204 protein-coding genes, 1 other RNA gene, 25 pseudogenes, 2 riboswitches and 1 other annotated feature (2 of these 233 cut by a window edge) are annotated in these 230,686 nt (G+C 36.4%); of the genes and pseudogenes, 63 read left to right on the top strand and 167 right to left on the bottom strand.

Going from position 1 to position 230,686, the window contains the following annotated elements:
- Together H1D32_RS19250 and H1D32_RS19245 are read right to left on the bottom strand one after the other, a co-directional pair.
- Positions 1-78 carry the 5' end (the start) of a HesB-like (seleno)protein gene (locus tag H1D32_RS19250; protein WP_396126263.1) on the bottom strand. 174 nt of this gene lie to the left of the window's left edge, so the window shows 78 of its 252 coding nt (coding positions 1-78); its start codon is at positions 76-78; its stop codon lies off the left edge, out of view.
- A gap of 234 nt (positions 79-312) precedes the next feature.
- Positions 313-474, bottom strand: coding sequence for a hypothetical protein (locus H1D32_RS19245; RefSeq protein WP_261179842.1), 162 nt, complete (start codon positions 472-474; stop codon positions 313-315).
- A gap of 167 nt (positions 475-641) precedes the next feature.
- Positions 642-807: riboswitch (M-box (ykoK) riboswitch) on the top strand.
- A gap of 219 nt (positions 808-1,026) precedes the next feature.
- On the opposite strand from H1D32_RS19245, the gene mgtE reads away from it, so the two are divergent.
- Positions 1,027-2,397, top strand: coding sequence for a magnesium transporter (gene mgtE, locus H1D32_RS19240; RefSeq protein WP_261179841.1), 1,371 nt, complete (start codon positions 1,027-1,029; stop codon positions 2,395-2,397).
- 176 nt (positions 2,398-2,573) lie between these two features.
- Here mgtE and H1D32_RS19235 read toward each other — a convergent pair whose 3' ends face one another.
- Positions 2,574-4,250 (bottom strand): glycoside hydrolase family 13 protein, encoded by a 1,677-nt coding sequence (locus H1D32_RS19235; RefSeq protein ID WP_261179840.1) that lies wholly within the window; start codon positions 4,248-4,250, stop codon positions 2,574-2,576.
- A gap of 491 nt (positions 4,251-4,741) precedes the next feature.
- Positions 4,742-4,987 (bottom strand): HPr family phosphocarrier protein, encoded by a 246-nt coding sequence (locus tag H1D32_RS19230; RefSeq protein WP_261179839.1) that lies wholly within the window; start codon positions 4,985-4,987, stop codon positions 4,742-4,744.
- Positions 4,988-5,515: 528 nt separating this feature from the next.
- Between H1D32_RS19230 and H1D32_RS19225 the strand changes: the two genes are divergently transcribed.
- The 3 genes from H1D32_RS19225 (at position 5,516) to H1D32_RS19215 (ending at position 8,249) form a co-directional block, all read left to right on the top strand.
- The gene (locus tag H1D32_RS19225) at positions 5,516-5,785 is read left to right on the top strand and encodes a hypothetical protein (protein WP_261179838.1); all 270 of its coding nucleotides are present in this window, start codon (positions 5,516-5,518) and stop codon (positions 5,783-5,785) included.
- Between the two features lies 1 nt (position 5,786).
- Positions 5,787-7,436, top strand: coding sequence for a solute symporter family protein (locus tag H1D32_RS19220; protein ID WP_261179837.1), 1,650 nt, complete (start codon positions 5,787-5,789; stop codon positions 7,434-7,436).
- Positions 7,437-7,676: 240 nt separating this feature from the next.
- Positions 7,677-8,249 carry a YIP1 family protein gene (locus tag H1D32_RS19215; RefSeq protein WP_261179836.1) on the top strand — a complete coding sequence of 191 codons (573 nt, stop codon included), beginning with the start codon at positions 7,677-7,679 and terminating at the stop codon, positions 8,247-8,249.
- Positions 8,250-8,295: 46 nt separating this feature from the next.
- On the opposite strand, the gene H1D32_RS19210 is transcribed toward H1D32_RS19215, so the two are convergent.
- The 24 genes and pseudogenes from H1D32_RS19210 to H1D32_RS19095 form a co-directional block, all read right to left on the bottom strand.
- Entirely contained in the window at positions 8,296-8,544 is a 249-nt protein-coding gene (locus tag H1D32_RS19210; protein ID WP_261179835.1) for a YrhC family protein, read from the bottom strand.
- 142 nt (positions 8,545-8,686) lie between these two features.
- A complete protein-coding gene (mtnN, locus tag H1D32_RS19205; RefSeq protein ID WP_261179834.1) occupies positions 8,687-9,382 on the bottom strand; it encodes a 5'-methylthioadenosine/S-adenosylhomocysteine nucleosidase in 696 nt (231 codons plus the stop codon).
- Between the two features lie 52 nt (positions 9,383-9,434).
- On the bottom strand, positions 9,435-10,076 hold the full coding sequence (locus tag H1D32_RS19200; RefSeq protein WP_261179833.1) for a YrrS family protein: 642 nt from the start codon (positions 10,074-10,076) through the stop codon (positions 9,435-9,437).
- A gap of 126 nt (positions 10,077-10,202) precedes the next feature.
- A complete protein-coding gene (locus tag H1D32_RS19195; RefSeq protein ID WP_261179832.1) occupies positions 10,203-12,026 on the bottom strand; it encodes a peptidoglycan D,D-transpeptidase FtsI family protein in 1,824 nt (607 codons plus the stop codon).
- 318 nt (positions 12,027-12,344) lie between these two features.
- The gene (gene greA, locus H1D32_RS19190) at positions 12,345-12,821 is read right to left on the bottom strand and encodes a transcription elongation factor GreA (RefSeq protein ID WP_261179831.1); all 477 of its coding nucleotides are present in this window, start codon (positions 12,819-12,821) and stop codon (positions 12,345-12,347) included.
- Between the two features lie 244 nt (positions 12,822-13,065).
- Positions 13,066-13,700: pseudogene (udk, locus tag H1D32_RS19185) on the bottom strand (uridine kinase).
- Positions 13,700-14,976, bottom strand: a pseudogene (locus tag H1D32_RS19180) (peptidase U32 family protein). The pseudogenes udk and H1D32_RS19180 overlap by 1 nt, the downstream one beginning before the upstream one ends.
- 15 nt (positions 14,977-14,991) lie before the next feature.
- Positions 14,992-15,921 (bottom strand): peptidase U32 family protein, encoded by a 930-nt coding sequence (locus tag H1D32_RS19175; RefSeq protein WP_261179830.1) that lies wholly within the window; start codon positions 15,919-15,921, stop codon positions 14,992-14,994.
- Entirely contained in the window at positions 15,918-16,571 is a 654-nt protein-coding gene (locus tag H1D32_RS19170) for an O-methyltransferase (protein ID WP_261179829.1), read from the bottom strand. The genes H1D32_RS19175 and H1D32_RS19170 overlap by 4 nt, the downstream gene beginning before the upstream one ends.
- A gap of 750 nt (positions 16,572-17,321) precedes the next feature.
- On the bottom strand, positions 17,322-18,449 hold the full coding sequence (gene mltG, locus H1D32_RS19165) for an endolytic transglycosylase MltG (protein WP_261179828.1): 1,128 nt from the start codon (positions 18,447-18,449) through the stop codon (positions 17,322-17,324).
- A gap of 205 nt (positions 18,450-18,654) precedes the next feature.
- Complete coding sequence (locus H1D32_RS19160; RefSeq protein ID WP_261179827.1) at positions 18,655-18,951, bottom strand: DUF1292 domain-containing protein; 297 nt, start codon at positions 18,949-18,951, stop codon at positions 18,655-18,657.
- A gap of 89 nt (positions 18,952-19,040) precedes the next feature.
- Positions 19,041-19,457, bottom strand: a complete 417-nt coding sequence (gene ruvX, locus H1D32_RS19155) for a Holliday junction resolvase RuvX (protein WP_261179826.1) — start codon at positions 19,455-19,457, stop codon at positions 19,041-19,043.
- 1 nt (position 19,458) lies between these two features.
- The gene (locus H1D32_RS19150; RefSeq protein ID WP_261179825.1) at positions 19,459-19,725 is read right to left on the bottom strand and encodes an IreB family regulatory phosphoprotein; all 267 of its coding nucleotides are present in this window, start codon (positions 19,723-19,725) and stop codon (positions 19,459-19,461) included.
- Between the two features lie 99 nt (positions 19,726-19,824).
- Complete coding sequence (gene alaS / locus H1D32_RS19145) at positions 19,825-22,461, bottom strand: alanine--tRNA ligase (protein ID WP_261179824.1); 2,637 nt, start codon at positions 22,459-22,461, stop codon at positions 19,825-19,827.
- Between the two features lie 470 nt (positions 22,462-22,931).
- A complete protein-coding gene (locus tag H1D32_RS19140) occupies positions 22,932-24,035 on the bottom strand; it encodes an AI-2E family transporter (RefSeq protein WP_261179823.1) in 1,104 nt (367 codons plus the stop codon).
- Between the two features lie 251 nt (positions 24,036-24,286).
- Positions 24,287-24,475, bottom strand: a complete 189-nt coding sequence (locus H1D32_RS19135; RefSeq protein ID WP_261179822.1) for a hypothetical protein — start codon at positions 24,473-24,475, stop codon at positions 24,287-24,289.
- A gap of 84 nt (positions 24,476-24,559) precedes the next feature.
- The gene (locus H1D32_RS19130; RefSeq protein ID WP_071317955.1) at positions 24,560-24,751 is read right to left on the bottom strand and encodes a hypothetical protein; all 192 of its coding nucleotides are present in this window, start codon (positions 24,749-24,751) and stop codon (positions 24,560-24,562) included.
- 13 nt (positions 24,752-24,764) lie between these two features.
- Complete coding sequence (locus tag H1D32_RS19125; protein ID WP_261179821.1) at positions 24,765-25,244, bottom strand: PRC-barrel domain-containing protein; 480 nt, start codon at positions 25,242-25,244, stop codon at positions 24,765-24,767.
- Between the two features lie 147 nt (positions 25,245-25,391).
- Positions 25,392-27,674 carry an SF1B family DNA helicase RecD2 gene (gene recD2 / locus H1D32_RS19120; RefSeq protein ID WP_261179820.1) on the bottom strand — a complete coding sequence of 761 codons (2,283 nt, stop codon included), beginning with the start codon at positions 27,672-27,674 and terminating at the stop codon, positions 25,392-25,394.
- Between the two features lie 27 nt (positions 27,675-27,701).
- Positions 27,702-28,367 carry a tetratricopeptide repeat protein gene (locus tag H1D32_RS19115; RefSeq protein ID WP_261179819.1) on the bottom strand — a complete coding sequence of 222 codons (666 nt, stop codon included), beginning with the start codon at positions 28,365-28,367 and terminating at the stop codon, positions 27,702-27,704.
- 172 nt (positions 28,368-28,539) lie between these two features.
- Positions 28,540-29,643 carry a tRNA 2-thiouridine(34) synthase MnmA gene (gene mnmA, locus H1D32_RS19110; protein WP_261179818.1) on the bottom strand — a complete coding sequence of 368 codons (1,104 nt, stop codon included), beginning with the start codon at positions 29,641-29,643 and terminating at the stop codon, positions 28,540-28,542.
- Between the two features lie 18 nt (positions 29,644-29,661).
- A complete protein-coding gene (locus H1D32_RS19105; RefSeq protein ID WP_261179817.1) occupies positions 29,662-30,804 on the bottom strand; it encodes a cysteine desulfurase family protein in 1,143 nt (380 codons plus the stop codon).
- A 136-nt stretch (positions 30,805-30,940) separates the two neighbouring features.
- Positions 30,941-31,360 (bottom strand): cysteine metabolism transcriptional regulator CymR, encoded by a 420-nt coding sequence (gene cymR / locus H1D32_RS19100; protein WP_261179816.1) that lies wholly within the window; start codon positions 31,358-31,360, stop codon positions 30,941-30,943.
- Positions 31,361-31,390: 30 nt separating this feature from the next.
- The gene (locus H1D32_RS19095; protein WP_314733458.1) at positions 31,391-31,984 is read right to left on the bottom strand and encodes a YczE/YyaS/YitT family protein; all 594 of its coding nucleotides are present in this window, start codon (positions 31,982-31,984) and stop codon (positions 31,391-31,393) included.
- 171 nt (positions 31,985-32,155) lie between these two features.
- On the opposite strand from H1D32_RS19095, the pseudogene H1D32_RS19090 reads away from it, so the two are divergent.
- Positions 32,156-33,480 (top strand): annotated as a pseudogene (locus H1D32_RS19090) (AAA family ATPase).
- A 108-nt stretch (positions 33,481-33,588) separates the two neighbouring features.
- On the opposite strand, the gene H1D32_RS19085 reads toward H1D32_RS19090, so the two are convergent.
- Positions 33,589-34,185 carry a class I SAM-dependent methyltransferase gene (locus H1D32_RS19085; protein WP_261179815.1) on the bottom strand — a complete coding sequence of 199 codons (597 nt, stop codon included), beginning with the start codon at positions 34,183-34,185 and terminating at the stop codon, positions 33,589-33,591.
- Between the two features lie 264 nt (positions 34,186-34,449).
- Here H1D32_RS19085 and H1D32_RS19080 point away from each other — a divergent pair, with 264 nt between their 5' ends.
- Complete coding sequence (locus H1D32_RS19080; RefSeq protein WP_261179814.1) at positions 34,450-35,103, top strand: RsfA family transcriptional regulator; 654 nt, start codon at positions 34,450-34,452, stop codon at positions 35,101-35,103.
- Positions 35,104-35,944: 841 nt separating this feature from the next.
- Here the strand turns inward: H1D32_RS19080 and H1D32_RS19075 are convergent.
- The 21 genes and pseudogenes from H1D32_RS19075 to H1D32_RS18980 form a co-directional block, all read right to left on the bottom strand.
- On the bottom strand, positions 35,945-36,664 hold the full coding sequence (locus tag H1D32_RS19075) for a LutC/YkgG family protein (RefSeq protein WP_261179813.1): 720 nt from the start codon (positions 36,662-36,664) through the stop codon (positions 35,945-35,947).
- 1 nt (position 36,665) lies between these two features.
- Positions 36,666-38,096: a LutB/LldF family L-lactate oxidation iron-sulfur protein gene (locus H1D32_RS19070; protein ID WP_261179812.1), complete on the bottom strand. Its 1,431-nt coding sequence runs from the start codon at positions 38,094-38,096 to the stop codon at positions 36,666-36,668.
- A 13-nt stretch (positions 38,097-38,109) separates the two neighbouring features.
- On the bottom strand, positions 38,110-38,829 hold the full coding sequence (locus H1D32_RS19065; protein WP_261179811.1) for a (Fe-S)-binding protein: 720 nt from the start codon (positions 38,827-38,829) through the stop codon (positions 38,110-38,112).
- Between the two features lie 179 nt (positions 38,830-39,008).
- Positions 39,009-40,073, bottom strand: a complete 1,065-nt coding sequence (locus H1D32_RS25690) for an L-lactate permease (protein WP_314733457.1) — start codon at positions 40,071-40,073, stop codon at positions 39,009-39,011.
- A gap of 17 nt (positions 40,074-40,090) precedes the next feature.
- Complete coding sequence (locus tag H1D32_RS25685; protein WP_314733456.1) at positions 40,091-40,813, bottom strand: L-lactate permease; 723 nt, start codon at positions 40,811-40,813, stop codon at positions 40,091-40,093.
- Positions 40,814-41,282: 469 nt separating this feature from the next.
- The gene (locus tag H1D32_RS19055) at positions 41,283-42,044 is read right to left on the bottom strand and encodes a tRNA threonylcarbamoyladenosine dehydratase (RefSeq protein ID WP_261179810.1); all 762 of its coding nucleotides are present in this window, start codon (positions 42,042-42,044) and stop codon (positions 41,283-41,285) included.
- 206 nt (positions 42,045-42,250) lie between these two features.
- A non-coding RNA gene (ssrS, locus tag H1D32_RS19050) (6S RNA) lies at positions 42,251-42,428 on the bottom strand.
- Between the two features lie 109 nt (positions 42,429-42,537).
- Positions 42,538-43,788 (bottom strand): homoserine dehydrogenase, encoded by a 1,251-nt coding sequence (locus tag H1D32_RS19045; protein ID WP_261179809.1) that lies wholly within the window; start codon positions 43,786-43,788, stop codon positions 42,538-42,540.
- An 84-nt stretch (positions 43,789-43,872) separates the two neighbouring features.
- Positions 43,873-44,042, bottom strand: a riboswitch (SAM riboswitch).
- Positions 44,043-44,241: 199 nt separating this feature from the next.
- Positions 44,242-46,028, bottom strand: a pseudogene (aspS, locus tag H1D32_RS19040) (aspartate--tRNA ligase).
- A 2-nt stretch (positions 46,029-46,030) separates the two neighbouring features.
- A complete protein-coding gene (hisS, locus tag H1D32_RS19035; protein WP_261179808.1) occupies positions 46,031-47,314 on the bottom strand; it encodes a histidine--tRNA ligase in 1,284 nt (427 codons plus the stop codon).
- 123 nt (positions 47,315-47,437) lie between these two features.
- Positions 47,438-47,696, bottom strand: a binding site (T-box leader).
- A gap of 67 nt (positions 47,697-47,763) precedes the next feature.
- Complete coding sequence (locus H1D32_RS19030; protein ID WP_261179807.1) at positions 47,764-47,940, bottom strand: RNA polymerase subunit sigma-70; 177 nt, start codon at positions 47,938-47,940, stop codon at positions 47,764-47,766.
- Between the two features lie 197 nt (positions 47,941-48,137).
- A complete protein-coding gene (gene dtd, locus H1D32_RS19025; protein ID WP_261179806.1) occupies positions 48,138-48,578 on the bottom strand; it encodes a D-aminoacyl-tRNA deacylase in 441 nt (146 codons plus the stop codon).
- A 12-nt stretch (positions 48,579-48,590) separates the two neighbouring features.
- Positions 48,591-50,780 (bottom strand): RelA/SpoT family protein, encoded by a 2,190-nt coding sequence (locus H1D32_RS19020; protein WP_261179805.1) that lies wholly within the window; start codon positions 50,778-50,780, stop codon positions 48,591-48,593.
- 365 nt (positions 50,781-51,145) lie between these two features.
- Positions 51,146-51,661, bottom strand: coding sequence for an adenine phosphoribosyltransferase (locus tag H1D32_RS19015; RefSeq protein ID WP_261180011.1), 516 nt, complete (start codon positions 51,659-51,661; stop codon positions 51,146-51,148).
- A 249-nt stretch (positions 51,662-51,910) separates the two neighbouring features.
- A complete protein-coding gene (gene recJ, locus H1D32_RS19010) occupies positions 51,911-54,256 on the bottom strand; it encodes a single-stranded-DNA-specific exonuclease RecJ (protein ID WP_261179804.1) in 2,346 nt (781 codons plus the stop codon).
- Between the two features lie 55 nt (positions 54,257-54,311).
- Positions 54,312-54,632 carry a LapA family protein gene (locus tag H1D32_RS19005; RefSeq protein WP_261179803.1) on the bottom strand — a complete coding sequence of 107 codons (321 nt, stop codon included), beginning with the start codon at positions 54,630-54,632 and terminating at the stop codon, positions 54,312-54,314.
- 101 nt (positions 54,633-54,733) lie between these two features.
- Positions 54,734-55,630: a cation diffusion facilitator family transporter gene (locus H1D32_RS19000; protein ID WP_261179802.1), complete on the bottom strand. Its 897-nt coding sequence runs from the start codon at positions 55,628-55,630 to the stop codon at positions 54,734-54,736.
- Between the two features lie 116 nt (positions 55,631-55,746).
- Positions 55,747-56,670, bottom strand: coding sequence for a protein translocase subunit SecF (secF, locus tag H1D32_RS18995; protein WP_261179801.1), 924 nt, complete (start codon positions 56,668-56,670; stop codon positions 55,747-55,749).
- On the bottom strand, positions 56,660-57,955 hold the full coding sequence (secD, locus tag H1D32_RS18990) for a protein translocase subunit SecD (RefSeq protein WP_261179800.1): 1,296 nt from the start codon (positions 57,953-57,955) through the stop codon (positions 56,660-56,662). Before secD ends, secF begins: the two co-directional genes overlap by 11 nt.
- A 200-nt stretch (positions 57,956-58,155) precedes the next feature.
- Positions 58,156-58,437, bottom strand: coding sequence for a post-transcriptional regulator (locus H1D32_RS18985; protein WP_261179799.1), 282 nt, complete (start codon positions 58,435-58,437; stop codon positions 58,156-58,158).
- A 379-nt stretch (positions 58,438-58,816) separates the two neighbouring features.
- Positions 58,817-59,302 carry a COG2426 family protein gene (locus H1D32_RS18980; protein WP_261179798.1) on the bottom strand — a complete coding sequence of 162 codons (486 nt, stop codon included), beginning with the start codon at positions 59,300-59,302 and terminating at the stop codon, positions 58,817-58,819.
- Positions 59,303-59,505: 203 nt separating this feature from the next.
- Between H1D32_RS18980 and spoVB the strand changes: the two genes are divergently transcribed.
- Complete coding sequence (gene spoVB, locus H1D32_RS18975; RefSeq protein WP_261179797.1) at positions 59,506-61,080, top strand: stage V sporulation protein B; 1,575 nt, start codon at positions 59,506-59,508, stop codon at positions 61,078-61,080.
- A gap of 911 nt (positions 61,081-61,991) precedes the next feature.
- On the opposite strand, the pseudogene H1D32_RS18970 reads toward spoVB, so the two are convergent.
- Together H1D32_RS18970 and H1D32_RS18965 are read right to left on the bottom strand one after the other, a co-directional pair.
- Positions 61,992-62,656, bottom strand: a pseudogene (locus tag H1D32_RS18970) (DUF421 domain-containing protein).
- Positions 62,657-62,868: 212 nt separating this feature from the next.
- Positions 62,869-64,158 (bottom strand): ArsB/NhaD family transporter, encoded by a 1,290-nt coding sequence (locus H1D32_RS18965; protein ID WP_261180010.1) that lies wholly within the window; start codon positions 64,156-64,158, stop codon positions 62,869-62,871.
- A gap of 220 nt (positions 64,159-64,378) precedes the next feature.
- Here H1D32_RS18965 and H1D32_RS18960 point away from each other — a divergent pair, with 220 nt between their 5' ends.
- Positions 64,379-64,765, top strand: coding sequence for a TIGR04086 family membrane protein (locus H1D32_RS18960; RefSeq protein ID WP_314733455.1), 387 nt, complete (start codon positions 64,379-64,381; stop codon positions 64,763-64,765).
- 145 nt (positions 64,766-64,910) lie between these two features.
- Here the strand turns inward: H1D32_RS18960 and yajC are convergent, their stop codons facing one another.
- The 12 genes and pseudogenes from yajC to nadB form a co-directional block, all read right to left on the bottom strand.
- Positions 64,911-65,174, bottom strand: coding sequence for a preprotein translocase subunit YajC (gene yajC, locus H1D32_RS18955; RefSeq protein WP_261179796.1), 264 nt, complete (start codon positions 65,172-65,174; stop codon positions 64,911-64,913).
- Positions 65,175-65,239: 65 nt separating this feature from the next.
- The gene (tgt, locus tag H1D32_RS18950; RefSeq protein ID WP_261179795.1) at positions 65,240-66,379 is read right to left on the bottom strand and encodes a tRNA guanosine(34) transglycosylase Tgt; all 1,140 of its coding nucleotides are present in this window, start codon (positions 66,377-66,379) and stop codon (positions 65,240-65,242) included.
- A 44-nt stretch (positions 66,380-66,423) separates the two neighbouring features.
- On the bottom strand, positions 66,424-67,452 hold the full coding sequence (queA, locus tag H1D32_RS18945; RefSeq protein WP_261179794.1) for a tRNA preQ1(34) S-adenosylmethionine ribosyltransferase-isomerase QueA: 1,029 nt from the start codon (positions 67,450-67,452) through the stop codon (positions 66,424-66,426).
- 121 nt (positions 67,453-67,573) lie between these two features.
- Positions 67,574-67,792, bottom strand: a complete 219-nt coding sequence (locus H1D32_RS18940) for a DUF2905 domain-containing protein (RefSeq protein WP_261179793.1) — start codon at positions 67,790-67,792, stop codon at positions 67,574-67,576.
- Positions 67,792-68,792: pseudogene (ruvB, locus tag H1D32_RS18935) on the bottom strand (Holliday junction branch migration DNA helicase RuvB). The gene H1D32_RS18940 and the pseudogene ruvB overlap by 1 nt, the downstream one beginning before the upstream one ends.
- 29 nt (positions 68,793-68,821) lie before the next feature.
- A complete protein-coding gene (gene ruvA, locus H1D32_RS18930) occupies positions 68,822-69,430 on the bottom strand; it encodes a Holliday junction branch migration protein RuvA (protein ID WP_261179792.1) in 609 nt (202 codons plus the stop codon).
- Positions 69,431-69,604: 174 nt separating this feature from the next.
- Positions 69,605-70,084: a BofC C-terminal domain-containing protein gene (locus tag H1D32_RS18925; protein ID WP_261179791.1), complete on the bottom strand. Its 480-nt coding sequence runs from the start codon at positions 70,082-70,084 to the stop codon at positions 69,605-69,607.
- A 539-nt stretch (positions 70,085-70,623) separates the two neighbouring features.
- Positions 70,624-72,063, bottom strand: coding sequence for a YhcN/YlaJ family sporulation lipoprotein (locus H1D32_RS18920; RefSeq protein ID WP_261179790.1), 1,440 nt, complete (start codon positions 72,061-72,063; stop codon positions 70,624-70,626).
- Positions 72,064-72,261: 198 nt separating this feature from the next.
- Positions 72,262-73,449 carry a SafA/ExsA family spore coat assembly protein gene (gene safA, locus H1D32_RS18915; RefSeq protein WP_261179789.1) on the bottom strand — a complete coding sequence of 396 codons (1,188 nt, stop codon included), beginning with the start codon at positions 73,447-73,449 and terminating at the stop codon, positions 72,262-72,264.
- A 1,092-nt stretch (positions 73,450-74,541) separates the two neighbouring features.
- Positions 74,542-75,645 carry a quinolinate synthase NadA gene (gene nadA / locus H1D32_RS18910; RefSeq protein WP_261179788.1) on the bottom strand — a complete coding sequence of 368 codons (1,104 nt, stop codon included), beginning with the start codon at positions 75,643-75,645 and terminating at the stop codon, positions 74,542-74,544.
- Between the two features lie 118 nt (positions 75,646-75,763).
- Positions 75,764-76,597 (bottom strand): carboxylating nicotinate-nucleotide diphosphorylase, encoded by an 834-nt coding sequence (gene nadC / locus H1D32_RS18905; protein ID WP_261179787.1) that lies wholly within the window; start codon positions 76,595-76,597, stop codon positions 75,764-75,766.
- Positions 76,598-76,633: 36 nt separating this feature from the next.
- A complete protein-coding gene (nadB, locus tag H1D32_RS18900; RefSeq protein WP_261179786.1) occupies positions 76,634-78,208 on the bottom strand; it encodes an L-aspartate oxidase in 1,575 nt (524 codons plus the stop codon).
- A 132-nt stretch (positions 78,209-78,340) separates the two neighbouring features.
- Between nadB and H1D32_RS18895 the strand changes: the two genes are divergently transcribed.
- Both H1D32_RS18895 and H1D32_RS18890 read left to right on the top strand, forming a co-directional pair.
- Positions 78,341-79,480: an IscS subfamily cysteine desulfurase gene (locus H1D32_RS18895; protein WP_261179785.1), complete on the top strand. Its 1,140-nt coding sequence runs from the start codon at positions 78,341-78,343 to the stop codon at positions 79,478-79,480.
- Positions 79,477-80,028, top strand: coding sequence for a transcription repressor NadR (locus H1D32_RS18890; protein WP_261179784.1), 552 nt, complete (start codon positions 79,477-79,479; stop codon positions 80,026-80,028). Before H1D32_RS18895 ends, H1D32_RS18890 begins: the two co-directional genes overlap by 4 nt.
- Positions 80,029-80,304: 276 nt before the next feature.
- Here the strand turns inward: H1D32_RS18890 and pheA are convergent, their stop codons facing one another.
- The 4 genes and pseudogenes from pheA to H1D32_RS18870 all read right to left on the bottom strand — a co-directional run bounded on the left by pheA (position 80,305) and on the right by H1D32_RS18870 (position 83,715).
- Positions 80,305-81,192 carry a prephenate dehydratase gene (pheA, locus tag H1D32_RS18885; protein WP_261179783.1) on the bottom strand — a complete coding sequence of 296 codons (888 nt, stop codon included), beginning with the start codon at positions 81,190-81,192 and terminating at the stop codon, positions 80,305-80,307.
- 15 nt (positions 81,193-81,207) lie between these two features.
- A complete protein-coding gene (locus H1D32_RS18880) occupies positions 81,208-81,660 on the bottom strand; it encodes an ACT domain-containing protein (protein ID WP_261179782.1) in 453 nt (150 codons plus the stop codon).
- A 189-nt stretch (positions 81,661-81,849) separates the two neighbouring features.
- Positions 81,850-83,129 (bottom strand): annotated as a pseudogene (gene obgE / locus H1D32_RS18875) (GTPase ObgE).
- A gap of 34 nt (positions 83,130-83,163) precedes the next feature.
- Positions 83,164-83,715: a Spo0B C-terminal domain-containing protein gene (locus tag H1D32_RS18870; protein WP_261179781.1), complete on the bottom strand. Its 552-nt coding sequence runs from the start codon at positions 83,713-83,715 to the stop codon at positions 83,164-83,166.
- A gap of 286 nt (positions 83,716-84,001) precedes the next feature.
- Here H1D32_RS18870 and H1D32_RS18865 point away from each other — a divergent pair.
- The 3 genes and pseudogenes from H1D32_RS18865 to H1D32_RS18855 all read left to right on the top strand — a co-directional run bounded on the left by H1D32_RS18865 (position 84,002) and on the right by H1D32_RS18855 (position 86,622).
- Positions 84,002-84,849: pseudogene (locus H1D32_RS18865) on the top strand (ABC transporter ATP-binding protein).
- The gene (locus H1D32_RS18860; protein ID WP_261179780.1) at positions 84,782-85,552 is read left to right on the top strand and encodes an ABC transporter permease; all 771 of its coding nucleotides are present in this window, start codon (positions 84,782-84,784) and stop codon (positions 85,550-85,552) included. The pseudogene H1D32_RS18865 and the gene H1D32_RS18860 overlap by 68 nt, the downstream one beginning before the upstream one ends.
- A gap of 77 nt (positions 85,553-85,629) precedes the next feature.
- Entirely contained in the window at positions 85,630-86,622 is a 993-nt protein-coding gene (locus tag H1D32_RS18855) for an aliphatic sulfonate ABC transporter substrate-binding protein (protein WP_261179779.1), read from the top strand.
- Between the two features lie 214 nt (positions 86,623-86,836).
- Here H1D32_RS18855 and hemY read toward each other — a convergent pair whose 3' ends face one another.
- The 8 genes and pseudogenes from hemY to H1D32_RS18815 all read right to left on the bottom strand — a co-directional run bounded on the left by hemY (position 86,837) and on the right by H1D32_RS18815 (position 97,089).
- The gene (hemY, locus tag H1D32_RS18850; protein WP_261179778.1) at positions 86,837-88,243 is read right to left on the bottom strand and encodes a protoporphyrinogen oxidase; all 1,407 of its coding nucleotides are present in this window, start codon (positions 88,241-88,243) and stop codon (positions 86,837-86,839) included.
- A gap of 2 nt (positions 88,244-88,245) precedes the next feature.
- Positions 88,246-89,190 (bottom strand): ferrochelatase, encoded by a 945-nt coding sequence (hemH, locus tag H1D32_RS18845; RefSeq protein WP_261179777.1) that lies wholly within the window; start codon positions 89,188-89,190, stop codon positions 88,246-88,248.
- A gap of 132 nt (positions 89,191-89,322) precedes the next feature.
- The gene (gene hemE / locus H1D32_RS18840) at positions 89,323-90,366 is read right to left on the bottom strand and encodes a uroporphyrinogen decarboxylase (RefSeq protein ID WP_261179776.1); all 1,044 of its coding nucleotides are present in this window, start codon (positions 90,364-90,366) and stop codon (positions 89,323-89,325) included.
- Between the two features lie 254 nt (positions 90,367-90,620).
- Positions 90,621-92,143: pseudogene (locus tag H1D32_RS18835) on the bottom strand (spore germination protein).
- A gap of 10 nt (positions 92,144-92,153) precedes the next feature.
- Entirely contained in the window at positions 92,154-93,347 is a 1,194-nt protein-coding gene (locus tag H1D32_RS18830) for a Ger(x)C family spore germination protein (protein WP_261179775.1), read from the bottom strand.
- Between the two features lies 1 nt (position 93,348).
- A pseudogene (locus H1D32_RS18825) lies at positions 93,349-94,412 on the bottom strand (GerAB/ArcD/ProY family transporter).
- 61 nt (positions 94,413-94,473) lie between these two features.
- On the bottom strand, positions 94,474-94,671 hold the full coding sequence (locus H1D32_RS18820) for a hypothetical protein (RefSeq protein WP_261179774.1): 198 nt from the start codon (positions 94,669-94,671) through the stop codon (positions 94,474-94,476).
- Between the two features lie 273 nt (positions 94,672-94,944).
- Complete coding sequence (locus H1D32_RS18815) at positions 94,945-97,089, bottom strand: transglycosylase domain-containing protein (RefSeq protein ID WP_261179773.1); 2,145 nt, start codon at positions 97,087-97,089, stop codon at positions 94,945-94,947.
- A gap of 305 nt (positions 97,090-97,394) precedes the next feature.
- On the opposite strand from H1D32_RS18815, the gene H1D32_RS18810 reads away from it, so the two are divergent.
- Both H1D32_RS18810 and H1D32_RS18805 read left to right on the top strand, forming a co-directional pair.
- Positions 97,395-98,135, top strand: coding sequence for a cytochrome c biogenesis CcdA family protein (locus tag H1D32_RS18810; protein ID WP_314733454.1), 741 nt, complete (start codon positions 97,395-97,397; stop codon positions 98,133-98,135).
- A gap of 93 nt (positions 98,136-98,228) precedes the next feature.
- A complete protein-coding gene (locus H1D32_RS18805) occupies positions 98,229-99,407 on the top strand; it encodes a M20 family metallopeptidase (RefSeq protein ID WP_261179771.1) in 1,179 nt (392 codons plus the stop codon).
- 108 nt (positions 99,408-99,515) lie between these two features.
- On the opposite strand, the gene H1D32_RS18800 is transcribed toward H1D32_RS18805, so the two are convergent.
- The 4 genes from H1D32_RS18800 to H1D32_RS18785 all read right to left on the bottom strand — a co-directional run bounded on the left by H1D32_RS18800 (position 99,516) and on the right by H1D32_RS18785 (position 104,035).
- Positions 99,516-100,256: an EcsC family protein gene (locus H1D32_RS18800; RefSeq protein ID WP_261179770.1), complete on the bottom strand. Its 741-nt coding sequence runs from the start codon at positions 100,254-100,256 to the stop codon at positions 99,516-99,518.
- A gap of 23 nt (positions 100,257-100,279) precedes the next feature.
- Complete coding sequence (locus tag H1D32_RS18795) at positions 100,280-101,503, bottom strand: ABC transporter permease (protein ID WP_261179769.1); 1,224 nt, start codon at positions 101,501-101,503, stop codon at positions 100,280-100,282.
- A 2-nt stretch (positions 101,504-101,505) separates the two neighbouring features.
- On the bottom strand, positions 101,506-102,243 hold the full coding sequence (locus tag H1D32_RS18790) for an ABC transporter ATP-binding protein (protein ID WP_261179768.1): 738 nt from the start codon (positions 102,241-102,243) through the stop codon (positions 101,506-101,508).
- Between the two features lie 208 nt (positions 102,244-102,451).
- A complete protein-coding gene (locus H1D32_RS18785) occupies positions 102,452-104,035 on the bottom strand; it encodes a long-chain-fatty-acid--CoA ligase (RefSeq protein ID WP_261179767.1) in 1,584 nt (527 codons plus the stop codon).
- 358 nt (positions 104,036-104,393) lie between these two features.
- On the opposite strand from H1D32_RS18785, the gene H1D32_RS18780 reads away from it, so the two are divergent.
- Both H1D32_RS18780 and serC read left to right on the top strand, forming a co-directional pair.
- The gene (locus tag H1D32_RS18780) at positions 104,394-104,825 is read left to right on the top strand and encodes an HIT family protein (RefSeq protein ID WP_261179766.1); all 432 of its coding nucleotides are present in this window, start codon (positions 104,394-104,396) and stop codon (positions 104,823-104,825) included.
- A 543-nt stretch (positions 104,826-105,368) separates the two neighbouring features.
- Positions 105,369-106,457, top strand: coding sequence for a 3-phosphoserine/phosphohydroxythreonine transaminase (gene serC, locus H1D32_RS18775; RefSeq protein ID WP_261179765.1), 1,089 nt, complete (start codon positions 105,369-105,371; stop codon positions 106,455-106,457).
- A 48-nt stretch (positions 106,458-106,505) separates the two neighbouring features.
- Here serC and H1D32_RS18770 read toward each other — a convergent pair whose 3' ends face one another.
- Complete coding sequence (locus tag H1D32_RS18770; RefSeq protein WP_261179764.1) at positions 106,506-106,706, bottom strand: hypothetical protein; 201 nt, start codon at positions 106,704-106,706, stop codon at positions 106,506-106,508.
- Positions 106,707-106,849: 143 nt separating this feature from the next.
- Here H1D32_RS18770 and H1D32_RS18765 point away from each other — a divergent pair, with 143 nt between their 5' ends.
- Positions 106,850-107,224 carry a YtxH domain-containing protein gene (locus H1D32_RS18765; protein WP_261179763.1) on the top strand — a complete coding sequence of 125 codons (375 nt, stop codon included), beginning with the start codon at positions 106,850-106,852 and terminating at the stop codon, positions 107,222-107,224.
- 293 nt (positions 107,225-107,517) lie between these two features.
- Positions 107,518-108,096: an HTH-type transcriptional regulator Hpr gene (locus tag H1D32_RS18760; protein WP_261179762.1), complete on the top strand. Its 579-nt coding sequence runs from the start codon at positions 107,518-107,520 to the stop codon at positions 108,094-108,096.
- Here the strand turns inward: H1D32_RS18760 and H1D32_RS18755 are convergent.
- Positions 108,093-108,428, bottom strand: a complete 336-nt coding sequence (locus H1D32_RS18755) for a DUF1878 family protein (protein WP_261179761.1) — start codon at positions 108,426-108,428, stop codon at positions 108,093-108,095. The two genes, H1D32_RS18760 and H1D32_RS18755, sit on opposite strands and share 4 nt — an antisense overlap.
- Positions 108,429-108,536: 108 nt before the next feature.
- Complete coding sequence (locus tag H1D32_RS18750; protein ID WP_261179760.1) at positions 108,537-109,118, bottom strand: YpmS family protein; 582 nt, start codon at positions 109,116-109,118, stop codon at positions 108,537-108,539.
- A 95-nt stretch (positions 109,119-109,213) separates the two neighbouring features.
- Here H1D32_RS18750 and H1D32_RS18745 point away from each other — a divergent pair, with 95 nt between their 5' ends.
- Positions 109,214-109,393, top strand: a complete 180-nt coding sequence (locus H1D32_RS18745) for a hypothetical protein (protein WP_071315944.1) — start codon at positions 109,214-109,216, stop codon at positions 109,391-109,393.
- Positions 109,394-109,566: 173 nt separating this feature from the next.
- On the opposite strand, the gene H1D32_RS18740 is transcribed toward H1D32_RS18745, so the two are convergent.
- A complete protein-coding gene (locus tag H1D32_RS18740; RefSeq protein WP_261180008.1) occupies positions 109,567-109,653 on the bottom strand; it encodes a YjcZ family sporulation protein in 87 nt (28 codons plus the stop codon).
- A gap of 62 nt (positions 109,654-109,715) precedes the next feature.
- Positions 109,716-109,799: a YjcZ family sporulation protein gene (locus H1D32_RS18735; RefSeq protein WP_261180007.1), complete on the bottom strand. Its 84-nt coding sequence runs from the start codon at positions 109,797-109,799 to the stop codon at positions 109,716-109,718.
- A gap of 293 nt (positions 109,800-110,092) precedes the next feature.
- On the opposite strand from H1D32_RS18735, the gene H1D32_RS18730 reads away from it, so the two are divergent.
- The 3 genes from H1D32_RS18730 (at position 110,093) to H1D32_RS18720 (ending at position 111,238) form a co-directional block, all read left to right on the top strand.
- Positions 110,093-110,557, top strand: a complete 465-nt coding sequence (locus tag H1D32_RS18730; protein ID WP_261179759.1) for a peptidylprolyl isomerase PrsA family protein — start codon at positions 110,093-110,095, stop codon at positions 110,555-110,557.
- Positions 110,538-110,987 carry a peptidylprolyl isomerase gene (locus H1D32_RS18725; protein WP_261179758.1) on the top strand — a complete coding sequence of 150 codons (450 nt, stop codon included), beginning with the start codon at positions 110,538-110,540 and terminating at the stop codon, positions 110,985-110,987. Before H1D32_RS18730 ends, H1D32_RS18725 begins: the two co-directional genes overlap by 20 nt.
- A 146-nt stretch (positions 110,988-111,133) precedes the next feature.
- Entirely contained in the window at positions 111,134-111,238 is a 105-nt protein-coding gene (locus H1D32_RS18720; protein WP_261179757.1) for a YjcZ family sporulation protein, read from the top strand.
- Between the two features lie 97 nt (positions 111,239-111,335).
- On the opposite strand, the gene H1D32_RS18715 is transcribed toward H1D32_RS18720, so the two are convergent.
- The 8 genes and pseudogenes from H1D32_RS18715 to H1D32_RS18685 form a co-directional block, all read right to left on the bottom strand.
- A complete protein-coding gene (locus H1D32_RS18715) occupies positions 111,336-111,614 on the bottom strand; it encodes a sporulation YhaL family protein (protein ID WP_261179756.1) in 279 nt (92 codons plus the stop codon).
- Positions 111,615-111,775: 161 nt separating this feature from the next.
- The gene (gene yhaM, locus H1D32_RS18710; RefSeq protein ID WP_261179755.1) at positions 111,776-112,720 is read right to left on the bottom strand and encodes a 3'-5' exoribonuclease YhaM; all 945 of its coding nucleotides are present in this window, start codon (positions 112,718-112,720) and stop codon (positions 111,776-111,778) included.
- Positions 112,721-112,750: 30 nt separating this feature from the next.
- Positions 112,751-113,334, bottom strand: a pseudogene (locus H1D32_RS25515) (sensor histidine kinase).
- 746 nt (positions 113,335-114,080) lie between these two features.
- Positions 114,081-114,757, bottom strand: a pseudogene (locus tag H1D32_RS18700) (response regulator transcription factor).
- A gap of 101 nt (positions 114,758-114,858) precedes the next feature.
- Positions 114,859-117,870, bottom strand: coding sequence for an ATP-binding protein (locus H1D32_RS18695; RefSeq protein ID WP_261179754.1), 3,012 nt, complete (start codon positions 117,868-117,870; stop codon positions 114,859-114,861).
- Positions 117,871-117,875: 5 nt separating this feature from the next.
- Entirely contained in the window at positions 117,876-119,114 is a 1,239-nt protein-coding gene (locus H1D32_RS18690; protein ID WP_261179753.1) for a metallophosphoesterase family protein, read from the bottom strand.
- 117 nt (positions 119,115-119,231) lie between these two features.
- Positions 119,232-119,413 (bottom strand): annotated as a pseudogene (locus tag H1D32_RS25510) (transposase); the annotation flags it as partial.
- Positions 119,414-119,712: 299 nt separating this feature from the next.
- Positions 119,713-120,081, bottom strand: a complete 369-nt coding sequence (locus H1D32_RS18685) for a hypothetical protein (protein ID WP_261179752.1) — start codon at positions 120,079-120,081, stop codon at positions 119,713-119,715.
- A 192-nt stretch (positions 120,082-120,273) separates the two neighbouring features.
- Between H1D32_RS18685 and H1D32_RS18680 the strand changes: the two genes are divergently transcribed.
- Positions 120,274-120,459, top strand: coding sequence for a YhzD family protein (locus tag H1D32_RS18680; protein WP_261179751.1), 186 nt, complete (start codon positions 120,274-120,276; stop codon positions 120,457-120,459).
- A 137-nt stretch (positions 120,460-120,596) separates the two neighbouring features.
- Here the strand turns inward: H1D32_RS18680 and H1D32_RS18675 are convergent, their stop codons facing one another.
- The 4 genes from H1D32_RS18675 to H1D32_RS18660 all read right to left on the bottom strand — a co-directional run bounded on the left by H1D32_RS18675 (position 120,597) and on the right by H1D32_RS18660 (position 123,147).
- The gene (locus tag H1D32_RS18675; RefSeq protein WP_314733452.1) at positions 120,597-121,361 is read right to left on the bottom strand and encodes an HAD family hydrolase; all 765 of its coding nucleotides are present in this window, start codon (positions 121,359-121,361) and stop codon (positions 120,597-120,599) included.
- 192 nt (positions 121,362-121,553) lie between these two features.
- Positions 121,554-121,901 carry a YlbF/YmcA family competence regulator gene (locus H1D32_RS18670; protein ID WP_261179750.1) on the bottom strand — a complete coding sequence of 116 codons (348 nt, stop codon included), beginning with the start codon at positions 121,899-121,901 and terminating at the stop codon, positions 121,554-121,556.
- A gap of 158 nt (positions 121,902-122,059) precedes the next feature.
- Entirely contained in the window at positions 122,060-122,587 is a 528-nt protein-coding gene (locus H1D32_RS18665; protein WP_261179749.1) for a DUF445 family protein, read from the bottom strand.
- Between the two features lie 23 nt (positions 122,588-122,610).
- The gene (locus tag H1D32_RS18660; RefSeq protein ID WP_261180006.1) at positions 122,611-123,147 is read right to left on the bottom strand and encodes a DUF445 domain-containing protein; all 537 of its coding nucleotides are present in this window, start codon (positions 123,145-123,147) and stop codon (positions 122,611-122,613) included.
- A gap of 452 nt (positions 123,148-123,599) precedes the next feature.
- Here H1D32_RS18660 and H1D32_RS18655 point away from each other — a divergent pair, with 452 nt between their 5' ends.
- The 8 genes from H1D32_RS18655 (at position 123,600) to H1D32_RS18620 (ending at position 131,607) form a co-directional block, all read left to right on the top strand.
- Entirely contained in the window at positions 123,600-124,991 is a 1,392-nt protein-coding gene (locus H1D32_RS18655; protein ID WP_261179748.1) for a YheC/YheD family endospore coat-associated protein, read from the top strand.
- Positions 124,992-124,994: 3 nt separating this feature from the next.
- The gene (locus H1D32_RS18650; RefSeq protein WP_261179747.1) at positions 124,995-126,083 is read left to right on the top strand and encodes a YheC/YheD family endospore coat-associated protein; all 1,089 of its coding nucleotides are present in this window, start codon (positions 124,995-124,997) and stop codon (positions 126,081-126,083) included.
- A gap of 91 nt (positions 126,084-126,174) precedes the next feature.
- Positions 126,175-126,534, top strand: coding sequence for a hypothetical protein (locus H1D32_RS18645; RefSeq protein WP_261179746.1), 360 nt, complete (start codon positions 126,175-126,177; stop codon positions 126,532-126,534).
- Between the two features lie 164 nt (positions 126,535-126,698).
- Positions 126,699-127,574 (top strand): YheC/YheD family protein, encoded by an 876-nt coding sequence (locus H1D32_RS18640; protein WP_261179745.1) that lies wholly within the window; start codon positions 126,699-126,701, stop codon positions 127,572-127,574.
- Positions 127,546-128,709, top strand: coding sequence for a YheC/YheD family endospore coat-associated protein (locus H1D32_RS18635; protein WP_261179744.1), 1,164 nt, complete (start codon positions 127,546-127,548; stop codon positions 128,707-128,709). Before H1D32_RS18640 ends, H1D32_RS18635 begins: the two co-directional genes overlap by 29 nt.
- Before the next feature lie 521 nt (positions 128,710-129,230).
- The gene (locus H1D32_RS18630) at positions 129,231-129,410 is read left to right on the top strand and encodes a hypothetical protein (protein ID WP_261179743.1); all 180 of its coding nucleotides are present in this window, start codon (positions 129,231-129,233) and stop codon (positions 129,408-129,410) included.
- 89 nt (positions 129,411-129,499) lie between these two features.
- The gene (locus tag H1D32_RS18625) at positions 129,500-130,399 is read left to right on the top strand and encodes a PucR family transcriptional regulator (protein WP_261179742.1); all 900 of its coding nucleotides are present in this window, start codon (positions 129,500-129,502) and stop codon (positions 130,397-130,399) included.
- Positions 130,400-130,515: 116 nt separating this feature from the next.
- A complete protein-coding gene (locus H1D32_RS18620) occupies positions 130,516-131,607 on the top strand; it encodes an ABC transporter ATP-binding protein (RefSeq protein WP_261179741.1) in 1,092 nt (363 codons plus the stop codon).
- 76 nt (positions 131,608-131,683) lie between these two features.
- On the opposite strand, the gene H1D32_RS18615 is transcribed toward H1D32_RS18620, so the two are convergent.
- From H1D32_RS18615 to H1D32_RS18595, 5 genes are all read right to left on the bottom strand, one after another.
- A complete protein-coding gene (locus tag H1D32_RS18615; protein WP_261179740.1) occupies positions 131,684-131,935 on the bottom strand; it encodes a hypothetical protein in 252 nt (83 codons plus the stop codon).
- A 292-nt stretch (positions 131,936-132,227) separates the two neighbouring features.
- Positions 132,228-132,431 carry an alpha/beta-type small acid-soluble spore protein gene (locus tag H1D32_RS18610; protein ID WP_261179739.1) on the bottom strand — a complete coding sequence of 68 codons (204 nt, stop codon included), beginning with the start codon at positions 132,429-132,431 and terminating at the stop codon, positions 132,228-132,230.
- Between the two features lie 229 nt (positions 132,432-132,660).
- Positions 132,661-133,974 carry a globin-coupled sensor protein gene (locus tag H1D32_RS18605; RefSeq protein ID WP_261179738.1) on the bottom strand — a complete coding sequence of 438 codons (1,314 nt, stop codon included), beginning with the start codon at positions 133,972-133,974 and terminating at the stop codon, positions 132,661-132,663.
- Between the two features lie 238 nt (positions 133,975-134,212).
- Positions 134,213-134,953, bottom strand: a complete 741-nt coding sequence (locus H1D32_RS18600) for a sulfite exporter TauE/SafE family protein (RefSeq protein WP_261179737.1) — start codon at positions 134,951-134,953, stop codon at positions 134,213-134,215.
- Between the two features lie 129 nt (positions 134,954-135,082).
- A complete protein-coding gene (locus tag H1D32_RS18595) occupies positions 135,083-135,784 on the bottom strand; it encodes a pirin family protein (RefSeq protein ID WP_261179736.1) in 702 nt (233 codons plus the stop codon).
- A gap of 135 nt (positions 135,785-135,919) precedes the next feature.
- Here H1D32_RS18595 and H1D32_RS18590 point away from each other — a divergent pair.
- Positions 135,920-136,528: pseudogene (locus H1D32_RS18590) on the top strand (NAD(P)-dependent oxidoreductase); the annotation flags it as partial.
- 89 nt (positions 136,529-136,617) lie between these two features.
- Here the strand turns inward: H1D32_RS18590 and H1D32_RS18585 are convergent.
- The 12 genes from H1D32_RS18585 to H1D32_RS18530 form a co-directional block, all read right to left on the bottom strand.
- Positions 136,618-138,645: an ABC transporter ATP-binding protein gene (locus H1D32_RS18585; protein ID WP_261179735.1), complete on the bottom strand. Its 2,028-nt coding sequence runs from the start codon at positions 138,643-138,645 to the stop codon at positions 136,618-136,620.
- Positions 138,646-140,412 carry an ABC transporter ATP-binding protein gene (locus H1D32_RS18580; RefSeq protein WP_261179734.1) on the bottom strand — a complete coding sequence of 589 codons (1,767 nt, stop codon included), beginning with the start codon at positions 140,410-140,412 and terminating at the stop codon, positions 138,646-138,648.
- 660 nt (positions 140,413-141,072) lie between these two features.
- Positions 141,073-141,699 (bottom strand): class D sortase, encoded by a 627-nt coding sequence (locus tag H1D32_RS18575; RefSeq protein ID WP_261179733.1) that lies wholly within the window; start codon positions 141,697-141,699, stop codon positions 141,073-141,075.
- Complete coding sequence (locus H1D32_RS18570) at positions 141,696-142,664, bottom strand: processed acidic surface protein (protein ID WP_261179732.1); 969 nt, start codon at positions 142,662-142,664, stop codon at positions 141,696-141,698. The genes H1D32_RS18575 and H1D32_RS18570 overlap by 4 nt, the downstream gene beginning before the upstream one ends.
- Before the next feature lie 301 nt (positions 142,665-142,965).
- Entirely contained in the window at positions 142,966-143,640 is a 675-nt protein-coding gene (locus H1D32_RS18565) for a 3'-5' exonuclease (protein ID WP_314733451.1), read from the bottom strand.
- Positions 143,641-143,699: 59 nt separating this feature from the next.
- Positions 143,700-144,131 carry a putative nucleotidyltransferase substrate binding domain-containing protein gene (locus H1D32_RS18560; RefSeq protein WP_261179730.1) on the bottom strand — a complete coding sequence of 144 codons (432 nt, stop codon included), beginning with the start codon at positions 144,129-144,131 and terminating at the stop codon, positions 143,700-143,702.
- Positions 144,119-144,610 carry a DUF294 nucleotidyltransferase-like domain-containing protein gene (locus H1D32_RS18555; RefSeq protein WP_261180005.1) on the bottom strand — a complete coding sequence of 164 codons (492 nt, stop codon included), beginning with the start codon at positions 144,608-144,610 and terminating at the stop codon, positions 144,119-144,121. Before H1D32_RS18555 ends, H1D32_RS18560 begins: the two co-directional genes overlap by 13 nt.
- A 35-nt stretch (positions 144,611-144,645) precedes the next feature.
- Entirely contained in the window at positions 144,646-145,620 is a 975-nt protein-coding gene (locus tag H1D32_RS18550; protein WP_261179729.1) for a CBS domain-containing protein, read from the bottom strand.
- 69 nt (positions 145,621-145,689) lie between these two features.
- The gene (locus H1D32_RS18545; protein ID WP_261179728.1) at positions 145,690-145,872 is read right to left on the bottom strand and encodes a hypothetical protein; all 183 of its coding nucleotides are present in this window, start codon (positions 145,870-145,872) and stop codon (positions 145,690-145,692) included.
- Positions 145,873-145,972: 100 nt separating this feature from the next.
- Positions 145,973-146,233 (bottom strand): hypothetical protein, encoded by a 261-nt coding sequence (locus H1D32_RS18540; protein ID WP_261179727.1) that lies wholly within the window; start codon positions 146,231-146,233, stop codon positions 145,973-145,975.
- Between the two features lie 18 nt (positions 146,234-146,251).
- Positions 146,252-146,680 carry a DUF5643 domain-containing protein gene (locus tag H1D32_RS18535; protein WP_261179726.1) on the bottom strand — a complete coding sequence of 143 codons (429 nt, stop codon included), beginning with the start codon at positions 146,678-146,680 and terminating at the stop codon, positions 146,252-146,254.
- 94 nt (positions 146,681-146,774) lie between these two features.
- Positions 146,775-146,924 carry a sigma factor gene (locus tag H1D32_RS18530; protein ID WP_261179725.1) on the bottom strand — a complete coding sequence of 50 codons (150 nt, stop codon included), beginning with the start codon at positions 146,922-146,924 and terminating at the stop codon, positions 146,775-146,777.
- Between the two features lie 218 nt (positions 146,925-147,142).
- Here H1D32_RS18530 and H1D32_RS18525 point away from each other — a divergent pair, with 218 nt between their 5' ends.
- Complete coding sequence (locus tag H1D32_RS18525; protein WP_261179724.1) at positions 147,143-148,063, top strand: nuclease-related domain-containing protein; 921 nt, start codon at positions 147,143-147,145, stop codon at positions 148,061-148,063.
- 976 nt (positions 148,064-149,039) lie between these two features.
- On the opposite strand, the gene H1D32_RS18520 is transcribed toward H1D32_RS18525, so the two are convergent.
- The 11 genes and pseudogenes from H1D32_RS18520 to H1D32_RS18470 form a co-directional block, all read right to left on the bottom strand.
- Complete coding sequence (locus H1D32_RS18520; RefSeq protein WP_261179723.1) at positions 149,040-149,306, bottom strand: CGCGG family putative rSAM-modified RiPP protein; 267 nt, start codon at positions 149,304-149,306, stop codon at positions 149,040-149,042.
- Positions 149,307-149,483: 177 nt separating this feature from the next.
- A complete protein-coding gene (locus tag H1D32_RS18515; protein WP_261179722.1) occupies positions 149,484-150,344 on the bottom strand; it encodes a permease in 861 nt (286 codons plus the stop codon).
- Between the two features lie 72 nt (positions 150,345-150,416).
- Positions 150,417-150,866 (bottom strand): MarR family winged helix-turn-helix transcriptional regulator, encoded by a 450-nt coding sequence (locus tag H1D32_RS18510; protein ID WP_261179721.1) that lies wholly within the window; start codon positions 150,864-150,866, stop codon positions 150,417-150,419.
- A gap of 136 nt (positions 150,867-151,002) precedes the next feature.
- Positions 151,003-152,721 carry a thiol reductant ABC exporter subunit CydC gene (cydC, locus tag H1D32_RS18505; protein ID WP_261179720.1) on the bottom strand — a complete coding sequence of 573 codons (1,719 nt, stop codon included), beginning with the start codon at positions 152,719-152,721 and terminating at the stop codon, positions 151,003-151,005.
- 232 nt (positions 152,722-152,953) lie between these two features.
- On the bottom strand, positions 152,954-154,651 hold the full coding sequence (gene cydD, locus H1D32_RS18500) for a thiol reductant ABC exporter subunit CydD (RefSeq protein WP_261179719.1): 1,698 nt from the start codon (positions 154,649-154,651) through the stop codon (positions 152,954-152,956).
- Positions 154,652-154,678: 27 nt separating this feature from the next.
- Positions 154,679-155,353 (bottom strand): cytochrome d ubiquinol oxidase subunit II, encoded by a 675-nt coding sequence (locus H1D32_RS18495; protein ID WP_261179718.1) that lies wholly within the window; start codon positions 155,351-155,353, stop codon positions 154,679-154,681.
- Positions 155,353-155,697: a cytochrome d ubiquinol oxidase subunit II gene (cydB, locus tag H1D32_RS18490; RefSeq protein WP_261179717.1), complete on the bottom strand. Its 345-nt coding sequence runs from the start codon at positions 155,695-155,697 to the stop codon at positions 155,353-155,355. Before cydB ends, H1D32_RS18495 begins: the two co-directional genes overlap by 1 nt.
- Positions 155,697-157,070: a cytochrome ubiquinol oxidase subunit I gene (locus H1D32_RS18485; RefSeq protein ID WP_261179716.1), complete on the bottom strand. Its 1,374-nt coding sequence runs from the start codon at positions 157,068-157,070 to the stop codon at positions 155,697-155,699. The genes cydB and H1D32_RS18485 overlap by 1 nt, the downstream gene beginning before the upstream one ends.
- 390 nt (positions 157,071-157,460) lie before the next feature.
- A pseudogene (locus H1D32_RS18480) lies at positions 157,461-157,808 on the bottom strand (peroxiredoxin family protein); the annotation flags it as partial.
- Between the two features lie 12 nt (positions 157,809-157,820).
- On the bottom strand, positions 157,821-157,961 hold the full coding sequence (locus H1D32_RS18475) for a thioredoxin domain-containing protein (RefSeq protein WP_261179715.1): 141 nt from the start codon (positions 157,959-157,961) through the stop codon (positions 157,821-157,823).
- 69 nt (positions 157,962-158,030) lie between these two features.
- Positions 158,031-158,567: a CBO0543 family protein gene (locus tag H1D32_RS18470; RefSeq protein WP_261179714.1), complete on the bottom strand. Its 537-nt coding sequence runs from the start codon at positions 158,565-158,567 to the stop codon at positions 158,031-158,033.
- Positions 158,568-158,877: 310 nt separating this feature from the next.
- On the opposite strand from H1D32_RS18470, the gene H1D32_RS18465 reads away from it, so the two are divergent.
- From H1D32_RS18465 to H1D32_RS18455, 3 genes are all read left to right on the top strand, one after another.
- Positions 158,878-159,741: an SDR family oxidoreductase gene (locus H1D32_RS18465; protein WP_261179713.1), complete on the top strand. Its 864-nt coding sequence runs from the start codon at positions 158,878-158,880 to the stop codon at positions 159,739-159,741.
- 142 nt (positions 159,742-159,883) lie between these two features.
- A complete protein-coding gene (locus H1D32_RS18460) occupies positions 159,884-161,410 on the top strand; it encodes a sensor domain-containing diguanylate cyclase (RefSeq protein ID WP_261179712.1) in 1,527 nt (508 codons plus the stop codon).
- Positions 161,407-161,907, top strand: a complete 501-nt coding sequence (locus tag H1D32_RS18455; protein WP_261179711.1) for a hypothetical protein — start codon at positions 161,407-161,409, stop codon at positions 161,905-161,907. Before H1D32_RS18460 ends, H1D32_RS18455 begins: the two co-directional genes overlap by 4 nt.
- Positions 161,908-161,943: 36 nt before the next feature.
- Here the strand turns inward: H1D32_RS18455 and H1D32_RS18450 are convergent, their stop codons facing one another.
- Positions 161,944-162,921 (bottom strand): hypothetical protein, encoded by a 978-nt coding sequence (locus tag H1D32_RS18450; RefSeq protein WP_261179710.1) that lies wholly within the window; start codon positions 162,919-162,921, stop codon positions 161,944-161,946.
- 107 nt (positions 162,922-163,028) lie between these two features.
- Positions 163,029-163,469, bottom strand: coding sequence for a Dps family protein (locus H1D32_RS18445; RefSeq protein WP_261179709.1), 441 nt, complete (start codon positions 163,467-163,469; stop codon positions 163,029-163,031).
- Between the two features lie 372 nt (positions 163,470-163,841).
- Between H1D32_RS18445 and H1D32_RS18440 the strand changes: the two genes are divergently transcribed.
- The gene (locus H1D32_RS18440; RefSeq protein WP_261179708.1) at positions 163,842-164,696 is read left to right on the top strand and encodes a DegV family protein; all 855 of its coding nucleotides are present in this window, start codon (positions 163,842-163,844) and stop codon (positions 164,694-164,696) included.
- 66 nt (positions 164,697-164,762) lie between these two features.
- Here H1D32_RS18440 and desB read toward each other — a convergent pair whose 3' ends face one another.
- From desB to tnpB, 3 genes are all read right to left on the bottom strand, one after another.
- Positions 164,763-165,809 (bottom strand): Delta(10) desaturase DesB, encoded by a 1,047-nt coding sequence (desB, locus tag H1D32_RS18435; RefSeq protein ID WP_261179707.1) that lies wholly within the window; start codon positions 165,807-165,809, stop codon positions 164,763-164,765.
- Positions 165,810-165,982: 173 nt separating this feature from the next.
- A complete protein-coding gene (locus H1D32_RS18430) occupies positions 165,983-166,213 on the bottom strand; it encodes a hypothetical protein (protein ID WP_261179706.1) in 231 nt (76 codons plus the stop codon).
- A 437-nt stretch (positions 166,214-166,650) separates the two neighbouring features.
- Positions 166,651-167,823 carry an IS200/IS605 family element RNA-guided endonuclease TnpB gene (tnpB, locus tag H1D32_RS18425; protein ID WP_261179705.1) on the bottom strand — a complete coding sequence of 391 codons (1,173 nt, stop codon included), beginning with the start codon at positions 167,821-167,823 and terminating at the stop codon, positions 166,651-166,653.
- A gap of 215 nt (positions 167,824-168,038) precedes the next feature.
- Between tnpB and H1D32_RS18420 the strand changes: the two genes are divergently transcribed.
- Together H1D32_RS18420 and H1D32_RS18415 are read left to right on the top strand one after the other, a co-directional pair.
- The gene (locus tag H1D32_RS18420; protein WP_261179704.1) at positions 168,039-168,221 is read left to right on the top strand and encodes a hypothetical protein; all 183 of its coding nucleotides are present in this window, start codon (positions 168,039-168,041) and stop codon (positions 168,219-168,221) included.
- Between the two features lie 92 nt (positions 168,222-168,313).
- Positions 168,314-169,177, top strand: coding sequence for a dimethylarginine dimethylaminohydrolase family protein (locus tag H1D32_RS18415; protein WP_261179703.1), 864 nt, complete (start codon positions 168,314-168,316; stop codon positions 169,175-169,177).
- Between the two features lie 291 nt (positions 169,178-169,468).
- On the opposite strand, the gene H1D32_RS18410 is transcribed toward H1D32_RS18415, so the two are convergent.
- Positions 169,469-169,669, bottom strand: a complete 201-nt coding sequence (locus H1D32_RS18410) for a cold-shock protein (protein ID WP_261179702.1) — start codon at positions 169,667-169,669, stop codon at positions 169,469-169,471.
- 318 nt (positions 169,670-169,987) lie between these two features.
- On the opposite strand from H1D32_RS18410, the gene H1D32_RS18405 reads away from it, so the two are divergent.
- From H1D32_RS18405 to H1D32_RS18380, 6 genes and pseudogenes are all read left to right on the top strand, one after another.
- A complete protein-coding gene (locus H1D32_RS18405) occupies positions 169,988-170,203 on the top strand; it encodes a hypothetical protein (protein ID WP_261179701.1) in 216 nt (71 codons plus the stop codon).
- Positions 170,204-170,212: 9 nt separating this feature from the next.
- A complete protein-coding gene (locus H1D32_RS25505) occupies positions 170,213-170,698 on the top strand; it encodes a GerAB/ArcD/ProY family transporter (protein WP_396126262.1) in 486 nt (161 codons plus the stop codon).
- Between the two features lie 5 nt (positions 170,699-170,703).
- Positions 170,704-171,348 (top strand): GerAB/ArcD/ProY family transporter, encoded by a 645-nt coding sequence (locus H1D32_RS18400; RefSeq protein ID WP_396126261.1) that lies wholly within the window; start codon positions 170,704-170,706, stop codon positions 171,346-171,348.
- A 21-nt stretch (positions 171,349-171,369) separates the two neighbouring features.
- Positions 171,370-172,929 (top strand): spore germination protein, encoded by a 1,560-nt coding sequence (locus tag H1D32_RS18395; RefSeq protein ID WP_261179700.1) that lies wholly within the window; start codon positions 171,370-171,372, stop codon positions 172,927-172,929.
- Positions 172,930-172,934: 5 nt separating this feature from the next.
- A pseudogene (locus tag H1D32_RS18385) lies at positions 172,935-174,118 on the top strand (Ger(x)C family spore germination protein).
- 88 nt (positions 174,119-174,206) lie between these two features.
- Positions 174,207-174,344, top strand: coding sequence for a YflJ family protein (locus tag H1D32_RS18380; RefSeq protein WP_261179697.1), 138 nt, complete (start codon positions 174,207-174,209; stop codon positions 174,342-174,344).
- Between the two features lie 199 nt (positions 174,345-174,543).
- On the opposite strand, the gene H1D32_RS18375 is transcribed toward H1D32_RS18380, so the two are convergent.
- Complete coding sequence (locus H1D32_RS18375) at positions 174,544-175,635, bottom strand: ABC transporter permease (protein ID WP_261179696.1); 1,092 nt, start codon at positions 175,633-175,635, stop codon at positions 174,544-174,546.
- On the bottom strand, positions 175,632-176,543 hold the full coding sequence (locus tag H1D32_RS18370; protein ID WP_261179695.1) for an ABC transporter ATP-binding protein: 912 nt from the start codon (positions 176,541-176,543) through the stop codon (positions 175,632-175,634). Before H1D32_RS18370 ends, H1D32_RS18375 begins: the two co-directional genes overlap by 4 nt.
- 206 nt (positions 176,544-176,749) lie before the next feature.
- Between H1D32_RS18370 and H1D32_RS25500 the strand changes: the two are divergent.
- The 4 genes and pseudogenes from H1D32_RS25500 (at position 176,750) to H1D32_RS18345 (ending at position 180,759) form a co-directional block, all read left to right on the top strand.
- Positions 176,750-178,179: pseudogene (locus H1D32_RS25500) on the top strand (spore germination protein).
- 41 nt (positions 178,180-178,220) lie between these two features.
- Positions 178,221-179,390: a Ger(x)C family spore germination protein gene (locus H1D32_RS18355; RefSeq protein WP_261179693.1), complete on the top strand. Its 1,170-nt coding sequence runs from the start codon at positions 178,221-178,223 to the stop codon at positions 179,388-179,390.
- A 14-nt stretch (positions 179,391-179,404) separates the two neighbouring features.
- Positions 179,405-179,635, top strand: coding sequence for a hypothetical protein (locus H1D32_RS18350; protein WP_261179692.1), 231 nt, complete (start codon positions 179,405-179,407; stop codon positions 179,633-179,635).
- Between the two features lie 14 nt (positions 179,636-179,649).
- Entirely contained in the window at positions 179,650-180,759 is a 1,110-nt protein-coding gene (locus H1D32_RS18345; protein WP_261179691.1) for a GerAB/ArcD/ProY family transporter, read from the top strand.
- Positions 180,760-181,230: 471 nt separating this feature from the next.
- Here H1D32_RS18345 and H1D32_RS25495 read toward each other — a convergent pair.
- From H1D32_RS25495 to H1D32_RS18325, 3 genes and pseudogenes are all read right to left on the bottom strand, one after another.
- Positions 181,231-182,314: pseudogene (locus H1D32_RS25495) on the bottom strand (GerAB/ArcD/ProY family transporter).
- 30 nt (positions 182,315-182,344) lie between these two features.
- The gene (locus tag H1D32_RS18330) at positions 182,345-183,526 is read right to left on the bottom strand and encodes a Ger(x)C family spore germination protein (RefSeq protein WP_261179689.1); all 1,182 of its coding nucleotides are present in this window, start codon (positions 183,524-183,526) and stop codon (positions 182,345-182,347) included.
- 31 nt (positions 183,527-183,557) lie between these two features.
- On the bottom strand, positions 183,558-185,090 hold the full coding sequence (locus H1D32_RS18325; RefSeq protein ID WP_261179688.1) for a spore germination protein: 1,533 nt from the start codon (positions 185,088-185,090) through the stop codon (positions 183,558-183,560).
- 195 nt (positions 185,091-185,285) lie between these two features.
- On the opposite strand from H1D32_RS18325, the gene H1D32_RS18320 reads away from it, so the two are divergent.
- Entirely contained in the window at positions 185,286-185,486 is a 201-nt protein-coding gene (locus tag H1D32_RS18320) for a hypothetical protein (RefSeq protein WP_261179687.1), read from the top strand.
- Between the two features lie 498 nt (positions 185,487-185,984).
- Here H1D32_RS18320 and H1D32_RS18315 read toward each other — a convergent pair whose 3' ends face one another.
- The gene (locus tag H1D32_RS18315; RefSeq protein WP_261179686.1) at positions 185,985-187,076 is read right to left on the bottom strand and encodes an NAD(P)/FAD-dependent oxidoreductase; all 1,092 of its coding nucleotides are present in this window, start codon (positions 187,074-187,076) and stop codon (positions 185,985-185,987) included.
- A 191-nt stretch (positions 187,077-187,267) separates the two neighbouring features.
- On the opposite strand from H1D32_RS18315, the gene rluF reads away from it, so the two are divergent.
- On the top strand, positions 187,268-187,975 hold the full coding sequence (gene rluF / locus H1D32_RS18310) for a 23S rRNA pseudouridine(2604) synthase RluF (RefSeq protein WP_261179685.1): 708 nt from the start codon (positions 187,268-187,270) through the stop codon (positions 187,973-187,975).
- 27 nt (positions 187,976-188,002) lie between these two features.
- On the opposite strand, the gene H1D32_RS18305 is transcribed toward rluF, so the two are convergent.
- Complete coding sequence (locus H1D32_RS18305) at positions 188,003-188,944, bottom strand: HD-GYP domain-containing protein (protein WP_261179684.1); 942 nt, start codon at positions 188,942-188,944, stop codon at positions 188,003-188,005.
- 217 nt (positions 188,945-189,161) lie between these two features.
- Here H1D32_RS18305 and H1D32_RS18300 point away from each other — a divergent pair, with 217 nt between their 5' ends.
- Positions 189,162-189,503 carry a hypothetical protein gene (locus H1D32_RS18300; protein WP_261179683.1) on the top strand — a complete coding sequence of 114 codons (342 nt, stop codon included), beginning with the start codon at positions 189,162-189,164 and terminating at the stop codon, positions 189,501-189,503.
- A gap of 370 nt (positions 189,504-189,873) precedes the next feature.
- Here H1D32_RS18300 and H1D32_RS18295 read toward each other — a convergent pair whose 3' ends face one another.
- The 9 genes and pseudogenes from H1D32_RS18295 to H1D32_RS18255 all read right to left on the bottom strand — a co-directional run bounded on the left by H1D32_RS18295 (position 189,874) and on the right by H1D32_RS18255 (position 199,137).
- Positions 189,874-190,815 carry a GGDEF domain-containing protein gene (locus tag H1D32_RS18295; protein WP_261179682.1) on the bottom strand — a complete coding sequence of 314 codons (942 nt, stop codon included), beginning with the start codon at positions 190,813-190,815 and terminating at the stop codon, positions 189,874-189,876.
- Positions 190,816-191,130: 315 nt separating this feature from the next.
- Positions 191,131-192,810: an ABC1 kinase family protein gene (locus tag H1D32_RS18290; RefSeq protein WP_261180003.1), complete on the bottom strand. Its 1,680-nt coding sequence runs from the start codon at positions 192,808-192,810 to the stop codon at positions 191,131-191,133.
- 19 nt (positions 192,811-192,829) lie between these two features.
- Positions 192,830-193,123 carry a phasin family protein gene (locus H1D32_RS18285; RefSeq protein WP_261179681.1) on the bottom strand — a complete coding sequence of 98 codons (294 nt, stop codon included), beginning with the start codon at positions 193,121-193,123 and terminating at the stop codon, positions 192,830-192,832.
- A gap of 213 nt (positions 193,124-193,336) precedes the next feature.
- Positions 193,337-194,290 (bottom strand): calcium/sodium antiporter, encoded by a 954-nt coding sequence (locus H1D32_RS18280; RefSeq protein WP_261179680.1) that lies wholly within the window; start codon positions 194,288-194,290, stop codon positions 193,337-193,339.
- 540 nt (positions 194,291-194,830) lie between these two features.
- Positions 194,831-196,686, bottom strand: a pseudogene (locus tag H1D32_RS18275) (PTS fructose transporter subunit IIABC).
- Positions 196,687-196,698: 12 nt separating this feature from the next.
- Complete coding sequence (pfkB, locus tag H1D32_RS18270; RefSeq protein WP_261179679.1) at positions 196,699-197,613, bottom strand: 1-phosphofructokinase; 915 nt, start codon at positions 197,611-197,613, stop codon at positions 196,699-196,701.
- Positions 197,610-198,208: pseudogene (locus tag H1D32_RS18265) on the bottom strand (DeoR/GlpR family DNA-binding transcription regulator); the annotation flags it as partial. The gene pfkB and the pseudogene H1D32_RS18265, both read right to left, overlap by 4 nt.
- Before the next feature lie 106 nt (positions 198,209-198,314).
- A pseudogene (locus H1D32_RS18260) lies at positions 198,315-198,795 on the bottom strand (DedA family protein); the annotation flags it as partial.
- 192 nt (positions 198,796-198,987) lie between these two features.
- Positions 198,988-199,137, bottom strand: coding sequence for a YrzI family small protein (locus H1D32_RS18255; protein WP_261179678.1), 150 nt, complete (start codon positions 199,135-199,137; stop codon positions 198,988-198,990).
- A gap of 224 nt (positions 199,138-199,361) precedes the next feature.
- On the opposite strand from H1D32_RS18255, the gene H1D32_RS18250 reads away from it, so the two are divergent.
- Both H1D32_RS18250 and H1D32_RS18245 read left to right on the top strand, forming a co-directional pair.
- Complete coding sequence (locus H1D32_RS18250; protein WP_261179677.1) at positions 199,362-200,915, top strand: glycine betaine uptake BCCT transporter; 1,554 nt, start codon at positions 199,362-199,364, stop codon at positions 200,913-200,915.
- 135 nt (positions 200,916-201,050) lie between these two features.
- Positions 201,051-201,236, top strand: a complete 186-nt coding sequence (locus H1D32_RS18245; RefSeq protein ID WP_261179676.1) for a hypothetical protein — start codon at positions 201,051-201,053, stop codon at positions 201,234-201,236.
- A 46-nt stretch (positions 201,237-201,282) separates the two neighbouring features.
- On the opposite strand, the gene H1D32_RS18240 is transcribed toward H1D32_RS18245, so the two are convergent.
- From H1D32_RS18240 to H1D32_RS18220, 6 genes are all read right to left on the bottom strand, one after another.
- Positions 201,283-202,023, bottom strand: coding sequence for an ABC transporter ATP-binding protein (locus H1D32_RS18240; RefSeq protein ID WP_261179675.1), 741 nt, complete (start codon positions 202,021-202,023; stop codon positions 201,283-201,285).
- Complete coding sequence (locus H1D32_RS25100; RefSeq protein WP_314733450.1) at positions 202,020-202,196, bottom strand: hypothetical protein; 177 nt, start codon at positions 202,194-202,196, stop codon at positions 202,020-202,022. Before H1D32_RS25100 ends, H1D32_RS18240 begins: the two co-directional genes overlap by 4 nt.
- Complete coding sequence (locus H1D32_RS18235) at positions 202,193-202,717, bottom strand: ABC transporter permease (protein WP_314733449.1); 525 nt, start codon at positions 202,715-202,717, stop codon at positions 202,193-202,195. The genes H1D32_RS25100 and H1D32_RS18235 overlap by 4 nt, the downstream gene beginning before the upstream one ends.
- Before the next feature lie 24 nt (positions 202,718-202,741).
- The gene (locus tag H1D32_RS18230; protein ID WP_261179674.1) at positions 202,742-203,581 is read right to left on the bottom strand and encodes an ABC transporter substrate-binding protein; all 840 of its coding nucleotides are present in this window, start codon (positions 203,579-203,581) and stop codon (positions 202,742-202,744) included.
- Positions 203,582-203,590: 9 nt separating this feature from the next.
- Complete coding sequence (locus H1D32_RS18225) at positions 203,591-204,496, bottom strand: helix-turn-helix transcriptional regulator (protein ID WP_261179673.1); 906 nt, start codon at positions 204,494-204,496, stop codon at positions 203,591-203,593.
- 535 nt (positions 204,497-205,031) lie between these two features.
- Positions 205,032-206,252 carry an MFS transporter gene (locus tag H1D32_RS18220; RefSeq protein ID WP_261179672.1) on the bottom strand — a complete coding sequence of 407 codons (1,221 nt, stop codon included), beginning with the start codon at positions 206,250-206,252 and terminating at the stop codon, positions 205,032-205,034.
- Positions 206,253-206,508: 256 nt separating this feature from the next.
- On the opposite strand from H1D32_RS18220, the gene H1D32_RS18215 reads away from it, so the two are divergent.
- Positions 206,509-207,864 carry a hemolysin family protein gene (locus H1D32_RS18215; RefSeq protein ID WP_261179671.1) on the top strand — a complete coding sequence of 452 codons (1,356 nt, stop codon included), beginning with the start codon at positions 206,509-206,511 and terminating at the stop codon, positions 207,862-207,864.
- 2 nt (positions 207,865-207,866) lie between these two features.
- Here H1D32_RS18215 and H1D32_RS18210 read toward each other — a convergent pair.
- The 3 genes and pseudogenes from H1D32_RS18210 to H1D32_RS18200 form a co-directional block, all read right to left on the bottom strand.
- Positions 207,867-209,730, bottom strand: a pseudogene (locus tag H1D32_RS18210) (LTA synthase family protein).
- 272 nt (positions 209,731-210,002) lie between these two features.
- Entirely contained in the window at positions 210,003-211,301 is a 1,299-nt protein-coding gene (locus H1D32_RS18205; protein ID WP_261180002.1) for a sensor domain-containing diguanylate cyclase, read from the bottom strand.
- 36 nt (positions 211,302-211,337) lie between these two features.
- Positions 211,338-211,759 (bottom strand): annotated as a pseudogene (locus H1D32_RS18200) (PAS domain-containing protein); the annotation flags it as partial.
- A 639-nt stretch (positions 211,760-212,398) separates the two neighbouring features.
- On the opposite strand from H1D32_RS18200, the gene H1D32_RS18195 reads away from it, so the two are divergent.
- Positions 212,399-213,283 (top strand): hypothetical protein, encoded by an 885-nt coding sequence (locus tag H1D32_RS18195; RefSeq protein ID WP_261179670.1) that lies wholly within the window; start codon positions 212,399-212,401, stop codon positions 213,281-213,283.
- Positions 213,253-213,990 carry an LTA synthase family protein gene (locus H1D32_RS18190; RefSeq protein WP_261179669.1) on the top strand — a complete coding sequence of 246 codons (738 nt, stop codon included), beginning with the start codon at positions 213,253-213,255 and terminating at the stop codon, positions 213,988-213,990. The genes H1D32_RS18195 and H1D32_RS18190 overlap by 31 nt, the downstream gene beginning before the upstream one ends.
- An 81-nt stretch (positions 213,991-214,071) precedes the next feature.
- On the opposite strand, the gene H1D32_RS18185 is transcribed toward H1D32_RS18190, so the two are convergent.
- From H1D32_RS18185 to H1D32_RS18170, 4 genes and pseudogenes are all read right to left on the bottom strand, one after another.
- Positions 214,072-214,254 carry a DUF6954 family protein gene (locus H1D32_RS18185; protein ID WP_261179668.1) on the bottom strand — a complete coding sequence of 61 codons (183 nt, stop codon included), beginning with the start codon at positions 214,252-214,254 and terminating at the stop codon, positions 214,072-214,074.
- Positions 214,255-215,159: 905 nt separating this feature from the next.
- Positions 215,160-216,470 carry a DUF4179 domain-containing protein gene (locus H1D32_RS18180; protein WP_261179667.1) on the bottom strand — a complete coding sequence of 437 codons (1,311 nt, stop codon included), beginning with the start codon at positions 216,468-216,470 and terminating at the stop codon, positions 215,160-215,162.
- Entirely contained in the window at positions 216,445-216,984 is a 540-nt protein-coding gene (locus H1D32_RS18175; protein ID WP_261179666.1) for a sigma-70 family RNA polymerase sigma factor, read from the bottom strand. The genes H1D32_RS18180 and H1D32_RS18175 overlap by 26 nt, the downstream gene beginning before the upstream one ends.
- A gap of 305 nt (positions 216,985-217,289) precedes the next feature.
- Positions 217,290-217,914: pseudogene (locus H1D32_RS18170) on the bottom strand (SpoVR family protein); the annotation flags it as partial.
- A 240-nt stretch (positions 217,915-218,154) separates the two neighbouring features.
- Here H1D32_RS18170 and H1D32_RS18165 point away from each other — a divergent pair.
- The 4 genes from H1D32_RS18165 to H1D32_RS18150 all read left to right on the top strand — a co-directional run bounded on the left by H1D32_RS18165 (position 218,155) and on the right by H1D32_RS18150 (position 220,367).
- Entirely contained in the window at positions 218,155-218,997 is an 843-nt protein-coding gene (locus H1D32_RS18165; RefSeq protein WP_261179665.1) for a sensor histidine kinase, read from the top strand.
- A gap of 2 nt (positions 218,998-218,999) precedes the next feature.
- The gene (locus H1D32_RS18160; RefSeq protein ID WP_261179664.1) at positions 219,000-219,614 is read left to right on the top strand and encodes an accessory gene regulator B family protein; all 615 of its coding nucleotides are present in this window, start codon (positions 219,000-219,002) and stop codon (positions 219,612-219,614) included.
- Entirely contained in the window at positions 219,615-219,749 is a 135-nt protein-coding gene (locus H1D32_RS18155; protein WP_261179663.1) for a cyclic lactone autoinducer peptide, read from the top strand.
- A 159-nt stretch (positions 219,750-219,908) separates the two neighbouring features.
- A complete protein-coding gene (locus H1D32_RS18150; RefSeq protein ID WP_261179662.1) occupies positions 219,909-220,367 on the top strand; it encodes a hypothetical protein in 459 nt (152 codons plus the stop codon).
- 103 nt (positions 220,368-220,470) lie between these two features.
- Here H1D32_RS18150 and H1D32_RS18145 read toward each other — a convergent pair.
- Positions 220,471-221,876: pseudogene (locus H1D32_RS18145) on the bottom strand (SpoVR family protein).
- 396 nt (positions 221,877-222,272) lie between these two features.
- On the opposite strand from H1D32_RS18145, the gene H1D32_RS18140 reads away from it, so the two are divergent.
- Entirely contained in the window at positions 222,273-222,623 is a 351-nt protein-coding gene (locus H1D32_RS18140; RefSeq protein ID WP_261179661.1) for a hypothetical protein, read from the top strand.
- A 444-nt stretch (positions 222,624-223,067) separates the two neighbouring features.
- Here the strand turns inward: H1D32_RS18140 and H1D32_RS18135 are convergent, their stop codons facing one another.
- The 6 genes from H1D32_RS18135 to H1D32_RS18110 all read right to left on the bottom strand — a co-directional run.
- On the bottom strand, positions 223,068-224,024 hold the full coding sequence (locus H1D32_RS18135) for a carbohydrate kinase family protein (RefSeq protein WP_261179660.1): 957 nt from the start codon (positions 224,022-224,024) through the stop codon (positions 223,068-223,070).
- Positions 224,025-224,091: 67 nt separating this feature from the next.
- On the bottom strand, positions 224,092-225,564 hold the full coding sequence (locus tag H1D32_RS18130; RefSeq protein WP_261179659.1) for a glycoside hydrolase family 32 protein: 1,473 nt from the start codon (positions 225,562-225,564) through the stop codon (positions 224,092-224,094).
- Positions 225,565-225,976: 412 nt separating this feature from the next.
- Positions 225,977-227,584: an ABC transporter substrate-binding protein gene (locus H1D32_RS18125; RefSeq protein WP_261179658.1), complete on the bottom strand. Its 1,608-nt coding sequence runs from the start codon at positions 227,582-227,584 to the stop codon at positions 225,977-225,979.
- Positions 227,585-227,613: 29 nt separating this feature from the next.
- Positions 227,614-228,489: a carbohydrate ABC transporter permease gene (locus tag H1D32_RS18120; protein ID WP_261179657.1), complete on the bottom strand. Its 876-nt coding sequence runs from the start codon at positions 228,487-228,489 to the stop codon at positions 227,614-227,616.
- Between the two features lie 15 nt (positions 228,490-228,504).
- Positions 228,505-229,440, bottom strand: a complete 936-nt coding sequence (locus tag H1D32_RS18115) for an ABC transporter permease (RefSeq protein ID WP_261180001.1) — start codon at positions 229,438-229,440, stop codon at positions 228,505-228,507.
- 460 nt (positions 229,441-229,900) lie between these two features.
- Positions 229,901-230,686, bottom strand: partial view of a glycoside hydrolase family 32 protein gene (locus H1D32_RS18110; protein WP_261179656.1) — the final stretch only. Its footprint extends 864 nt past the window's final position; only the last 786 of its 1,650 coding nucleotides appear in the window; the start codon falls outside the window, past its right edge — the gene reads right to left on this strand; its stop codon occupies positions 229,901-229,903.

Here is a 230,686-nt window from a genome sequence, read left to right as displayed (position 1 = left end):
TTTTGGGCCACCTCAGCCCATTCCTGCAAAAATGACTTTAATTCCTTTTGCGTTGTTTTGTTCAAGTACTTCTTGAATAACGCTTTTGCTTCCTCTGTAATTTTCATTTTTTCACCTCAAAAATCTTTCATGAAGTATTCTAAAAAACTAAGCTTTGCTTAGTAACAAGAATATTTCCCTAAAAGTATAAATTATCATGCTTAATTATCGTACCAATAATATTTATTATTCACAAGGAAGAAGACCTGTAAACGTAAATTCTTTTAGCAAAATATACTTCAAGAAATACAAAAAGCAGGTAAAGTTGTTTACCTACTTTGCATGAGTATTTATTGTCTCAAGATCCTTTGTTTTAAAAACACCTTTTAATTTTGTAACGAAAGAAACCGTCCTAACGTCGTTAATTCCATAAAAAATACGGATAATAATTAGAAAATAAACAACAATAGTTAATAAAATAAGTCCATACACCATAACGCTCTCACTCTCCTGATTGAGAATAATTTTCACTATCATTATATGCTTTATGTACCCTTATTTTCAAGAAGTTTTTGAACATTTTTTGAAAAGTTCCTTTATTTCGAACTTTAAGTTTTAGGTTGACAGTCTAGTTTTTGTTCGATAACCTAAACAAGACAAATGAATACCTTCGTTAGGTGAGGCTCCTGTGCTGGAGATATGCTGCTGCCCAAAAATGTCCAAAGACGCCAATGGGTCAACAGAAACTATCGACTTAAGGTGGTTTTTAATGTAGCTGGATGTATTCCTATGCCGCACAGTGCTAAAGCTCTACGAAAGAAGGACTTTTACGCATTAGCTTACTTCCTTACTAAAGTATGCTTTTTTCCGTATGCTATTTAACACCTTCATTCGTAGAAGGTGTTTTTTGACGTTTTAAAAAAGGTGGTGGGGAAATGGATCCTGACTCGAATAGTAGTCATTTTTTAATGCACAATACTAAAAACAAAAGCAGGATTTTCATTTTCCATTATTGGTTTTTGGGGTCCTGAGAAGGAGGTAATTCCTATGGTAAGATTAGACCAAGAAAATCGTGAAGGCTATACTAGACAATTAATTGAAACGCTAAACGATCAAAACATTAAAGATTTCAGAGAATTATTTTTTGAATTACACCCAACAGACCAAATTGAGTTATTCAATAAAATTACGAAAAAACAGCGCCATACTATATATAAATTCCTATCTCCTGAGGAATTCGCTGAAATTTTTCAAGGATTAGAGCCTGAGGAGCAAAAGCAATATATTGCTGAACTTCAGCAAAATTATGCGATAGATGTTATTAACAATATGTCTTATGACGACATCGCTGACTTTTTAGGTGAATTACCTGAAATAACAAAAGAGCTTTATCTAGGAATGATGGAAACAGAAGAGGCTCAAGAGGTTATCCATTTATTAAAATATGAGGACCAAACTGCAGGGGCAATTATGACAACTGAGTTCATTTCAGTGTCGTGCATGGAAACTGTCGCCGAGGTAATGAAGAGATTGCGTACTGAAGCGCCTGAAGCAGAAACCATTTACTACCTTTATGTTATCGATCAACAACTGAAACTCGTCGGTGTTGTTTCCTTAAGAGACTTAATTATCTCTCCTTTAGAAGAAAAAATTGAAGAAGTCATGTTATCAAGAGTAAAATCTGTAGAAACACATACAGACCAAGAAGAAGTAGCTAGGATTATCAAAAAGTACGACTTTTTAGCGATACCCGTAACAGCCCAAGGCAAACTTGTCGGGATTATTACGGTAGATGATATTATGGATGTTGTTGAAGAAGAAACAGAAGAAGACTTTGGTGAAATGTTTGCTGTAAGAGGATCATTAGACACGAACGTAACCTCTTTTACAGCTGCTAAAAAACGTTCACCTTGGATTATTATGTTGATGTTTCTTGGACTAATAACTGCCGGGGTTATCGGTCAGTTTGAAGACACACTTGAGGAAGTCATTTTACTCTCAGTCTTTATTCCTTTGATTATGGGGTCAGCGGGTAATACTGGAACCCAAGCCTTAGCTGTTGTTGTTCGAAGCTTAGCTTTAGGAGCCGTCGATAAATCAACGATTAGTAAAATGCTACGCCGGGAATTTGGAACTGGTATTATGTTAGGTTTAATTTGCGCCATCACCCTACTTATTTTAATTCCGTTGCTATATCCCCAAGGAGGATTTTGGTTAGCAGGTATTGTTGGTTTATCCCTATTTGTAACATTAAGTATTTCTACAATGGTTGGTGCCATTGTCCCATTAATTATTAATAAGTTTAAGATTGATCCAGCAGTAGCCTCCGGGCCCTTCATTACAACTATTAATGATTTATTAGGATTAATTATTTACTTTTCAATCGCGACCGCTTTAATTGATTTTTTACCACATTAAGCGATTGTATATTTCAAAAACTCTGCTCAATGCAGAGTTTTTATACATTTTATTTTTATGTTGCGACTTTCACTGGTTTCGCAACATATTAATCCTCATACCCCGTCAACACAACGCATCTATAGCCTATTAATCCAAAAATCGCACACAATTGTGTGCGATTTCATTCATACCATTTATTTAATTAAATAAACCCTAGCCTCATATGGCTTTAAAGAGAAATTGCTTACATCGCCAACGCTTTCAGGATAATTCGATACAACCAATTCACTGGTAGTAAAATGAATGTCATCAGGAAGTTCAAATGTTGGCTCATTGCCATAGAAGTTACAGATGACAACAAGTTTTTCTTTGCCTAAAGTCCTAACATAAGCAAAGATTTCAGGATCATCTGCCAAAATCAAATCATAACCGCCATAAACGATTATTTCATGTTGTTTACGGAGACGAATTAAATTTTGATAGTAGTAGAAAATGGAATTTTTATCCTCAACAACAGCTTTTGCATTGATCTCTTTGTAATTTGGATTGACTTCTATCCATGGCGTTCCTGTTGTAAAACCGGCATGCTCACTGTTGTCCCACTGAACTGGCGTCCTTGCATTATCTCTACCTTTAACATAGATGGATTCCATAATTTTCTCATGTGGAACACCTTGCTCACGTTTTTCTTTGTACATATTTAATGTTTCAATATCTTTGTATTGCTTGATATCCTCAAAGCGAATATTCGTCATTCCCATTTCTTCACCTTGGTAAATATAGGGCGTCCCCTTCATCATATGCAATAAAGTGGCTAGCATTTTTGCCGATTCTACTCGGTACTCCTTATCGTTACCAAAGCGTGAAACCATGCGTGGTTGATCATGATTATTAAAATAAAGACTATTCCACCCAACAGTTTCTAATCCCTTTTGCCATCCAGATAAATTCTCTTTGAGATCATGTAGTTTTAGAGGACGAAGATCCCATTTTCCATCAGGACCTGAATCTAAATCAACATGTTCAAATTGAAAGACCATGTTTACTTCGCGTGTATTCTCATCTGTGTACAATCTAGCTTGGCGAGGGGTTACCCCAGGCATTTCTCCAACAGTCATTACATCATAATTTGCCGTTGTCTTTTCATGCATTTCACGTAAAAATTCATGAATTCGTGGACCATTCATAAAATACTCGTGACCAGAAACATATTTTTTCTCAGCGTCAGCTGGTGCACTAGGTAATCCCTCAACTTTTGAGATGAAATTTATTACATCCATTCTGAAGCCATCAATACCTTTATCAAGCCACCAATTCATCATCTGATAAATTTCTTCTCGCAGCTTCGGGTTTTCCCAGTTTAAGTCTGGTTGCTTTTTAGAAAATAGGTGTAGAAAGTATTCATCTGTTGTTTCATCATATTGCCAAGCAGAGCCACTAAATGCAGATGCCCAATTATTTGGCTCTTCACCATCTTTGCCTGGACGCCAAATGTAGTAATCACGATAAGGATTATCCTTCGATTTTTTTGATTCTATAAACCACTTATGCTCATCTGAACTATGATTCACTACTAAATCCATGATAAGCTTCATACCACGACTATGAACCTCGTCTAAGAGTTCTTCCCAGTCAGACATCGTTCCGAACTCTTCCATAATATCTTGATAGTCACTTATGTCATAACCATTGTCATCATTTGGAGATTTATAAACCGGAGAGAGCCATATCACATCGATTCCAAGCTTATGTAAATAGTCAAGTTTCGAAATAATACCTCTTAAATCACCAATCCCATCCCCATTGCTATCTGCAAAACTGCGCGGATAAATTTGATATACAACACTTTCTTTCCACCAGGCTTTTTTCATAGTTATTTAGTCATCTCCCTTACCTTTATACATATAAAGTATAGCCAATATGTTCAATCATACTCTATCATGTTAACTTTGTGCAAACGGTTTCCTAAAAGAAGCACAGCTTTCCATCTTAGAGAGCACTTGCTGTTTCCAAACTATAAATTCGTAGTGGCGAACCTGAACGAACAGTTGAACGGCTAGATTATATTTACTGAATTGGATTAATAAAATGATCTAAGAAAAGCGCAAGCGCCCTGTTAAGCCCCGACTAGCAAATGTTCTTCGAGAATAAAAGTGTGCTCTTTCACTTTTATTCTCGAAGGTTATTTGACCTCGAGGGGCTGGGCGGTGCTCCTGCGTCACTACGTTTACTCGTCGCAAAAACTGCAATGAAGTAACTTCATTGATGTGTCTTGGAGCTAGACAGTTATTACGTTGAAATTTTATACATTCTTATCTTTTAAAAAAAGATTGATCTCCAAGTATTTGGAGACCAATCCTTTTTATTCTGCCTTTTCAAATAGACCTAAATCCTTTAATTCTGCGATAAGCTCTTCAGCGTCTGTTTCTGTACTAAATTCGACAACTTGACCAGGCTGTAAAGCAATTGCAAGTACTCCTAGTAAACTTTTTGCGTCGATTACCCAATGGTCTTTTTTAAGTAAGATGGTTTCAGGATACTTACTTGTCGTATTCACTAGCTTGCTAGCTGCTTCGGCAAAAATTGGTGTTAATACTTTCAGTTTCATTTAAGAAAACTCCTTTTAGATTAAGTTTTTAATTATTATAGCTGATACCATTATCTTATTTTACCAAAGAAATTGGAAGATATTTAATTAAATGTTAAACATTTTGTTAATATACTTTATCAGATAGTTTTGATCAATCAGTTCTTTCAATATAATAATATAAATCCGAATAAGAACTCCTACAACCTCTAATTCATCCTTAGAAAGTATACCGCTAAAATAATCTTATTTTCATTAATTTAAAAATTTTAAATTTTCTAAATTTATCCTTGAAAACGATTACTTTTTATTGTAAATTCAAATCAGAAGAGTATTTAATTTTTTATGCCTAGAGGGGGGGAGATTTTTAAATTTTACTGTTCTTGTTTAGTTTACCTTTTATTTTTTAATCTTGATTGAGCACTCGCTCAGATTCCACTAATCGTCGTAACGATACTTTTACTCAATTACAAAATCAAAGTAGACATAGTTAACGTACCAATCTAGATGGGAACAGAAGTATTTCACTTTAAAAGGGGGATTTTTTTTATGGACGCTTATAAAAAGGAAGTTTGGTTCACCATTATTATGTCATTGATTCTTGTAATTTCGGGTCACTTAGGTGTATTCTTTTCACTTTTTCCAGTTGAAGGGTACTTATTCGGGTTTCCAATTATGTACATTGTTCCTATCCTAGTTGGTTGGTTTGGTGTTCTTGGGTTAACTATCATTTCTGGAAAAATTGGTAATCACATTGATGAAGCTATTGAAAAAGAAAATCAAGAGAATGAAAAGCAAAGCGGAAAGGGGGTAATCTAGAATGGAAGATCAAGTTTGGCAAATAAGTAATCCGCTAGTTGGTATTATCATAGTTATTTTAACGTTCGTCCTGTTTTACGTTGTTGCCTATCTTTCAAACCGTGCAAGTTCTTCAGTCCAAGATTTATACGCCACTAAAGGTGGGGTAGGTCCGATCACAAATGGCTTGGCAATGGCCTCTACCTACATGAGTTTGGCAACATTTTTAGGGGTTACGGCACTTATATTACGTCTTCAAGCTCCATTTGTTATGCTATGGATCCAATTTATTTTAGCTATTCCATTAATTACGATCATTTACGGTGTAAGTTTACGTAGGATGGGTGCATTCTCTCCAACTCACTTTATTAGAGACCGTTATGGCAAATCAGCATCAATAATTGCTGCCCTTTGGATGATCCTCGTATCAATCATGTATGCATTAGGACAAATGATTGGTGTTGCGGTTACGTTTGAAACATTATTAGGAATTCCTTATATGACTGGTTTAATTGTTGGTGGTATCCTAATCATCGGTTATGTAACTATGGGTGGAATGAGTGGTGCAACGAATAACGCTGCCATCCAGATGGTTATTATTGCTTTAATGTTTATCGTTCCATTAGGGGCTATTATGAAGGCGATGGGAAGTACGGGTTGGTTTTTCCCACCTCTTTTCTACTCTGATATGGTACCAGCCATGTTAGAAGCTTTACCTGGTTTCTTTGATTATCAATATTCTGTTAAATGGTACGTTGCTCTAATACCGGCGCTTACGATTGGATCTCTAGGATTACCTCACTTAGCGATGCGTGTTTATACTGCATCAAGCTTAAAGAGCGCTCGTTCGGCAATGATTTGGTTCGCGTTAGCACTTGGATTGGTTTTCTCAGCAACTTATACCATGGGCTTTGCTGGAGTATTTGAAATGACCGCTAATGGTACGTTCATTGCTCCAGGAGACACAGACAAATTAACGATCATCTTAAATTTAGTATATAACCCAGAGTGGGTTACGGCCTTAGTTATTGCCGGGGCTATCTCTGCTGGTTTATCTACATTAAGTGGTAACCTTCTAGCTATTGGTGCTCTAATTTCTCAAGACATCGTAACAACACTTAAGCCTAATTTAACAAATAAAACAAAAGTAAGATTGGGCTATATTTCTATTGCCCTAGGTGGTATTGCAGCTGTACTTTTAGCTATAGAGCCACCAGCCTTTTTAATCGTAAGTATTCTCTGGGCCTTTGGTTTAGCTGGTACGACGAATGCTCCACTCATTATTATGGGAGTTTGGTGGAAGCAGGCCAACCGTTATGGCGCAATTGCAGCTTCTCTCTTTGGAGGAATTCTCTATGTCGTCGTTTCTCCATTCGTGTTCCCAGAAATCGTTGTTAGTGGTCATGCGTTAACTGATAGTATGGGATTATCTGGGGGAATGCTTGCTGTCCCACTTAGTTTTGTAATCTTAATTGTTGTCTCTTATATCACTAACCGTATCCCTTCATTGAATGATGAAACGTCTAAAGTCGAAATTAACAAGCTTGTTGAAAGAATTCACGGCTGGACTGATATTAATCCAAAGCGTTACAACAGTAGTTTAGGAGCATTTATCATTACTTTTGTCTGTGCATTAGTAGCCATTTGGGCGATCATGCCATGGCAGTTTTAATTAAGAAACAATTTAGTTTCAGCGTAGACCGACTGCTTCCGTTTCTAATCGAATAGTAGGTTAGAAGAGGTGCCCGCCAATCTTATCGAGCAGTGTAATTAAAAGTATAGACATGCAGATACAATTAAAGGTAGAATTTAACATGAAGTGACCTTGAGCAACCTTTGTTACCATTGCTTTTGTGTCACTTCATGTATTTAACCTTATTATTTAGAATTCGTTATAACTAGGAGGGGGAATATGAAAGAGGTCATTTTAATTTTTAAAGCACTCATACTAGACAAAGAAGCCATACAGCAGCTTTCCGAACCTAAAAGCAGTTGGAAATTACTAAGCATGTGTATCACTGTTTTATTAGGATTAGTCTATGGCTACACCGCAATTTCAATAAATAGTGAAACAATTGCCTCATTTGAAACTCCAATTTTACGACAAACAATCGTTCCAGGGCTGTTTTTATTTTTTGGGATCCTAATGATTTTGATTACAAAAGTAGGTCTTTCATTATTATTATGGGCTGGATCAAAAGGCTTAAGTGGACGAGGCTTGTTGGGCGTATTATACCGAAATACTACTTTTGCACTCATTCCTTCTGTTATTGCTTTACCGGCTTTCATTTCCCTTCAAGTTGGGACACCAATGACACCACTGATGTTTACAACAATGATTGTCGCAGTATTATGGATTTATTTAATCTGTTCTAAGGTGGTTGAGGTAACTCAACAATTTGTTCCTTGGCGGGCATATGTAGCTGTTTTATTGGCATTTATTTTTTATATCAGTATTTATTACATTGTCTTACCGCCTTCCTAAATATTTCGTTGAAACAAAGAAACCTCTACAATTCTAAGTAGAGGTTTTAGTTTTCTTCACTATAAAGTTGTTCCTTGTATTTCATTGCTTTTTTATGAAAGACTGCCGCAAGAATTAGTGAGCTGATACTCAAGCCTATTAAAACTAACTGTTGATTTTGGCTAACTCCTTCATTAGGTACAATTAAGCCAAGAAATAGAAAAATCGTAAGTGCTAACAAAATAAATGCAAAGCGCTTATAGTCTGCAATTTTATCCTCTAATATCTTAGTAACATTGGTTGTTTTATCTGCCATATTAATAACCTCCAACTCTATGAAAAAGTTGAGCGTTTTTTACCACTCAATACTATATCAGTATAACATGTATAAGAGTTAGAGTTTAAATGCAAATAAATCCAAAAAGAGGCCAACACATTTGTGTTAGCCTCTTGAAATATTAATTTTTCAATTGTTCAACCATTAATAAGACGAGATTTGCTGAATTAACTGATGCTGTTTTTAGAAATTGATCGTATGACATTTTTGCATCACTACCTGCGATATCACTTAACGAACGAATAATGACAAATGGGCATTGAAATTGATAACAAACCTGTGCAATGGCCCCAGCTTCCATTTCTGAACAATAGGCATCAACGAACTTTTCTTTAAGTTCAAAGACCTTATTTTCATCGCTCATAAACGAATCTCCAGACAGGATTAATCCTTTTACGGAGTGAACCCCTACTTCTGCTGCGCTTTTTTCTGCTACAGAGACAAGCATTTCACTTGGCTCATAAAAGGCTGGCATTCTTGGTACCTGACCAAATTCATAGCCAAAAACAGTAGCATCTACATCGTTATAGCGAACCTCTGAAGAAATAACAATGTCACCTACTTTTAACGATTGCTCAAAACCGCCTGCAGATCCTGTATTTATGATGTAGTTTGGCTTAAACTTTTCGATAAGTAATGTTGTACCGATGGCTGCATTAACCTTACCAATACCTGATTTTAACAGTATTACATCCATTCCATTTAAAGTCCCTATGTAGAACTCAGACCCAGCAATTGTTTCCTCTTTTTTGTTTTCAAGTTTTTCTATTAATAGTTCTACTTCTTCATCCATTGCGCCAATAATTCCAATTCTCATAAATACTATTTCCTTTCCAAGATGCTTTTTCTCTATTATTTTAAGTTAATTTTTATTTGTAAGGATTTTCATTTAATAGCTCTACACTTACAGGCATCCAACCTTCATTGGTCACCCACTCAATTCTTACTCTAAAAGGAGTATTACTATTTTCAGAATCAGAAACGTAACCGAAGGCACTTTGGTGGTCTCCACCATTTTTAACTCTCCATAATATCATGTTATCCCCTAAACCGGTTGCTACTTGAAATGCTCTAATCATCTCTTCCCAGTTTACATGATCCTTTTCATAAACAGCAGCAAATGGTTCTTGCTGAACCGTTCCAATCGGTGCCCATTGACCGGTAGAAAGAGTCGTGGCTTCTTCTTCAGTTGTCGTTTCTGGCTCTTCTCCTGAAGATGGTTGCTCAGAAGTACCTGAACCATGATCAGTTTCTTCTGTTTCCTCAGCTTCCTCTGAGTCATCTGTAGACAGGTCTTCAGTATCTAATTCTGTTTCAGTATTTTCCCCTTTAGTTTCAGGGTCTACAAGTTTATCGCTAACCACTGGATCTGCGGATTTCCCACCAATAAGTAGCTGACCACCAATTAACAAAATGAGAAAAATAACGACACCTATTGAGATATTTAAGATTTTATCCGCTCTCTTTCGTTTCCGTTTCTGACTCCGAGCTCCATAAAAATGATCGTTCACTTTAATCCCTCCTATGTTAACTACTAGTCTCCATTATAATCAAATATTACAATCTTTTCGATAAATAGAAGAGAAAAAAATATTTTTTATGATTTAATAAACTTCATAATTCATTATTTTTGGCTATTAAGTTCTATCTGTAGCTTGATTAAGGTAATTATGAAATTCACGCGAATGAAGTGTTTTATTTTTATTTTCATAATTAAAGAGAAATTGAACGATCTTCTCATACGCCTTCATCGTTTTGATTGTTCCACTCTGGTGATCTAGATCAACGATAACCATAACATACTTTGGATTGTTAGCTGGAAAATAACCAGCAAACCAATGACTATGTTCCTCATTATTCAAACCTTTTTGAGCCGTTCCCGTTTTTCCCGCTACAGAGTATGGAGATTTTTGTAGAGATGAGTAAGCTGTTCCTTTTTCTAATTTCACAACTGACCGAAGCAGCTCTTGTAGGCGCATCGCTGTATAAGAAGAGATTTGTTCATCGCTTTCTAGCGATTGGCTAGGGAACTCCACTACTGTTGTTCCATTTTCATATTTAATCTTTGAAGCACTACGAACTTGCTTTTTCTCTCCACCACGGGCAATTGTAGCTAACATATTCGCTACTGCGAGAGGAGTTAGTCGCACATTTTTTTGTCCGATTGCTGTTTGGGCGATAGCGTAACTATCACCGATGTCTGCATCGTCAATGATAATTGTTCCTACCTCTTCCTCAGGAAAATGGGCAATATCCTCCAAACGGTAGACATCTCCGATCCACCCTACTTTATCCACTAGCCCCAATTTTTTTGCATATGTTTCTAAAATATCTTTATCCTTCTTTAGTAACTCATTAGCTAATAATGTAAACGTGTAATTACAGCTCTGGGAAAAGCTCTCTTGGAACGTCAGCTTGCCTAATTGTCTTACATCTTCTTTGTCCCCATACATGTTTTTGCTACAATCAAATAAATCAAATTTAGTAACAAGATTTAAATCAATAGCGGCCGCAGCAACAACAATTTTAAAAATTGAACCAGGCGTATTGGCTGTTACCATTTGATTTTTCGCTCCTTGGTCAAAGGGAAAATGAACGTTAAATGTAGGAAAACTGACGAGTGACAGCAGGTCATTTGTTTTCGCATCAAGAATTACTGCTCCTCCACTAGTAAAACCTTCTTCCTTTAATACGTTTGTTACATAAGTTTGTATTTCCTTATCAATAGTAGTTACTACCTCTGTTGGGTGATATGGATCAGCTGGAGCAGAATACCGTACATCAAAGCCGAATAGGGGTCTATTTAAATTGTCAACAAAATAAGATAATGCCGAATGTCCTTGTGAGATTAAAAAAGGATCGAAAGAACGTTCCATTCCGGAAACGCCAATTTCTGAATGGATTGATATAGTCCCATTTTCTACTTGTGTCCCGTACCTACGTTTCACTTCTTCAACATTTTCACCGACAACACCTATTAAATGGGGGGCAATGTTTTCAACACGTTCTTGAACGTAATGAGCATAGACTCCTGGAATTTTTAACTCATTTATTTTCTTCATTTCTTCAATAGTTAATTTCCGCCGTTTTCCATGTACTTCAAAAACGATAGGCTCATTTGCCATTTCAACGGCTTCAATCATTGTTAATGGATTAATATTAAGTATGTTAGCCAGTTGAGTGGCTGGCCATTGTTGCTCTTTTAAAAACGGGAACAAAATCAAACTAGGGTAGTAATCCATATGTAAGGACTCACCATGACGATCAGTGAAATAACCACGACCAGAATGTAGAATAAACTTTTTCGTACGTTGTTTAATACTTTCTTCCACTAAATCAACATCATACTTCGAGATATGATGGGTCCCTACCAATTGAACATAAGCTAACCTAAAGATAAATACCAGCAACAAGACATTAAATAGAACCAGCATACCAACAATTCGTTTATGAACAATCATACCATCACCTCCCATTAACATTGTTACTTATTCATGGAAGTTTATTCATTTAGTGTATGTATAGAGTTTTGAGTTTTGAGTTTTGAGTTTTGAGTTTTGAGTTTTGGGTTTTGAAATCGTTATGAGCAGATTGCGTCTGGAGCTAGGTTTATAGTACTAAAATGGTTATGCTTTCCATTCAAAAAAAAACGCCCAACCACTACTTAGGTAGAAGTTGGGCATCTATTCTTTAAACTAGGCTCTTTTTGCAAATATTGTGGCTTTATGGACAGTAATTCAATAAATTTGAGAAAATAACCTTATTCGAAAAATAAGTCCTTATTTAATTTCTAAAATTTCTACTTTCATTTCGCCACCAGGTGTTTGGACAGTTACTTTATCTCCAACGGTTTTTCCAAGTAGACTTTGTGCCATAGGTGAGTCATTAGAAATTTTCCCTTCATATGGATCGCTTTCTGCGCTTCCTACAATTGTATAAACTTCTTCGTCACCATCAGGAAGTTCCTTAAATTTTACTGACTTTCCTAAGGAGACAACAGAAGAATCCGTTTCATCCTCTTTAATAATTACTGCATTACGAATCATTTTTTCAATAGTCACAATACGCCCTTCGACAAATGCTTGCTCTTCTTTTGCTGAATCGTACTCGGAGTTCTCAGAAAGATCCCCAAAAGAACGTGCAATTTTGATGCGCTCTACAACTTCTTTTCTTTTTTCACTTTTCAAAAATTCTAACTCTTGCTCTAATTTTGCTTTTCCATCCAATGTCATATAAAACTTTTTGTCTTCACTCATTTTGTTCATTCACTCCTTAAAGTTGTCTACAATTTACGTTACTATTCGGTAAATATTGTACTTTCATTCATTTTGGTAAGGTTTTCAATAATGAAGAGCTAAAAATTAATGATAAATCTGCCAACTATATGTATACAGAAAAGCTTAGCATTTCACTGTGACGTGAAATGCACAAGCTTTTCATTACAACTTATGAAATAATTAGCTGAAAAGGTAAAAATTAAAAACCCTATTCTCTATGCTATTACAAAATTTCCTTTTCTTCAAGGATTGTTCTAATTTTTGTTACCATTAGATCAATTGCAACAAGATTTTGTCCACCTTCAGGGATAATAACATCCGCATAACGCTTGGTTGGCTCGATAAATTGAAGGTGCATTGGACGAACGATCGTTGTGTACTGTGTAATAACAGAGTCCAACGTTCGGCCACGTTCTTCAATATCACGAACAAGTCTGCGGATAATCCTTATATCTGCATCAGTATCAACAAAAGTTTAATATCCATTAAGTCACGAAGACGTTTATCCTCTAGAATTAAAATACCTTCTAAAATGATGACGTCCTGAGGTTCCACAATCGATACTTCCTCGGCTCTTGTATGATTTGCATAGTCATATATTGGCTTTTCAATTTTATTATAGTTAAGCAACTTTTGTAAATGTTCTAGTAGAAGATCATTGTCAAAAGCCAATGGATGATCGTAATTTGTTAAAATCCTTTCTTCCATTGTTTTATGACTTTGATTCTTATAGTATGCATCTTGTTCGATCATTAATATAGATTTTTCTTTAAAGTTACGATAGATTTCTCTGGCCACCGTTGTTTTTCCTGAGCCTGTTCCTCCCGCAACACCTATAACAACGGGTTTTTTTGTCATTATAGTACTCCTTTACGCATCATATTATTAGGGAAAAGTGGTTTATCCACTTGAAATTTTACAATTTGTAGTGGATGTCTAGCTGCATCCATTTCTTCACCAGTTTTCGCATCCCAGATCGTTCCAACTGTGACTGTAAAGTTATCAATTTCTGGACCGAAGAACTCAACTTTGTCACCTGGTTTAAAGTAATTTCGTTGTTGTAAAGTAACAATTTTTGTTTCTTGATCATACTCTAGGACAAGACCGGCAAAATCATAAGGTGTTTTTTTGCCATCAACTCTTCCAAACAATTGCTCCTTATATGTCGGTTCGTTTTCAAAGAACGAAGAAGCTGTATCACGGTTTGCACATTTGTCCAATTCTTCAACCCACTTAGGATCTAAGGTGAAATTATCGGGATCGGCACAATAAGCATCAATTACTTTTCTGTACACAGATGTAACCGTAGCTACATAATGGATCGATTTCATTCTACCTTCAATTTTTAAACTGTCAATCCCAGCTTCAATTACCTTTGGAATTCCAGCTAGCAAGTTAAGGTCTTTAGGACTCATTGAAAATGGTAGATCCTGTTCTGAAAATAAAGGACTTTCATTGAATTCGTCTTGTTCATTTTGTTCGTAAGATCATAATCCCAACGACATGACTGACAGCATCCACCTCTATTTGAGTCGCGTGCAGTCATATGGTTACTTAGAACGCATCTTCCTGAATAAGATATACACATAGCACCATGAATAAACGTTTCTATCTCGATATCTACGTTTCGTTTCATTTCTAACATTTCTTCTATTCCTACTTCGCGAGCTAAAACGACACGGTGAAGTCCTTCTTCTTTCCAGAACTTAATTGCCTGCCAATTGGTAAGTGATTGTTGTGTACTTAAGTGTACTTCAACTTTAGGTGCCACCCGCTTACATGTTTCAATAATTAACGGGTCAGCGACTATAATCCCAGCAACCCCTACATCCTGAAGATCTTGCAAATATTCCTCTAGTCCATCCATATTCTCGTTATGAGCAAAGATATTTGTAGTCACATAAATTTTTGCACCATACTTATTCGCAAACTCTACACCTTCACGCATCTCTTCAATCGAAAAGTTATCAGCATTCGAACGAAGTCCAAATTCTTGACCACCAATGAATACTGCATCGGCACCGTAGTGAACAGCTATTTTTAATTTTTCTAAACTACCAGCAGGGGCTAATAACTCAGGCTTTTTAGTAATGACACGTTTTCCTTCTGGAGTGACAGTTGATATTTTTTCCATGGTAAACACCCCTCCTTAATAAACAGTTTCTTTAAAGAAAAATCCAGTATCTAGTTTTCGATTTCTTGGTTGTACTTTTTCTGCTTCTTGTAAAAAATGAAATTTCTTATCCTGATATGCATCTGGATCCTCTAAGTAAAGCTCGATTGCCTCTTTATACAATGCTGTTACTTTTTCTAAATAATCAACGGATTTTAAAATTCCATCAATCTTAAATGAATCTACTCCAGCATCAAGCATATCTTCTAACTCGTCAATGATACAAATGTCATTTGGACTCATAATATGTGTCCCATTTTCATCTTCAAAGATAGGGTACTTCGCCTCACGCTCCGGATCATGTAAAACCAATGTACGGTCTTTACTACGTCCCTCAACCACTAAGTCCTTCCCTTGAAACTCCATGTAGTTTCCAATTAACGTTCGCTTTGATTGGAACATACAAGTCATCCCATGGACCTGAACCTCAATTTCCACTTCCGCATTTTCCTTTGTTTCGACGATTGCCTCCATATTAATTTCCCTAGCCATTACTGCACGCTTAGCACCTTTTCGTCCCCAATAATTAGCCGTGTAATAATTAGTTGCAGTTGTCTCTGTATTCCAATGAAGCTTCATTTGAGGAGCAACTTCTCTAGCAACCATTAATACCGCAGGATCTCCAAAAACAATCGCATCTACACCATTTTCCGCTAAAAATGAAATATAATCCGGCAATAATTCCAATTTATCATTATGGAACAGCGCATTCATTGCAACATAGATCTTTGCACCAGAACTATGTGCAATCTTAACAGCTTCCTTAATATCATCTCTTGTAAATTCACCTGCAAGACGTAGACCAAATTTCTCTTCACCGATGATAAAGGCTGTAGCTCCTGCTTTGATTAATCTGTCAATGTCTTCTACCTTTGTCGGTGTGACAAGTATTTCAGGTTTGTTCATAATTCTACACCACCTATTTTTTTGCTAATAGCCATTCCATCCCCAATTGGATAAAAGGTTGTTTCAAATTGCTCATTTGCCATTAACATTTCATTGTAACTCTTTAAATTAGTTACCATTGTCCGAATACCTTTTGCGATTTTGCCTTCATGGGCAACAATACCTTTATAAAGCACATTATCACTGACGACAAGACCATTGGGTTGGACAAGAGGACTATATAATTCAAAAAAACGTTTATATTGACCTTTTGCAGCATCTATAAATAAACAGTCGAACATACCAAACTGTTCAATTTCACTCCCTACTTCGAGGGCATCACCAAAGATAAGGGTAACACGATTTTCAAGATTTGCTCTCTTGATATAGTCTCGTGCTTTATTATACCTATCTTCGTCTCTTTCAATTGATACGATTTTACAATGAGGAAGTCTCTCTGCAACTCGCATCGCGGAATAACCGATAGCAGTGCCAACTTCTAATACCTTCTTCGTTCCAGCAAATGAAAGGATTTGTAACATTGCTTCGATACTCACAATATCCATAATCGGGACTTCATGCTCCCGTGCATATTGTTCCATTTCTGTTAGTAATGGGTTTCTTGCTTTAATTAAAGAACTAATATAAGCATTTACTTGCTCTGAGACCACTAGAAAGCCTCCTTATTTAAATTCTAAGCTCTTTTCTAAAACATTGCTCCTGCGGTTACTCGTCGCACAAAAAAACATGTTGCTTTTTAACCTAAGATAATTGAAAAATTCCTTAGATGAATAGATATCACCCAATAAGTTTAGTAAGAAAAGAGCAATACTTACTAATAAGTAGTGATATCATAGTATTTTGTGTAAAAATCCGGTTTTTGGGATTTTTTACGAAAGGAACAAGCTTTATTAAAATAGACAAATTCTAAAAAGAACGATTTATTGTAACATAAACAGAAAGAGAATGCGAATATATCACACTCTCTAAGAAAAGCAGAAGCGCCTGATTAGCTCCGACAGGCAAATGTTCTGGCAGATTAAAAGTGCGCTCTCCACTTTTATTTCTGCCAGGTTATTTGACCCCGAGGAGCTAGGCGCTGATGCTAGACATTGAAAAGCAGAAGCGCCTGATTAGCTCCGACAGGCAAATGTTCTAGCAGATTAAAAGTGCGCTCTCCACTTTTATTTCTTCCAGGTTATTTGACCCCGAGGAGCTAGGCGCTTATGCTAGACATTGAAAAGCAGAAGCGCACTAGGAAAAAGTGTACTTTTCCCCTGGCTAGATCCAAAGAAAAAGCTCACTTTCACCAACTGGTAGATAAACATTTGGTTTAAGGAAAGTGAACTTTCGAAATAAGATCTATTTGTTAGTTCGGACTAACAAATGTTTTAAAGAAAGAACCTAGCTAAGTTCTCCTATTAATCACGATACTTACGTAAGACTTCTTGGTGCTGCTGAAATGTTTCACTATAATGTACATCACCTTGACTATCAGCATAAAAATAAAGATATTTGTGTTCCTCAGGTTGAAGGGCAGCTTTAATAGAAAACTCGCCCGGATTATTTATAGGACCAATCGGAATCCCAGGATAACGATAGGTATTATAAGGTGAATCAATATCTAGATGCTCGTACAATGTTCTTGAGAAATGCTGACCATGCGCATAAGCAATAGATGGATCAACTTGAAGAGCCATATTTATCTTTAAACGATTGTATAACACGCCTGAGATTGTATAACGATCTTCCTGCTTTTGTGCTTCACCCTCAATGATTGAAGCCAAAGCTAGAATTTCATGGGTCGAATATTCAGTTTCTTCAAGGTTTCCAGAATACTTGCTAATCACTTGTTCTGTTCGCGCGAGCATTGCTTCAATAATTGTTTCAATTGAAGGATTTTCTTCGATAAAATCATATCTAGCTGGGAATAAATAACCTTCTAATGGCCACCTTAATCGCTCATCTAATATATCCTCCGATAAAATGGAGTACCGAGCAATTAAGTTTTCAAGATATTCTCGATCCGTGACTTTTTCAATTAATTCTTCTTCTGCATGACTAGTGTTGTCAGAAATGGTCTTTAAAATACTTTCAAGCCATCTACCCTCAGGAATTGTAAAGGATAACTTATAATCCTGAAGAATTTTCCCCTCTTTTAATTCAGCGATAATTTCATCTAAATTCATACTTTGTGACAATTTGTAATCGCCAGCTTGGAATCCAGACTCATTTTTATAACGAATATAATAACGGAAAAAACTAGCGTTACTAATCAATTCATTTTCTTCTAGGATATTACCAATTCTGGTACTTGTGGAGCCAATAGGTATGTGAATATCAATTAGTTCTTCATTCGTTTCATCAACGGGGCTAAGAGCACCTTCAATGTAATAATAGGCAGAAGCTCCAGTTACAGCAAAAGCTATAATAAGTAACAATAAACATACTGCTACAATTTTTCTAACAATACTTGCTTCTTCTTGACGTTCTCGTAACAATTGTTTTTTTATTTCTTGTTTCGCTTTTTGTTTATCGTTTGAAGCCATGTTTTCCTCCCTCCTCACAATGGTATAAGTGATTAATTTAGAAAATTCCATTTGCACGATAAAAAGTACAACACTCCTATTATACTATATCTCCTCAAAATTTCATTATATATGTAGAAATGCAGTGGAAAATGTAGAATTTTTTCGCAAGCTATAAAATCAAACGCAAAAAAAAGGCCATTCTCCTAAGAGAACAGCCTTTTTTCTACTCTTCGTCGTCTTCGCCTTCTTGGAATGTGTTGAGCATTTCTTCAACAATGTCCCATTCCTCGTCTGTTTCGATCGGGAAAAGTTGTAAATCATCGTCACCTTCGCCTGTTTCTTCATAGCGAAAAGCATGTACTTCCATTTCTTCATCATCGCTTTCAGCATCACCAGCGTCAACTAATACCATGTAAGATTTACCAGTTTCATCTACGTCAAATGTAAATAATACATCAAATAAATGCTCATCGCCATTTTCGTCTGGAATAACAATACGTTCTCTTTCAGTTGTTTCCATAATAACACCCCATTATTTTTATATATCAAAATGCTTAAAATACTCATAAGTTAATATTTCCATATTTCTTAGTTTGCATTCGTATTACATTATGATGTTGAGTCTAAATACCCTTGTAATATCATTACTGCGGCCATCTTATCGATAACCTTCTTTCGCTTTTTACGGCTCATATCAGCAGCAATCAACATTTTTTCAGCTGCAACAGTTGTTAAACGTTCATCCCATAGAATGACTGGTAATTGAAAGCGTTGTTTAACCTCTTCAGCAAATTGCTGACATGCTTCCCCACTTGGGCCAATCGTTCCATTCATGTTTTTGGGTAAGCCGACTACTACTTTAACAATATCAAGTTCTTTAATCAGTTTGCTTAACTTTTCCCAATCATTATCTGGATTTTCACTATCGCGCCTAATTGTTTCAACACCTTGAGCTGTCCAACCTAATTCATCACTAGCTGCTACACCAATCGTTTTCGTACCTACATCTAATCCTAATGTTCTCATATTACTCCTCTTGGTGCTGTGATAAATACGATTTCACTAATTCTTCGATTAATTCATCTCTCTCAAGCTTACGAATTAATGATCTTGCATCTTTGTGTCTAGGAATGTACGCAGGGTCTCCTGACAATAAATAACCTACAATTTGGTTAATTGGATTGTAGCCCTTTTCTTCCAATGCCTCGTATACAGTTAGAAGTACTTCTTGAACATTCGTATCTTCTGAGTCATCTTGGAAATTAAATTTCATTGTGTTATCCATTGAACTCATCACAAACACCTCTTTTCCTACAATGCACAATTGATTTACATTCCACTAAATGAATGGACATGTAACCTGTTATCCATATTGTACACTAACATGAATTATTTAGGAAATTGTTTTCAGAAATTCTGGAACAAAATCTAGAGCTTCTTGAAGCTGATCTGGATTTTTCCCACCTGCTTGGGCCATATCAGGTCGACCGCCACCGCCGCCGCCGCAACGTGTGGCAACTTCTTTAACAATATTTCCAGCATGATACCCTTTTTTGATTAAATCATTCGTTACACCTGCAACGATATTTACCTTCCCATTATTGACAGCACCTAATACAACAATACCTGAACCTAATTTATTTTTTAATGTATCGACTAAACTGCGAATGCTATCCATGTCAGCTACATTTACCTTTTGAGCAATAACCGATACGTCATTTATTTTATTAACGTTTTCGATCAACCCTCCTGCTTCCATATTTCCTAGCTTTGCAGCTAATGATTCATTTTCTCGTTGTAACTTACGAAGTTGTAGTTGAAGCTGTTCTACTTTATCTGGTACGTCTTTTAAGTTAGCTTTTACTAAAGTCGCTGCCTCTTTTAGTAGATCGACTTGCGAATTCATGTGCTCATATGCACCTTTTCCTGTCACAGCTTCGATACGGCGGATCCCAGCACCAATTCCTGATTCAGAAACAATTTTAAATAGACCAATTTCTGCTGTATTCTTCACGTGACAGCCACCACAAAGCTCTAAACTATACTCTCCAACTTGAACTACACGAACAACTTCACCGTATTTTTCACCGAATAAAGCCATAGCACCCATAGCTTTAGCTTCTTCGATATTTTTGTTAGAGATTTCAACTGTAATAGCATCCCAAATTTTTTGATTAACGATCGACTCAACTTTTGCTAATTCTTCAGGAGTTACCTGTCCAAAATGAGAAAAATCAAAACGAAGTCTATTCTCTGAAACTAAAGAACCTGCCTGATTTACGTGTTCACCAAGAGTATCTTTTAAGGCCCTATGCAAAATATGTGTAGCTGTATGGTTTTTGACAGTACCAATACGTTCAGTTTCTTCCACGACTGAAATTACCTTCGTTCCAACTGAGATTGACCCCTCAATTACACGAACAGAGTGCAAATTTTGCCCATTCGGAGCTTTTTGAACGTCCTCTACCTTAAGGTAAACTCCACTTGCTCTCATAGACCCTTTATCAGCAACCTGCCCACCACTTTCAGCATAAAATGGTGTTTTATCAACAATCACTTTAATTACATCACCAGCGCTAGCTTCTTTCACAAGCTCTTTATCTCTAATGATTACTTCAATTACTGAATCTGCGGAAAGATTTTCATAACCGACAAACTCACTTTCAACCTTAAGTTCTCCTAAAACACTGTCTTGAGTTTGCATTGAGTTATCCGTTTGACGAGCTGCACGAGCTCTTTCTCTTTGCTTCCCCATCTCTACCTCAAAGCCTGTTCGATCGATTGTAAGTCCAGCTTCCTCTACATATTCTTCAGTTAAATCTACTGGGAAACCGTAAGTGTCATATAATCTAAAGACATTCTCACCAGAAATCACTTGTTCATTTGCACTTTTGGCTTGTTCAATTACCTTTGCTAGAATTGTTAATCCTTCATTTAACGTTTCGTGGAATCGTTCTTCTTCATTTTTAATGACTTTTTGAACGAATTCAGTTTTATCTTTTACTTCTGGATAGAAATCAACCATGATTTCGCCAACAACAGGGACTAGCTCATACATAAACGGGCGATCAATGTTAATTAACTTTGCATAACGCACTGCTCTACGGAGTAAACGTCTGAGCACATAACCTCTACCTTCGTTTGATGGAAGAGCCCCATCAGCAATAGCGAAACTTACTGTACGAACATGGTCAGCGATCACTTTAAATGATACATCGGTTTCCTTTGTTTCCCCATACGAAACTCCTGATATTTGTTCAGTCGCTTTAATAATTGGAACAAAAAGGTCTGTATCAAAGTTTGTTGGCACGTCCTGTACAACCGAAACCATTCTTTCAAGTCCCATTCCAGTATCAATGTTTTTCTTTGGAAGTGGTGTATAAGTTCCATCTGGATTATGATTAAATTGTGAGAACACAAGATTCCAAACCTCTAAATATCGCTCATTCTCTCCACCAGGAAAAAGTTCAGGATCATTTTCATCATTACCATACCCTTCACCACGATCGTAAAAAATTTCCGTATTTGGACCACTTGGACCCTCACCAATATCCCAAAAGTTTCCTTCTAAACGAATAATTCTGTCTTCAGGAATTCCAATCTCTTTACTCCAAATCTCAAAGGCTTCATGATCTTCAGGATGAATAGTTACAGATAATTTATTTGGATCAAAACCAATCCATTCGTCACTTGTTAGGAATTCCCAAGCCCACTCAATCGACTCTTTTTTAAAGTAATCCCCAATTGAAAAGTTACCAAGCATTTCAAAAAACGTATGATGTCGTGCCGTTTTTCCGACATTCTCAATATCATTTGTCCTTATCGACTTTTGAGCATTCGTAATCCTTGGGTTTTCAGGAATAACTCGTCCATCAAAATACTTCTTCAAGGTTGCCACGCCACTATTAATCCAAAGTAATGACGGGTCTTCATGAGGTACAAGTGATGCACTGGGCTCAATAGCATGTCCCTTTTCTTTAAAAAAATCTAAAAACATTTGTCTAACTTCAACTGAAGTTAATCGCTTCATTTTTAATTCCTCCCTTTTTAAATGTAGAATTCAGAATGTAAAATGCAGAATTTTTTTATGTAGAGCTTCGAAGCATTAAGAAAACATTTTAAATTCTACATTCTACATTTTAAATTTGAATAGAAAAAAGCCCTCATCCCAAACAGGGACGAGAGCTGAACTCACGCGGTACCACCCTAGTTATGAACGAAGAAATCTGTTCATCACCTTAAATCATAAATAACGGTTTTTAGCCGGCAGGTTTTGGCCTGCTTTCAGGAGTAGCTTTTTATTAACCTTCATCTAGAATTTCTCTCAGCCATGGAAATTCTTCTCTGCGTTAGGATCTTGTAAGCAAACATTCTTACATAAACCTTATTTAGATGGTCTTTAATAAAGGGTTCCTTCATCAAGTTTTCAATATTTTAGCTTGTTAAGGTCATTATAGTTATCGGAAAACTCTTTGTCAATATCATGCCATTCCTGCAATTTTATGATCCCATTTTTTCCGAGTTACATTTTTGCTGCTTTTTCGTGTTTTTCTTGCAGAGCCTCACGAACATGGATAATAAAACTTTAATGACCGCCAAAATTGGTACAGCCAAAATAAGTCCAATGATCCCTCCAACTTCTCCACCAACAATTAAAGCTAACATAATTAAAATTGGGTGCATATGTAAGCTTTTCCCTACAATTAAAGGGGATAAAATGTTTCCCTCGATCATCTGTAGACCGAAATTAACCATTAATCCTAGTAAAACTAGTTGAAACGATTCCGTAAACGCAATAATTGCTACTGGGACTGCACCTATAATAGGGCCAAAATAAGGAATGATATTAGTGATACCAATGAAAATACCCAGAATTACTGCATAAGGCATCCCGATTAGCCAAAGTCCCAATGAAGCGATAATTGCTACTGCTAAACAGACTATCAATTGCCCCCTAATGTAGTTACCTAATGACACATTAATATTCCTTAACAACTCTCTCCCTGAACCTCTCCATTTACGAGGCGTTAAATACCAAGCTGTTTTCTCGAGTAAATTAAAATCTTTTAAAAGATAGAAAACCAGGAAGGGAATAATAATAATCATTAATAAATAATCTACTAATCCACCTAGAGTTTCAACAGTACCGACAACACCATCAGCCGCTACTCCTTCTATATTCGTTAACCATCCTTCTGCTTTCACTCGAAACCCGTCAGGCATCATAGACGTCTGCTTATAGAAATCACTAACCAAATCACGATAGATGTTGATGAAATTAGGTATATTTTCAACTAAATCCTTAAGTTCTTCAATAATGTAAGGAGTTCCCTTCATTAACAAAGAAGCAAATACAAACATGAATACAACGTAAATTAAGAGGATCGAAATTGGTCTTGGTAGCCCCATATTCTTCAATTGCTCGACAATTGGATGCAATAAGTAAGTGATAACCCCAGCAATGATAAACGGGGTTGCAACTCTAATAGTGACGGTTAAAATTGGTTCCCAGATTGGAGCAAGTAGTAAAAAAACGTAGCCGCACAAAAATAACACTAAGAGACTTACAAATCGAATAAGCCATTTTATTGGTAATGGTTCCAAAAAACTCACCCCATAGTTATCCAAGCTAATGTTATTATTTACAAGAACTGCTAAATTATAATTTGAGTTTAAAGTTTAAAGTTTATAGTGTTAAAAGCAAAAGCTTCGGAGAATTGTTTATAAGAAATCGCCATTTACGTTTAGTGGATAACATAGCTCAGAAATCTGTTTATACATTTATTTTTTTATAAGATATAACTTTACACTCTTAACTAAAAAAGCCCCTAGCCTTGACTAGGAGCTTCTTTCATTTAAGAAAATGTACGCATCATACGTTTTTGAATTTTTTGAATTGTACGCTTCGAAGGCATCATTTCTGCCATTTCAATGTTGTTCGTCATTGGTTCCATCATTCGCATCATTCTTTTGCGACGTTTTGGATCCATCATTGTAACAGCAGCGGCCCCTAATCCGATCGCTAATAATGTTGTTGTACGCATTTCATTCACCACCAATTATAGAGTGTCTTCCTTTGACTTTTGGTCAAACTACTTCCCCTCTAACACTTAATGTACGAACGATTGTTAGCTGCTTTCCACGCTCATATCCTCATCCTCAAAAAGATCATCAAGTGAGCTTAAGCTCCCGTCTTCTTCAACTTGGTGTAGTGAAAATCGCCCGTTCACGATAGTTAATTCAATAAAACAATGCCAGCAATAATATTGATTTGTACCAATTTTTCCAATATCCTTCCCTTTGCAATTAGGACAACGCATCGCAGGGCCTCCTTTAACAATTTAAATCGATGACGAGAACTTCTTCACCAACTGTTAAAGGAGTTGTCGATTTCAACACTCGTTTCCCCTCTTTTAAATCAGCGATTAGACCGTCTGTCACCTCATACCCTACGATATTGCCCAAATTTTCATTAAAATATACATCTTCTACCAAGCCCAACTTTTCCCCTTCGGTCGACATTAATGTCTTCCCAACAATTTTCTTTGTCCCATTATGAAGAGAATAGAATGGAAACTGTTTTTTATCAAAAGTGGATAGCTCTTTAACGTCATCAATAATTAAAGCATCATGTCCTATTGCATGAATATTTTCTAACGGTACAAAAAGATGGCGATTTAACCAGCCATTCTGATCAATTAAAAAACCTTCGACATGTGTTTTATGAAACAATAAATCGATCACTTTGCCAATTTCTTTTCCACCAGTTAAAGAAATAACGGGTAAACCATTAAGAACGGAAAACGTTCGCAAAGTTAATCCCCCACCTTTCCGAACATTTATATAGTTTGTTATTCCTCAACTAAACATGCTAAGTAACTACTTCCAACTGAGTGATGAGTTTTGAATTTGGAGTTTTGAGTTATTCTCGGTAAACCTTCGAAGCATTGCTAAAAAAACTCAAAACTCCTCACTCAAACTCATAACTGCCATCAGTTTCTCCCTTAATTTCGTATTACGCTTCATCTCATTTTGTTGCTGGATTGCTGTCTCGAAGGCCTTTACTTCCCCGCAAAGGATTAAATACTCTTTTGCTCTTGTAATTCCTGTATAAACTAAATTACGACGAAGCATTCTGTGATACCCTCTGACAATTGGCATAATGACAATGGGAAATTCACTGCCCTGTGACTTATGAACACTGCAGCAATAAGCTAATGTAATTTGATTTAGATCTTGTTTTGTGTATGTAACTTCAATTCCCTCGAAAGAAATAACCACTTGGTCTTGCTTTTCAACATTTTCTTTGGCGTAAAAAATAGCAACGATTTCCCCTCTATCGCCATTAAATACGTTTTCTTCAGGATTATTAACAAGCTGTAAAACGACATCACCGACTCGGTATGAAACTTCACCAAAAACAATCTCTCGCTGTTTTTCTTGTTTTGGATTAAATATCTTTTGAAGTGTTGTATTTAATGCTTCAATACCAGCATTACCACGATACATAGGCGCCAACACTTGTATTTCCTTTGCCGTATAGCCTTTTTTTAGCGCATTTTGGCAAATTTGCGTAATAACTGAGATAACTTGTTCTTGACTGCATGGGAAAAAACGTCGGTCTACCTTGGCTTCTGTTATGTCCTCAGGTAAATGACCTTCTTTCATTTTGTGTGCTAACTGAATGATCGAGGATTCTTTTGCTTGGCGATAGATATCAATTAAGTTTACTGTCGGTATTACATTTGAATGCAGCAATTCACTTAACACTTGGCCAGGGCCTACTGACGGTAACTGATCTTCGTCACCTACTAGGATGACCTGAATCGTACTTGGCAAAGATTTAAACAACTGGTTGGCGAGCCAGATATCTACCATCGAAACTTCATCAACTATCAGTAATTTACCCTCTATTGGATTATCCTCATCTTTTTCAAATCCTGAATGACCACCCTTCCAACCTAACAGACGGTGAATGGTTTCAGCAGGCAGACCAGTCGCTTCAGACATTCGTTTTGCAGCTCTTCCAGTAGGGGCAACCAAGATAATTGGAAAGGGATTGTTTTTTCCGTAATCTCTTTTATTTAATGAAAGCCCATGAAGCTTTGCATAAGATTCAACAATGCCCTTAATCACTGTCGTCTTACCTGTTCCAGGCCCCCCTGTCAAAATCATAATTCCTGATTTAAGCGCAGTTTTAATTGCCTCTTTTTGAGACGGAGCATATTCAATTTTTAATTCTTCCTCTGTCTCACCAATTGCCTTTAGAAACTCTGCTTCAGGGAACTCTTCAATTTGAGTATCGTCAGTTAAAAGTTTACTTATATTTGTAACCAGACCCTTCTCAGCAAAAAATAAAGAAGGTAGGTATACATTTTCCCCCTCAACAATTAGTTGTCCTTCTTCTTCTAAAAACAACAATTGCTGCTCAACATCTTGTCTTGAGATTGAATACGAGAAATCGCTAAGTAGCTTAATGGCTCCTCCGATAAGCTCACTTCTTTCGATATAAACGTGTCCTTCCTGCAAAGACATTTCTTGGACAATATGAAGGCATCCGGCATGGATTCGTTCAGGTTGTTCTTTCGTAAAACCAAGCACTTGCCCTAAAGCATCTGCTCTAGCAAAACCAATCCCTTCAACGTCGTAGATGAGTTGATATGGATTAGTTTTCACTACTTGAAGCGTCTCATCCTTATAAGCTTGGAATATCCTCATTGCCAGTTGTGCACCGAATCCAAATTTATATAGCTCTATTAAAACCTGTTCAATCCCTTGATGTTCAATCACTTGATTGTAAATCAATTGGATTTTATCATCTTTTAATGTCGGAATTTTTTTCAATACATTTTTGTCTTCAATAATTTTAGAAATCGCTTGCTCGCCTAAAGTTTGAACAATAGCTTCAGCTGTCTTTCGTCCAATTCCTTTAAAACGATCACTGCTCAGATAACGGACGATTCCCTCTGTTGTTTTTGGTATCTCTTTTTCAAACGAACTCACTTGAAATTGTTCACCGAACTTAGGATGGTCAATTTTTTTCCCATAGAACGTATATAAATGTTCTTCGTCTAGCTTTGGAAGGGTCCCTACAATCGCAATTACCTTATCAGATAACTCCACATTTGTATCGTGTACTTTTACCCTTGCAACGGTATAAAAATTCTCTTCATTCATATAAACAACGGTAATTAGTTCCCCTTTTATATAGGGTTGGTTCTCATTTGGAGTTTCAATAATCATTCGTCATAACCTCTTCCAGTCCAAGTATTATTCTTCTTGGAGTAAAGCCTCTAGCTGTTTTTTCCCATTTCCAGCTAAAAGATGGTCTGGTTGTATTTTCAACGCCTCTTCGAACATCTTTAGTGCCTTTTTTCCTTCTTCCTTAAACGCAAACGCAACTCCTAAATTGTAATAAGCATCGGCATGGTTCTCATTTAGTTGAATAACTTTTTCTAGAGTTGCAATAGCTTCATCAATTTGCCCGGTTTGTGCTAATGTAATCCCGTATTGAAACAAGGCATCAATGTCGTTTGGGTTTTTCTCAGTAGCTGTTAGAAAATTGGCTAGCGCGTAAGGAAAGATCCCCATATTCGAATAGCAAAGGCCTAGCATAAAGTATGCATCTGCTTCTACTAAGCCATTAGCGATCGCTTCTTTAAACATTCCAATCGCTTCTTCAAATTTATCTTGTTCAAAATAAGTATTCCCTGCACCGTAATATGCTGTGGCCATTGTCTCATCAAGTTCAATTGCCTTATGATAGAAAGTAATCGCTCGATCTTTTTCACCAATGATCGAAAGGAGATGACCAAAGTTCACATAAGCTAGTGGATCCCTAGGATTTTCGTCAATTGCTTCATTTAGTAGTTTCGCTGCTTCCTCAAGTTTTCCTTCTTGAATTAATTGTGCAGCTTCGATTTGTTTATTATCCATTTTCAAATCTCCTTATTTTTTAATAACGCTTACTGGTTGTTGGTTAGTTGGTTGGTTGGTTAGTTTGTTAGAAAAGCCCTGAATAGTTACTCTCCGAAGAGACACTAATGGAAAAAAAGACTGTCTCAAAGGCACATTGAGATCAGTCCACTTACCCGATAAACCCTAGTTTTTATACAGACTTTATTACCTTATCAATTGTGCCTCCACCTAGGCATTCATCACCTTGATAAAACACTACTGCTTGTCCTGGTGTAATTGCGCGTTGCGGTTCATCAAAAATTACTTTAAGATTTCCATCGTCTTCACGATAAACTGTTACGCCATTGTCTGGCTGACGATAACGGAATTTTGCAGTACAATAAAATGTTGCTGGTATCTCTTTATCACTTACCCAGTTTACTGTAGTCGCAATTAATCCTTCAGAATATAAACTAGGGTGATGGAAACCTTGAGCAACATAAAGGATATTTCTTTGGAGATCTTTTCCAACTGCAAACCATGGTTCTCCTGATCCGCCGATCCCAAGCCCATGTCTTTGACCTAGCGTGTAGTACATCAAACCGTCGTGACGTCCCTTAACTTCCCCTTCAAGGGTTTGCATTTCTCCCGGTTGCGCTGGTAAAAATTGCCCTAAAAACTCTTTAAAATTACGTTCACCAATAAAACAAATCCCTGTACTGTCTTTTTTATTTGCAGTAGCAAGTTCCGCTTTTTGGGCGATTTCTCGTACTTCTTTCTTTGGTAAATTTCCAATTGGAAACATTGTTTTTGATAATTGCTCTTGTCCTAAAGCATTCAAAAAATAGGTTTGGTCTTTATTATCATCGACGCCACGAAGCATTTTATATTCGCCGGCTCGATATTCTACTCTTGCATAGTGCCCTGTTGCTAGATAATCGGCCCCAAGGCTCACTGCATGCTCTAGAAAAGCTTTAAATTTAATTTCTTTATTACACATCACATCTGGATTAGGTGTTCTTCCTGCTTTATATTCTTCTAGGAAATATGTAAATACTTTATCCCAATATTGCTTTTCAAAATTAACAGCATAATATGGAATACCAATTTGATTACAAACACGGATCACGTCATTGTAATCTTCCGTTGCTGTACAAACACCATTTTCATCCGTATCGTCCCAATTTTTCATAAAGATCCCAATTACATCATAACCTTGCTCTTTCAAGAGGTATGCTGCAACCGATGAGTCAACTCCACCAGACATCCCTACAACAACTCTTGTGTCTTTAGGGGCTTTTTGATTTTGTTGCATGACCTCACCACCTCTCAATTACTGTTTAATTCTCTGAATAATTTTCACTGTTTCTTTAGCAACTTGCTCTATTTCCTCTAACGTATTTCCTAATCCAAAACTAAACCTAACTGCGGACATTGTTCTTTGTTTATCGTTAGGAAACATCGCTGCTAAAACATGGGAAGGCTCTAAACTTCCTGCGGTACAAGCGGAACCACTCGAAGCAGCTATCCCTGCTAGATCTAAATTCACTAGGAAGGACTCTACTCCAACTCCATGAAAACTAACATTTAAGATATGTGGTAAACATTCGTTATCGTCTCCATTGATCTCAAAGTCGAGATTATGATCAGAAAACAACGTTAACATTCTTTGACGAAAAGCAAAATATTCTTCTCTTCTTGCTTCTCTTTTTTCAAAGGCTATTTTAGCTGCTTTCTTCAATCCCACAATTCCAGCAACATTTTCTGTTCCAGCACGTCGCTTTCTTTCTTGATCCCCTCCAAATAGATTTGGATAGATCTTTTTAGTATTTGTTGCATAAAGAAAGCCTACACCTTTCGGCCCGTTTACTTTATGAGCAGATACACTTAAAAAATCGATATGCAGTTTTTTCACATCGATATCTTCAATACCATAAGCTTGGACAGCATCAGTATGAAAGGCAATTCCTTTGTCTTGTAAAAACTCACCAATTTGTAAAATTGGTTGGATCGTACCTACTTCGTTATTCCCATACATAATAGAAACTAAGATCGTATCCTCACGTACTGCTTGTTTTAGTTCATCTATAGATATTTTTCCTGAATGATCGACGGGTAAATATGTAACCTCAAACCCCTGTTTCTCTAAATGGGCACACGTATGCAAAAGAGCATGATGTTCAATTGCAGTCGTGATAATATGCTTTCCTTTATTTTGATTGGCCATCGTAAACCCGATGACAGCTAAATTATCAGCTTCAGTCCCACCACTCGTAAAAATAATCTCTTTTTCAGTGGCATTGATCGTAGATGCTAAATAAGCTCTAGCCTCATCAATTGCTTGTCTTGTTTTTCGTCCGAAGTGATGAATGCTAGATGGATTTCCAAAGTCCTCATAAAAATAAGGAAGCATTGCTTCGACAACCTCCGGATGAGTTGGCGAAGTAGCAGCATGATCTACATATATAGATTTCATGATAATATTGGCACCTTCTTACTAAATTCAGTTATGAGTTATGAGTGTTGAGTGTTGAGTTAATATCAGCTAAGCTTCGAAGCAAAGCAAAAGACAACTCATAACTCAAAACTCAACACTCTAAACTTATTATGGACTAAATATAAAACATATAGTATTCTTGCTTTCCTTTATCTTCGTAGTTAGCTAAGTCATCTAGTGTGGTATTGTCAAGAACATCTTTGACCGCATCGCGGATTTTAATCCAAAGATCTCGTTTTGCTGGTTCTTCATCCTCTAGTACTTCTACAGGGCTAATTGGTCCCTCTAGCACTCGAATAATATCTCCAGCCGTTATTTTATCTGCATCTTTCGCAAGCATGTAGCCACCATAGGCACCTCGAACACTTTTTACTAATGAAGCATTTCGAAGTGGCGCGATCAATTGCTCTAAGTAATGTTCTGACAAATCATAATCCTTCGCTATGGATTTTAATGATACTGGTCCTTCACCGTGCTTCTTTGCTAATGCCATCATGATCGTTAACCCGTAACGCCCTTTTGTCGATATTTTCAATTTTAATCCCTCTTTCTATCATTCCATCTACTAAACGTTGACATTGTGGCAACGTAAACCTACAACATTACCAATCGCTAAGCTAAAAACGACGGTTCCAACAAATACAGGTCCCCCTAAACTCCAACCAATAATTAATACGACAATTTCCATTACAAATCGTACATGCTGAACTTTCCAGCCACTTTTTTCAGTAATAGCAATCATCAAACTATCCCTAGGACCGGCTCCACATTTGGGAGCTATATATAAACCAATGCCGTAACCACAGATAATTACTCCGATTAAAAGCATAACATATTGTCCTACTATTGTGGCAGGAGTATCAATAAAAATTCGAAAGATATCAATAAACACACCTACAAGCATCATATTAATAAAAGCACCTAGCTGGGGCCATTCTTTCGTTAACAAACTTGTTATTGATATTATACAAAATCCTATGATAATTGACCATGAACCCACTGTGAGTCCCAATTGCTTCGTTAATCCTATGTGGAGGACATCCCACGGAGCAACACCCAGATCCGCTTCTATCATTAAGACAATTCCTAATGACATAATAAGTAACCCAGCTAAAAAAATAAGCCATCTCCTACCCAATATTCTTTTGTCAATCCCCACAGTATGTCATCCTCTCCAAGTCTGCAATTAATCTGTCTTTTTTTTCTTATCAATTATAGCACGATTTACAAAATCGAAGGAAAGAATGAATAACTTGAAGGTAGATAATCATTGCATTTCACGAAAATCTCAGTTATTCTGACTCAAAAGACTCTTAAGGAGTAGAAAAAAGTGGATTTATTTAATTATTCTTCTCAAAAAAGTGAACAACTAAAAGGTCCTTTAGCTAGTCGGATGCGCCCTAGAACAATTGATGAAATTATAGGGCAAGATGACATCCTTGGTAAAGGAACGTTACTCAGACGAGCTATCGAAGCCGACCGATTAACACCGATGATTTTTTTTGGACCACCCGGTACTGGTAAAACAACAATTGCTAGAGTCATTGCAAATTCAACCTCTGCTACATTTGAACAATTAAATGCTGTTACAGCTGGTATTGCAGATATTAGAAAAGTAATTGAAGTAGCTAAAGAACGATTAGTTATGTACGATAAAAAAACCGTGTTATTTATCGATGAAATCCATCGCTTTAACAAAGGGCAGCAAGATGCTCTATTACCAAATGTAGAAGACGGTACAGTCATATTAATTGGTGCGACAACCGAAAGTCCGATGTTCGAGATCAATCAAGCGTTGCTATCTCGTTCTCGACTTTTTCAATTAAAACCTCACACCGATAAAGACATTAAAAAATTTTATCTGTCGCACTAAATGACAAGGAGCGAGGGTTTGGAAACTATCAAATCCGAACTTCCGAAGAAGCCTTAAATCATATTGTCAATGTAGCAAACGGTGACGCCCGCTCTGCGTTAAACGCTTTAGAGCTTGCTGTACTTACAACAAACCCTGATGCTGACGGTACGATATCAATTACCCTACAAATCGCAGAAGAATCTATTCAAAAACGGATCGTGCGCTATGATAAAAAAGGTGACAACCATTATGATACAATTTCAGCATTCATTAAAAGTATCCGGGGATCTGATCCTGATGCTACTCTTTATTGGCTCGCAAAAATGCTTTACGCAGGTGAAGACCCAAAATTTATTGCAAGAAGGTTGTATGTACACGCTGCTGAAGATATTGGATTAGCAGATCCTAATGCACTCCTTATTGTGCAAGCAGCTACCTTTGCTGTAGATTTTGTTGGTATGCCTGAAGCGAGGATACCGCTAGCAGAAGCAGCCCTTTATTTAGCAACCGCCCCAAAAAGCAATGCAGTAATAGTCGGCATCGACAGCGCTCTTGAAGCTGTAAAAAGAGAAAAGACAGGTGAAGTTCCCGTCCATCTGCGAGATGCTCATTATAGAGGTGCAAAAGAATTAGGCCATGGTATCGGTTATAAATACCCTCACGATTACGAAAAAAATTACGTACCACAACAATACTTACCTGATCATATGCTTGGAAAGAGCTTTTACAAACCTTCAGACAATGGCTACGAAATGACTGTTTCAAAACGACTTCATTATTTTGAACAAAGGAAGAAATAAGGTTTGAGGTTTGAGTGTTGAGTTATGAGTGTTGAGTTTCTAGCAAAAGCTTCGAAGCTTTTCTAACACAACTCATAACTCATAACTCATAATTCATAACTCATAACTCTAAACTGTTTTTTGAATGACAGCTTGAATGACATGGCTTAATCCATGGTGATGTTCCCCTTCGTATCGCTCCACCTCGCCATAAAAAAAGTGAATGAATTTCCAACCTTTGAATTCATCAAGAAATATATAAGGATTAAATAACAAATCGATATCTTTTGGTCCCCCAGTACCGTATTCTAATTGCTCAGTAGAATAAACTTCTGTTATAAATAGGCCCCCTGGCTTCAGTGACTTTTTTATTCCAGCCAAAGTTCTTTCTTTAATAGATTTAGGAAGATGTCCAAATACATTTATAACCGTATCCCACTTCGCTTCGTCCCATTCCACGTTTCCTAAATCATTTAGTTCCGCTCTAACATTGACACCTTTTTGGATTGCCAATGCTTTCGTTTTTTCAACACCTACTTTTGAATAATCCCAAGATGTTACGTTATTTTCTAGCTCAGCTAGATATACCGCATTTCTGCCTTCACCCTCGGCTATAGTCAAAATGTCACCTTTATCTATTTTCAATCCCCACTCCTTAATAAAATGATTAGGTTCTGTTCCGTAGTAATAGCCTTCTTCACTAAATTTTTCATCCCAAATATTCACTTTTTGCAACTCCTCTTCTTTAGTTTCTACTATTTTATCCGATGAACTTATTTTATTCCATCTATTATGCCTCTACTCCCAAAGTAGTTTGGGAGAGACAAACAGGGGTGAAATCTAGTTAAAATGACAAGAAATACAAATAATGGTCGTTTCCTGTGTATATTTCTAAGTAATACTGGCAAAAGTATTACTAACAATTATATTTTTTCACATTTTAATAATGGGTAGAAAAATAGAAACGAATAATAAGGAGATGAATTTTAAATGAAAATTAGACAAGATGCTTGGTCGTCTGAGGATGATTTACTACTTGCTGAAACTGTATTGCGCCATATAAGAGAGGGAGGCACGCAGTTAAAAGCATTTGATGAAGTTGGCGATGAATTAAATCGAACTTCAGCAGCATGTGGCTTCCGTTGGAATGCAGTAGTTAGAAATCAATATAATGAGGCAATAAAACTAGCAAAAAAACAGAGAAAAGAAATGAAGCGCAGATTATCTTATAAACCTACTACTACTATTCATACTCAAATGGAAACTGCTATGATGCCAACAATGACAGCTTCTGAGGTGAATATAGGCAACTACCAACAGCCACAACAAAGTATTAGTCTAAAGGACGTACTTAACTTTATTCAATCATTGGCTTCAAAAGAAGGTAGTTCATTAGAGTTAAGAAGAGAAAACGAGAAATTAATGAAAGAAAACTTGCAATTAATGACTGAGAAGAAAGAATTAGAAACTAAGCTTTCTAAACTCGAAAACGATCACCGAGTCGTTGAAGAAGACTATCAATCATTAATTCAAATTATGAACCGTGCTCGTAGAATGGCATTGTTACAAGATGAAGAAGAGCAGGTACAAGCACCGAAGTTCCGAATGGACAAGAATGGAAATCTTGAAAAAATTGCAAAATAATTTTTTAAGGCTTTTTTCGTAAACATTTGTTGCTTTTAGGTCGTCTTTTGAAAATAAATAAGCTTTTTTGGGACAAATTAATTTGTCCCAATGGCTTATTTATTCTCAAAAGCTTCAGGCAAAGCGTGAAGAACCAAGCATTCGCTTGGTTACGACCTAAAAGATTAGCAACAATCTATAGAAAAGAGGCAAAAAAAGCATCCAAATGGTAATGAGTTCCGTTTCCTATCACAACATTAAAATGCAAGTCCAAATGAGTGCAGTTTTACACTCAATTTTTATTGGTGTAAAGCCATTTGGGTAGGGATAACATAAAAAATTGTATAGTGAAATGCACCCCAGAATGTAGGGGTATAATGGCTGTTTTACCCCACAATTTTAGCCTCAAATTGATATACATTTATCTTACAAAAAATTAAAAATAACCGGAGGTTTTCCGGTTAAATTGCAGATAGAGTTCGGTTCAGGGGAAATAAGCGGAGATTTTCCGGTTAAGCAAAGCAAAATCACCCATTTTCACGTTTTTCGAGTAAATAGTCGGAATTATTCCGTCTATTTAAGCTATTTTTAATGCTATTTTTTTAATAAAGGAAATTTCTCCGCTTATTTATGAACCCCTGCTGATTCCCACATCTGGTTCCGTTCTTTTATGGTTGGGGAAGGAGCAAAGGATTGGGGGCATTCAACAGGCAACCAAAAAAGGCTCAGAATAGTGAACTGAGCCTCTTTTGGGTTGCTAAAAGAGATACAAAAGACCCTACAAATTGGGCTACATTTTCGATTGTTTTCGGTTTTTGCGACAGGAAACTGAACCCGTTATCCATTTGGATGCTTTTACTATTTATTTATCCTCGACAATAATATAAGTCGCTTGGATTGGGCCATGAACACCTACAACTAAGTTTAACTCGATATCAGCACTATTGCTTGGTCCTGAGATAAAGTTAATACAAGAAGGTAAACGCCCAGCTTCTGCCATTTTATGAATCTTAGTAGCAGCTTGCGACATACGTGGAACGATTGTGCTTTTCGGAATAATAGCAATATATGTTGCAGGAAGTAGACTAACAGATCTACCTTTTCCTTTGTCACTAAATAAAACTACAGATCCTGACTCTGCTAATGTGATATCTGAGAACGTAATTCCGATATTTGCACGTTCGGCAATCGTAATATTTTCTTCACCTATTGAAGGGTCCCAAACATGAAGTTCATTTCCTTCAACACTAGCAAATTCCTCAAATACCTCAGTTAAGTTATAGTCGTTAAAACGAGGATCTTTCCAGTTTACAATTGATTTCCCACCAAGTTCAGCAATGGCTTCTTTTAATACGTTTGGTAATGTTTGTGTCGTTGCACGTTTTGCTACTGTATGAATTCTTTGACATTGGTCCTCTAATTGAGCTGCAAGCTCGTCTTGAGACATGCCTTTGAACACTTCATATTGTGGACGATGCTTCCACTCAGGTCTGACAACACCAGTAGTTTTTCGATCTCTTCCTAATGAACTTGCGATTTTGTTTAAAAACTTTTCTTTATTATAAACTGTTCCAACTGTCATCTTAATTTCCTCCCTTGTCACGGTTTTCAAACCATGTTCTGAACTTATCTTTTCCTTTGCTTAGTTCAGGAAGGTCGCGGATATCAGTCCATAGTTTTACTGGTCCTGGACCATCAGTAATAAAGCCATTTTTCGTGAATGGACCCATGACAGAAGGTGCAGATTTTGTTCCAACACTATAAACAGCTGGTGAAGAAGCAGCGAACGCATAGCCTTTCATTGCTAACTTTTCAGCAAAAGGCGCTTTCCCTTCTTGTTCTACCATTACACGACGATGCTCTATTAAAAGGTTATGCAATGGAATTTTTACAGGACACACTTCAGTACAAGCTCCACATAAGCTTGATGCGTAAGGTAATTCCTTCCACTCATCATAATCCCCTAATAATGGATTTAAGACTGCTCCAATCGGACCTGGATAAATAGAACCATAAGAATGTCCACCAATATGACGATACACAGGGCAAACATTAATACAGGCCGCACAACGGATACATTGAAGGGCACTTTGGAATTGTGTTCCTAGAATTTTTGATCTGCCGTTATCAACAATGACTAAATGAAATTCATCAGGTCCGTCTACGTCGCCTTCTTCTTTTGTACCAGTTAAGCCAGTAACGTAACTCGTTAGTTTTTGGCCAACAGCGCTTCTAGCAAGCATACTAATAAGAATGTCTAATTCTTCCCATGTCGGAACAATTCTTTCCATCCCCATAACTGTAATTTGCGTTTTAGGAATCGTTGTCGCCATCCTTGCATTCCCCTCGTTTGTCACAAGCGAAATTGATCCTGATTCTGCTACGGCAAAGTTACAACCAGTAATCCCAACTTCAGCTGTTAAGAAATCCTTACGGAGCTCTTCACGGGCGAAACGCGCCATTTCTTTTGGGTCACTTGTTTTCTTGTAGCCTCTTTTTTCAGCAAATGTTTCACGAATTTGCTCTTTATTCTTATGAAGAGCCGGTACAACAATATGTGATGGTGGATCATGATCGTCTAATTGGAGAATCCATTCTCCTAAATCACTTTCGATTACTTCACAACCTATAGACTCAAGTGCTTGGTTCATACTGATTTCTTCAGTAACCATCGATTTTGATTTAATAATCTTCTTCGCATTTTTACTAGAAACTACACCTTTAATATAATCGTTAGCTTCTTCAGCAGTCTCAGCAAAAAAGACATGCCCACCATTTTTTGTTACATTTTCTGTTAACTGTTCTAAATAAAAATCCAAGTTTTCAAGTGTGTGCTGACGAATTTCTTCAGCAAGGTTTCTCCAATCCTCCCAATCACCTAAGGCACTAATTGAATCTAACCTACGGCCTTGCATACGCTCTTGAGCACCTGCAACCGCCTTCCGCATAAAGTCATTATTTATTCCTTTTTCAACACGAGTAAAGAACTTATCATCACCTGTTTTTATCCCCATTTACTTCACCGCCTTATCGACTATTAAGTACTTCTGCAATATGCATCACTTTAATTGGTTTTCCTAAGCGATTGATACGACCGCCAATATTCATTAAACAGCCTAAATCCGCTCCAACTAAAACCTCTGCTTCTGTTTCTACTATGTGCTGAACTTTCTCATCGACCATTTGTTCAGAAATTGGTATCATCTTCACAGCAAATGTACCACCGAACCCACAGCATTGTTCTTTATTTGGTAGTTCAGTATACTCTAGGCCTTCGACACTTTTTAATAAAGTCAACGGCGCTTCTTTTACACCTAATAAACGCGTCATATGACAAGATGTATGATAGGTAGCCTTCGCATTAAGTTTTGCTCCAACGTCAGTTACCTTTAAGACATCAACAAGGAATTGGGTTAATTCATACGATTTGTTTTTTAACTCTAGTGCTTTTTGTTTCCACTCTGCATCATCCTCAAATAAATGAACATATTCATGTAGCATTGTTGTGCATGACCCAGAAGGAGAAACCACATATTTTGCATCTTTAAAAACGTTGATCATATGCTTAGCTACTTCTTTTGTTTCACGGTGGTAACCACTATTAAATGCCGGCTGCCCACAGCATGTTTGTTTTTTTGGAAAATCAACTTCACAACCAAAGCGTTCAAGAAGCTCAACTGTACTTTGGCCTACAGATGCTGGATAAACAACATCTGCTAAACAGGTTAAAAATAACGAAACCTTCATATAAATCTTCCCCCTAATCATTAGTTATAATAGATGACCCGGTCATCAGACGACCTAGGCGTTAAAAAAGCGAATAGTTATTATTCGTTTTAAGTGGCACGGATAAAATTATATTACCCCAACCTATTATACAGAATACTAGGTTGGGGTACAGTGATATTTTGCACAAATTAACTAAATTAAGCGGCTTTTTTTTGCTCTTCGTCCATTTGTTTATTCTTTTTAATTCCAAGCATAATTGCATAGATAAGACCTGCAACTACCGCAACAAGAATAATTGAACCTACGTTAAACCCAAATCCATATAGATACACATAACCTAGAGCACCTGCGAATAATACGTAGTAAGTCATAGGAATTAAGGTCTTACGGATCATTGAACCTTCGCGACCTACAACACCAGCAGCAGCGGAAGCCGCAACTACGTTATGAACGCAAATCATATTACCAGCTGCTCCACCGATTGCTTGAAGTGCAACGACAATTGTAGCACTTGCACCTACACCGATAAGTCCTGCTGTTTCATATTGGAAACCGGCAAACATCATGTTTGAGATTGTATTACTTCCAGCAACGAATGCTCCAAGAGCTCCAATAATAGGTGATACGATTGGCCATTGAGCACCGAATAAATCAGAAGCTCCTACAGCTAATTGGAAAGGCATTGTTCCGAAATCATTTGTTGCAACACCTGAGTTAATAAATACCTGAACCATTGGTACTGCGAAAATTAATGCTGTTGCTGCACTTACAGTTGTTGCAAACGATTCTTTTGCTGCTTTCGTAAACGAACTTGCTTTCATACCGTATAGTCCAACACAGACTAACGATACAACAACCAAGATTGTCGCTGGTAAATATAACGGCGTTGATGAAACGGCAATTCCAGTATCGAACATTCCTTTTTCATAACCAAGAATTTTAACCAAGTCAATCTTAACTGCATCTGACTGTAACCATGCTTTTAATGGTAATTGGTTAAGGCGTGTTAACACTAGTAACAATCCTACTAAAATGTAAGGCACCCAAGCAGCTACCATTGAAACTTTCTTACCAGTAAATGCATTTTTATCAATTTTTAATTTTCCAGACCATTCTGGATCCCAGTTTTCTTCTTTATCAAACTGCCAAGTGTGTTTTGGAATTAAGAAACCTTTTTTAGCAGCCGGAACTACGATTGCTAAACCAATTAGTCCACCGAATAAAGATGGGAATTCAGGACCTAATAAATTTGCGATGATCATATAAGGAAGTGTAAATGCTAAACCTGCGAAAATAGCAAACTTCCAAAATTGCCTAAACCTTCTGTAAATGATTTATTCTTACCGAAGAACTTTGTTAACATTGCAACCATGACTAATGGTACAAACGCACCAACGATCATGTGTAAAACTGAAACTTGACCAGCAATGACAAGTAATGTTGCTGGAAGATCTGCAATCGTTCCACTAGTAGCTAGTGGGTTTAAAGCATTATTAACACCTACAACGATCGGTGTACCGATTGCTCCAAATGTTACCGGTGTTGATTGAATAATTAAAGCTACTAATACTGCTCCCATTGCTGGAAAACCAATTGCAACTAGTAGTGGCGCCGCAATTGCAGCTGGCGTACCAAAACCTGATGCACCTTCGATGAAAGAGCCAAACAACCAAGCAATAATGATCGCTTGAACACGACGGTCAGGTGAAATATCTGTAAAGCCTTGGCGAATTGTATTTAATGCTCCGCCTTCTTTTAGTGTGTTTAATAGTAAAATTGCTCCAAAGACGATAAATAAAATATCTAATGATGTTACAATCCCACGAAGCGATGCTGCCATTACTTGATTCATTGGAACGTTCCAAACGAACAATGCTACTGCAGCTGTGATTAAGAAAGATAGTGGCATTGCACGACTAGCTGGCCAACGTAAAATGACCAAGAAGAGTAATACTGATAAAATTGGTACTAATGCTATGATTGCTAAAAACCCTGTACTCAAAAAAATTCCCCCTTGATAGTAATTGCAAATGATCATCGGATAACAATAGATTTAGTATCTCCTCTATAATCTATGATAATATCCTAAAATCCCCATTTCGTTGATAACCTTATCTTCTGGTCATCTGATGATTATTTGTAAGTGCTTTCATTATATGAAAAGTTAAATTATTTATCAATACAAAGTTCAAAGAAATTCCACAAAAACTACTAATTCATTCATTAGTAAAAATATAAGGTCAAATAACTATCGTTTTTTGTATAAAAACACAAAGAAAGGACGAAAGTTATAACAAAATTGTACTAAAATGGTAATAAATTGGAGGTTGTTATGAGTTTTTCATGTATCAGGTTAGCTAGAAAAGCAAATTATTTGAAAAAAAGTAGGAAAGATGGTAAAGGAGGATATTGGTAATGGAGATGTTGAATTTGTCCTTTTAGGGAAACAAATTCAACATCCAATTTTTCGGCTATCTTTGGATATGAATATCCTTAAGTAGGGTAGTAATTACGTGACCAGCCATAATCAACCCTGATACAGATGGTACGAACGCATTCGAGGACGGAGGCATTTTGGCTTTTCTGACCGGAGACTCTTCCTGTGCTTTGGAAACAATTTCTTTTCTAATTTCTTCACGAATTTTAATCGGTTGTTCATCAGAGAAAACGACGTTTATCCCTTTATGAATTCCTTCTTTTCTTAGTTTTGTCCTAACCACTTTTGCAATTGGATCATAGCTTGTTTTAGATATGTCTGCAATCCGAAGTTTTGTGGGGTCCAATTTATTAGCTACCCCCATGCTTGAAATAATAGGAATTTTCCGTTTTAAACATTCTTTCATTAAATGAATTTTATATGAAATCGTATCAGAAGCATCTACGACAAAATCAAGTCCATATTCAAAAAAAGCTTCATACGTCTCTTCGGTGTAAAACATCTTTAGAGCAATTACTTCACATTCTGGATTAATATCTGCAATTCTAGCCTTCATTAAATCTACTTTAGGTTGACCTACAGTTGAAAGTAGCGCATGAATTTGCCGATTTACATTTGTTATATCGACGTCATCTTTATCTACTAGCACTAGCCTTCCAACACCTGACCTCGCTAATGCCTCTGCGGAGAAAGACCCAACACCACCGATACCTAAGACAGCAACCGTACTGTTTCTTAAAAGTTCTAAACCATCATGACCGATAGCGAGTTCATTTCTAGAAAATTGATGTAACATTACTTTTTCTCCTTCCAATCCCTATTAATACGATAGGAAATCTAAACTACACGAATAAAAATATATCATATGCAGTATAAAATGTAAATTTCCCCTTTCGGACTACAGCTATACATAGGCTGATGCTCCACTCTAATTCCTTTGATTAAGATATAAGAAAAAACCTAGGAATAGTTCCTAGGTTTGTCATTTCCAGTAAAATAAAATAGAGTCCCGATATGCCGTATAACACATAGTTTTGAACCTGCCTCAGCAGGTGGGTGCTTTGTTTAACTCTTTGTACTTCCTCTCGTGAAGGCTTGTATGCCAAGCTAAAACTTCAAGCTCCCATATTAAAAATGTTGGCTCAAAACGTATAGTATCCTACGAACACTTCAGGACTCATTTGTTATTTCAATAATATCATGATTTATTTTGAATTCAAGTTTGCTTAGAAATACTTTATATAAAAGTGAACTTCTGAGAAATAAACAAGCAGAATGTTTTCTTACTATTACAATGCTTTCAATTGTTTGTTCGCCTTTGTTTTTTGAACTTTCCCATTAACTCGCAATACCGGATAAAACTCTACTTTTTCATTAGCGGTATTGTTTAATGGAATTAACTCATTTATTGTGACTAACATTGCAACTTTTTGATTATTGTCAAATTGGACAACCTCTTCTACTGAGTGTATTATCTCTTTTAAGGTATGATAAACCTCTGTTTCATTATTTGTATCAAAAACAAGCAAAAACTCTTTGCATTCTAATTTACTTATTTTTTTTAATTTCGGAACACGTGGTTGGTTCCCACTTTTCTGTAGTTGATGAAGAAAGTCTTCAATCATACTTGTCGCTGTCGGCCTTTTACCAGCTCCTGGTCCTGATGCGAAAAAATTACCTAACCAGTCTCCTTGTAAGTATACTCCATTATTCTCATTTTCAATAGACGCCAACGGGGATTTCGCATCTACAAAACATGGAGAAATTGAACCTTTGATATCGGTTCCATCATAATATGCTTCAGCAATATACTTAAGTTTTAAATTGAAGTATTCACCAGCTTTAAAATGGCAGCTCTTTAAATGAGACATTCCACTTCTTTGAAACTGCTCAGGCTTTGGCCAGCTTCCAAAACAAAGCCTACATAGTATTTGTAGCTTATATAAAGCATCAAATCCTTCAATATCAGACGTAGGATCTGCTTCAGCAAACCCAAGCTGTTGTGCTTCTTTTAATACCGTCTCAAAATCATCGCTACCCGCTTGCAATCTTGTAATAATGTAATTTGTAGTACCGTTTAAAATCCCTGAAATCTTTTCAACAGAAGTCCATTGTAATTGACTTTTCAGTGTATTAATAATGGGAATCCCACCAGCAACTGTAGCCTCGTAGCCAATAAATGTTTCGTTTTTGTATGCTAAATTTTCTAGATTTGATCCGTGCTTAGCTACTAGCTCTTTATTTGCTGTAACAATCGGAACCTTTTTACTTAATAAAAACGTAATGTAATCTAACGCAGGTTGCTCACCACCCATGGCCTCAAAAACAACATCAAATTCATAGCTAAAAAAATCGTCAGGAGAATCTGTAAATAACTCACTATTTTTTTCACCTAAATAACGCTTTTTGTCCCTAATCAGTATTTTTTCCACAGTAATTCTTGTTCCTAAAATACTTTCTAAATAAGGTAACGTATCTGTAATTCCTTCATATACCCCAGAATTTACTGTTCCAAAGCCCAGTAAACCAATCTTAAGCAATGACATCATCTCCTTTTCACCATGGAAGAACTTAATTTAGCCAATAAAAAAACCTTTCCAGATAAGGAAAGGTTTTTGTGCCTTAACTTATCTTCCAGAGCTAGCTAGTAGCTCTGCTGAAATTAGCACCTTGTTTGTTAAAGCGAATTGTCTGCGCATAGAAGCGTACAATTTACTCTATCGGTTATCCAATGGATACCTAAACAGGTTGCCGGGCTTCATCGGGTCAGTCCCTCCGCCTCTCTTGATAAGTGATATTTATTTGTTGTGTATTTTACCGTTATAATAATCAGAGTTTTTATAAAATTCAAGTAAAAACAATATACCATGTTCTAGAAGAAATGTAAAATGTAAAATTGCAGTTTTGAGTTTTGAGTTTTGAGTTTTTGAATGTATTGCTTCGAAGCTTTACTTTCACCAACTCATCACTCTGCACTCAAAACTCATAACTAATTAAGCTTCAACCTTCTCTTCTTTCTTAGGCACAACGGATAAGTTTAGCTCCTTTAATTGTGCCTCACTTACTCCACTCGGTGCATTAGTTAACAAGCAACTTGCACTCGCTGTTTTCGGGAAGGCAATGGTATCACGTAAATTTGTTCTACCAGCAAGGATCATGATTAAACGATCTAACCCCAGTGCAATTCCGCCATGTGGAGGTGTCCCATATTCAAAAGCTTCCATTAAGAAACCAAATTGATTACGTGCTTCCTCGTCAGAAAAACCAAGAGCTTTAAACATCGTCTCCTGTAGCTCGCGTTCGTAAATCCGTTGTGATCCACCACCAAGCTCGTAACCATTTAACACTAAGTCATAAGCTTCTGCTCGTACTTTTTCAGGTGTGCTAACTAGTAACTCGAGATCCTCTTTTACTGGTCGAGTAAATGGATGATGTTCGGCAACATAGCGTTTTGCATCTTCATCATACGATAAAAGCGGGAATTCAGTTACCCATAAGAAGTTATATTTTGATTTATCGATTAGATTTAATTCTTTGGCAAATTTTAAGCGAAGTGCACCTAAGCTATCAAAAACGACTTTCTTTTTGTCAGCAGCAAAGAATAACAAATCTCCTGTTTCAGCGTGAATAGCTGACCGCAATTCCATTTGCTCTTCGTCTGACAAGAACTTGGCAATTGGGCCTTTTAATCCGTCTTCTTCAACCTTTAACCAAGCAAGACCCTTCGCTCCATAAATCGCAACGAATTTCGCTAGTTCATCAATCTCTTTACGAGAATACTTCGTTGCCCCACCTTTGACATTTAACCCTTTAACAATTCCACCATTTTCGATAGCTGAAGTAAATACTTTAAAACCACAGTCTTTGACAATATGAGAAAGTTCAACTAGTTCCATGTCAAAGCGAGTATCCGGCTTATCCGAACCGTAGCGATTCATCGCTTCATCATAAGAAAGTCTTTGGAACGGAGTTATTGCATCAATACCTTTAACTTCCTTCATGACTTTACTCATCATCTCTTCCATCATCGCTAATAAATCTTCTTTGTCCATGAAAGAAGTTTCAATATCGACTTGGGTAAATTCTGGTTGGCGATCAGCACGTAAATCTTCATCGCGGAAGCAACGAACAATTTGATAATAACGCTCAAAACCAGAAACCATTAATAACTGTTTAAAAATTTGTGGAGATTGTGGCAATGCATAGAACTCTCCATGGTGAACACGACTTGGTACTAAATAATCGCGCGCACCCTCTGGTGTACTCTTTGTAAGCATAGGAGTCTCAACTTCTAAAAATGCATTTTCGTCTAAATAGTCACGAATTAACTTCGATGTTTTATGTCGTAACATAAAAGTAGCTTGCATCTCAGGGCGTCTTAAATCAAGATAACGGTATTTTAAACGGACGTCTTCGGATGCTGTCGCATCATCTTCAATTAAAAATGGGAGTGATTTTGATTTATTTAAGACCTCTATTTTCGATGCTAAAACTTCTATTTTACCAGTTACCATTTTTGCATTTACCGTTGATTCATCACGCGCTATAACTGTTCCTTCAACATCAATGACATATTCATTACGGATTTTATTAGCAACTTGGTGAGCTTCTGCTGAAATTTCAGGCTGAAATACCACTTGGACAATACCTGAACGGTCACGTAAATCAATAAAAATAACTTGCCCTAAATCACGGCGTGTTTGTACCCACCCTTTAGTCGTACCTTTTCGCCGATTGCCGGCTCTAACACTTCTCCACAGTTATGCGTTCTTCCAATCACTATTAATGCCCCCTAGTATTCATCTTTTCTTGTAAATAACTTGTTAGCTCAATTACAGGAACTTCTTTTTGTTCGCCAGTTGCCATTTCTTTGACAACAACTGTGCCTTTTTCTAACTCATTCTCACCAATTATGACAACGAAAGTGGCTTGAAAACGATCAGCCGCCTTCATTTGAGCTTTCATTTTTTTATCAAGATAGTCTTGATCACACGAGAAGCCAGCTTTTCTTAGCTTGAAACTAATATTGGCTGCTTCAATTTTCGCTTCATCGCCCATAGCAATTACGTAGCAATCTAATTTCTCAGTTATCGGTAATGAAATATTTTGAACTTCAAGCGCCATCAATAATCGCTCGATACTTAAGGCAAATCCGATCCCAGGTGTTTCAGGGCCGCCAATTTCTTGAACTAAACCATTGTATCTTCCCCCACCACTTAGTGTCGTTATCGACCCGAAACCATCCCCATCAATCATAATTTCAAAAGCTGTATTATTGTAATAATCTAAACCTCGAACAAGATTTGGATCTACTACAAAAGCGATTTCCATATCAGTTAACAGCTTTTTAACTTTATCAAAATAGATTGTTGACTCTTCATTTAAGTAATCCAAAATGGCTGGAGCCGTTCCCATTAATTCATGATCACGATCTTTTTTACAATCTAATATTCGTAATGGATTTTTTTCTAATCGAGATTGACAATCTGAACAAAACTCTTCAATTCTCGGCTCAAAGTGGTCTATTAGAGCTTTTCGATGAGCATTTCTGCTCTCCGTATCTCCTAAGCTATTGATAACAAGCTTGAGGTTCTTAAGCCCTAATTCGCGATAAAACTCCATGGCTAACGCAATTACTTCAGCGTCAATAGTCGGATCAGCGCTTCCTAACGCCTCTACACCAAATTGGACAAACTGGCGCATTCTTCCTGATTGTGGTCTCTCATAACGAAACATCGGACCAATATAGTAAAGTTTAGTCGGTTGGCTAGGGTTACCAAAAAGTTTATTTTCCACATACGATCTAGCAACAGACGCAGTTCCTTCAGGTCTTAACGTTAAGCTACGTTCACCGCGATCTTCAAAAGTATACATTTCCTTTTGAACGACATCCGTCGTGTCACCTACTCCTCGCAAAAACAATTCAGTATGCTCAAAAATAGGTGTGCGGATTTCTTTATAATTGTAACGTCGACAAAGATCTCTTGCCTTTCCCTCCACAAATTGCCAAAGTTCTACTTTCCCGGGTAATATGTCCTGCGTCCCTCTTGGTATTTTAAAATTCATCCTTACTCCTCCTAAACTAAAATCAACTCTATGTAAAATCCCAAAGCACGTTTCACACTTTAACACGTTATCATAGTTAAGTCTTTTTTTGAGTACAAAAAAACCCCCACCCCTGATATTAATATCAGGGACGAGAGCTTGGATCCCGTGGTGCCACCCTAATTGGACTGTATGTAACATGTAAGTCCCACTTTAGACAGTTAACGCCTGTAGACGTTTTCCCCTACTAAAAGAATAGTTCTACCAAAGTAGACTTAGCTTCTTTCAAGGAAAAACCTAAGGAGTGTTCATTCATTAAGCACTTGGAGAAATGTTTTCAGCCACGACATTTCCTCTCTTACCAAGCAAATCCTTAACTACTATGCTCCATCAAAGGTTGTAAACTTATTAAGTTAATCGTTGTATTCTATCATACGAAGTTACAGTAATCTTGTCAATATCTTTCGAATTTAATTTCTTGATAATTTCTTTTTTAAATCTTTTACACTTCGTAATGAGATCCCATATTCCTCAGCGAGCTCATAATTCGTAGCATTTTGTTCTCTTTGAATAAAGTCATGAAAGTCAACTCCAATTAGTTGATGATGTCCATTTCCTGTTCCTGTTTGTTTACTTCCCGCTCTCATATTCGACTTCCTTTCATTACAAACTCTTTTCCCTTATCATGTCCATTTTTCCAAATAAAAAAACCTAACTTTGGCAAAGTTAGGTTTTTTTATTTGGAGTTTTGAGTTTTGAATTTTGAGATTTGAGTTTTTTTAGCAGAGCTTCGAAGCTTATTGCACAAACTCATAACTCAACACTCTTAACTCATAACTGCATTTTATTTACTTTCAACTATCAACGTAACTGGTCCGTGATTTAATAGCTGAACGTCCATCATGGCACCGAAAATACCCGTTTCTACCTTGACGCCTTTTTCACGAAACTTTTCATTTAATAGATGATATAGTCTTTCGGCGATCTCTGGTTTGGCAGCATTCATAAAATTTGGTCGTCTCCCTTTTCGGCAGTCACCATATAGCGTAAATTGAGAAATTGATAATATTTGACCACCTACATCCAATAGGGACAAATTCATTTTCCCTGCCTCGTCCTCAAACACCCGTAGATTTACAATTTTTTCAGCAAGAAAATCAACATCCGCTTCAGTATCCTCATGAGTAATACCGACTAATAGCATAAAACCAAACTCGATCTGGCCAACTATTTTTTCATCAACAACTACACTTGCTTGTTTCGTTCTTTGTACAACTACTCTCACTTTTTTACTCCTTTAATGCATAATTCTGCGTACAGAATAAATATCGCGAATTCGTTTTATTCGATCAACGACTTTTTGCAAATGATCAACATTATGAATGGAAATCGTCATCAAGATGGTTGCCATTTTATTTTTGTCAGATCTTCCTGAAACAGCATTTATGTTTGTCCTTGTTTCTGTTACAGCTTGAAGAACTTCGTTTAAAAGCCCGCGACGATCATATCCTGAGATCTCAATATCAACGTTATAGTTTTTGGTCTCTTGATTGTTACCTTCCCATTCAACAGGAAGCAATCTTGTTTGGTCATCATCAGCGCTTACGTTTGTACAATCCGCTCTATGGATCGACACACCTCGCCCCTTGGTAATAAAACCGATAATTTCATCTCCAGGAACAGGGTTACAGCACTTTGATAAACGGATTAAGAGATTGTCTATCCCCTTCACTCTGACACCAATATTGGTTTTCTTTGTTGGGGTATATTTCTTTATATCAGAAACACGTTCCGATAATGTTTGATCTTCCAATTCTTGACCACGTTTTTTTCGGATTTTTTCCGTTAATCTAGTGGCTATTTGAGCAGCGGTAATACCGTTATAGCCTACAGCTGCATACATGTCTTCCTCACCTTGGAAATTAAACTTATTGGCCACTAAATCAATATTCTCAGTTGTTAATACTTCCTTAGGCTCAATTCCATGTTTTTTAATTTCTTTTTCAACTAGATCTCTGCCCTTTGCAACATTTTCATCGCGACGTTCTTTTTTGAACCATTGGCGGATCTTATTTTTTGCATGAGAACTTTGTGTTATTTTAATCCAATCTTGGCTAGGACCGTATGAATGCTTTGAAGTGAGTACCTCTACAATATCTCCTGTTTTCAAACGGTGGTCTAGTGTTACCATTTTTCCATTCACTTTTGCACCAATACAACGATTTCCGATTTCTGTATGGATTCGGTAGGCAAAATCCAAAGGAACAGATCCTGCAGGTAATTCAATAACATCACCTTTTGGTGTGAATACAAAAACAGTATCAGAAAACAAGTCAATTTTTAAGGATTCCATAAATTCTTGAGCATCATTGGCATCATTTTGCCATTCGAGTATTTCTCTAAACCAAGTCATTTTCTTTTCCAACGATTGACCGGCAGAAACTGCCTTGCCTTCTTTATAAGCCCAATGAGCCGCTACCCCAAATTCAGCAATTTTGTGCATTTCCTCAGAGCGTATTTGGACTTCTAGTGGATCACCTTTAGGACCAATGACTGTCGTATGAAGTGATTGATACATATTAGCCTTTGGCATCGCAATATAATCTTTAAAACGACCAGGCATAGGCTTCCAACAAGTATGAATCACACCTAAAACCGCATAACAATCCTTGATATTTTCCACGATAATTCTTACTGCTAATAAATCATAAATTTCGTTAAACTGCTTATTTTGGAGGGCCATCTTCCGGTAAATACTATAAATATGCTTAGCTCGACCGTGAATATTCGCTTTTACATCGACCTCTTCTAAGCGTTCTTCAATTTTTTTCACGAGCTCATTGATATAGTCCTCACGTTCAGCACGCTTTTTCTTCATTAAATTTACAATTCTATAGTATTGCTGTGGATTTAAGTAGCGTAATGCTGTATCCTCAAGCTCCCACTTAATGGTTGATATTCCCAAGCGATGTGCTAGTGGAGCAAATATTTCCAACGTTTCATTTGCAATTCTTCTTTGCTTTTCTGCTGGCAAATGTTTTAATGTCCGCATATTATGAAGACGATCGGCAAGCTTAATTAAAATCACCCGAATATCTTTAGCCATGGCCACAAACATTTTTCTGTGGTTTTCAGCTTGCTGTTCTTCTTGAGATTTATATTTAATCTTACCTAACTTTGTGACTCCATCTACCAACATTGCTACTTCATCACTAAATTCTTTTCGTAACTGATCTAAAGTTACCTCGGTATCTTCGACTACATCATGTAAAAATGCAGCAGCAATCGTATCAGGGTCCAGTTCCAATTCAATTAATATTTCAGCAACTTGAATTGGGTGAAGGATATATGGCTCACCTGACTTGCGGTATTGTTCTCCATGAGCTTGATTGGCAAACTCATAGGCCTTATTTAAAAATTCTACATCTTTATCTGAAAGATAAGAACGCGCTTTGTCTAATACTTGTTCGATCAATGGAATCACCATCACCTTACAGCCTTTAATATATTTCTTTCTATTATCGTTATAATTTGTGCTTATGTAAAGGGTTTAGAGTGTAAAGTTTAGAGTTTAGAGTTATTTTATGCTTTTGCTTCGAAGATTTCGTAAGAAAGACTTTAAACTCTACACTCTAAACTCTACACTAACAAGAAATGCGCAAGCGCCCTGGGTAGCCCCGACAAGCAAATGTTCTTCGAGAAAAAAAGTGTGCTCTTTCACTTTTTATTCTCGAAGGTTATTTGACCTCGAGGGGCTGGGCGGTGGAGCTAGACATCAAGTACTAAAAACACATATACTTTATTAATCTTTAAAAGAAAGGAGCGCTCCATTAGAGCACTCTCAACTTATTTTTACGCATACTGGGTTAATGAGAAAACCTCATATTTACTTAGTTTTTCACGACCATCTAAATAAGTTAGTTCGATCATAAAAACAATCCCAGCGACAATTCCACCTGATTCTTCTACCATTTTCACTGTTGCTTCAATTGTTCCACCAGTTGCTAAAAGGTCATCTGCAATTAACACACGTTGCCCTGGCTTAATTGCGTCTTTGTGAATAGTAAGAGTATCTTTCCCGTACTCTAAACCATACTCTACTTGAATCACTTCTCTTGGAAGCTTTCCTGCTTTACGAACCGGAACGAACCCTACTTCAAGAGCATAAGATATTGGACAACCTACAACAAATCCACGTGCTTCAGGACCAACGACTACATCGATGTTCTTGTCTTTCGCGAATTCAGCCATTGCGTCGATTGCATGCTTATATACCTCTCCATTTTCCATTAAGGTTGTGATGTCTTTGAAACGAATTCCTTCCTTCGGGTAATCTGGGACAATGGTAATATACTCTTTAAAATCCATCTTCATGTTTCCTCCTAATTGTATAAACGACAAGCTTAAGTAACGAGCTGATAAGAAAAGCGCAGAGCGCCCTGGGTAGCCAAGCAACTTCCTCGAAATACTTCTTCGAGCTTTGCGACGAGTAATCGCAGGAGCAGCGACAAGCAAATGTTCTGACTAGAAAAAAGTGCGTCTTTTCACTTTTTTCCTAGTCAGGTTATTTGACCTCGAGGGGCTGGGTGCCGGAGCTAGACATTACCTATTAAAGTTTTATGCCTTCTTCCTTATAGAAAAGATTTTTTCAAACCATTCTTTTAATTCATTATAAGAAGAATAGTACAAGTCATTTTCTAATTTTGCTTGTTCCTGCTTTCGTTTGTATGTTTTTGAATGATTAAGATCTTTTTTCTCAATATTTGTAGAAAGCGAAATAAGTCCGTTGTTTATTGTAACAAATTCTAAATCAAAAAACACCTTTACCATAAAATCAATTGTGTCAGTAGACCAACCTTTATGTTTTGCTAACTGTGAGCCGTGTTTCTTCAAATCAAATGTTTGTTGCTTTGTTAAGAAACCATAGAACCATTTAAAGTGTTCTCTCGAAGGAATCGTTGTAAAGAAATGATTCTCATTATGATGAAAGATCGGATATATTCTATCTGGTTTTTGATTTCTTGCAAAAACATTTTCTATTTGAGCTTTTTCAAAAGGTAAATCTAAGATAAATACATATTTTCCTGTTAAATCTAGGTTTGGTGTCTCGACATCATAAGGAATATGAACGAATTGATATTTTTCTTCAATATTTAGAGTTTCTATAGTTGTTTCATCAAAGTAGATACAGACAACCTTTTCTGTTGGTAAATGACGGTGTCGTTTAAAACCTCCGCTTCCACGACAATCAAACAATTGCCACTCGTTCACTGCTAGATCATCTAACATTATCTGTGGTTTACAGTTACCATTCCATTCATTTATTGAGAGTGTTCCAACCGCTGAGACTTGTGCTGCTAAAGAGATTTCCTCATATAGATGGCCAAGGTTGAAACCTACACAATCGATAGTGTTCCCATTTTCCTCTAAAAGCATTTTCAAATGGTTCTCTTCACTGCCAATTCTCTTCATTTGTGACAAATTAACACGATCTACCATTACTCGAGGTGTTGGATTACTAACACCAAAAGGAGCAAGCAAACTCATCTCCTCAATGATCGGTATCGTGATATCCGATAAGGAAACTTCAATATCGACATTTGTAATTGGAACATAGTCAGATTCAGTTAAAATTTCACTTGCTAGTACATTCAAACGCGATCTTAATTCTTCTACATCAGCAACTTTCATTGTTAAACCGGCTGCCATTGGATGCCCACCAAAATGTGGAAGAATATCACGAGATTCTGATAAGTTTTTAAACATATCGAAGCCCTCAATACTACGCGCTGATCCTTTAGCTAACCCTTTTTCCTTATCAATCGTCATGACAATTGTTGGCCGGTAGTATTTTTCCACTAGTCTCGAAGCTACAATCCCTATTACTCCGGCATTCCAACCTTCTTTAGCGACAATTAATACTTTATGCTCGTCTAGAGTCTTGTAATGTTCCTCAACCATCTCAATTGCTTCGTTCGCAATTTCGTTGACAATTCCTTGTCTTGTCTTATTTAGCTCATCAATCTCAATTGCCATTTCCTCAGCTAGTAATCGATCCTCACAAACTAACAACTCTACAGCCGGCGTGGCTGAATCAAGTCTTCCAGCTGCATTTATTCTTGGACCAATTCCAAAACCAACATGGTCTGCGTTTAACTCTTTATCAATCATCCCTGTTATTTTTTTTAACGCTTGTAAACCTGGGCGATTTGATTTTTCTAATGCTCGAATCCCTTTTTTCGCAATAAGACGATTTTCATCTACTAATGGGACTAAGTCCGCAATCGTACCAATGACAGCAATGTCTAATAAGTCTTCTGGAGCTTGTCCTAATAAGGCATGAGCTAATTTAAAAGCGACCCCAACCCCAGCTAATCCTTTAAAAGGATATAAACAATCTTCTTGTTTTGGATTTACGATCGTTAACGCATTCGGCAGCACTGGTGGCGGTTCGTGATGATCTGTCACAATAAAGTCCAGACCAATTTCCATTGCCACATTTGCCTCATGAACAGCCGAAATTCCAGTATCAACGGTTATAACTAATGAATACCCTTCAGCCTTCGCTCTTCTTAGTGCAGGCTCATTAGGGCCATACCCCTCAGTAAAGCGATTAGGAATATAAAAGTTAAAATCCGCTTCTAACCGTTTCAGAGTAAGGATCATAACTGCCGTGCTGCTTACTCCATCGGCATCATAATCCCCAAAAATTAATATTTTTTCTTTATTTTCAATAGCTTGCATTATTCGTTCTGTTGCTTGTCGCATTCCCTTCATCAAAAAAGGGTCATGGAACTCCGTTTTTTCTATATATAAGAACTTTCGAGCTTCCTCAACTGAAGTAATCCCTCTGTTTAAAAGTAAATTTGCCACGAGTGGCGATATTTTTAGTTCCGTGACAAACTGTTGTTCTAAGGAATGGCCTCCTCCTTCTACTTTCCATCTTTTCTTCGATCTTAGCATGAAATACCACACCCCTAACCTATATAGTATACAAGAGGTTAGAGAGTGTGGCAATTCATGTTTTTGGATTCGAGTCGCTATTATTATTTTGTATTTTGGCCTGTTCTTTCTTCGTGTTACTACTTTTTCTTTTCAGATCTTCATGCTCTAATTGAAGCTTTTTTAGTTTTGATTTCAGCCCATAAAATTGATATAAACCCACTCCGCCTACCAATAACGCGCCCATTAAAACTGAACTAATAATTACAATCACAAGAGGCCACTGAGCAGTGCCAAACATGTAGTTTACAGTTACTACCTCCATGTTAATTACCGCAAAAATAGTAATTAGTAATGCAACAACCAAACCAAGAATTAACCCCGATTGCCCTCTCAATTGATCAACTCCTTATTAGTTTTGAGTGTTGAGTTTTTTGCAAAGTAGTGCTTCGAAGCATTGCTGTCACAAACTCTAGACTCTACACTCAAAACTCTAAACTACTCTGAAAATGGATTAATGTGGATGCGAACATCTTGGACATGTTCTATTTTTACTAACTCAGCTTTTACTTTTTTGCCAATCGCATGACCTTCTTCAACTGTTATGTGGGGATCAACAGAAATTTTAATATCAATAATAACGTAATGACCATGCTCACGCGCTAAGAATTCGTCGATTTTTAAAACCCCATCGACATTTAAGGCTGTTTCACGCATTTCAACCGTATCCTCATCGTGAAGCACATGATCCAATGCATTGTGAATCGATTGTTTTCCTAGTCCCCAAGCCATTTTTAAAATAAGACCTGCTACAAAAATTCCAGCCAAAGGATCAGCGTAAACTAACCACGGAACGCCAATATAGCCTCCCAATATGGATGCACCAATCCCGATTAAAGCAGCAATTGACGAAAAAACATCAGAGCGATGATGCCAAGCATCTGTTATTAAAGCCTCACTACGATATTTTTTCCCTAACCGGTATTTGTAACGGAACATCAATTCTTTGACAACAATTGAAAAAATAACAGCATAGATGGCAATAATCCCTGGAACCTCAATTGGTTCATTCAAAGATTTAATTGCAGATAGAGCAATTTCGAAACCAACAATAAATAGTAAAACTGCTACTATGATGGCCGCAATGGACTCAGCTTTTCCGTGACCATAGGGATGATCTTCATCTGGTGGTAATTTTGCGGCCCTAACACCGATCAACACTGCGACAGACCCAACCACATCAGAGGCCGAATGGACCGCATCTGCAACTAGCGCTCTACTGCCAGCTAACCAACCAATGACACCTTTAATTAAAGCCAAGATAATATTTCCGATTATCCCTACCCAAGCGGCAAATTGTACTTGTTGATACCGCTCGTCTTTTACATCATTCATTTAATCACCTATTTCTTAATTAGTACCCAATCTAATATGTAGCCAAACCAGAACTTCATGGTATCAAAGAGAAAATAAACCGTGGCTTATTCTCACCACGGTTTAACCTACTACTATTATGCTTCATTCTCAGTTATTTTAAAGCGCTTTTTTTGTAAACTTTTACTTTTCCAAACTAGCCATAATTGTGCTGCAATAAATAGCGATGAATATGTTCCTGCTACCAATCCTACTAGTAAAGCAAAGGAGAACGTACGGATCGCTTCGCCACCAAAGATAAGTAGGGCTGCTGCCGCAAAAACAACTGTTAATACGGTATTAATCGAACGCGCTAACGTTTGGATTAAGCTTTTGTTCACAACTCGTGCTAGATCTTCAAACCCTCTAACCTTCTTTTCGTAGCTTAGATTTTCTCTAATCCGGTCAAAGGTTACAATTGTATCGTTAATGGAGTACCCTACAATTGTCAGGACCGCTGCAATGAACGGCAAGTTCACTTCCATTTGCGTAATACTAAAAATTGTAATAATGAAAAACGCATCGTGAAGTAAAGCAACAATAGCTGCGACACCATATAACAGTTCAAAGCGGATAGTTACGTAGATAACTATACCAATCGATGCAAAGATGACCGAGTAAAAGGCATTCCTTGCAAGTTCACGACCGATCGTAGGTGTTACCGTACTAATATTAGGCTCAGCACCAAATTGTTCATTAAAGTGGCGTTGTACTTTAAGAATTTCGTCTTGAGTTAAGACACCAATAAAAGTAGCATAAGCCATTTCACTACGGTCCCCAGCTAAAAGTACATTATCAGGAGTTAAACCAATTTCAGCAAACTCATTATTAACAATTTCAGCAGTTAAGGTTTCGCCACTTAAGAGCTCAATCTTTGTCCCACTATTAAAATCAATGCCTAAATTTAAACCAACAGTCGAAAGTAAAATAACTCCCGTTAGTACAAGTAGAGCTGAGAAGATAAAGAACTTTTTACGATGTTTTACAAAATCTAGTTTTGAATCTCCAAAATTAAAGTTCACTTATTTCACTCTCCTTTACCCCAAATAAGCCTGGTTTCTTATTCAAAATTCTACTGTTTACCCATAAACCTAAAAGGAGTCGTGAACCGTAAACTGCTGTTAAAAAGCTTGTTAAGATACTTACAATTAACATGACTGCAAATCCTTGCACGGCCATTGTTCCAAAATAGAACAAGACAGATGCTGCTAAAATGGTTGTAATGTTAGCATCTAGGATGGTTGATAGAGAACGACGGCTCCCCGCTTTGAAAGCAGACATTGTCGTCTTTCCTGTGCGAAGCTCGTCCTTAATTCGTTCGTACGTAATAATATTTGCATCGACCGCCATACCTACTCCTAGAATTAATGCGGCAATCCCAGGAAGCGTAAGAACTGCATTCATCCAATTAAAGACTACAAGTACAAGGTATATGTAGAAAGATAGTGTAATAACTGCAATCATTCCCATAAAACGGTAGTAAATTAACATATAGAGAAAAATTAAGGCTACACCAATAAACCCAGCATAGATTGTCATCTCCATTGCTTTTTCACCAAGAGCCGCACCTACTGAATTCGAATACACTTCCTCTAACTTTACTGGCAGGGAACCTGCATTTAGGACATCGGCTAAAAATTGAGCTTCTTCTAAAGTAAATGTTCCTTCAATAACTACGTTTGTTGTATTCAGTACATTTCTTACAGTTGGAGCCGAGATAAACTTCCTCTCTGATTCCGGTTTTTGCATTTCCTGCATAAATGAGTCGCCTTCTTGAAAGTCCATCCAAATAACAAGCTGACTTCCTAACACAGCCGGATCACTTGTAACTTGACCAAATTTCGCTGCATCATTTAAGGTAACGGCAACCCATGGTTGGTTAGTCTGACTAAAAGTAACATTTGCTCCACCTTGTTTAAGATCAGCACCATCAAGCATCAAATTATCATTAATATCTCGAAATGATAATTGTGCTTCTGTTGAGAGAAGCTCACGAGCTGTTTGTTGATCTTCGACACCAGCAAGCTGAACCCTAATTCGGTTTTCACCTTCAATCGATACATTCGGCTCAGAAACCCCAATAACGTTAATCCGCTGGTTAAGCGCTGTTACTGTCGTTTTTAAAGCCTCATCGTCTATTATATCTCCTTCATGAGCAGGAAAGACTTCATACAAAACCTCAAACCCACCTTGAAGGTCTAAGCCAAGCTTAATTTCTTTTGCAACATCCATTACCGTTGTGACAACAAGCGTTGCAAGAAGAGCTACAATTAGAAAAAAAGCTACAATACGACCTTTTTTAACCATCTTCAGTAATGCCTCCTTGTTTTAAAACTAGCTATGTATATAAAAATTAGAATGTAGAATGTAGAATGTAGAATTTTTCATCTAAGTTCTACATTTTACATTCTACATTAAAAAAGCTTGTCCGTATATTTACAACATTTCAATTATAGCGATGCTTTGTTTCCACTGTCAATTTCATTCGTCAAATCTACCATTTTGACTTACCAATTAGGCGGTTCTTCCGATGTAAACCAATTAGGCGCTTTATACGCTCCTACCGTAAGCCATGTCATATAGTCATTTACCTTTAGCGTAAGAATAACACTCACTAAATGATTAATTTGCACAAATTTCTTCTCTTTACGAAGCTTAGCAAGGACACATTCCCAAAGCTCCTCTTCTGTTGCACGATCGTAGCCTAACATATGAAATTCCTCGACTTTACTAGTTAATGCAGGCATGACATCGTCTTTCCAAACTTCAAATTGCTGTTGCTCTACCATGACAAGTCCCCCTTTATATGAAAAGTGCCGACCCAAAATGACTAGACACCTTCCTAAGTTCAAAGAATTTAAGCTTTCTATCTATTAAAAAAAGAGCAAAGCTCAATGTTAAGCAACACAAGTCGTGTAAGACATTAAATAGTCTAATAAATTTTGAACTCGTGGCTAGACTGATGCTCATTTTAAAAGGCTATTTTTCGGAAAGTTGTACTTTCGTAAAAATCCCAAAATCCGGATTTTTACACAACATACTAAGATTACATTACTTATTTAGTAAGTATTGCTCTTTTCTTACTTAACTTAATGAGTTATATCTTCATCTAAGGGATTTTCCAAATATTTCAGTTTAGAAGCACCAATGTTTTAGAAAAGAGCCTTATTAAAAGATCGCATATACAAACAAACTTACACCAACACCTGCAATGACAACACCCGTTGTTATCGCAAGAAAAGCTTTACGAAATGGAATAAAAAAGAGAATGGATGCCAAACATGCTGTCCATGCCCCAGTTGTTGGTAGGGGAACAGCGGTAAATAAAATTAATCCTAGCGCCCCGTATTTTTCAACATTAGCACTCTTATTCATCGTTCGATTATATAACCAATCAAAAAAGCGTTTATAAATTGGGAACCTCATTAAAAACGTACTTAATGGACGAAACAAGATTAAGATTGGAATGATAGGCAAAATATTACCTAAAATACTATAAAAAAGTGCCTCTCCGTAAGATAATCCAGCTAAGAAGGCAAAAGGTAGGCCCCCCCTTAATTCAAGTATCGGCATTGCTGAAATGACAACTACTATTAACTCCGTTGGTAAAAAACTTAAATGCTCAACTAAAAAATTCTGAAAACTCTCTTTCAATTCATAACTCTCCTTTTATGTAGTTTTGAGTGTTGAGTTTTGAGGTTTGAGTTAGTTTAGCATGGCTTCGAAGAATTACTAAAATTAACTCATAACTCAGAACTCAAAACTGATTTTATAGAACTTGTCATGCTTTGTCCCCTATTAAGCATATAAATAATTACGGAAAATATCCATCATTTTTTAGAAGGTAGGGGTTAGTTGTGAGCAAACAAAGCTTTCTGCAAGGTGCATTTATACTAATTATAGCCGGACTTGTCGTTAAAATCCTAGGATTTGTTAATAAAATTGTTGTAGCCAGAATTATGGGCGCTGAGGGTGTAGGCCTTTATTCAATGGCCGTTCCAACATTGCTCCTAGTAATTACGATTACCCAAATAGGGCTCCCTGTTGCGATTTCTAAGCTAGTTGCCGAAGCCGAGGCTGTAAATGATCGCAAAAAAATCAAACAAATCTTAGTCGTTTCTCTTGCCACTACAGGTACTTTAAGTATTATTTTCACTTTAGGAATGATCGGCTTCGCTCCAATTATATCAAAATATTTCCTTACAGATGCAAGGGTTTTTTATCCATTAATAGCTATATCACCAATCGTTCCCATTGTCGCACTATCTTCTGTTCTAAGAGGATATTTCCAGGGTAGACAAAATATGAAGCCTTCAGCTTACTCACAAGTTATCGAACAGGTTGTGCGAATTACTCTTGTCGCTCTTTTAACAACTGCTTTTTTACCTTATGGGATCGAATATGCTGCTGCCGGAGCAATGATTTCCGTTGTTATTGGCGAATTAGCGTCTTTAGTTTATATGTTAACGATGTTCAAGTTGAAAAAAAGAATTAAGGTTAGAAGGAACTTCTTTGGAGAGTTAAGAGAAGGTAAAAGAACATTCAATGACTTAATGGCAGTTGCTTTACCGACTACCGGAAGCCGTTTAATAGGTTCTATTACATTTTTCTTTGAACCAATTGTTGTGTCGCAAAGTTTAGCAATTGCTGGAGTGACTACAGTGATTGCCACTAAACAATACGGGGAATTGGCTGGCTTTGCTATCCCATTACTATTTTTACCTACTTTTATTACATATTCATTATCAGTCTCCCTTGTCCCGGCAATTAGTGAGGCTGCTGCCGGAAAACAATATAAATTAATTCACCATCGTCTCTCCCAAGCGCTTCGTTTGGCGTTAGTATCAGGAGGTATATCGTGTGTCATTCTTTATGTATTTGCAGTACCTATTATGGATTTAATGTATAACGCACCTACGGTTGCTACTTATATAAAAATAATGGCACCTTTTAGTATCTTTTTATATTTTCAAGGCCCACTACAAGCTGCTCTTCAAGCACTTAACTTAGCCAAGGCTGCGATGGTTAATAGTTTAATAGGTGCAGTCGTCAAAATTAGCGCAGTGTTTGTTCTAGCGTCACGCCCAGAATTAGGGATTATGGGGGCTGCTCTAGCCATTGTTGCTGGATTTATGCTCGTAACTCTACTCCATTTCGCTACGCTTGTAAAAACAATTTCTTTTACATTACACGTTCGTGAGTTTTTAAAAGCAGGTATTTGCATTTTGCTAAGCGCTTGGCTAGCAACCTTTCTTTATAATCATGCGTTTTTGGAGCACAGTATCTTATCGAAAACTTTGCTAGCAATTTCTATCGTCGGAATTAGCTATGTATTTTTACTTATGGTATTCGGATTAATCAAGAAAGAGGAAATGCGTAGGGTGCCTTTCGTTGGTCATTGGTTGTCCCACTTTATTATAAGTAAAAACTAAATCAAAAATAAAAACCGGTTCTGTTTCCTATCGCAAAACGTCAATTTGCACAGGAAAATGCAAACAAAAATGTAACCATTTTTGTACTATAAAATATAGGGCGACTTGTAGGGCTAGAGAGACTAAAAAAATTAGAAATAGCAAGGGTTTATACCCTTGCTATTTGCTTTAATTGCTATTTCTTCGGATTACAAATTATGATTTTTGCTCATTAAGATGTTTGCAAACCATTTCCGCCTTCTCCGTATCGATTTTTGTTAGGTATGAGAATGAATAGGCGGAGAATTTCCTGCTAATTTATATAGGAGACGCTTAAGAAGCGGAAATAGGCGGAGATATTCCGATTACCTGCTCTAAATAAGAAAAAATCTAAAGATTTGGATAATATAAACGGAAAAACTACCCTTATTTTTAAGGAAATACGGGTATTTCCCAGTTTAGCCGGAATTTTACCGTTTATTTTTCTGTAACATCAGTTATAACAGAGCCTCACCTTAATAAAAACAACAATATTTATCTGTATATCTCAATTTGCAAGTAAAAATGTAGTGTATTTTGCTGCGGTACACAGGCTATTGTACCCCAACATTTTAATATACAAAATGCACTACAAATTCTCCCGAAGTAAATATCGATATCCCTTTTCATCAACAAAAATAGACCTCCAAATTACCATACAATTTGAAGGTCATTTTGCATTACATTTTTAATGTTTGCGATAGGTAACGGAACCCGTTACAAAAATAACGCTCTTTTACTAAAAGATTGTTGCTATTAGCTTTTAGGTCGGAACCAAGCGAATGCTTGGTTCCGACCTAAAAGCAACAAAGTTTACGAAAACATCCGAAATAAAAGAGGCTTCTTCATAAGTTAGCTTACGCTAACTTATGAAGAAGCCTCTTTTCACTTTTTTAATCCTTTAAATCCACATAAAAAGTTTGATTATCATTTAAGGAGCAATAGGATATTTTTTTTATGTCTTTGTATCCTAGTTTGCGCAGCTCTTGCCTTAACCATAAGGGAGTTTTTTCAATTTTTTCCAGATGATCTGTTTGTACTTTGCCATCCAAAACTAATGGTAGAGGTAAATTTACGGTAGCTGCATAGTCTGGATCCTTCTTTTCTCGTTCTGTTTTTTCAATGACGGAAAGTTTCCCTGAAGGTTCTAGGATAGCAAACTCTACGTCAGACAACCTTCTAATGTTACTTTGTCTTAGTTGAATCATTAAATCGTCAAAATTGTACCGTTGCTTTTTCATTTCATCCTCATCTATTTTGCCTTTATTAATCAAAACTGAGGGCTTTCCATCAATCATTTTTCTTAATTTTTCACTCTTTAACGATACCCATGCCAAGAAATTTGAATGATACACAAAATCAAAATCGGAACAATGGTATTCATCATTGGAACCCGAACATTTTCAATCGAGATTACAGCTAATTCTGCGATCATAATCGATACAACGAAATCTAATATTGACAATTGTCCTATTTCTCGCTTTCCCATAAAACGTAAAACGAGCAAAATGATAAAGTAAATTAGTATCGTTCTTAGGATAATGGTCGAATAATCCACGCAATGATCGCCTCCTATTCGTTTAACGACCGAACTACTTGCGTTGGTGTTAGCTATTTTCTCTTAGTTTGACCATTTTTGGATAAAAAATTGGTTAAAGAAAATGGAAAAAAGTTTAAAGTGTAAAGTTTAGAGTTTAGAGTTTAGAATTGCTCTGTCTTACTTCGAAGCAATGCAAAACAACTTTAAACTTAATACTCTACACTTTAAACTCAATAAAAGTAAATTAAATATCGAAAGTAAATATAGATACTAGAAATAACAAATGAAACTAATGCAACAGGTGCGCCTACTTTTAAGAACTCCCAATAGCTAAACCCTTGATTAGCACGAGCAGCTAATCCAGCAACGATTACATTGGAGGTTGCACCAATTAATGTCGCATTTCCACCTAAACAAGCTCCTAAAGCTAAAGCCCACCATAAAGGATCTAAATTTGTCATCCCATAATTTTCAAACTCTACAATAACTGGAATCATTGCTGCTACAAAAGGAATATTATCTACAAACCCCGATAAAATCCCTGATGCCCACAAAATTAACATAGCGGTTTTCGGAAGATCACCATCTGTATAATAGATGATCGATTTAGCAATTTCATCAATAATTCCAACCTCTTTTAAGCCACCTACGAGCATAAATAAACCGATAAAGAAAAATAATGTGACCCATTCCACCGATTTAAAAACTTCCTCAACTTGTTGTTCTTGGTGGGTTAAGAGAAGTAATAACAAAGCACCAGCCATTGCCACACTTGTAAGTTCTACCGCTAAAATCGGCTGAAGGATAAACCCTACAGTAGTTATTATGAGTACTGATACTGATTTTAAAAGTAATGGTTTATTCTTTAGGTATCTAGTCGCTGTTACATCCATTAATTTCAGACGATTTTCTTCAGTGACACGAAGTTTGTTCCCATAAAAATACGCCATTGCAACAATTATTACAGCAAAGATAATGATAACCACAGGACCTAGGTGAAGTAAGAATGCATTAAAATTTAAATGTTCTACGGCTTGCCCAATCATAAGATTAGGGGGGTCACCGATTAGGGTCGCAGTTCCGCCAATATTAGAAGCCAAGATAGTCATCAATAAATAAGGTATTGCCGAGATGTTTAACAATCTTGTTAATGTTAGGACGATAGGTACGATTAACAGTACTGTCGTAACATTGTTTAAAAAAGCAGACCCGACTCCAGTAATTAACGAGACAACTATTAATAACGGAATTGGTTTGCCTTTTACCTTTTTCGCCACAGTGATAGCGATATACTCAAAAAATCCACTTTGACTAGTGATTGATACTAGAATCATCATTGAAAGCAGCAAGGTTATTGTATGCCAATCTATATGATGAATAAATGCAGAATCTAAATCAAGTACTCCAAAAAATAGCATGAGAACTCCACCTAGACAGGCGACTAATGCTCTATTTAGTTTTTCAGATATTATCAGGGCGTAGCTAATGATAAATATGATAAAGGCAAAGGTTAGTTGCATCATGATCCCCTTTCATGAAATCCATTGTTACATTGTATGAAGGGTTTGTCTTATTTAGAAGTTTTGAGTGTTGAGTATGAGTTATAAGTTAGGGTGCGACCTCATATTAAAACTCAAAATTCAACACTCTTAACTCAAAACTTTAATTCTAAATTTGTACAAGGGTGAATAAGCTTTATTAGGCTGAAAAACAGAGTTTTTGTAAAGGGGGAAGAGAAGCTTGGAAAACAGAGGAATTCTAACTTCAATGGTTTATGGTCTTGTCACAATATTGCTGATCATTCTTTCAGTAAGCTTTATTATTTCGTTGCTACTTAGGTTTACTTCATTAACTGAAACATCTTTCAGTTGGGTAATTATGGTCCTAACATTTGTTGCATTAATCATTGGAGGCTTCGTTTCAGGAGGTAAGTCAAAACAAAAAGGCTGGATGGTTGGGGCAGGTACAGGTCTTTTATATTCTTTACTTGTTTTCTTAGTCCAGTACTTAGGCTATAATGCCACATTTTCAATGGAGCAATATCTTTTCCACGGTGGATTTGTTTTCGCAGCAATCATCGGTGGGGTCTTAGGCGTAAATGTAGTAAGGAATTCACGTATGGTTTAAAAGTGTAAAGTTTTGAGTTTTGAGTTTTGAAAGCTAGGCTTCGCCGCTTTACTCACAACACTTTAAACTCTACACTCTTAACTCTAAACTATGACAAAAGAGAAGGGACAATCCAATTGGATGTCCCTTCTCTTTTGCCTATGTACTAGTCAGGATTAACTACTTCACGGATGGCATTTCGATCAAAAGTTAATTTCTTGTTATCAGTAACTAATAATATGACTCTGTCTTCGTCAATTGCATCGATTGTGCCATGAAGGCCGCCGATCGTGATGATTTTGTCACCCTTTTTAAGGTCAGCATGCATTTGTTGAATTTTCTTTTGACGCTTTTGTTGTGGTCGGATTAATAAAAAGTAAAAAATCGCGAACATAAATACTAATGGTAAAATCGCTGTAAAAAAGTCCATTGTTGTTTCACCCCTTTCTAAAAATAAATATTGATACTATCCATTATCCCTTTTCTTTCACAAAATTAAAAGTTTTTTGCATTAGGTTTATTAAAACCATACATTTCAAAAAACTCCTCACGGAAATCTAAAAGGCGATCTTGGCGAATAGCTTCTCGGACTTGCTCCATTAATTTTAACAAGAAATAGAGATTATGGTAAGAGGTTAATCTAAATCCGAACGTTTCGTCACATTTGACAAGATGGCGAATGTAGGCTCTAGAGTAATTTTTACATACATGACAATCACAATTTTCATCTAATGGTCTGAAATCACGAGCATATTTGGCATTTCTAACAACAAGTCGACCAGTGCTCGTCATACAAGTCCCATTTCGACCGATCCTAGTAGGTAATACACAATCAAACATGTCAATTCCACGAATCGTTCCATCAATTAACGCGTCAGGTGAACCAACACCCATTAAATATCTAGGCTTATTTTCAGGTAAATGTGGTGTCGTAAATTCTAAAACACGATTCATCACATCTTTCGGTTCCCCAACAGATAGACCACCAACTGCATAACCAGGGAAATCTAGAGATACTAGGTCTTGGGCACTCATTTTCCTTAAATCTTCATATTCCCCACCTTGGACAATTCCAAATAACCCTTGACTCTCAGGTCGCTTATGACCTTCTAAACAACGTTCTGCCCAACGACTTGTTCTCTGTACTGATTTTAACATATATTCGTATGTAGCAGGATACGGAGGACATTCGTCAAAGGCCATCATAATGTCAGAACCTAAGGCATTTTGAATTTCCATTGCCCCTTCAGGACTCAAGAATAATTTTTCACCACTTAAATGATTACGGAAATGTACCCCTTCTTCTTCAATTTTCCGTAGGGCACTTAAGCTAAAGACTTGAAATCCACCTGAATCTGTTAAAATTGGGCGATCCCAATTCATGAATTTATGTAATCCACCAGCTTCTTTAATTATATCATGACCTGGTCTTAACCATAAGTGGTAAGTATTACTTAATATGATTTGCGAGCCTATTTCCTTTAATTCCTCAGGACTCATCGTTTTTACTGTAGCTAATGTTCCTACTGGCATAAAGATTGGCGTTTCAAAAGTACCATGTGGTGTGTGTACTTTCCCCAAACGAGCTCCTGACTGACGACAAGTTTTAATATGTTCATAGCGAATGGCTACCATTAATTTGTTGCTCCCTTCATTTCGTACAAAAAAATATGTGAATTTTATAGGATTAACATCGCATCACCAAAGCTAAAAAAGCGATATCTTTCTTTGACAGCTTCTTGATATGCATGAAGTGTATTTTCACGGCCACAAAGAGCACTCACGAGCATGATTAACGTAGATTTTGGTAAATGAAAATTCGTTATTAATCCATTAATTGCTTTAAACTCAAATCCAGGATAGATAAATATACTTGTCCATCCTGAACATTCTATAAAACCACCATTGTTGGCATGAGCAATCGTTTCTAACGTTCTTGTTGAAGTTGTACCTACAGTAACAATTCTCTTTCCAGAGCTTTTTACTTTATTTAAGGTTGCTGCGGTTTCAGCCGTCATCTGATAAAATTCTGCGTGCATCTCATGCTCTTCGATAACATCTACACTAACTGGGCGGAATGTGCCAAGTCCAACATGAAGAGTGATATAGACGATATGAACTCCTTTGGCAGCAATTTGCTCTAATAGCTCTTCAGTGAAATGAAGTCCAGCAGTTGGCGCAGCTGCAGAGCCACGATGTTTAGCATAAACGGTTTGGTAACGTTCTTGGTCTTCCAATTGTTCTGTAATGTAAGGAGGTAATGGCATTTCACCTAAGGATTCTAAAATTTCATGGAAAATCCCTTCGAATTGAAATTCGATAATGCGACCACCATGCTCTAACTCTTCTTTACAAATACCCTTTAAGCGTCCATCACCAAAAGATACAACAGTTCCCTGCCGAACTCGTTTTGCCGGCTTAACCAACGTTTCCCACTGATTATTTTCAAGCTGTTTTAATAAAAGACATTCAATATTGGCGCCTGTTCCCTCTTTAATTCCATAAAGTCTTGCAGGTAAAACTCGAGTATCGTTTAAAACAAGACAATCTCCCTCACTAAAAAAATCAATCACATCCGAAAATCTGCGATGATTTATTTCACCTGTTTTTGAATCTACTACCATCAGTCTAGATGAGGTGCGGTCCTTAAGTGGTGTTTGGGCAATCAGTTCCTCAGGTAAATAAAAATCAAAATCTTTAACTTCCATTTTATTAATTCACCTTTTTCACATTTAGGTTTGGAGTTTGGATTAGCTATTATTTAATAATTAGCTAATCCAAACTAATATATAAGCATACATAAGTACTATATTGTTGACAAGTAAATATTTACCTTAAGCGGCCAACAATATATAGGATTAACGAGATAACAATACTTAAAACAATCGAAGTAACAATTGGAAAATAAAAAGTCGTATTTCCTTTCTTAAAGAAAATATCTCCCGGTAATTTCCCTAAAGCAAGATACTTGCCACCAACTTGCCATAACAGTCCTAAAACAATTAAAATAACCCCCACTGTAATCAGTAGTTTCGGAATATTTGGCATTACTCTGGGACCTCCATTTGAAAATGTTCATATACTTTGTGAGTAACACCATTCTCCCCCTAGGCGTTCGTTGTAAAAAGCCAATTTGCAATAAATACGGTTCATAAACGTCTTCAATCGTATGTGACTCTTCACCAATTGTTGCGGCAATCGTATCGAGTCCTACAGGCCCCCCCCGGAACTTTTCAATAATCCCTTTTAAAAATTTATGATCAATGTGATCTAAACCAAGTGGGTCTACTTGTAGTCTTTCTAATGCATTGACTGCTAATTCTAGGTCAATAAATCCTGTGCCTTGAACTTGAGCAAAATCACGAACTCTACGCAGCAAACGATTTGCTATTCGAGGCGTTCCCCGTGATCGCCTGGCAATTTCAATACTTGCCTGTTCAGCAATTTCAAGTTGATAAACATCTGCTGTCCTTAATACAATATTCATTAATTCATCATTGGTATAATACTCCAAACGGGACAAAACACCAAAACGATCACGTAAAGGTGACGATAAAAGACCCGCCCTTGTCGTAGCACCTACTAATGTGAATGGTGGTAAATCTAATCGAACTGAACGGGCGGTCGGCCCTTTTCCAATTACGATATCTAAGCAGAAGTCTTCCATCGCAGGATAAAGCACTTCTTCTACGACACGGTTTAGTCGATGTATTTCATCAATAAACAAAACATCACCAGGTTCTAAAGCGGTCAAAATTGCGGCTAAATCACCTGGGCGTTCAATAGCAGGCCCTGATGTTGTTCGAATTTGAACATTCATTTCATGCGCAATGATAGTAGCTAATGTGGTCTTACCTAACCCGGGAGGCCCATATAACAAGACATGGTCCAGAGCTTCATTCCTGATTTTGGCAGCTTCGATAAATACTTTTAAGTTATTTTTAACTTTTTCTTGTCCGATATATTGGCTAAGTAATTGGGGACGTAATTGATTTTCAAGCGTTTCTTCCTCTTGTTGTACCTCAGCCGAAACCATTCTTTCTTCCATATTATTACCTCCTGAGAACGCAACTCATTCTATATCTTTAAAAGCAGTTGCAACGCTTTTTTAATATATTGATCTGTAGACAGCTGTTCTTCAGCAAGCTTCGGAGCAATTTTTTTAATTTCCCGTTCAACATATCCTAATGCCTGTAAAGCCTCAATGGCATCTTCTAATTCTCGAGGGTATTTGGCTTTTTGATCTGCCTTGAGCTCATAAACAGGACCCACTAAACTAGGCATGAAATCAGCTAATTTTCCTTTTAAGTCTAAGATCATCTGTCGTGCAGTCTTCTTACCAACACCAGGAAACTTTGTTAAAAACGCTTCATTTTCTTCCTCTATCGCATTGACTACCTGCTGTGGCTGGCCTGACGCTAAAATTGCCAAAGCTCCTTTTGGTCCAATACCAGAAACATTTAGTAATTTTTCAAATAGCGCTCGTTCATCTCTTGAGCGGAAACCAAAAAGTTTTATCGTATCTTCTCTAACATACTGATATGTATAAACTATAATTTCTGCCTCTAAGTCTACCTTGAATATAAAGGGATTTGCACAAAAAATTTGATAGCCAATTCCTTTTACATCAATGACCACATACTGTGTATCTATATAATTTACGTATCCCTTTACAAACTCTATCACAAAAAATCTCTCCTATACGAACGTTTATTTCTATTTTATTTTACCACAAAAGTCTTGTTGAACAACCAAAACAAGTTAAGGTATCAATTCTTCATAATTAAAGAAAAACAAGCCTTTAGAATTCTAAGGGCTTGTTTTCCAAGAGTACTCTCTTGTATCACTTATATTTTCAAATTACATTTCATGCTTTGCATACTTTTTATACATTTTTAACACTTCTTCATATCGATCTCTAGAAAGAATTGGAATACCATCTTCTAGCTCTTGTTGTTGATGACTCTTTAGCTTCTTCATGTTTATTTGAAAAAATGATTGTATGACCTTTTCTTCAGATGGTTTACCTTCATAAATATTTAGAGTACCCTCTTCTGAGATACCAAAATAGCCATTAATTTTTAATAAAGGAGATATGTCGTCAATCTTTTGTTGAAATACAACTTGAGCCTCGTCTTGATCAATTAAATCCCATTCAGCGTACTCTGCCCAAAAATCCTCCATTGATAGGATTGTTTCCTCAACAACTTCTTCACTTACCTCACCATCTAGGTATATTCTAGCTAAAATCACTCTGACTGTTTTTGGATCCATCACGTGAAATGTTTTCGCTACTGGAATTGCATTTTCGATTGCCCGTTTATTGATATTTTCTCTCATAAGTGGATAATCTACTGCGGTTGCTAATTTATTAGACTGCTGTGACTGAACAAATACTATAGCAACTGAGAACAAAAGTAAAAGTGCAGAAAAACTTATTAATTTAATTTTTTTATAGGAAGTTTTTTTTCCATGAGTACCACCACCGTTACTTAAATTACTAAAAAAGTTAAAATGCCTTTATAAATTGCTATCATTATTATCGCCAGACATACTGACTTTTATCCATTTATACTAATTTTTACTGTTTATTTATAGGCTGTTTTTGTAAACTTTGTTGCTTTTAGGTCGTCTTTTGAGAATAAATAAGCTTCACGCAAAGCGTGAAGAACCAAGCATTCGCTTGGTTACGACCTAAAAGCTAATAGCAACAATCTCTTAGAAACGAGCGTATTTTTTAAGCTCTTACTGTTAATATTGTCGCTAATACAAACTTCACTTGAAACTTAGTGATTTTATTCCAAACACTCCTATTTCTATGTACAAATGACAAAGAGGCTAGCCATCTAGCCTCTTTTGCCATATTTAATTTTTATTTATTATCTTGAACGTTCGAACGGTCGTTGAATAGCTCTTCCAAAATCATGAAACATATCGTTAATGGTTGCACCAACTTCTTCAAATGTTTCACCTGCACGAAGTCTATCGTCTGCAGTACGAATTTGATCATATTGATCTCTTTCCGTTATTACAATGACTTCCCTATCTCCAGCAGTTCCTCTAAGCCTTTGACGAATGTCTTGCTCTACACGCTGAGCATTTTGACGGTCAGCATCAACACCAACTAATACCCTATTCCCATGAACAATTACACGAGAATCTCTTACATTTTCAACATCAGCTAATCGTGTTGTATAATCTTGGGCAGTTGTTGCATCATACCCATCTGGATAAGCATATTCACTCATACCAGTTCCTGGAACTTCACGATCACCAGCACGGCCATTGGCACCCTCACGTCCAAAGCCTAGTCCACCTTGCCCCATGTTTGCTCGACCAGTTTGGCCTTGGTTCATATGAGTTCTTCCTGTTTGGCCTAATCCACCAATTCCAGCTCTACCTGTACGTTCTCTTAAGATACCTCTGTCGTCAACATAACCAGGACGGTTACCAACAATTCCAGCACCACGGTCACCTGTACCGAATGCTTGTCCTCGACCTGTACCTCTCATTCCAGCATTTCCATGCATTCCTAATCCTGTATCCATACCACGTGTACCACCATGGTATCCTGTTTCACCTTGCCATCCTGGCGAAGCTGCAATTCCATGACCAGTTGTGCCACCTCTACCTGCTTCAGCACCTAAGCCTGTCATACCTCTGTTACCAGCAGCACCAAATCCAGATCCTGTTCTGTTTTCACCCATTCTTTGATGACCAGTCATACCTGCTCTATCAGTATTTCTACCGAATAATCCAGTTCCTGTGGTCCCACGTCCGGTTCCTGCACCGAATCCTGAATCTGTACCAAATAATCCAGTTCCTGTACCAGTTGTTCCACCACCTGTGCCACCACCAAACATTCCTGTACCTTGTCCAGTAGTTCCACCACCAGTACCACCGCCAAACATTCCTGTACCTTGTCCAGTAGTTCCACCACCAGTACCACCACCGAATAACCCAGTTCCTGTGCCAGTGCCTGTAGTTCCTCGTCCAGCACCAGTACCGAATAGTCCAGTTCCTGTACCTCTCATACCTGCTCCTCTTTCACCAGCTAAGCCAGTTGCAGGCTGGCGTGTATCTCTCCCAAAGCCTCTTGCTCCTCGACGGTCATCACGTGTAAACATATCTGTAATTGGGCCTTCACCTGCACGTTGACCTGTGATGCCAGTATCTTGACGTTGCTCAGTTGCATGGTATCCAAAACCGCGTTGATCTCTGGCACCTTGTCCAGTAGTCCCCTGTTGATCAACACCACAACCGACTAAACCACCTAGTAAAAGTGTTGCTGCTGATAATGTAATCGCAAGTTTTTTCATTGGTTTTATTCCTCCTTTCACAATTAATTTGTCATTCTTCCTGAGAAATTAATCTGTTATATCTAGGAAGTATCGGTCATTTTTATGTAAGATCACGTGTAATTTCCTTACAAAGGCATGAAAAAAGCCAACCCAGCACCTCCAATCGCAAATGATATTTACAATAGGGTGCATTAATGGTTGGCTATTTTCAATTATTTAATCTTCATTATCTTCTTTATCATTTCGGAACTGTTGTCCCTGGGTTGGATTATATTGTGGAAACATTGGCTGTGGTTGATATCCCCAAGGTTGCCCCTGTGGAAGCATCGGTTGTTGCATGGTTATGTCTCCATATAAATTGTTGTTAGGTGGTCCCGCCCAACCTTGCCCAGGTGGTACCTGCATTGGTGGCACTTGCCCCATTCCACTTGGAGTCATCGGTGGTAAGTCAGCATCTTCGAAATCTAGCTCAGCAGGAGGCGTCATCCCAAATTGTGGCGGTGGATACATTGGCATCTGCTGAGGTTGCGGGTACATTGGCATTTGTGGTGCCATCGCCATCGGTTGATACCCTTGCATTGGTGGTGCCATAAATCCTCCCATCGGTGCTCCAGGTGAAACTGGGTAACCATAAGGAGTCGGTTGCGCCATTCCAGGATATGGAGGGTAGCATTGAGGTACCATTGGCGGATATGCACAACCAGGCATAATGCCTGTTACAGGATAGCAATTTTGTTGCATAGGATAACTAGGTGGTGGCGCAAACTGCGCTGGCATTGCCATTGGCATTTCGGCAATTGGCATTTCTTTTTTCGGTGGTGCTGACATAGCTATTGGTTTTTCAGCAATTGGCATCTCTTTTTTCGGTGGTGCTGGCATCGCTATTGGCTTTTCAGCAATTGGCATTTCTTTTTTCGGTGGTGCTGGTTGTTTTGGTTTTTCAAATTTCGGCAATTCTTTCATTTCAGGTAATTTAGGTGGTGCTGGCATTTGAATAGGTACAGGTGCGGGTGCTGGTTTATAGACATTAAAATTCATATTCATGTGGTGAAGATACTGCTGTTGAGTAATTGGTTGCACTTGAATTGGTTGTTGTACGGGCGCTGGAGGTGGTGGTGGTGCCGGCAATTTCACCTCTTCTTTCACCACTTCATGTTTCGGTAAAGGTACTTCTTTTACTTTTGGTAATTCTTTAGGTTGTTGAGCTTTTACTTGTTCTTCCTTTTTCACGGCTTGCTTTTTTACTGGAACCCCACCCGTTGGAATTTTTATCTTCATTCCTGGCATAATCACGTCTGGATTGCTTAAGTGATTATTAACAGCTTTCAATTGTTCAAAATCTACGTCGTACTTCTTGGCTAACTTCCACAAAGTGTCTCCCTGCTGAACAATATGAATTTTCACGTCATATTCCCTCCTTAAGCTAATTCTTCAGCAAATGAATTTCATAATGCATTATTTTCGCTATTTAGATTGATATAGCTCAATTAAGGTAATTATGAAATTCACCCAAAAGCATATATTTTTTTGTTACATGCCGTCGTTCAATAATGGCCTTCAGCACAATTTATGCTTTTAAAAAGGGATATATAACCATCTCTAATTGATTATCAATAAAATTTGAAATCCTATAAGAAAAGCGCAAGCGCCCTGTTAAGCCCCGACTAGCAAATGTTCTTCGAGAAAAAAGTGTGCTCTTTCACTTTTATTCTCGAAGGTTATTTGACCTCGAGGGGCTGGGCGGTGGAACTAGACAGTTATAACGTTGAAATTTTATACATTCTTATCTTTTAAAAAGAAAAAATAACCCATGCATCCAAGGAATAACGGGTTTACTTAAGAGGTGCAAAACGGAAAAACACAGGCAATTACACTCGCTAAATCACACAACTTTCACAACCGAAATCACAGTATAATTCGCATATTAAAATGGCACGAAGGACTTCGTGCCATTGTTTTTCTATTTGCTTATCGAACGCTAATCACTCCTTATTCATTATTCATTGCCCCACTCGGACCAATGAGGGTATCAACAACATGGGTTGATATAATAAGGGGAGAAACTTCCCTTAAATAGGAAACGTCACTGAAAAGAGTTAAAATAGAAGGAAAATTTCCCGCTATTTACTAAATAAACATGATAATTTGATTATTTTGCTATATTAAAGGGAAAACCTCCCCTTATTTCCCCCTAACCAAGCTATATTCCGAAGCTTAAGGGGAAAATCTCCACTTATTTTAAGTACCTTTGGATAATACACATAGCAAATAGAAATCACATCGAAATCACAAGAAGGAAATATTTATTTCCACCTATGTGAAAAACGGAGGTGAATTACTTTGTGATTTCAAATCTATTTAGTAATGAAAAACTGATATAACAATAAAAAAAACATGTGATTCCTGCTGTGAATCACATGTTTTTTTATTGTGAGTGGCTTGTTTGCACCTTTGAAGTAAACCTGTTAATCCAAGGGATGCAGAGTTATCTTTTTATTACGCTCGTTCGAGCATTCGTTCTACGGCTAGAACTGCGTAACGAGCAATTTCTTTATCAACTGTAATTTCATTAATTGGATTTCCCTTTTCGATACTTTCTAGCGCCCATAAAAGATGAGGTAGATCAATGCGGTTCATCGTTAAACAAGGACACATATTTGGATTTAAAGAATAGACCTGCTTGTTATCGTGTATTTTGGCTAACCTATTGACTAAATTCATTTCAGTACCAACTGCCCAAATACTGTTAGGCTCTGCTTCTTTCAACTTATCAATAATGTAGTTTGTCGATCCTGCAAAGTCAGCTAATTGAACCACCTCATGACTGCATTCAGGATGAACAATAATCGTAATCCCTGGATATTCATTTCTCATTTGTTTTATATTTTCTACAGTAAATTTTTCATGAACAGAGCAATACCCCTTCCACAAAATCACCTTAATTCTATTTATATCACCATCATATTCCAACTTCTCTACTTCAGGATCCCAAATGGCCATCTCTTCTAAAGGAATACCTAAATCAAATGCCGTGTTTCTTCCAAGATGTTGATCGGGTAAAAAGAAAATACGTTCTTTTTGAGTTAATGCCCACTGGACCATTTTTTGTGCATTGGAAGACGTAACAGTAGCCCCTTCATGTTTACCACAAAACGCTTTAATCTCAGCAGTACTATTAACATATGTTAAAGGTATCATTGTATCCCCAAATAACTCCTGCAGCGCTACCCATGCTTTTTCAGTTTGGTGTAGATTTGCCATATCAGCCATAGAACAGCCAGCTCTCATATCAGGTAAGATAACCTTTTGATTTTCATTTGTTAGAATATCAGCCGTTTCAGCCATAAAATGAACACCACAAAAAACGATATACTCTGCTAAATTGTTATTTGCGGAAAGCTGTGCAAGTCTTAAAGAATCACCAGTATCATCGGCAAATTGAATCACCTCATCTTTTTGATAATGATGACCTGGAATATACAACCTAGTACCAAATGATTCTTTAATTTCTTTAATTCTTGTTTCCATTTGTTCAGCCGTCATCGCTTTGTAACGGGCTGGAATAATAACTTCTTCGTTCATCATCTCTAAAATACTCATAGTTTCTCAACCCCCTCTAAGTTTTGAGTTTTGAGGTTTGAGGTTTGAATTCTTCAAAGTAATGCTTCGAGGGCACTGCTTTCAAGAAACTCAAAACTCTACACTCAAAACTGAATGTTTAAACTTCAATATTAAAACTTATATCTATTGCTTTTGCTGAGTGGGTCAAAAACCCTAAGGATATGAAGTCCACTTCCGTATTCGCATAGCTGGCTACATTATCCATCGTAATTCCACCAGAGGCTTCGGTGATAATGCCTTCTGGGACTAATTCAATAAATTGACGAATTTCTTCAGGAGTCCGATTATCAAACATAATTATATCAGCCTTAGCATTTACCGCAGCAAGGACATCTTCTAGACATTCGGTCTCAACCTCAATTTTTACGGTATGACCAAGTTTTTCTCTCACTTTTTTCACCGCTTCTGCAATTCCACCGGCAGCTGCAATATGGTTATCTTTAATCATCACCGCATCATATAGACCCATTCGATGATTAAAGCCGCCACCACAAGTAACAGCGTATTTTTCGAGCATTCTTAAGCCAGGAGTAGTTTTTCGTGTATCACATATTTTTGTATGGGAACTCTTCGCATTTAAAACTGCTTGTTTCGTAAGTGTAGCTATTCCACTCATTCTTTGTATTAAGTTTAGTATGACACGTTCTCCTGTTAACAAATGAATGACCGGTCCTTCTATGGTAGCAATCTTATCACCCTTTTTGACTAATGCTCCATCACTTAGATGTAAGTCAACTGAAATCCGATCATTAAGCAATTTAAAACCTTGGCTAATGATCTCTTCACCGCAGAAGACACCATCCTCTTTAGCGACAAAGACTCCGAAACCAAAATCCTTTTCTGTAAAAATAGATTCACTTGTTAAATCTCCGGTACCTAGATCTTCTTCAAGAAATGCCGCTAACATTGCCCTTAACCTTAGTTTATTCATTAGAAAGTCAACTCCTTTTTTACTAGTAGATAGAACTCAGCTGATCATTACGGATTGCTCAATAAATTTTTCTTGGTACAATTCCTTTTTTAGAAATACATTTCTATAGCCATACCACTCGTGATCATTTAATTTCGGAAAGTCTGATCGATAATGTCCACCACGACTCTCCTTCCTGTGTAGGCTTGCTTTAGCAACTAGTAATCCAACTGTCAACATATTGCAAATTATTTTTTCTTGGATGTTTAGTTGAAAATGTTGTTCATCTAAAACATTTAAATAATATTCAAACCATGTGATCGCTTGTTGCAAACCTTCTGCATCTCTAATAATTCCTACATAGCGATCCATGACCATTTGTATATCCTTTATCGTCGGAAGAGTTACTATTTTCATAGATTTCAAAACAACCGGCGCGATCTCATTTTGTCCAACTTTATTTTCAGTCGTTAAAATCTTACCTGATAAGCGTTCGGCAAAAACGACTGCTTCTAATAAAGAATTACTTGCTAGTCTATTTGCTCCATGGACACCAGTATTCGCACACTCACCTACTGCGTATAAATTGGGTATTGTCGAGCAGCCATCTTCGTCGACTTTAATCCCCCCCATAATAAAATGTGCTCCTGGTTGAACTGGTAATAAACCATTTTTCAAGAAGGTTGGATCTATGCGACACATTTCATAAATAGATGGAAATCTTGATTGAAAATTACGGACACTTTGTATATTTAAAAAGATACTTTTATTTTTTAATTGGGTTTGAAAGATTTCTCTAGCAACAATATCACGTGGGGCCAAATCTTCCATTGGATGCTTTCCTTTCATAAGGAATTCGCCATCCCCAGTCACTAACCTTGCCCCCTCACCTCGAACCGCTTCTGAGATGAGGCCATTCCCACTTCCCTCACACTTAAAAAGTGTAGGGTGAAACTGTATAAATTCCATATCTGATATAGCAGCTCCGGCACGATAAGCCATTGCAATTCCATCGCCAGTAGCCTCAAGGCAATTTGAAGTTGCCGAATATAGCTGACCTATTCCTCCTGTTGCAACAATGACGTGTTCCGCCTCGATCAACCAGATGTTATCATTCTCATCTTTTGTATAAACACCACAACAAACACCATTTTCTATTACTAAGTCGTAGGCCATTTCCCGCTCAAATACTGTAATTCTAGGAAGGACTCTTGCCATTATTGCTTCTACGATTACTTTTCCAGTGGCATCTCCACCAGCATGAAGAATCCTTCTTTTGCCATGAGCACCTTCCATTCCAAGTGAGAGTTCATTATTTTCATCCTTATCAAAATTTACCCCAATTTCAATAAGTCGTTTGATAAGCCTAGTTCCGTGTTTTACAAGTATCTCGGTTGTTTCTTTACGGTTATGGAAACTACCTGCGACGATTGTATCTTGATAATGCTCATGCCAGTGATCTTCTTTTGTCACTGCAGCGGCAATGCCACCTTGGGCTAGCCAAGAATTACTATGGTTAATCTCCGACTTTGTGATAAGCATCACATTTTTTTCGTTACAAAGATAATCAGCAGTCATTAATCCGGCAAGCCCACTACCGATAATAACAACATCCGCTTTTCTTCTGTTCATACTTACCCTCCTTAGAAAGGAACTAGACTAACGTTTTACTGTATTTCACATAAATATCATACAACTGTCTTGACACCTATATTTACATACTTTTAAACTAGTGACAAGACTTTTTTTTAAGGTGGTGCTACAATGATTTATTTAGACTACTGTGCAACAACTCCGATGTCAGAAAAAGCCTTGGAGGTTTTTACGAAAGCATCAACTCACTTTTTTGGCAACCCTAATAGCCTTCATGACGAAGGTGCAAAAGCAAAAAGCTTATTGGAACAATCTCGTAAGGAAATAGCTAAATGTATCAATGGGGATCCTAAAGGAATTTACTTCACTGGTGGAGGGTCAGATTCAAATAATTTGGCTATTAAGACATTAGTAAAAGGGAAATCAGGCCATATCATAACGACAGCCGTTGAGCATTTTTCTGTCATAAATACGTTTTTACAGTTACAAGAGGAAGGGTATCAAATAACTTTTTTAGAAGTTGATCAAGAAGGGAAGATTTCTCTTTCCAAATTAAGAGAAGCACTTCAAGAAAATACGATTCTTGTATCTATTGGACACGCCAACTCTGACATTGGGACCATCCAAGATTTACATCAAATTGGAATGTTCTTGAACGAGAAAAAAATACTGTTTCATAGCGATTGTGTTCAGTCTTTTGGAAAAATACCTATAGATGTTACCAATTTACAAATTGATAGCATCGCTCTTTCAAGCCACAAAGTGTATGGTCCAAAAGGAGTTGGAGCTGTCTATATTTCACCTCGAATAGACTGGAAACCACTTATTCCTAATACAACTCATGAAAATGGTTTTCGTGCTGGAACTATCAATGTACCTGGCATTGCTAGTTTTGCTGAAGCGGCAATAGAAATTTGTCGTAAGATGCCAGAAGAGGAGCGTCGCTTACATAGATTAAGTCAGCATTTAATGCAGCGATTGTCTGAGTACGATGTAGATTTTAGCCTCGTTGGTCATAGAACAGATCGCCTTAGCCATCATTTATCTCTTAGAATTCATGGTGTAGAAGGTCAATGGTTGATGTTGAAATTAAATCAAAAAGATATCGCTATTTCAACAGGAACCGCCTGTAAAGTTGGTGAACAAACAGCTTCAAAAACTATGTTAGAACTAGGTTTTCCAAAAGAAGCGGCCACCGAATTAATCCGGATCTCTTTAGGAAACCATACAACAATGGAACATATGGAAGCTACAGCAAATGCTTTCAAGGAAATTGTCGAAGATTATTTAAATCAAGGGGGAGCTAAATGAAACAACCAAAGAAAAAAATCCTAGGTGAAGAACGAAGAGAATTGATCTTGCAATGGCTCATGGAAGAAGATCAACCAATTACTGGAACACTGCTCGCAACGAAAACTAACGTAAGCCGGCAAGTAATCGTTCAAGACATCTCAATTTTGAAAGCAAGAAATCTACCAATCCTAGCAACTGCACAGGGATATATGTATATGAGGGAACACCCTAAAGCAGATATTGTTTCGAGAGTCATCGCCTGTAGACACCAACCAGAGCAAACCGAAGATGAATTGAATATCATTGTAGACTACGGAGGAATTGTTAAGGATGTAGTCGTTGAACATCCTGTTTATGGAGACCTCACAGCCTCTCTGATGATTAGAAACCGCCGTGAAGTTCAAATATTCATGTCAAAAATGGCATCCACAAAAGCCGTGCTACTATCACAACTTACTGATGGCGTTCATCTTCATACAATTGAGGCAAGAAAACAGGAGACGCTTGAGGAAATTTGCCAGGCTCTTGAAAACGCTGGATACCTATTAAACACCGAGGAGTATTAATAGTTAAAGGCTTCACGCAAAGCGTGAAGAACCAAGCATTTACGATCTAAAAGCTAATAGCAACAGCCTTTTAGAAAATAAAGAGTGTAATTAAAAGGTCCATTTAGAAATTATTACCTGAAACACTAAGATATAAACTGAAAAACATCTGTTAAGCTGCTCGATGTTATAGATAGTCACATTGCAGATGAAAAAAGCATAAAAAAAAGGGATCCAAAATGTTTGTATAGAGTACACAAACATTTTGGATCCCTTTTGATATGGTGGTAACCATTATTACGTTTCGACAATTATTTCATTTTCTTTTTTTAATAAAGAGAAGCAAGGATAACTACCTAATAATGAAACCTGACATTTCAATGCCTCTAATTCAGCAATCACACCTGGAATCAAAACATCATCCATTTTCATGTCAACATCAATGACAAAAAAGTAGTTACCAAGTCCGGTTTTCATAGGCCTTGACTCTATTTTCGACAAATTTAACTTACGCCAAGCAAAGGCAGAGAGAACATGATGAAGTGCACCAGGGTAATCTGCAGGCAAAGTGACCATTAATGTCGTTTTATCGCCAGTATAAAGTGGAGATGTATCTGAAAGGACACTTTTTTCATTTCTCAATATGACAAAGCGCGTATGATTATTATCATAGTCATGGACACTGTCTTGAGCAATTTCTAGTTGATATTGCTTAGCAGCTAAATGGTTTCCAATTGCCGCAATCGGCTCATTAGGATGTTTGGCGACATATTCTGCGGCTGCCCCTGTGGAGTTCATATACTCTAACTGAGCATTTGGTAACATTGAACGTAAAAATTTATGACATTGAGCTATAGCATGAGGATGTGAGTATACCTTTTCGATATTCGCCCAATTATGAATATAATTGGTATGAATTAATAAGTGCTGTTCAATCGGAACAACAATTTCTCCATTGATCAAAAGTTTTTTATTGTGTAGTAAATAATCCAACGTTAGGTTAACAGAGCCCTCAATCGCATTTTCAATAGGCACGACTGCGAATTGTACAGCTCCATTTGAAACGCCGTCCATACAATCGGGAATTGATGTAAAAGGAACTCTCTCATCATTAGGAAATACAGCTTTAGCAGCTACTTCAGTAAATGTTCCTTTCGGACCTAAATAAGCTATTTTAGTCATCATGGACTCCTTTCAAATTTATGCGCCTGACCCAATTAATTCTACTTTTTCAACTGCATCGAGCTGCTGAATTTGTTTTACTAATTTATCGACTTCTATATTCATAGAAGCTGTTTCTATTGACAAAGTAATCGTTGCCCGACCTTGGAGTGGGATCGTTTGGTTGATCGTCAACACGTTTGATCCCGCCTCTGCTACAACCGACAACAATTTTGATAACGTGCCAGATCGATCCTCAAGATGAATTGAGAGGGTCATAATTTTTTCCTTCACCATTGTATGAAAAGGAAAAATACCATCTTTGTATTTATAATAAGCACTTCTACTTAAATCGACTGCTTGAACCGCTTCATTTATTTTCTTTACTTTACCGCTATCTAATAAAGCTTTTGCTTCTAACGTTTTTTGCATCGCTTCCGGTAAGATATCGGCTCTCACTAAATAAAATTCCTCACTATTTTTCTTCGTCACAAAAAAACACCACCTGGAAAATTCCTATTAATACATTATAAAGTTGTATGACTATTTTGACAACAGTAATTAGTGTAGAGTTGTTCAAGCTAAGCTCCGAAGCCTAAAAAAAAACTAGAAATACTATCGCAACTTTACACTCTAAACTCTACACTAAAAAGCTACCTGTGAAGGTAGCTTTTTTTAGAATTATTCAATAAACTCAAATTCAAATTTCAAGATACGGACAAGGTCTCCATCCTTGGCTCCTCGCTCACGAAGAGCAGCATCAACACCTAGACCACGCATTTGCCGCGCAAAGCGACGAACCGATTCATCTCTTGTGAAATCTGTCATTTTAAATAACTTCTCAAGCGCATCGCCAGAAAGGACATATGCCCCATCATCATCTCTTGTAATTTTAAATGGATCTTCTGCTTTTTCATGTCGATAGATAATTCTGCTTTCCACTTCTTCTTCAACAAGTAAGAACTCAGGTGTCGTATCAACTTTATCGGCTATCGCAAGAATTAGCTCACGCAGTCCCTGTCTTGTAATTGCAGAAATTGGGAAGATTGGAATATCTAAACCTAACTGCTCTTTAAATTGAACTAAATTTTCTTCAGCATCAGGCATGTCCATTTTATTAGCTACAATAAGTTCCGGACGCTCTGTTAACCTTAGGTTGTATTCTTTTAATTCTTGTTTAATTTTCAGGTAATCTTCGTACGGATCTCGCCCTTCTAGGCCTGACATATCGATTACGTGAACAATTACCTTTGTTCTTTCAATATGTCTCAAAAATTGATGTCCTAACCCTACGCCAAGATGTGCTCCTTCTATTAAACCTGGTAAGTCAGCCATAACAAAACTACGGCCCTCTTCGACTTCAACCATCCCTAAATTAGGTTTGATTGTTGTAAAGTGATATTCCGCAATTTTTGGCCTTGCGGCTGAAACTACTGATAGTAATGTCGATTTCCCGACACTCGGAAAACCTACGAGACCAACATCTGCTAGCAGCTTTAACTCTAACGTGATATTTCGTTCCTGCCCTGGCTCACCATTTTCAGCTATTTCTGGAGCTGGATTCGTCGGTGTTGCAAAGCGACAATTTCCACGACCACCGCGACCACCTTTGGCAATAATTGCCCTTTGTCCATGGTTCACTAAATCAGCAATTGTCGTTTTGTATCTTCATCAATCACTGTTGTTCCTGGTGGAACTTTAATGACGAAATCACTGGCATTTTTCCCATGTTGACTTTTTGACCTTCCATGCTCCCCGCGTTGGGCCTTAAAATGACGTTGGTAACGGAAATCCATTAACGTTCTTAAGCCTTCTTCTACTTCAAAGACGACATTTGCTCCATTTCCACCATCACCACCTGCGGGTCCACCATCAGGAATATATTTCTCACGACGAAAAGCAACCATTCCGTTACCCCCGTCGCCACCTTTTACATAAACCGTAACCTTATCTACAAACATCTTTTCACCTCAAAAATTCTTCAATGTCGCTCATTTAAGCATCTAACAGCTTAAATGTTACGTAAAACTCTTTCTTACTAATATATGATTCCACTAATTTCATTTGTTCATTCCAATTGTTTACGTCATCAACAAATTTTTTTATCTTGTCCTCTTCTATTAGTGCCCCATGAAAATCAAACGTAAACCTTGGCAATTCGTCTTCTAGTAGCTCTATCGTTAACTGTAAATGGTTATCACCATATTGCTCACAGCTTTTATTTAGGACGGTTGAAAACTTTCGGAACCAATCAAGTAAATGTTTTTCAAACATCTTAAGGTCAAGAGAATGACCAATCACTTCAAATTCTAGCTGAAAATGGTTACCATTCTCCCAGTTAAATACCAAAATCTCACTAGTGAAATTAGGTATATTAAGATTTGAAAGCTTACTTTCATGTTGGGTTTGGTTAACAACTTCTTGAATAATTTCCTCTATACGATCGTATTTTTTCAAAGCAAGATTCCCTTTTATTAACTGAATCACATTGAGCCAATCATGCCGAGAATGTCGAAGTATTTGTAATATATTCCACTCCTCTTTCATATCCAACACCTATTTCCAATAAGATTTGACTTATTTAATCCAAAATTTTCGAAGAAATCTATGATGATTTTTAACGAATCCGCTATTTGACTACACTATATGTTAACATAAAAATCCCTATAAACAATCTTATTCAGTATTTTTCACCAAAAAAAATGCCGTTTACGAAGTTTTTGTCTTAAAAATTGTCGTTGACAGTTTTTCTAATCCGTCATATACTATGATTACTTTAATCCCGAGTAAAAATATATGTTTTATATAATTAATGTAGTTTGGAGGTTTTAACATGGACCACGTTACAATTAAAAACGTCGAAAAAACGTTTACGAATAAAGAGGAAAATACTTCATTTACCGTTTTTAGTGATATTAGTCTAACTATTAAAAAGGGCGAGTTTTTATCCTTACTCGGACCTTCTGGGTGCGGTAAATCTACTCTCTTAAATATTATCGCTGGGTTAGATAAAGCAAGTAGTGGGATCGTTCAAATTGGTACAAATGAAATAAAAGGTCCAGGCCCAGACCGTGGTGTCGTCTTTCAAGAAGCCGCATTAATGCCTTGGTTAACAGTCTTAGAAAATGTCATGTTCGGCTTAAAAAGAAAAAATTATCGAAAGCAGATGCTGAGAAAAAAGCGTTGGAATATCTAAAATTGGTCCATTTAAGTAAGTTCGTTTCTTCCTATCCTCATGAATTATCAGGCGGGATGAAACAACGTGTATCTATTGCAAGAGCCTTAGCAATGGACCCTGAAATTTTACTTATGGATGAACCTTTTGGAGCACTAGACGAACAAACACGTTCAATGCTTCATAAAGAAGTTCAGTTTATCTGGGAGCAAACAGGGAAAACAATCATCTTTGTTACTCATAACATTCGTGAATCTGTTCTACTTTCAGATCGGATTGTTCTAATGGGAACAAGACCAGGTGGAATAATCAAAGAATTTCAAGTTGACATTCCTAGACCGCGTAAGCCATCTTCACCAGAATTTATCCAACTTGAAGAAGACATTATGAGTCTATTAGCTGGTGAAATTGAGAAAGTAATGAAGGAGGAAATGGGTGATGACTACAACTCTAAGAAGGCTAGCCTTCTTTACGGCTCTAATCGCAATTTGGGAGAGCATATATAGAATTAACATGACCTTAGAATTCCGCTCTACTCGTGGTTTCCCTTCACCAAGTGGAGCAATTGAACAATTGTATAAAGGATTTTTTGAGTCTGGTATTTTAAGTAACGCCTTAATTACTAGTTTACAAAGGATAAGTATTGGCTTTGCCCTAGCACTTATTATTGGTGCTGCGTTGGGTATTTTATTAGGTCAATCAAAACTTGCAGATGAAACAATAGGATCATTAGTTATTGCCTTACAATCGATCCCAAGTATCGTCTGGTTACCCATCGCATTAATCATCTTTGGTCCTGCGGGAAATGTTGCCATCATTTTTATCATTGTTCTTGGTGGTACATGGGCAATGACGATGAACATGAGGATGGGAATAAAAAACGTTCAGCCTCTTTTAATAAGAGCTGCTAGGACCATGGGTTATAGCGGTTCAGAATTGATTTGGAAAGTCATGATCCCGGCTTCTATCCCTGCTGCCTTAACTGGTGCACGGCTCGCATGGGCATTCGGTTGGCGTGCGTTAATGGCAGGGGAATTGTTAGGTCGAGGCGGTTTGGGACGTACCTTATTAGATGCACGAGATATGTTTAATATCGATTTAGTAATTGCAATTATGGTAATTATTTCAACGATCGGACTTTTCGTCGAATATTTGATTTTCAATCCAATCGAAAGAAAAGTTATGACTCGTTGGGGATTGGCTAAGTAAATGTAGAATGTAAAATGATGATGGTAACTCAATGCTGTTAAATAAATAAATAAATAATAATATGGAGGAATGAATGAATGAAAAGGTTCTTAACAGTTACAGTATTAGCATTATTATTGGCGGTTTTAGCTGCTTGTGGTTCATCGAAATCTGATACAGTTAACATTGGTTATTTTCCAAACTTAGACCACGCTGCTGGAATTGTTGGGAAAGAAAAAGGTTATTTCGAGGAAGAATTAAAAGATCGTGATGTTCAGTTTACAAATTTCCCGAATGGAAATGATTTTATTGAAGCTTTAAATGCTGGCGGTATTCAAATTGGGTATGTTGGACCAGGTCCAGCAATTAACAGTTTCTTAGCTGGAAACGACATTGTTGTTTTAGGTGCTGCTGCAAACGGAGCAACGTTAATTGTCGCTAGAGAAGGATCTGGAATTGAAACATTAGAAGATTTTGCTGATAAATCATTTTGCACCCCGGGTAATGGTTGCACACACAATGTTCAGTTAGAAATTATGCTTCAAGATCTTGGTTTAACAACGACAAGACGTGGTGGAACAGTAGACCATCAACCACGTGTCAACCCTGCAAACACTATCGTATTATTTGAGCAAGCTCAAATTGATGCTGTGGCTGCTCCAGAGCCTTGGGGTACTTATTTAGTGGAAGAACTTGGCGCTAAAGTTATTGTAGAATGGAACGAAGTATTCTTAGGAGAAACCCTACCAAGTGTTGTTGTTGTAACGACTAATCAATTCTTAAAAGAAAATCCAGAGGCTGTTGATCAATTCTTAAAAGCTCATAAACGTGCGGTTGATTATACACAAACAAACACTGAGGATACGCTAGTTACGATTAACGACTTACTTTATAGCTTAACACAACAAAGACTTCCTCAATCTGTTTTAGAAAATGCTTGGAAACGTATGGCTGTGACAACTGAAACACACGCAGATGCTCTACAAGCTTGGGCAACTGCTTCTTATGAATTAGACTTTATCGATAGTGAGCCTAACCTAGAAGGTTTTGTTGATACTTCTAGACTTGATAAGATTATTAACGGAAACTAAAGAATTAGAGGGTAGCGCTGGCTACCTTCTTTTTTCTTTATATTGAGTATATTATTCACTAACCTAAATATTTTTTTATACCTTGCTTGATATGGCATTTGCCTTGTACACTCATTTCTTACGACCTGGCAGGTAAGGTGTATTAATTAATACACCCTAAGAGAGAAAAAAAGCCCCCTGTAGTCAGTAAAACTGCTAACAGAGAGCTAATTGTTTAAGCTAAATGGTTTTTTAATTTTGCAACAACCGCTTCACCTTGGTCAATACAGTCAGGAACACCAATACCTTCAAATGAACCCCCGGCCACGTAAACGCCTGGCAGATGTTTCTGTAGCTGTTCTTTTAATTCATCTGTTCGTTGCTTATGGCCAACAACATACTGAGGCATTGAATTTTTCCAGCGACGAATAATTGTAAATTCTGGCTTGTCATCAATCTGCATTGTTTTATTTAGATCAGTTAGGACGGCATTGATAATTTCTTCATCAGACCAATCAACAATCGCATCATTGCCCGCACGCCCTACATAACAACGTAGCAATGCATAGCCTTCTGGAGCTGAATGATCCCATTTTTTGTGTGTCCATGTACAAGCCGTGATGTTGTAGTCATTCTTCCTTGAAACAACAAAACCAGTACCATTAATATCTTTTTTAATTGCGGATTGTGGAAAGGCCATCGCAATTGTAGCAACTGAAGTCGAAGGGATATCAGCCAATGGTTTTACAAACGAATAATTCTGTAGCGCCTCTTCCGTTACATGATGCGGCGTAGCCATCACTACGTAATCAAACATTTCAACTGTCCCATTAGAGAATGTTAGTTCATATGACTCACCTTTTTTCTCTAATTTGACTAGTCCAACACCCTTAACCAGTGCTTCCTCATCTAAATACTTTTCAACTCCATCTACTAATGATCCAAGTCCTCTTTTAAATGAAAGGAACATTCCACCTTTTGCTTTCTTGGAGGCTGTTTTGGGCTTTGGAGGAGTGGCCTTTTTCATACCTAAGATAAGACTACGGTGTTTCTGTTCAACTTGATGGAACTGAGGAAATGTTGCCATTAAGCTCAATTTATCAATGTCACCTGCATAAATTCCTGACAAAAGTGGTTCGATTAGATTATCAACGATTTCATTTCCAAGACGCTTACGAAAGAAACTTCCTAAAGCCATATCGACATCCGGATCACTTGCTCTTGGTAATAGTAAATCGCCAGCCGCTCTTAGTTTTCCTAGCGGTGAGAAGAGTTTAGTAGTCGCAAAAGGTGCCATTTGTGTAGGAATTCCCATGATAGCTCCGCCTGGAATCGGATATAACTTATTATTGTTTAAAATAAACGCTCCGCCACCACCATTAGAAACTAGCTCTTTTTCTAGTCCAACTTCTTTAGCTAACCTAGTTGCACTTTGCTTTCTTGCTAAAAATGAGTCAGGACCCATTTCAATGACAAAGCCATTGCGATAATCAGTAGCGATTTTCCCGCCTAGTTTATCAGACTTTTCAAAAAGGCGGTATTCACAATCGAGGTTATTAGCCAATATTTCTTTTTGTAAATAATAAGCAACCGTTAATCCGGTAATTCCTCCTCCAATGATGGCAACTCTTTTTCTACTCATGATTATTCACTTTCTTTCTCTGTCAACTTAGTTCTCACCACATCTGCCAAACAGTCAATAAATTCTGGCTTCGCATTAGGCATTTCTGGTCGAAAATATGCAACACCTAATTCGTCTGTCACATTTTTACACTCTATATCATTGTCGTAAAGAACTTCTAAATGATCTGCAACAAATCCTACCGGACAATATACATAGGCCGTATAACCGCTTTCGTTATAAAGATCCCTAGTTAGATCTTGTACATCAGGACCAATCCATGGATCAGGAGTATTCCCTTCACTCTGCCAACCAATCGTATAGTTAGTGATCCCTGCTTCATTGGCAATTAAATCTGCGGTTCTTTGCAACTGCTCTGGATATGGATCACCATATTGTAATATTTTCTCCGGTAAACTATGAGCAGAGAAAATGACAACTGATTTATCCTTCTGTTCTTCTGTCATCGTCGCCATTGTCTTCTTAATTTCGTCTGTCCAATATTGAATAAACTTCGGATGATCATACCAACTATCAATACTATGTATTTTCGGTCCGTTAATCTTCTCCGAATGCTCTTTTGCACGGCCATTATAAGACTTAACACTAAATGTTGAGTAATGTGGTGCTAGGACTATGCTCACAGCATCTTCAATTCCGTCAGCCTTCATTTGGTCAACAGCATCTTCAATAAATGGCGCAATATGCTTTAAGCCTAAATAAAGCTTGAATTGAACATCCGTGCTTAACTCGTTTAGTCTATTTTCTAACCCTTGGCCTTGCGCTTCAGTAATTCTTGCTAATGGAGAAAGACCGCCAATTGCTTCATAACGCTCTGTTAATTCAGCCAACATTTCATCAGAAGGCTTTCTTCCACGTCTAATATGTGTGTAATAAGGTTCAATTTCCGCTACGCTCCGGGGAGTCCCGTACGCCATAACAAGTAATCCAATCGTTTTTTTAGACATTTGCCATACACCTTTCTACCCCAGTTTTGAGTGTTGAGTTTTGAGTTTTGAGTGTTGAGTTTTGAGTTTCTTTGAAAGCATCTCTGAGAAGCTCCAATAACTCACAACTCAAAACTCATAACTCTTAACTTTTTATAGTTTTTTCGCAGTATACTCATGAACAAAAGCAGTTAATCTACGTAATGTGTCCGGATTTACTTGTGGGAATACGCCGTGACCTAGATTGAATACGAAACCGCCTTCGTGAGCCAAGCCTTGATCCAAAATCTCTGTCGTTTTCTTTTCTATTACATCCCATGTAGCAAGTAAAATCGCAGGATCTAAGTTCCCTTGTACAGCTTTTTTAATTCCACGTTCTTCGGCTTCTTTAATTGATAATCTCCAGTCAAGACCAACAACATCTAGCGGAAGATCATGCCACTCATTAGCTAAGTGGCTAGCACCAACACCAAACATGATCAATGGAACATTTTCTTCTTTTAAAGCTGTAAAGATCTTGTGCATCACAGGTTTAATGAAGATACGGTAATCTTCGACATTAAGTGCCCCTACCCAAGAATCAAAAATCTGTATGGCTTGGGAACCAGCATTAATTTGCGATTTACAGTACGTGATTGTCATATCTGCTAGTTTGTCCATAAGTAGGAACCAGCTTTCAGGCTGTGAATACATAAACGCCTTTGTATTATTATAGTTTTTTGAAGGTCCACCTTCAATCATATAGCTTGCAAGTGTAAATGGCGCCCCACCAAAAGAAATAAGTGGTACAGTTAATTGCTCTCTTAATAATTTTATAGTGTCTAATACATAAGGAACATCTGCTTCAGGATTGATTGTTCCTAATTTTTCTACATCTTGGAATGTACGAACTGGATTTGCAATTACTGGACCAATTCCTGCTTTAATTTCAACATCTACCCCCATCGCAGGCAGTGGTGTCATGATATCTTTATATAGAATTGCTGCATCATTATTATATTGATCAACTGGTAGCTTCGTTACATAAGCACAAAGCTCAGGTTGATGTGTAATTTCAAAAAGTGAATACTTTTCTTTAATCGCACGATACTCAGGTTGTGATCTCCCTGCCTGTCTCATATACCATACAGGAACATGAGAAACCTTTTCTCCTCTAGTTGCTTTTAAAAAGTTGTCATTAAATTGATTTGTAGTCATTGTACCCTCACCCTTCATACTCTGTACTTTATGCAGCCTAGTACATAATTTATATTTTTTCAGTTAAATCTCGTTAATACACTTTATTAACTATATCCTTTATCGGAATAAGTGTATAGAATTTAGAGCAACTTGTCATAAAATTGATCTTTTTTCACTTATTTAATTACATCTTACATGCAGTATTTTTTATTAAATGTGATTTATCTAACACTTTTGTTCAAAAAACAATAAAGTTCATAAATTTGATAAATTTATCCTTGTTTCTTTTGATCCTTCGGTTTTAATTCAGAAAAACGGCTGCTTAAAACACTTAAAGGCAAGCGAATTATTAAGTCTTTCCATTCCTTAAAATGATAAGGAGCAAAAGGAGACGTATAGTATGTACCTAAGCTTCTTAAACCAACTAAATGGATATTCAAAAAAATATAAACAATAACAATTCCATATAAACCAAAGGATGCTGCGCTTAACATCATTACAAAACGGAGAATACGCAATGTAATACTTACGTTATAAGCGGGAATTGCAAATGATGCTATCGCGGTGAGGGCTACGACGATTACCATGATCGGACTGACAATTCCTGCTCTAACTGCAGCATCACCAATAACAAGACCACCAACAATTCCTATTGTTTGTCCTACCGCCCTTGGTAAACGTACCCCTGCCTCTCTTAATAGCTCAATCGTTACTTCCATGATAATTGCTTCAACAAACGCAGGGAAAGGTACGCCTTCCCTTGAACCGGCAATGGATATGGCTAAGTACGTAGGGATCATTCCTTGGTGGTAAGAAACCATCGCAATATAGATTGCGGGAAGAAATACGGCTATAAAAGCTGCCATATATCTAAGAAGCCTAATTAACGAACTAATGTGCCAACGGTCATAGTAATCTTCAGGAGAACGAAACAGCATATGAAATGTCACAGGAGCCATAAGACTAAAAGGACTACCATCTTTTAAAACGACCACTTGCCCGGCCATTAATGCAGTGACTGTTTTGTCCGGTCGTTCAGTTCTTAACATTTGTGGAAAAATCGATAAAACATTATCCTCAATAAATTGTTCTAATGTCCCTGTTTCAGACACTTGATCATTATCAATGCATGCAATTCGATAGCGCATTTCTTTGATATGTTTCTCATTTGCAATGCCTTTAAGATAAAGAATCGCGAAATCACTTTTTCCCCGTCTGCCCAACGTCCCAAACTGCACAGTCAGATTGGGATCTCTCACTCTACGGCGAATTTGTAGTATATTTGTATGCAATGTTTCGACAAATCCATCTCTTGGACCACGAACAACAACTTCACTTTCTGGTTCGGCAATACTTCGTTGATTAAATTGCCTTGTTTCAAAAGAATTAATTTGTTAATCCCTTCAATTACAAGAAGCGTTTCACCTGATAATAACGGAAGAATCGCTTTTTCTAATGACTCTTCTGTTTTAACCTCACTTAATGTCACTACCTCATTTTCTATATAGGTTAGAAGATGTTTTTTATCAAGCTTTTCTTGTTCATTAAAGTACATAAGCGGACGGATAATATCCTCCTCTATACTATCTGAATCACAAAGTCCATCTACAAAGAAGAGCGTTGCCGGTATTTTCTTTCCAATTAAAAAGTTTCTTTGTAAAATATCATCGCTTTCACCGACAATATTTATTATTGACTGAACTGTTTCATCTAAATTTCCCGTAAGAGCAATTGTATAATCATGCCCCTGGCGTGCACTTTTTGCATTTAATTTTGAAAATAGTTTCTTTAGCATTATTTTCTCCCTATGTTAACCGTTCTTTTGTCATATAATGCCTAATCTTAGCTTTTACATCAATCTCAACAACTGCTTTAGAAAAATAGCCATCTTTTCCGTCCCATTGATCTTCAATTTTCGTCCAGTATGGATAATTCTTCTTTTTCACGGAAGTATATAGTTTAAAAATATCAGCGTGAAATTCTTCTTGCATCTTCTTCACAATTTTTTCTGTGACGAATTTTATTTCCTCTTCTATAGCTTTCTCAAGCTCTTCTATCGTCGCTTGATCACCAATCTCAACTCCTTCTAACCAGTTCTCTACGAATGTCCCCTCAGTTTTTATTCTTACCTGGAAATGGTCAGTCTCATTTTTTCGCATATAATTGATTTCAGTCTCCATACCATCAAGCTCATAAACGAATAGATTTTCTTTAAACCTAACCTCGACAATGGCATTTTCAGCCTCACCTACCATAAAATTATACCCTTCAAGGTCTTCTTCTCCTAACCAACCAATTAATTCATTTGTCTTACCAAGAAATACCCCAGCACCTGCAATGATAAAATCTTTCCCTTCTTTTGCAGTAATTCTTGGAATAAGATAACTTTTTTCACCAATGACAGCCCCACTTAATTCACCAATCTCTACTGGGACTGGCATCCCTTGATGTGCTGGATAATTATCTTGGATCATCTTCATCGATAACGCAGGCATCATTTCTAGAGGAAGTTTCTTCTCTAACACGTCTTCAGCTTTCCCTTTTGAGACATACATTAACGTTCTTCTGCGCATTTCATGATCTCTAATATACAGGTCAACCATTTTGCCAATCGCTCCAGATCGTGCTAATTTTTCATTAATGATGATTACTTTTAAATGTTCAAAATTTAAACGCCGGCTTCTTCTCGAAGCTATATTTCGAACGATTTTAAAGTTCGTTCGCCCTACCGAACTTATATTAAAAAAAGCCTTTTCTTCAAGTTGTCGGCCTTCAGTTATCGTACTTGGAATGACAATTTGAAATGTCGATTTAAATAGTTGTTCAGGTTCTTTCCTTGTTTCTCTTTTAAATTGACCTTCAAATTGTTCCATCTCCTCCTCTTCTAGGGGGTCGATAGCTACCGCCAGAACAAGACCTAATTCTTCAATTTCTTTTCGATCCCAGCAAGACGTTAAAAGGAGTAAGCATACTATTACTACCAAGACTATTCTAATCACTTTAGACCGCCTCGCTTTTCTCTTGTTTATTGCCTTTCTTTTTCAAGAGTACTAATAGATATCCCGAAACTAAAACTGAGCACGTAAGCGCTAAGCCAAAGTACGATACATAATCACCTAATAAAAATGCTTCTTGGATAGAGTCTGGGATAAAAATAATAATAAAGGCAATACCTGCTAACCAAATGGCGATACTTGAAAATCTGATTTTCTTCAACATCTCATCTTTGACAATCTTGGTGGCGAGGAAATGAGCGATAGCCATTGTATTAAAAATCGACATGATCCAGACCGCTATCATAAATGGTTCAATCCGCTCCACTACCCCTTCAATTATTTCTACTTCCTTTGCCAGAGCAACTAACGGAAATGTCGTTGATTCTGTAGCTCCAAAACCGATGACGGTAAAACTTAACAAGGTAATGATTAAATATAAAATCGCAATAAAACCGATGCCAACGTTTAACATCGTAGCCTTTAAATCTTGAGGCTTAACATAAGCTAAAAAGAAAAATAATATTTCTATTCCTAAAAAGGCGAGTGCGGTTTCTGAAACTCCCGTGAAAATCGGAGAAAGTCCTTCAGCTGCAATCGGTAAAAGCTCGTCTACATTTGCTTGGGGTACATTAAAAACAATGATGATCATTAAATTAACATAACGATAGGAAAGAACATTAAGTTCAGGTGAACGATTCCTTGAACTCCTTTCGTTACAGCAAATGTTGTTGCTAAAATAACTAGTAAAGCAACAACTTCAGTTGGACTACGATCTAATAAATAGATTTTTACTACTACCGTTAAAATTCTAGCTTCATACGCCACCAAAATGACAAAGTAAACAAGAAACAAAACACTAAATAGTTTCCCCACCCACTTTCCTATATGCTTGTCTCCCCAAGAACCGATAAACGTTTTACCAGGGAAGTTCCGGTGAAGACGAACAATAAGATAAACGATGAACATATTAATCACTGCACCAAGAATAATTGCAATCCAACCATCAGGAGTTCCAATCGCTTTCGCTAGCGCCCTAGGCAACGTTAATATACCTACACCAATAATCATTGAAACTAAGGTAATCGTCATTTCAAGCTTTGTTATTTGATAACTGTGATTGTCCATTTATCTACTCGCTTTCTTTTCTCTGCTCCAATAATTTACGTTGTTGAAGATTTTCTTCTTCCATATAAGGCAACTTAATCTTCTCATTCACCCAATCATAAATTCGTTGTATAATCAACAAGCCAATCACCATGCTAATTGCGATTAGGATAACTCCCATTTGGGGTAAAAAGCCTAAAAGTCTATCTTCAATTTCAATCATCTCTATCTCCTCTAATTGGCTTTTTTAGTAATAGTATTTTTCACCATTTAAACTAAATTATGTGGTAACAGTTATTTTTCATTAATAAAGCTATTTTTAATAACCTCTATGTACGGCCTTTTATATAATAAATCCTTTTTTCTTACTTCAAGTTGCTTAGTTATTTTCTGGCTATAATTAAAAAAACCTACTAGCATCAATCTTTGAGAAACCAACCTTTATAAAAGGCATAACAAAAAACTCCACATTTCAATAAATGTGAAGTTTAATATGTTATTCTGCAACACTTACAAATGAAAAATGAACTTTTGCGTTATTTGACGGGCTTCCTTCCAGGTTGGTTTGCGGATTAAATGGTTTCACAACATACTCATTTAGAGAAAATAAATTTACACCTCGAACGAAATATTCACCTTTCCCTTCGATTTGGCCAACTTTCGTTAATCTGCCCGAACTACTAACTTCGTAAATATGATACTGAAGTCTATCATCTGCCGAAGGTGTCCAGTTTAATCTAACATTTAGTCCAAAATCTTTGAAGGCAAGATCTGCTTGTAAATCATTAATCTCCACAAAGCGAATAGGAGGCTCTAGATCGTTAACACCGGGTGGCTTTACAAACGCCAATGCGTCATTCTCGTTTACGATTTCTTTAAATAATTTGGTCGGATATGAGCTACCTACAGTGAGATAATGATCGGGATCTGTCCGATCAAACCCCATCCATAAAGCCCCAACTACATTCGGGGTATAGCCTACAAACCAGGCATCTCTCGCAGCTCCAGAGACTTCTGTATAAGAGGTTGTTCCAGTTTTCCCTGCCAAAGAACCACTTATACTCCCGGGCTGCCCAGTCCCCTCTTTCACCACGGCTTCTAGCATTCTCGTCATATACCAAGCTGTTTGTGGAGAGAGTACTTGTTGTTCACTCTTAGCCCTCTCAACAATTTTGTTCCCGTTACGATCGTATATTTCAGTTATAAAATAGGGGTCTACCTTTTTCCCTTCCATCGCAAAAGGCCGATAAGCAGTAGCAAGCTGAAGAGGCGTCATCCCCTCCGACATTCCTCCTAACGCAAGGGCTAAACCATCCTCATGAATAGGCAATCCGATCTCTTCTAAATAGCTTTTACCTTTTTCTACTGTAAGTTCATTCAATAACCAGACCGCAGACGCATTAGAAGAATCTTTTAGAGCGTCATACATCGTCATCTGACCCTCATAACGGTTATGGTAGTTCCTAGGTTCATAACCGTTATAACTGATTAATTCATCCTTTAGTAAGCTATAAGGCTGATATATTCCAGTTTCTAGAGCAGGACCATATACGACCAAAGGTTTAATCGTTGAGCCAGGCTGCCTTTTGATGTTGACACGATTTAGCCCTTTACGGACATAATTGCGTCCCCCTTGTGCGGCTACGACACCACCTGAAGCACTATCTAATAACACTATTGCACCTTCAACCTCCTGATTAGGGCCACCCTCTGGAAAATAATCTGGATTTTGAAACAATTGATACGACCTTTCCTGAAGCCTCATATCCATTGGAACAGCAATTGTATAGCCACCTCGTAATATTTCCGCGTTTGAAAGCTGATAAAGCGCCTCAGCCTCTTGTAAAACCATATCTACATATGTTAAATACGCTGGATTCTCTGTAATCTTATTAAAATCAACTTTAATTGTCCTCCCTTGAAGACTGACAGTTTCCTCCGCAGTTAAGTAACCACGTCGCTCCATGATGCTTAGCGTTAGGTCTCTTCGTTGTTTACTTAACTCCAGATTATTAAAGGGAGAATACGTATTTGGCGCTTTCGGTAAACTGGCTAAGAGAGCTCCTTCATCAACTGTCAGTTCCCCTATTTCTTTATTAAAATAGAGTTTTGAAGCAGCCTGGATTCCATATGCACCATGCCCAAAATAAATTCGGTTCAAATACATTTCAAGAATTTCTTCTTTACTATATCGACGTTCTAAATTTATTGCGATTAACACTTCTTTCGTTTTTCGCAGCCAAGACTTTTCACTTGTTAAGAATGTATTTTTTACTAATTGTTGCGTTATTGTACTACCACCTTCTACTTTTGCCCTACTAACAATGTCACGATATAACGCTCTGCCAATAGCGCGAAAATCGATCCCACGATGATCATAAAATCTAGCATCCTCAACGGCAATAAAGGCATCTTGAACATGAAGGGGTACCGAAGTAAGCGGAACAATTTCACGATTTTCAACAAATAAGCTTGTTATTACCTCTCCATTTTTATCTACTAATGTCGTATTTGAACTCATTACGAGTTTTTTATTATCGATCGCATAGTTTCCTGCGATAATAATACCTATATAAATAGAAATGCTTATTACGATCATTATTAAAAGCAATAGCGAACCAACTATGATTCTTTTTCGCATAAATTGTCCCCCCTTCTTTTAGAGTGTAGAGTTTTGAGTTTTGAGTTGTGAATGCATCTCTAGGAAGCTCAACTACTCTATACTTTACACTATTTTAACGTACATTCGACAAATACTGAATGCAATCGACTTTCTTTTTAATACGTAGGAGGTTATCATAAAGTTACAAAATTGTTTTCAATTTGTTAACATTGTCCATGATAAAATAGATATGTAAGTTTTGAGTGTTGAGTAGTATTAAGCTTTTCTACGAAGCCTTACTTTCATAACTCTAAACTCATAACTCTAAACTCTAAACTAATGAGGTGTTTAATTTGGTCATAACAGAATTTACGTTTATCTCGATTTGGCTTGCTCTTTTTGCAGGAATTATTTCTTTTTTATCTCCATGTGTTTTCCCACTTGTACCAGCATACTTAGCACAACTTACTGGGACACAAATCTCGAACAATCAACTAGCTGCAGATAAAAAGCTCATTATCTCTAGAAGTATCGGCTTTATTATTGGCTTTACAATTATCTTTTTGCTATTAGGCGCATCTAGTACATTCTTTGGACAAATCTTTATGAAAAACCGGGAACTCCTTGAGAAAATTGGCGGAATTGTTATAGTAGTCCTGGGACTACAAATGTTAGGCTTATTTTCAATTAAAATGTTAATGAGTGAGAAACGCTTGCAAACAAAGCCTAAAAAATCAACAAGCTTTCTCGGTTCGGTTATGTTCGGCTTTGTCTTTGGAGCAGGTTGGTCCCCTTGTATTGGTCTAGCATTATCTTCAATTTTAATTTTAGCAGCACAAAGTGGAACGATGGCATCAGGAATGTTTTTATTATTTGTTTATTCTATTGGGATGGGCATTCCGTTCCTAATTGTAGCTTTAATATATTCAAGATCATTAAACAAAATTAGAAAAATGAATAAGTTTATTCCAATGATACAAAAAATAAGTGGTGGAATCATGGTCCTTCTTGGTATTCTATTATACACGGGCTTATTTGCAAGGCTTTCAGGTTATTTAGCACAATATATTCCTTTCAATTTTTAGTAACAATTAAAACTAGCCCCAGATCCCACTCTTCTTTGTGGGCCTGGGGTTTTTATTAAAGCTTTTTTCGCCCAAAAGTATAAGGAGGCCATTATGCAAGAAAAACTATTTAATACTATTGATGAAATCTATGAGGAGATTGTATCTTTGCGCCGTCATTTTCATGAAAACCCTGAATTATCATTTCATGAAGTAGAGACGCCAAAATACATTGCTAATTTTCATCGCGAACTTGGTCATGAAGTTCGTGAACAAGTTGGTGGACGAGGTGTGGTTGCAGTTCTTAAAGGGAAAAAACCAGGGAAAACAGTAGCCTTAAGAGCAGATTTTGACGCTCTTCCAATTCAGGATGAGAAAGATGTCCCTTATAAATCAAAAGTTCCTGGTGTCATGCATGCTTGTGGGCACGACGGGCATACCGCAAGTTTACTAGGGTTAGCCAAAGCTTTACATTCAATAAAAGATGAATTAGCAGGAACGATTGTTTTCATTCATCAGCATGCTGAAGAGCTAGCACCAGGTGGTGCCAAAGCAATGATCGAGGACGGCTGTTTAGAGGGAGTGGACTACATTTTTGGAACTCATCTTTGGGCTACTGAGCCACTGGGGAAAATTCAATACAAATCAGGCTCGATCATGGCTGCTGCTGATCGTTTCGAAATTACCATTCAAGGACAAGGTGGCCATGGTGCAAAGCCTCATGAGACAAAGGATTCAATCGTTATAGGTGCTCAGCTGGTCTTAGCCCTGCAACAAATTGTTAGCAGACGCGTAAGTCCAATGGACTCAGCCGTCATTTCAGTTGGATCATTCGAAGCAAAAAATGCGTTTAATGTAATAGCCGATAGTGTAAAAATCATTGGTACTGCCAGATCATTTAATGAAAAAGTACAAACCTTACTGGAAAATGAAATTAAAAGAGTTGTAGAAGGTGTATGTCTGGCTGGAGACGTTACTGGTACCGTTGATTATCAAAGAGGTTATCCAGCAGTTGTCAATCACCATGAGGAAGCGCTTCAAGTCGGAATTTTAGCAAAGACTATCCCAGGTGTGCTCGAAGTAGAAGACATGATTCCACAAATGGGAGGCGAAGATTTTTCTTACTATCTCCATCACGTAAAAGGTGCTTTCTTCTTTACAGGAGCAAAATGTCCCACTTTGGAAAAAGCATATCCACATCACCATCCAAAGTTTGATATCAATGAAAAATCGCTTTTAATCTCCGCAAAATTACTGGGTGAATTGGCGTTGTACTATACGAATGAAATGTAGATTTTGAGTTTTGAGCTAAGCCCCTATCTGCAGTTGCAGTAGGGGCTTATTTAAGCATCGCTGAATTTATAATCACCAACTCTACACTCATAACCGCACTACGAAGAATTACTTCCCCGAATTAAAAATCCGCATTCTATATCCATTTTTTGCTGTTTCGCTTAGAACTTCAAGGAAGTGATAGTTGGCGAAGGCGCCAACTATTGCACCAAATCCTGGGATCAATTGCAACATCTTAACTAAATCTATATGATCACGATATTCTAGTTGAAATGCCTTCCAATCAATTTCCTCCAAATAAACATCTTTCTCTGGGAGCTGTTCCTTTATTTCATCCCAATTTTTTATCGTTTGATAAACTTGTTTCTTTTTTTCAGCACTTGAAAAAGCCAGCTGAAATAGATATAAAATAAACAGTCTTTCACGGTAGTCCTTAACATCAAAACCATAAAGACTGGCGGCTTCAAATAAGAATTTCATTTTGATTGACAAAAGCAACGGAAAGTCAACCATTCCCAGGAGGATTCCACCCGCACCTGTTCCGGCACCTTCAATTGCAGCCGTTTTTTTATAGAATTTAATTTTTTCATCTAATCGTTCTTCCCGCTGTTGAAGCGATGCTTCTTCTAAAGGTATGGTGGTCGTCGTATATTCAGAGCCGACCAACGTTGCATAGACCATTTTTTTTACACTCGTTGTAAATAAATGATGGATTTTTTCTGGAATACGTTCATTAATCTTTGTTTGTAGATGTTTGGCATACTTTTTTGCAAAGAAACCATTTTTAGCTAACTTTCGTTGCCAGCGCATTAGTTCATTTTTTGCTTTCTCTTCATAAAGTTCAGCCATAATCGTTTCCTTTCTACATTAGATTATCTTTCATTTACCTTTTTTCTATGTAAGAGGATAGATGAATAGACATAACTAAAGGTCATCCCGATGCCCAAAACAATTAACGATTCCATCAACGAATTTGTTGCGATAAATGTTGCAAGCGTAAAGACGATCGTTTTTATGATTAACAAAACTGCAACAATAAACGTAAAGGAATCCGTTTGAGTTTCCTTATTAATTGGATACAAATCTGTCCAGATTAATAACCTATGATGTTGGCTTAACGTCGATAGTTGCAAAGCTGACATATAGAGTAAAAGTATAGAAATAAATACCTTACCATAGTCAAATTGTACATAAAAAATGAAAACGACTCCTATGACCAATAAACGGACATAGATACCAAAGTAATCATTTGCTCTAATAAATGATTTTAAATATAAATACTTAAATGTTGAACTTTGGTTAAAGGGAAGGAAATTAGCAATCCCACTTAATAGTTTTCTGCTTTTTACCCGAGTACTTAATTTTGGTACATCTGTAAACATATTAGCAATTCGGTAGAATGACATAACCATTCGTTCTTCTACTTCGATTAAGTGCTCCCACTTTAAGCTATGCTGTTTCTTTAAGTGTTGATAATAAAACAACATCAATAATCCTTTGATAGCAAAAAGTGTAACTAAAAAATAGAGAGATGCTCCGGCAAATAGTAAATATGTTAATGTCATGTTGATCATAAATCTCCCAAACTTATGCGTCCTACGAACACTAGCATATAAAAGCCTACCTTCTTCACCTTGAGCTAGAAGATTCCAGCCTTTACTAACAAATAAAATGACGAGGACTAGTATAAGACTTTTCGCATCATCAACAATAAAATGTCGGTATAAAGGGGTTAATAATACAATCACTAATACAATAACAAAAGATTGGAGAATGAATGAATAGTAAAAAGAAGCGCGAAAATAGGACGCTAGCTTTCCTTCTACTGGTGACAAAAAGACAATGTCACCTTCTTTGATAAATGACCGTAATGGGCTCCTCGTTAAAAGAAGAGCTGTGATTACAGCTAAGAAGATCGTTGCTGGAAACCTCTCTGGTAACCATTTTAATAATTCACTATAATAGTAACTTCCCACAATAATTGCGATATAGATCGCGAACAAAAAGCCACTATTTCCTATTAATCGAAAGTAGCGAATCGCCATATTCCAGTACTCTTTTGCTCGTTTCCCCCATAAATCTTGAATACTATTCATAATTAATCTTCCTTCGTTATTTCAATGTAAATGTCATCTAAAGCAGCATTCGGCATATTCGTTTTCACCCTAAGCTCCGCTAAAGTACCTTCTACAATGATCTTTCCGTGATGGAGCATAATAAAACGATCACAGTATCTTTCAGCTGTTGAAAGAATATGAGTAGACATTAGAATTCCCGCTCCTCGCTCTTTCATGTCTACAATATGATTAAGTAAAGATTTAATAGCAATTGGATCTAACCCAATAAAAGGCTCATCAACGATATACAATGGAGGATACAGCAAAAAAGCACACATAATCATAACCTTTTGACGCATTCCCTTTGAAAAATGACCTGGAAACCAATTTAACATTTTTTCCATACGGAACTCTTTTAATAAATAGGTGCTTCTTTCTTTTAACTCTGCTTGTGATAATCCATAAGCCATAGCTGTAACATTTAGGTGCTCCTGTAATGTTAAATCCTCATACAGTATTGGTGTTTCAGGTATGTAAGAATAGGAGCGGCGATATTCGTTGGGGTCTTCTAGAAAGTTCTTCCCGTTAATACGGATTTCACCTTCTTGAGCTTCCATTAAACCTAAGATATGTTTAATTGTTGTACTTTTACCCGCACCATTTAAACCAATTAAACCAACAATCTCACCCTTATTTACAGAAAAAGATATATCGTGCAAGACAGGCTTTCCTCTATGGTAGCCACCAATAACTCGATCTAATTCTAATAATTTGCTCATCCGAATCTCCTTGTTAGAAAATTTTTACACTACAATTATAGTAGCAGATTTTCTTCCTAATTGGTAATTTCGTGTAGGGTTTTGATTTTTGAATGTTGAGTTTTGAGTTTTTTATAGAATCGCTTCGAAGCAATCCCTTCATAAAACTCATAACTCAGTTTCATAATTCAAAAAAGGACAACCACTAATGGTTATCCTCATCTTTATGTTAATTTACTAAGCGATCTGTTTTCCAAAATTCTTTTCGAAGGTGCACTTTTTGTATTTTTCCAGAAGCTGTTTTAGGAAGTTCTTCAGTAAAAGTAACAGATTTTGGTGCTTTAAAATGAGCTAACTTTTCTCTGCAAAATCTTATAATCTCTTCTTCAGTCACCACATGACCATCCCTTATAACTATGACTGCATGTGGAACTTCTCCCCATTTCTCATGTGGTATTGAAACAACAGCAGCTTCTAAAACGGCTGGATGCTCATATAAAACTCCTTCAACCTCAATGGAAGAAATATTTTCTCCACCAGAAATAATCACATCCTTCTTGCGATCAACAATATCGATGTATCCACGCTCATCAACAGTTGCCATATCTCCTGTATGAAGCCAACCATTGCGAATTGTATCTAGAGTCGCTTCGTCATTCTTCCAATAGCCCTTCATTACTCCATTTGAACGCGTAACAATCTCACCAATTTCTTGACCATTTTTCGCAACTTCTAGCCCTTCATCATTTATTACCTTAACTTGGCAACCTATCATCGCATATCCAGCTTTTGCTTTTAGGCGATACAAATCTTCTATAGGTAATTCAACATGCTGAGACCGAATTCGAGAAGTTGTTACTAACGGTGAGATTTCAGTCATTCCGTAGACTTGAATGAACTCCCAGCCCAAATCCTCCTCTACTCTACCGACAAATGCTGGTGGTGGTGCAGAACCAGCAATAACTACCCGCATGGCTTGCTCAACTTTTGGTTTGTATTGTTTATGAAATTCTAATAAAGAATTAAGGACAGTTGGGGCCATATGCGCTATTGTAACACCGTACTTTTGAATTTTTTCAAAAATGTGTTCAGGTTGAGCTTTACGGATCATAACTTGTGTAGCTCCATTAGCTGTATAATAAAAAGGAGATCCCCAGCCATTTACGTGAAACATAGGTAAGATATGCAGTAATGTATCTTGGTCAGAAACACGTAAATGGTGCATGGTACTTAGTGCATGCAAATAATTGTTTCGATGAGTAAGCATGACCCCCTTAGGATTCCCAGTTGTACCACTTGTATATAACAAACATGCTAGATCTTCCTCATCAAGGATCGCCCGCGGATAATCGCCTTTTTCATATTGACTTACCCAAGCATCATAGTCCGATAACTGCTCAGTTTCATTTTTACAATTATGGACAAGGATTTTCTTAATCGTTTTTAGCTGAGATATAATAGGCTCAATTAAGTGAACAAGTTCTTGATCTACCAACAAAACCTTGCTTTCACTATGATTAATAATAAATGTATAATCATGAGGTTGTAGGCGGGTATTTAAGGAAACCATGACAGCTCCTAATTGAAATACACCATAAAATCCCTCTAACATTTCAAGTGTGTTAGGTGCTAAATACGCAATTCTATCTCCCTTGGATATTCCCAAATCCGCTAGTCCGTATGAGAGTTGATTTACTCGGTCATTTAATTCCTCGTAGGTAACTAATTTGTGATCATCAATGACAGCAACCTTGTCCCCATACAGAGTGACCGCTCGGTCTAGAAAATCTGTAACTATTAATGGTACATGCATAGATTAACCCTCCCTTAAATACTTTTAAGAATATTTATAATTTTTAAACTATTATAACATAAAGAGGGAAGATCCGCCATTTTTTTGTTAAAATTTTCAAATTTATTCGAATAATTCATACTCCGTTCTTTAAGTAGAAACACACTTTTTTGAGCGCTTGTTAGAATGACCTCACATAATGAGCAGAGTGAATGCATTCAGCAAATACACTCACAATAATGTTTTATGAAAACTACTTATGAAAAATGCATTGCACAATTTTTTGTGATAAAATATGGAAAATATTCTCTCCTGAGGAAATATTCTCGTACTTTTAGGCAACAATGGATAAAATAAGATGGTTCGAAAGGATGATTCGATGTCTAACCATGACAATTGTATTTTTTGTAAAATCATAAATGGAGATATTCCAGCAGCTAAAGTTTATGAAGACGAACATGTTCTTGCCTTTTTGGATATAAGCCAGGTTTCAAAAGGGCATACGCTGGTAATACCAAAGCTTCACCAAGAAAATATTTTTGAATTAAAACCCGATACAGCAAAAGAATTATTTGCTGTCGTTCCCAAAATTGCGAACGCAATAAAGGAAGCTTATCAACCATTAGGCCTCAATATTTTAAATAATAATGGTAAAGCTGCTGGACAAGCGGTCTTTCATTATCACCTTCATCTCATACCAAGATACGGTAAAGGTGATGGTTTTGGTGCAGTTTGGAAAGACCATAGTAGTCAATATACAGCTGAATCCCTTCAACAAATTGCAAAAGACATTTCGTCTTCGCTAAAGTAAGAGCTAGAAACCAGCTAGCTGAAAGTGATGAGAACCCGCCTGATTTTTAATAAAATAGGCGAGTTCTTTTATTTAGTAATTAGTCCCAGTACAAAAAAAGTGCTGGAACTCGACATCATCTAAGTAATTTAAAAATACTTATATCAAAAAAAATAAAAAAAAGGTTCAGAATGATTTCTTTTTTCAACATAATCCCTTCCGAACTTCAATCACCGTCGGTTAACACCGCGCTTAGTATAGAGTGGTCCTTTATACAGAATTATCAACCACAAACGATGAGTAATTTTGTACATTCTTAAACGTTCAAAAGTGTTCATCGTTATATATTTACAGATACATATGCTTTGTTTTTTGACCGTTTTTGCTTGAACTCAGCTACTTCAAAAAGTCATTACTTAATCCTTCATTTAATGTAATGATAAAATTTTATGAATAATTAAAAAAGTAATAGCCTTTAGGTATTTACCATGTTAGGATAAAAATAATATTTTAACCATTTAAAGTGTAACTGTATTAAGAGCTATAGGTAAGGAGTGGGAGACAATGAAAAGAGCTTATAATTTTAATGCTGGACCTTCAGCATTGCCAGAAGAAGTACTAAGAATTGCACAAGAGGAATTATTAAATTTTAACGAAACTGGAATGTCTGTGATGGAGTTAAGCCACCGCAGTAAGGATTTTGAAAATGTCCATAACGAAGCTCAATCTTTATTAAGGCAAATACTGAACATCCCCGACACCTATGAAATATTGTTTTTACAGGGTGGTGCAAGTTTGCAGTTTTCAATGATCCCAATGAACTTTTTAAGTGATGGGCAAATTGGAAATTATGTTTTAACAGGTGCTTGGTCAGAAAAAGCCTTGAAGGAAGCGAATATATTAGGACATACCACTGCTATCGCAGCAAGCACAAAAGAAACGAATTATGACCGGATACCTGAACTTTCCGAACTAAGGCTATCTCCAGAAGATGCCTATTTACACATTACCTCAAACAATACAATCTTCGGGACACAATGGAAGGACTATCCGACTGTTAAAGATCATTTGTTAATTGCTGATATGTCTAGTGATATTCTGAGTAAGCCACTACCGATTGATAAGTTTGCGATGATTTATGCTGGTGCCCAAAAAAATTTAGGCCCCTCCGGAGTAACAATTGTAATTCTTCGAAAAGACTTGCTTGAAAAGACGACAGAAAAACAAATTCCAACAGTACTACGGTACGGTATACACTCAAAGAATAATTCTCTATATAATACACCGCCAACCTTCTCAATTTATATGTTAAACAAGGTTCTCCATTGGGTTAATGACCAGGGTGGTATAGCTGAAATAGCTAAAGCAAACGAACGTAAGGCTTCGCTCATATATGATGTCATTGATAATAGCAATGGCTTTTATCAAGGACATGCCCAAAAGGAAAGCCGATCCCTTATGAACATCACCTTTAACTTGGCTAATGAGGAGTTAAATAAGAAGTTTTTGTTAGAAGCTAAAGAAGCTGGTTTTGTTGGGTTGAACGGCCACCGCTCGATTGGTGGATGCCGTGCTTCCACCTATAATGCAGTTCCATACGAGACATGTAAGGCTCTACAGCAGTTTATGCTAAAATTTAAAGGTAACTTGTAGAATTTTCTAGGACTTCTTACTTCTAAAAAAGCAAAATGAAGTTGGGATTTACCCAACTCCATAGTAGTACAAGATAATTGCTATGATAAAACTTAAGCAACCGTATAAGCCAAGCATACTTCCGTATCTAATGTATTTTTTTTTATTTTCATGTTCATGTTTCAGTTTTTTTACGAAAAAGAATGTGTGAATCATTCCATAAAATAACAACAGAGCTAAAGAGAGCATGCCAAAGATAAAACCATACATTTCCAATCCCTCCTCTTTATGCATCCTTTATTGATTATATTACTGAGTTAAAAAGAATATTATTGAAATATTATAATTATATTCAAACCTTAGCAAAAATGTGATAATCTAATAAAAAACGGAAACCTCTAAAGAGGAAAGGAATGGTGAAAAAAATGAGCAACAAATCACTATTGTACGGTTTTATTACTGGAAGTATTATCGGCGGGGCTATTGCGTTGTTATCTACTCCGAAATCCGGAAACGAAGTACAAAAATTATTAGTTAATAACGTAAACAACCTTATGAGTTCATTGTCTAACGTCAAAGAAAAAACATTACAGCTTAAAAATCAGGTTGAATCAGTTGCTAAGGACAGTGCTACTACTTTAAAAACTGTATCTTCTGATGTAAAAGACTCAATCAATGAGTGGAAAAAAGATGTTGAACCAACAATGAATGACATTCAAAAAAGCATCCAAGAACTTCACGAGACAATTGATCAACTTGAAAGAGAAATTAAGCGTCCAGTATCTTAGGTTTCAATACAATTGTCAGCATGATTAAGCCACACCAAATAACTTGGCCTTCCTGTCCAATGACTAGAGGCCAAGTTTTTCTAGTCCTGTTGATATTATGTTAATAACATAAAATCCCTTTAGAGCCTTAATGTGCTGAATGTTATCAGAAAAATAAAATAAATTATTTTTTTATATTGTTATCGAATTATATATTGTGATATTATGTAAATAACATTTTACTGAAAAAATAATGAAAATTCTAAATTGATTTACATTTTGTATTATAAATTATATTTATACGGAGGTTTTATATGGATAAGAATGCGCCATACTCCATTAAACAGTCAATTATATTTGCTCATAAAGTTGCACAATTAAGTAAGGCTTTATGGAAGTCTACCGAAAAAGATTGGCAAAACTGGATCAAGCCGTTTGATCTAAACATTAACGAACATCATATTTTGTTAATCGCCTACCAGCTTGAAGGAGCCTCTATTTCTGACATTGCTAAATTTGGTGTTATGCACGTTTCGACTGCCTTCAACTTCTCGAAAAAGCTTGAGGAAAGAGGTTTATTAACTTTCTCTAAAAAGCAAAATGATAAAAGAAATACTTATGTGTATTTGACTGCTGAAGGGGAGAGATTACTTTTAGATACATTAGAAGTCTATGATCCTAAAAGTACTGGAATTTATGAAGGCTCATTACCTATTAAGGAGTTATACGGGAAATTCCCTGAATTCTCAGAGGTCATGACAATCATTAGGCATATATACGGTCCTGATTTTATGTTAATCTTTGAAAAAACCTTGGAAAAAATGGAGCAAGATTTTACTGAGGAAGATGGAAGATTAGTAGCTAAGCCTAATGCAAAAGCCGAAACAAGCTAATTTTCATGAATAATTTTCGTAAGTAAAGCCATTAATTCGGGATAAATGTCTTGGTCATAAAGGGCTTTAATCGTCTCATGTGGTTCCAATTTGTAATTTAACATACCAACAAAATGCGTTAGAAGAGGGCTGAAAGTAACAAAGCCCTCTTCTTTTTGTTTTGTAAACTCATAATCCAATTTCGCACAAAGCTGATATACTTCTTCCACCTCTTGTTTGGAGAGTTCATGCTTAATAATAAGCGCATAGAATGGATAGGATTGATCAATTACAGTAAGTAGAATTTCTTGATAAAATTCTAATCGTCGCAACTTTTCCTCATTTGTTTCCATAATGCTCCCCTTCCTAAAATGTAAAACTAAATCCATATAGTGTTACGTATTTGTTTATTGTACCAAATTTGGTCCTTTTTCATTATTTTCTTTCTGCTTTACAACTTATCATTTATTCAATGAAACTAATTCAAATTCGATAATGTCTCTTACCAAATCAAACTGAACTACTTTAATTGACATGCTTTCAAGTGCATCGATTTCAGTAATGTTTAGTAATATTGTTTCTTCTGCTGCATTTAGTTCGATCCACTCTGGAAAAGAGAGTGTATTTTTAATTAAACTAAATAACACATCACTAGGGAGTTGGAATTCACCAAGGCGAAATGATGAACTTTTTAGCAGCAAATCACCATCCCCATAAAGCTGTGGTTCTAAATCTATTTGCATCGTAATTCTTCTTCCAAATAACGGTATGGTTGCTTCTAACACTATATAGTCCTTAAGGATAATTTGGAAATTTTGATTACCATCTCTGGAGATTTGTTCCGCAATAAACTGATTTAATTGACCTTTAGTTGTCGATATAACAAACATTGTATCTCCCATTGATTGATGGCGCTCACGTTCAGCATAATCCGGTGATGCTACGAAGAAATACAATACGATCATGATAAATATAAATAAGAATGCCAAACTACTTAATAAGCTAAAAAACGCTATTTTCCAAATATTCCTTTTCATTTTCATATCATCATTCCTTTCATTTTCAAGTAAAATGCTATCTTTTTTTTCGATAATTTGATAAAGTTATAGATGGTATCCCTACTAAACGGAGGTAACTAATGCTTATTTTTTATTTTCCCTTTGCGTTATTTATTTTATTTATGATTAATTCTATGACAAATACTTTGTGCCTTCAAAAAGAAATTCCTGAAGATAAACAACCGAAAGTATTTCGTACGATAAACGTTTTAATTACTATATTATTAACATCATCATATATAAAAATCCTCTTCACTTAAAGTGAAGAGGATCTTTTATTTTTTTAAAACTGTTATAAGCAAGCGTTCTTGTCTAGCTTCAGACACCCAGCCCCTCCAGTCAAATAACCTAGCTAGAATAAAGTGATAGGTCGCACTTTTTTCTGCTAGAACATTTGCCTTCGGGGCTTAGCGGGCGCCTTACGCTTTTCTTATTACCAAGCCCAAGAAGCTCCGATAATCACCAATAAGATAAATAATACTACCACTAAAGCAAAGCCTCCACCATATGCGTGACTCATAATTAATTCCTCCTCTAAATTTTATTTTTTTAACTGTTTAGCACAATAAAACTAGCCGAACATTAAAGCCATGCTGCACCTACAATAACTAATAAAATAAACAGCACAACGATTAACGTAAAACCACCATGATAAGCGTGTGACATGAAAGACCCCCCTTTCTCAATGGTTTACGATATCCTATGCATTAGGTCCACATAATGAATGGGCAGATGCCGTATTTTTTCTATTTTTCATATTCGACCTTTTCCTGAAACGAGCTATTTCTTATGAAATATAAAGTCTTGCAAATTATTTTTGGATCGTTATTGTTATCATTTGGTTTATTCCTGTAACTAAAAGAAATTGTTTATCTAACAAGATTTTTCATTTCTACTGATTTTGTGCTATAGTATTCATTGTGCTGAATTAGAAGACGAGTTTAAGGAGAGTTGCAAAAATGAAGAAATTATTGACAGCATTGGCTTTAACAAGCGTAATTGCACTTACTGCATGTGGTGGTGACAATACTGATACTGAAAGCAGAGCAGTAGCGGAAATTGAAGGAAACGTAATTACAGAGGCAGAGTTTTTTGATGCCCTTAAAGAAAAACATGGTGAAGGTGTCCTTTTAGCCTTAGTACAAGACAAGGTATTTGCTGCACATGCCGAGAGATTAAATATCTCTGAAGATGCAATCTCAAGTGAACTTGATAAAGTTAGAGAAGCTTACGGGCTAACTGAAGATGAAGATTTCTTAAATTTCTTATTAATGCAAGGGTTTACTGATGAAGACGACTTCCGTAACTTAGTTATGCAACACTTAGTTGTACAAAAGGTCGCTTCAGAGGGAGCAGTAGTTACTGAAGAAGAGATTGCTGCAGAATATGAAGCTGGTAAAGAAATTGAAGCTAGTCACATTTAGTAGAGGACCTGAAACTGCTGAAGAGGTCTTAGAAAAATTAAATCAGGGTGAAGATTTTGCAGAATTAGCACAAGAGTACTCAATTGACCCTGGTAGTGGTGCAAATGGAGGAAGTTTAGGATCTTTTGAGCGTGGTAGAATGGTACCTGAATTTGAAAAAGCTGCTTTTGCTCTTGAGGTTGGAGAAATTAGTGAGCCAGTTCAATCTGACTTTGGATATCATATAATCAAAGTGACTGATCGTAAACCATTTGAGATGTCATTAGAGGAAGCTAAAGAAGATTTACAAGAACTCCTTGCTAGAAGACAAGCACGTCCACTGGAAGAAGTTCAAGCTGAATTAATGAAGGATGCTAAAATTCAAATCAAAGACGAGCAATTTAAACATCTTTTAATAACTAAAATAAATATCAAGCAGCATATTTCCTAATCGAAATTATGCTGCTTTTTCGTGTGCTGATTTTTTTATTCTGAGCAAGGGGAAAAATACACAATCGCCTAGTACAAAAAGGATTAAATTTACATAGAGTGATTAAGAGGAAATTCCTCATTACACTAATTGAAAGGATGATAAACATGACAGGATGTTTCCCAACAACAGGTGGTTACGGTGCAGGCTTCACTTTAATCCTAGTATTGTTCATTTTATTAGTTATTATTGGCGCAGCTTACGTTTACTAATTAAAAACAAAGGGGTTGACGTAAAGTCAGCCCCTTTTGTTGTTGCTCATAACAAGATTGTCGCTTATAGATGTCCATAATGTTTACGAAAAGATTCTTATTCATTAACCATTTTCTTATTTTGGCGACGCTTTCGGATAGGCTCCATAAATAATTCTCCTTCTTGCTCAATCCAGCGTTGCTCCACTTCTCGATCTTCTTTCGAATACTTAAATGAGAGATAGCCACTTAGAATAATTCCACCAACAACAAAATAAATCCACCAAGGACTAGCCTGAACTAGTGCTGCTACCGGTGTTACGAGTAATAAAATTCTTACAAAAAATAGTACTAACAAACCGCCTATTAAAGCTACTACAAATTTTACTGGATTCATATAATCACCTCTATTAATAGATTTGTACTAGTAGTCTATTCTACTCTATTAATAGATATTCCATTTTTCAGTGTAGAGTTTATAGTTTAGAGTTGAAAGTTGTGTAAGTAATGCTCCGAAGCAATACTAAAAACTCTACACTCTACACTTTACACTCTAAACTAGGATTGAAAGCTAGGTTTATAGAAACTACGATTATCCATAGCATATACTTTTTCACTAAATTCACCCGGTTTTACTCTTTCTAAAGCTCGGTCTAGCATATTCATTTTTGCATCAATATTATCAATCATATGAAGCATCTCCGCTTCGCGAATTAATGGTGCCTTCGGGCTTCCCCATTCCCCTTTAGAGTGGTGACTTAGTACAAGATGTTGTAATATCATAACTTCTTCACTATCAATTCCTAATTCCTTTGCAACCTGGCCAATTTCATTGACCATAATTGATATGTGACCAATAAGCTTTCCTTCTAACGTATAGGTGGTAGCTACTGGACCTGATAATTCGATTACTTTTCCTAGGTCATGCAAGATGACACCAGAATATAAGAGATCCGTATCAAGTGATGGATAGAGATTAGCTAATGATTTTGCTAGATCTAGCATTGAAACAACATGGTATGCTAAACCTGAGACAAATTCATGGTGATTTTTTGTTGCAGCTGGGACCTCTATAAAGGCTTCACGGTGCTTTTTTAGCAAATGCCTAGTAATACGTTGGATATTCGGATTTTTCATTTCAAAAATGTATTGTGTGATTTTTGCTAGCATTTCCTCTGGGTCAAGTGGTGCGCATTGTAGAAAGTCTGCAAGTTTCACATGATCCATCGCTGTAGTAGGGCGTATCCCCTTGATTTTTAATTGCTGCTTTCCACGGTAGTCATGAATATCGCCAGTAACATGGATAATCACACTGCCTACAAATGTTGTTTCGTCGTCAGTATTACAATCCCATAACTTCGCTTCAACTTCACCTGTGTGATCTCCTAGCTGCAAAGTTAAAAATGGCTTACCGTTACTTGCAATCCCTTTTGTTGCTGCTTTTATTAATAAATATCCATCAATTTTTTCCCCTGTTTGATAATGAACGATCCCTTTACGCATAATTGGCACCTCCAAAGCTTGTAGTAAATCTTACATTGGTAAATATATTTTAAAACTAACTCCATTCTCTTCATTTTTTACAGTTGGATAACCACCATGAAGTTCAGCAATTCGCTTTACAATCGCAAGTCCTAGACCAAACTGACCTTTATTTCCTTTTCGAAACGGCGTAAAATATGACTTAGCTCATTCGAAGGAATGTGCTCACCATCATTCAAAACGGTAATTTCAAGTGTTTCATCAACAACCTTCGCCTTCATCCAAATAGTTGTATTAGCATAGCGTAGCGCATTCTCTACTAGGTTTTCTAGTAAGATTTGAATTTGCTCCCGATCACCATTAAAGTTCACATTTGCGCCCTCAACGATAAAAGCTAAGTCGCTTCGCTGTACTCGATAGCGCTCTTGCAATTGATAAGCAATAGAGCCGAAAACAAGTGAATTGCGGTGAATAATCTCTTCTTTAACAGAATCTAGCTTTGTATAGTAAAGCATATCTTTTACCCGTTTTTCCATTCTGTTCGTTTCTTCAATAATAACATCCATCGCTTGTTCAATGTTTTCTTGAGGGAAAATACCATCCTTCACTGATTTAGCATAGCTTTTCACCACCATAATTGGCGTTTTCAGCTCATGGGAGGCATGTTGAATAAAAGTCTTTTGTGCCTTATCATAATTCATTAAGTTTTGCCGCATTTGTTCAAATTGAAAAGAAAGTTTTTGAAAATCTTGATCACCTTTCCATTCAAAAGGCTCTTGCCAATTACGATTTGAAATTTGTTCAATATGATTCCCTAATAATGAAAGCGGTTGTCGTAAATAATTCTTAAGCCAAAAGGCAGGAAACAACCCAAGCAAACTTGCTAAAATGATAATGTAAAGAAGACGTTCCCAGAGCTGTTCTATCATCTGATCACGGTATGAATCCCACATATAAGATATATGATAAGCATCACCAACGACTGTATTGATTTTTAACACTACATAAAAAACGGTGGCCCCACTGTAGGTAAGTTCATATCTACCGCGGTCTGTCATTTGTTTATATGCTCGGTCAGTCATTTGATTCATAACATCCTTTGGAACAGGGTCGCCTTGAACCCTGCCAAATTGATTCATAAAGAAAAGATGTCCAACTGAACGTTCAGCTTCTCGCCGCGCGATAAAATCAAGCTCATTTTGAGGTGGTGCTTGTTCATGTGGTGTCTGATAACGATCTTGTTCTTCTTCAATAATTCGATACGTCTCTTCTGTCAACGTACTCTTTAAAGAGATCGGATAGATAACAATTAATAGTAGAGCGACGATAAGAATTAATGAAATAAACGAAAGCCATATTCTGTGTGTTAAATTAACACTTTTCATGAAGATAAAACCCGATATCCAAATCCATAAAGTGTTTCAACATGTAAGCGAGGTAATTTCTTTCTTACTCTTCTTACAACATCATCAACTGCTCGCTCTGAACCATAATAGTCAGAACCCCAAACATAATCAATAATTTCCTCTCTAGAGAATGCTTTCCCTACGTTTGATGTAAGCAGAATGATCAAGTCTAGCTCCTTTGTTGTCATTTCTAATAATTCACTGCCATCGTAAATATTTCGAGTTGCCGGATCGATAAAGTAACCATTTACTTCAAGCCGCTTTTGATCTTCTTGTTTTGTTACATTATAAGCTCTTGATAAAATTCTTTTTACACGGATAATTAATTCTTCAGGTAAAAAGGGCTTTGCTAAATAATCATCACTACCTAACTCGAGTCCTAAGACTCTATCTAAGTCTTTATCACGGGCTGATATAAAGATAACAGGTGTATCGTTTTCATTTTAATTGCCTTTAAAAGTTGATAACCATCCATATTTGGAAGCATGATATCCAATACCCATAAATGAGGAGTAGCTTGGTTAATTGCATCATAGGCTTCTTGGCCATCAGCGAAGTGATGAACATCCCAGCCTTCTCTAACCATATAGGCTTTTATTATTTCTGCTAAATTTTTTTCATCTTCTACTAAATTTATAATATATTTTTCCAATTATTCTCACCCTTTTACTGAGTATTTACCTTATCTCTATTTTAACGAAAAAAAGAAAAAATCCTACTAGATTTTATCAAACCTTTACATATATGTCGAAATTAAAGTACGGAGTGTTCGGCAACTTTTAATGTGAAATGGTGAGTAGAAACTTCTTCAGCCATAAACGGATGACAAGTAAAGAAGATAACTTGATGATCGTTAGAAATTTCTTTGATTAGTTCAATTGCTTTTGAGCGGCGTTTAATATCAAAGTTGACGAAGATATCATCTAGAAAAATCGGAAAAGCGTTTTGCTTGGAATGTATTTTTGCTAATGCTAAGCGAATTGCTAGATAAAGTTGCTCCTTCGTTCCTTGACTTAACTCATTAGGCTGAAATTTGATTCCGTCACAGCGCTCAACATATAATCTTTGTTCACCAATTGGCGCAAATAATTGAACATATTGACCGTCTGTCATAAATTGAAACATATTCGTTGCTTCTTTTATCACTTGAGGCTGTCGCTCTTTTTCATAGACTTTCTTTGCCTCTTCAATTAATAACTGTACGGTTCGATGGAACGCCCATTTTTTGATTTCTGCATTTAGAATTCCCTTTTCGTTCTCAAAATTATGTAATGCGTGAGAATAATTAGTTCCTTCTTCCATATCTTCAATGGTCTGATTTACTTTTGCTAACTTTTCATGCTCTCGATTTAATTGATCCCGGATTTCAATCATATTCTTCTTTAGTTGTCCTAGCTTTTCATTAAGGACATCTTGATACTGGACAACGTCACTTTCTAATTGTATTAACTCTGCCTCTTGATGGACTAGAGGGGAAATTTGACTATTGTATATCCGTATTTGTTCCTGAATTTGTTGGCTTTCTAACCAGGCCTTTCCCTTCTGTCGAAACTCATCTTCGCTTTTTACGTTTGCAAGTTGATACAACTTGTTGATCTCTTTCTTAAATTGACTAAGCTTTGTTTCTGCTGCTCTAAGATTTTCAATAAGCTGGTTTTCTCGGTCTCCTAGCCTATGAAGGATCTTTTCAGTTTCCTGCTGTTTTTTTAAGTAGAGAGATAACTTTTCTATATTTTGATAAAAGCTACTAACCGGTATTGAAAGTTTTTTGCACATCGCTTCTACTTTTGCTTCAAACTCTTCAATTTCACTATGAAATGTTGCTAATTTTTCTTTTAAATAATGAAGTTGCCGTTGTTTTTTCTTTACTTCCTCCATTATTTTTAAAAGCTTTACGTAGGTTTCAGCTTCTAGACTTATTGGGTAGTTAAATTCAAGCGCCCAACTTTGTAATTTTTCTTGGAAAGCAGCAGTAGTAAACTCCAACTGATCTAATTCTTTGCAAATGTGTTCATACTGTTCATTTATTTCCTTTAACCCCTGTTCTTTAAACCTTAATTGCTCCCGTTTTAACTGGTCTCTTAGAAGCATTTCATGGTCATGATTATCATGAGTTTGCCGCTGCTTTTGAATATCAGCTATAGTTGTTGCACGTTGTAACGTAAGTTTTTCATTCTGATTGGTTAAATCCGCTAATAAACTATTATGCATTTTCTTACTTTTTTTCTTATCGGCAGCCAATAACAATAAAATACTTACCATAACAATAAATAATACAATTGCTAAATAGACTTGTGAATACTGAAGTAGGAAAAATCCACCAATTAAGCTCAACAAGACACTAATAAAGATTATTGGTTTTTTTAGACTACTTTCATTTGCTTTGATCTGATTTAGTTGTTGGTTTATCAACTGCAAACTACCATCTACATATCTTAATTCTTGCTCTAACTCTTTTTCACTACGTTGTTTATCCACTTTTTGTTCGAGTTCTTTTTTTGTTTGATCATCTAGTACCTGCTGTTTTAATAAGTTTATCTCAGCTTCTTTGCTTTCAAGAGAAGTTCTTACTTGATCAAGCTGAGAATGAAGATAAAAGTCTCGTTGTTTGATGGCGGCTTCCTCTTCGATGAGACTAGCTAGCTTTTGTTCAACAACAACCCCTGTTTTAAATGAGACATTCTTGTAGCCTAGCTTTTCTTTTAAGACTTCGTATTCATTTTCCTCAAATTGGATTTGTTGTAAAAGGAGTGCGATTTCATCCCGCTTTACTTGATATATTTTCCTAGACTCTTTGATTTGATCAATTGCCTCTTGAAGTTCATTTACGTTTTCATTGACTTGATAATTTTCCTTTTCTAGACAAATTTGCTTTATTTTTGTCTCTATATCAATGATTTCTCCTTCAATTAGGACAAGACTATCTAAGTTTTTTTCTAATCGCTGTAGACCATCCTCTGGAAAAGGGCTGAATACCGGCAATTGCTGTAACCGACTCTCATACATTTTCTTATTTAATATGACTGATGAAATAGATTGTAGTTTTTCAAAGTACCGATAATTACGATTTAAGGTTCGATCTTCTTCCATCGTTTTTTCAATCATAGCGTTAATTTCGTTACGTTCTTTTACAAGCTGATCATGCTGACTAAGCTTCTTTCTCCAAGCACTTATTTTTTCTTCTAAATCGTTTACCTTTCTTAGTTGTTCATTAATGACGGGTTTTCTACCTGTTGGTTTATAAAGGGTTTGAAGTACTTTGTCATTCTTCTTCTCAATTTCTAATAAATTGTTTCGTCCAGATATACCTACCCCGTACATAAATTTATTTAACTCATCTGAGTGTAATTGCTCCATTGTTTGTAAATCCGTTAAACCAAAGGAATAAATTGCCGAAAAAATCGTTCGATCTATTTCATTTAAAACAAGCTTTAGCTCATTTTCACCTCCAATACTTCCATCAGCAAAGTAAATCTTGGCATCACCCGTGGCTTTACCATGGACTCGTTCTATGGTCACCTTGCCAAATTCTTTGGTTTCAAGAACAATACTACCACCGTAACGACCACCTAGTCTTGGTTCATAGCGAAGCTCAGTTTGTTGTTTCGTAGGAAAGCCAAATAAAATGCAACGAATGAATGCCATGATCGTAGACTTTCCCGCTTCATTTTCTCCTAGAAAAATATGTAGCGGTTGATCGGCCAATTCAATTTGAAAATCTTGAAAGCGACCAAAACCATAGAGATGGAGTTTTCTTAGTTTCATATTGGTTACTCATCCCTTTCCTTTAATAGCTCTGTTAAAATATAACTTTCCGCTTCTTGTAAAAGCTGTCTTTGCTGCTCTTGGGAAATCGGCGTTAAAAATCGCTTCAGTCTTTGATTTCTATATACCTCCGCTAAAACCTCGTGCAAAGGGTCCTCTCCTATGCTTAACCGGTCAACTGTGGAGACAATGTCACTTAAGAGATGTTGTTCTTTTTTCAATTGATCACGGTCCCACTCACCAATTGTCTCTAGTTTTCTTTCTACAATAAAAGTAAAATGTTCTTTTTCTTCTTGGTTCCAATTTAGTATTTCTACTAAATCATCAATTTCTTCCATTAGATTTGTATGAAGCGGACCACTACCTATAAAACGTAGGATGGCGAAGACATTTTTTCCACATTGCTTAGCATCATGCAAAGTAGTTTCACAACAAGTCTTTAATTCATCAATCGTTTCGATCCCTTTTATAGGTATAGTTAGTTCTTCCCAGATTAATGTGGAGGTAGGCAAAAATGTTAGCTTTGATGATTTAAAATCATCTAGTTCGACCAGAAAAACACCCTTTTCGCCTTTCTCCTTACTGTGCCTGCCTTGGATATTACCTGAATAAGCAACAAAAGGACTCTCATGCAAAATTTGCCGTTTGTGAATATGCCCTAGGGCCCAGTAATCAAAATCTTTTTCAACTAATTCTTGAATTGAGAACGGTGCATAATTGTCGTGCCCTTCTTGCCCTTCTGCCGTTCCATGGAGAATTCCAATATGAAAGTCTGCCGTCCCAACTCTTTGAAACTGTGATGCAATGTTTTCTTTCACTATTTTTTGAGGATAACTATATCCATATAAATGAACACTTACGTCATTTTTGGTAAACTCAAAAACCTCAACTTCATCTTTGAAAAAAAAGACATTTTCAGGCCAAGATAGTGGAATCCATGTTCCATTTAAAGGATCATGATTACCATGAATGATGTAACAAGCAATTCCAAACTGATGTAATTGTTCCATTGCCTTTTTAAGTTTTGCTTGAGCCATCAAACTACGATTTTCACCGTCAAAGAGATCACCCGCTAGAACAACAAAATCTACTTGGTAGTTTATAGCATGGTTAACTAGCATTTGTAAGGCCTCAAACGTACTTTCCCTTACATAATGAAACAGCTTTTCTGGCAAATCTCGTAAACCCTGAAAAGGACTATCTAAATGCAAGTCCGCTGCATGAATAAATCGAATATTTTTCATTATTTCCCCTCACCTAAATTAAACTATGTATAATATTATACCATTATTGACAAAACATTTGTTCTTATAACAAGTTAAAAGTATAGAGTTTTCAGTAACTCTTATAAGCCAACCACGGTGTTTCATAACAAGTTGAACAACTTCATCAAGAATATCTTGGAAAGCAGAAGTTCCTTTACTTATTGTTGTATGATCAGGTACGGTGTCAGTTAAGCCAAGACCATGATACCTACGATAAGCTACATTGGTTTAATCTCCATTTCTACTCATCGTTCAGATCCAATTCCATACCAGTATCCAAACACCTTGAATAACTAACCTGGGGCAATAGTGGGTCTCCAATCCGCGCAATACTTGAATACTCGGATTTTCCGAAACATATATCAATAATATTTTGTATTTTGACCGTTACGTAACTAAATGAGGTGGAGGACAATTTCATTTGTCCTCCACCTCATTTAGTTACAAACTTTACGATATGCGTGAAGAGCCAAGCAATGCTTGGCTACGGTCATAATGCAATTAGTAATATACTAAAATATGGCCGTTGAGACTTTCTCAGGCAGCCTGGAAAAGCTGCGATTGCAGCTTCTTTTTTCTAATAATATGGTAATAGGGATAGTGCAGTAATGGCAGCTAATGGTAAAACTAAGCGTTGGAAGCGTCGTCTTGGTCCGAATGGATAGCCGTAGCCTGGATACCCGTACCCCGGAAAACCATACCCTGGGAAACCATACCCTGGATAACCAAAGCCAGGACCATATCCTAGCCCAAATCCTCCAATTAAACGTTCTTCATTGCCACCGTCTCTTTGCATTGTTTCACCAACAGGAACTGCTAGATATAAATTCGTTTCGTCAACATTTTCAACGATACCATCATACGCTTGTTGCTCTGTTGTTTGTACAAGTACGTAACGGTGCATATGGTTTTTACAAACATCATACATATTTTGTCTATGATACATGCCCATCTCTCCTTCCACGATATCATATTCAGCAAATGGGCATTTGGTTAATATGAAATTCATTTTTTTGAGATAATACCTCTTCACATCTACGTATGTTTTTCAAATTATGTTATTTTAAGACTAATTGTTTGATTTTAAATCTTGGCTATCTTTACACTATAACTATTAAGTAACGATAGGGGTGAAGCAATGAGGGGGTATGTTCTTACCGTTTTTGATGAAAGTGGACATTTATTAGTAGATGAAAAGTTTCAAGCAAATGATGATCGTGAAGCAAAAAAAATTGGAGAGCAAAAGCTAGCTGAATTAAACTATAAAAATTTTCCTAGCAGAGTTACGCGGTCTTCTGGAGGGTTAGTGTTATTTCATCAGTAGTATCGAGGGGATTACTAAAAAACAGAAAGCGGAAATGACCGCTTCCTGTTTTTGGTGTGGTTAAAATTGCATGTTTAATTGCTTACGGAATACTTCTTTTACCATATAAGCAACACCGTTTTGATTATTTGAACGTGTTACCCAATCCGCTTGGTCACGAATATATTTGGTGCATTACCCATTGCAACACCTAATCCGACTTGGGTAATCATTTCTAGATCGTTTTCATAAGCCCCAATCGCAACCATTTGACTTAAGCCAATCCCTAATTTCTCACCTAAAACCTGTAAACCTCTAGCTTTTGAAATGCCTTCTGATACAATTTCTAAGCCACCTTCAGATGAAGAAGTCACATGTATACCTGGAATTTCCTTTAATAACTCTTCTTTGGCCGATAATCGGTCTTTTTCGTTAAAAAAGAATGCATGAATTTTTGGAGGCATTACAGGTTCGTTTAACAAATAGTTACTTAACGAATCTACAAAAGTCACTGGGTAAAATACTGGATCACCGATGCCAACCGTCATTTTAGCAATTAGATAGTTTTTTTGGCGTATTTTATTGCCAATTGCAAATTTTTCATGCATGACCCTAATATGACAATTGTGCTTTTCTAAAAGCTCAACAATATGATAGGCTTTCTCGTTATTTAACCTCCGTTCAAACGTAGGTGTTTCTAACGAAGACCCGATAAATGCCCCATCATGAGTAATTAGGTCTGTTTCAAGATCTAAAGCTTTTGCTACTTTCTGTGCCGAAGGAAAAGATCTTCCTGTTGCTAAGGTTACATAAACACCTTTTCTTTTTGCAAAGTTAATTGCCTCTTTTGTTTGTTTTGCTAAACGATGGTTCGATTGTAACAGCGTCCCATCTATATCTAGTGCTAATAAACGATAAGCCACTCTTGATCCCCCTTTTCATAACTTCACTGTTTGGTAAAAGCCTATGATAAATTTTGAGACAATAGAACAGATTACGGTGTAGAGTTTTGAATTTTGAGTTTTGAGTTTTGAGTTCGATTTGTGATGAAATTCGCTCCGCACTCTACACTCTCAACTAAAAAAGATGACCAAATTTGGTCACCTTTTTGTTTACTATTCACCTAAACCATATAGCTCTTCTAGAGGCTCAGCGATAATTCTATTTAAGTCACCAATTAACTGGCTCATGCGTTGCTCTACTTCCATCAACTTACCGATTAGCTCATGTTGCTGCACAAGTTCAAAAACACTTTGTGCCTTTTGGATTTCTTCTTCAGAAATTTCTATTCCTTGCATTTGCTTTTGTTGAAGTTCCATTTGAATTGCACGGAAGCCATCAAGCATTTGCTTAGCTTGAGGATCAGCATTAACCTTTCCATGAAGTTCTGCTAATTGTGTGAATTCTTCACTTTCTTTTAATACTCGTCCTAGCTCATGAGCCTTGTCATATACGTTAGACATTATAAAAAACCTCCTAGATTTGCCTTTCACTTATTTAATATTAGCTTTCTCCGCATCCAAAGTTTACGAAAAGATCATTAAAATAAGAGATGGCTTTTAATAAATACTCCTTCACGACTATACCACTTTTACATCTTTAATTCACGTAATAAGAGAAATTAGCTTAGAAAAATGATAAAAAATCCTTGCATAAGCCCAATAAGCCCACCTAGTAAAGCTCCTAAATAAGTGATCAGCTTTAATTCACGTCTGGAAATTGACAATACCATATCTTCTAAACGTTTTACTGAAAATTGCTCTACTTGATTTTTTACCACTTCCTCAAGCTCTAATTTTTTTAATAAATGAACTAATTCAGCAGAAATAGCTTGTCCTATTTTGAAGATTGTTTTTGGAACAACCTCGTCAACCAACGTTTTTTCAAGTAGTGGTGACCATTCATAAAGAGGCTTATCTAGATAATTAAATGGTACATTTTCGATTAGTTTCTCTTGAATAAATGTAGCGACTTCTTTTAGGTTAATACGTTCCTCTACCTCTTCTACTTTTAATTGCTTGATTTTGTCCCATTCTTTTTTTAGAAATATTTCAATCAGTTCATGTGTTCCTTTATCATTTAGCATCTTGATTATTTCCGGTTGTAGCTTATCAACTAAGCGTTCGTTACCTAAGAACATTGAGACCATATTCCCTAACGCTCCCCGCCCCATTAAAAGCGGTCAACCATATTGCTTAATCGCTCAATACCTTCAGGGCTATTAAAGTATTCTTTTCCCTTTTCAATGAAAACTTGCGTCATTACGGGAAGTAAATCGTCTACCTTTTTAGCTAGTGGTTTTGGGATGATCTCATTTAAAGGTAACGTGCGAAGCTCGCTGATAATTTTTTCAGATCTATTGCACATCCAATTAGCTAAAATATGTTGGATTTTCTCTTTTCCACGTGTCACTCCGGTCCATGATGCCAAAACGTCACTTAAGGTTTCCTCACTCTGCAAAAACTTCCTTACTTCTCTTTGTACCCATTCTGTCATTTCATGTACAAACATTTTGTTTTCTAACTTTTTTTGCAATCCTTCAGCAGTTAGTAAATGATTTACAACTAATTTTCCAAGTTGTTCAGCCAACTCACCTCTTCGCTTAGGAATTAATCCAGGTGTAAAAGGAATTCTCCATTTCCCAAGATAATAAGCTCGATATGGCCGAAATAGCATTTTTATTGCTAGTGAGTTCGTAACCCCACCGATTAGGCCCCTACAAGGACCATAAGTAAAATAACAACAAAAACCTCCACAAATGTCACTCCTCTTTCTTTTAGGCTCTTTTCTAAAACATTGCTCCTGCGGTTACTCGTCGCACAAAAAAACTTGTTGCTTTTCACCTAAATTTATTGGAAAAATTCTTTAGTTGGAGATAGCACCCAATAAATTTAGTAAGAAAAGAGCAATACTTACTAAATAAGTAGTGCAATTCTAGTATGTACTTAAGCAACAAACTTTGCGAAAACAGCCTTCTTTACAACTGATTCTCACACATATGCCTAGATTAACATAGGATACGATATCAACAAATGCCTATCAAGTTTTGAGTTATGAGTGCTGAGTTATGAGTTTCTATAAAGCAATGCTTCGAAGCGAAACCCAAGCCAACTCAAAACCCCTAACTCAAAATTCAAAACTAATAAAAATGAGTGGTCTAAATGTTCATAAGAAAAGTTATCGTTCAGGTTGATAAAAATAGCAGTTTTGATACCAGTGAGCAAATAAAGATATCGCGATCGTTATGCAAAAACTTTGGTTTAAACAATGGTGATGCGGTTACGTTTCAATTTGGTAGTATCCATGAAGAAGCGAGCATTGTTGCATCCCCTTCTTTTAAAGTGCCTACCATCGAAATTACACCTACGCTCGCAAAAAAGTTAGTAATTCCTTATGAAATATTGCCTATACATTGTCTATATAATCAGGATGAGAATACACTTAAATTAGGGCCAATCATCACATGCATTACTAACCAAATGTATCATGAAGACATAAAGTTTGGAAGTATGACAGCCTTTTTTGAAGAATTAGCAAGATTTGCAAAGCGCCACCATATTTTTTTCTATATAAAACCGATACTCAAATCGGAAGAGCATTTTAGAGGTTACTCATTCCAACATGAAGAATGGCAAAATGATTTATTTCCAGAGCCTGATGCCGTTTATAACCGTATTGGTTCGAGATCTTTTGAAGCCTCAGAAGCTTACCAGCAATTCACACATTTTTTAGAGGATAAAGGTGTGAATTACTTTAATCATAGCTTTTTAGATAAATGGCAAATACATGAAGCTTTGTCAAGTTTTCCAGAAGTTATACCTTATTTACCTAACACGGCTCTATTTGATGACTATGAAGCCTTTGCTGAAAAACTCACTCTATATGACTGTATTTTTGTTAAACCAATTCACGGGAGTCAAGGAAGACAGATATTAAAAATTCAAAAAGAAAATGATGGCTTTAACGTTTATTATTCATCTTTTTCCCAAGAAGTATCTACTTTTTTCAAATCAAGCTATCTATTATACAAACGGTTAAAGGAGCGCCTTAGTAAGAAGCCTTTTATCATCCAACAAGGAATTAATTTAATTCACTTTGAAGAAGATCGGCCACTAGATTTTCGTATTCTTTGTGTAAGAAACGAAGAAAGCCAGTGGAAAGTGATTTCATCAGTAGCTAGAATTTCACCAAAGGAAAAAATGGTTTCAAATCTAGCACAAGGTGGCGAGCAAAAGAGACCTATTGATGTATTAGCGGATTTATTTGATGAAAAGCTTGCAAGACAATACTTGAAGCTGATGGGTGAACTCGCTGTTGAAGTAGCCAATTTAATTACTGAAAGTAATGATGGCTTGTTTGGTGAACTTGGAATCGATATTGCTTTGGATCAACATGGAAAACTTTGGATTATTGAAGTGAACTCAAAACCTTCGAAAATGGAGATGGCTGAAACAAGTGGTATTAGACCTTCAACCAAAGCTATCTTAGCTTATTTAGCTTATTTGTCCGGATACCCCCTGCAAAGATCTGAGAAAGGGAAAAAGGAGAGATAATTCATGGTGAGTCTCGGTATATTAGTAACAAATCTGCAACAAGAGGAAGATTATTTTACAACGATGGCCAAAGTTGGATTGTCTGAGAATGTAGATGTTTTTCTCTTTCTACCTACTGATCTAGACCCGATAAATAAAAGAGTAAGAGGAAAGAAATTTTGTCACGAAACATCTAGCTGGCAAGTGGATTCTTTCTCTTTGCCTTTGTTTATTTATGATCGCTGTTTCTACGAGAATGAAGAAATTTTCAAGCATAATTATCCAAACGTATCGTGGTTAAAAGCACAACCTGATGTTACATTCTTGGGGCATGGACTACCAAATAAATGGCTTGTTCACAATGCTTTAATTAACGATCCGTTGATAGGTCACTTTTTACCTGACACTGAGCTATTAATTCAAGCAAACTCTGCATTTTCAATGTTCCAAAGACACTCTTCCCTTCTCCTAAAACCAGTAAGCGGTTCACAAGGAAAAGGCATTTTTATATTAACTGACCTTGATAATAGTTACCTGCTTACTGCTAAGAAAAACGGAGAGTCTTTCCAAAAGATACTTTCAAAAAAACAAGTAGAGCAGTTACTAAATAAAATTTCTGCAAAACGAAAGTATTTAATTCAACCGTTCTTACAACTTACAAACAATGAAGAACGTCCATTTGACCTGCGAGTTTTTCTGCAACGCGATAAGTTTGGGCAATGGATGGAAATTGGCAGAGGGATTCGTACTGGAAAAATAGGTGAATATACCTCAAATTTGGGTAGTGGAGGGGAAATCTCGTCTTATGCAGAATGGCTACAAATGCTTCCACTAGATGCATGGCAACCATTACAACAAGATATTGCAACGCTAATAGAACGTATACCCAAAGTATTAGAAAACCATGGCCAGCAACTATTTGAAATTGGCTTTGATTTTGGATTTGACCATAATGGAAAGCTTTGGTTATTAGAAGTGAATTCAAAGCCAGGCAGAAAGGTGATCACAACTTGTTTTCCTCAAAAAAAAAGAAATTCTAGCAAAAGCACCAATCCATTATTGTCTTTATTTAGAAGCACAAAGAAAAGAGTACGTGCGCTAGAAATCCGATGAGTAATCAATAAATTCACTTTTTCTACGTAGTCTTTCACACCACAGTGGGCTATGTTCGAAAGCGATACATTCGAAAGGGAGTTGGAGTTTCATGAATCAGACAGCATTACCATTAAAAAAAGACACAAATCGTTCAGGGACACTTTATGTGCCTGTTGATTTGTTTAAGCGATACGTTGAACGAGTGCAGTTCCCAACTGCCATTTCCTTTGGAACAAAAACTGTAAAATGTGAGGTTGCCCCTCATCCCGATCAAGAAAATGAATACAAATTGTCGGATGATTTATGGGAAGAATTAATGATCCCTCATGAAGGGCTAATTCATTTAATCCAAAAAGACGATACTGTTTTTATAGGCCCATTGGTTGGTATCTTCACAGCTGGTTTCACCCAATTTAATTTACGACCAATTGGTGAACGCTCCTTATTTTTGCAAAACTACTTTCTGTAGAAAAGAAGGTTGGCGCTTTCTACTTTGTCTTTGGTGCGCACCAAATTGATTGGGATCATGGAACAGTAAACGGCTATTTTTACACAAAGGATGGTTGGAAACAAATAAAAGTACCTATTCCAAATGTCGTCTATGATCGCCTTCCAAATCGAAAAGTCGAAAATTTGGCGTTTTCGAAACAGGTAAAAGAACGCTTGCAAAAGGAATATGACATACCTTGGTTTAACCCTGGCTTTTTTAATAAGTGGGATGTACACCAGATGCTCATTAGTGATCACCAAGCTAGTATGCACCTGCCTGAAAGTTATTTTCAACCGGAGTTTACCGATATTCAAAACTTACTAGAGAAGTATAAGCAGGTATATATTAAACCAGCTAATGGCAGTCTCGGATTAGGAATACAACAATTAATTCAAAAAAACGAAGAACCATTCGTGTATTGTCGCTTTCGAAATAACGAAGAAAATCGATTGAGAAGATATTCTTCGCTGAAACGTTTACTTCGTCGGCAATTTCCATTTGGCTTTGAAGGGATGATTGCGCAACAGGGAATCAATTTATTAAAGTGGCATAACAACCCTATAGATTTTCGAATCCACACAAATAAAGATGAGCAAGGAAAATGGTGTGTTAGTGCTATTGCTGCCAAAATTGCTGGCACAGGAAGCATTACAACCCATGTGAAAAGTGGTGGTGAAGTCAAAACGGCTAAAGAAATCCTTCGAGATATCGGTGCCAATCCAGCCATCCTTAAAAAGATCAATGATACTGCTCTTTTATTGAGTGAAAGAATTGATGCGAATATGCCTGGCTTTATCGGTGAAATTGGTTTTGATATTGGAGTTGATCAACAAGAACATGTTTGGATGTTTGAAGCGAATTCGAAGCCGGGAAGAACAATTTTTTCCCACCCAAAATTAAAGGGAGATGACTTACAATCACGACGCCTTCCATTAGAATATGCCATTTTCTTATTTAAACAGTCTATCGAGAAACAACCAGAACTCGTGAATGCCAATGAACATTTTTTACAGTTATAATGACGAAAAATGGTATAGTGACTGTCCCAATACAGTCCTATTCGGAAAAAATCTTCTTCCAATTTATGAATACAAGTCGCAAAGAGGCACACTTTTTTCGGTCAAACAACAAAATCAAAAGGTTGGTCCACTTATAGGAATTTTAGCAAGTAAAGAGGGACGCGATGACTTTTATGGGAATCGCTCTACCTTCAAACGTATTCAAAATTATCTTCAAAAACATGGAGGTATTTCATTTGTGATGACTCCTGAGGGCTATCAAGGAGAACAAATTGCTGGCTATCTATTTGATCAAGGTGAATGGAAACTGGCCTATTTTCCTCTTCCTGATGTGATCTATAACCGGGTTGCTTCCTATCAATCGGAACTAAAACTAGACAAAATAAAAAAAATGGCATTTAAAAATGCCATTCCTTTTTATAATCCTCACTTTTTTGGGAAATGGGAAACCTTTAAACAATTAGCTGAGAACGCTTCTTTAACAAAGTATTTGCCAAAGACCAAGCGTCTTGACCATCTAGAAGATTTACAAAACTGGTTAGATGATTACCAATCTATAATGGTAAAACCAGTGCTAAGCAATCGCGGTAATGGAATCCTCTCTATTACTAAACGAGGAAAAACATATGAAGTTAAAGCAAATGGCTGGAAACAATGCTTTGAAAATATAGCTGATGTCTGGGACGCTATCTATAGGGATGGTTTTCATCAACAATTCATTATCCAAAAAAGAATAGCATTGAGACAATTAGAAGAACGTCCGTACGACTTTCGAATTTTAGTACAACGAATGCGTGATAGATGGATGGTTACTGGGATTGGCGTTCGCTTAGCCGGACATGGTTCAATCACCACCCATGTACCACACGGCGGGAAAATTTTGCCGTTCGAACTCGTTAGCCACGGAATAGATATCAAAGAAATCGAAATTCTAGCTAGCCAAGTTGCACGACAATTAGAACTAGCATACGGCTACTTATGTGAATTCTCCATTGACCTTGGAATAGATGAAGATAACACCCCATGGCTATTTGAAGTTAATTCAAAACCGATGAAATTTGACGAACCACATATTCAAGAAAAAGCATTAAAGACACTAATTGAATGCTTTTATGACGATACGGGGTTTATTTAGAAAGATCTTTTCGTAAACATTGTAGCTTTGTGAACAATAATTTAATAAAATATTTGATATTTCTGCGTTTACAACCTTCGATGGTAGAAAAGATGCCCCTGACACCTTGATATACCTTGACATTTACTAGCTATTATAAAGCAACTATCTTCAGACATTCGGAACAAGAGTTGAGACTAGAGTAGGTCTCAACTTTTGTTTGCCCTTTCGTTATAAGGCAAAAGTTATTTTTTCGTTTTAAAAAAAGCTGTTTTCGCTAAAATTTGTTGCTTTCGTAAAAATCCCAAAAGCCGGATTTTTACACATTAATACTAAGATTTCACTACTTATTTAGTAAGTAGTGCTCTTTTCTTACTCAACTAATTGGGTGATATCTTCTTCTAAGGAACTTTTCCAATTATTTTAGGTTAGAAAGCAACAAGTTTTTTTGTGCGACGAGTAACCGCAGGAGCAATGTTTTAGAAAAGCGCCTAAAAAAAAGGGATTTTACACATTCTAACCAAAAAGGAGGGAAAATTCAGATGAAGGAAGATTCTAAGTTTGAGGGAAGAGATAAAGCGTATATCGATGTTGATCGAATGACAAATGAAGGACTAGCAGGGGGAACCGTGACGGACCGTTACGATCATCCACAAATTGAAGCGACGCAAGACTTTAAAGAAGAGGAACCACCAAAAAAAGCTCAAGATTTAGAAAGGTAATTATAATCACCTAGAAAAAAAGTTGTTTTATCTCGATCTGTTTGATACCCTTTCAGTTAAAGACAATGTTAATTGGAAGGGTTTTTTGCATGGTAGAACAATTAAAAAACATTTTACAAACTGCAATTATTAACAACACTGAATTTAATGGACAAGAGGCTTTACACTACAAAACAGCTAATGGTGAAATTCTAAGCTTAAAGAAACGTGCCTTATCTGAAGAACAAATTCAATTATTGGACCTTTTTTTAACTCCATTGCATAAAGAACATACAACTGACTCGAAAACGGAACATTCTTGGAGATTATTAATTGAAACTGGTGAATTGCCTAGTACGATTGAATTTTCAACTCAATCGTCATCTTATCGTTTTACCCACTTCTACATAAACGGAGCATTACAAGACGAGGTTGAGTTTACTGAAGCAATGCACAGTTTATTCCAACGAGAAATTACACTTTTATGGAACACGCCAACCGACGGCGTTATTATTGAATATATGACAAATGACGCCGATACTTATGATGCAGATAGTCTCGTAGAAGCAATAATGACTGATTTTTACGTGAAAGTTTCTATCTATCAAGGGACCATTTTTTCAGATTTATCAGATGCGAAAAATGTCTACGATTGGGAAAGAATGGCCTTCTCACTTGGTAGAAGAGTATTACCAAAACTAACCGTTATCCAAAAAGAACAGCTAATCCCGTTTTTACTAACAAATGAATCCTCAGAAATGACAAAAACCATGCTACTGCAAACGATCAGTCACGTTCACGACGATAAAGAATTACTAAAAACCATCAAAATCTTTTTCGAGTCAAATTTAAATACAACACTTGCTGCCAAAAAGCTATTTATGCACCGAAATAGCTTACAATACCGGATAGATAAATTTATTGAAAAAACGGGAATTGATATTAAACAATTTCAGCAAGCGGCTGCAATGTACATGTTAATTGCCTTAGATGAAACCGCTCACAAGTAGTTTGTTGCATCGTGCACAAAAAAGAAAGAAATCTTTGTGCACGCTTACAATTTACGTGAGACGTGTCATTGGTTACAATAAAAGCATCCTAAAGATACTAATTGGAGGCGTAAATAATGGCTGAAATTACTTTAAAAAATATGTATAAAATTTATGAAGGTGGAGTTGAAGCGGTATCAGACTTTAACCTTGAAATTAAAGATAAAGAATTTATCGTATTCGTAGGTCCATCTGGATGTGGTAAGTCAACAACACTTCGTATGATTGCTGGTTTAGAAGATATTTCAAAAGGTGAACTATATATTGGTGACCGTCTTGTAAATGATGTTGCTCCAAAAGATCGTGACATTGCGATGGTATTCCAAAACTATGCATTATACCCACACATGAACGTATATGAAAACATGGCATTCGGACTTAAGCTTCGTAAGTTTAAAAAAGACGAAATTGATCGTCGTGTAAAAGAAGCAGCTAAAATCTTAGGTCTTACTGAAATGCTTGATCGTAAGCCAAAAGCAATGTCTGGTGGTCAGCGTCAGCGTGTAGCACTAGGACGTGCTATCGTTCGTGATCCTCAAGTATTCTTAATGGATGAGCCGTTATCAAACCTTGATGCAAAGCTACGTGTACAAATGCGTGCAGAGATTACTAAGCTTCACCATCGTTTACAATCAACAACAATCTATGTAACACATGACCAAACAGAAGCAATGACGATGGCAACTAGAATCGTTATTATGAAAGACGGAGTTATTCAACAAGTTGGAGCACCAAAAGAAGTTTATGACTTCCCAGAAAACGTTTTCGTTGGTGGCTTTATCGGATCTCCAGCAATGAACTTCCTAAATGGGAAACTTGTTAATGGTTACTTCGAAATGGGTGACGTGAAAATTAAAGTCCCTGAAGGAAAGCTTAAAATGTTACAAGCGTTTACTAATCAAGAGGTAATCCTAGGAATTCGCCCAGAAGATATCCACGATGAGCCAGTATTCCTTGAGTCATCTGCTGAAACTAAGATTGAAGCGACAATTGATGTTGCCGAATTAATGGGTGCTGAATCATTCCTTTACTCTAAGGTAAATGATCAAGACTTCATTGCTCGTGTTGACTCTCGTACTGATATTAAAAACGGTCAAAAAGTTACATTAGCATTTGATATGAACAAATGTCATTTCTTTGATCCAAAAACAGAATTACGCGTTCGCTAATTATAAGTGTAATACACTCGAAAATAAAGATATAAGGCGCCCCCTGCCTTATATTCAAATACAAGAAGAGGCTCAACTAGTGAGCCTCTTCTTGTATTAACAGAGTTTTTTCAATATGACATTTGGAACAGTAAAAGATGTGAGGACATTGCTGATTTTGGGCATCGTTTTTTATCCCATCAAATAACTTCATACCTTCGATATCCAAATAGGCACTATAATCATCGAAATAATCCATTAAACGACCTTTATCACTCATGACAGAATGACAGACCTCACAACTCTCTTCTATTACACTAATCCCATTGCATAAAGGACACATGCTCATGAAAATGACTTCCTTTTTGATTTACTTTGCTGTATAAAGAAATACAGCGGAAGAAGCCGTTGTTTTCCTTATACAAAGGCTTTTTTCGTAAACATCGTGGCTTTATGGACAATAATTCAACCTTCAAATGTTAGAAAAAACGCCCGAGAACTTGATATAACTTGTCATTACTAGCTATAAATAAAGCAACAATCTTTGAGAAAACAGCCATAATAAATGAAATTTTAGATTAAAGAAGGGGATGGTATAAGCCATCCCCTAATTCCAAAATATTAAGTTGTGTTTTACTTAATTACTGAATACGGCCACCTAGCTGTTGCTCAGCCATTTGAACAAGACGCTTTGTGATTTCTCCACCAACTGAACCATTTGCACGTGCTGTTGCATCTGCACCTAATTGTACACCAAATTCAGAAGCGATTTCGTACTTCATTTGATCTAATGCTTGTTGCACTCCTGGTACTAATAATTGATTTGAGCTATTGTTGTTTGCCAAGATAATCACCTCCTCTTGTAATAATATAATGTGTCATTTTGCTCTGAGCTATGTAATTTAGTTTGTAGTAAATTTTTACAGTTTTATGAATTTCATAATTTATCTCTTCGCTACTAAATTCTAAATGTAGTTGCGTAGAAACCATTGGCCACTACATTTAGATTGTTATAACTCTTTTGAGGTAATTATGAAATTCGCTCAATTCCAAAACGAAGGAGATGATTATTGCTTACAAATTTTTTGCGGTTTCATTTAAGTTCTCTGCTGAAGATGCTACAGTTGTTGTAGCTTCACCGATTTCTTCAATGACAAGAACCAAATTTTTAAAGTCTCCTTCAACTTGAATAACTTCCTGCATACTTGCCTCTAAAGAGTGTACAATTTGCGAGAAATTTTCTTTTGTATTGATTGTTTCTTTTCCACCTTCATCAATATAACCTTCGACTTGACTAAGCGATCTTGAAACATCATTCATAAATTGACTAGACTCTTCAATAAGCTTTTTAATATTTTGAACAGAATTTTTCGTTTGCTCTGATAATTTCCGTACTTCATTTGCCACTACTGCAAAACCTCTACCATGCTCTCCAGCCCTTGCTGCCTCAATCGCAGAGTTTAATGCAAGTAGATTTGTTTGTTCTGCAATGTTTTGAACGATGTTCACTACTTGTTGTATTTGCTCTGAAGAGTGGATTAATTTTTCCACTACTTGGCTCATTTGCATCGCACTTTTCTTAATTAAGTCCATTTTCATTTCTAGATCAATAATATTAGTATTCCCTTGTTTCGCAAGGTCTTGGGTTTCTTGTGACGTACTAGCACTTTGAATAATACGTTGACTAAGTACATTGGTACTTGAGACTAACTGCTGTACCGATGCACTTGTTTGCTCTGACAAAGCTGCCAATTCTTCACTTATGTCAGTAATATTCAATTTCAATTCATTTCTTATCATCTCGTATTCACGTTCACGTTGTAATAAATTTTCTTTTTCATAAGCTTCGAGAACCAATTGTTGCTCAAAGTTCAATAATTTACTAACAACTTTTAGCATTTTTGTTCTATTTTCAGGATCACTAATGTTTGTATGAATGACTTCGATTAGTGAACTAAACAGATTTTGAAACGCCCCCATATACCATTTAGGCTCTAACCCAATTCGAATATGAACCTTTGCTACTGTGATTCTTTTCCCAATAAAATCGGCATCAATCACTCCATTAAACATTTCGAGAATATGTTTTTCTAATGTAGTACGTAAGCGAGCTGTTGAACTGTGCTGGTCAATGATTGCTTTTAGATTATCTACTTTTAGAATGACATTATAAAATGTATCCACTAATGTTTGATGATTTTCTTTGATTAGTGGCTGTAGTCCTTTTATAATTTCAAGATCCTCATGTGTTAGGTCAATAATTTCTAATTGCTTTTTAATTTCGCCATCAACCTGGATTTCCGCTTGAAAATTTGGATCTACTTGTAACTCGTATCCTTTGTTATCTTCTTTGTTTTTCAATAAGTTTAAAATTTTAATTGGAATCATTCCTCTACAAAAGTGTCATATCGATTATACAGTTATTAAACACTTTATGTATAGTATTAAATTTCTAGGAAAAAGGAAGTTCACTTTTCTCTCGAAGGTTATTTGACCTCAAGAAATAAGGCACAGGACAAATTCATTTGTCCTGTGCCTCTTTAATTTACAAAGTTTACTTGACTACGGTCATAATGCAAATGGTAAAAAAAAATGGCTGTTGAGACTTTCTCAACAGCCTGAACGGTTAAATAAAGACCGCTAATTCCCAATATGTGATTGTATCCATTATTCCGATGATAATAATAATGACCCCTGCAGCTCGCTGTACAAACAGGCCAATTTTTCTACCTTTCTTCATAAAAGCTCCACTTAAGCCAAAATACCAAATAAGGAAAACAGCAATTAGGATCGGGATCGATGTTCCAAATGCAAAAATACTAGGAATAATGACACCATATGGAACCGCTAAAGCCATCGGCATTAACACAATAAAAAATAAAATAAACATCGTTGGGCAAAATCCCAAGGAAAAACTAAACCCTAATAAGAATGCTCCTAATTTTCCACCTTTTTCAGATTTATTCTTCCATAATGCCAACGTCCAACGCATCGTAAATGCTCCGACTAAATACAAACCGATTAAGATTAACATCGGGCCTAACAGCTTCCTAATCCAAGGAAAATACGCAATTAACGATTGTTGAAATTCAGCTCCAAGGATCCAAATGATTAACCCTAAACTTGAAAATGCAACCACCTTGCCTAAGATAAAAAGTAATGTTTCATTCCAGGCAGCTTTCTTTTGTAGAGATTGGTTTCCAAATAACGTAATTGCACTTAAATTTCCAGTAAATTGACAAGGCGCAAGTGCACCTACAATCCCAAGCAATAGTGCCGATAAGAGCGGTATATGTTCAGTCCCATAAGCTGCATTCATAAATGGTTCACTAAAAAAGTGACTTATTTGCTGAAAAAATTGATACATAGTTCCCCACCACTTTTCAATTTCGTTTTATTCTTTCATTTTTTCATAGATTAAACAAAAAATATAGAGGAAGTATGAAGAAACTATGGCAACTTAACATAATTCATAATTACTAATTCATAATTGCTACTAAGGAAGATCAATCAGCAAAAATCGAGTAGTTGCATTTGCATGAATCTTAAGTGTCGTCGTTTCCGTAATTCGAGCTGTATCACGTTTACCCAAGATAAATTGTTCATTTAAAAGAAGCTCACCATCGATCACAAATAAGTATATTTTTCGGCCAGTTTCTTGTGTAAAGGTCATACTTTTCTCCACTTCTAAATCAGAAATGTAAAAGATAGTATCTTGGTTAATATATGCCACATTTTTAGAGACATATTTTGATACAATAGGTAACAAATTATTTTTCATTTTTTCAATTTCATATTTTGTCTTTTCATAGGTAGGTTGTAAATTTACAGTGTCTGGTACGATCCATAATTGCAAAAAGTTAACTAAATTCTCTTTGGAAGGATTTCTTTCTGAATGAAAAATACCGGTCCCTGCAGACATTCTTTGAATTTCTCCAAAAGTTGTTGTAGCCGTATTCCCCTCACTATCCTCATGCTTTAGCTCCCCCTCTAAAACAATCGAAACAATCTCCATTTCTTTATGGGGATGCATCCCAAATCCATTGTTCGGTTGCACAATATCATCATTAAAGACTCGAAGTGGACCAAAATGAAGGTTGTTTGGGTCATAATAATTAGCAAAAGAAAAGCTGAAGTTACTTGTAAGCCAGCCATGTTCTGCTTTAAATCGCTCATTTGCGTGTATTAGTTTTATCATTTTATTGACCACCTTTCTGCATGTTTAGTATGATTTATTTCTATCGAAGTTATCGATATAGATTGAAAGTTGATTAATTATTTTTAGAAGGTTGCAACATGGAAGGAGAAGTAATGTGAAAATTTATTATTTGGTGCCACAGGTCGGGTCGGAACACAACTGCTTGAGCTTGCATTATCTGATGGGCATCATGTAACTGCCTTTGTTCGAGATCCATCCAAATTAAAATCTTCTCATCCTGCTCTATGCACTTTTGTCGGTAACGCTCTTAATAAAATCGATATCAATCAAGCCGTTCCAAGGCATGATCTTATTATAAGCGCAATGGGGACAGATGGGAAAGAAACATTATCAGAGAGCATGCCGAGAATTATTCAAGCCATGGAGGTTAATCGTATAAAAAGGATTATTACTATTGGTACTGCTGGAATTTTAAAGAGTAGGGTTTCACCAGAACTATATCGCTATCAGTCAGCAGAAACGAAGCGAAGAAGCCCACGTGCCACTCGTGCTGCCCAAGACCATCGATATGCCTATGAAGCATTAGCGCTTTCCAACTTGGATTGGACAGTTATTTGCCCGACATATTTACCTGATGGTGAAAAACTTGGTACTTACCGTCATGAAATTGACTTTCTACCTCTAAATGGCGAAAGCATATCAGTTCCAGACACCGCCCAATTTGCATATAATCAAATTTCTTCAAGCCAATTCCTAAACTATCGGGTCGGATTGGCCTATTAAATAAAAACCCTTTGTGTAAAAAATTCACAAAGGGTTTTTATTAATTGTTAATTTATAATTCATAATTCATAATTAACCTTCGAATCACTCTACACTATAAACTCTAAACTATTCTCTACCTTCTGACCAATTTGAAGCTGATACATTTGATAATACTTGCCCTTCTGATCCATCAGCTGATGATGGGTACCCTTTTCGACTATTTTACCGCCATCAAGGACTAAAATTTGATCAGCGTTCTTAATTGTCGACAAACGATGGGCAATAATGAAGGTTGTTCGACCTTGTTTTAGCACTTCTAATGCTTCCTGTATGATCGCTTCAGTTTCAGTATCGACACTTGCTGTGGCTTCGTCTAAAATCAAAATAGCTGGATTAAAAACGAGCGCTCTTGCAAATGAAATTAGCTGCCTCTCTCCAGCTGAGAGAGTACTGCCTTTTTCAATGACAGGCTCATCTATCCCATGTTCTAAGCGATTAAACAGTTTTTTTGCCCCTACATCTTGAATGGCTTTTTCTACTTGTGCTCTGGAAATTCGTGGATCATTTAAGCTAACGTTTGAGGCAATTGTTCCCGTAAAGAGGAAGGGGTCTTGAAGAACTATCCCCATGTGCTCTCTTAGTTCTTGCTTTGAAATTTTCGAAATATCAATTCCGTCAATTGTTATTTTGCCTTTAGTATGATCATAAAAACGAAATAACACATTCATAATCGAGCTTTTTCCAGAACCAGTATGACCAACTAATGCTACAGTCTCACCCTGCTTTGCTTCGAACGAAATGTTTTTTAAGACAAAGTCTTCTCCGTTGTATGCAAATGATACATCATCAAAGCGCACATCTCCTTTATATCTTGGTAAAGTTTCCGGTGATACAGCTACTCCTTCTTCATCTAATAACTCAAAGACACGTTCTCCAGCAACTCGAGCTTGCTCTAATTGAGCTAATTGATTTACTAATTGTGAGATCGGTTGGAACAGACGGTTTAAATAGTCAACAAAGGCATATAAAACCCCTAAGGAAATAACTGTACCAACGCCGAGTGATGATCCACCGAAATACCAGATTAAAGTGACGAATGCTATATTACGGAACACTCCAACCAAGTTGTGTGAAGTTAAGGAATTTAGCTTCAATAATTTACTTTGAAATGCAAAATGGTCTTGGTTAAGTTTTTCAAATTCCTGGTTTGATTTTTCTTCTCTTCCAAAAGCTTGAATAATTCGCATTCCTTGAATAGATTCATTAATCATTCCGTTAATTTCACTTAAAACAGAGCGGATTTTGTGATTATATTTTGATGCATAAATCCGGTAAAATTTAATCCAGATAAATAAAATTGGCACTAAAACTAAGCAAATCATGGCTAGTTTTACATCTAGTAAAAATAATGCAATATAAATCCCCGCCATGTAAACGATCGATGTGAAGAATGTAGCGAGTACGGTAACGTACAAATCACGAATTGCCTCGGTATCATTCGTGATCCTCGAAACAATTTTCCCTGCCGGAAGCCGATCAAAGTAACTCACTGGTAATCTTTGAATTTGAGCAAAAACATCGAGACGCATTTTTTGGATAATACGATTTGCCGACATTTGCAATAAATACTTTTGACCATAATGTAAAACTGCAGCAATACATATTAATCCAAAGTAAATCACCATGAGTTGGACTAACTTAGGAATTTCTGGTTTAAAAAACGTAAATGCTTCTTGATTTGTTAATTGACTAAATTCATAGCTTGCTACATCTCCTTGATAAGAAATGAACAGTCTATCTCCAATAATTTCTCTTTTACCATCAAAAGGAATTGCTTCATCTATAAAATAGTAGTTTCGATTTACTTGTAAGATTCTTACCTCTTTTATCAAGTTATGGTCTGTGACACGGTCCTCTCTAATAAAGTGACGATCTTGAAAGGTAACGGCAGCCTCATTTGTTGTAGTTTCATACCACGAGAACTCTACCCCTAAGATATGAGTATCAATCATCTTTTTGGCAATGAATGGCCCTGTCAACTCGGCCGCTACAGCAAGCGTAAGTAACAGTAACGCTACGAAAATTGATTTTTTATAAGCAAGTGCATATTGAAATAGTCGTTTACCTACACTCATTTAGTTCACCTGCCCTTCTGATGTGCTTGCTTCTAGAAGTTGGTGTTCATACTGCTGTTTGTACCACCCATTATTTTTAATTAGCTGCTCATGGGTTCCTTCCTCAACTACTTTTCCTTCCTCCAAGACGATTATCCAATCGGCATGCTTTACCGCAGATAATCTGTGCGTAGAGATAAACGTTGTTTTCCCGCCGCGTTCCCGACGAATATTTTCAATGATTTTAGCTTCCGTTTTCCCATCAACAGCAGACATCGCATCATCTAAAATAAGAATTTCTGGATTGACCAGTAATGCTCTGGCAATGGATATCCGTTGCTTCTGACCACCAGATAAAGAAACCCCTCTCTCACCTACTAGAGTTTCTAACCCCTTTGGTAAGGTTGAGACGTCATTTCGAAAGCTAGAAAGTTCAAGAACACGGTATAGTTCATGCTCACTAGCATCCTCTCTACCGAACAGAATATTTTCCTTTACTGTCTTTGAAAATAAAATTTGCTCTTGGGGAACGTAACCAATCCAACTTTTTAAAGTACTTATATCAATTTGTATTAAAGGAACTCCTGAAATTGTGATCGACCCAGTACCTATTGGATATTCCCTTAGAAGTTGTTTTAGTAGCGTTGTTTTTCCACTACCAGTTTTTCCAACTACACCTAATGTTTGACCTGGTTGTAACGTAAAATCAATTTCGGATAAATTATCTTTTTGAGAGCTTGGGTAGCGAAACGTGACGTTCGAAAAACGGATGGTCTCTGGTTTTGTCAAGCTCACTAGCCCACTACCATCTTGCACATCTGGTTCATATGACAGTGTTTCTGTGACGCGATCTAACGAGGCATTTCCCCGTTGCATAACATTTATTAATTCACCAATTGCAAACATTGGCCAAATCAACATTCCCAAATAAATATTAAAGGAAACGAGTTCTCCTAAAGTAATTTCATTATGAAAGACGAGAAATGCCCCGTAACCTAAACCAATAAGATAACTAAGACCAACTAAGATTTTGATTGTTGGTTCAAATAATGCATCTATTTTAGCAACTGCAATATTTTTTTGAAGAACGCCATCGGTAACATCATGAAACCGTTGTTCATCTGCTCCTTCTTGAACGTAGGCTCGAACAACCCGAACCCCAGCAATTGATTCTAATACTTGGTCATTCATATCACCAAAGGCATCCTGTGCCTTTGTGAAGCGTTCATGAACAATTTTCCCGTAAACTTTCATTAATAGCGCCATAATCGGCAAAGGCAAAAGTGCGGCTAATGTTAGTTTCCAACTTACGAGAAAGCCCATGGTTAACAAAATAATGAATAGAAACAAGGTTGAATCTACTAATGTTAAAATGCCAAATCCTGCGGTCATGGAAACTGCTTTTAAGTCATTAGTTGCCCTCGCCATTAAATCTCCTGTTCGATTTTTCTCAAAAAATGTGGGAGTCATCTTTAATAAGTGGCCCACCATTTTTGAACGGTACGTTCTTTCTAAGAGAAATGCACCGCCGAATAGTTTGTTTAGCCAGACGTAAGAAAAAGCATAGATTAAAAGAATTAATACTCCAAAGATGAGTATAATTTGAAAAAATTTTTCCCTAGTTAGTGTTCCTTGATGGATGGAATCAATTGAAATTCCAATTAACTTTGGCGGGATCACTTCTAATAAATTCACAATTGTTAAAAAAATAATTGCGATTGTATACTGACGCCAATTCTTTTTAAAGAACCAGCTTAATTTTTTAAGACTGAAAACAAGTGGGTTCATCCCCTTTCATTTTGTAGGGAGGTAAGAGAGTAGCTAACCACTCTCCTTCTCCTCTTTTGTTGATTTCTTTACCTTCTCCTCAAAATGTAAATGAGTTGCATAAGTTGTTCCATAAAACATTCCTCCAATAATTTTTTTTATATTAAATACCTAATTGGGTGAATTTCATATATCCAATAGTATCCTAGTGGCGGAATGGACAAGAAATTCATTAATAAGGCAGTAATACCATAGCCACTTTTCGTAAACCTTGCTCCTGCGGTTAGTCGTCATACAGAAAAATTTGTTAGCACAAACTTTTAGAAAATAACCATATCAAAACAAAAAGCACACCAGTAGTAGCGGTGTGCTCCTTATACGCAAAAGTGCGTACTGAAAATTAACGTGTCAGTATCTGAAATGAAATAATTTCTTCACTGAAACGTCATAAAAAAAGCGCATGCCACCATATAGTGACACACGCTTCATTGATTGGATTAAAGTACAAATAACTTTATAGAATCCAGGTGGGTCACTTTAGCTCGTATGAAATTAACGTGGTTTACTTTTTTCATTACAATCATTGTTAACCCTCCCTTTCCAAAATTTTCATATTTGTTAGTGCGTTTTAATATTACCACCGTTCAAAACTTTGTGTCAATCATATTTTTGAAAAATGTGCTAAATACGTTTTAGTTTTGAATTGATTAGGTCAGCGACAAGAACATAGCGTTGTTCGGCTGGCCCGATATAAGTAAATGGATAACAAGTACTCACAGTTAGCGTTGCCTTTGGCTTTGGAACAATAACTGTAAGATCATCAGCTTCTACAATCCTTACTTTCCTAACCTTATAAGTATAAACACCATTCGTACTTTCAACCTGAAGGACGTCACCCTTTGTGACACTACCCAGCTTCCGAAAAACAGTATCGCGATGTCCACTTAAAACAGAATTGTTTTGTTCACCTGGTAAAGCGGTCCCAATTACATGCCCAACCCCCCGGAGAAGTTCATCCTCATTTGTGCCATGAAAAATTGGGATCGCAATATTTAACTTAGGAATATGGAGCTTACCGATTTCCTCACCAACTGTTGGTGTATATGCTTCCGTGAATCGTTTAGACTTACCTACTGCCCCTAATTTTTCACTTACATTCCTAGCTTCACTAACTTCAATTTTTTCAACAGCATTCATTCCTTTATAAATAAGGAAGACATTAAAAAGCAAGACATATAAACCAAAAATGATTAGAATTGTCCCAACTAGGAAAACTCCTATTTTTCCACTCTTTTTCGGTGTAATCAATGGATAGCTCTCCTTCTAGCTACTACTACCATCAAGACACCAAAACTAATGATCAACACACTTAAGACAATATTCTCGATAAAATTTGCTGCTGTAATCGGAAGCTTAGCGGTAGCTAACATTTCACTGTACTCTCCCGCAAGCTTGGAAATTTGTCCTAGTTGATCTAGAGACTCGTACATTAAATGAGAGGCAAGCATGTCCTCACTAAAGGCTAAAGTTGCTAAAACATCTCCCTCTAAATTATGAAGCGCCATAAACAAACTATACCCTTCTAATTCATCACGATTTACTAGGCTTTGTAGTTCAATTGGAGACATCGTCTCGTCTTTTACTAGGTAAAACCTAGCATCCAGTTGGAATGCAACAAACATTTGCTCCCAAAGTGCAAAAAGTTGCTCTTGCTCCTCTGGCGAAAGCTTAGCCACTCCTTGTAAATAAGAGAGCTCTTCTAACCCTTTAAACACAGGATTTAGATTTTGCTCCAGAATATCCTTATCAACCTTACCTATATGCTCAAATAAATTCTCCATTTCATCCTCGGTTAAACCAAAAAGAGAGAGAAAATCATTGGCGATTGAGAATTCTTCATGGTGACCTAAGAAAAACTGCACATCTAAGTCTAAATCATCTATAAATTTATAGTCATCTAATGTTTCCCCATATTCAGCTAATAATTGTTCAAGATCGCTATGGGTCATATCATATTTACCTAATAACTCATTAAGATTTTCGTTAGTAATAGGGGTACCAAGAAACATTTCTAATTCCTCTAAGGATTCAAAGTCCCCTAATTCATAATCAAAAAAGCTTAAATAGTCTATGAGGTCTCCAGTTGTCCAGTTAATTGAGGTTAAATACTGATTCAACTGAGCTTCATTTACTTGAGCGTTTGCAGTTGGTTGCAAACATATTGAAGTAATCATTACAAAAACACATGTAAACAAGAAAACACTACGCTTCATTATTGATCCTCCTACATCATGAAATAATAAAGGTAGTGTTTGTTACATGAAGAAAAATATACCATTAGTTAAAATGACTATTATCGCAAAGTTTGTTGCTTTCGTAAAAATCCCAAAAACCGGATTTTTACACATGAATACTAAAATTTGACTACTTATTTAGTAAATCGTGCTCTTTTCTTACTCAATTTATTGGGTGATATCTTCATCTAAGGAATTTTTCCAATTATTTTAGGTTAAAAAGCAACAAGTTTTTTTGTGCGACGAGTAACCGCAGGAGCAATGTTATAGAAAAGAGCCTTTAAAATTGAAAAGTCCTTGTGCGGTTATTAACATCGAGTATTTGCATTAAATCTGCTAATGTATTTTTACCGCGGTCTTGAATTAGCTTTAATAACTCACAAAATAGGTGGGCAGTCGTAAGCGCGTCACCAATCGCTGAATGCCTTTGATAAATTTTTGTACTAAATGTCTTTGCATAATTTTCTAAGTCTCTCATATCCCATGACGGATTTAAGTAACCAATCAAATCAAGTGTATCGAGACAAAGTGGTGAAGCAAACGTATACTTTTCTCTAGCTAATTCCTTTTTTAAAACCATAAGGTCAAAGCTAATGTAATGTCCAACTAAACCGTCACTACCACATTCTTCAATAAAACGAAAAAAGTCTTCTATTGATTGTAATGCTTCAGGAGCCTCTTTAACCATCTGATTATCAATTCCAGTAAGTGTAATAATCTCATCAGGAATAAGACGGTTTGGATTAACAAAGGTCTGAAAGGTTTTATCGGTTACCGTTAAATTTTCAATATGAACAGCACCAAGCTCAATCAAGCGATCACTAGCACCAATAGCAAAACCAGTAGTTTCGGTATCAAATACCGTAAAAGCTAGTTTATCTAAGGGGGTATTTAGTGACGGTTTTCGGTCTAACTCATAAGTCATCATTTTACGCTTCCAGAACAATCCCTTCACTCCCCTTTTAGTAGTTCTTAAAATCCTATGGAATACCGTCAGAATTTTACATTTACTTATTAGAGCATTCCAAATGCGCCTAATAGTTGTTGTTGCAATTCTCGAACCGTTTTTAAGGCTTTAATTAACGCTTCTTTTTCGCGAGATTTAATATGGGTAAAAATGATCTTCCCTGAACCTTTTTCTCCACGCTGATATTTCAACCATCCATGCGATACCCTAATCCCTAATATCACTTCAAAGGCATCCCTTACTTCATCAGCAAACACTTCTTTAAAAACCCCTAAAACTACAAGAGCATTCATTCGATCTACCGGCGTACCTTCTACAACCCCATGTAGAGTGGATAAAGTTTGCAGACAATGATGCAACGGAAATAAAGCATCCATTTTTATATCAATTGAATTCCTCTCTAAACGAAACATTGCACGGATTGGGTGGTCTAAGTTTGGCACAGGTCGTTCCTTTTCCAATTCTGCTAGTCGATACAAATTGTCCCTGATTCTTTAACACTACTTGTTACCATCCTTTTAAACTGATCGTTTAACACTTCATCACCGTACAACATGCGGAATGAAAAGAAATTTTGTACTAATAGCAAATTTTCATTCGTGGCTCGTAATGACCAACTTTTTAAACGGTCTCTCCACTTGTTAATTGAGCCTCGCCACATTTCTTCATTTGCCATCATTTTACCAATGCATCGTTCGTACCCAGCTTTTTCTAAAAAAAAGACAATTTCTTCGCCTAACTTCTCAAAATAATGAGTAACTTCTTCATCATCCTCACCGCTTTCATAGACTAGGAAATGATCTTGATCTGTTAATAGAAACTGTTCACCTCTCCCACCACTCCCCATTTGGTACCAGCAGAATTGCACTGGTGGCTGACCTAAGCCCTTTTTTTCTAATGATTTCACAGCCAGCTCTACACAATGTTTCACTAACCGATCATAAAGCTTGGTGATAATTTCTAGTGTATTTAAGATAGGAATTCGATCATTGATTAAACTAGCAAGAACTTCATAAATGGCTGTCTTAACTTCTGATAAATTGGCCTCGGTCGATTGTTCAATCGTTTGTAAAATTTGTAGAGTACCATGATTTTTTTTCGCAGTAAATCAGCTAACGTGATTACACCAACAACCTTTTGTTCTTGAATAACGGGGAGATGCTTAATCCCGTTCATAATAAAACTCGAGAGTGCTTCATAATAATAACTATCTCTCGAAATGGTAATTGGATTAGGTGTCATGATTTCTCGAACTACATTTGAGAGCGGGCGTTGTCTTGAAATCACCCGACTAACTAAATCCTTTTCCGTAATAATACCTACTAATCTCTCATTCTCCAAAACTAGCACTGAACTTTTCGAGTGATCGACCATTTTCTGCGCAGCTTTCTGAATTGTTTCGCTTGCCTCGATCGTGATCGCTGGCGCAACCATAATATCTTGGACTCTACGCACAAAAGGCTCGCTTTCACCCCATTGACTAGCTAGTTGTATTTGCTCTGCCAGTGAAGCATAAATATCCTTCAACCGAACAGCCACTTGTCTTAAAACATAATCCCGTACCTGCTCATCAATCCAACGTTCCTCAAGAACAGAAAAAGGAATTTGCAAACAATATGAGTCTTCGATCGCTATTACACTAACCGTATACTTTGTATGATGATGTGTCTTCTCTCCTAAAAAATCAGCTAAACTAGAAAAGCCAATCGTATCACCAGTTTGTAAAACTTCTAATACCTCTTTATGCTGTTGGTTTCCCTCGCCCTCAACATAAACCTCAACCATCCCCTCAAGCAGTAGCAACAATCCTTCTCGAGGTGTCTTAGAATACAAAACCTTGGCTGCCTTTTGATAGTGCTTTAAGGAGCACTTCTCTATCAACCTGAAAAATTCTTTTTCAACTAACCCCCGAAACAACGGATGCTTATATATTTGATGATACAAACTTTCAATTTTACGCTCCGCCAAATAAGGCTCCCCCTCAGAAAAAAATTCTTTTCTTTCTCATAAATTACGTTCACTTAAGACTCTCCCTTATTATAATATTTTCCAATTATCATCGCTATATTTGTTTGAAAATTTATAATATTTAAATTTAATATCCAATTGGTATCTAGCCGTGCCTGGATAAGGAAAGCGTGGCGCCTGCATACCCGTGACTAGTAAATGCTCTTCCAACAAAAGTGACTTTTTCACTTGGGATTGGATTGTTTTGACCATGATCCAAGAACATCCAGACTCTTAACGAAGAGTAACTGTATCGACTGAAAACAACTTCTTTAAGACAAAAGGAAGATGGTTTCCCATCTCCCTAAAAAAATTATTTAGTAAGTTTGATTTTCATCTCATCGATGATACGTGAAGGATAATCAGCTAACGTTAAGTGAAGAAACTCCCCTTTAATTCCTTGGAGTGAAAATACCACAATGTGTTTACCTTCTCCATTCGTCCTTAATCCCATGCCATCAGTGCCCCCGTATTCTTGCTTGTTTTCATCAAACATAGTCATTTCAAATATACCCAAATGTTGTTGCTGATCTTTTTCTTCGGTTGTTTCCACTGAAAACTGGAAGTTGTACACATCATTTTGAAGCTCTAGTTAATCAAGGACCAGTGACTTTGGCCCTTTGATAATTGTTTTATTCTGTAGATCAACAACAACTTCAACTTCATTTTTAGGTAGGGCTCGAATGCTAGTTGCTTGCAAATACAACTCATTTCCTTCGTGGAAATAGTTACTTCCTAAAAATAGCTTCCAATGATTATCACTAAAATGCGTAGCGATTGCACCCGTCGTTCCCGTCCAAGATTCCCCTTTTTCGTTGACGATTTTTAAGTCCTCGAAATTAGTAATCTTCATTGTATTTTCTTCAGCAAACTCATCATCAACCTCCACCCTTGTTGGATATATCGTGACGTTTTTAAAAGTTAATTGTTGTCCGGCAAATACAACCGACTCATTAAGTTTAAACTCTTTCTTTAATCCAACGAATTTACGATGGTCAATTGGGAATGAAATCTCCCACACCTTATTTTGGGTAGGTATTGGATTTTCATTTATATCCTTTAGTAAGAAAGATTTCGACGCTGCTCATCGATACAATAATTAATGAGGTTTCGGATTAACCACGTTGAAAAATAACTTGGTTCCTGTAACTTTTTAATTGTTTATAAGCTCGAAAGGTTAGCTCTTGAATAGCTTCAAGCGCGTCTGTTTCATTTTTTAAATATGAATAAGCAATTCTGTACAACTGCTCTTTATGTTTCTGCATCAACTCATAAAAGCTGTATCATCGCCTTTTTGCGCTTTTTTTACAAGCGATTGAATGGTTGGCTCCACATTTCTTCCTCCTTTAAAACTTGTTTTCTACTTATTAGACCGCCATAGTCGAAAAAACGTTTTATATTTTATTATTTATTTTTTAGTAGATTGACTTATTTTGGAAACTTACTTACACTAAACATAAACTAATACTTTTGAGGTGATGCTATGTTAATTAAATCTCGCTATGAGTCGGCAGAATTAAAGCTTTTTAGGTCTTTAAATAACCGCATGAACTTATCAGAAAAAGATTTTGCTACCTATCGGAGCCTGGAAAAAGGCTTTATCGGTGAGAAAAAATTTGACGAATGGACAGAACAGCTCCCCGATAACTTCCTAATTATCAATGATCTACTCCTTGAATGTAACAACACTACATTCCAAATCGACTCGGTAGTCATCGCTTCAGGTCCAACCGTTTTCATTTTCGAAGTTAAAAATTTTGAAGGTGACTATGTTGTTGATGTGGAGGAATGGTCTACACTTTATGGAACTAATATTAACAATCCCATTCATCAATTGAAGCGATGTGAAACTTTATTATGCAAGCTCCTTAAACAGCTCGGTATTAATCCTAATATCGTAACAAACGTCGTCTTCATAAACCCCGAGTTTACTCTTTATAACTCCCCATTAGACTTACCTATTATTTTCCCTACTCAAATTAAGCGCTTTATGGAAAAGCTAAAGCTGAAATCAGCAAAACTAAGGAAAAATGAAATAGAATTAGCCAAATTGCTTGTATCCATGCATAAAACTGAATCACCATACAAGCGTACCCCTCCTTACAGCTACGAACTTCTTCAAAAGGGAATCCCATGTGTAAACTGCCAATCGTTTAATTTATATTACACCGAAAAAATGATTGTTTGTGAGAATTGTCGTCAAAAGGAAATCGCTAAAGCTGCAATATTACGAAGTGTAGAAGAGTTTAAACTTCTTTTTCCGGATAAGAGGATTACGACGAACGGGGTGTATGAGTGGTGTAATTTAAATAATTCTAAAAAAACAATTTTCCGCATACTATCTACAAACTTTAAACAAGTAGGACAAGGTAAATCAGCTTATTTTATTCATAAAGGTCAATAGATTTACTCCGAACTATTTCTTTTTACGGTTACATAAAGGGGCGAGGGCCACATTTTTCTTTTACGACACCGTTTCTTTACATTTATTAGGGTTTTGCGGGGCGCATTTCATTTTTACGAGACTGTTTTTACCATTTACTAGGAGGTCTCGGGGCACATTTCACTTTTATGAGACTGTTTTTACCATTTATTAGGAGGGCGCGGGATGCATTTCACTTTTGTAAGACCGTTTTTACCATTTACTAGGAGAATGCGGGGCGCATTTCACTTTTACGAGACTATTTTTACCATTTACTAGGAGGGTCACGGGGCGCATTTCACTTTTATGAGACTGTTTTTACCATTTATTAGGAGAAAGAAAGGCGCATTTCACTTTTGTAAGACCGTTTTCACCATTTACTAGGAGAACGCGGGGCGCATTTCACTTTTGTAAGACCGTTTTTACCATTTACTAGGAGAACGCGGGACGCATTTCACTTTTACGAGACCGTTTTTACCATTTATTAGGAGAAGACAGGGCGCATTTCACTTTTGTAAGACCGTTTTCACCATTTACTAGGAGAACGCGGGGCGCATTTCACTTTTGTAAGACCGTTTTTACCATTTACTAGGAGAATGCGGGGCGCATTTCATTTTTACGAGACTGTTTTTACCATTTACCAGGAGGTAGCGGGGCACATTTCACACTTATGAGACTGTTTTTACCATTTATTAGGAGAGGGTGGGACGCATTTCACTTTTATGAGACTGTTTTTACCATTTACTAGGAGATAGCGGGACGCATTTCACTTTTACGAGACCGTTTTTACCATTTACTAGGAGAACGCGGGGCGCATTTCACTTTTATGAGACTGGTTTCACCATTTACTGGGAGGTCGCGGGACACATTTCACTTTTATGAGACTGGTTTTACCATTTACTGTGCGGCGCGAGCGCACTTCATTCTTTTATTTACCAAACAAAAAAAAACACCTCTCTCAAGGTGCCATAACTTCAACTCGGAGCACGTATCCGCCGCAGCCGCATTGATCAATATATTTTACGTCAATTTCGTCATAAAATTTCTCTTTTAATAGTGGGGTTAAATACTCATCTGGATTACCAAACGTATGCGGTGTAACAAGATTTACATGAAATCCTTTGGCAGTCTCTGCGACAGCCTCAAGTGCTTCTGCTATTACTAGATCACGATTTGTTTCATACTCACCGTGCTCAAGGGCACAAGACCAGCTTTTCATTTTCATATACACCACTCCTCACCGTTATTGTAACGTAAATTTTTCCAACTCGCGGTGAGCAATGTCACTTAAGCTTTCTTTGTTTCTTTTACTTCCTCAATTTTCACTTGGCAACAAGACTGGTCTTTTTTTGTCTCTTTACTTCCTAAAAGTTTCTTTAATAAACTCACTTTGTTCACCCCCTTATATGATATAGAATAATAGTCCAGAAAAGGTTGCTAATGTAATTACAGACCCAACGAATGCGACAACTAATTTTTTTTGAAAAATTGAATTTAGCAAAGCAATCTCTGGTAAACTTGCACCTGCTGAGCTAATCATTAACGCCATCACTGGGGCAAGGGCCATACCTTTTACAATTAAAATTTGCGAGATCGGTATCATTGTAGAGAGGCGAATATACAAGGGAATACCAACGACAGCTGCAATTGGCACGAGCCACCAAGCTTCTCCGCCAAAATAAGTCGCGATAAACTCTGTGGGAACTAGCCCTTTAATGATCGAGCCGATCGCAGCACCAATGATAATATAGGGATAAACAGACTTCATTAGAGCGAGGGTTTCTCGCAAACTATCCTTTAAACTAAATCTCTTCTCTGTTTTTTCATACCCACTCATTACAACGTTTTTTACATATTTCTCAAAACCTAGTTTTTCTAGAGCAATACCGATGACTGCTGCTAATATGGCCGTTATTAATGTATAAAACAAGGCAACCTTTGGCCCTAACAGAACAGCCATTAATGTAATAATGGTTGGATCAAGAACTGGTGATGCAAATAAGAAAACCATAACAATACCAAAACGAACTTTTTGCTGTAACAAATTAACGATTACTGGGATCGTTGAACAAGAACAAAAGGGTGTCACAAATGCCAGCAGTATTGCAGCTCCAACACCGATAATTGGATTTTTCCCACTTAGATACTTTTCTAGTTTTTCAAACGGGATAAACCCTTTTAGTAGATTAATTAAAAATGAGATTCCTATAAATAATAAGGTAAGTTCTAATGCTAACAGTAAAAAACTTGTAAAGTGGTCCATGATAAATTCCTCCTGAATTTTATTTGCAAATTGCAACTATCACTCTAAATGAAAAGCTGGAATACCCTCCAGCTAAAACATATTTGGCTGACAACACCTTGATGATTTTGCCATTGCTTCATTCAATAACTTGATTGATTGAATGACCATTTCTCTTTCGTCTGCACCTAAGTGTGAAAATATTTCCTCTAAGTAATCTTTCATTTGTTGATCGATGGCCCCTGTTACAAACTTCCCTTGTGTCGTTAATGATAATAGTTGTACACGTCGATCTTCTTCATGAGGTGTTTTCTCGACTAACTCCATTTTTACTAACGTCTGAATTTGACGGGAAAACGTGGTAATATCCGTTCCTAATGCTTCGGCTACTTCCTGCATTGAAGGTTTGTTTCTCCGCTCGACTTCAAATAATATATGACTATGAATCATCGAAATTTCAAATTCGCCGATGGAACAACAGTTCTTATTAAGAAAGCCGAATCTTCTGGTTAAGATTTGAAACAGTTCACGAATATTTTCCAACTATACCGCCTCCTTTTAAATACTTGTAATCTGCAATTATCTCTTAATCAAAGTATATGATATATATTTGTGAATTGCAACTATTTTTTTATAAAATTTTCCATACTAAAAATAAGACTGTCACTAGACAGTCTTATCAGCTAATCTTTTCAACTTCTAACTGCTTCAAATCATAAAAATATCCCTTGTTCTTCAATAGTGCTTCGTATGATCCTTGTTCAATAATGGTACCTTTATCAAAGACGATAATTTCATCCATTTTTTCTAGTCCTACTAATTTATGGGTAATGTATACCACAGTCTTCCCTTCAACTTTTGGCCATAATACCGATAAAACTTCTTGCTCGGTTAAGGCATCCAATCCAGTTGTCGGCTCATCTAATAACCAAATCGGTGAGTCTTTTAACACCATTCTGGCAATGGCTAGCCGTTGGCGTTCTCCACCTGAAAGTGATGTTCCTTTTTCACTCAAGACATCATTAAGTTTGATGTGAGGGAGGGCCACAGATTTCAAAATCTCTTCAAGTTCTTCATCTGTCGCTTCAGGCTTTGCTAACAATAAATTCGCCCGAATTGTCTGATTAAAAAAGTGGTTTTCTTGAGCGACAACTCCGAAAAAGCACCTCGCATCTTCCTCACTAAGGTCCTTAAGATTCCAATCCCCTAACCAAATATCACCACGGTAATTATCATAAAATTTTAATAATAACTGTAAAAAACTACTTTTCCCAGAGCCACTCGCCCCCACAATGGCCACTTTCTTTTTTTCCTCAATTAGTAGTTGAATGTTTTTTAATGCAAAACGTTCTTCACTAGGATAAGCAAATGATACGCGATCAACAGTAATTTTAACTGGAGCTGTAGGGACGTCAATTTTTTCCGTGGATCTACCCTTTTGTTCGTTTTGATTATTTGTTAATTTGAACAGACGCTCCGAGGCTACTCTACTTTCCTCAATATGTCCTGGGATAATTGCCATTGGTGTAGCCGTTTCGAAAACAGTTAACGTAATCAAAACTAACATCGCTAAGAAAACACCATTAAGCTGACCTGCATCAACCAAGGTTACACCGACTATTAGCATCATCCATGCTGTTAGAAATGTCATCAATCCACTAATGCTCTCCCCTTTACTTGAGAGCATTCCATCTTTTTCTTGTTCGGCGACTAAGTCTCTTGAGATCTGATTGATATCCGTCAGCTTATCTTTTAGCCGCTGATTAGTTCTTAAATCATTAAAGCCATATAAAAAATCAGTGATGGTTACTGACAACTGTGAGCGCTTTTCTCTTAGTTGTAAGCCAATATTCTGAGTAAAAAATGTAAAGAACAATGGAATTGCAATACCAACGATCAATACACCCCCAAGTAAAACGAGTGCCATTGCTATTGAAAATGTGTAGATGACTACCCCTGTAGTAATAAAGACGACAATCATGACAAGCGGTGGATAGAAAACTCGCAAGAAAAAATATTGAAGTCGATCTACATCAGCAACGACTCTCGAGAGCAAATCCCCGCTTCGGTACGTAGCGAATAACGCCGGAGCTAAGGGCTCAATTTTATCGTAAAAATAGACTCGTAGCTTACCTAAGATCGTAAATGTCGCTTTATGGGAAAAGTAACGTTCAGCGTAACGACTAGCTGCTCGCGATAGTCCAAAAAAGCGAACAAATAGGATTGTTAAAGTAAGAGTATATAATGGAGGATGAAGTGCTGATTGAGAAATTAAATAGCCCCCAGTTCCTATTAAGCCTACAGAAGAAATAGACGCGATAAAGCCTAGGAGAATAGCCAGAAAGATTGCTTTCTTTTCAGACATCATTATTTTAGTTAGTGTAAAAAGTTCTTTCACTTTATCCTCACCTCGATCTCTACAAACGACAGTTTTTCGTTTATTAATTATCAGAAAAGCGCAAACGCCCTAGGAAAAAGTGCAGTGCTTTTTCCCCGTTTAGCCCCGACAAAAGCTACTGACCTCGTTCACATCATATGTTACTTCTAGATTTCATGCATGCAGCTTTGCCTCGGAGTGAACAAGGTTATTTAACCTCGTGGGTGGCTTGCGCTAGACACCCTTAAGATTTTTATAAATTCTTATCTTGTGTAAAAAGCCTTTGATAAAGCTCATTTTCATTTTTTAGCTGTTCATGAGTTCCTATTCCAGCCACTTTTCCTTCTGAAAAAAGCACAATCTTATCGGCAGCAGCAATCGTTTGGAAACGGTGAGCAACTGTGATAACAGTGGCATTTTTTGATAGCTTTTCAATCGCCTTTTTTAATACTTGTTCCGTTTCAAGATCTAATCCTGCTGTTGGCTCGTCAAGTAAGACAAGCGAAGCTCTTTTTAAAAAGGCCCTCGCTAATGCTACTCTTTGCTTTTCACCACCGGAAAGACCTAGTCCTGCTTCCCCTACACAAGTTTCATACCCTTTAGGTAAGTCATTTACAAAGCGGTCTACTCCCGCTTCCTTAGCTGCTCTGATTACCTCTACCTTACTCGCTCCTTGGTTTCCCATTAGGATATTCTCCGCAATCGTGCCTGAAAATAAGTAAGGCTCTTGAGATACGTAGGCAATTTGATTTAGCCATTGCTCTTCTTGTAGTTCAGTTAACGGGGTTCCGTTAACAACCACCTGTCCTGTAGTAGGGGAAAGCATTCCTAAGATTACTTTTAAGAGAGTCGTTTTTCCAGAGCCACTCCTTCCGACAAACGCCACTCTTTCCCCTGTGGCAATCGTTACATCTATATTTTCCAAAATTGGATTATGCTCTTTATATTGAAACGAAATGTTCTTAAGTTTAATAGTTAATTTCCCATCACTTGTAAGCTTTTTATCTCCCCAAATCTGGTTAGTTTCTTTCTTGTCTAAGACTTCCCAAATTGTTTCTGCTGCGGCAATACTATTTTTACCAGAATGGAAACTAGCTCCTAGGTTTTTCAAAGGCAAATAGAGTTCCGGAGCTAACAGCAGAACAAAAAATGCAGTGTGAAACGTTAGGTGTGCATAAACAAGTCGCAAACCAACTTCAACTGCAATCATCGCAGTCGCAAGCGTTGCTAAAATTTCAAGCATTAACGCTGAAAGGAAAGCAATTTTCAAGACAGCCATTGTCGTATCACGAAATTGATCGCTCATCCTGACAATTTCCGAACGTTGCGTTTTGCTTCGTCCAAATATTTTCAGGGTGGTTAGCCCTTGAAGAACATCTAGAAAATGCCCCGAAAACTTGATCATACTATCCATCTGTTCTTGTGATTTCTTTTCCGTCATGCTTCCAATAATGATCATAAAAACGGGAATTAACGGCGCTGTCACAAGCATAATCAAACCGGAGTAGATGTTCTGTGTGAAAACGACAATGACAATCATTAATGGAATAACCCCAGCTTGCATTAACTGTGGTAAAAAGCTTGTGTAATAAGCATCAAGTTGATCTACTACATCTGTAAGAACACTCACATGTTTTCCTGTTTTCTCCTCATAGAGCTCACCAGTATTCGACTTGGATAGCTTATCGACTAATTTAGTTCTCAAATTGATTTTTACAAAGCTTGCTAGTTTTACTCCATAACTCGTATTAATAAAGGATACAGCAGCCCTACTACTAAAAACTACTAGAAGAAATAAAAATAGGGGCCATACATCTGTTAGCCCCTTACCTTTCAAAAATACTGCATCTACAATACTAGCAATAAGATAGGCTTGAGTAATTGCTAGTACACCAGAAATGATTGCAAATGAAGTGAAGAAGGCGAAAATCTTCCCTTTGATTTTTGCCAATTCATTCAATCTCTTATTCATCATTTTCTAATAGCCATGGCGCTCTGAAGTTGCCTTACCACGAAATACATAATAGACGTAAATTGTATACGTAATGACTAAAGGCATACCAATAAGCGCAACGATCAGCATCACTCGCAATGTTAAATCTGTTGATGATGCATTATAAATTGTCAAACTAGTCGCTGAGTTTGTAGAAAATACTAGGTTAGGGAACATCCCAGCAGCAAGCGTAGCAATTTTCGTTGCAATAACTACAGAACTTGCGATAAATAACTTTCCATAATGACCAATCGAAAGAAGCATTGGAATGGCTAGTAGACCGGCCACTGTTGTTAATGGAATAATAAACAAGATAGGATAGTTAAAGTAATTCGTATACATATGTGGCGCATAAATTTGCGCTGTTAATGTACCTAACACCCAAGCTACAATTATTAAGACGCTAAATAGTTTCGTTAACCGAATCGCTCTTTGTTGGATAGCACCTTCCGTTTTAATAATTGTGTACGTTGTCCCTTGGAGTAAAAAGCCAACTAAACCTACAATTCCTAAAAGTAGCGAATATGGATTTAATAGATTAAAGAAAGTACCTGAATAGTTTTGCATAGAGTCCATTGGAATACCTACAACAATGTTTCCCATAGCTACCCCAAAAAGGAACCCTGGGAGAAGACTGCCAATGAAAAATAGCCTGCCCATCAGTTTTGCAGATGCGGATCATCTTCAGTTTTAAAATAATATTCAACTGCAATAGCTCTGAAAATCAACCCAAACAATACGAGTAACATCGCTAAGTAAAAGCCACTAAAGACTGTAGCATAAACGAAAGGAAAGGCTGCGAAAAGAGCACCACCTGCAGTTAATAACCAAACTTCGTTCCCGTCCCAAACAGGACCGATGGAATTTATAAGCGTCTTTTTCTCTTCTTTTGTTTTTCCAAGCGTAAAAAATAGCGTCCCTATCCCTAAGTCAAAACCATCTAAAACGGCATAACCAATTATTAAAACACCTAACAGGATAAACCAAATAATATTGAGATCCATTATGCAGTTTCCTCCCTTCCTGATTCGTGACCCTTATCAGTACTAAATGCTTTTTCCATATCAAATTTCTTCACTTCTTTTACCATCAGATAAATCATCAGGTATAAAAGGAACGTGTATATCCCAATGAAAAAACCTAGTGACAATACTAACTCCATGGTACTTAATTGGGAAACACCATCAGCTGTTCTTAAAACACCATAAACAATCCAAGGCTGCCTGCCCCATTCAGCTACAATCCAGCCTGCTGTGTTAGCAAGATATGGTGTTGGCAATAGTAGCAATGATGTTTTTAGGGCGAAGTGATTATCATAAAGTGTTCCTCTTCGCATTTGGAAAGCTAGATAGATCGTCCAGAAAATAAAGATCATTCCTAAACCAATCATGACTCGAAATGCTATAAAGTTACCTAAAATTGATGGACGTTCATCTGCGGGAAACTCTTTTAAACCTAATACTGGCTCATTTCGGTCTCCGTGAGTCAGATAGCTTAGTAGTCCTGGGATGCCTATTTCAAATTTATTCGTTTCGTTTTCATAGTCTGGAATGGCAAACAGTAATAAGTGTGCATTACTCTCTGTTTCCCAATGGGCTTCATAAGCTGCAAGCTTTGCTGGCTGTGTCTCAGCTACTAATACTGAGTGAGAATGTCCTGAAAAAGCCTGAGTCACAGAAAAGACTAATCCAAAAATCACCGCATATTTCATTGATTTTTTTGCAAGAGGAATATTCTTCTTTCTTAACAAATAGTAAGCGCTAATCGCGATTACAAAAAAGGCAGATAAAATGTAAGCACCTTGGAGAACGTGGAAAAATCTCACCATTGTTGACGGATTAAAAATAGCTTCAGCAAAGTTGACCATTTCTGCACGGTTCATTTCCTCGTTAATAATAAATCCTGCCGGTGTGTGCTGCCATGAATTGGCGGCAATAATCCAAAATGATGACATCGTTGTTCCGAGCGAAATCATTAGTGCCGCAAAAAAACGCATCCCCTTAGAAATCTTATCACGGCCAAAAACTAGTAAACCAATAAACGTCGACTCTAGGAAGAAGGCAAATACCCCCTCAGCAGCAAGTGGCGCACCAAAGATATCACCTACAAATCGGGAGTAACCTGCCCAATTCATTCCAAATTGAAATTCCATCGTAATCCCTGTAGCAAGCCCTACACCAAAATTGACGAGAAACAGCTTCGTCCAGAAACGGGCCATTTTATCGTATAGGGGATTACCTGTTCTCCAATACCGGAACTCCATGAAAGCAATGAAGACTGCCAAGCCTATCGTTAAAGGGACGAAAAAATAGTGAACGATCACTGTAAACATAAACTGTAACCTTGATAACATTAAAACATCGAGCATTTCAAACATACCTATTCCCCTCCACCTACCTATTCTTTTCTACTTACTCAACACTTTGTTCAGTAATGAACATTTAACACTAAATCAACTAACTTGTTCAGTATTACACAAACATTAACATCCAGTACCCATGCTCACTTCTGATCATATTTCTATTCAAAAATAATATTCACTTATACCCTAAGTGTGATATTTATCACTTTAATACAATTGTAATAGTGATTAAGGCGAAATAGGGGTCAAATTTTTGGCTAATTTGTGAATGTTTCTTCATAAGTACTTCACATTTATATATGAAGGAAAATAACATTCACCTGTAACAAAACTCAAAAATATAATTTCACGATAGAAAAACACGAGCATCTTCCTAAGAGATACTCGTGTTTGTAGGTATTAGTATTAGGCATCTATAGATTTTGCTAACAAATCATGAACCTTTTCATATGTCGCATTTTCTGTTGGTCGATCAAATTGGTTGGAGCTAACGTAGCTATACACGATCTTCCCATCGCTATCAACTAAAAATAAACTTGGATGGGCGAGGCGGAAAGCATCAAAACTAATTGGATTGTACACATCAAATTGTTTAATCACAGACCGATCAGCATCAATTAAAAAAGGAAAAGGCATTGGATTTTTCTCTAACCACTTTGCTGCAGAACTTTTATTTTGACCAGCAATTACAAATATATTTACCCCTAACTCCTTATATTTAGCTACATTTTCACGCAGTTGAACTAACTGCTTGCGACAATTGGGTCAAAACGTCCCCCTTAAAAAATACAGTAAAAACGGTTCCCCTTCCAAGTGCTTGGAATTATATGTTTTCCCATCAACACCCTCAAGTGTAAACGTCGGAATTTTCGCTCCAGGTTTTAGTCCCTTATCTGCCTTAGGCATTACATTCCCCTCCACTTTTCTATATTTTAAACTTACCATCATTAATTTACCTTAATTGGGGAGTGAAAGTCATTTATTAGCAATATAATTTAATCTCTCTTCCATCGGGATATGCACCGGTACGTCAAAGTAATAAATAAAAAATACTGCTATAGGGATTGACAATACGTACGCCACTAATGGCTTTTTATAAAATAATCTTAACATTGGGAACATAATACAATCAAAAAGGGCTGACCAACCTAAATGCCAACCATGCTGGTAATATATTTTATCAAGAACTAAAAACACAACTTCAAATCCAACGTAAACGCTTATCCAAGTCACATAATGTAAAAAGATCCGTTTTGGTGTACTGGGATACTTCGCTAAAAACATTAATACTGTTCCTGGAAAAACAATAAGAGTATAAACAACTTCTGTTAAAGTATGGTTAGATAAAATGTCCGGGTTAAATTTCCATAGTAAATAGTTTGCACATAAAAAATTATACATAAGGTTTCCAATTGCAATATAAAGCATGGTAGTATGATACTCTTTCCAATTGCGATAATCACGACGAATCCAAACAGCTAGCACTGTCATTAATCCGATTAAAATATGCATATGTTTACTCCCTTGTATATTTACATTTTAGTTATTTCCAATAAATAAAATATCTTGCATTTCTGTGAAACGTGTACAATTTACATTTGGGCTGAAGTGATTAAAAATTATGCCGAGTGAAGGATATTTTACAAAAAAAGTAATTCACTAGTCCTTGAAATACCGGTGATTCATAACTAAAATAAATCGGATCTTAAAACATCTCTGCTTCAGAACTTAGATTGAGTCATTCACACAAACCTTAGTATAAACTTCCTTTATTAGGCACATTTTACTGATGTTAGCCAAAATTGTAAGGAGGTTTTTACATATGAACAAAAGTTTACCTTCTGCCTTTCCTCCCCAGCACCAACCAAAACAACCCGGGATTGAAGCGCAGATGAATCCACGTCCAATTTTCGATGACCCAGACTACAAAGGAAATGGCAAATTAAAAGGAAAGGTAGCTTTTATTACTGGTGGAGATAGTGGAATTGGACGGGCTGTGGCTATTGCCTTTGCCAAAGAAGGAGCAAATGTTGCCATTGCCTATTATGACGAGACTGAGGATGCTGAAGAAACGAAGCAATTAGTTGAAGCTAAAGGGGTTCAATGTGTACTTTTTCGTGGAGATATTGCACAAGAGTCAACATGTATAAAGATGATTGAAGATACGATAAATCATTTTGGGCAGTTAGATATTCTTGTTAATAACGCAGCATACCAAGTTGTTCAAAACAATCTTAAAAACATTACGACTGAACAATTAGAACGTACCTTTCAGATCAATATCTTTTCTTGCTTCCATTTTGTTAAAGCAGCATTGCCACACCTTAAACAAGGGAGCTCAATTATTAATACAGCCTCAATTACTGCCTACCATGGTCATGAACAATTGGTTGACTATTCCGCTACAAAAGGAGCGATGGTCACCTTTACAAGATCTTTATCAATGCAATTAGTTGGACAAGGAATTCGCGTGAATGGAGTAGCACCTGGGCCAATCTGGACCCCTCTCATACCTGCATCATTCCCTGCAAGTCAGGTTGCTAGTTTCGGCAGTAACACACCAATGAAACGAGCTGGTCAACCGTTCGAATTAGCACCTGCTTATGTCTATCTCGCTTCAAGTGATTCTTCGTACGTTTCTGGACAAATGATTCATATTAATGGTGGTGAGATTATTAATGGATGACCCTCTAATGGGTTGTCCTTTTTTTTACTAATTCCCCCAACTTATTTGCTACCATAACGCTATCCTATTATAAACTTATAGGTTAAAATAGGTTTATAGTTCTACTACTTAAGTCTATTACAAGAAGATGGTAGGTGATACGATGGCTCCATATCTTGCACTTCTCTTGATTTCAATCTCATTTGGAATTATTGCTAACTCTATTCGATTTCTCTTTAGTGAAAAGGTTAATAAACTAATCCTCATAGCCTTAACATTGGCACTTGTCATTATTTATAGCATGATGTTTACTTTTACTAGTGTAAGTTGGACGGTCTTCTTTGTTATCTTAATAGCTGCCTATTCTTTTCACCTTAAAGGTGCGATGATCACCGCTTGCGTTAGTTGGGTGATCGTTGTACTCCATATTGGCTTTGAGCCAGTATTGCTAATTAGCTATCTCATTTTTGCACTTTTTATTGGTGTAGTTGCGGAATTTCACTTAAAAAAGGCAAGAGAGCAACAGCGCTGGTTGGCAACCTTAATGAAGCAGTCAAAACAACTAGATGTATTTCGAGAAATTAGCTTAGTGATGCAGCAAACACTCAAGCTTGATAAGCTCTTGCAAATTATCTTGATTTCTGTAACCGCGGGGCATGGTCTTGGATTTAATCGAGCAATGATCTTTCTAAAATCTCCTGAAAAAAATCAGTTAAATGGAATTATGGGGATTGGACCTATGAACGCAAATGAAGGTTTTGTTACTTGGGTGCGGCTTGCAGAAAGTAACTTAAAACTACTTGACCTAATTAAAGAAAATTACGATAAAGATGCGATTGACCCACAACTAAATGCTTTAATTAAGTCGATTTCGATAGACTTAAATGATCCTAACGTTCTAGAAAAAGCGTTACGTAAAGGTGTTCCCTACAATGTTAAAACCATCGACGTAAATGATCACTCGCAAAAGCTATTCCTAGAGCATTTTCAAATGCAAGCGTTTGCTGCTATTCCACTACTTAATCAAGGAAATCAAATTGGTGTTTTAATCATCGACAATATTGTTAATAACCAACCAATTACGGAAGACGATATTGATAGTGTCATTCCTTTAGCTAACCAAGCTGCTATTGCCATAGAACATGCGAATCTTTACCAACAAATTGAAAATATGGCTTTACGCGATGGGCTGACAGGATTATTTAATCAACGGTCATTTGAAACTTACTCAAATAACCATTTCACAACTGCAAAAACAAAACAGGAACCACTTTCAATCATCATTTTAGATATCGATTCGTTTAAGCATTTTAATGACACAAATGGACATTTATTAGGAAATGAGGTTTTAATTCAACTTTCCTCAATATTAGAATCTTCTGTTAGAGGCGATGATTTAGCGTTTCGCTTTGGCGGAGAAGAATTTATAATCCTATTACCTAATACAGGTGAGAAAAAAGCTGTTATTGTAGGTGAAAGAGTTCGAGAAAACATCGAGCAAGCTGTTTTCCCTAATGAAGAAAAACAGCCAAAAGGAACATTAACAGTCAGTGTTGGTGTTGCTTCTACTGAAACAACTAGCTTTGAAACGATTGGCGATTTAATAGAAGCTGCGGATAAAGCTCTTTATGTAGCGAAAGAAGCTGGTAAGAATAATGTCACGCTGTATAAGGAGAGGGCTAAACTATGATTGAATTAGTATTTATTTCTAGCATTGTCTTGTTTTTAGCTACAATTGTCATATCAAACCGACACTTTTACTACGTAGCGATGAAACATACAGCAAAGCATTTCGAGAAAAAATTTGGGTTTTCTATTGAAAAAATGAGTTTTTCTTTTGAACATATGGTCTATCTCGTTAAGTTACCTAGTAATTCACCATTATTTAAAAATGTAAATATCGAACAAATCGAAATAAATTATGATCATACCTCTTATATGTTTCCGAACTTAAAGGGGATCAGTGTAAATTTAATAGTTGATAAAGATAAAGTGACGTTGGCTTATTTAACAATTGATAATTACCGTAGTCCTCTTCTCGATAAACTTCTTAAAGAAGGAAGAATTGATTCAGAGACTTACCGAAAAATTAGTACATGCAAAATCATCCAATCGAAAACACAAGAGACTATCATTAAAGAAGTCTTCCGAAAAATCCAAGTCGGTCGATATAACATCATAAAATAACAGGGTGCCCCATTCTCACTTGGGACACCCTGTTTTTCAATCACGGTTTGGTAGATACATATGTTCATTCCATGGTACGCTTCGATTTAATGGTCCTCCTGAACCTTGCACACCGCCAGCATAATAACTTGCCCCATGAACATCTGTAAACTGAAAATATGGCTTTAGTCTTACTAAACTATCACCTGAAGCAGTCATAATTTCTTTAGTAAACGGAAAGTAGATAAGTAATGAGTTTGCATCAATTTTATGAGGTAATTTTAAAACTTCTCCCTTAAACTCAGAAGTTGAATTATTGTATTGATCAGTATTAGGATTATAACTATAAAGTACACTCCCGTCATAATATTCATTAGACATTCCAGGTAACCAAAATCCGATCTTTTCTAATTGGTGGCCTTTACTTCCTGAAAGTCTAACGATAAACCCTGTGGCAACGTAATAATCATCCTCTACGAATAAATACTGAAGTCCTTCCATTTGCCACTGTGATTCCACTTCAGTATCCTGAGTGATTAATTCATAGCGATAGTTATTTTCAATTAGAAAATCCAAACGTTTATTTTTTGAATTCAACGTAATCCGATTTAGTAAAAACTCTCTCTCCAATGTACTCTCAATAGCATTAGTAGTTATACCCCATTCCTCTGCTACCATTGCCCCGTTTAAATGAAGCTCAATCTCACCAAGAATATTTCGATCATACCACTTACTCTCCTCTGGATAAGGAATTTGTAGCTTATATTCCCCAGTAAGGGATGCAAAAATATCATTACCTTCATCAATTAACTGAACTTCGTAAATAGTCGGAACCTTTTCCCATGGATATGACTTGATCCATCTCACCGGTAAAGTAATCGGAACCATGATATCTCCATCGTCTACAACAACCATTTCTAATCCAGTATGTTTTTCAGGATAAATCCCGCCGCTCACTGGTGCTTCATTGTGCCACCATAATAGCAATATCAGTACAGTAATACTACTAATGATAAAAACAACCCACTTTTTCATCTCGTCTCCCGCTTTCCATTACCTCTTTTCTACATTGTAATATATTAACAGTGAAAAACATAGAAAAAGCTGGAACTCAAAAGAGTACCAGCTTTACACATAATTTATTACCCTAGATATGCTTTTAACATCCAAACATGTTGCTCTAACGACGTCTTAATGCCGATAAACATATCAGCTGTAGACTCGTCTCCAGCTTCTTCAGCAAGAGCAATCGTCTCATTAGACTCAGCGATAATCTTTGTAAAATCTGCAGCTAAAATTGCTACCATTTCTTTTGCATCTTCTTTACTTGATGCTTCTTCAATTGACGAAGCTGCTAAATACTCTTTTAAAGTAGCAAGTGGCTTCCCTTCAATTGTTAGAATACGTTCTGCAATTGTGTCAATATATGTTGCAGCCTCAGTGTAATATTCCTCAAACTTCGTGTGTAACGTAAAAAACTCTGGTCCTGTAACGTACCAATGGTAGTTGTGTAACTTCGTAAATAAAACGTTCCAATTTGCTAATTGCGTATTCAGTGAGCTCACTAATTTTGTATTTTCCATGTAAAACACTCCTTAACATCTATGATATGTTCATGATAACAAACATTTTAATGATTATCAAATGATAAATATTCTCATGTGATAATTAGAATAAAATGCATCTATCCCTATTTATTAAGATAACCTTAATTAAAAAAATCGAAACATCTATCTTTCCTTCTTACTCAAATTCTACATAAATGTTCATTTTCCTAGCTACAAATTTGAACAATATATGACATCTATCATGTATGCAAACGCTATCCTGTTCGGTACAATAAAGGAGTATCTCATAAGTTTACTACTTGGTTACATTACCAAGTAATAACAAATTTAACCAGTGTATATTTGTATTCTGTGTTGCAAAAATCTAAAGAAAAAAGGGTATGAGCGATGAGTAAAAAAATAGCTTGGGTTACCGATAGCACCGCATATATTACGAAAGAATTACAGGAAAATCCAGACGTTTACGTTATGCCACTCGCAATTATTTTTCCTGACCGTACGTTTGAAGATGGCGTTGATTTAACAACAAAAGAACTTTATTCAAGGATTAATAGTGCCAAGGAAGTTCCAAAAACATCTCAACCTTCAGTTGGAAGATTTGCCGAGCTCTATGAAAAGCTTAAAGCTGAATATGATCATGTTATTGCAGTACATGTCTCTGGGAAATTAAGTGGAACAGTAGAAAGTTCTAGAGCAGGTATGGAAATGGCTGAGCTTGACGGAGAGATTGTTGATTCACAGTCAATGTCATATACGATTACGACGTTAATTTATAAGGGTATGGAGTTAGCAAAAAGTCTTGATAATCACAAAGAGATTGCTAATAAATTACGTGAAGAGGCATTGAACTCTGAAAAATATATTTTACTTGGCAGTTTAGATCAATTCCATAAAGGCGGAAGAATGTCTAAAACTCAGTTTTTGTTAGGTAATTTGCTGCAGATTAAGCCCATTATTACAATTAAAACTTCAGGTGAGTTTGACTTATTTCAAAAGGTTCGTTCTGAGAAAAAAGCCGTTAACCGTTTAGTTGAGCTATTAGCTGCCTCCTATGAAAAACATCATATTCCTGAAGTCCAAATTATGCATGGAAATGTCCTAGATAAGGCTTTAGAAGTTCAAAAGAAAATAGAAGCCCAGTTTCCAACAATAAGAGTTGTTATCGGGGAGATCAGTTCTACAATCGCGGTACATGCTGGTGAAGGTACTGTAGCCTTAATTTGGCACAATGAGTCAAAATAGTCCCACCAATTTAAAACCCCCATAAATTCAGTTTTAATACTGATTTATGGGGGTTTTAGTTTTAAATTATAGTTTCCTGGACTGTATATCCTTAGGATTTAATCCATTTCCTAACGTTTCATAAAGGGTATTGCCATGTGGATCAATTAAATTCCTTTTCTCATGGTAAACTCGTGGCGTTTTCCAAAGTGTAATTAATGCTCTTGCCAATGACATTTGATGATAACGTTCAGGCCATCTCGCTAAAATTTGTTCTTTAACAAGTGGATAAAATTTTGGATTCATTGCTGGAAACAAATGATGCTCCGTATGATAAGAAAAATTAAAATGCAGAATATCTAACCATTTTGGGACCGTTACTGTTAAAGAATTAGCTAAGGGATCGTTAACGTCTACAAGTGGATTTAAACGATGATTTGTTGAGATATAGCTCATGACAATTAAATTGGCAATTAATAGTGGCAATAGAAACGCAAAAACCCATTGTTGAAGACCGATTATCAATAATAAAGCAAACCAAGATAGCCATGGTAATAGCAACTGAAATATAACAGCAGACCGATTTTTTCCTGTGAATTCTTTAAGATAAAGCTTAAACATACTCAAAGAATGTAAAGAAAATTGAATGGATAAAAAGAGAAATCCAAAAAACGCCCTTATTGATAAAGGTAACTTATATACCCATCGAACCACTAAGTTTTGCATTGCTTGATTGATAGTTGGCCAGGCATCCGGATCCTTGGCTTCGTCTTGAGTATGAATATGGTGCTCTATATTATGCCATTTACGCCAAAGACGCGGCCCCGTACAGAGTGGCCAAAAGAAAACTGCCCCAAGAAAGTTTCGTAACCACGGAGTTCTTACTACCGTCCCATGTAAAATTTCATGTCCTAAAAATCCCATAGCCGCATAACTAAAGCCCAAAATTACAGTTAAAGCCACAACTATAAGCGGTGATAGTTGAAACACCGCTAAGATCACAATACTACTAATGACAACTGCAAGGTAAGCAAGTCCACCTAATAGTCGAGTTGGAACTGGTTGAAAAGATTCCTTTGGTAAAGACGAGGAAACTTTTGAAGCATACCAACCAAACGTCTTAAGTTCTTTCATTTTATCGTCTCCTTCTTGATATACACTAGTTGTTTTTCACCATAGGTACAGTGACAACAAAAATAATAATACCAAGATAGACCACATTTTACAACCTGACCATATAGGCTGGTACTAATTTAGATCATGTTTTAATTTTTTTACTGAACGAATAAAGGTTACAGGATTCGAACCTACATAAATGGGAAAACCCCTTGGTTCGTGTGTAAATAAAGGGTGCCAAACTTGCTTGTCGAATCACGGTATGATACGTCTAACACTTCATTTAAACTAAACGTCTGAGTTGGTGTGACTATTTTTGTTTCATATAAATAAAGATTGTATTTTGTTTCTATATACTTTTGCTCAATCCCTACAATCTCTCTGAGTACTTTGATAAAAGGTTGCTTACAAATTAAAGACAAGTTTTTCATTCCTTTAACATTTTCTTTTATCGTATCATTTTAGGTACTACTAATGCACTTAATGAACAAATGTTAGTAGTTTCTGTAAGTTTTTTGATTTAGTTGTTTTCGAAAACTTCGTTGCTTTTAGGTCATTTTTTGAGAATAAATAAGCTTTTTTGTAACAAATTTATTTGTCACAATGGCTTATTTATTCTCAAAAGCTTAACGCAAAGCGTGAAGAACCAAGCATTCGCTTGGTTAGGACCTAAAAGCTAATTGCAACAATCTTTTAGGACAGAGCATTTAATTATTTTTCATCATTAAAGTTTATAATTATTTTTTTGCCTCGACTTTGTCCTTAATTTCCTACTTGTGAACTACCCCCCACTTAATTTTCTAACGAAAATTTGAAGTGGGGGCTTCCTAAGTAAAGATACCTATTGGTATCTAGTTGATTAGGCGATCCCTGTCGTCCCGACAGTTAATCGTAATGCTTCATTACGAAGATTCATTCCTGCGTTTACATCTCTTTGGTGATAGCTCTTACATGATGGACATTCCCATTCACGTAACGCCAGATGTTTCACGTCTTTATTCTTGTAGCCACAACACGAACACAGCTGACTACTTGGGAAGTTTTTAGCGACTACTACTACTTGTTTGCCATACCACCTTGCTTTGTATTCAAGCATTTGACGAAATTGATACCATGAAGCTTCACTAATGGCCTTGGCAAGGTTCTTATTTTTTACCATATTTTGAACCGAAAGATCTTCCATCCCAATGATGTCGTGGTTTTTGACAAGATTGGTTGAAAGTTTGTGTAAGAAGTCTGTACGAGCGTTCGTAATCTTTTCATGAATCAGAGCGACCTTTTTTCGTTGTTTGTACCAGTTGGATGAACCGATGTTTCGTCTGGAAAGGATTTGTTGAGCCTTTACTAACTTTTGCTCAAGAGAATGAAACCATCTCGGATTCTGATAGACAGTACCATCCGAAAGAGTCGCAAAAGCTTTAAGACCGACATCGACACCGACAGATGAATCGGTTTCAGGCAGTTTTTCGACCTTTGTTTCTACTAAAATACTAATGAAGTATTTACCGCTTGGACTGCGCCGAATCGTCGCATTTATAATTCGGCCGTTCACTTCACGACTTTTCGCAAAACGAACAAGTCCGAGTTTTGGTAACTTGATGTAGCGATCCAAAACCATGATGTTCCCATTGGTCTGTTTTGTGGTGTACGACTGAACCTTGTTCTTCTTTGACTTAAACCGAGGAGCTTTGGCTTGTTTTTTGTAGTAGCGAGTATACGCATTATTTAAGTTTTCTACGGATTTTTGGAGAGAAATACTATCAACTTCTTTTAGAAATGGGTACTGTTTCTTTAACCAACGAACCATTTTTACCGAGTCGTATTTTTTAAAGAATTCACCTTTCCAAGCATTTGTAGGTAGCTGCCCGGATTGCTTCATTTCTTCCACGATGTACCAATAGGCATCTTTCTGTTTTTGCTTGGCAAGGAAGAAGTTAAACACGAAACGCGCACATCCAATGGTTTTATTGATGAGATCTAGTTGTGACTTTGTTGGGTAGATACGAAATTTATAGGCTTTCTTCACAACCATATTTTTCACCTCACTCTCTATCCATATTATACCACAAAACAAGATCATACGTTCTGTTTTTTATGAAAAAATAGCCATTCATCCCCCACTTACTCGTAAACTCCTTGAAGTGGGGGATGAATGGCCAAAAATGATAAATAAATAACTACAAACAAGCCACAATAAGTGATACACTAGAGATTAAATAATTCAAGGGATGAAAAAGGAGCAAAATTATGTCTGAGCAAACTGATAAGAAGAAAATTTCTCTACAAGAAGCGATTAAACAACAACTTGCCAATAAACAATCAAAGCAAGGCAATAATAAAGCTAGTGGTAGCTGGAGCAATTCAACACAAACGATGAAAAGTCAGCAAACAAAAAAAATTAATAATCAACGGAAACGTCAAGGAGTTTAACCTACTTCTCTTCTGCCCTAACAATACTTTTTTGGAGTATTGTTATTTTTTTTGGTAAACCTAGAAAAAAAGACTAGAGGAGGAGCCCTCATATGACTGCATTAGAAAAACTTATGAAACAATCCTACTGTATAAATGAATATGGAAAGCTAAAAAAAGTAATCTTGTGTCAACCTAAACATATGACAATTCGTGATGTCATAAATGATACACAAAAACATTTTGTTAATGAAGGCATCCATATCGCTGTTGCAATGAAACAGCATAAGGAATTCGTAAAAACATTAGAAGAACACGGCGTTGAGGTTATCCTACTTCCACCAGCTAAAAAATTTCCAGAACAGGTATTTACCCGAGATATCGGATTTACATTGGGACTTACCACTTTTGTTGCTGATATGGCAAATAAAGTTCGCCAAGGTGAGGAAGATATACTAAAAGATTGGCTTAAGGGAGAAGATGTTTCATATTTTAACATCGTAAGTGAAAATATTGAAGGTGGTGATGTTATTATTGATAACAAGACCATTTTCATAGGCATAAGTGATCGAACCAATGAATTTGCAATAGAACATGTAAGACATTTACTTTCTACCTTCGAGATCATAACGATCCCCTTTAAGAATAAATATTTACATCTAGATTGTGTTTTTAACATCATCTCACCGACTGAAGCTTTGATATATCGCGATGGTCTTGAAAAGAAGGATGTAGATTTCTTGGCGTCACGTTACGACCTAATCGATGTTAACCATGAGGAGCAATTTAGATTAGGAACCAATGTTTTTTCCATTGGTAATAAAAAGCTGTTTAGTTTACCAAGCAACAAACACGTGAACGAAGAACTACGAAAACGTGGATTTGAAGTAATTGAGGTACCTTTTGATGAAATCATCAAATCTGGTGGCTCCTATCGCTGTTGCACAATGCCACTGATTAGAGAGCAAAGCTACTGACCTCGTTCAATACATGTGTTACTTCTTGAGTTACTACATGTAGCTTTGCCTCGAGGACCTACTGGACCACAGAGGCAGAGTTAATTGACCTCGAGGTGATATCTTATATTTAATTTTGCTTTGAAAGTTCCCTTTTTTTTATCTAATGAAACAACAATTTATTTGCATTATTTATCGTTTGAAAGTGAACTTTCTTTGGGGCTGACATCTGAAGCTAGACACCAACTAAGAAGTTCTTATTTTTCAATAAAAAAAGACATTCCCCGAAAGGAATGTCTTTTATAATTTTAATTAAGCTTTAGTAACGTTAGCAGCTTGTGCACCACGGTTACCTTCAACGATTTCAAAAGTTACTTTTTGGCCTTCTTCTAATGACTTGAAGCCTTCACCTTGAATAGCTGAGAAGTGAACGAATACATCGTCTCCGTCTTCGCGCTCGATAAATCCGAAACCTTTTTCTGCATTAAACCACTTAACTGTACCTTGTAACATGTGTTTTCCTCCTGATTTGTGTGAAATTCCTTTTCACACGGTTTTATTCACTATCCTTGTTCATTTTAAACATTTGAGAGGAAAACTTGTATAAGAAATCCATCTAACAATTGTAAACGATCAAAAATAATTAACCTTAGTATAACATGACTATTCAAAAAAAGAAACCTATTAATTTACAATCTGCTTATATTTTTGAAAAAAATGGGATTACTAGCCATGTGTTTTCTATAGCTAATACTATGGCCAATTTCAAAGTACATATAATTTCCATTTCAGTATATTCTAATCGAGACAGTTCTTAATGGAGGATATGATATGGTGGTCACATTAGCAACGATGTTTACGGCAATCTCAATGTTTCTTACTATCATTATTATTGACAGTTTATTATATAAGGTTTCTTTACTTAAAGCGCTACAAATCATGTTTAATGTTCATATAAGTATCGGTGTAATATATCTTATTTTTGCTATCGTAGTCGCCTTGGTATCTGCTCTTATTATTGATTTACGACTAAGAAAATCCCAATAGCAGCTTCTCATTAGGAGGCAAGAAAGTGAAATATCATTTAATAGAAAAAATAAACTTATACCAATTGTTTATTTAATTATTATTTTTCAAATTGGTTCGGCAGTAGTTGTTGGAGTTGCTCAAGACGCAAAGCAAGATGCTTGGATCGCAATCATCATAGCAAGTTGGATAGGAGCATTTATCATTTATACCTATGCCTTCATTCTGTCATATGATGTGGGTAAGAATTTATTTGAAATTATGGGGCAAATATTTGGAAGAATACTCGCTATACTCTTATCTTTAATTTATATTTTTTATTTCTTTTACATCGCATCTCGTGTGTTACGCGATTTCTTAGAAATGTTAATTACGTATATTTTTCCTTCTACTCCTATCGAGGTTTTAGGCATATCATTTATGCTTGTAGTTCTTTATGTTGTTTATTTAGGTCCTGAGGTTATTGCTAGGACAGCAGAAACCTTTGCACCCTATATTCTAGTTTTTTATTATTAACCAGTATCTTTCTTCTTGCAGGAGGAGAACTAAACTTTAGCAATTTAGAACCTATTTTAGGGGAAGGTTTTGGCCCAGTCTTTAAAGTTATTTTCCCTGGACTAATTGGGTTTCCATTTGGAGAGGCAATTGTACTGACGATGATTATGGCAATTACTGCTAAATTCCAGCATGTTTCCAAAGTCAGTATGGGTGCTGTCCTAAGTACCGGTATCTTACTAGCAGTAATTAAAATTTTTAAATTATCCGTATTGGGAACCAATATATCTGGAAGATCAGCCTTTCCACTAATAGCTGCGGCAAGAGAAATTTCGTTTGCCCAATTTATCGAAAGAATTGATGCTGTGATTATTTTCGTGATGATGCTCGGAATATTTATGAAAGTAAGTTTATTTTTTTATGGTGGACTAAAAGGACTTGAGTATGTTTTTAAAGTTCCTTATCGCTATTTTTCACTCCCTATAGGGTTGCTTGTTTCTATATTTTCAATCTTAATTGCCTCAAACTATGCAGAACATATCGAAGAAGGAATTCAGTTTGTGCCTTTATATATGCATATGCCACTTCAAATAGGAATTCCAGGAATTCTTGCAATAATCATCTTCTGGAAAAAGAAACGAGTACAACAAGGAGGTGCAAGAAGTGTTTAAAAAGTTGTTCAGGAAGTTTCAGTGAAAAACAACTCTTCCATTGAAGATGTATACCCTAATCCTATAAAAGATGCGAAACCATTTAGTGGAAACTCAGAAACGAATAAAATAAGATTGAAAGAAGTTTTTGGGGAAACAGCCGATTTAGTTTTGGAAGACATTCAAATTGGACAGCGAGATGGTTTGCTTTGTTATTTAACAACCCTAACTGATTGGCAAGTCGTTACTAATAAGGTACTATTACCAATCACTGAGTCAGCTTCTCGAAGAGAGAAAATTACTTCAGAATCTAAATGGTTAGACTTTGCCACTGAGACTTTTTCGGGATCTCAGCATACTTTCCGCCAATCTCAACAAAAAGTGATTGAAGATATAATAAATGGACACGCGATTCTTTTTCTTGATAGCATGGATCAAACTTTATCTATAAAAGTACAAAAGATTGAACAACGCGCCATCGAAGAGCCTAGCACCCAAACAATCGTTAGAGGACCTAAAGAAGGTTTCAACGAAAATATCGAAACCAACCTCAGTCTCATTCGTAGAAAAATTAAAAATCCCGGGTTACGTTTTGATTCTTACACCATCGGCAAGGAAACTGCTACTCAAGTATACCTCGCTTACATACATGGCATTATTAATAAACAAATTTTAGATGAAATACAAACCAGGCTTGCTGATGTGGATACAAATGCGCTTTTAGATTCCGGCGTTCTAGAGGAATTTTTAGAGGACAAAACTCTAACTCCATTTCCTTTGATGTATAACACAGAGAGACCAGATACAATCGCGGCCCACTTACTTTCGGGAAAGTTTGCGTTATTTGTTGACGGAACTCCTTTTGTACTTACAGCTCCAGCAGTATTTACTGACTTCGTTTCAATGAGCGAGGATTATTACCAAAAATATTTAATGGGAACTTTCATCCGGTGGATTAGATATTTTTCTTTCTTACTTGCGCTTTTATTGCCTGCGTTTTATGTATCAATCATTTCGTACCATCATGAAATGATACCTACTCAACTATTGATTAGCATTATCTCGCAACGTGAAGGGATTCCTTTTCCAGCCGTGATTGAGGCACTAATCATGGAAATTACCTTTGAAATCTTACGAGAAGCGGGGATACGGATGCCTCGTGCCGTAGGTGGTACGATTTCGATTGTAGGTGGTTTAGTTATTGGACAAGCAGCTGTTGAAGCCGGAATTGTATCCAACATCATGGTCATTATCGTAGCCTTAACGGCTATCGCAAGCTTTGTGTCCCCCATCTATTCCTTTGCGATTTCAACTCGTTTGTTGCGTTTTCTCTACATCATTATTGGCGCACTATTTGGACTATATGGGGTGTTTTTAGGCATGATTGTGCTAGTTGCTCATTTAACGAGTCTACGCTCTTTTAGCGTTCCATATCTAGCACCTGTCGCACCATTTAGTTTGCAGGATCAAGGGGATATTTTTATTCGTTTACCAGCTTGGGCATTGAAAAAAAGACCTTCGTACTTAAAAACGGAGTCTCCGATAAAGCAACCTAATGCCAAGTCACCGACCCCACCCGACGAGCGAGGTGACAATCGTTGAATAGAATGGTCTTCTGCCTGCTTTGTTGCTTAAGTGCTTTTTTCTTAACTGGCTGCTGGGATCAAAATGAACTGAATGAATTATCTTTAGTAACAGGAATGGCAATCGACAAGGGTAAGGATACGAGATATAAACTAACTGTAGAAGTATTAAATCCACCTGCCCTTGAAACCGAAGGAATGGGCACTCAGACAGCATCGATTGTTTTTAGTTATGAGGGTGAAAGTTTGGCTGAACTAGTAAAAAAATGAATATTGCTTTTACTCGTAAGCTAATATTTTCCCATATGCGAGTTGTGATTTTAAGTAAAGAAGTCGTACAAGAAGGTTTGCTTGAATTTATAGATTTCTTTGAAGCTGATCGGGAAATAAGAAACGATTTTAATCTTATCATTGCTGATAACGTACTAGCAGGTGATGTTTTAAAGGTCACATACCCGATACAGCGGGTATCTTCTTTAAAAATTCATAATCAACTTGAAACAATGATCGAGGAGTGGGGAGGAACCCCACAAATTAGACTTAAGGACTTTGTTAGAGCTCTTGCTTCCCCTGGAAGGGAGCCTGTTCTATCAATCATCCATGTTGACGGACCGATTAAAAAAGGGAATAGTATAGAAAACATGGAAAAAGTGGACCCACATACCATGGTCACTTTAGATAGTCTTGGTATTTTTAAGGGGTTAGAATACCAAGGGAAATTAAATTTGAACCACGCCAGAAATTATTTGCTGCTTCAAGACAATTTAAAGAGAACATCGATCACCGTGCCTTGTAGTGAAGAAAAGGTAATGACTGCAAGAATCATTAATTCCAAAACACGGGTTAAGGCCTATTATAAAGACGATACTCCTCACATTGATATCAGTGTTGATCTCGAGGGACGGATTGAACTTATCCAATGTCCCGCCGATGTTCAAAAAATAAACACCTACCTAAAACTAGAGAAAAAGTTTGGAGAAGCGTTTGAAAAGGAAATTGAAAATACGATATCAGTTCTCCAAGACGAATATCAACTCGATATTTTTGGGTTTGGGGAACATATGGAGCGACAAGATTATCAAAATTTTAAGAAAGTAAAAGACAACTGGGACAAGGAGTTTGCGAGAGCCGAGATTAATGTCGGTGTGACTCTAAAATTGCGTCGCGCTGGATTAATTACTAACCCAGTATTTAAAGATATTAAATAATATAAAGTTATTTAATACCTCTTCCATGGACAAAATTCTGAATGATAAGATGAAAAAAGACGTCATTTTATCATAAGGAGTTGGTCATATGCACCTTGGTAGCAAAGGCTGGTTTGTACATGAATTAAAAAAGCAAGGTATTCGTTATCTTGATGGCAAAAAATTAGAAACCTATAAAACCCATGTCTTGGCTAATTTATATAAGCAACAAACCTCTCGGGTTTAAATAGCATGACTATAAGATCTATTCATAAAACGAGGTTTAACCTAAATCGGTTAAACCTCGTTCCTTTGTGTATATCGTTGATTAAATGCGATAACTATATATTGCATTTTGACCTCGTAAATAAATTCACGGATAAAAGCGGCTGTTGCGAAAGTTTCAACATCCTGAACAGAACTTTTACAGTCCTGTTAATAATAGCTTATTCCCATTTAAATGTTCTTGAAGCAGTAATAAAACATACTAAGAACCAAGCTACTAGAATGGTTGTTGGTAGAAACAAATCAACCATCGTCGCTCCAACATTCATAACTTCTCGTAATACTCCTGCTAGATGTGAGATTGGAATCAGCGTAATAATTGGCTGTAAAAATTCAGGCATATTCGTAATTGGGAAGAAAATCCCCCCTAAAAAGAACATTGGAAACGAGATAAATCCAGCAATTGGAGAAGCATGCTCTGGTGTCTTAGCCAAGTTAGCAACTAGGAAGCCCAAAGACATAAATACAAGAATTCCTAGAATCAGATAAAAAAGTAATAAAAACCAGTTTCCATTCATCTGAGCACCTAACAAAAAGATCCCGACACTTAACACTAAAATTGATTGCGTGATATTTAAGATAGCTCTAGCGGTGATTTGTGCTGCTACAAATGTACTTGCTGGCAGCCCAGTTAACTTCATTCGACGAAGGACTCCTCTCTCACGCCATGAGGAAATTTGAGCAGCTACACCATTTAGATTGCTAGATAAAATCATTAGTGCTGCAATCCCCGGGACTAAGAAGTCTAAGTAGGTTAAATCTAAGGATTTTATCCCCTGTTTCTCGACAAATACAATTTCTTGAAAATCTGTTAGCTGTTTATTTAATTGATCTACTGCTTGGTCAATAATTGCAAAACCAAGCTGCGCAATTGCTTGATTGGTTTCATCATAAAAAACAGAAAATGTCGGTACACCTCCTCCAGCTTCAATGATCTGTCCAAAGCCTTGCTCAATTTCAATAACAAACGAAATATTCCCTTCTTCAACTTCTAGTTTCGCAGCTTCAACATCGTCTGCTTCATGCAAGTCAATAGCTTCAACTTCTATGAAAGTATCCATCATCATTAGAGAGTAGTTACTTTTATCGTGATCGACCCAAGCGACACTAATTGTCGTCCCAGTTCCCCCACCTAGGAAAAGCCCTAACACAATCATTAAGAATAGCGGAAAAAATGTAGTCCAAAAAATGACTGCTTTATTTCGAGCAAAAAGCTTCAATTGAGCTAACGTTAATTGCCAGTATGCCTTCATTCTTCTCTTAAGCTCCTTCCCGTTAACTGCAAGAACACATCTTCTAAGGTTGCTCTTCTAGTTTGTAGGTCTTCAAGTTGTATTTGGTCATTATCCGTATATTTAATTAAAGATATTAAGCTTTCTTGTAAATTGGTCGTGTATAGTACCGCTTGGTCTTTCAAAGTTGAAACTTTTGTAACACATGCTAACGACTTTAGTGGCTCTAGTTCTTTTTCCCATTTAAATTGTATGGCAGATTCCATTTCTAAGGCGGCAATTAATTTATCGGGTGTATCTAAAGCCATTATTTTTCCTTGATCCATAATCGCCAACCGATCGCATAAGACATATGCTTCTTCCATGTAATGAGTAGATAATATGATGGTTTTGCCTTGTTCCTTCAACTTAAGTACGATATCCCAAAGCGATCTTCTTGCCTGGGGATCCAATCCAGTTGTTGGTTCATCTAAGAAAATAACTTCTGGGTCATGAATTAATGCTAGTCCAATCGCTAGACGTTGCTTTTGTCCGCCTGATAGCCCTTTAATTGCATCTTTCCGCTTCTCTAGGAGATTCATTTGATGCATTATCGTTGCGACCGGTAAACTACTTTTATAGAAGCTAGCATACATTCGTAAAATTTCTTCTACTTGTAATAGATCAAACATTGATGTCGATTGAAGCTGCACACCAATATGTTCAGTCACTTTTTTTCGATCATGTCTTACAGAAAGACCATTGATCACAACCTCTCCAGAATCCGCATCACGAAGCCCTTCCATCATTTCCATCGTTGTTGTCTTGCCTGCACCATTAGGTCCAAGTAAACCAAAGATCTCTCCTTCATACACAGTCAAGTTGACGCCATCAACTGCTTTTAGAGATCCATAGTATTTCTTTAAGTCAGTAACTTGAATCATCTCCATATGATCAACCCCTACCACTTTCTTTATAAGTCATTTTATAGATATTCTTTAAGGAAGTCTAAAAATATGATCTTTATTTAGAATATTTTTCTCTGTCTTCATTTATCATTTGAAAAAACTTTTGTCACAGAAATGAATTGGTATAGTTTACTATCTTGAGGAAAAGATACCATTAACAAAATTAGTGAATAGTAGCGGTGTATTAAATGACAATTACATTAGATAAAAGTTCACAAAAAAATATTAGCAAAATAAAAAGTGACCTAGGAAATAGTACTGACCTTATTATTCGATTTTTAAACGTCAATGAAAAAATTAGCATTGGGTTAGTTTATTTTAATGGGCTAGCTGATAAAGAAATGATTGAACATTCAATTATTGAAGCACTGCTGAAACTAGAAAGCCACGATAACACAAACTTTCATTTAGAATTCTTAAAAGAAAAAATACTAGCGAATCCTGAAGTAAGTAATGTTAATGATTTTCAAACCTTGTATCCCCCATTACTGTCAGGAGATACAGCAATTTTCATCGATGGACAAGAAGAAGCATTTCTAGCTAGTACGAGAAAATCGGAAGAACGAGGGGTAGCCGAACCGACGACTCAAGTGGTTATTAGGGGGCCTAAAGATAGTTTTGTTGAGAACATCAACGTTAACATCGCCTTAATTCGCAGACGAATAAAGGATCAAAACCTCTGGTTGGAAACTAGAGAGATTGGTCACGTCACCAAGACTTCCGTATCGTTGGTCTTCCTCCACGGAACAGTTGATGAGCAAATCTTAAATGAAGTGCGGAAGCGTCTAGATCAAATTGACACTAACGGAATCTTAGAGAGTGGATACATTGAAGAATTTATCCAAGACTCTACCTTTTCGCCATTCCCAACCGTCTACAATACCGAACGTCCCGATGTTATTGCTGCCGGAATATTAGAGGGGAGAATTGCCATTTAATTGATGGAACCCCCTTTGTCTTACTAGTTCCTGCCCTTTTTAACCATTTTATTCAGGCTGCTGAAGACTATTATAATCGATCAGATTTTGGGCTAATTCGTTTTTTAAGATTAGTTTGTTTAGGGATTTCATTACTAGCCCCATCTCTTTATATTGCTTTAACAACGTTCCACCAAGAAACAATCCCAACCGTTTTATTAATAAGCCTAGCAGCACAACGGGAGGGAGTTCCATTCCCAGCTTTTTTTGAGGCACTTTTTATGGAAATCATTTTCGAAATTCTTCGTGAAGCAGGGCTTCGGATGCCAAGAATGGTTGGTCAAACGATGTCAATTGTCGGTGGTCTTGTCATTGGCCAAGCTGCCGTTGAAGCCGGATTTATTTCTAACGCCATGATCATTGTTGTTGCGATTACTGCTATCGCTTCCTTTGTAGCGCCTGGCTATAGTATTGGTATTTCAATGCGGCTGTTAAGATTTCCAATGATGTTTTTAGCAGGGTCTTTTGGCCTTTTCGGAATAGCCGTTGGCCTTATGTTTTTAATTCTCCATTTAGCTAATTTAAAATCTTTTACTGTCCCTTATATGTACAACATTGGTCCATTTAAACTACGTAGTCAGAGAGATACAATTATTCGCTTGCCTCAAAAAATGATGGGTCAAGATCAATCAAAAACCTAATTACAGGATGGAAATATGCCTATGAAACAAAACCAGTAGTATTGAGTGTAGTTTTACTTATTTTATCTATTTTGTCTTCTGGATGTTGGAATCAACGAGAATTAAATGATTTAGGAATCGCCATGGCACTAGGACTAGATAAGGTCGATGATAAAAATATTCGCCTAACAGTACAAATTGTTTTGCCACAAGAAGTAAAAGAACCAAGTTATTTTACACCTGTGACTGTTTATTCAGAAGAAGCAGAAACAGTTTTTGAAGCGTTTCGAAAAATTACAACGATATCTCCTAGAAAAGTGTATTTACCGCATTTTCGGATTGCAGTCATTGGTGAGACATTAGCTCGGGATGGAATTCTTGACCTTCTTGAGATGCTCTTTAGAGATCATGAATTTAGATCTGATTTCTATATCGTCGTCGCAAGAGACGGTGCTAGTGCTGAAGATGTTCTGCAAACAATGACACCGTTTGAACGTATTCCTGCAAATGAAAAATTTTCTGCTTTAAAATTATCCCAATCTGCTTGGGCTCCTACAGTTGCTGTTAACTTAGATGATTTACTTAGAAATTTTGCAACTGAAGGTATGGAAAGCGTGTTAACCGGAATTACTTTCAGAGGCAACAAGAATGAAGGAAAAACAAAAAAAAATGTCGAAACACTAGACCCAAATAGTTTACTACAGTATGAAGGAATTGGCGTTTTTAAAGAAGATAAGCTAGTCGGTTGGTTAAACGAAGATGAAAGTAAAGGGTATAATTACATTATGAATAACGTCCAAAGTACTGTTGGTAGAATTAAATGCCCAACGGCTGGTGAGCTAGTTGTTGAAATTATGGGGACAGAAACAGAGATTATTCCTAGCTACAAAGATGGTAAACCTGAATTTGAACTTAAGATCACTAGTAATGTAAATGTCGCTGAAGTCTTGTGCAACATTGACCTTCAAGATCCTAAAACGATTGAACAATTGGAGAAGAGTTTAGAAGATCGCCAGAAAGAAATATTAAATAGCGCTGTCGTTGCAGCTCAAGAAAAATATAAAAGTGACATTTTGGGATTTGGTAATACATTTCGAAAATCATATCCTAAACAGTGGAAAAAGCTAAAAGATCAATGGGAAGAGTTATTCCCAACGGTAAAAGTATCCTATTCAGCAGAAGGAACTATTGATTTAACTGGAACAATGAATCAAAGTATTATTGAAAATTAAGAGGTGTGATAGCAATGGATATTCTTTTATATTTCCCGATCCTTTTCATTATCTTCTATTTTGGGTTTCGTTCATATAAAAGGAATAATGATAAGATAGCTTTACTTGTCTTCAGTTTATTGATGGCTTTTAATGTTGCGATCACCCTATTACATGTATTAGAAGTTTCAATACCGACACCATTAGATTTTATCACATTTGTTTATAAACCATTTAATAATTTCCTTTACTCATTATTTTCGTAAAAAGGGTGGTAATAATGTTCGAAAACGAAAAAATTAGTACTCTACAATTTTTTATCCTTGTTTTCTTTTTCACAATTGGAAATACCGTTATTAACGCCCCTTCCTTAATTGTATCTCAAGCAAAACAAGATGCCTGGATTTCAAGTACAATTTCATTAGGATTCGGTCTTTGCTTAGTCCTATTTTATTGTTACTTGGCTAGTAAGTTCCCTAATAAAACGATTGTCCAATTTAGTGAAATTATTCTCGGGAAGATTGTCGGAAAGATTTTTTCACTTTTTCTAATCTTTTTTTTCCTCATAATCGCTTCGCTAATGATTAGGCAATTTGGCGATTTCATGACGACGATTATCATGCCTGAAACACCAAGCCTTGCGATCCACCTTCTCTTTTTAACCATAATTGTAACAGGTGCTTACTTAGGAATTGAAACGTTAGGAAGATCAGGAGAAGTTATTTTACCAACTTTATTAGTATTATTAGCATTACAATTTCTTTTTCTATTCCCTGAGTTGGACATTGATAATATTAAACCAATTTATGAAAACGGATTTAATCCAATTATGAGAGGGACAATTTCTAATATAGGGATCCCGTACCTCCAATTAATTGTTATCTTAATGATTTTCCCATTTGTAGAAGACAATAAAAAGGCGAAAAACATCTTTATTCTAGGAGTATTTTTAGGAGGAGTTATTCTAATAGTAATTATTCTTTACTCAATTCTTACACTTGGCGTTATATTGTCAGAAATAAAATATTATCCACCATACTTTATGGCGCAAAAAATTAGTATCGGTGATATTGTTGAACGGCTTGAAGTTCTAATTTCAGGAACTTGGTTTATAACTATATTCTTTAAAACAACAATCTTGTTATATGCAGTAAATTTGGGGTTATCTCAAGTATTTAATTATAAGAATAGTCGTCCGATGATTTTCGGTTTAAGCTACTTACTGTTAATACTAACTCAGTTTATTACTCCGAACGTTGTTTATTTTAATGATTTTTTTAAAAAAATTTTTCCTCCATACACTTTAACTTTTGGGTTTTTATTTCCGCTTTTATTATTAAGTATCTATTTAATTAGGAGAAAGAATTTATTTACCTACCATAGCAAGTGAAAATAATTAAAGCATAATGGATATGTACCGGTGTGTTTTGATTGCGAATTAATAAATCTAGTTTTGATGGTTCATGATCAAAAAACAAACACGATTTCACCTTTAGTTTCACACTTTGTACTACCTGTTCTATTACATGCTTGCGAAGAAGGTGGCGAACAAATGGGATAACATTGCTGGATTTAGCTTTTAGATGTGTGTCTTCAACTAAACGTTTTATTAAGTCAAACGTATTAAAATTGGAAGTCTAAAATTATGATTGCTAAATCTCTTTAGCTCTTGCCAAATTTAATACGAAATACTCAGGATACATTATTTATAGAGTATTTCTTTTGTTTTTTTTGGGGAGTCCAACGAATGGTTGACTCTTTGAGTAGGGCTTTTGAGAAATGAGCCGTTAAGACAAGAAATTTTGTCTAAACGGCTCATTATTTCTCTAAGGCACCCATAAAACAACAAAATATACGACCGCTATCCACTTACCCCACCTGTAGTAGATAATTTCTTTTTTAAGATGGTCCCTAATAGAAATACACCAATTGGGACTCCAAAGGTTATCGGTATCGCAATCTTTGGCCAATAATAGGTTAATAAATCCATGGCACGAATATGATCCGCAACAACCCAATAGCCAAACAAGCCTAAAATAATTGCAACAGGAATAAATAACTTGTTTAAATTTTGAACTCCAGTCATATGTTTAGCGGAGATGGAAGCACAAAGTAAGCACATCATTACTTGAACCAACGCTGAAAGTGAAAAGAAAATAATCATAATCAATTCATAGCGGTGAACAAACAGTCCAATCTCTGCGCTCCTGGCCATTTGCATACATGCTACCATATATTGACCGGCAACTTCAGGGGAAAGAACACCAACCTCTAAGATTGGCCACATTACAATGAATAAACCACCGAAGAGAATTGCTTTTGTTGAATATTTGAGCCACTTTTCCTGCTGTTTTACCATAGGCAAAATGATAGCGACCATCAGTGTTGCCATCGCCCAGTCAGCGTTATGATGTTTCGTTACTTGGACTGCGTTCAAAAAACCATTTCTTAATACCGGTAAAATTGATATGTTTGAAAATCCTCTAAAGAGCCTAACAGAAGAAGAACATTTAAGACGATAATAGCAAACACACCTAAAATCGCCAGCCTTGAAATTACTTCAACTCCCTTAAATAAACCGTAAAGCCCGACAAAAGTGGTAATAACTACAAATAAAAAGGCTGGCATATCAGGTAAAAAGTAGTCCATTAAATGGTAAACAACGGTAATCATAACCCCACCATATGCTCCAAGAAAAAGATAAATAAGACAAAGGCAAGGAGTTTCTCTCCCCACTTGCCAATGAGTAGTTTTGTTTGCTCTAAAATATTTTTTTCTGGAGTCCTTTTAACTATCACCACCGTTAACCACATCATTATTAAACCAAATATGGTTGAGAAAATGGTTACTAACCACATATCACTGCCTGATTGCCTTGCTAAAATTCCTTGCGTTACACCAATGGCTTTTGCATATACAAGATTAATAATAATCGCTAGTAACATCGCATTTGAAATTTGTGTTTTCACTTTTGATCAATCCTTACTAGGCCTTGTTGGATTTTCTAAAAGCTGTGGGTTGTTAATGTCTACGCTTACAGAAACGCTCACTACGACATCTGGAAACATTACCTCCCAGTCCTCTTTTATCTTATCCCAATGCTGAGGGTATTTCGCTTGAAACATTCTTCCGAGTCTAAGCGCATCTACCTTATATTCTTTTTGAACTTTATCTAGCATCATCTCGATGTCTTCCTTAAGATATTTTTCTGCTTGAACCGCCAGCTTCTCCGTAACTTCACTATGCTCTAGCGGTGTCGGACAACCTAGTTCTACTAAATGTGCCACCGACTTTATCGTTGCTTCAAAGCTTACTTTCCCCTCCTTATAAATGGGAGTCAGCTTAAATGAATTATCGCGTAATTCAACACTTACCCAACCTTCCTCATCTGGACAGGTGAGAGGAATAATTGCATCGTCAACGGTTTCAGTAAACCACAAAAATCCACGACTTTCCCGCGAATTTAACTTACCTACCATCTTATCTTTTCGAAAAATAGCTGTTCCCGACAACTCTACTTGTGGAATACTCCCAAACTCCTGAGGGTTTGCTTCATCCACTCCCCTTGAGATTAGATGTACTAGTGCCAAATAAGGATGAACATGTTCACCAACATAACCAGCCGATAACGCCATGACATTGCTTCTTGGTGCTTCCGCAACTATTGGGCTAAAACGAAAAAGGCGATCAATGGCATTTCCGGGAACCACTTCAATTCCAGTTTTTGCTGCCACGATTTCATTGGCCTTTTTTTCTGTAACTACAATCCACGTTCTCATCCGTAACTCATTGTTTCTTGTAAAAAAGTCAATAATATCCACAATACCTTCCCTTGCAACTTCTTCACTCACAACAATGATCATATTATGCCCCCAATAAATCCTTCTCGAGGAGAACTTAGCCAAATTTCGAATTGCTTCAAAAATCGTTTTCCCTTCTCCAGTAGCTGTCCAGATCGGTTCCCCACCTGCAGATCCAGTAGTTCCTCTTACATCAGCAGGTCTAGCCACCTGAGTGGTAATCCAAATATCACCATTTTCCCCTTTATCTATCCCTACCGCCATCACAAGGGCAAGATCGTTTATTTCTTCTTTCCCTAAGCAGCCTGATAGCAATAGCAATAACATAAGGACTCTCACTAAGTTAATTTTCTCCATCAATTTCACCCTTTGATGATGCAACTCTCGATTAGCCATCGCCATTTGGAGATGGCTTCTGATTTTTATCCTGTCTTTCATTATTCTCTTTTACATCCTTCGGTCTTTTACCCATTGTCCAAAGTGGACTTCTAAATAGCGTATCTTTTTGATCTGAGGCATTAAATGGAAAGATTGGCGCTAAGTACGGTTCCCCAAAAGAACGCAAAGATAGAGCATGGATCAGAACAACAACAAAAACAGTTGCAAAACCTAATAAACCAAGTAAACCCGATGCAAGTAATATTGGAAAACGAACTAAACGAACTGAAACAGAAGCAAAATAATTTGGAATGGCAAATGAGGCTATTCCGGTTGTTGCCACAACAATGACCATAATTGGTGAGACTAACCCCGCTTCCACCGCAGCTTGACCGATAATTAATGAGCCGACAATACTAACTGCTTGACCAATTGGCTTAGGCATTCGTAGTCCCGCTTCTCTCATTAACTCGAACGCTAATTCCATAATAATTGCTTCAAGTAACACTGGAAGAGGGACTATTTCTCGACCAGCCGCAATCGTAATTGCTAACGGTGTAGGAATCATTTCTTGATGAAAGCTGACTAACAATACAAAAAGCGATGGAAGCGTTAAACTAATAATAAACGCTGTATAACGAATAAAACGAAAAAAAGCAGCCATCCAAAAGTGTGTATAGTAATCATCACTAGCACTGAGAAACGACCAAAAATGGGTCGGAACTAGTAATGCAAAAGGTGTATTATCGACAAGGATGGCAACTTTCCCTTCATACAAACCTGCCGCAATTTTGTCCGGTCTTTCAGTTCCCTGGGCTGTCAGAAATGGCGAAGATGGCGTATCTGAAATAAGTTCTTCAACATAATTACTTTCTAGTATTGCATCGATCTCAATTTTGTTTAACCGTTGTAAGACTTCATCAACTAATCCTTCTCTTACTAATCCTTCAATGTATAGAATTCCAATATCTGTCTTTGATCGCTTACCAATTTGCATGGAGATAAGGCGAAACATTGGATCTCTTATTCTTCTTCTAACTAACGCAATATTTGTTCGAATTGACTCTACGAAACCGTCCCTCGGACCCCTTATCACCGTTTCTGTTTGCGGTTCTTCAATTCCTCGAGTCTCCCACCCTTGGGTGGGAAGAACAAAAGCCTTTTCAGAGTGGTCTAAAAATAGAATTGTATTTCCTGCTAGTAACTTATCAATTACTTCTTCTAATTTAGTCGCAGTACTAAGTGAGGAAATGAGTAACAGCTTTTTCTCAAGCGTGTTAACTTTTTCTTCAGTTGATAACTTATCTAAAACATCGTATTTTTGGTTGTTGTTTAATAGTGGCGAGAGTATAGTCTGGTCGATGATACTTGTATCTATTAATCCTTCAATATAAAGAAGACAACAATCTAAATTCATTGGTTCCATTGTAGAAAATTCTCGTTTTACTAAGTCTGAAGAATTTCCTAATATGACCTCTACCTCTTCAACATTTTTTTTTAGCCGCAAAAAAACTTCTTGGGCTAGCCTTTCTTTGATGTCCATGTATGAAAACTCCTCTGAAGAGAAAATACTATTACCAATTTCAATTAGTATTACCAATAGATGGGTAAAATATTTTGATGGAAATGTAGCTGTAAGAGGCCAAAATGCCTGAGACTTTGATATATGATGTCTTTACCAACTATTTTAAAAGCAATTGAGAAAACTGTTTTAATAATCTTGTGGGGGGTTATAAGATTGTGGCTATATAATACTTGGATTTACCAAAATGTGATAAACACTGAGTGGATGATTTGGCTTATTATTGTAATTGTATTTGGCTTTAATTTTTTATCACCAATATTTTTTTATTACGCACTTGCGGAAAAGAAAATGAAATTTAATCTTACAAAGTACATGAAAAAGTTTGCAAATAGTGACCAATCGACTGGTTCATAATAAGAAAAGCGCAAGGCGCCCATTTTAGCCCCGACAAGCAAATGTTCTTCGAGGAAAAAAGTGTGCTCTTTCACTTTTATTCTCGAAGGTTATTTGACCTCGAGGGGCTGGGCGGTGGAGCTAGACAGTTAATACGTTGAAATTTTATCCATTCTTATCTTATAACAAAAGCGCAAGGCGCCCGCCTATCGGCGACAAGCAAATGTTCTGTCAGATTAAAAGTGCGCTTTTCACTTTTATATCTGGCAGGTTATTTGACCTCGAGCCAAGAACTTCCATGAGTCAACCTTCTCTGCACCTTTGCGACGAGTAACCGCAGGAGCAGATGTTTTTTTGCGACGAGTAACCGCAGGAGCAGATGGCGCCTGAAGCTAGACACCAAGTACTAAAAACGCATATGCTTTCTTATCTTTTAACAAAAGCCTACCAATTTTACTTGGTGGGCCTTATTATTTATCAACGGCTTTGCAATAGTCATTCTACTTGCTAGAAATAGATTTATCTTTCCTTTTTTATAAAAGGTCTTACTAAGTAACTTAGTGTTTTCAAAGGATTATGTTTACTTGGCCGGAATAGTTTATCACCAACATAACCGTTTAAGTGCTTTACAATAAAATCAAAATTTTGGTTCGTCAGGTGCTCCATCCCACGACGTAATGTTAATGAATAATCATAGCTTTTCTTAAGGATCTTAGTATAGTCTTCATACTTTCCGTATCCACAAAGATCGTAAGCTGCATAAATTCCAGTAAGAATGGCTGCAAATTGACCGAAACCTAGAAACGGCATCGCCGACCCAAAACAATTCCCAGTAAAAAATGTATTTCCTATTCTTGCTGATTTACAGATCCCAAGTTTATAGTTATGTATTTGAAACTGATCTGTAATTCTTAACGTTTGACCTAATTCACTACAAACTCGATCGTAAAAACGCTCCCAGAATTTAGTAACCAACTCTTCCTGACCTTCCTGCAAATCTGGATGGGCAATGACGATGTTAGCCTCAGTGTCTGAAAAAGGAAGTAAATATCCATAGCCTTTAGGAGCCATTGTATTGTCAAGCCAAACTAGTACTGAAAAACGATCAAAATTCCCTTCTATCGTCGCTCCTTTTAGACTAACTGAGAGGTCTTCTCGAAAATTTTGAAGTTTCATTGCGTACTCGGCATCACCCGTTGCCATAATGACATGGCTATATTCTTGTAACAGCTCTTCATAGGAATGTTTAGAGTTAAAAAGAATGTCTGATTTGACCTGTTCTGCAAGTTGAGCTTCTAGTGAAAGCTTATGACGCCCTCTGATGTTGACAAACCCGACATGTTCTTTAATGCTAGCCTGTTCGTTTTCAGAGTTTATGATAATTTGATTTATGGAACCAGTGGGTCTTAGATACAATTGATATTCATCTGATAAATATTGAAAGGAATCGTTAATCGGTCTCGTTAGTAACGATAAAAACGCCTCACCATTAATGAACCGATCACCTACTTGGGTTCTCGACTCGAAAATAGTTGGCTTAATACCATGTCTTTCCAACATTATTGCACAAGTCAAACCTGATAGACCTGCGCCCATAATCGCTACTTTCATTTTATTACCTCCGCAGTAGTTTCTACTTTTATGTTTCCCAAAACATTAATCTGGCATTATACAAATCCATATTCCCTCTAAAATATCAAGTTTGAGGCTTTTGTTCCTGAAAAAATGGTAACGCCACTTGTATCTAGGTAGCTAATTAAGTTAAATTAAATAGTAACAATAAACTTAAAGGTGTGTTTTCTTTGCGGATAAATAAGTATATAAGCGAATCTGGAATTACTTCTAGGAGAGAAGCTGACAAGTGGGTTGCAGATAAACGAGTAACCATTAACGGAGTCGTTGCTGAATTAGGAAGTAAAGTTTCTCCTGGTGATGATGTTCGCGTTGATAATAAGCCAGTGCAGGTGGAGACAGAGAATGTCTATATCGCACTGAATAAACCTGTTGGCATAACAAGTACAACAGAAAGACATGTGAAAGGAAATATTGTAGATTTTGTCAATCATCCATTGCGGATTTTTCATATTGGTCGACTTGATAAGGAATCTGAGGGGTTAATTCTTCTAACAAATGATGGCGATATTGTAAACGAGATTTTACGAGTCGAAAATAAGCATGAGAAGGAATATATCGTTACCGTCGATAAGCCCATTACTTCATCATTCCTAAAAAAGATGGCTGAAGGCGTAGAAATTTTGGATACTAAGACACTCCCTTGCAAAGTAACAAAAATCTCTAATCAGGTTTTTCGAATTGTTTTAACCCAAGGGTTAAATAGACAAATTCGCCGCATGTGCTCTGCTCTAGGTTACCAAGTTCGTAGGCTGCAACGTATTAGAATTATGAACATTCATTTAGATGGACTTGGAAAAGGACAGTGGCGAGATTTGACCAAATCCGAACTTAATGAATTATTTAGTGAGCTAAATTATGAACCAAAAAAAAGATGAGGCACAATGCTCATCTTTTTTACTTTCCTAGGCAAACGCGATGATTTCTAGTAGATGATCTTTTCTTAAATCAACGTAAACATCAGTATTTTTTATGTGAACCAATGGTTGTGATGGTTCATTTTCATGAATAAATACAATTTCAGCCACTGTTTTGTCATTTAACATCACATGTTTTCCAACAGAATTTCCAAGTATGTGCCGGACAAAAGGGATAATGATGGCTGGATTTAATTTGTTTTTCTTCGTTTCATCGATAAGGTAGTTTATTAAAGAAAAGATGTTCTCATTTTTCACAAGGAAATTATTAATTGTATTTGCAACTGAGATGATTTGTACCATGACTGATAAATATTTTATATTAACACCCTTAGGGTACCCTGAGCCATCGATACATTCATGATGCTGTCTTGCGGCATTGAGCATCTGAGCATTAACACCTTTTACTTCCTTTAACATTGACCAACCAATTTCAGGGTGGGTTATCATCTTGCTTGGTACTTTCACTTTACCAATATCGTGGACAACTCCCATTTGCCAAAGAATTATCTTATTTTTCATTGAGTATCTCAATAGTTTTCCTATGTAAAAAGCAAGTAAGCCTACATTTGCGCTATGCCTAGGTAACGTGTGTTCCGTTTTCATTTGATACAATTGATCAATAAAGCTTGCTACTGGTTGAACTTCACTAATAATACGCTGATTTTCTTCAAACCATTCTGTAATATCAATATCCTTTAATTCGTTTATCTCAGTAAAGAGCTGTTCAATTTGCTGAACAAACTTTAAATAGATGCCACTAAAAGAAACATCTTCCGAAACATTTACTTTTTTATAGTTATGTTTCTTTAACAATAGAATATTGGTCTCTGTTAATACCGAACCTTTTTTTAATAACAAAATATTAAGGTCTGAAACAATATCTTCCTCTAATACTTTCCCAACAAGGTCAAAACTTATTTCCTCCATAGGGTTATCCACTCCCACCCAATATCATTTAAAAAGATTTACGCTAATTATTAGTATACAGTGGTAGTACCTTTTACTAAAGTTACTTTTTGTATAAGATTAAAAATACTCAAATTAACCTTCTAGAAAGTGTTCTTTCTCCAGATTAGTCATAATTTCCAATCAATGTAGAATACTAACACCATGACTATCCACTTTTATGAAAGGGTGAGAAAACGTGACAATTTCTAGAAAAGCGAGAATGCTTCATATAATAGAACAGCTAGAAAATTATACAGGTCAAATGTCAGAAGATGTTAAAACTAACTTACTACAAGCAAAAGAGAAGTTAGAAACCTTACAGGAAGAAGATGTAGAACAGTTAACAGATAAGGTCGTCTCTAGACCTGCCACTGAACTAGCAATTAACCTTCAAACGCCTGAAAATTTATTACATTCTTGCTATGATGAATTAGAACGCCTAGCACAATCCAACACTGCTCCTAGTCATTTACAGGAAGCCGTTCAAGAAATGCGTTATTATTTTTCAATAGAGGAACAGGATGGCTTTTTTCCGTAAAATGACATTAAACTTATAAAGCGCAAGCACCTAGGAAAAAGTGCAGTGCTTTTTCCATTTAAGCCCCGAAAAAAGCTACTGACCACAGTGGCATCGTTAAGTGAACAAGGTTAGTTGAACCTCGAGGGGCTTAACAGCTGCTATTGCACCACTACTACCTTTGCTCCTGCGATTACTCGTCACATGAAAAACATTTGCTCGTCGCAAGGCAGCTAAGAAGCGAATTCAAGCCGTTGCCTGGCTGGAACTAGAAATCAGTACTAAAAAAGGTTTTGCTTCCTTATTTTTAAAAAGACTCTGGCACTTTTCGACGAAGCGACAGAGCTTTCACTATGCTGAAATATACTCATAATAAGAAGTAGTGTTTCTTTTATACTACTATTTCATAACCATTTCTCCCATTGTTTTTAGAAGTATATAAGCCACGATCGGCATTTTTTAACAATGTAACAATATCTGGACCATGGAATGGGTAAAGGCTAATGCCAATACTCGTTGTTACAAGAAACTGTTGATCAGCATAACTAAATGGTATAGACATCATATGGATGATTTCTTCACTTATAGTAATAATCTCATTCTCGTTTTCTAAATTAGGAGCTAGTAAGATAAATTCATCGCCTCCCCATCTTGCAATAATATATTCTTCAGGGAACATTGATCTCAACCTTTTGGAAACCTCCTTTAGTAGTTCATCCCCGGCTTGGTGTCCCATGCTATCATTCACAGTTTTAAAATGATCAAGGTCAAGAATAAATACGGCAAGAGTTTTGTTTTCAGTGAGGAACTCTTCTAGATACCTTTGAATAAACCAGCGATTTGGTAAACCTGTTAATGCGTCATGATATGCCATATGTTCTATTTTCTGTTCAGCTATTTTTCTAGCACTTATATCTAAGCCAAATCCTAGTAAATATTCTTCCTTTAAACCATCCTCAAGTTCAATAATCGTCTTCCCAGTATACATATGGACCTCTTCGCCTTTAAAATGAACTATTACTTCTTTTGTTAAGAGGCTTCTCGTTTTCCATACTTTGAGATCCTCTTTTCGTTGGTTTTCAGCAATAGTCCTTGGAAAGAAATCAAAAACAGTTTGTCCAACTAACTCTGCTCTCGTTTTTCCATTACACTCACACGCTTGTTTATTAGCAAAAATAGTCCTACCTTCTTTGTCCTCAACAAAGATATTCATGGGTATTTCATCAAGAATTTTTTCATAAAAGGTTTCTCTCTTTTGAAGTTGTTCTAATAACTCTTGCTCACGTTTTTCTAACTCTGCTATTTTTCTCTGATAAATTGCTTCTCTATCCATCGCAAGGCCCCTTAAAAATCTCTATACTAGTAAACCTATCTATATATTTTCTGTCAGCAACAAACGGTAGTCATTCTATTAAATTGGAACACTTCCTATTCATTATTTATGTTCCTTTATCATAAATTGTACATGATATGCTATAGAAAAAACCGTCAAAGTTCTGAAAGTTTAATTAATATTAGTGGTATCTACACTGTTAGCGGTGTCAGACACCCAAAAAAGACAATTTCTATAAATTTTCCATACCACACGGACAAATGGTTTAGATACAATAACAGGGTGCCTCACGCAGAGGCACCCTGTTATTGGCTATTAGAATTTACCTGATTTAAAGATCGCATAAAATAGCCAGATGAACATTACCAAGGCGACTGCGAAGCCAATTTCTACGGTTGGCAAGCGCCAAATTAAGGTCGTTGTATGTCCGGTTAATGATGAGCCAATGATTAATCCAACCATAATAATACTAAAAGATAACAGGACAATACTGAAGGAAAGTCGATTACTGACCCGTTCGACTCTTGTTAGCAAGCGGTCAAAGTCAGAAAGAGAAATTTCAACTCGCATTTTGCCTTGTTTCATAATTGAAGAAAACTCTTTAATGCTTTTAGGAAAATCAGCAACTATCTCTCCGTATTCAACCATGTTACCCCAAAGCCTCGCAGCTACATTTTTGGGTTGGTATCTTTCTTTTAACAAATGGCGACCAAATGGCTCAGCTATTTTCACAATGCTTAAATCGGGATCTAGTTTTTCAACAATTCCCTCCATCGTCAACAAAGACTTTCCTACCAAAGTTAAATCCGTAGGGATACGTATCCCATGTTTTGTGGCCACAGAAAATAAATCAGTTACCGCCTCACCTAAACTCAATTGACTGAAAGGGACATCATAATACTTTTCACGAAGTAGATCAACGTCCGCTCTGAGCAAAGTCAGATTTGCTTCTTCTGGTATAAGTCCCATTTTTATTACCGATTTTACAACTCCATCTGTATTTTGAAGCATCATTGCAATAATGAAGGATGCGAAATGATCTCGCATCAGCGAACTAAGTCGCCCAACCATTCCAAAGTCCATAAAGATCACTTTGTTTCCAGAGGACACAAGTAAATTTCCCGGATGGGGGTCTCCATGGAAGAATCCATCAACCAATATTTGCTGAAACATTGCATGAGCAATTCGTTCAGCAATTATTTTCCGGTTAAAACCTTTTCCCTCTAGCTTCGATAGATCGTTTAGTTTAGTTCCTTCAACAAACTCCATCGTCAAAATTTTTGAACTTGAATACTCCCAATAGACGGTAGGAATGTAAATCTTATCGTCATCTTGAAATTGTTTTGCAATTTTCTCAGCATTACGTCCTTCAATAGAATAATCTACTTCAGCCCGCAATGACTTTGCAAACTCTTCTACAACATCCCGAAGTTGGTATTTGGCAGCCCAATCTAAACGCCTTTCCGCTAAAATTGCAATGTCCTGTAAAATTTCTAAATCAGTTTCAATAACCTTACGGATATTTGGTCGTTGAATTTTCACGGCAACGCGCTCACCTGTTTTCAAGACTGCAAAATGAACCTGACCGATTGATGCTGCGGCTAACGGACGTTCCTGAAAAAAGGAAAACATCTCTTCAACCCCAACTCCAAATTCAGTTAAAAACACCTGTTGCACTTCCTGATATGAAAATGGTGGTACATTATCTTGCAATTTTTCTAATTCTGAAATGATGTCTACAGGAATTAAGTCAGAACGAGTACTGGCTATTTGGCCAATTTTAATAAAGGTTGGGCCCAATTCCTCGAAAAACCTCCTGAAACGTTCGCCAACAGATTTTCTATTGATCTCTTTCCCTTCAATAAATAGCCGCTTCGGCATGCTTAATAGTTCAAGGAGACCTAGTTCCTTCATAATAAATCCGAAACCGTTACGGGTAAATGCGGCTACAATCTCTTGATAGCGTTGTAGATGCCTAATTCTTTTTCTGAAAATTGAGACCACACCCTATCCGTTACACTTGTTTTTGCTCTAATTCTCTAATACGATTTTCTAAATATTGTAGATCTTCTTTTGTGACTAGGTTTAGCTCTTGGAAGATAATCTTCATACGTTCCTTAATCATTTCGTCAACTTGATTTTTTGCTTGTTCACCTTTTTTAACCAACTCTGATACGAGCTCATTAGATTCTTCCTTTTTAATGTCACCTTTTTTTACCAGTTCATCAACAATAGCCTCAATTTGTTCCTTACTTTTCACCGCTAATCCTAAACCTAGCGCTAATCCTTTTTCTAATACATTCCTCATCTGTAAATCCTCCCTAGTTTTTTCTTATCGTACCCAATTAGAGGGAAGTTTACTTATTTATTAAGGATATTTCTCGAAGATTGTTGCTTTAAAATTGCTCGTAATGACAAGATTTTTCAAGGGCTCGGGCGTCTTTTCTAGCATTGAAAGATTTTTAAACGCAAAAATATGAATTACTGTCCAAAAGCTACAATGTTTAGTAAAGAGCCATTATTAATTTCGAAGAATGATGTACGCTAAATATAAAACGTAGGCCAAAGCTAAGAATACTCCTTCAAATTTTCCAACTCTGTACTTCGTTCTTGAGAAAACCAATAAAACAATTGTTAAAATGATCATCAGCATAACATCAAAGTGTATGTTCTCACTAACGGCTAATGGCGAGATTACAGATGACGTTCCGAGCACAAATAAAATATTGAAAATATTACTGCCGATGATATTTCCAAGTGCAATTTCACTTTGTTTTTTTATCGCTGCTGTTATTGAGGTTACTAATTCAGGCAAAGATGTACCAATTGCAACGATTGTTAAGCCTACTAATGTCTCACTCATACCAAATGTATAAGCAATTTCCGTGCTATTTTTAACAACAAGATCTCCACCGAAAATAATAGCTCCAAGTCCTAGGAGCGTAAGTAGAATATTTTTTCCCCACTTTTCATTCACGATCGTTTTTTCAGCAATAAGTTTATCACGACTTGTACGAACCACTTCAAAAATATAGTACATAAAAACAGTAAAGAATAATAAAAAGATAAAGCCATCAGCACGGGTTAATAAGTTTAAACTTAATGTTTGGAGCATGGTATCACTTATTAAAACTAAGAGTACAACACTCGCTAACAAGGCAAACGGGATTTCTTTCCTAATTGTTTCACTCTCGACTTTTAACGGATTTAAATAAGCGGTCAGACCAATCACTAACGTAATATTAAAAATATTACTACCGATGACATTTCCTAATGAAATTCCACCACTTCCCTCTAGAGCAGCTAAGATGCTGACTGTTGCTTCAGGAGAACTCGTTCCAAAGGCAACAATTGTTAACCCAATCAGTATTGGTGGAACCCGAAGCAAGCTTGCAATGTTTGACGAACCAGTAACAAAAAAATCTGCGCCTTTGATTAATAGACCGAACCCTACAAGCAAAAAGATGTAGCTCATTCTACTTCCCCCATCTTCATCTATGTTTCATAGTTCACTTTATGCACTTGTTTGTATTCTTAGCTTTTTCTTTCTCAAAATTTTTTACTCATAAGGCTGTTTTTGTAAACTTTGTTGCTTTTAGTTCTTAACCAAGTATTCTCTTGGTTAAGAACTAAAAGCTAATTATTAAAATAAACTTTTGCGTTTACAACTGAGTCAAACCTTAATCAAACTTAATAGCGAAAATAATGAATGAAGAAATTCATCAACTATTAATCTTAGAAAATTCCTACAAAAAATGACACGCTGTTAAGTTAACAGCGTGCCACTATTATTATTATTATTATTATTATTATTATTATTACGCTCTTTTCTAAAAGATTTTTGCCATTAGCTTTTAGCTCGTAACCAAGCGAATGCTTGGTTCTTCACGCTTTGCGTGAAGCTTTTGAGAATAAATAAGCCATTGGGACAAATATATTTGTCCCAAAAAGCTTATTTATTCTTAAAAGACGACCTAAAAGCAACAAAGTTAACGAAAACAGCCTATTATCATTATTATTCTACTGCATCCTTTTTCCAAAAGCCTAGCATTAATGCTGTGATAGCAGCTCCAACTAATATGGCAACAAGATACATGAACGGATTACCATTTACTAAAGGAATAACGAAAAATCCACCGTGAGGAGCAGGTAAGCCAATTCCGAACATCATTGTCAATGCACCTGCAACCGCAGAACCTACGATAACTGAAGGGATAACACGACCTGGATCTGCTGCTGCAAACGGAATAGCTCCTTCTGTAATAAACGACATTCCCATAATATAATTTGTTTTCCCTGCATCTTTTTCAGCCTTAGTAAATTTCTTTTTAAAGAATGTTGTTGCTAGGGCAATTCCTAGTGGTGGAACCATACCACCCGCCATAACTGCAGCGTGAGGCGCTAAATTTCCTGCATCGATCATTGCAATCCCAAATGTAAATGCAGCTTTGTTAATTGGTCCACCCATATCCACAGCCATCATTCCACCTAGTAATAATCCAAGTAAAACAAGGTTTCCTGTACCCATATTTCCTAACCAGTTTTCTAGAGCCGTATTTAATGCTACAACTGGTTCAATGACGATAAAGAGCATAATTAGTCCTGTAATTAAAATACCAAACACTGGATAAAGCAATACAGGTTTAATACCTTCTAATGATTTTGGTAGGCCACTAAACACTTTTCGTAATCCTAAGACTAAATAACCAGCTAAGAAACCAGCAATTAGACCACCTAAAAATCCAGCACCACCACTAGCAGCTAATAAACCACCGACCATACCAGGAGCAAAACCTGGGCGATTTGCGATACTCATCGCAATAAACCAGCTAATACTGGGATCATTAACCCGAAGGCATTTCCGCCACCGATCGTCATTAGTGCCTCAGCAATTGGATGATAAGTTTCATGTTCCGGATCAAAGGCCTGGATCCCAAAAATAAATGAAATAGCGATTAAAATACCGCCTCCAACTACGAAAGGAAGCATGTTTGATACACCATTCATAATGTGCTTGTAAAAGCCGTTTCTTCCCTTTTCACCGGTTTCTTGTTTTTGACCCGTTCCGCTGTATAGAGGAGCATCTTGCTTACTAGCTTTCTCAATCAGCTCTTGAGGTGATTTAATTGCCCGGGCAACTGGCACCTGAACAACATGCTTCCCATCAAAACGGTCCATTTCTACCGCTGTATCAGCTGCAACAATGATTGCAACAGCCTCGTTAATTTCAGCAGCTGTTAGTTGATTTTCTACTCCAGCAGATCCATTCGTTTCTACCTTTATAGTGAAACCCAATTCCTTTGCTTTGTTTTTTAACGCATCAGCCGCCATAAACGTATGAGCAATCCCAGTTGGGCATCCTGTGACTGCTAAAATTAAGCCATTATTAGTAGCTGGTTTTTCTTCTTCAACCACTTCAGCTTCCTTTTGATTTATTGCCTCTAGCACTTCATTAATAGATGTTGCTGTTTCTAGTCTTTTACGAAAGTTTAAATCCATTAAAAATGAAGATAATCTTGATAAAGTTTGAAGATGAGCATTGTTTGCTCCTTCACTAGCTGCAATCATAAAGAATAAGTGACTTGGTTGACCATCGAGTGCTTCATAATTAACGCCTGCTTTAGAACGCCCAAAAACAATCGCCGGTGTTTTCACCGCACTAGTCTTTGCATGTGGAATAGCAATCCCTTCGCCAATTCCAGTTGTGCTTTGCGCTTCCCGAGCTAAAATTGCTTCTTTAAACTTCTTTGAATCTACTAGTTTACCAGAAGAGTCTAGTTTGCGAATTAGTTCATCAATAACCGCTTCCTTAGTTGTCTCATGAAGGTTTAATTCAATCGTGTCTTTTGTTAACAAATCTGTAATTTTCATGTTGTTTCCCCCTTAACTTACTATTTCAATTTTTATTTCTGGTAAAAGCTTTTGAACAGTAGGCTTTTCGCACAAATCCAATGAAAAAGCCGTAGCGCTACCACATGCAATTCCATACTTAAATGCTTCAAGATAATCACGTTGTGTTTCGTAAGCTGCAACAAATCCTGCAACCAAAGAATCCCCTGCTCCAACAGAGTTTCTAAGCTCTCCCTTTGGTACGTTTGCAAAAGCTACAACTCTATCATTTAGTAGGATGGCTCCTTTGCTCCCTAAGGAAACAATGACGTTTTTCGGTCCTTTTTCTAGTAACCTTTTACCATAAAAAATAGCATCCTCAATACTAGTAATTTCGACCTCAAAGAGTTCTCCTAGTTCATGTTCATTTGGTTTCACTAAAAAAGGCTCGTATTGTAATATTCCTTCAAGTGCTTCACCAGAGGTATCTGCAATAAAACGGATATTTTTTTCAAAGCAAAGCTTTGCAACAGAACGATAAAAGTCAGGTGAAACAGCTGGCGGGAGGCTCCCCGCTAAAACCAGGAAATCTTCATTGCTCAGGTTCGCAATTTTTTCAAATAGTTGAAGCTCAGCCTCTTTTGAAATTAGAGTTCCAAGTCCATTAATTTCTGTTTCTACCCCTGACTTTAATTTGACATTTATTCTTGTTGGCTCATCTACCTCAATAAAATCATGTGAAATGCCCGCTTGTGTTAGAACATCACAGATAAAAGCACCAGTAAAGCCCCCAATATAACCCAAAGCAGTACTCTCTTCTCCAAGTCGCTTTAAGACACGGGAAACATTAATCCCTTTACCCCCAGGATAATACGCTGTTTTAGAAGCTCGATTTAATGAGCCAAGCTTTACATCATCAACTTCAACTAAATAATCGATAGATGGATTTAATGTGCAAGTATAGATCATGTTGTCACTACCTTTATTGTTGTTTTCTGTTCATACTCGGCTAGTATTTCTTGATCAGATTCATCTGTAATGATTGTTGCTAGCCTTAGCTCTGATATTTTCGAAAAAGTAACTTCATTAAATTTAGAATGATCGCCTAAAATAAAACATTCTTGTGACAAATTCATTGCTCGCTTTTTACAGTTGCTTCTTCAGGGTCCGGTGTTGTAAACCCATACTGACTATGAATACCATTTACGCCAATGAAACATTTATCAAAACGATATTGTTCTAGTCCTTCAATCGCCCCTGGGCCAATCAAAGCCCTAGTAATCGGTTTAATCTTCCCACCAGTCAGATAAGTATCTATGTTTTGTTCAAGTAATCCCTCTAGATGTGTTAGGCCATTAGTAACCACTTTTATATCTTTTGCCTGTATATGAGGTATCATCAGAAACGCTGTCGTTCCAGCATCTAGGTAAATACAATCATTGTCACGAATAAGTGACGCAGCGTACTTAGCGATTGATTCCTTTGCAGCTACATTTTTTGTAGACTTTTCAAGAACACTCAACTCTTCGCCTTTTTGATGAAGTAGAGACGCGCCACCATGAACATTACTGTCCTATATAAATGTTTCATGCCCATGAAAATAGCGAAAAGCATTAAGAAAATTAACAGTATCTCAACAAGGAAGTCGTTAACTAACAGACCAACATCCTTCCATCTTGGGCCTAATTTAACTCCTAGCCAAACATAAAGATATGTAATAGGAAGCATTGCAAAAAAGTATAGAAAATAAATAGTCCTATATTCATTTTTGCCATCCACAAGGTACCGGTACCAGTGTCCTTACTCCAGGAATGAACCTTCCAAAAAGGCAACACCACCACCGTATTTCCCAAAAAAATCTTCAACTTTTTGAATTTGCTTATTTTTAATAAATAGATACTTTCCGTATCTTAATAAAAACGGTCGCCCACCAAATCGGCCAATTAGATATAGTAACAAAGGACCTAACGTTCCCCCAAGAGTTCCAGCTAAAACAGCTAACCAGAATAGCATCTCACCCTCATAAACCCAAAATCCTGCTAAGGGTAAGACAATTTCTGCAGGAACTACTTCACAAGACAATGCCAAAACAATTCCAAGGTAGGACAGCTTTTTCAAAAGTTTTATAAGAAATAGTAGGATATGTTCCATGGTCACTCCTAGTAGAATTTACTTTAAAAGATTTTTTGATAACGTCTTTTTGATTGTGCACTTCTTTAAACCTGATAGTGAAATTGAATAGTACCATTGTTGCACATATTATTTTAATACATACCAAGTGATTTAATGTTGCTACAACGAAATAAGGCTGCCTCTTCATGAGACAGCCAAAATATTCTTAAATTATAGTAACCTTTGCGTATATAAAAAGCGTTGCTTCGTTTCCTCAAACTTTTGCTCTAACAATTCAGCTTCTCGGGCACGAGTAAGTTGTTCCCCTGAAAAGTTACGCTTTGTAATTTTTATTGTAAAAAATAAAAAGTGAAATACCATAACTAATTACCTCCTTAGTAATGGAACAAATTTATTGTTCCCTTTCTCACTTCAATTTTATCCAAATAATCACATTTAGATAACAGTCAATCGAAGGAAATCACCTCCATCTAAAGACTGATTTCTTTCTAGGAAGCAATATAAGAATGCCTGCATGAAATACATGATTTAAATCATAATAAGGAAAATTGTACTTATTTTTTTATAAAAAGGATGATTTCATCATGAAAGAACGAAATCTAGGATCGGTATTTTACATATCAGTAACAATCACAACTCTTTTTGTTTTATGGGGATTTATCTTTCCGGAACACTTAGAACTCCAAGCTACTAATGCACTTGAATTTACAACTAATGCCTTTGGGTGGTTTTATCTAATGGCGACGTTTTTCTTTCTGGCATTTGCCTTCTATTTAGCCTTTGGGCCTTACGGAAAAATTAAACTTGGAGAAGATGATGAAGAACCAGAGTATTCATTTTTTTCATGGTTTGCCATGTTATTTTCAGCTGGTATGGGAATTGGTTTAGTGTTCTGGGGTGTGGCTGAACCTATTTATCATTATATTACGCCGCCCTTAGGTCTTGCTGAGGGACTGTCACCAGATGCTGCCCGTTATGCACTTAGGTATTCATTTTTCCACTGGGGACTACACCCATGGGCTATTTATACCATTATCGCCTTAGCGCTTGCCTATTCACAGTATCGAAAAGGAGAATCAGGGCTAATCAGTTCGACTTTTCGCCCTCTTATTGGTGATCATGTTGACGGTGCAATTGGAAAAGGGATTGATACATTAGCTGCTATTGCAACCGTTTCTGGTGTGGCAACTTCTTTAGGACTTGGAACATTACAAATTAATGGGGGCTTGTCCTATATCTTTGGAATTCCAAACAATATCACGATCCAAATTATCATTATTTTAGTTGTTACCGTTTTATATATGATTTCTTCTACCACAGGACTTAATCGGGGCATTCGTTATTTAAGTAATTTAAATTTAGGACTTGCACTCGGATTACTACTTTTTGTTTTAGTTATGGGGCCTTCTTCTTTTATCCTTGAGGCTTTTACAACAACTATTGGTGGCTATCTAGGTAATATTATTCCAATGAGTTTTCGAATGACACCTTTTTCTCAAGGTACTTGGATTGGTGCTTGGACCCTATTTTACTGGGCATGGTGGATTGCTTGGGCTCCATTTGTCGGAACGTTTATCGCTCGTGTTTCTAGAGGTAGAACAATTAAGGAATTTGTACTTGGCGTTTTACTCGTACCGTCTATTTTCGGTGCCCTCTGGTTTGCTGCTTTTGGTGGATCAGCGATCTTTATCGATATGTTTCAAGGTGGCGGTATTTCTGAAGCTGTCAGTCAGGATGTTACTACAGCTTTATTTATTACTCTAGAGCACTTTCCTCTTGGAACGGTCCTTGCTCTGCTCGCTACATTCCTAATTATAACTTTTTTTGTCACTTCAGCAGATTCGGCTACCTTTGTTCTTGGGATGATCACTTCAAAAGGTGTCTTAAATCCAGCTAACTCTACTAAGTTAACTTGGGGCGTCCTACAGTCCTCAATTGCTGCCGTACTTTTGTGGAGTGGCGGGCTAAATGGTTTACAAACTGCATCAATCGTTGCTGCTTTTCCTTTTGCGATTATAATGGTTTTCATGATATTTTCAATTGTTAAAGCTTTGAATGAAGAAGTGAGAGAAGAAAAACAGAAGGAAAAACGAAGAAGAAAAAAATTAGATGAACTACTCAAACAAAGTCAGCAATAAAAAATAGAGGCTATTCTTATTAAAGGACTTATTGTTTCCTTTAAAGAAAGCCTCTTTCCTTAGTTGTGTAAGTTACGTGCATTCTTAAAAGAAATATGCCATGATAAATAAAAACGCATGTAAAGGGAGAAAAACATGATTATCGTCATTCTTGCACTAGTTTGTTGGACTATTGCTGCTATTTGTGCCACAATCGGATTTTTTAGTGCCATAAAAAACAAGAAAAAAACTGCAATTATATCCTTTGCGATTGGTACGGTAGCTATACTTACTTGGATTTTTGGAGCATTATTTACTTTTAACTTACTATTTATGCACTAAAGTTTTACGCAAAGCGTGAAAAGCCAAGCATCTGCTTGGCTACTTTCTAAAAAGTATAAAGTTCTTTCCATTTATTTAAAAACGGAGCAGCAGCTTCATTTGGATGCTCAATCACTGCTTTTGTACTTCCAGACTGCTGCAATTTGCCATCAATGATAACAGCTAAGCTTTTCGTCAAGTGTCTGATCTCTAGTAAATCATGACTAACAAATAGAGTTGTTGTATTAGTGTCTTTTAAGATTTCGTTAAAGTCTTTAATTAGCTGCGCCTTGGTCGGAAAATCAAGGGCTGAAAAAGGTTCATCAAGAAACAAAACTTCAGGGTCCAATATTAAAGCTCTAGCAAGATTAACACGTTGTGCTTCCCCACCTGATAATGATTTCGCATTTTTTTTCGCAAGATGGGAGATTTGAAATTTTTCTAACCAGTAACTTACCTGCTCACTAATGACTTTTTTATTCACCTTTCTTAACTTTAAACCTATTGCAACATTATCGTAAACAGTAGTATCAAAGAGAAGGGATTGTTGAAGTGCTACAGCAAACCTTCTCCGTAGCGCTAAATCAAGATGATCAGAATGCTTTGCTTCACCTTTATACATAACTTCGCCTTCTGTAGGGGCTTGTAAGTACGAAAGGACTTTTAATAACGTACTTTTTCCAGCACCATTTGGCCCAATAACCCCAACAACATCACCTTGATCTAGTGAAAAATCAGCAATATCTAATAATGTCTGTTTATTCGCTATTACTTTAACATTCTTTAATTGTAATATTTTTCCCATCATACATGATGCTTCCTTTGCTGTAGTGACGTTAATATGAATGTAATCGTAAAGGCTAAGGTCATCAAAATAAACGAAAGAGCAATCGCCACATCAAAGTTCCCTTTTGACACTTCCATAACCATAGAAGTGGTTAAGATCCTCGTATCACCTTTAATATTACCACCGACCATCATTGCCGCCCAACCTCTGCTAGAACTCGTCCTAAACCAGCCATGATCGCTGCAAAGATTGCTAGCTTTGTTTCTCTTAGAAGTAGTCCAAGTCTTTGAAATTTGGTTGCTCCTAGTGCTTTAATTTGCAGAAGCATTTTACTATCAATCTGCTGAAAGGCCGAAGATGTCAAACCTATAATAATAGGTAAGGAAACTAGAATTTGCGCTAGAATAATCGCTTGTGTTGTATATAACAGCCCTAAATGACCTAATGGCCCAGACCGCCAAAGTAGCATTGTAATATAAAGACCCGCGACAACAGGTGGTAACCCCATACCGATATTCACAAAAACAAGGACAATTTTCTTCCCAGGGAAAACTCGCAGACCTAATAACACACCTAAAGGAATGCCAACAACTGTACTTACCATAATCGCCGTTAACGATACCTTTAATGTTGTAAAGGTGATTTCATAGATCTCCCGATCACCTGTGATAATCATTTCGAATGCTTTGATAATTCCTTCGATAAAAAGATCCATTGAAACCACTCACTTAACGTTTAGTTATTCTGTAAACTGGAAAAACAAAGGTTGTCCATATTGTTCGACACCGAAATTTTTAATAATTGTTTGAGCTTCTTCGCTTACCATAAACTCTACAAATAATTTCCCTGCTTCACCATTTACAAAAGAATACTTATCCTGATTGACTTGCATCACATGATAAATATTTAATAATTTTTGATCACCTTCAACAAGTACGGCCATGTGCTCCATGTTTTTAGCATGTGCTAAATACGTAGCTCGGTCTGTTAGAAGGTAACCGTCTTTTTCAGCACTAAGCTGGAGCGTACTTCCCATTCCTTGCCCCGTTTCTATATACCAGCTTTGAGTTCCTGGTTCTAGTTCGGCTACATCCCAAAGATTAAGTTCCATTTTGTGTGTACCAGAGTCATCACCACGTGATACGAAGGTTGACCTCGTTTCGAATATTTTTGTCAAAGCAGTCTTTACATCTCTCCCATTAATCCCAGCTGGATCAGCAGCTGGTCCAATCAGAATAAAATCATTATACATTACCCTTTTCCTATAGATCACATCTTGATTTTGTACTAATTTTTCCTCGGAGGAAGGTGCATGTGTCAGTAGCACATCCGCCTCACCCTTTTCTCCCATCGCTAAAGCCTGGCCTGTCCCAACAGCGATTGTCTTTACTTTGATGTTGTGCTGTTTTTCGAACATTGGTATAAGGACGTCTAATAGTCCACTATCTTGTGTACTAGTCGTCGTTGCCAAAATAATCTCTGTAGATTGCGTTTCAATTTCTTGAGTATTACTACTTGTACAAGCGGCTAGAACATAAATTAATAAGAAATAAACACCTAGTTTAAATGTTTTTTTCATAATATCACCCTACAATTTTTTATAGATTAATTGCCCTAGTTCTTTAATATTGTATCCAGGTATTTTTGAAATGCTAGATTTAAATTGATCTGAACAAATAATCTCATACAGGCGCTTGAGTTCTTCTTCATTTTCCTGTGTCCACCGAAATACAAGGTCAAATTTCTCTTCTGTCACGGCAATAAAATCTAATCCTAAGTGTTCAGCTGCTGATCGAATCCCAAAACCTACATCTGCACTACCTCTACTAATATGGGAAGCAGTAGCTAAATGATTCCACTCTTCATTTACATAGCCGCTTACTGTTTTAGGGGCAATCTCATGCTTTGACAAAAACACGTCTAACAGAAATCTCGTTCCCGAACCTTTTTGTCTGTTAATAAATGTTACATCTTTACGTGTTAAATCACCAAAAGACGTAATATTCTTTGGATTGCCTCTAGCCACGATAAATCCTTGTTCCCTAGACACCAAGCGAATAACGGAAATTTTTTCATGAACAAAAAGCTGTTTAATGAACGGAAGATTATACTCTTTAGTGTTAGGATCTAAGAGATGAATGGCAGCAACATCTGCCTGACCGCGATATATCATCATCAAGCCATCAAGACTCCCTATATAGGTAGGGTGGATTTGAAGACTTGACTCCTTACTTATAAATTTAGTTAATTGCTCAACGATAAAGTCATGACTACCTGTCAACCGAATCGTTGTTGAACCTAATGACGGTTGAGAAGCTCCAGCGTTGTCTCTGCTACTATTTTTAAAACGTTCAACTTCTTCAGAATTAATCCTCATCTTGTTACCAATCTTAAAAGCGTGTAACTCGCCTCTTTTGATTAATTCATAGACTGTATGCTTTGAGATTTTAAACATCTTTGCAATTTCATCTGGTGTGTACGTGTCGTCAAACATCTTCCATCCCTCTTTTCTTAGGGCCGATACTTACTCAACTAGTACCAGCAGCGCCCTAGAAACTTGGTAAATCACTCTAATCCTACGATACCGTAAACCTAAAGAAAAAACAATCAGTTTCGTTAAGTTTTGTTTAGTTTTGTTTAGTTTCGTTAGACTGAGTCGCATTTTGTTAAGGATCATAAAGTTAGGTAAAAAACTATCGAAAATAATTTTATAGACAAGAAAAGCGCAAACGCCCTGGGAGCCCCGACAAAAGCTACTGACCTCGTTCACAACGTGTGTTACTTCTAGAGTTACTACATGAAGCTTTGCCTCGAGGACCTACTGGACCACAGAGGCAGCATTAAATGAACAAGGTTATTTGACCTCGAGGGGCTGGGCGCTGCTCCTGCGTCACTACGTTTACTCGTCGCAAAACCTGCAATGAAGTAACTTCATTGATGTTTCTGGAGCTAGACAGTTATTACGTTGAAATTTTATACATTCTTATCTTATAAAAAAAGCCGTCTCTATTAAGAGACGACCTTTTAACTCACACGGAATTTACTTTTTGCTCCTGTTCAACTACTTCTCGAAGCGGAGCTTTATAATGTTTGATCGCAAAAAACGTAACAAGTACTAGTGAAACAGTTCCAAATACTAAAACCATATTTCGGAACCCTAACGTATCAAGAAAAAGACCAGTTGCTAATAAAACAACCTGAAACATGACTCGGTCAAGCATACTTCTAAACGAGAAGAAACGACCATGAAATTCCTTTGGAACCTTTGTTTGAAATATGGTAGCGGTAATTGGAAAGAAAAAACCTATAGCTAAACCAAATAATCCAAATGAAGTAAGTGCTAGTAATTTAATATCTGCAAAGTAAAGTGAAAGATGAATGAGCGCTACCACTCCAGTTATGACAAACATTAATATGGTTGGATTGACTTTATCAGCTATTCGCTTCACTAAGAATGCTCCAAGCATAAAGAACGTACCTTCTACAGTGTAAATCAAGCCTTTAATAGTTGGATCTTGCTGTAATTCACTGATAGCTATAACCATTAAGTTAAAACCACCTAAGAATAGCATTGGGATGATAGTCAATATTAATGCTGTCATCGCAATCGGAAGACCTCTTAATACAGGAATCACTTCTTTAAAGCTAACTGCTTTCTTATCTTTCTTCTCAGCAGAGGTAAGCTGCTTATCCTCTTCTACAGATAATAAAAATGTCGTAAGTAGTAAGAAACCATAAGCGACAAATGATGCTAGATATAAAGAATATAAACTTACGAATACAAGCATTACTCCCGCTAATGCTGTACCAATAATTCTAGAGATGGTTGTCATATTCATATGAGCGCCGTTCATTTGTAATAGATCTTTTTCCTCCACAACTATCGGAATTAATGCTTGTAATGCTGGGAAATAAAATGCAGCGGACAATTGGATTGCAATCATAAAACAAATCATCCACCAAACAGAACCAAACTCAATTGCTAAAAACATAAACAAAACGCTTAGCATTCTACCAAAACTTGCGTAAATCATCACTTTCTTTTTACTATAAGAATCTATCATTCTTCCGGCAAGTGGACCAACAGCCACCCCTGCTAACAATCCCGTAAATAAAATCAGTGATTTTAGGAAATCAGAAGGGACATGCTGCTGTAAAAACTCTAGATTTCCTATGATACCAGTCCATAAACCAATACCTGCAATCAATTCACCACATAATAATATCCACACGTTTCTATTTTTCCACATGGTACTTCCCCGCTTTTCAGTCACTGGAATTCATTTCCTTAGTAAACCTAAATATATTTTATATTGAAAATATATTACCACACCTTGAAGAGAAAATATTCAAAAATTTTTACTTAGAGTCTACAAATTTTTTTGATTGTATCCTATAGACCGATGAAGTATTCACACTTTATATGATTATTTTTATATTTGTTGATATGACATCAATTTATGGAGTATATTTATAATAACTACATTTTTGGAGAGTGATGAAATTTTGGACAGTATACCCTATGACTCGATATTTCTATTAGGGGCATTATTAATATTATCAGGTTATTTTTCAGCATCGGAAACGGCGATTACTAGTGCTAATAAGGTGAGGTTGCGAAATTACGCCGAAAGCAATAACGTAAGAGCCACACGTTCGTTAAAGATGACAGAAAACTTTGATCAAAGCTTATCTACTATTCTAATTGGAAATAACATTGTAAACATTGCAATGGCGACGATTGCTACGAAGGTTGCTACAGACATGTATGGCAATAATGGTAGTACGCTATTTATTACAACGTTAGTCATAACGATCTTAGTTTTAATCTTTGGGGAAATTCTCCCTAAATCTTTAGCAAAACAATTTGCTGAAAAGTATTTACTGACTATATCTGCTTCTTTAGGTATCGTCATGAAAATCTTTTACCCTATTACTTGGCTTTTCGTTAAATTAAGAGTTGGTGTAGCAAAAATGATTGGATCAAATAACGAAGAACCAACCGTTACTGACGAAGACGTAAAAGCTATGGTTGAAATTGGTGAAGAGGAAGGGACATTTCTTACTCAAGAAAAAGAATTACTTCATAATGCAATTGAATTTGACGATATCGTTGTAAAAGACATTTTAACACCAAGACCTGATGTCATCGCTGTTGCTGTCGATTCGACGATAGAGGAAATAAAAGATATTTTTATCCAAGAGAAATATTCGAGAATGCCAGTTTATGAGGGCACTATTGATAATATCATTGGTATTATCTCTCACAGAGATTTTTTTGAACAGTATGTAAATCATCAAACATTTGACTTATCAGTCATTTTGCGGAAGCCGTATTTTGTTATTTCGTCTGTTAAAATATCAAATTTATTAAGAGAGTTACAGAAAAGTAAGGTTCATCTAGCTATTGTCCTTGATGAATACGGTGGAACCTCAGGAATTATTTCGATCGAGGACATTATCGAGGAGATTGTCGGTGAGATCTGGGATGAAAATGATGAGAACGAAGTGTTTGTTGAAACGATAAGCGAGAATAAAATTCGTTTAAATGGACGGACACCCATTGAAACATTTTGTGAAGCTCTAAATATTACTGACATTGAAACTACCTCTAATACGTTAGGTGGCTGGGTCTCAGAAACTATAGGATATCTTCCTAAAAAGGGTGAAACAATGGTCTTTGGAAACCTTCAAATTTACATTGAAGATGTTCGCAATCGCCGAATCCAAAAAGTGATCGTCGAAATCACCGAACCAAAGTTTAAACAAGAAAATTTTCAAAGGCTGCGTGGTCAGTGTGAAAATAAAAGAAGAGGGAAGCTGGGTGTTACTCAAAGCTTCCCTCTTTTTTTGCTCTTGTAAGACTATTTTTGTTCCTCAGTCTCAAAGCGTAACAAATCACCATAAATAATCTTGTCAGAAAACTGTAAATCTAATTTCACTTTCTGAAAATACGGCTCACATGATGTGACCTCAACTTCTTCTCCAGTGTTTTTCTGATAGCATTTATCCTTCGTAAAAACAAGACTATCCGTTACAAAGCTTCCATCTCTTAGTAAAACAAATGATTTACGATCTGGTGAGAAAAGATCCGTACCAAATTGGATGTCGTCTCTAGCCTTAATCCCTAACATGTGCAAAATAGTAGGTTTAACATCAATTTGACCAGATACAGTTTGTAAGGTTTGGCTTTCTTCATGTCCGGGAATATGAATATACATCGGGACCCGTTGTAATTGAACATTATCAAAAGGGGTTATTTCTTCTTTGTCTAGAAAGGTACTTAAAGCCTTATTATGCAATTCTGAAATGCCATAATGATCCCCATAGATAATAAAGATTGAATTTCGTATAATCCCTCTGCTTTTAATGCTCAAAAAAGATTTCAAGCGCAAATCCATATAGCGAACGGTCGTTACATATCGATTTAATGTACGGCTATTTGTTTCTAATTCATTGATCAACTGGTCTTCCTCTGAAAGTTCAAAAGGAAAATGATTTGTCAACGTAATCAATTTCGTATAAAACGGTTCTGGCTGTGATTTTAAGTGAGCGATTGATTGCTCAAAAAAGTCAACATCCTTTAATCCCCAACCGATTGAATTTTCTTCATTCACGTCATAAGATTCGATATCGAAAAAATAGTCATATCCAAGTGAATCGTACATTAGATCTCGGTTCCAAAAGCTTTTATTATTTGCGTGCATGACCGAAGTAAAGTACCCTTCACTTTTTAACATTTCTGGAAGAGCATTGTATACATTCCCAGCGTGTGTAAAAAAGACAGCACCACTATCCTTCCCATATAAAGAGTTTGCAACTAAAAACTCAGAATCGGAAGTCTTTCCTTGAGATGTTTGATGATAAAAATTTTCAAAGTAATAGCTATCGTTAATTAAATTGTTCAAGAACGGTGTAATTTCTTCACCATCTACCTTTTTATTAATAACAAAGCTTTGTAAAGATTCTAACGATATTAAAATAATATTTTTGTCCTCAGCAATTCCGAACATATCAGCATCTGGTTTTTTGTAGTTAGACATCGTGTAGTTTTTACCTCTAAAATATCTGAACTACTTGCAAAAACTCGTTGACTTTTTGCTTTGGATTGAATATAAGCATCATATATATGGTAATTTAAGGTTCCGATATTTTAACCAGCATTTCTCGGTCAAAACCACGTGTTAATAATTGTGGGCGCTCGATTTGCGCAATTGCTAAGTTAACTATAAAAATAAGTGACGCTAGTGCAAGAATAATTATTTTTTCACATTGGATCGGCACTAATCTTGGGACCCTATTCTTGACTAATAAAACAATTAATATAAAAATATCAAGCAATAAAAATAGGTCAAAGAAACTTGCAAGCTCAAAGGCACTTCCCTGTAAGTCTTTTGCATTACTCGTTTGAAATAATACTGGCCAGGTTAAGAAGTCAGCAAAAAACCGATAGTATATAAGATTACCATAAAGAACAATAGTCGCAATAAAGCTAAAAATGATGACCATTAAATTCTTTAATTTTTCTCTAAAAAAGATAGACAACCCTAAAATTAAGACTGCAGAACTAAGCGGGTTAATGAATAACAGGAATTCTTGAAGGATGTTATCACTCTGTATTCTGAAGCCCACTTTATAAAGTACGTAAGTTTTTACCCACAGAAAAAGAACAGCAATCCACATAAACCGAAATCGCTCAAATAAAATTTTTAATTTGTTAGAAACCATTTTCATTCCCCTTTCAAAAAAATGATGCAATAGTTACAAAAGGAAGAGGAACCCAAAATATAGGCTCCTCATGTTAGTTGTCATTAAAGTAGCTCTTAAAATATCGAACATCAAAATAAGAATAGTAGTATTATAACTTAAATTGTAAAAAAAATCCATATTTCCACAAAAATAGATCTAACTTACTATATAACAGGTAAAAAACTAATTCAATACTAATTTTATGGGAAATTTCAGTGATTATTTAGAAAAACAGCCCTGAATTACCACATTTACAACGTTACTTTTTTCTTAAATTCCACAACACGATTCCTACCATTTTCCTTTGCTAAGTAAAGTGCTTGATCAGCTTTGTTGATGAGGTCCTGGTAACAAGTTTCCTTGATCGGTATGTCCGTTGCAACACCTAAACTAATAGTTACTACGGTACTAACCGTCGAAGCTTGATGAGGAATTGTAAGCCGTTCGATTGTTTTCCTTAGTCTCTCCGCAACCAATATTGCACCTTCTTCATCAGTCCCTGACAATATGACCGAGAATTCTTCCCCACCATACCTAGCAACAAAATCACTCTGACGATTAATGGTCGACTTTAAAGTCAATGCAACTTGCTTTAAACACTCATCCCCCTGTTGGTGGCCATATCGATCGTTATATAACTTAAAACAGTCAATATCAATCATAATCAGGGAGATGGCCTTTTCTTCTCTGATGGCTTCATTCCAATAGCGAGCAAATGTTGCCTCATAATAGCGACGGTTAGGGATTCCTGTTAGTCCATCAAGATGTGATATCTCCATTAGCATTTCATTGGCTTTTCTTAAATTTAATTCTAACTCTTTCTGTTTTGTAATATCGTGGATAATACCAAGGATCGCCGGAACACCTTGATACTCAATGATTTTAATTCCAACATTCCCAACAACTACCGTTCCATCCTTTTTAATGAACTGCAGTTCGTAAAACTCCGGACTTTCTGAACTCTTTGTAAAAAGCGTAGACATGCTAGTAGCCACTGTACTTTTATCCTGATGATAAATAAAGTCCAGGATTGTTTTTCCAACTATATCTTCTTTTTCCTTCACCCCAATAAAGCTAATTGCTTTATCATTAACGTACTCAATTTTCGATTTACTATGAACAAAAATCACCTCTGGTGATAATTCAATTAAACTTCGATATCGCTTTTCACTTTGGAGTAAGTTTTCTTCTGCTTCTTTTTGCTGAGTAATGTCGTGGGCAATTCCAATGACTCCAACTGTCTGTCCATTTATTACAATTGGATTAACATTTACATTTAAAAAGATCAACTTACCATCTTTACGGACTATTTGGGTTTCGTAGTTTACCGATTCCCCGTTTAACGCTTTATTAAATTGCTCCATCGTGTAATTCGCATAGCCTTCGCTAATAAGCGGGAGAAATCTAGAACCTTCTAATTCTTTCATTGAATATCCTGTAATTTCTGCTGCTCCTTTATTAACATTAATGAAGCGACCCGCCTTGTCTATTGTGTAAGTTAAGCTAGTATTATATTCAAAAAGAGATTTATACTTCTGTTCACTTTCTATTAATTTCCTTTCAATTACCTTTCGTTCGGATATATCAGTTAAAGTACCGGATATTCCGATTACATTGCCATTTTCATCTACTAGTAATCTTGCCATTACCTCGACCCATTTAAACTCTTTTTCTTTCGTATTAAAGCGAACTTCGAGGCGACAATCCTCTTTTTCCTTAGTAAGCATTAAAGTAAGTGTTTTTCTATTGTTTCGTGATCATCAGGATGCACATAGTCTATGTAATTACGCCCTATGGACTGGTTACTACTATATCCAGTCAGTTCTATCCAACCTTGATTTATAAACAACCAACATTTCGCTTTATCCATAATAAAGATTACTTCTTTCACCGACTCGACAACTATTTGATATCTTCCTAGTAATTCCTTGTATTTATGTTCACTTTTTGTTTTTCTATTAAATAGAATCAAAAATAGGACTAATAAAAACAAATAAGAAATGATCATCGCAACAACGACAACATCACTATTCATAGCTTCCACCGCCCTATAAACTATTTTTAATTTCTCTTATCTTTAATTCTAACTATATAGTAATATGTACCTAACTTCAATAAATCCAATTCCAATTATTGTATTTTCCAACACTAAAGGATTGAAGAAGTTCTTAATCCGCAAAATTGTCCCGTTTTTTCCTTCAAGAACTATTAATAAAGCTCAGGTTACTTTAAAATGTTTATTAGGGGGGCATTTTTTATGATTCAATTGAAGTCGAGTTACCTATTAATCTATTTTATTGGTTCCTTGTTTCTTATGGAGGTATTATTTAGATTAGCAACCACAGGTAAGATCTTTTCGTTTACTCTTGCCATCTCACTACTCTTTACCTCTACTTACGCTTTTATATTTTTTTTGATTATTTGTTATTTTAAAAGGAAAATTGTGTATATCTTCGCGACTATGTTCCTATTCTGTTCAGGCTTTATTTTCGCGTCACAACATATTTATTTCAACACATTCAAGACTTTTTATGGTGTGTATTCAGCAGGCAACTCCGGCCAAGCACTCGAATTTTGGAGGGATTTTTGGTTTCTCTTACATAAAAATTCCCTTTGGATTTTTCCCTTTTTTCTTCCTGCCATAATTATGCTTATATTTTTCAGAAGATTTTCCTACAAAAAATTAAAACGACTTTCTATAGTTTGGCTGACGTTAGCCTTAATATTTCTTCATTCACTTGGGATTGGCATTGTACTTGCTGGTGGGAAAGGACAGCATACTGCTTATGATCTTTACTTTAATAGTCGAAATCCAGTGATATCTTCAGAGCGTCTTGGATTATTGACCACCATGAGAATTGACCTGCAAAGACATGTGATGGGGTGGTCACCTAGTTTAGTAGCAGAACAACCTTTTATTCCTGAGCCAGACTTGGTACCAGTGATTGAAGAAAGCAATAAGGATAGCGAGAAATCAAATGAAGAGGATAAACCAATAGTAATTGAGTACAATGAGATGGAAATTGATTTTGAGCAGCTCATTTCAGAAGAAGAAAATGAAGAAATCATCGAAATGCATCATTACTTTGCTAATTCTACGCCTTCCGAAAAAAATGAGTATACTGGAAAATACGAGGGATATAATCTTATCTTAATTACAGCCGAAAGCTTTGCACCATATGCGATTAACGAGGAAGTTACACCAACATTACATAAGCTAAAGAATCAGGGCTATCATTTTACAAACTTCTATACTCCGCTTTGGGAAGTCAGTACAACTGATGGAGAATATGTAGCATTAACAGGATTACTTCCGAAAAGTGGCGTTTGGAGTTTCACAGAATCTGGGTACAACCATTTACCTTTTGTCATGGGAAATCAACTTAAAAATCTTGGTTATAAACGGTCGCATATCACAATCATACATACTCCTATTACAATAGGGATGTTACCCACCCTAATATTGGGTATGAATACAAAGGAATTGGAAACGGACTTAACGTGCGAAAGATATGGCCTGCATCTGACCTAGAGATGATAGAAAATAGCATCCTAGAATATCTAGACAATGAACCTTTTCATGCCTATTACATGACAGTTAGTGGTCATATGCAGTACACGTTTGATGGTAACAACATGGCACGAAAAAATCAGCAGATGGTTGATGAATTACCATACTCACTCGAGGCTAAAGCCTACTTAGCCACTCAGGTTGAGTTAGATAAGGCACTTGAGTATTTATTAAAAAAACTTGAAGAAGCTCACCTTGCAGATAAGACACTTATTGCCATTAGTTCTGACCATTATCCTTATGGGCTTGAGGAAAAAACAATTGAGGAGCTGTCTGGTCAAGTTATTGAAAATCAGTTTGACCTATATAAAAATGACTTTATTATCTACACAAAAGGAATGGAAGCTACGAAAATAGATAAATTGGGTTCTAGCCTAGATATTATCCCGACGCTCTCAAACTTACTAGGACTTGAATACGATTCGAGACTTTTGATCGGAAGAGACCTTTTTTCTAACTCTGAACCTATCGTTCCATTTCTTGATCGAAGTTTTATTACTAACAAAGGCATATATAATGGATTAACCGAGGAATTTGTCCCAAGTAACGGCGGCCAGATTGATGAGGAGTATATCAATCTGATGTCTTCGATTATAAACAGTAAATTTTACTACTCGGCCAAAATTCTTGATACTGACTATTACAAAATAGTATTTAATAAGGACTAATCATGTAACTCTCGAAATGCAGTACCTTAAAAACCGATATTCGCAGCCTTTTTAAGCTGTGAATATCGTTTCTTTTACTGATCAATTTATTTTTCTTCTCCATTTCAAAAAAAAGAACGTCAAAACAAAATAGATCAGTACAACTATGCCAAGTGTGAGCATTCGCTCTTGGAAAGAGCCATCTGCTAATAAGACAGGACCTATGCCAAAAAATGTGACACCTGCATATAAGACTGTAAACAATAGATATTTTAAATACTTCATGCAAATCCCCCTTAAGTTAAATGGTCTTCTATTGATTATTGTTATCTAGAAGACCTTTTGGTATCTTATCATATGGCGGAAGCATTCGTATTGTCTATACTTTTTCTACACAGTCTGTTTTCAAAAGGCTCTTTTCCAATAGATTGTTGCTATTAGCTTTTAGGTCGTAACCAAGCAAATGCTTGGTTCTTTACGCTTTGCGTGAAGCTTTTGAGAATAAATAAGCCATTGGTACAAATAAATTTGTCCCAAAAAGCTTATTTATTCTCAAAAGACGACCTAAAAGCAACAAAGTTTACAAATCAGCCTTTCAAAAAACATTAGTCTAATAATTTTAATTTTAATTTCCAAGGTTTTCTATTAGCTCCATTAATTGAAAGACATATACTCATATCTAGTTTGTTGATTCATTATACGTATGTGTTATCTAAGGACCCATTATTTTGGACGAACAAAAAAGGAATAAATTTTATATCTACCCCTCTGTTTTATATAGTTCTAGTACTTATCATCGAGATTACAGCAGTTAGAGCAAAAGCTAAAAGGTCTTGAAGTGAAGGAACAGAGAGATGCGGAGTACTTAATGTATATTTTGGAAGATGAGATTGATTGAATTGATCAAAGATAAAAACGCTCGCAGCAACGGAGCTTCGAACGTTTTTCTTTCCTTATTATGTCTTCTTACTCAAGAGCCTTGACCTACCGCGACAATTACTTTGCCCCAATCCATATAGACCACCTTCGTCTACCTTGCTTTTGGAAGAGGTACTTACCTTCACGTAGCACTAAATCCTTTGTAAATAGTTTCATATAAACGAAATATCAGATTGAATATTACCCTTTCCCTCATTTTTCCCCTTCTACTATATACGTACAAAAGGTTTTGTAAAAGGGAGATGTTGGAGTTACTTTAGTTCAATTTCAATTTCCAAGTCTGGAAATACTTGGTACGTAGCATCATACATAAACAGCTCTATTGAATTTTTTCCTGGAACCTTAGGGTACGTTACCGCTACTTTTGTCCCTTGACGATTATAAGAGATAGCCCCATATTCCACCTTAGTATCTCGATCAATGATGACCGGAAAGACGGGTAGTGTCGCGTCCATTTCATAATAGACAATTGTTTGTTCTTTGTCCGACTCGATCTCGACGATTTTAATCGGTGAAGCCATTTCTAGTACTGCTCCCTTTTTAAATGGGGCTCCTATTTCATCCCAAATGTAGCCCGTTGAATGATCAGAACGGAATTCCTGACCTTTGTACGTCACGAAGTAAGGGACAATTTTATATGAATTAGAAGCTATCCCTCTTTGAACCTTAACCATCTCACGTAATTTATTTGGGAAATGATTAAAACCATACCCATCTTCAGTATTACTACTACGACTGAAATCAGCCAAAACATAGTCGCCATTATCAGCAACCGCTACAATAGAGATCCTCTGGGCACGAAAGCCATCACTCACTTCATCTACTAGCAGCTTCGTTGTTGTTGATAGCTGCATCATCGAAGGTGTTTGAATAATATTATCGACAGAAAATAATTGTCCATTATGATCTTCCTTGATTGCATAGTTAGTAACTTCATAGAGCTCCATTTCCTTCTTTAAATCAAAGCTGAAGGACCAGTCTCCTTGGACCTGATTGATCTGATGAAATTGCAGTTTCAGTTCAGGATGATCAGGGAAGCTTTTGGTTGGCTCAAAATAGAAGATATCACTTTGAGGCATGGAACTACTGCCCGACCTCGAACTGACATGATGGACAGAACTACCATCAAAAAATAACTCAAACAACACATTCTCAAGATCCTGTTCCATTTCAATGTGATAGGAAATTGCTAGCTGATTATTATCAAGGTAGCCTTCTTCAAGGGTAACCTTGATTTCCTGATCGAAGACTTCTAATGATAGATCAGTGACCCTTCCTTCCTCGACCATTCGTTTCAGGCCAGCATCGCCTAGTTTGTAAAAAATAGACTCACTAGCTTGGTTAGTTGCAGATCCTAGTAAAAACATGCTAATTAATAATGAACCTATTGCTAACAGAAAAATTGAGGCAACTCCTGCTAGATAGTTTTGTCTTTTTGAAGCGGCAGACCACTCCTTGTTTTTCGCGATTTTTAAGGCAGCATTTACAGTAGCATCAAGCTTGTCAGTGGGTACAGTTACTTCCTCGACCATCCTTTTAATATCTCGTTGAAAGTTCCCCATAGGTTTCTCCCCCTTTACCTAGTTTTTCCTTCACTTGATTGAGTGTCCTGTGTAATTTTGACTTTATCGTTCCCTCGGGCTTCTCAAGTATCTCGGCAATTTCTGAGATTGAATAGCCGTAATAAAAGCGTAATAACAACAAGGTCTTCTGTTCTGGCTTCATTTTGTCAAAGACAGTCGCTACATCGAGCTCCATCACAGATTTGTTTTCCTGATTAATGCCGGGGTCAAACCAGTCCGTTTCAAGGACAATCACATCCTTTGATTTCCGGATAAAATCAATCGCTGAATTAATGACGATCCGCGTCATCCATGTCATAAATAATTGAGAATCTTTCAATTTATGAAATGATTCATAGCCTTTGATGATTGCCTCCTGAACAATATCAAGAGCATCTTGTTCATTTTTCACGTATGAATAAGCAACTTTATAAAGCTTTCCTTGTTCTTGTTTAATTAACTCTTCAAATGTGGATGCTTTTGAGCCTTTAAAAAACGAGTTGATGATAGACACACTAATCCCTCCTCTCGTATATTAAAAATTTCACTATAAATATTGTAGTGCCTGTTGATCCTACCTATTAGACTGAAAAACATTTTGTTTCGTTCCAAAAACTTCTTATGTTATTTTCAATTTTTCTACTTCTGGTTTATTAGTAGAGTGAAGGCGGTAGTAACGTACTAGGTCAAAACATTAGTTAAACTTTAAATCACTATGTATTTCAAAAGTAAAAAAAGGCTTGGAGAAATTTAATTCTCTAAGCCTTTTTTATTTCTAATCGCTTACCACTATCTTAATTTTAACTCACTTTTCCATTTCTATAAATACCTTCTATGAACCTTTTTCCCATCATAGGTAAAAACAATTGGTTTATCTGAAACCTGCGTTTCCATATGAACCGGTCTTCCCCATAGTTGCTGAATATAGGGTAATACTTTTTCTAAATACTTTACAACTAGCTCAATACCTTCATAATAATGTGTTAAATATAACTCTCCATTTTTAAGATAGTCACCATCCGTTACTGAGATAAAAGGAAAGTCGCCATTGATTGACTCGCATTTTTACCAATTGGTCCCTAACTGCTTGCCACTCTTTATCAACGATCTTATAGTCTCGCCCTTGCTTTTGGAAGAGGTACATATCTTCACGTAAGACAAGATCCTTCGTTAAATAGTTTCGTAGAAATGAAATATCCGATTCAATTTCTCGTACTGCGAACATTTTCTCGCGACCACTGTTCGGTTGTACGCCACGCTTTTTCATTTCATCAGTTGGATTGTTGTAACGTTCCTCAATATCCTCAAAGATTTTTAACCATAAGTAGTACGGATTAATCGATGTTTTTGATGGTTGCACAACACCAGCATTGAGTTTAGCAAACTCAATCGCATCGTCAGAAGTGAGATCCATCTCGCGTAAGATGCGCTGATGCCAATAGTTGCCCAACCTTGTTTCTCCTAAGGATGTTATAATTAATAGTTTATTAAATTGCAAATTTAAAAAGTAAATAAAAATCTTCAATTTGTTGAAATAAGATTGTTGTGACGGACATCTTTTTATTTAGACAAAGTTCAACAGTATAAGCTAAAAAAAGTATTATTTATGCTATAATTCTTACTAGATTAAATAATTTAGGGGAAAAATGGCTTTTCTACCATAATGAATTTACTGTGGCCATTAATGATAAAAATCATGAATGTTTTAACTTTGGTATTTATAGTATTATCACAAATTATGTTAGTTTTCTTTTTTATTACATCATTAGTAGCATTTAAAGATACTTCTCTTTATATCATCGGAATCCCTATTCAACTCATTCTAGTTATCGCATTAAACATACTATCTCTATTCATACTCATTAAGATTTTTAAACAAGAAGAAAGGCGAAAGGTGAATGAGGCAGAATCTACTCACGTGGAGGAATTTCAATCTTTAGTTACATCAGTTCGATCTGATCGTCATGATCTTAACAATCATTTAACGGTAATCTCGGGTTTAATAAAAATAAATAGCTATGATGCGGCTAATAGCTACATTCAAAAAATGATTGGCGAAATTCGAATTAATAATAAAGTATTAACCCTTAAAAATCCTATTCTTGCTTCTATACTATATTCAAAAATGGACAAGTATCATAGAGAAGAAGTTCCATTTCATGTAAAGATAGAAAAAGAGAACAACATTGAAATATTATCTTCTACCGACCTTATTCGTTTGATTAGTAACTTATTAGATAATGCCTATGAGGCTACTCGTGAACTACCTAGTAACGAACAAGAGATTCATCTAGAAATTTTAGATTTTAATGAAACATTTAAAATAATCGCCAAGAATACAGCTGTACAGAAGAAAATAAATGAAGACTATTTTATCAATGGTTATTCAACTAAATCACAGGACGGTAATAGAGGCTATGGATTAGCAATTATTCGAAAAATCACAGAGAAATATAACGGAACATTAGAAATCCACACTAACGATCATTTAGTATGTTTCGAAATTAGTTTTCCCAAGGGATTGTAAATATGACTAATTACGTTAGTACCAAGATAGCCGAAGCGTTAGGTGAATATGTTGAAAGAAAAACAGAAGTTGATTACATTCGTTATGGCATTGAAATTATGTTTAATGGTCTTATAAAACTACTGGTATTACTCGGTGCATCGTATTTACTTGGACTTTTCCACCCCATGCTTTGGATATTCTCTACTTTTGTAGTTTTCCGCGGTTTAACAGGGGGACATCATTATTCAACATTTCTTCGTTGCCTTGTTGTTGGACTAACTATGATGCTTGGTATCTCTTACCTGACAGTGAGAATTAAAGATATATTTGATTTTAATTTCCTTATAGCTTTATTATTTATTGCATTAACTTTTGGTTTAATTTTAGTTTATAAGTTTGCTCCCTCTAATCATTTTTATAAAAAGTGTAATGACTACCAGAAAAACAAGTTGCGAAAATATTCTTTATATGCAGTATCTTTATGGGGGTTATTAATGTATTTCTTAATTACTAACTCCTACTCAACAGAACTTGTTTTAGCTTCAATTTTTGGCTTTTTATTTCAAATAGGAAGTATACATCCTTATTCTTACCTATTTGTGAATAAAATTGAAAAAATGATTGAAAGGGGGTAAATGAGATTGAAAAAGTATGTAAAAGCAGTTGTTGGTTGTATAGTTACTGTTATTGTATTTATTGCTAAGGCCGATATAAGTTCTGCATCAAGCCTTACCCTTTATCAACCTAAACTACCTAAAGAAAATGAATAAAAATATTTATTGTTGCTTACCAAAGGGTTGTTGTTTTTAATACAACCATTTATTCTATTCTATAAATCTTCCCAACCCGAGAAAAAAATGTCGTTTTTTAAAGAATCATGTAGTATAATTTTTCTACATCTAGTTAAATACAGCAGAAAGGAAGAACATATGGCTTGGTTTAGTTATTTTTTATTATCAGTTCCAGAAGCTTTTTTATTACTGACAGTTCCATTTGCACTTTTAGGCATTTCAATTAAGAAAAATTTAAAATCTATGATTATTTTTGCTTTTGTGTATGGAGGTGCAGCATTTAGTTTAAGTATTTTCCTTCAGACTTCGTTAAAACCTTTTATTACTATAACCATTTTTTCATTGTTAGTTGCTTTCTTTTTTCGTTTTAAAATACTTCATGGTTTTATAATCGGATTGATATCGTTTGTTATCTTAAGTATATTCGAAATGACTATTATCTTACTTTATATAGATGTCTTTTCAATTACTTATGAACAAATTTTTGAAAGTCCGTGGTTACGCATTATACTCGGGATCTTTGCCGTACAACTGCCATTATTACTTACTACATTAATTTTATTGAAGTTTAAAGTTAGATTACCTTTACTAAGATAAAAGATCGAATTGGTATCGACCCCCGAAAGTTAGAGTAGAGACTCTAACTTTCGGGGGTGTTTTTATAGAAAAAAGACTGTCCACATTAGACAGTCTTTTTCTCTTACAAATACCTTCTATGAACCTTTTTCCCATCATAGGTAAACACAATTGGTTTATCTGAAACCTGAGTCTCCATATGAACCGGTCTTCCCCATAGTTGCTGAATATAGGGCAATACTTTTCTAAATACTTTACATCAAGCTCAATACCTTCATAATAATGTGTTAAATATAACTCTCCATTTTTAAGATAGTCACCATCCGTTACTGAGATAAAAGGAAAGCCACCATTGACTCGCATATTTACTAATTGGTCCCGAACTGCTTGCCACTCTTTGTCAACGATCTTATAGTCCCGCCCTTGCTTTTGAAAGAGGTACATATCTTCACGTAAGACTAGATCCTTAGTTAAATAGTTTCGTAGAAATGATATATCCGATTCTATTTCTCGAACCTCGAACATTTTCTCGCGGCCACTGTTCGGTTGTACACCACGCTTTTTCATTTCATCAGTTGGATTGTTGTAACGTTCCTCAATATCCTCAAAGATTTTTAACCCTAAGTAGTACGGATTAATCGATGTTTTTGATGGTTGCACAACACCAGCATTGAGCTTAGCAAATTCAATCGCTTCGTCAGAAGTGAGATCCATCTCGCGTAAGATACGCTGATGCCAATACGAAGCCCAGCCTTCGTTCATGATTTTGGTTTCAAGTTGCGGCCAGAAGTAAAGCATCTCTTCACGCATCATTGTTAATATATCTCGTTGCCAAGGTTCCAACTCACGGCTATACTCTTCGATAAATAAAAGGATGTCTTTTTCAGGTTGTGGTGGAAAGTGTTTTTTCTTTTTTCTCGGTTTAGGAGATTCATCCTTTTTTTCTAAATTCCAAAGATCGTCATAAGGGGAGTTCTTTCTAGTTTCAACATCTTCTTCCTCTAGATCTGCTAGCGTCCAAGCTAATTTTGGTCGTACGAGACTTGGATCGATGTGTTCTTGAATTGAAAGAACTGCATCTAAAAACGTTTCTACTTCCTCTTTGCCATGTACCATCTCATAATGTGCGACTCGTTCTGCGGTTGCTGTCATACTTTCTACCATATCTCTTCTTGTATTTGAAAAGCGTACATTATTTTTGAAGAAATCACAGTGAGCCAATACGTGAGCAATGATGAGCTTATTTTGTATTAAAGTATTTGTATCTAATAAAAAAGCATAGCAAGGGTTTGAATTAATAACCAATTCATAAATTTTACTTAATCCAAGATCATATTGTAGCTTCATACGATGAAATTGTTTCCCGAAACTCCAGTGAGAGAAACGGGTTGGCATGCCATAAGCACCAAACGTATAAATAATATCTGCTGGACAAATTTCATAGCGCATAGGGTAAAAGTCTAATCCAAACCCTTCAGCTATTTCAGTAATCTCGTCTATAGCTTTAACTAACTCACGATCATTTGTCATCGGTATCCCTCCTCAGATGTCCTTATCTCAATCTATGATTGAAAAGGGCGTTTCATGAGAAAGTAACAAAATTTGAATTTATGATCTATACTTAAAAGAAAATAAAGGATATTTAACAATAGCTAAATTGTTAAAAAGAAAATATTGCTTCTCCAAGCGGAAAAGAGTGGTGGAATCGTACAGAAGGCAGTAAAAAAACAAGACCAACTTCAATCAAGTCCTCATCTACTGAGTGGATTATTAAATATCCCGTTTGTGGGGGTGGCATAAGCGTAAGTCCGCCAGGTTCAAAAATGAAACCCTACAAAGTTTACCGCTGGTCCAAATAAAATCCAGGGAACACCTGTCGGAACACAATACAAAGTAGAACACATACACGAATTATTTAAAGAGGGATTGCAGGATCTGTTAGAACACATTCCTATAGAAGTAATTAAAATTGAAGCAGCTGCCGAACAAAATAACACCGCTGCCTCCCAAGAAAAAATTTACACCGCCAAAAGACGCTACGATCGAAAAGTTGGAGCCTATACCGCTGGGTTAATTTCAATTGAGGATTTACAGGTAGAGAAAGACCGATTAGATACGCTAGAAGAAGCATTGATAGTAAAAGAACTGAAAAAAACCGATTACGAAAGTATTGAAGCAGAATTAAAACAAATCATTGGATCAATCCTCGAAGCCTTTGAAACATTACCACCAGAAACTGTTAAAGTATTCAGCTTTTTGAGAAAATTGCTCCTGTAAATGATGATAAGTTGGTGTTTGTGTTTAGGCCGTTGGTTAACTAGGAATTACTGAGGATATTTCTGAGTGGAAAATAACGGTATAGTTTTTGTTGTATTAACAATGAAAGCACTGTCGCATAAAAAATATTAATGCCTCATGTATGAATTATGAAGGCATTGAAAAAAGGCTAAGTAATATTGCAACCCATTTAGAAATGATATCATATAAAGAATGACCTTAGATTGTGCATTAAATATTCAATTGAGAAAGCCCTTCTTTTTGAATTCTGCAAAGAGACCGCGATTACATTCTTCGTGCGCAATCTAAAATTTTGAGTGAAGTGCATACACCAAAACACAAAGAAGCACATTGTGCAACTTAAACCTGCCTAATGTGCTTTTTTCGCGCAAAACTTCCGATTGTCTCTTTCAAGAACCGTCCCCTTATTTCCAAAAAAAATCGCTACCCTTCAATCTCCTCAATGGTTGGTATTGCAGAGATTGCACCTACTTTCGTGCATACTAAGGCGCCTACAATATTACTAAAGAAAATGATTTTTTTTAGAACTTCAAATTCTTCTATAACCTCCTTAGGATTCTCTTCTTTAGCCAATTGGAAAAGAGTAGCGCCTACAAATGCATCTCCAGCACCTGTTGAATCGACCGAAACAACTGAAATACTAGGCACTATTTCTGAATACATTCCATTTGAAATCATTGTTCCTTCTTTTCCTAAGGTGACTGCTACTACTTTTGCTCCTAGTTGATGAAGGACTAGAATACCTTTCTCCAATTCACTTTCACCTGTGATGATTTTAAGTTCTTCATCACTAACCTTAACAAAGTCCGCTAGAGCGACACCTTGCTTAACTAAATCACAAAAAATCGTTTCATTACTACTCCAAAGGGCTGAACGATAATTAGGGTCAAATGAAATAAATTTTCCTTCCGTTTTTGCTGATTTCATCGTGTTTAAATATAGAGATTGAAAGGGATCAGATAATAGCGCAGTAGCTGAACCGAAATGTAATATGCTAGCTTCTTTTAATTTATCTTTATCGAGGTCACCCTCTGATAAAAAGGCATCAGCACCTCTATTAAAGACAAAATCCCTTTCCCCATTTTTTTGTAAGGATACAAAAGCCATAGTCGTTGGTTTCTTATCATCTAATACAACCATCGATGTATCAACGTTCGCTTCATCTAAAGTACGTTTTAAAAAATGGCCAAAAGGATCATTTCCAACTTTTCCACTAAATAAAGCAGTTCCCCCTAACTTGACAATTGTTGCACATACATTCGCTGGTGCTCCACCTGCCTGCTTTTGAAAATTCTTTCCCTCCACTAAATCAATATCCACATCTGTACAGAAAAAATCGATTAACAATTCTCCAATACAGATAACTGAACGATTTTTCAAGTTTACTCTCCACCTTTCTTACCTTAAGAAGAAAGCTCTAACCAATACATTGATTAGAGCTCTCAAATTATTTACTCCAAATTGAATTAAGTTCAGTTACTTTTAATATCGGCACGTTTGTTATTCCTTCATTTGAAAAAAACTGAAGTTGATTCACTGCCTCATTCGGGAAAATTAAGCTAGTAACAGCTACTTCTCCATCGTTTGCAAAAATTTCAATTGAAGAAGTATCAATAAACACTTGGAGTTTGAGAATACCATCTTTTAATTTCAAAGGAGCTTCTTGAACTGTAGGGAATGAATCTGAAAAGCTATTATCTCCAGAATTAGTCCGATCCACAAATAACATTTCTTTGGCTACATCAAAATGAATAATTGTCTTTTCCTCTTGAGAACTTTGAATAACAAGCCCAAATGAAGTTGCATTTCCCTTTTTAAATTCAATATTCACTTCTGTTAACTCACTAATAGGATAAGAAGTATCGGTGTCTGTAATCACAAGATCTTCATGGACTTTTGTTTCCTTACGTATACCTTCAATTTCAGCTACTGGATTTTGTACCAAACGGACTCCCTCTTCACCTGAAGTTAACGAAAGTTCCCTTGGTAATGTCATCCCACTTCTCCATACCTCTGTTGGCACTAAATTTGCATAACGCCAATTGCTCATCCACCCGATATATATTCGTCTACCATCTTCTTTTGGAATGTCCGACCAGCTCACTCCTGCATAATTATCTCTGCCGTAATCTAACCATAGAATTCTTTCGTCGGGATTTTCGTTGACAAAAGTAGTTCCATCAAAATCTCCGATAAAATATTGAGTTCTAGAACCTTCTTTACTCTTTCCGTTATCACCAATACTTACGAGCATGGCCCACTTTTGATTGTTTTCATCACCATCTATAGGTAATTTAAATAAGTCAGGGCATTCCCAAACACCATCATGTGAGCCAGAATCATGACCAAATTGACTGGCATATTCCCAATTTCTTAAGTTCGGGGATGTATAAATCATGACTGTTTGACCAGTTGCTAATATCATCACCCATTTCTTTGTTTCATGATGCCAAAACACTTTTGGATCACGATAATCCGTAATGTTTTCATCAGAAAGGACTGGATTTCCTTCATAAGTAACCCATGTTCTCCCGTTATCCTTGCTAAAAGCTATGCTTTGGCGTTGGAGTGGTCTGTCTGAGTCAGGATAGTGATCAGCGCTCGTATAAATGGCCACTAGACCTGGCCCCTCTTCAAAAAAGCCTGAAGTATTATCCCAGTCTACAACCGCACTACCTGAAAAAATTGCCCCATGCTCGTCAGGGTATAACGCAATTGGAAGCTGTTCCCAACAAATTAAATCTCGACTAACCGCATGTCCCCAGTGCATCGGTCCCCATGTGGTTCCATGTGGATGATATTGATAAAAAAGGTGGTATTCATCATTAAAAAATACCATGCCGTTCGGGTCATTCATCCATTTTTCTTCGGGAGAAAAATGAAATTGTGGTCGATGTTTCTCTTTATATTTCAAAATCATTCAAACCCTCTCCTTTACATATGTTAAAAAGAAAAGCTCCAGGCACCTGCCTATCGGCGACAAAAGCAACTGATCTCAATCACATCACATAAGATGCTCCCTTAGAGTTACTTCATACTGCTTTGCCTCGAGGACCAACTGGACCGCAGAGGCAGCAGTTCAATAAATTGCGCTATTTCACTTTTTACTTTTTTAAAAAAGGGAATTGCCTTTTTCCCTTGGCAGGTTATTTAACCTCGAGCCAAGAACATCCTTGAATTACTTCGTCGCTCCTTTGCGACGAGTAACTGCAGAAGCAGTTGGCACCTAGAGATAGACAGCTTTTCTAGTTCAAAAATTTTCTTTCTTACTTTATAACAAAATGCCAGTCACCACCAAGACTTCAAAATCCGGGTGGTGCAGGCACCGTTACTTAATTTGTAGAACGATCATATCCTTCTTGCTTGATTTCTAACCATTCTGGATAACCTAGACGATCAAGTTCGGTTAAATATTCTGCCCATTCAGCTTCAACTTTACCATTTGTAATCCATTCTGCACGTTTTCTTTTTACGTAAGGAAATAAATCTGTTTCGATCGTAGAAAGTCTATCAAGCTCCTCAATTGAGAAGAATACTCTCGGATAAATATTTTCAGCTTTCATGTCAGGAACCATTACATCTTTCATTAAATTCAATCTCCAAGCTGCATCATCTGGTTTGGTCGTAACATTCCCATAATAACTATCTAAAATAGCTAATGGTCCTGCTGTAAATGTTCTTTGTCTTAATTCCCAAGGTGACGTATCTCCTAATGGTAAATGCTTTAACATAGCTGCAGCTTCATCAAATTCAAAAATGTTTTGTTGCTCATTATCACCATACGTACCCCAGTTGTTTTGCACTGATTGTAGTGGTTCATATAGGGCGTCAATCCATTTGGCTGTTAATTCTAAGTTTTTATTTGCGCTTGTAATAACCATTCTGTTTCGATCAAAGCCCATCCCATTTGTTCTCGTAACATTTTTATGTCCATCAGGACCTGCTAGAGCTGGCATAAGATCATATGTGTCATTCATTCCTGTAATGTTACCTTTATCCCATGTGAAATATAAACCATAACGATTTTCTTTACCTTTTGAAATATACGTATTCCAATCTTGCTCAAATGCCTCAATATCAATCAAACCTGCTTCATATAGCTCGTTAAAATATTTAATACCTTCTTTATATCCTTCTTCCGCTGCTGTAAATACAACTTTCCCATCATCTGTTACAACTGTATGATCCCAGTTATCACCTAATCCAAATGAACCAAACAAGAAAGTTAAATCTTCTCCACCATGACCATAAATAAATGACATTGGAATTGTTTTACCATCTCCAGCTGGATCATTTTCTTTAAAGGCAATCAGTACCTCTTTTAATTCTTCTGTCGTTGTTGGCATTTCTAATCCAAGTTCAGCTAACCAGCTCACGTTAATCCATGGAAATACGTCTACAGAGTGAATACTTTCTTTATCAGCACCTAATTCTTCAATCCAAGGAAATGAATAAATATGACCATCTGGAGCTGTCATCATCGCTCGATACTGAGGAGCTTTCTCTAATACTTTCTGTAAGTTAGGCATATATTGGTCAATTAAATCCTCTACAGGAATAATAGAACCGTCTTTTGCTAGTCTTAATAGATCATAATCACCTAAAGCTGCATCAAAGATTGCATCTGGAAGCTCACCACTTGCAAAAGCTAAGTTTCTTCTTTCTGCAAAGTTATCCCATGTAAAATTACGCCAATTAATATGAACATTCGTCTTTTCTTCTAACCTTTTAAAAATTAATTTTTCATTAGGATCTGTTGGTGCTATTGGTGAACTTTGTGACATAAAGTTCAATGTTACTTTTTCCTCTAACGGTAACTCTACGCCTGAAAGACCATAGTCTTCAGATGAAGAAGATTGAGTGGTTTTACTGCTACAACCTGTTGCAAGTAACATTCCTGAGAGTAGCAATGCTGACACAGTTTTTGAAATTTTTCTCATTGTAATTCTCCTCACTTTGATTTTTTATATTATTTTAATGAACCTACCATAACGCCTTTCTCAAAATACTTTTGGAAAAAAGGATACATTATTAATAATGGTAAGCTGGCAATAACGATGGAAGAGTATTTAATCATCTCTGAAATCTTTTGTAATTCTGCCATTGCTAGCTGGTCGCTAATCATACCAGGTTGCACTTCATTTTGTATGAGTATTGAACGAAGAACTAATTGCAAAGGAAAAAGTTCCCGATCATCAAGATAAATCATTGCATCAAAATATGCATTCCATTGTCCAATGAAGGCATATAAAGCTAACACAAAAATGATCGGTTTTGATAAAGGTAAAATAATTTTTATGAAGATGCCAAACTCTGATGCTCCATCAATTCTAGCTGCTTCCTTCAATTCTTTCGGAATAGCTTTAAAATACGTTCTTGCTAAAATGATGAACCAAACAGAGATCGCGTTTGGAAGTACAATTGCCCAAATCGTGTTAAGCATTCCTAAATCTCTAATAACTAAATATGTTGGGATTAGTCCCCCATTAAAGAACATCGTTATTAGAAAAAAGATCATAAACGCCTTTTTACCTACTAGATCATCATTCGACAACGAATATCCTGCTAGAACCGAGACTGTTACCGTTACAATCGTAAAGGTAGTCGCATACAATAATGAATTAAAGAACCCTCTCAGTATCGTCCCATCACTAAAAATTCGTTTGTAGCCTTCGAGGGTCCAGTCAGTTGCACTGAAAGAAAACCCTTTTGAAATTAACACATTTGGTTGTAAAAATGATGCCAGTAATACGTATAAAAGTGGGGCTAGAACAACAAGTACAATGACACCTAATAACACTTGATTGATTAATAACAGCATACGGTCGCCTTTTGAGTTGTTCATTCGGTTTCCTCCTTCCTATAACAGACCTTCACCTTCATTTAACTTCTTAACTACTTGGTTAACAAACAGTAATAAAAACACGTTTATAATAGCGTTAAATATACCAACAGCCGTAGCGAATGAATAATCCCCTGCAAGTAAACCTCTTTTATAAACATAAGTTGGAATAATCTCAGATGTAGGGATGTTCATTGATGTTTGCAATAAATATGCTTTTTCAAAACCAATTGCCATGATTCCACCTGCTGCCAAAATAAAAAGTACTGCCATCACAGGCTTCAGCGTTGGTATGTCTATATGCCAAATACGTTGTAATAGGGAAGCACCATCAACGGTTGCCGCGTCATGTAACTGAGGGTCAACATTGGCAAGTGCTGCAACATAAATGATTGATGCCCAGCCTGCCCCTTGCCATACTCCAGACAAAATGTAAATCGACCTAAACGAATCTGGGTTGGACATGAACGAAACTGGCTTATCCATAAAAATCGTTAATATTGCATTAATTGGACCTGCCGGTGATAGAAAAAGAAATACCATCCCTGAAACTACTACTACGGAAATAAAATGCGGTGCATATAAAACTAATTGAATATTCTTTTTAACCTTTGCTCTCCTCAACTGATTAAGCATCAACGCTAAGATGATCGGGATCGGAAAACCTATCAACAATTCAAAAGAGCTTAATTTAAGCGTATTCATAAAAATATTTAGAAAATTTGGTGACTCTAAAAAGGTTGTAAAGTGCTTAAAGCCCACCCACTCACTGCCCATAATTCCTCTCATTGGGCTAAAATCCTTAAATGCAATTGTTGCCCCATACATCGGAACATACTTAAAAATAATTGTAAGAATAATAGCTGGAGCAATAAGCAAATAAAGGATATAATTCTTCTTTATATAATCGATTTGATGCTTCAATTTTGAAACTAGTTTTCTTTTAGTTTTTATATCAAGCACTGTTTCTTTCTCCGTTTTTATTTGCAAGCTAGTAACCTCCTTTTGATAAGATAAGTGCCCCAATGGAAAAGCGTTTTCACAATTTATCAAGTAATTCTTGATCTATTACAAATTTAACAAAATTATTACAAGAGATATTTCAATATTATTGGTTCTGAACCTCTAATATTTTTGGATGTTTCGCACAAGAAAACATGCATGTGTTTTACAACACACAAACTAGCACGAAAGTCTTGAAGTTTTAACGGACACTGGATACCTTATTTGAACCAAAATTCTATTTTTTTGTGTTTATGTAACAAAATGGATTGCAGAGAAGCCACGTAACTACTAGACAGTTTTCTAAGTTCATAAATTATTACTTATCTTTTTAGATAATATTTTTCTGACCCTGAAAAATAGAAAAATCCCCTAGTTATTTAACTAGGGGATTACCTATCCATTCATAATTTTATTTACTAGTTACTCTTACACTAACTTTCTTCTCAACTGTCTGGTTTATATCTGTTACGACCACTTGGGTTGTTCCCACTTTTTTCCCTTTGATTATAGCGCTACTTCCATCATTCGCTAATTCAATGATCTCAGGATCCTCTACAAACCAAAGTAGTTGAGCTCCATTTCCATGTAACCAATCAGGTTTTACTTGTCCTTTTAGGGTGGTCTCTTCTTCTACTTTTATATGAATACGATCTTCATTTACGACAATTTGTGTTATCTTATCTTCTTTCGAAGGATTTCTCCAAGTCGAGTGAAGATGAAAGAAATTTAGGGATACAACATTAGCCTTACCACCTTTTGTGTAAAGTTCAACCCCGCTGTTTGTTGGCCTTGTATAAATCAAATTTGTAAAGACCACTTCACCATCATTTACAAATATCTCAATGGATGATTCATCAATAAATCCTCGCAGTTTCAATTGTTTTTTATTGGCCGGAGAATTGGTTTCATAGCGAGAACCAAACTGAAAAAATTCTCCATTTCGATCAATGATTCTATCTAGTCCTGAATTCGTTCGATCAACAAAAACAGTCTCTGTGATTGTATTTAGTCCAACAACTGTTTCTTCTTCACCTGACTGCCTGACACGGATGCCAATTTCCTCAACTTCCTCCCATTCAAATATTCCCTCAAATTCAAATGTTGTTCCAGAAAAATCAGTAATACGATAATCCCCTTCAATTTCTAACTCTTTGATAGAATACTCATTTGCTCTCAATTTTTTTATTTCTTTAAT

This window comes from Anaerobacillus sp. CMMVII, assembly GCF_025377685.1.
Taxonomy (GTDB): domain Bacteria; phylum Bacillota; class Bacilli; order Bacillales; family Anaerobacillaceae; genus Anaerobacillus.
This window is presented reverse-complemented; position numbering and strand designations above follow the sequence as displayed.

Coding starts and splice junctions, on each gene's coding strand:
- H1D32_RS18735 (WP_261180007.1), bottom strand. CDS start 109,799: ATGTCACACGCTTATCATGGTGGTTTTACGTTAATCGTTGTGCTGTTT.
- H1D32_RS18815 (WP_261179773.1), bottom strand. CDS start 97,089: ATGCGAAAAAGAATCATAGTTGGTTCGCTATTGCTTTTAATAATGATC.
- H1D32_RS18655 (WP_261179748.1), top strand. CDS start 123,600: ATGTTCATAAGAAAAGTTATCGTTCAGGTTGATAAAAATAGCAGTTTT.
- H1D32_RS18410 (WP_261179702.1), bottom strand. CDS start 169,669: ATGTTACAAGGTACAGTTAAGTGGTTTAATGCAGAAAAAGGTTTCGGA.
- H1D32_RS19230 (WP_261179839.1), bottom strand. CDS start 4,987: ATGAAACTGAAAGTATTAACACCAATTTTTGCCGAAGCAGCTAGCAAG.
- H1D32_RS19135 (WP_261179822.1), bottom strand. CDS start 24,475: ATGCGTACAACAACATTATTAGCGATCGGATTAGGGGCCGCTGCTGTT.
- H1D32_RS19210 (WP_261179835.1), bottom strand. CDS start 8,544: ATGGCAGATAAAACAACCAATGTTACTAAGATATTAGAGGATAAAATT.
- recD2 (WP_261179820.1), bottom strand. CDS start 27,674: ATGATTATTGAAACTCCAAATGAGAACCAACCCTATATAAAAGGGGAA.
- H1D32_RS18315 (WP_261179686.1), bottom strand. CDS start 187,076: ATGAAAGTAGCGATTATGGGCGCAGGTCTATCAGGTTTGACTTGTGCA.
- H1D32_RS18625 (WP_261179742.1), top strand. CDS start 129,500: ATGGTAGAACAATTAAAAAACATTTTACAAACTGCAATTATTAACAAC.
- greA (WP_261179831.1), bottom strand. CDS start 12,821: ATGAGTGAAGACAAAAAGTTTTATATGACATTGGATGGAAAAGCAAAA.
- secD (WP_261179800.1), bottom strand. CDS start 57,955: ATGGTTAAAAAAGGTCGTATTGTAGCTTTTTTTCTAATTGTAGCTCTT.
- H1D32_RS18685 (WP_261179752.1), bottom strand. CDS start 120,081: ATGTATCATAGACAAAATATGTATGATGTTTGTAAAAACCATATGCAC.
- mtnN (WP_261179834.1), bottom strand. CDS start 9,382: ATGAGAATTGGAATTATTGGCGCAATGGATGAAGAAGTAGAACTATTA.
- H1D32_RS18780 (WP_261179766.1), top strand. CDS start 104,394: ATGTCTAACCATGACAATTGTATTTTTTGTAAAATCATAAATGGAGAT.
- mgtE (WP_261179841.1), top strand. CDS start 1,027: ATGGTAAGATTAGACCAAGAAAATCGTGAAGGCTATACTAGACAATTA.
- H1D32_RS18420 (WP_261179704.1), top strand. CDS start 168,039: ATGTCTGAGCAAACTGATAAGAAGAAAATTTCTCTACAAGAAGCGATT.
- H1D32_RS18795 (WP_261179769.1), bottom strand. CDS start 101,503: ATGAATAGTATTCAAGATTTATGGGGGAAACGAGCAAAAGAGTACTGG.
- ruvX (WP_261179826.1), bottom strand. CDS start 19,457: ATGAGAACATTAGGATTAGATGTAGGTACGAAAACGATTGGTGTAGCA.
- H1D32_RS18545 (WP_261179728.1), bottom strand. CDS start 145,872: ATGGTCAAAACAATCCAATCCCAAGTGAAAAAGTCACTTTTGTTGGAA.
- H1D32_RS18645 (WP_261179746.1), top strand. CDS start 126,175: ATGAATCAGACAGCATTACCATTAAAAAAAGACACAAATCGTTCAGGG.
- H1D32_RS18130 (WP_261179659.1), bottom strand. CDS start 225,564: ATGATTTTGAAATATAAAGAGAAACATCGACCACAATTTCATTTTTCT.
- H1D32_RS18870 (WP_261179781.1), bottom strand. CDS start 83,715: ATGAAAGAGGAGTGGAATATATTACAAATACTTCGACATTCTCGGCAT.
- H1D32_RS19080 (WP_261179814.1), top strand. CDS start 34,450: ATGAAAATTAGACAAGATGCTTGGTCGTCTGAGGATGATTTACTACTT.
- H1D32_RS18370 (WP_261179695.1), bottom strand. CDS start 176,543: ATGGAGATGATTCAAGTTACTGACTTAAAGAAATACTATGGATCTCTA.
- H1D32_RS18225 (WP_261179673.1), bottom strand. CDS start 204,496: ATGTTTGACGACACGTACACACCAGATGAAATTGCAAAGATGTTTAAA.
- H1D32_RS25100 (WP_314733450.1), bottom strand. CDS start 202,196: ATGATGGTCGGTGGTAATATTAAAGGTGATACGAGGATCTTAACCACT.
- H1D32_RS18325 (WP_261179688.1), bottom strand. CDS start 185,090: ATGGACATCAAAGAAAGGCTAGCCCAAGAAGTTTTTTTGCGGCTAAAA.
- H1D32_RS18585 (WP_261179735.1), bottom strand. CDS start 138,645: ATGAGTGTAGGTAAACGACTATTTCAATATGCACTTGCTTATAAAAAA.
- H1D32_RS18525 (WP_261179724.1), top strand. CDS start 147,143: ATGTTAATTAAATCTCGCTATGAGTCGGCAGAATTAAAGCTTTTTAGG.
- H1D32_RS18240 (WP_261179675.1), bottom strand. CDS start 202,023: ATGATGGGAAAAATATTACAATTAAAGAATGTTAAAGTAATAGCGAAT.
- H1D32_RS19225 (WP_261179838.1), top strand. CDS start 5,516: ATGGACGCTTATAAAAAGGAAGTTTGGTTCACCATTATTATGTCATTG.
- H1D32_RS18255 (WP_261179678.1), bottom strand. CDS start 199,137: ATGGTATTTCACTTTTTATTTTTTACAATAAAAATTACAAAGCGTAAC.
- H1D32_RS19130 (WP_071317955.1), bottom strand. CDS start 24,751: ATGCGTTGTCCTAATTGCAAAGGGAAGGATATTGGAAAAATTGGTACA.
- H1D32_RS18445 (WP_261179709.1), bottom strand. CDS start 163,469: ATGGAAAATACAAAATTAGTGAGCTCACTGAATACGCAATTAGCAAAT.
- H1D32_RS18180 (WP_261179667.1), bottom strand. CDS start 216,470: ATGGGGAACTTTCAACGAGATATTAAAAGGATGGTCGAGGAAGTAACT.
- tnpB (WP_261179705.1), bottom strand. CDS start 167,823: ATGGTTGTGAAGAAAGCCTATAAATTTCGTATCTACCCAACAAAGTCA.
- H1D32_RS19235 (WP_261179840.1), bottom strand. CDS start 4,250: ATGAAAAAAGCCTGGTGGAAAGAAAGTGTTGTATATCAAATTTATCCG.
- H1D32_RS18720 (WP_261179757.1), top strand. CDS start 111,134: ATGACAGGATGTTTCCCAACAACAGGTGGTTACGGTGCAGGCTTCACT.
- H1D32_RS19160 (WP_261179827.1), bottom strand. CDS start 18,951: ATGGAAACAACTGAAAGAGAACGTATTGTTATTCCAGACGAAAATGGC.
- H1D32_RS18195 (WP_261179670.1), top strand. CDS start 212,399: ATGCTTATATTTTTCAGAAGATTTTCCTACAAAAAATTAAAACGACTT.
- H1D32_RS18650 (WP_261179747.1), top strand. CDS start 124,995: ATGGTGAGTCTCGGTATATTAGTAACAAATCTGCAACAAGAGGAAGAT.
- H1D32_RS18925 (WP_261179791.1), bottom strand. CDS start 70,084: ATGAGAGAAAATATCAATAAACGGGCAATCGAAAATGCAATTCCAGTA.
- nadB (WP_261179786.1), bottom strand. CDS start 78,208: ATGAACAGAAGAAAAGCGGATGTTGTTATTATCGGTAGTGGGCTTGCC.
- H1D32_RS18860 (WP_261179780.1), top strand. CDS start 84,782: ATGACTACAACTCTAAGAAGGCTAGCCTTCTTTACGGCTCTAATCGCA.
- H1D32_RS18405 (WP_261179701.1), top strand. CDS start 169,988: ATGGTGGTCACATTAGCAACGATGTTTACGGCAATCTCAATGTTTCTT.
- H1D32_RS25690 (WP_314733457.1), bottom strand. CDS start 40,073: ATGATCATCGCAAATTTATTAGGTCCTGAATTCCCATCTTTATTCGGT.
- H1D32_RS18235 (WP_314733449.1), bottom strand. CDS start 202,717: ATGGATCTTTTTATCGAAGGAATTATCAAAGCATTCGAAATGATTATC.
- H1D32_RS18745 (WP_071315944.1), top strand. CDS start 109,214: ATGCTTATTTTTTATTTTCCCTTTGCGTTATTTATTTTATTTATGATT.
- H1D32_RS18185 (WP_261179668.1), bottom strand. CDS start 214,254: ATGAAGTATTTAAAATATCTATTGTTTACAGTCTTATATGCAGGTGTC.
- H1D32_RS18730 (WP_261179759.1), top strand. CDS start 110,093: ATGAAGAAATTATTGACAGCATTGGCTTTAACAAGCGTAATTGCACTT.
- H1D32_RS18230 (WP_261179674.1), bottom strand. CDS start 203,581: ATGAAAAAAACATTTAAACTAGGTGTTTATTTCTTATTAATTTATGTT.
- H1D32_RS18520 (WP_261179723.1), bottom strand. CDS start 149,306: ATGAAAATGAAAAGCTGGTCTTGTGCCCTTGAGCACGGTGAGTATGAA.
- H1D32_RS18120 (WP_261179657.1), bottom strand. CDS start 228,489: ATGAACAACTCAAAAGGCGACCGTATGCTGTTATTAATCAATCAAGTG.
- H1D32_RS19195 (WP_261179832.1), bottom strand. CDS start 12,026: ATGATTGTTCATAAACGAATTGTTGGTATGCTGGTTCTATTTAATGTC.
- H1D32_RS18670 (WP_261179750.1), bottom strand. CDS start 121,901: ATGTCTAACGTATATGACAAGGCTCATGAGCTAGGACGAGTATTAAAA.
- serC (WP_261179765.1), top strand. CDS start 105,369: ATGAAAAGAGCTTATAATTTTAATGCTGGACCTTCAGCATTGCCAGAA.
- H1D32_RS18605 (WP_261179738.1), bottom strand. CDS start 133,974: ATGATTCCAATTAAAATTTTAAACTTATTGAAAAACAAAGAAGATAAC.
- H1D32_RS19055 (WP_261179810.1), bottom strand. CDS start 42,044: ATGTTACATCAATTTTCTAGAAATGAACTCGCTATCGGTCATGATGGT.
- H1D32_RS18125 (WP_261179658.1), bottom strand. CDS start 227,584: ATGAGAAAAATTTCAAAAACTGTGTCAGCATTGCTACTCTCAGGAATG.
- H1D32_RS18740 (WP_261180008.1), bottom strand. CDS start 109,653: ATGAGTCACGCATATGGTGGAGGCTTTGCTTTAGTGGTAGTATTATTT.
- H1D32_RS19175 (WP_261179830.1), bottom strand. CDS start 15,921: ATGAACAAACCTGAAATACTTGTCACACCGACAAAGGTAGAAGACATT.
- H1D32_RS19030 (WP_261179807.1), bottom strand. CDS start 47,940: ATGAGAGCGGGAAGTAAACAAACAGGAACAGGAAATGGACATCATCAA.
- H1D32_RS19000 (WP_261179802.1), bottom strand. CDS start 55,630: ATGAATGATGTAAAAGACGAGCGGTATCAACAAGTACAATTTGCCGCT.
- hemY (WP_261179778.1), bottom strand. CDS start 88,243: ATGAGTAGAAAAAGAGTTGCCATCATTGGAGGAGGAATTACCGGATTA.
- H1D32_RS19245 (WP_261179842.1), bottom strand. CDS start 474: ATGGTGTATGGACTTATTTTATTAACTATTGTTGTTTATTTTCTAATT.
- mnmA (WP_261179818.1), bottom strand. CDS start 29,643: ATGCAACAAAATCAAAAAGCCCCTAAAGACACAAGAGTTGTTGTAGGG.
- H1D32_RS19070 (WP_261179812.1), bottom strand. CDS start 38,096: ATGGGGATAAAAACAGGTGATGATAAGTTCTTTACTCGTGTTGAAAAA.
- H1D32_RS18485 (WP_261179716.1), bottom strand. CDS start 157,070: ATGTTTGAAATGCTCGATGTTTTAATGTTATCAAGGTTACAGTTTATG.
- H1D32_RS18345 (WP_261179691.1), top strand. CDS start 179,650: ATGTTCGAAAACGAAAAAATTAGTACTCTACAATTTTTTATCCTTGTT.
- H1D32_RS18165 (WP_261179665.1), top strand. CDS start 218,155: ATGATAAAAATCATGAATGTTTTAACTTTGGTATTTATAGTATTATCA.
- H1D32_RS18450 (WP_261179710.1), bottom strand. CDS start 162,921: ATGAAAAAGTGGGTTGTTTTTATCATTAGTAGTATTACTGTACTGATA.
- H1D32_RS18250 (WP_261179677.1), top strand. CDS start 199,362: ATGAAAGAACGAAATCTAGGATCGGTATTTTACATATCAGTAACAATC.
- pheA (WP_261179783.1), bottom strand. CDS start 81,192: ATGATGACTAAAATAGCTTATTTAGGTCCGAAAGGAACATTTACTGAA.
- H1D32_RS18515 (WP_261179722.1), bottom strand. CDS start 150,344: ATGGACCACTTTACAAGTTTTTTACTGTTAGCATTAGAACTTACCTTA.
- H1D32_RS18940 (WP_261179793.1), bottom strand. CDS start 67,792: ATGCCAAATATTCCGAAACTACTGATTACAGTGGGGGTTATTTTAATT.
- mltG (WP_261179828.1), bottom strand. CDS start 18,449: ATGGCTTCAAACGATAAACAAAAAGCGAAACAAGAAATAAAAAAACAA.
- H1D32_RS18295 (WP_261179682.1), bottom strand. CDS start 190,815: ATGGATAGAGAAGCAATTTATCAGAGAAAAATAGCAGAGTTAGAAAAA.
- H1D32_RS19015 (WP_261180011.1), bottom strand. CDS start 51,661: ATGGATTTTAAAGAGTATATTACCATTGTCCCAGATTACCCGAAGGAA.
- cydB (WP_261179717.1), bottom strand. CDS start 155,697: ATGGATCTCAATATTATTTGGTTTATCCTGTTAGGTGTTTTAATAATT.
- yhaM (WP_261179755.1), bottom strand. CDS start 112,720: ATGCGTAAAGGGATCGTTCATTATCAAACAGGGGAAAAAATTGATGGA.
- tgt (WP_261179795.1), bottom strand. CDS start 66,379: ATGGTAGCCATTCGCTATGAACATATTAAAACTTGTCGTCAGTCAGGA.
- yajC (WP_261179796.1), bottom strand. CDS start 65,174: ATGGACTTTTTTACAGCGATTTTACCATTAGTATTTATGTTCGCGATT.
- H1D32_RS18495 (WP_261179718.1), bottom strand. CDS start 155,353: ATGGGCAGGCTATTTTTCATTGGCAGTCTTCTCCCAGGGTTCCTTTTT.
- H1D32_RS18695 (WP_261179754.1), bottom strand. CDS start 117,870: ATGAAACTAAGAAAACTCCATCTCTATGGTTTTGGTCGCTTTCAAGAT.
- H1D32_RS18155 (WP_261179663.1), top strand. CDS start 219,615: ATGAGATTGAAAAAGTATGTAAAAGCAGTTGTTGGTTGTATAGTTACT.
- H1D32_RS19065 (WP_261179811.1), bottom strand. CDS start 38,829: ATGAAGGTTTCGTTATTTTTAACCTGTTTAGCAGATGTTGTTTATCCA.
- H1D32_RS18285 (WP_261179681.1), bottom strand. CDS start 193,123: ATGAGGAATGTATTAGAAAAAGGATTAGCGCTAGGTTTAGGATTAGCG.
- H1D32_RS18350 (WP_261179692.1), top strand. CDS start 179,405: ATGGATATTCTTTTATATTTCCCGATCCTTTTCATTATCTTCTATTTT.
- H1D32_RS18800 (WP_261179770.1), bottom strand. CDS start 100,256: ATGGCTGAACTTTATGAAGAGAAAGCAAAAAATGAACTAATGCGCTGG.
- nadC (WP_261179787.1), bottom strand. CDS start 76,597: ATGAATAAACTAAGGTTAAGGGCAATGTTAGCGGCATTTCTTGAAGAA.
- H1D32_RS18690 (WP_261179753.1), bottom strand. CDS start 119,114: ATGAAAAATATTCGATTTATTCATGCAGCGGACTTGCATTTAGATAGT.
- H1D32_RS18580 (WP_261179734.1), bottom strand. CDS start 140,412: ATGAACCCACTTGTTTTCAGTCTTAAAAAATTAAGCTGGTTCTTTAAA.
- H1D32_RS18665 (WP_261179749.1), bottom strand. CDS start 122,587: ATGGTCTCAATGTTCTTAGGTAACGAACGCTTAGTTGATAAGCTACAA.
- H1D32_RS19220 (WP_261179837.1), top strand. CDS start 5,787: ATGGAAGATCAAGTTTGGCAAATAAGTAATCCGCTAGTTGGTATTATC.
- H1D32_RS19075 (WP_261179813.1), bottom strand. CDS start 36,664: ATGACAGTTGGAACAGTTTATAATAAAGAAAAGTTTTTAAACAAAATC.
- H1D32_RS18530 (WP_261179725.1), bottom strand. CDS start 146,924: ATGCAGAAACATAAAGAGCAGTTGTACAGAATTGCTTATTCATATTTA.
- H1D32_RS19150 (WP_261179825.1), bottom strand. CDS start 19,725: ATGAGTTCAATGGATAACACAATGAAATTTAATTTCCAAGATGACTCA.
- H1D32_RS18895 (WP_261179785.1), top strand. CDS start 78,341: ATGATTTATTTAGACTACTGTGCAACAACTCCGATGTCAGAAAAAGCC.
- desB (WP_261179707.1), bottom strand. CDS start 165,809: ATGAAAGAACTTAAGACGTTTGGTTGGTATGCTTCAAAAGTTTCCTCG.
- H1D32_RS18245 (WP_261179676.1), top strand. CDS start 201,051: ATGATTATCGTCATTCTTGCACTAGTTTGTTGGACTATTGCTGCTATT.
- queA (WP_261179794.1), bottom strand. CDS start 67,452: ATGGAAGTTAAAGATTTTGATTTTTATTTACCTGAGGAACTGATTGCC.
- H1D32_RS18785 (WP_261179767.1), bottom strand. CDS start 104,035: ATGCATGTACCATTAATAGTTACAGATTTTCTAGACCGAGCGGTCACT.
- H1D32_RS19105 (WP_261179817.1), bottom strand. CDS start 30,804: ATGAAATCTATATATGTAGATCATGCTGCTACTTCGCCAACTCATCCG.
- H1D32_RS18460 (WP_261179712.1), top strand. CDS start 159,884: ATGGCTCCATATCTTGCACTTCTCTTGATTTCAATCTCATTTGGAATT.
- H1D32_RS18805 (WP_261179771.1), top strand. CDS start 98,229: ATGCAAGAAAAACTATTTAATACTATTGATGAAATCTATGAGGAGATT.
- hemE (WP_261179776.1), bottom strand. CDS start 90,366: ATGACTACAAATCAATTTAATGACAACTTTTTAAAAGCAACTAGAGGA.
- H1D32_RS18890 (WP_261179784.1), top strand. CDS start 79,477: ATGAAACAACCAAAGAAAAAAATCCTAGGTGAAGAACGAAGAGAATTG.
- alaS (WP_261179824.1), bottom strand. CDS start 22,461: ATGAAGCGATTAACTTCAGTTGAAGTTAGACAAATGTTTTTAGATTTT.
- H1D32_RS18465 (WP_261179713.1), top strand. CDS start 158,878: ATGAACAAAAGTTTACCTTCTGCCTTTCCTCCCCAGCACCAACCAAAA.
- H1D32_RS18680 (WP_261179751.1), top strand. CDS start 120,274: ATGAGGGGGTATGTTCTTACCGTTTTTGATGAAAGTGGACATTTATTA.
- H1D32_RS18600 (WP_261179737.1), bottom strand. CDS start 134,953: ATGTATCAATTTTTTCAGCAAATAAGTCACTTTTTTAGTGAACCATTT.
- H1D32_RS18375 (WP_261179696.1), bottom strand. CDS start 175,635: ATGAAGGCATACTGGCAATTAACGTTAGCTCAATTGAAGCTTTTTGCT.
- hisS (WP_261179808.1), bottom strand. CDS start 47,314: ATGAATTTTAAAATACCAAGAGGGACGCAGGACATATTACCCGGGAAA.
- H1D32_RS18965 (WP_261180010.1), bottom strand. CDS start 64,158: ATGCAACTAACCTTTGCCTTTATCATATTTATCATTAGCTACGCCCTG.
- H1D32_RS18470 (WP_261179714.1), bottom strand. CDS start 158,567: ATGCATATTTTAATCGGATTAATGACAGTGCTAGCTGTTTGGATTCGT.
- H1D32_RS18750 (WP_261179760.1), bottom strand. CDS start 109,118: ATGAAAATGAAAAGGAATATTTGGAAAATAGCGTTTTTTAGCTTATTA.
- H1D32_RS18620 (WP_261179741.1), top strand. CDS start 130,516: ATGGCTGAAATTACTTTAAAAAATATGTATAAAATTTATGAAGGTGGA.
- H1D32_RS18150 (WP_261179662.1), top strand. CDS start 219,909: ATGGCTTGGTTTAGTTATTTTTTATTATCAGTTCCAGAAGCTTTTTTA.
- H1D32_RS18790 (WP_261179768.1), bottom strand. CDS start 102,243: ATGAGCAAATTATTAGAATTAGATCGAGTTATTGGTGGCTACCATAGA.
- pfkB (WP_261179679.1), bottom strand. CDS start 197,613: ATGATCTATACTTGCACATTAAATCCATCTATCGATTATTTAGTTGAA.
- H1D32_RS18715 (WP_261179756.1), bottom strand. CDS start 111,614: ATGAATCCAGTAAAATTTGTAGTAGCTTTAATAGGCGGTTTGTTAGTA.
- H1D32_RS18760 (WP_261179762.1), top strand. CDS start 107,518: ATGGATAAGAATGCGCCATACTCCATTAAACAGTCAATTATATTTGCT.
- H1D32_RS19020 (WP_261179805.1), bottom strand. CDS start 50,780: ATGGTGATTCCATTGATCGAACAAGTATTAGACAAAGCGCGTTCTTAT.
- recJ (WP_261179804.1), bottom strand. CDS start 54,256: ATGCTAAGATCGAAGAAAAGATGGAAAGTAGAAGGAGGAGGCCATTCC.
- H1D32_RS18595 (WP_261179736.1), bottom strand. CDS start 135,784: ATGATAAAACTAATACACGCAAATGAGCGATTTAAAGCAGAACATGGC.
- H1D32_RS18415 (WP_261179703.1), top strand. CDS start 168,314: ATGACTGCATTAGAAAAACTTATGAAACAATCCTACTGTATAAATGAA.
- H1D32_RS18770 (WP_261179764.1), bottom strand. CDS start 106,706: ATGTATGGTTTTATCTTTGGCATGCTCTCTTTAGCTCTGTTGTTATTT.
- H1D32_RS18615 (WP_261179740.1), bottom strand. CDS start 131,935: ATGAGCATGTGTCCTTTATGCAATGGGATTAGTGTAATAGAAGAGAGT.
- H1D32_RS18160 (WP_261179664.1), top strand. CDS start 219,000: ATGACTAATTACGTTAGTACCAAGATAGCCGAAGCGTTAGGTGAATAT.
- H1D32_RS18475 (WP_261179715.1), bottom strand. CDS start 157,961: ATGCCTAAGGCAGATAAGGGACTAAAACCTGGAGCGAAAATTCCGACG.
- H1D32_RS18440 (WP_261179708.1), top strand. CDS start 163,842: ATGAGTAAAAAAATAGCTTGGGTTACCGATAGCACCGCATATATTACG.
- nadA (WP_261179788.1), bottom strand. CDS start 75,645: ATGAGTATTTTAGAGATGATGAACGAAGAAGTTATTATTCCAGCCCGT.
- H1D32_RS18330 (WP_261179689.1), bottom strand. CDS start 183,526: ATGGAGAAAATTAACTTAGTGAGAGTCCTTATGTTATTGCTATTGCTA.
- H1D32_RS18920 (WP_261179790.1), bottom strand. CDS start 72,063: ATGAAAAAACTTGCGATTACATTATCAGCAGCAACACTTTTACTAGGT.
- H1D32_RS18635 (WP_261179744.1), top strand. CDS start 127,546: ATGCCAATGAACATTTTTTACAGTTATAATGACGAAAAATGGTATAGT.
- H1D32_RS18855 (WP_261179779.1), top strand. CDS start 85,630: ATGAAAAGGTTCTTAACAGTTACAGTATTAGCATTATTATTGGCGGTT.
- hemH (WP_261179777.1), bottom strand. CDS start 89,190: ATGTCTAAAAAAACGATTGGATTACTTGTTATGGCGTACGGGACTCCC.
- H1D32_RS18820 (WP_261179774.1), bottom strand. CDS start 94,671: ATGATTGAAATTGAAGATAGACTTTTAGGCTTTTTACCCCAAATGGGA.
- H1D32_RS18380 (WP_261179697.1), top strand. CDS start 174,207: ATGCACCTTGGTAGCAAAGGCTGGTTTGTACATGAATTAAAAAAGCAA.
- H1D32_RS18630 (WP_261179743.1), top strand. CDS start 129,231: ATGAAGGAAGATTCTAAGTTTGAGGGAAGAGATAAAGCGTATATCGAT.
- H1D32_RS18985 (WP_261179799.1), bottom strand. CDS start 58,437: ATGGTAGAGCAACAGCAATTTGAAGTTTGGAAAGACGATGTCATGCCT.
- H1D32_RS18455 (WP_261179711.1), top strand. CDS start 161,407: ATGATTGAATTAGTATTTATTTCTAGCATTGTCTTGTTTTTAGCTACA.
- H1D32_RS18280 (WP_261179680.1), bottom strand. CDS start 194,290: ATGAGCTACATCTTTTTGCTTGTAGGGTTCGGTCTATTAATCAAAGGC.
- H1D32_RS19215 (WP_261179836.1), top strand. CDS start 7,677: ATGAAAGAGGTCATTTTAATTTTTAAAGCACTCATACTAGACAAAGAA.
- H1D32_RS18220 (WP_261179672.1), bottom strand. CDS start 206,252: ATGTGGAAAAATAGAAACGTGTGGATATTATTATGTGGTGAATTGATT.
- H1D32_RS18765 (WP_261179763.1), top strand. CDS start 106,850: ATGGTGAAAAAAATGAGCAACAAATCACTATTGTACGGTTTTATTACT.
- H1D32_RS18305 (WP_261179684.1), bottom strand. CDS start 188,944: ATGGAGGAAATAAGTTTTGACCTTGTTGGGAAAGTATTAGAGGAAGAT.
- H1D32_RS18570 (WP_261179732.1), bottom strand. CDS start 142,664: ATGAAGCGTAGTGTTTTCTTGTTTACATGTGTTTTTGTAATGATTACT.
- H1D32_RS18755 (WP_261179761.1), bottom strand. CDS start 108,428: ATGGAAACAAATGAGGAAAAGTTGCGACGATTAGAATTTTATCAAGAA.
- H1D32_RS19115 (WP_261179819.1), bottom strand. CDS start 28,367: ATGGATAATAAACAAATCGAAGCTGCACAATTAATTCAAGAAGGAAAA.